This is a genomic window from Variovorax sp. OV084 (genome assembly GCF_900111625.1).
Taxonomy (GTDB): domain Bacteria; phylum Pseudomonadota; class Gammaproteobacteria; order Burkholderiales; family Burkholderiaceae_C; genus Variovorax.
Window position 1 is genome coordinate 387,408 of record NZ_FOII01000001.1, and the last position, 223,241, is coordinate 610,648.

Sequence of the window (223,241 nt, forward strand, 5' to 3'; positions counted from 1 at the left end):
TGCGGCCTCGATGAGGTCGGGGCGCACCTGGCGCAGGCCGAGGTTGGTCAGGCGCACCAGCGGCGCCAGCGCGAAGATGATCGTCACGATCACGCCCGGCACGTTGCCGATGCCGAACAGCATCACCACCGGCACGAGGTACACGAAGGCCGGCGTGGTCTGCATCGCGTCGAGCACCGGCCGCATGATTCGCTGCGCCCGGTCGCTGCTTGCCAGCAGCACGCCCAGCGGCAGGCCGATAACCATGCAGAACACCAGAGAGGTCAGCACCAGCGACAGCGTCACCATCGCCTCGGGCCAGATGCCGAGCATGGCCACGAGCAGCAGCGCTACCGTGGTGCCGATGGCCAGCGCGCGGCCGGCGAACTGCCAGGCGAAGAGGCCGATGAGGGCGATCATCGCCAGCGTGGGCAGGCCGGTGAGCAGGCCCTGCACCCAGTTCAGCGTGCTGTCGATGGGCAGGCGCACGGTCTGGAAGAAGGGGCGGAAGTGCTCGACCACCCAGCCGAGGCCCTGGTTGATCCACGATTCGACGGGCAGGGAGCCGTCCCACAGGCGGTGCAGCTGGAAGCCGCTGGTGGCGGCGTCGGCTTGTCCCGCAAGTTGGTGGGCGGCGTTCACTGGCGCGTCGAGCCAGGCGCTGGTGGCCGAGGTGTCGGGCGCGGCCGAGAGCGCCTCCCACGGATCGACGAAGGCGGGGGCCGCAGGCGTGCTCAGGTCGGAAGGAAGTGTGTTGTCGTTCATCGTTCAGGTCCTTCGTGAATTCAGTGCGGCTCGGCGGCGAGAGCAGGGGCAGCGTTGGGCAAGACGGGCTCGATCGGCGGCGTGTCGCGGTCGAGGAACTTGAGCAGCGTCGTCTTGCTGATCGCACCGCAGAAGCGGCCGTCGCTCGCCACCACCGGCAACGCGCACGGCGCCTGCGCGAGCTGGCCGATCAGGCCTGCCACGGGGGCTTCGGCGTCGATGCGCGGCAGCTCGTTGAGAAACGCGTGCTGCAGCCCCAGCGGGCCTGAATGTCCATCGAGCGCGCCGCGCAGCGTGTCCGCCGACACCACGCCGAGGAAGCGCTTGTTGGGGCTCGTCACGTAGGCGAAGTCGCGGTCCTGGTCTTCCAGCAGCTTGAGCGCCGCGCGCGCACCGCGCTCGGGGTGCTCGCACACCACGGTGAGCGATTTGCGCGCGATGTCCGCCGCCTTGAACACGGCTGCCGCGTCCACGCCGCGCACGAAGCTGCGCACGTAGTCGTTGGCGGGGCTGCGCAAGATCTCGTCGGGCGTGCCGACCTGGATCACCTGGCCGTCCTTCATGATCGCGATGCGGTCGCCGATGCGCATGGCTTCGTCGAGGTCGTGCGAGATGAAGACGATGGTGCGGCGCTGCTCCTGCTGCAGCCGCAGCAGCTCCGACTGCATTTCGGTGCGGATGATCGGGTCGAGGGCCGAGAAGGCCTCGTCCATCAGCAGGATCGACGGGTCCGAGGCCAGCGCCCGTGCCAGTCCCACGCGCTGCTGCATGCCGCCCGAGAGCTCGTCGGGATAGCTGTCGCCCCAGCCCGCCAGCCCCACCTGCGCGAGCGCGAGGTCGGCTTGCGCCAGGCGCTCCTTCTTGCCCGTGCCCGAGAGTTCGAGGCCGAAGGCGGTGTTCTCGCGCACCGTCATGTGCGGCATCAGCGCGAACGACTGGAACACCATGCTGATGTCCTTGCGGCGCAGCGCGCGCAGCTTGGTGTCGGAGTGTTCGTTGATGTCCGCGCCGTCGATCACGATGCGGCCCGCGGTCGGTTCGATCAGCCGGTTCAAGAGGCGCACCAGCGTCGACTTGCCCGAACCCGAGAGACCCATGATGACGAAGATTTCTCCGGCCTGGATTTCGAAGGTGGCGTCGAACACGCCGATCGACTGGCCGGTACGCGCCAGGATTTCCTTCTTGGAAAAACCTTGCCGGACCAGCTCCAGGGCTTGTTCGGGCTCGTCGCCGAACACCTTGAAGACATGGTCGATGAGAATTCCTTTGGCCATACGTCGGGGCTCCTTTGGTGAGGGGTTGACAGATCGCCACCCCCGCAAGGGCGACGCGACCACGCCCCCAGCCCATTGGATGGGCTGCCGACAGGCACTGAAGACGACATGGCGACGAAGCCAGTGCCCGCCGGATGCTTCATTCGCAGGGCAACGGGCCTGGTCGAGGGGCGCCGCCTGGATGAGCGTGACGTGGCAATGGGGACGGAAAAGATCCGGCCGGTTTGCCGGGCTGGGCCCGGCGGGAGAACCTTGCACCGCGACGGGATTCGGAGATCCGCGAGTAGTGAAGGGGTGACCTGCAAGTTCAAGAGAGCGGGGAACCCGAACTCATCATGACTTGTTGGTCGTCAGAAGCCTTCGATCATAACTTTTCGACATGATGCGGTCAAGGCGGGAGGCGTATCGTGATGTCAGCGGCCAGCCAATGGCCCCGTCAGATGCGAGCTATTCCTATTGGCCGATACTCGGGCTCACGCCCGCCGAGCGGCGCGACCTTTCATGATCCTGCGGAGCTTTTTCTCATGACGACTTCCCCCAAGACCCGTGCCGAGCGCGACACCTTCGGACCGATCGACGTGCCGGCCGACAAGCTGTGGGGCGCGCAAACGCAGCGCTCGCTGCAGAACTTCGACATCTCCGGCGAGCAGCAGCCGCGCGAGATCATCAAGGCGCTGGCGCAGGTCAAGCGCGCATCGGCCGTGGTCAACCACGCGCTGGGCCTGCAGGACGAAAAGAAGACCAAGGCCATCGTGGCGGCCGCCGACGAAGTCATTGCCGGCAAGCACCCGGGCGAGTTCCCGCTGGTGGTCTGGCAGACCGGCTCGGGCACGCAGACCAACATGAACGTCAACGAGGTGCTGGCCAATCGCGCCAGTGAAATCCTCGGCGGCGAGCGCGGCGAAGGCCGCCTCGTGCACCCCAACGACGATGTGAACCGCAGCCAGTCGAGCAACGACGTGTTCCCGACCGCCATGCACGTGGCCGCCGTCGAGGCCATCACGCACAAGCTGCTGCCGGCCATCGCCAAGCTGCGCGGCACGCTGGAGCAGAAGTCCAAGGACTTCGCCGACATCGTGAAGATCGGCCGCACCCACCTGCAGGACGCCACGCCGCTTACGCTGGGCCAGGAGTTCTCGGGCTACGTGGCGCAACTCGCGCACGGCGAGGCGCACGTGCGCGCCGCGCTGCCGCACCTGAGCGAACTGGCGCTGGGCGGCACCGCAGTCGGCACCGGGCTGAACGCGCCCAAGGGCTATGCAGAGCAGGTGGCCGCCGAGCTGGCGAAGCTCACGGGCCTGCCGTTCGTGACCGCGCCGAACAAGTTCGAAGCGATGGCCAGCGTCGACGCGCTGGTGCACGCCCACGGCGCGCTGAAGACGCTCGCCGCCAGCATGAACAAGATCGCCAACGACGTGCGCTGGCTCGCGAGTGGTCCGCGCAGCGGCATCGGCGAACTGAGCATTCCCGAGAACGAACCGGGCTCGTCGATCATGCCGGGCAAGGTCAACCCGACCCAGAGCGAGGCTGTCACGATGCTGGCCGCGCAGGTGTTCGGCAACGACGTGGCCATCAACATCGGTGGCGCCTCGGGCAACTTCGAGCTGAACGTGTTCCGCCCGATGGTGGCGCACAACTTCCTGCAGAGCGTGCGCCTGTTGGCCGACGGCATGGTGAGCTTCAACGACCACTGCGCGGTGGGCATCGAGCCGAATCGCGAACGCATCACGGAGCTGGTGCAGCGTTCGCTGATGCTGGTGACGGCGCTGAACACGCACATCGGCTACGACAAGTCGGCCTACATCGCCAAGAAGGCGCACAAGGAAGGCACGAGCCTGCGCGAAGCGGCGATTGCCTCGGGGCACCTCACGGCCGAACAGTTCGACCAGTGGGTGGTGCCGGAGAACATGACTGGCCGTTGATTCGGTCAGCCCATTGAAAAAGGACCCTCGTCGGGTCCTTTTTTGTTTCAGTAGCCGATCGTGTATCGCTGACGGGAGTGCGCCGGCTTTTCAAGCTCGTCGATGAACGCGATTGCGTAGTCCTCGAAGGTGATCCAGCTGCGGCCTTCGGCGCTTACCAGCAGGTCGTCCTTGCCCAGGCGGAACTTGCCGGTGCGCTCGCCTTCGACGAACTCGGCGGATGGCGACAGGAAGGTCCAGTCGAGTTCCTTCTCGTTGCGCAGCGTGTCGAGGAACACGCCGCCGGCCGAAGCTTCGGCGCGGTAGGCATCGGGGAAGTTCGGCGTGTCGATCACTTTCAGGCCGGGCGCCGCGAACAGGCTGCCGGCGCCGCCGACCACCAGCAGGCGCTTCACGCCCGAGCGCTTGACCGGCTCGATGATGGCCGCGGGCGGCACCGTGGAGAAGTGCGCGGCACTGAACACGGCGTCGTGGCCGGCCAGCGCTTTTTCGAGTGCTGCGCCATTGAGCACGTCGAGGTCGACGGCCTTCACGTTTGCGCGGCCTGCCAGCTTGTCGGTGGCCTTGCGGGCGATGGCCGTGACGGTGTGGCCGCGGCGCAGGGCTTCTTCCAGAAGGCGGCCGCCGGCGCGTCCGGTGGCGCCGATGATGGCGATGTGGCTCATGAGTGACTCCTGTGAAAGATCGAAAGATCGGATGGGATGAACCACATCTTAGGTTTCTGGTTTCGAAAGAAATACCTCGATTTGCGCGCTTGTTTATTCCTAAAATCGTTCGAATGGACCGATTGAACGCCATGCGCGTGTTTGTGAACGTGGTCGATTCGGGCAGCCTTTCGGCCGCCGCCGACAAGCTCGACATGTCCCGCCCGGTAGTCACGCGCTACGTGGCCGAACTGGAGCAATGGACCGGCGCGCGCCTGCTGCACCGCACGACGCGCCGCCTTAGCCTCACGGCCGCTGGCGAAGAGCTGCTGCCGCGTTGCCGCCAGGTGCTGGAGCTCACGGGCGACATGCAGGCCGCGGTGCGGCATCCGGCCGAGGCGCCGCGCGGGCAATTGCGCATCACCACAGGAACCTCGTTTGCGCAGGCACAACTGGCCGACGCGATTGCCGACTATGTGCGGCTTTATCCGGCCGTGATGGTTGACCTGGTGCTGTTGGATCGAACCGTCAACCTCGTGGACGAGCGCATCGACCTCGCGATTCGTACAGCGGCAGAGATCGACCCCAATCTGATCGCGTGCCGGCTCACCACGTGCCGATCGGTGGTTTGCGCTTCACCCGCCTATCTGAAGGAGCACGGGAAACCCCTGCGCGTGGAAGAACTGGCCCAGCGCAACTGCCTCACGCATTCCTACTTTGGACGCAGCCTCTGGAACTTCACGCGCAAGGACAACGGGGAGCCGGTGTCCGTGGCCGTGGATGGCAATGTCTCCGCCAACGACGCGGCGAGCCTGATGTACCTGGCAAGGGCAGGGGCCGGCATCGCGATGCTGCCGACCTATCTCACGTCGGAGCTGCTGCAGAAGGGAGAACTGGTGCGGCTCTTCGGCGATTTCGAGCCGCAAGTGGTGGGCATGTACGCCGTGTACGCCTCTCGCAAGCACATGCCGGCCACCTTGCGCACGATGCTCGACTTCCTGGCCGAGCGATTCACCGAAGTGCCTGCGTGGGACGCGCCGCACGCAGGCTAGGGGGCAAGGCTCAGTGGCCGTCGCCGGCGTGAGGCGCCGGGGCCATCAGCCGGTCGGTGTAGGCAATGGCCATTGCCGAGAACAGGAAGGCGATATGGATCACGGTCTGCGCGATCAGCACGCGGTCGGTGTAGTTGTCCGCGTTGATGAAAGTCTTCAGCAGGTGGATGGAACTGATACCGATGATGGCGGTGGCCAGCTTCACCTTGAGCACCGAGGCGTTCACGTGGCTCAGCCATTCGGGCTGGTCACGGTGGCCTTCGAGGTCCATGCGGCTCACGAAGGTCTCGTAGCCGCCCACGATCACCATGATGAGCAGATTCGAGATCATCACCACGTCGATCAGCGCCAGCACCACCAGCATGATCACCGTCTCGTTCAGTGTGCCGACCGGCGCCGTGGTCTTGTAGCCGATGCTGGTAATGAGCGCCTGCAGTGCTTCCTTGCTGCCGAACGCGGCCTCGACCAGGTGCAGCAGCTCGACCAGGAAGTGCACAACGTACACGGCCTGCGCCACGATCAGCCCCAGGTACAGCGGCAGCTGCAGCCAGCGGCTCGCGAAGATCAGCTTGGGCAGGGGACGCAGCGGTGAAGCGCGGGCTGGTACGGGCGGGTTCCGGGGGTCGAAAGGTTCGGGAGCGGACATCGGCAAGGCGGTGGTTGGGGACCGGGGATTCTAGAGGTGCCCCCGTGACGCACTCGTGATAACCCCGAGAACTAACATCTGACCTTCGCAAGCCCGTCAGTGACCCGTAAGTGGACCCGTCGACATTACGGCCGCACCCATCCAGGAGACATAGAGCATGAGCAGCGCATCGAAGAACATTGAATCCGTCCTGGTCGAGAACCGCGTGTTCCCGCCCGACGCCCGCGCCACCGAAGGCGCCCGCATTTCCGGCATGGCCGCCTATGAGGCCCTGTGCAAGGAGGCCGAGCAGGATTTCGAAGGGTTCTGGACCCGCCTTGCCAAGGACAACTTGGACTGGACCAAGCCCTTCACCAAGACGCTCGACGAGTCGAAGGCGCCGTTCTATGAGTGGTTCGGCGACGGCGAGCTCAACGCGAGCGCCAACTGCCTCGACAGGCACATCGGCACCCCGGTCGAGAACAAGACGGCCATCGTCTTCGAAGCCGACGACGGCACCGTCACCAACGTCACCTACAAGGAACTGCTCGCCCGCGTGAGCCAGTTCGCCAACGCGCTGAAGGCGCAGGGCATCCAGAAGGGCGACCGCGTCGTCATCTATATGCCGATGACAGTCGAGGGCGTGATCGCCATGCAGGCCTGCGCGCGCATCGGCGCCACCCACAGCGTGGTGTTCGGCGGCTTCTCGGCCAAGGCGCTTCAGGAGCGCATCATCGACGCGGGCGCGGTAGCGGTCATCACGGCCAATTACCAACTGCGCGGCGGCAAGGAGCTGCCGCTCAAGGCCATCGTGGATGACGGCATCGCGCTGGGTGGCTGCGAGTCGATCAAGACGGTGTTCGTGTACGAGCGCACGCCTAGCGGGTGGAACCGCGTGGAAGGTCGCGACAAGACATTCGCCGAAGCGCTGAAGGGCCAGAGCACCGAGTGCGCCCCCGTGCCAGTCAACGCCGAGCACCCGCTCTTCATCCTCTACACCTCGGGCTCCACCGGCAAGCCCAAGGGCGTGCAGCACGCCACCGGCGGCTACCTGCTGTGGGCCAGGCTCACGATGGACTGGACCTTCGACATCCGCCCCGAAGACGTGTTCTGGTGTACGGCTGACATCGGCTGGATCACCGGCCACACCTACGTCGCCTACGGCCCGCTCGCGGCCGGCGCCACGCAGGTGGTGTTCGAGGGCATCCCGACCTTCCCGCACGCGGGCCGCTTCTGGCAGATGATCGAGAAGCACAAGGTCAGCGTGTTCTACACCGCTCCCACCGCCATCCGCTCGCTCATCAAGGCAGCCGAGGGCGACGAAAAGGTGCACCCGAAGAACTGGGACCTCACGAGCCTGCGCATCCTCGGCTCGGTCGGCGAGCCGATCAATCCTGAAGCATGGATGTGGTACCACCGCAATATCGGCGGCGAGCGCTGCCCCATCGTCGATACCTTCTGGCAGACCGAGACCGGCGGCCACGTGATCACGCCGCTGCCGGGCGCCACGCCGCTGGTGCCGGGCTCGTGCACGCTGCCGCTGCCGGGCATCATGGCCGCGATCGTCGACGAGACCGGCAAGGACCTGCCCAACGGCGCGGGCGGCATGCTGGTCATCAAGCGGCCGTGGCCCTCGATGATCCGCACGATCTGGAACGACCCCGAGCGCTTCAAGAAGAGCTACTTCCCCGAGGAGATGGGCGGCACGATCTACCTCGCCGGCGACGGCGCTGTGCGCAGTGCCGACCGCGGCTACTTCCGCATCACCGGTCGCATCGACGACGTGCTGAACGTGTCGGGCCACCGCCTGGGCACGATGGAAATCGAATCGGCGCTGGTGTCCAAGACCGACCTCGTGGCCGAAGCCGCGGTGGTAGGGCGGCCCGACGACGTGACGGGCGAGGCAGTGTGCGCCTTCGTCGTGCTCAAGCGCGCGCGCCCGACAGGTGAAGAAGCCAAGCAGATCGCCAACGAGCTGCGCGCCTGGGTCGCGAAGGAAATCGGCCCGATCGCCAAGCCCAAGGACATCCGCTTCGGCGACAACCTGCCCAAGACCCGCAGCGGCAAGATCATGCGACGGCTGCTGCGCAGCATTGCCAAGGGCGAGGCGATCACGCAGGACACCTCGACGCTCGAAAATCCCGCGATCCTCGAACAGTTGTCACAGACCAACTGACCGGTGCTGTAGGACATGGCCGTCTATGCGGCCATCTGCGCCGAACGGAGCTCTTCGCTGAGGTAAAACCGTCGCAACCACCGTGCGCCTCGACGCGCACGGGTTTTCGACATGTTCGATCTTTCCGAAGGAGGCCCCCATGGGCGTGAGATCCGCTTTTCTTTTTGTCATCGTGCTGCTCATCGCGGCGCTCGCCGCGCTGAACTGGGGCACGCTGTCTGCATCCACCGATGTGTGGCTGGGCTTCATGACCGTCTCGGCGCCGCTGGGCCTGATCATGCTGGGCCTGACAGTGGTGCTGGCCGCTTTCTTCCTCGTCTACGTGCTGTACCTGCACAGCTCGGTGCTGATCGACACCAAGCGCCACACCAAGGAAATGCAGGTCCAGCGCGACCTGGCGGACAAGGCCGAAGCCTCGCGCTTCACCGAACTGCGCAATTTCCTGGAGGCGCAGGAGAACAAGCACATGGCGCAGAACGCCGATCGTCAGGCGGCGATGCTGGCGCGCCTGGAGCAGCTCGAAACCGCGATCCGCCTGCGCTCGGACCAGACCGACAACACCGTGGCCGCGCACATCGGCCAGCTCGAAGACCGCATCGAGCGCCGGCCGGTACCGGCGGACATCAACCCGCAGGCGTGATGCCCCTGGGGCCTACTTCGTCGACAGCACCCAGGCTGCGAGCTTCTTCGCGTCGGCTTCGCTGACCTGGTTGTTCGCCGGCATCGGCACCGGTCCCCACACGCCGGAGCCGCCCTTCATGATCTTGCTGGCAAGAGTGTCGACGGCGCCCTTGTCGTCCTTGTACTTGGCGGCCACGTCCTTGAACGACGGGCCGAGCACCTTGCGCTCGACCGCGTGGCAGCTCATGCAGTTCTTCGAAGTCGCCAGGGCCAGGTCTGCGAAGGCGGGCGCGGCGAGCGTTACGAGGCCGAGGCCCAGAGCTGCCGACAACAAGACTCTTTTCATGGGGGATCTATTTGGTAAGGGCTGAGTTACATTCGACTCAACGCGATTGTAGGTAGCACCGTGCACGGCGTACGGATGCGTTGCCAGTACGACCCGGAGGGATTCGCAATGTGGTTTCTGGCATTGGGCCTGCTTGGACTGGCCCTCAAGTATCTCGAAGTAGGCATGGTCGCCGGCTGGAGCTGGTGGATCGTGCTGTCTCCGTTCGCGATGGCCGTCGCGTGGTGGGCCTGGGCCGATTCGTCTGGCTATACCAAGCGCAAGGTCATCGAGCGGGAAGAGCGGCGCAAGCAGGACCGCATCGACCGCCAGAAGACCAACATGGGCATGAAGACCAGCAACGGGCAGCGCCCGCGCCGCTGAGTCAGCGCCATCGGCCGAAGTCCCGGCACCGCATGCATCAAGCAGAAGTGCCATGGACGAAGAAGCCACCACCCACGCGCTGATCGTCTTCGGGCTGTCCCTGCTGCTCGGCCCGGCCCTCGGCGGCCTCGTGGGGTGGCTCAAGAGCTTTTTCTGGGGCGTGGGTGTCGGGGCGCTGGTGATCGGCTTCGCCGGCCTCTACGGTGCGGCCACCATCGGCTGGCATCGCTACCAGTCGATTGCCGGAACCACCAGCGTGCAAGGCAGCCTGGTCGAGTTCGTCGACGAACAAAGCAAGGACAGCAACGGCCGCACCACGGTTTCGCGCGCGCCCATCGTCGAATACACCGCGTCCGACGGGCAGAAGCGCCGCGTCAAGGGGCTGGGCGGCGGCCTGTCGGGCAAGGAGTGGGGCGACGCGGTGGAGGTGCGCTACAGCGTGGCCGATCCCTCGAAGGCGCTGGTGGCCGATTTCCAGAACATGTGGGGCGGGGTGTGGGGGCTCGGCATCTTCGGTGCGTTTCCGAGCATGTTCGGCCTGTTCTTCATCGGCATGGCTCTGAAGGAGGGGCGCAGCAGATACGGCTACGGCAGCAGGCCACCACCTGTGCGCGAGCCCACGCCGGTGCAGAAACGCTGGCGCACGCGCGGCACCGTGCTCGCCAACATCGTCTTCCTGGCCGGCTTCGCGCTGGTGTTTCTCTATCCCGACCCGGAACCGATGAAGCAGTTTGGCGCGGGCTTCATGACCATCGGCGCCGGCGCCATGCTGCACTTTCTCGTGCAAAGCCTGCCGCCGGCACTGGAGTTCCAGGCTCGCAGCATCCTCGCGATCGTAGGCCTCGGGTTTCTGGCCTTCGGCTACGGCGCGTGGATGATGGCCTGAGTGGTGGATTTCAGAACTTGTCGAGCACCGCGCCCGAGCTCGCGCTCGAGGCGTTGAACGCGAACTTCGCCTGCACGCCGCGCGTGTAGCGCGGAGCCGGTGCCTTCCAGCCTTCGCGGCGCTTGGCGATCTCGGCTTCTGGCACGTTCAGTTCGAGCTTGAGTTCGTGCGCGTCGATGGTGATCGAGTCACCCTCGTTCACGAAGGCGATGGTGCCGCCGGCTGCGGCTTCAGGTGCCACGTGGCCCACCACCATGCCCCAGGTACCGCCCGAGAAGCGGCCGTCGGTGATCAGTCCCACGCTTTCGCCGAGACCTGCGCCGATCAGCGCGCCGGTCGGCGCCAGCATCTCGGGCATGCCCGGGCCGCCCTTGGGGCCGAGGTAGCGCAGCACCATCACGTCGCCGGCCTTGATCTTGCCGTCGAGGATGGCCTTGAGCGCCGACTGCTCGTCGTCGAACACGCGCGCCGGGCCGGTGATGACCGGGTTCTTCAGCCCGGTGATCTTGGCGACCGCGCCTTCGGGCGACAGGTTGCCCTTCAGGATGGCGAGGTGGCCTTCCGCGTACATGGGCTTGTCGATGGGGCGGATCACGTCCTGGTCGGCGCGCGGCACGTCCGGCACGTCCTTCAGCACTTCGGCGATGGTCTGGCCGCTGATGGTGATGCAGTCGCCATGCAGCAGGCCGGCCTTCAGCAGCACCTTCATCACTTGCGGAATGCCGCCGGCCTGGTGCAGGTCGACCGCGAGGTACTTGCCCGAGGGCTTCAGGTCGCAGATCACCGGCACCTTCTTGCGCATGCGCTCGAAGTCGTCGATGGTCCATTCGACCTCTGCCGCATGCGCAATGGCCAGGAAGTGCAGCACCGCGTTGGTCGAGCCGCCCGTGGCCATGATGACCGCCACGGCGTTCTCGATGGCCTTCTTGGTCACGATGTCGCGCGGCTTCAGGTCTTTCTTGATCGCCTCGATCAGCACCTTGGCCGATTCCTTGGCCGAGTTGGCCTTCTCGTCGTGCGGGTTCGCCATGGTCGACGAGTAGGGCAGCGAGATGCCCAGCGCCTCGAATGCGCTGGACATGGTGTTGGCCGTGTACATGCCGCCGCAAGAGCCGGTGCCCGGGATGGCGCGCTTTTCGATCTCGTGCAGGTCTTCGTCGCTCATGTTGCCGGCGGCGTTCTGGCCCACGGCCTCGAACACGCTCACGATGTTCAGGTCTTGCCCCTTGTAGCGGCCCGGCAGGATGGTGCCGCCGTACACGTAGATGGCCGGCACGTTGGCGCGCAGCATGCCCATGAGGCCGCCGGGCATGTTCTTGTCGCAGCCGCCGACCACCAGCACGCCGTCCATCCACTGGCCGCCCACGCAGGTCTCGATGCAGTCGGAAATGACTTCGCGGCTGACCAGCGAGTACTTCATGCCCTCGGTGCCCATGGCCATGCCGTCGGAGATGGTGGGCGTGCCGAACACCTGCGCGTTGCCGCCGGCTTCCTCGATGCCCGCGATGGCCGCGTCGGCCAGCTTCTGCAGGCCGGAGTTGCAGGGCGTGATGGTGCTGTGGCCGTTGGCGACGCCGACCATCGGCTTCTTGAAGTCGCCTTCTTCGTAGCCCATGGCGTAGAACATCGAGCGGTTGGGCGCGCGGCTCTTGCCTTCGACGATGTTGGCGCTGCGGCGGTTGATCTGGATTGGCTTGGTGTCCATGGTGTCTCTTCTATCGTGGGGAGATCGGGGGAGCCCAAGTATCGGACTTCTGATTGATTGCTTCCAATCCAATTTCAAGCACAGATTGATATGCTTGGCGTATGAATGAAGCCCTGATCGACCTGCGGGCCTGGCGCCAGTTCGTCGCCGTGGCCGAAGAGCTGCACTTCGGTCGCGCCGCGCTGCGGCTGCACATGACGCAGCCACCGGTCACGCAAGCCATTGCCCAGCTCGAGAAGACGCTGGGCGTGGTGCTGTTCGACCGTACCCGGCGGCGCGTGGCGCTCACGCCGGCCGGCGAGGCCTTGCTGCCAGATGTGCGCGAGCTGCTGGCTCGCGCGCAGGCGCTGCCCGCCCGGGCCCGCGCGGCGGCGGCGGGGCAGGTGGGCCGGGTGCGCATCGCCTTCGTCTCGACCGTCGGCTTCGAGCAACTGCCGGCCTGGGTACGTGAATTTCGCGTGCTGTGCCCAGAGGTGGCGCTCGAACTGGTCGAGGCCACCGGCGACGTGCAGCTCGAAGCCTTCGCACGTGGCGAGATCGATGCGGGGCTGATGCTGCATTCGCCCGGTGCGGCGCCGCCAGGGCTGGCCCGGTTGCCGGTGGAGGAAGAGGCGCTGGTGCTGGCCCTGCCGGCGCAGCACCGGCTCGCCCGCGCGCGGCCCGTGCCGCTGGCGGAGGTGCTGGCCGAGCCGTTGGTGATCTTTCCGCGCCGCATCGTGCCCTCGCTGCACGACGCGGTCTTCGACCTCTATCACGCGGCCGGCCGCGTGCCGCAGGTGGCGCAGGAGGCAATCCAGATGCAGACCATCGTCAATCTGGTGTCGGGCGGCATCGGCGTTGCCTGGGTGCCGCACAGCGTGATGCAGTTCCGGCGCGCGGGCGTCGTCTACCGGCAGGTCGACGAGTTCAAGGGCGTTGGGCGGCGCCGCGTGGCCTTGCCGGCCTGCGAGACAAGCCTCGTGTGGCCCGCACAGGCCGCGCATCCGGCGCTGGCGCGTTTCGTGGCGTTCGTGCGCGAGCGCACGGCACGGGCCCAGGCGAAATAGCGGGCAGGGCGCCTGCCTTTGCCTCTATCTGCGCGATGCCCGCGCGCCACCCGTCTTCGACACCGCTCGCGGGTCGAGCGAATCGGAGAGCAGGGTTTCGAGCCAGCCCGCGAAGGCCTGCACGCGCCGCGACAGGTTGCGCCGGTGCGGGTACACGAGCTGCACCGGCAGCGGCTCGGCACGTGCGTCGGTCAGCACCTCGATCAGTTCGCCGGCCGCGAGGTGCTCGCGCACGTCGTATGCCGGAATCTGGATCAGGCCCAGGCCGGCCAGTGCGCAGGCGATGTAGGTCTCGGCATTGTTCGCCGCCACCTGGCTGCGCATGCGCAAGCTCGCGGTTTCCCCGTCGCGCTGCCATTCCCAGGGAGCGGCGCGCCCGCTGGTCGGCGAGGCGTAGTTGACGGCCATGTGCTGCGGCAGATCGACGGGCGTGCGCGGCGTGCCGTGGCGTGCCAGGTAAGCCGGGCTCGCGCAGTTGATCAACGTGAAATGCCCGAGCGGCCGTGCCACCAGGCTGCTGCTGGCCAGCGGACCCACGCGCAGCGCACAGTCGACGCCTTCGAGCACAAGATCCACCGCGCGGTCGCTGGAGCCCAGTTCGAGCTCGATGGCCGGATGGCGCTCGAAGAAGCCCGGGAGTGCTGGCGCGATCAGCCGCCGCGCGATGCGGCTCGGCACGTCGACCTTGAGCCTGCCGCTCACCTGGCCGTGCGCGGGCAGGAACTGCTGCTCCATGTCTTCCATGTCGGCCACCAGCGCGCGGGCGCGCTCCAGCATCACTTCGCCGTCGGGCGTGAGGCCCACGCGGCGCGTGGTCCGGTGCAGCAGGCGAGAGCCGAGGCGGGTTTCGAGCTGCTGCACGGCCGTCGAGATGGTCGCGCGCGGCAGGCCCAGGCGGTCGGCTGCGCGCGTGAAGCTGCCGGCCTCGGCCACGCGCACGAAAACCTGGAGGAGGTCGATGCGGTCCATGGGTAATCTGAATTGTTCGTGATTTATTGAACAGTCTAGCCTTCGCTGGGTGATTTATCTGCATTGTGCTGATCAATAGACTGAATGCTCCCGTCACGCATCACCCTCTACAAAGGAGTCCATTCATGTCCGCACGCACTCTCAAGAACAAGGTCGTCGTCATCGCCGGCGGTGGCAAGAACCTCGGCGCCCTCATCGGGCATCAGATGGTCGACGGCGGCGCCCGCGGCGTCGCCATTCACTACAACAGCGACGCCTCGCGCGCCGATGCCGAGAAAACCGCCGCCGCGCTCAAGGCCAAGGGCTCCGACGCGCTGCTGGTACAGGGCGATCTCTCGGTGGTCGACAACAGCGTGAAGCTGTTCGACCAGGCCGTGAAGCACTTCGGGCAGGTCGACATCGCGATCAACACCGCCGGCGTGGTCATCAAGAAGCCGATCCTCGACGTCACCGAGGCCGACTACGACAAGAGCTTCGACGCCAATGCCAAGGCTGCCTTCTTCTTCATCCAGCAGGCCGGCCGCACGATGGCCGACGGCGGCAGCATCGTCACGCTGGTGAGCTCGCTGCTGGCGGCCTACACGCCGTTCTATGCGATCTATCCGGGCTCGAAGGCGGCGGTGGAGCACTACACGCGCGCCGCGTCGAAGGAGTTCGGCGAGCGCGGCATCTCGGTCAACGCGATCGGCCCTGGCCCCATGGACACGCCGTTCTTCTACGGGCAGGAGAGCAAGGAGGCCGTCGAATACCACAGCAGCGCCGCCGCGCTGAGCAAGTTCTCGAAGAAGGGCCTCACCGACATCGAAGACATTGCACCCATCGTGCGCTTCCTCGTCACCGAAGGCTGGTGGATCACCGGGCAGACGATTTTTGCCAACGGCGGCTACACCACACGCTGATCCGGCAAGATGCCGCCTGGAGGACGAACGACATGCACACGATCATGGTGATGGGCGGCGGCTTCGTGCTGCTGGTGGTGTTCCTGCTGGCCGCGCGCTTCATGGGTGACGGCTCTTCGGCGGCGCTGGCCGTGGCGGCCAAATGGTTCATTCCGGCGTGGTTCATCGGCGCGGGCATCAACATGGCCGTGGGCGTGATCAAGGCGGGGTACTCGGTGGCCGAGGAGCTGCCGATCTTCCTGTTGATCTTCGCGGTGCCCGCCGTGGTGGCGGGGCTGCTGTGGTGGAAGTTCGGGCGCTAGTTCTTCGGTAGCGGCCTGAATATCCCCGTCCCGGCCCCGACATTCGGCCGGGGCACAATCCGCGGATGCTCATGTATCCGCAGATCAACCCCATCGCCCTGCAACTCGGGCCGGTGGCCATTCACTGGTACGGCCTGACCTACCTGGCCGCGTTTGCGCTCTTCTATTTTCTCGGCACGCGCCGGCTGCGGCATGAGCCGTATCGCTCGCTGGTGGGCGCAGGCGCATGGCAGCGCAGGGACATCGAGGACATTCTTTTCCTCGGCGTGATGGGCGTCATCGTCGGCGGGCGGCTGGGCTATTGCCTGTTCTACAAGCCCGAGTTCTATCTCACGCATCCGCTCGAAATCCTCTACGTGTGGCAGGGCGGCATGAGCTTCCACGGCGGGCTGCTCGGCGTGATCGGCGCGATGGTCTGGTTCTCGCGTTCGCGCGCACGGCCGTTCTGGCAGGTGATGGATTTCGTTGCGCCCTGCGTGCCGACAGGTCTGGCTGCCGGTCGCGTGGGCAACTTCATCAACGGCGAGCTGTGGGGCCGCTTCAGCAGCCCCGACTTGCCCTGGGGCATGGTGTTTCCGCAGAGCGGATCGATGCTGCCGCGCCATCCCTCGCAGGTCTACCAGTTCCTGCTCGAAGGGCTGCTGCTTTTCGTGGTGATGTGGCTCTATGCGCGCAAGGAACGCAAGCAGGGGCAGGTGGCCGCGGTGTTCCTGATCGGCTACGGCGTGCTGCGCTTCGTGGCCGAGTACTTCCGCGAGCCTGACGATTTCCTCGGCCTGCGTGCACTCAACCTGAGCCAAGGGCAGTGGCTCAGCGTGCCGATGGTGATTGCCGGCATTGCGCTGTGGTTCTGGTTCGGTCGCTCGGGCACCAAGACAGCCACCGCGCGCGCTTGAGCCTCTTCAATCGGAAGTTCGCAGGGTAAGTACCAGCCGCGCCGGATCGGGCGCAGGCTCAGAATTACGCGTAATTACAGGAAATTACGTCGCACTTGCTGCCCCGATCCGTATGCGCCTGGTCCCCAACTCCCTGCACGATGAAGTCGCCGCCACGCTGCGCGAGCAGATCTTCGACGGCACGCTGACTCCCGGCAGCTTCCTGGACGAGGCAGCCCTGTGCGAGCGGCTCTCCATCTCGCGCACGCCGCTGCGCGAGGCGCTCAAGGTGCTTACCGCCGAAGGCCTGCTGCGGCACGAGCCGCGGCGCGGCTGCTTCGTCAACGAGGTGACCGAGCGTGACCTCGACGAGATCTTCCCCGTCATCGCGCTGCTCGAAGGCCGTTGCGCCTACGAGGCCGCCCGCAACGCCAGCGACGCCGAGCTGCACGAACTCGACGCGCTGCACGAGCGGCTGGTGCGCCACGCCAAGGCGCGCCGCATCAACGACTACTACGCCACCAATCACATCATTCACGAGGCGATCATCAAGCTCGCTGACAACAAGTGGCTGGCGCAGGTGATCGGCGACCTGCGCAAGATCCTCAAGCTTGCGCGGCTGCAGCAGCTGCATGCGCCGGGTCGGCTCGACCAGAGCCTGTCGGAGCATCTGGCCGTGTTCGCCGCGCTCAAGGCGCGCGACAGCGAAGGCGCCGACGCCGCCATGCGCACGCACATGACCCGCCAGCGCGAGGCGCTGCGCGAAGTCATGAGCCATCAGAAATCCAGGGTGATGCCGTGACCATCCCCTCAAAAATTGGAGTGCCCCGATGAGTGCGACCGAATGGTTCCAGGCGCGGCTGCGTTCTGGCGAAAAGTCCAAGGTGCCCGTGGCGCCCGAAGCCGCTGCCAAGAGCGCGCCGAAGAACGCGCCCAAGCCCAGCGCACGCTCGACCGCCGAGCGCCTGCAGGTCACTCTGCGCAAGGCCGACGAAGCCCTGTCGCCGCGCGCGTTGCGCCGCGTGCTGGCCGACCTGCAGGCCGTGATCGACCCGCGCGTGAGCGAGGTCGAGGGTGGCCGCCGCGCCCACGCCATCGCGGACGCCTACCGCGCCGCCACGGCCGAAGAGCGCCGCGACTACTGGGCGCTCATGAGCGAGCATTTCGCCGCCGATGCGCAAAAGCTCAAGACTGCCCGCGACCAGCACCAGGCGGCAGTCGGCACGCCCGACGAAGGCCAGGCCGAGCTGCGCCTGCGCCGCGCGCTGGTGTCGCCGCGCATGCGCTTGCTGCAGCGCTTTGCGGTCGAGCCCGAAGGCATGCGCTTCCTGGTCGACCTGCGCGCTGACCTGCTTCCGTGCCTGAAGGCCGACAAGCGCCTGCTCGCGCTCGACGCCGAGCTGGAGCACCTCTTCTCCACCTGGTTCGACGTGGCCTTCCTCGAACTGCGCCGCATCGACTGGGATTCGCCCGCCTCGCTGATCGAAAAACTCATTCGCTACGAAGCGGTGCACGACATCAAGAGCTGGTCTGACGTGAAGAACCGGCTCGACGACAGCGACCGCCGCTGCTACGGCTTCTTCCATCCGCGCCTGCCGAACGAGCCGCTGATCTTTGTCGAAGTGGCGCTGGTCGATCGCATCAGCGACGGCATCACGCCGCTGCTCGACGAAGCCGCCGTGCCCGTGCTGCCGGCAAGGGCCACCACCGCGATCTTCTATTCGATCAGCAACACGCAGAACGGTCTGCGCGGCGTGAGCTTCGGCGACTCGCTCATCAAGCGCGTGGTCGAGACCCTGCAGGACGAGCTGCCGCGCCTGAAGACCTTCGCCACGCTCTCGCCGATTCCGGGCTTTCGCACCTGGCTCGCGAAGAACGCCGCCGACCTGCTGCCGCGCCTCGACGAGAAGCGCGAAGCCGAGCTCGGCCGCCTCGTCGGCTCATTGCCGCCGACCGCCGAGCGCCTGCTCGCCGCGGTCGACGCGGCCGCCACCTTCGACGCGAAGTCGCCGCTGCGCCAATGGCTGATGCAGGCCGCCGCCGAGTACCTCGGCCGCGCGCTGGTCGACGGCACGCCGGCCGACCCGGTCGCTCGCTTTCACCTGGGCAACGGCGCCCGCGTGGAGCGCCTGAACTGGGCGGGCGATCCGTCGCCCAAGGGGCACAAGCAGTCTTACGGGCTCATGGTCAACTACCTCTACGACCTCAAGCGCCTGGACAAGCATCGCACCTGGCTGGCGGATGGCAAGGTGGCAGTATCGGGAGACGTCGAAAGCCTGTACTTCAAAAAAGGCTGAGGTCCTTATCGGAAAGTCCCAAGCGCCGGCGCCACAAGCGCCTGCAACAGCCGCATGGTGCGGCAAGATCCACAACGACAGACAGGAGAAGAGACACATGAACCCAAGCTTTCAACGCCGCGACGTCCTGCGCGTGGCTGCCGCCGGTGCGGCCGTTCTCTGCGGCGCAGCGCGGGCCCAGCAGGGCTGGCCGACGAAGCCCGTGACGATGATCGTGCCGTTCCCGGCCGGCGGCGGGACCGACGCGTTCGCGCGGCCGCTGTCGGGGCAGTTCTCGCGGCTGACGAACCAGTCGCTCATCATCGATAACCGCGGCGGCGCTGGCGGCACGCTGGGTGCGAGCGTGGCCTCGAAGGCTTCGGCCGACGGCTACTCGCTGTTCATGGGCGCGGTGCACCATGCCATTGCGCCGTCCGTCTATCCCAGGCTCGACTACGACATCGAGAAAGACTTCGTGCCGCTGATGCTGCTGGCCAACGTGCCGCAGGTGGTGGTGGTCAATCCGCGCCGCGTGGCGGCCAACAACATCAAGGAATTCATCGCGCTTGCCAAGGCCAACCCCGGCAAGCTGAACTACGGCTCGGCTGGCGCCGGCACCTCGCACCACCTGGCCGGCGAGTTGTTCAAGATCCAGACCGGCACCTTCATCACGCACATTCCTTACCGTGGTGCCGGGCCGGCACTGGCGGACCTGATCGCCGGCAATGTCGACCTGATGTTCGATGGCCTCGGCTCCTCGGCCCAGTACATCAAGAGCGGCCGCATCAAGGCACTGATGGTGGCCGGCACCAAGCGCAACCCCGCGTTCCCCGACGTGCCGTGCGCCGCGGAGGTGGGCTTGCCCGACTACACCGTGACCACCTGGTACGGACTGTGGGCACCACGGCGCACGCCCGCCGATGTGCAGCCGCAGATCGTCGCCGAGATGCAGAAGGTGCTGGCGGCTGACGACATCAAGAACATCTGGGCCCAGAACGGCTCGGAAATCCCGACCCTCACGGGCCCTGCCTACGGCAGCTTCGTGAGTTCCGAGATCAAGCGCTGGGCCACGGTGGTGAAGGCCTCGGGCGCAAAGATCGAATGACAGGCGGCAGCGGCATCTCGTTGCGCCAGGAAGGTGCCATCGCGTTCGTCACGTTGTCGAACGCGGGGCGCCTCAATGCCATGACGCGCGCCATGTGGCGTGAGCTGCGCGCCGTGTTTGACAGCCTGCGCAATGACGATGCTGGCCTGCGCTGCGTGGTCGTGCGCGGCGAGGGCGGGGCCTTCTGCGCGGGCGGCGATATTTCCGAGTACCCGTCGTTCCGCTTCGAAGAGCCCAGCCTGCGCGAGTTTCACGAGAACGAAGTGTGGGCCGCGCTGCAGGCCATGCTCGACTGCGCGCTGCCACTCGTCGCGCAGATCGAGGGTGCCTGCATGGGCGCGGGCATCGAGATCGCGAGCTGCTGCGACATCCGCCTGGCCGGCGCGTCCGCGAAGTTCGGCGCGCCCATCGCAAAGCTCGGTTTTCCGATGGCGCCGCGTGAAGCCGCGCTGGTGCATGGCGCCATTGGCGACGTGCTCGCGCGCGACATGCTGCTCGCCGCTGGCGTGCACGGTGCGCAGCGCCTGTACGACGCGGGCTTCCTGCTGCAGGTGCTGCCCGACAACGAAGTGGCGGCCGCCGTGCAGTTGCACGCCACGCGCATCGCCGCGCTCGCGCCGCAGGCCGCGCGCCTGCACAAGCAGACCTTTGCCGCACTGCGGGCCGGAGCCCCGTCGGCCCACGACCTGCTGGCCACCGCCTACGACTACGCCGACTCCGCCGAACACCGCGAGGGCATCGCCGCCTTTCTCGCCAAGCGCACCCCGAATTTCTGAAGATAAGAAACCGTCAGATGAAGAAGACCGCCAACGCCAACCTGTTCGCCGCCCTGCGCGCGGCTTTCCCAGCCGACCTCGACAGCATCGCCGTCGAAACCGACAACGGCCTGTTCTATTCCTGGCGCGACATCGAGCGCGCCAGCGCCATGATCGCCAACCTGCTCGATGCGCTGAAGCTGGAGAAGGGCGCGCGCATCGCGGTGCAGGTCGAGAAATCTGTCGAGGCCATGCTGCTGTACCTCGCCACGCTGCGCGCGGGCTACGTGTTCCTGCCGCTCAACACCGCATACCAGAGCGCCGAGATCGAATACTTCATCGGCAACGCCGAGCCGGCTGTGGTGGTGTGCACCAGCCGCAATGCGTCGTGGGTGGGGCCGATCGCCAACGCGGCGGGCACGCAGCACGTCTTCACGCTGGACGACGACCGCACGGGCACGCTGCTCGAAATTGCCGCGCAATGCAGTGACCAGCACACGCCGGCCCAGCGCAAGGCCGACGACATGGCCGCCATCCTCTACACCAGCGGCACCACCGGCCGCAGCAAGGGCGCGATGCTCACGCACGGCAACCTGCTGTCGAACGCCCAGGTGCTGAAGGACTACTGGGGCTGGACTGAAGGCGACGTGCTGATCCACGCGCTGCCCATCTTCCACGTACACGGCCTGTTCGTCGCGCTGCACGGCGCGCTGCTCAACGGCAGCAAGATGCTGTGGTTCTCGAAGTTCGACCCGAAGCGCGTCGTGCAGAAGCTGTCCGAAGCCACGGTGTTCATGGGCGTGCCCACCCTGTATGTGCGGCTGTTGGCCGAGCCGGGCCTCACGCGCGAGGCGGTGCGCAACATGCGCCTGTTCGTCGCGGGCTCGGCGCCGCTCTTGATTGAGACTTTCGACGAGTGGCGCGAGCGCACCGGCCACACCATTCTCGAACGCTACGGCATGAGCGAGACGGTCATGCTCACGTCGAACCCCTACACCGCCGCACAGGGCGAACGCCGCGGCGGCACTGTCGGCTTTGCGCTGCCGGGCGTGCAACTGCGCGTGCGCGACGACAGCGGCCGCGACTGCACCACCGACGAGATCGGCAACATCGAGGTCAGCGGCCCCAACGTGTTCGCGGGCTACTGGCGCATGCCCGAGAAGACGAAGGAAGAGTTCACCTCCGACGGCTTCTTCAAGACGGGTGATGTGGGCAAGATCGACGGCCTGGGCTACATCGTCATCGTCGGGCGCAGCAAGGACCTGATCATCAGCGGCGGCTACAACGTGTACCCGGCCGAGATCGAGGGCTACATCAACGAGATGGCCGGCGTGGCCGAGAGTGCCGTGGTCGGCGTGCCGCACCCCGACTTCGGCGAGGTGGGCGTGGCCATCGTCATCGCGAAGGCAGGTGCTTCGCTGGATGCCGAGGCCATCGTGGCCGACCTGAAGGCCAGGCTCGCGAACTTCAAGATTCCGAAGCGCTGCTTCGTCGTGCCGGAGCTGCCGCGCAACGCGATGGGCAAGGTGCAGAAGGCGCTGCTGCGCGCGGAGCACAAGGCGCTGTTCGCAGCCTGATCGAATCGGCTCATGCAACGGGCGCCAGCCCGTTCATCAGCCCGCTGCGCGCGTGGCAGTTGATGTACTCGTAGCTCTGCTCGTCGGCCTTGAGCACCGACACCTCGTGGTACACGCGCAGCTGCAGCTGGAAGTTCAGCGCCTGCACATAGCGCATGAAGCTGCCGAAGATCGCGACGTGCGTGGGGTGCGATTCGGCCCAGCGCTCCATGTCGGCCAGCGAACGCCAGTAGCTCAGGCCGAAGGACTTCTGCAGCGGTGCGCCTTTCGCGTCGAGGTGGTGCATGTAGCGGTTGCTGTAGCAGCCGATGCCCAAGCCTTGGTCGCGCAGGAAGTCCATGCCCTCGCGCAGCACCGGCTCCATGTCTTCCAGGTAGAGCGTGCGCTCCTGCCCGGTGGTGTCGGTCCATTCCTGGCCGGAGCGGATCATCGCGATGTTCTCGTGGCCCGCGATGCGCACGCGCTGGTCCGGAGCCGGCGTGCCGGCGATCACTGCACGCGTGCCCGAAGGCGTCATCGCATCGGTCTGCGAGAGCGGGATGCGGTCGCGCATCGAACCCCAGTAGCCGTGCTCCTGCAGTTCGCCGCTGACCTCGCCCATGACCACGCCGACGCCCTCGAAGCGGTCGGGTGTGTTGAACATGGTTTCGAAATGCTCGACGCGCGGCGACGCGATCTCGCGGAAGTAGCCGAGGCCTTCGTTGAGCCGATCGTCGGAGCGCCACCAGGCATCGATTGCGGGCGTGGCGCACCAGCGTGCGTAGGCCGCAGCGTCGCTCCAGTAGGCGATGGCGATCATGTTGTCGAAGCCCTCGGCATCGACGTAGTGCGTCAGGTCATGGTGGCCCGGGCCGTCGGGCAGGGCGAAGTCGCGGGCGATCTTCATCAGCGCGGCGCAGGCGCGGCCCTGCATTTCGGGGCCGCGCGACTGCACGCCGAAGTAGCCCATCACGACCTGCTTCACCGATGTTGGCGCACGGGCCGACCACACGGGGTAGGGCGGCGTGTAGTCGTCTTCCACGCGACGGTGCCGCGTGCGAGGGCACTTCAGATGCTCGGCAATGGCGGATTCCATGGCGTGCCTCCTTGGGTTCAGGCCGCGACTGGCTCGGGCACGCTGCTTTCAGGCTCGGGCGTGTGCTGCACTACCACGGGTTCGCGGCGTGTCTTGTTGAGTAGCAGTTGGGTGACGTCAGGCCGCGAGTAGTGGCCGCTGGGATCGGCCGCCGCCTTGGCGAGCGAGATCATGCCGAGGTCGATGTCGGCGATGATCAGACCCTCTTCGTCTTCCGCCAGCGGCGTGCCCAGTGGCGAACCGTCGGGCGCGTAGATGCGCGCAAAGCCGCCGCCAGTGCGCAGCATCTGCTGCTTGCCCGCGTCGGTGCACATCAGCTCGCTCATGGCCTTCGACACGGTGGCGCAGGGCGCGACCACGAAGCACTGGCCCTCGGCCGCATACACCTGGCTCGCGGCGTTGTTGACCTCGGGGCCCAGCGCGTAGGCCGCGCCGCGGTACAGCGAAAAGCTCGGCCATGCGCCGCAATGGATCTGCTCGTTCTGCGAATACATCGCGTACTTGCTCAGCGGCTGCAGGTGCTCCCAGCACGAGAGCGAGCCGATGTTGCCCAGCGCCGTCTCGACCACGGCGAGGTCTGAGCCGTCGCCTTCGCCGAACACAGTGCGTTCCACGTGCGTGGGCTTGAGCTTGCGCCGCGTCTGCGCCGTGTTGCCCTGGTCGTCGATGAGCGCCTGCGCAATGTAGAGGCTGCCCGCCGCCTTCTCGCTGTAGCCGAGCGAAACCCAGATCTTGAGCTTGCGCGCTGCCTCCCTGATGCGGTCGAACTCGGCCGAGCCTACGACCAGCGAGTTGTCGTGATAGCGCTGCACGAACTGCATGCCCCAGGCCGGCGAATCGAGCCAGATCCACCACGGATAGCCGGGCACCCAGGTTTCGGGAAAGGCGACGAGCTGCACGCCCTGTTTCGCGGCCTGCGCCATCAGGTCGATGGTCTTGTCGATGGTGCCGTCGAGATCGAGGAACACGGGGGCGGCCTGCACGGCGGCAACGCGCAGCTTGGGGTGGACGGTGGTCGGCATGGGGGTTCTCCAGATGCAATGAAAGTAACGAGGCGTCTTCCGCACCTACGGCGCACCGGGTTTGCGCTGTGGCATGCGGGTTGCTTGAAGCGTAAATTCGCGCCGCCGGAACGCCTTGACCCGGATTGGCGGCGTTCTTGTTCCAGCGTTGCATGCCCTTGTTGCCAAGGCTTTCCGAGGACCCCCGATGACCCAGTTGCTCAGCACCGACGCCGTCCCGCGGGACCAGCGGCTTGCCTACTGGACCGACATGATCTGCAACGTCTACGTGCAACTGGGCTGCGATCCGGTGCGCGAAGGCGATACCTGCGATTTCGAAGGCAGCATCCGCCAGCACGCGCTGCCCGGGCTCGACGTGTCGGTCGTCACCTCGGGCCCGCAGAAGGTGATGCGCACGCCGGGGCACATCTCGCACTCCAGCGACGACTACTTTCTCGTGAGCATCCAGGCGCGCGGCCGTGGCGTGGTGCGGCAGGACGGCCGCGACGCCGTGCTCGCGGCCGGCGACTTCGCGCTGTACGACAGCACGCGGCCTTATCAGCTGCTGTTCGACGAGTCCTTCGAGCAGATCGTGCTCAAGCTGCCCGGCGAACGCCTGCGCAGCGAACTGCGCGACACCGAGGCGCTGACGGCTACTACGGTGTCAGGCCGTGCGGGCGCGGGGCACCTGCTGCTGGGCATGATCCACACGCTGCGCGAAGACATCGATACGCTGCAGCCCACGTCGGCGCTTGCGGTGGCCAACGGCGTTCAGAACATCCTGGTGGCGGGGCTGCAGACGCTGCCTGCGGCGAGTGCGCCGTCGCTCAGCAACCTCACGGCGTATCACCTGGCGCGCGTGAAGCGGCTCATCGACGAGCAGCTGGCCGATCCCTCGCTGTCGGTGGGCACGCTGGCGGCGGGGTTGGGCGTGTCGGTGAGCCACATCCACCGCGTGTTCAGGAGCGAGCCGCTGACGCCGTCGCAGTACATCTGGGAGCGCAGGCTGGAGGCGTGCAGCCGCGACCTGCTGGAGCCGCGCCTCGCGGGCCGGCCGGTGGCCGAGATTGCCTATGGCCGCGGCTTCAACGACGCGGCGCATTTCAGCCGCGCGTTCCGCGAGCGCTTCGGCTGCTCGCCGCGCGAATGGCGGCAGCAGCGCATGCAGTAAGAAGGGCTACTGGACCAGCATCACCGTCGTGTTGGTTTCGGCGACCACCTTGGTGGCGACCGAGCCCATCAGCGCGCGGCCGAAGATGCCGTGGCCATGGGTGCCGAGCACGATCAGCCCGGCTTGTGCCGCCGCGGCCGACTTGAGGATTTCCTCGGCCACATGGCCGTGGCGCGAGTCGATCGTGTAGTTGCTCACGCCGCTCTCGGCGAACAGCGCCTTCACCGGGTCGAGCACCTTGGCGTTTTCCTCGGCGTAGTAGTCCGTCACCAATTCTTTGCTCAGGTGGCGCGCGACATGGCCCGAGATGCCGGTGCACACGTGCACCACCACCAGTTGGTGCCCGTCCACGAACATTGCGCGATTGGCAAGCAGGTAGTCGAGCGCCTTGCGGGTGTAGGCGCTGCCATCGACGGCGATGAGGATTTTCATGAAACCCTTATACGGCGCGGCTTCGCGCACCGCAACGGGGCGTACCTCAGGCCCGAAGGGCTTTGCCCGGCCAGATCAGCCGTGCAGGCCCTTCCAGAGCATGTAGGCCGCGAGCAGGTAAAGGATGCTCGCGAACACGCGCTTGAGCTTCTTCACCGGCAGGCTGTGCGCCGCCTTCGCGCCCAGCGGTGCGGTGAACACGCTGCACAGCGCGATCACGGCCAGCGCGGGCAGCCAGATGTAGCCGAAGGAGCCAGCCGGCAGGCCTTGCACCGACTGGCCGCTGACCGCATAGCCGAGCACGTTCGCCACCGCGATCGGGAAGCCCAGCGCCGCGCTGGTGGCCACCGCGTTGTGAATGGACACGTTGCACCACGTCATGAACGGCACGCTGATGAAGCCACCGCCCGCGCCCACCAGGCCCGAGATGAAGCCGATCGCGCCGCCCGCCGCGAGCTGGCCGCCCGTGCCCGGCATCTGCCGTGTGGGCGCGGGCTTCTTGTCGAGGAACATCTGCGTGGCCGAGAAGCCCACGAACAGCGCGAAGAAGATGGCCAGCGCAGTGCCCTTGAGCAGCGAGAACACGCCCAGGCTGCCAGCAAGGCTGCCGATGACGATGCCGGGCGCGAGCCGCCGCACGATGTCCCAGCGCACAGCGCCGCGCCGGTGGTGCGCGCGCACGCTGGACACCGAGGTGAAGATGATCGTCGCCATCGAGGTGGCGATGGCCATCTTCACCGCGAGGTCGGCCGGCACGCCGCGATGGCCCATGATGATCGTGATGAACGGCACCATCAGCATGCCGCCGCCGATGCCCAGCAGGCCCGCGAGAAAACCGGTGCCGAGGCCGAGAGCGGCGAGTTCGGCGATCAGGAGGGGGTCGAGCAGGGCAGCGATATTCACGGGAAAGTCACGCAAGAGAAGTGAGGGGTTGGAAAAAGCAACGGCCCCGAGCAGTGGATGCAGGGGGCCGTGGCAGGAAAAGGTGTCTGCAGGTGATGTGCCGGACCCGCATCCTGAACCAGGGTTCAGGTGGGCGAGGGCAGCAGGACTTCGGGTTCATCTGACGCGAGATGATCACGCCCGTCGAGCGATGTACCAAGCCCGGCTCCGGAGAGCATTGGAACAAGGAAATATTAAGCCCGACACAGTCTGCAGACGGACTGGATTTTACGCCTCGTCCGTCTTCGTGCCAGCCTTATTCAGAGTAAATGTCCATCGCCAGCCAGGGCCTGATCGAGTTTCTGGATGAGCTGCGTGGCCTTCGCGTCGGTTTCGACGCTGTCTGCAGCCGAAGTGGCAACTGGTGCCGCGGGCGCTGCGACAACAGCGGCCTGCTGCGCGGCGAGGTCGAACGCCAGGTTCAGCGAAGCCAGCACCGCGATGCGGTCACGGGCCTTGACTTTTCCGGCATCGCGGATCTTGCACATGGCTGCGTCCACGCGTTCGACGGCTTCGCGCAGCTGCGCCTCGCCGCCATCGGGGCAGCCGAGCAGATAGCTCTGGCCCATGATCTGTACTTCAATCTGCTTCATGCGGGGGAATCTTCGGAGGGTGGTTCAGCCGGCAACCGTTCGAGCAGGGCATCGAGGCGCGTACGTGCCGCAACGAGCCGCGACTTCAGGGCGTCGCGTTCGCGCGTGAGCGCATCGACCTGCTCCTGCAGCAGCGCATTGGTGCGTTGCACCTCTTCGTGACGCACAAGCAGTCGTTCAACACGCTCGGCGATCTGATCGATAGGGCTGGAGGCGGGCATGGTTGGCGATTGTAGTTTCCCAAGGAAGCGGCCCCCAGGCGGTGCCTGGGCGTGGCATGGATTCTGCTGCCTTCCAGTTGCCTTTCAAACTCCAATAGCCTGTCAATGACCACGAAGAACAACACTTTATTCAGTCGGCGCGACCTGCTTACGCTCATCGGCAAGACCGCAGGGGGCGGCGCGATGTACCAGGCGATGACCTCGCTGGGCTTTGCCGCCGAATCCAACTACAGCGGACCACCGAAGCTCGATGGTGCAAAGAAGGGTGCGTCGGTGCTGGTTCTTGGCGCAGGCCTGGCCGGCATGGCCGCCGCGCTCGAACTGCGCAACGCGGGCTACTCGGTCAAGGTCCTCGAGTTCAGCAATCGCGCGGGCGGCCGGTGCTGGACACTGCGCGGCGGCGACACCTTCACCGAGCTGGGTGGCGCCGTGCAGCAATGCGGCTTCGCCAAGGGCGAGTACTTCAATCCGGGGCCGTGGCGCATTCCCTATCACCACCATGCAGTGCTGGGCTACTGCAAGCGGCTGGGCGTGGCGCTGGAGCCCTTCGTCCAGGTCAACTACAACGCGCTGGTGCATTCGAGCAAGGCCTACGGCGGCAAGCCGCAGCGCTACCGCCACGTGCAGGCCGACTACCAGGGCTACGTCGCCGAGCTGCTCGGCAAGGCCACGACGCAGGGCAACCTCGACGCGGCGCTGACGAAGGAAGACAAGGAGAAACTGCTCGAAGGCCTGCGCCGCTGGGGCGCGCTCGACACGCAGTTCCGCTATCTCGAAGGCACCGTCAGCAGCGACCGCCGCGGCTATGAAGTCGATGCGGGCGGCGGCCTCATGCCGTTGGCCAAACCGTCGAAGCCGCTCGACATGAGCGAGCTGCTGCAATCGAATCTTTGGCGTTACATCGCCAGCGGGCAAGACTACGAATTCCAGAGCGCGATCTTCCAGCCCGTGGGCGGCATGGACATGATCGCCAAGGCCTTCCAGAAAGAAGTGGGCAGCCTGATCCGCTACGGCGCCAAGGTCACGAAGATCGAGCAGAACGACCGCGGCGTGACGGTCACCTACACCGATGCATCAAAGGGCGGCGCGGTCACGCAGGCCAAGGCCGACTGGTGCCTGTGCACCATTCCGCTGTCGGTGCTCAGCCAGATCGACATCCAGGTGGGCTCGGCAATGCAGGAGGCCATCAACGCCGTGCCTTACGGCGCTTCGGTGAAGGTGGGCCTGCAGTTCAAGCGCCGCTTCTGGGAAGAAGACGAGCACATCTACGGCGGCATCAGCTACACAGACCTGCCGATCTCGCGCATTTCGTATCCCTCGACGCGCTATGGCGCCAAGGGCAAGTCGGTGGTGCTGGGCGCCTACGTGTTCGACGGCCCGAACTCCTACGAATTCACCGCCATGGCGCCCGAGGAGCGCGTGCGCCGCGCGGTCGAGTTCGGCACGCAGCTGCATCCGCAGTACGCGAGCGAATTCGACAACGGCATTTCCGTGGGCTGGCACCGCGTGCCCGGCACGCACGGCTGCTACGGCATGTGGACCGACGAGACGCGCCAGAAGCACTACAAGAACCTGTGCCAGGTCGACGGCCGCATCGCGCTGGCTGGCGAGCACGCTTCCTACATTCCGGCCTGGCAGGAGGGCGCACTGCTCTCGTCGCTCGACGCCATCCAGCGGCTGCATGCCCGCGCCGTTGCGTGAAAGCCGAGTGAAGGACACACCCACCATGAACAACAACATCACGACCTTCAAGCGCGCGCTGCTCGGCCTTTCGCTGGGCGCGCTGGCCTCGGTGGCCGGCCAGGCTGCTTTCGCGCAGTCGCCGGAGCCCGTCTTTTCCGTCGGCCCCCGATTCCAGGAGAGCTCGGGCGAGGCGATCTACCGCGCGACCTGCCAGGGCTGCCACATGGCGCAGGGACAAGGGGCGAAGGGCGCAGGCGCCTATCCGGCGCTCGCCTCGAACCCGCGGCTCGCAAGCGCGGAGTACCCGCTCTACGTGGTGATCAATGGGCAGAAAGGCATGCCCGCCTTTGGCAAGATGCTGAGCGACGAGCAGATCGCTTCCGTGGTCGGCTACGCGCGTACCCATTTCGGCAACCAGTATCCTGACGCCATTGCGGCGGAGAGCGTCAAGAAGCTGCGGCCTTGATCGGCCTTCTTCTTTCGATACCTGGCAGATCCTTTCTTCATCCACCCCAGCAGAGAGACAACACGCATGACCATGACCTCCATCACGAAGAAGCTGGCGCTCGTCGCCGCACTGCTCGCAGCCGGCACCGGCGCCGCCCATGCGGCCGATGAAATCATTCGCCACCGCATTCCGAACTCCAGCTTCCCGATTTCGGCGGCGGTGGAAGTGCCATCCTCGTTCACCAACGTCTACCTCTCGGGCCAGGTGCCGCCGCTGCAGGACGCGACCGCGCCCAAGAACAGCGCGGCGGCCTATGGCGGCGACACCAAGGGCCAGACCGTCGGCGTGCTCAAAGCCATCGAGAAGAGCCTCACAGGCCTGGGCCTGACGATGGGCGACGTGGTGAAGATGCAGGTGTTTCTCGTCGGCGATCCGGCCAAGGACAACAAGATGGATTTCGCCGGCTTCATGGAGGGCTACACCCAGTTCTTCGGCACCACCGCCCAGCCCCGACTGCCGGTGCGTTCGGCAATGCAGGTGGCGGCGCTCGCCAACCCGGCCTACCTGGTCGAGATCGAGGTGATGGCGGTACGTCCCGCCAAGTAAAAAAGCAGTACTGCGCTACTCGCTCAGCCGCACGTAGGTGGCGAGCAGCGCGCTCTTGGCAACAATCCCGAGCAGCACAGGGTTGCCGGCGCTCTCGATCACGGGCAGCCGTTCGCCCAGGTGATCGAGAAAACGCTGCAGCGCCTCGCCCAGCCCGGTGTCGGCGGTGAGCGGCTGGATGGCCTGCGAGAGCAGGGCGCCCGCGGTCGTTTCCGCTGGCGCCGTGCCGAGCGACGAAAGCGGCACCACGCCGAGGTAACGGTTGCCCGCGTCCACCACGTACAGGTACTTCACCGGGTGCTGCAGGAAGAGCCTGCTCATCGCTTCGCGGTCTGCCTCCGGGCCGACCACCGTCTCGGCTGGCTGCACCAGGTCGCGCATGTGCAGCCCGCGCAGGCGCATCTGCGTGTCCCGCTGCTCGTTGCGGTGCAGGGTGATCTCGTACATCGAGCCGGCATTGGCCGAGCGTGCGACGAAATACGCGATGACGCTCGCCGCCATCAGCGGCAGCATGACCTGGTAGCTGAGCGTCATCTCGAAGATCATCAGGATGGCCATCAGCGGCGCCTGCGTGGCGCCCGCCAGGAATGCGCCCATGCCGACGATGGCATAGGCGAACGGCGCCGAGGTGGCCGCTGGCCACAGCGCCTGCGCGCCAAGGCCGAACAGCGCACCGACCATGCAGCCGAAGAACAGCGCCGGCGTGAACACGCCGCCCACCGCGCCCGAGCCGGCCGTGGCCATCGTGGCGACCGCCTTGGCGACCAGCACCATCGCGATCAGCGTCCACGGCCAGGGCGTGTGCAGCACCGAATTGACCACGCTGTAGCCGTTGCCCCAGACCTCGGGCATGGGCACCGACACCGCACCCATCACGAGCCCGCCCAACGCCAGCCGCCACGGCAACGCAACCGGCAAGCGCGAGAACAGCGCACGGCTGCCCTGCAACGCGCGCAGGAAGCCGGCCGCCGCAAAGCCCAGCAGCACGCCGAGCACGCAGAACAGCACGACCTCGGTGCCGTGGATTTCCGGGAACGCCGGCATCTTGTAAGGAGGCTGGTAGCCGGGCAGGGCGCGCATCGCGACGTTGGCGACCACCGAGGCAATGATGATCGGCCCCACGCTTTCCATCGCGATAGAGCCCAGCACGATCTCGGCGACGAAGAAGGCGCCGGCAATGGGTGCGTTGTAGGCGGCGGTCAGGCCGGCCGCCGCGCCGCAGGCCACCAGCAACCGCAGCCGCTCGACCGGAAAGCGGAACACCCGCCCCAGCAGAGACGACGCCAGCGCCGCCAGCTGCACCATCGAGCCCTCGCGCCCGATGGAACCACCGGTGCCGATGCTCACCAGCGACGAGGCGCTGCGCACCAGCGTCTGCGCCACCGGAATGCGCCCATTACCGAGCACGATGGCTTCCATGTAGTCGGAGGCGGCGCTGCGCAAGGCGACGCGTTTCGCCAGCACCAGCAGGCCGCCGGCCACCAGTCCACCCAGCGTGGGGCAGGCGATGCGCGCCCACCACGGCAGGTGCTTCGCCATTGCCACCAGCCCTTCGCCCGGACCGAGCACCAGATGCTCGAAGTGATAAAGCGCCGCGCGAAAAAGTTCGGTCGCCAGCGTGCCGAGCAAACCGGCCACGATGGCCCACAGCAGCATCGACTGCCAGCCCGAGACACCGAAGACACGCTGCAGCGCCGAACGAAGATTGAGAACTACCGAGGCGGGCCGCATCATGGGCTGGGATGTTAGCTGCGAGCGCCGCCCAGGCGGGAACACCGAGGAACCGGCTTTACCGGGCCTCAGGTGTTGCCCCCGGTAGGGGGAAGGAGAAGCGACACGAAGTGCGCGCAGCCTGGGGGCGAGCCAAGTCACTGGCATAAAATCCCGCCCGTTGGTGCCTGCGGCGTGGTTCACGCGCCGCGGTTCAACGGGAAGCAGGAGTGGAAGCCCCCGACCTCATCAGGACGGAACAAGGCCGAAGCCGCCTGCGCTGCCCCCGCAACGGTCAAGCAGACGGCGCCGCAAGGCGCCAACCCCTTTCCATCGAAGCCACTGGGTGCCCTGAAACAGGCGCCTGGGAAGGCGGTGAGGGGCCGTTCTGCCAGCCCGGATACCGGCCAACAAGGCGGCTGCCGCATGCGTGATCTGTGCATGGGGCGGCCATGGCGCCCAGGCGCCGGCGGGGAGGCCGGCGAGGGGTATTGACGTTCGTTCGGCTCATTCATGATTTCCCACGTTTGCTTTTCTCGCGGCCGCGCTCCTGCGCGCCGTCTCCGCCATGCCTGCCTGCCGCTGGCGCTGGCTTCCGCCTTCGGTGGCCTGGCCCATGCACAAGACGCCCCCACGCTGGGCGAAACGGTGGTCACGGCCAACCGCACGCCGCAGGCGCTGTCGGACCTGGTGGGCGACGTGTCCATCATCGACCGCAAGACCATCGAGCGCAGCGGCGCGACCGGCGTGGCCGACGTGCTGGCGCGCCTGCCCGGCATCGAGATCTCGCGCAGCGGCGGCGTGGGCAACACCACCAGCCTGTTCATCCGCGGCGCTGAAACGCGCTTCACGGCCGTGTACCTCGACGGCGTGCGCATCGACTCGCAATCGACCGGCGGCGCCGGCTGGGAAGGCATTCCGCTCTCGCAGATCGACCGCATCGAAGTGCTGCGCGGCCCGGCCGCCGCGGTGTACGGCTCCGACGCCGTGGGCGGCGTGATCCAGCTCTTCACCAAGCGCGGCGAAGAGGGCGTGTCGCCTTACGCGGGCATCGGCTTCGGCAGCAAGGGCCTGCGCAAGATCGAAGGCGGCGTGAGCGGCAAGTCGGGCCTGTTCGACTATTCGTTCGGCGTGGCGCACGAGGAAAGCAAGGGCTACAACGTGCAGCCCGCAAGCAAGCGCAACGTGGTGAAAGACGGCTACACCAGCCCCGACCGCGACGGCTACAACAGCACCTCGGGCAACGTGAAGCTGGGCTTGCAGATCACGCCGGACCAGCGCCTGGAGGCCACGCTGCTCACCAGCGACATCAAGGCCGGCTACGACGCCACCGTCTCCTACAGGACCAAGCCGCCGATCCTGTTCCGCGACGACGTGTCGAACAACACGCTGCGTACCGCCGGCCTGACCTGGTCGGCCAAGTGGAACGACATCTACAGCACCCGCGTGCAGGTGACCGATTCGCAGTCGGTCTACAAGACGCAGCCTTCGTTCTACCGGACCGAAACCAACCTGCGCGGTTACCTGTTCCAGAACGAATTCCGCTTCGGCCCGCACCTGGTGACGGCCACCTTCGAGCGCCGCGAAGACGCGCTCGAAAACGCGCCCACCACCTCGTCGAAGCTGCTGTCACGCGACCGCTCGCAGGATGCGATTTCGCTCGGCTACGGCTTCGTGCAGGGCCCGCATTCGCTGCAGCTGCATGTGCGCCACGACAGGGACAGCGAGTTCGGCGGCAAGACCACCGGCAGCGCGGCCTACGGCTATGCCATCACCCCGTCGCTGCGCTTCACGGCCTCGGCCGGCACCGCCTTCCGCGTGCCCACCCTGTACCAGCGCTTCAGCGAATACGGCGTGTCCACGCTGCGGCCCGAAAGCAGCCAGAACGTCGAGCTGGGCATGAACTACGCCAAGGACGGCACCACCGCAGGCATCGTGGTGTATCGCAACCGCGTGCGCAACCTGATCAACTTCGTCGGCACCGCCACGGGCTGTGCCTCGACGTTCGGCTGCTACACCAACGTGAACCGTGCCACCCTGCAGGGCGCCACGCTGTCGGCCAGCCAGCGCCTGGGCGACGTCACGCTGCGCGCCTCGCTCGACGTGCAGGACCCGAAGGACGCCGACACCGGCAACCTGCTCGCACGCCGCTCCAAGCGCCATGGCACCCTGGGCGCCGACTGGCGCGTCGCCGGCTGGACGCTGGGCGCCGAGGTGCAGTCCTCGAGCAAGCGCTACGACGACGCGGCCAACACCATCAAGCTCGGTGGCTACACCGTGCTGAACCTGTCGGCCAGCACGCAGATCACGCGAGACCTCAACCTCGTGGCCCGCGTCGACAATGTGGGCAACAAGGACTACCAGTTCGCGCGGCTGTACGCCAATGCCGGCCGCACCGCGTACGTCGGTCTCAAGTGGACGCCTCACTAAGCCAAGCTACCCAACCAGGCGACACCGCCGGTGCCGCGGCAGTCTCGTGCGCCGCGGTGCTGGTGGCTGCCCCGGCTTCGGGGCAGGGCAAGACCACCGTCGCCGCGGCGCTCGCGCGGCTGCATGCGCGCCAGGGGCGGCGCGTGCGCGCCTTCAAGTGCGGGCCCGACTTTCTCGACCCGCACTGGCTGGCGCTGGCCACCGGCGCGCCGGTGCATTCGCTCGACCTCTGGATGACCGGCGAGGCCGATTGCCGCTCGCGCCTGCGCGCCGCGGCGGCCGAGTGCGACCTTGTGATTATCGAAGGCGTGATGGGCCTGTTCGACGGCACGCCCAGCGCGGCCGACCTGGCTGAGCGCTTCGGCCTGCCGGTGCTGGCGGTGATCGATGCGCACGCCATGGCGGGCACCTTCGGCGCGCTGGCCTACGGGCTGCAGAACTTCCGGCCTGGGTTGCCATGGGCCGGCGTGCTGGCGAACCGCGTGGCCAGCGAGAGGCACGCGGGCATGTTGAAAGACGCGCTGCGCGAACCCTCGCAGTGGCTTGGCGCCTTGCCGCGCGACGCGGGGTTCACGCTGCCCGAGCGGCACCTGGGCCTCGTGGCCGCTACCGAACTCGGCGATGCGATGGCGCGTCTCGACGCGGCGGCCGATGTGCTGGGCGCCACGCCGCTCGGGCAGATGCAGACCAGTCAACTGCCGCAGGTGCGTTTCGAGGCACCCGCTTCCGGCGAGGCAGAAGCCGTGCCGCCGCTGCTGGCTGGCCGCGCCATCGCCATTGCGCGCGATGCGGCCTTTTCATTCATCTACCCCGCGAACCTCGACGTGCTCACGGCGCTGGGGGCGCGGCTGTCCTTTTTCTCGCCGCTCGCAGGCGATGCCTTGCCGGCATGCGACGCGGTCTGGCTGCCCGGCGGCTACCCCGAACTGCACGCCGAAGCGCTGGCCGCCTGCGCGCCGATGCGCGAATCGCTCGCCGCGCATGCCGCTGCGGGCAAGCCGGTCTGGGCCGAGTGCGGCGGCATGATGGCGCTGTTCGACGAACTGGCCACGCAAGACGACGCGCAGGTCCACCGCCTCTGGGGCCTGCTGCCGGGCCGCGTGACCATGCAGAAGCGGCTCGCCGGCCTTGGCCCGCAACAGCTCACCCTCGGCAGCCACACCCTGCGCGGACACACCTTCCACTATTCGCGCTGCGAAACGCCACTGGCGCCCGCCGCGCACACTGCCAGGCCCGGCGCGACGCAGCCCGTGGGCGCACGCGGCGGCGAGGCGCTGTACGTGCAGGGCCCGGTGCGCGCCAGTTACTTCCACGCGTGGTTTGCCTCCAGCCCGCAAGCCACGGCCCGCCTTTTCGGCGCCATGCCCATCGAGTTGGAGATCCATGCCGCAATCGAATAAGCCGAAGACCATCGAGCACGAGTTCATCCTGGGTGGCCAGAAGAGCGGCAAGTCGCGCCGCGCCGAGCAGCGTGCCATCGACTGGTTCGCGGCCGATTCCCGCACGCACCGCGCCGTGCTGATCGCCACCGCGCAGGCCTACGACGACGAGATGCTGGAGCGCATCGTGCGCCACCAGGCCGACCGTGCCGAGCGGGTGCCCGGCATGCGCACCATCGAGGAGCCGATCGAACTCGCGCGCGCCGTCGTCACGCAGAGCACGCCCGAGACGCTGGTGGTGGTCGACTGCCTCACGCTGTGGCTCACCAACCTGCTGATGCCGATTCACTCCGAAGACGCCCGCCCCGTGACGCGCACCCCGGCCACGCACATCGCCATGCTGCTGGTCGCGCTGCGCGAGGCGCGCGGGCCGGTGGTGCTGGTCGGCAACGAGATCGGCCTGGGCGTGATTCCGCTGGGCCGCGAGACGCGCGCCTTCGTCGACGCGCTCGGCCGCCTGAACCAGGACGTGGCCGCCGCCTGCGACCGCGTCACCCTGATGGCCGCAGGCCTGCCGTTGAGCCTGAAAGCGCCTGCTGCATGAAGAAGAAAAAGACGATCCGCACTCCGTTGGTCGCGCTCGGCCTGGCCCTGTTCGCGCTGGCCGCGCACGCCTTCGACGTGGTCGACGAGCGCGGCGTGTCCGTGAGCCTGCCGCAGCCGCCGCAGCGCATCGTCTCGCTGCTGCCGTCGCTTACCGAATCGATTTGTGCGCTCGGTGCCTGCAATCGGCTGGTGGGTGTCGATCGCTATTCCAACTCGCCCGAACAGGTGAAGGCGCTGCCGCAGCTCGGTGGCGGGATCGACCCGAACGTCGAGGCCATCGTCGCGCTCAAGCCCGACGCGGTGCTGCTTGCCAAGTCGTCGCGCGTCACGCAGCGGCTCGAGGCGCTGGGCCTGAAGGTGCTGGTGCTCGAACCCAAGAGCCATGCCGACGTGCAGCGCGTGCTCGACAAGCTCGACCAGGTGCTCGGCACGCACGAAGCGCCGAAGGTCTGGCGCGTGATCGATGCCAGCGTGTCGGCCGCCGCGCAGTCGGTGCCCGCGAGCGCCAGGGGCATGCGCGTGTACTTCGAAGTGAACAGCGCGCCGTACGCGGCGGGCGAGTCGTCGTTCATCGGCGAAACGCTCACACGGCTCGGCGTGAGGAACATCGTGCCGGCTTCGCTCGGCCCGTTCCCCAAGCTCAACCCCGAGTACGTGGTGCGCGCGAACCCCGACCTCATCATGGTCAGCGTGCGCAGCGCGCAAGGGCTGGAGCAGCGCCCCGGCTGGGCCGGCATCCGCGCAGTGCGCGAGGGCCGCATCTGCCGCTTCAGCGCGGAACAGTCCGACGTGCTCGTGCGCCCCGGTCCGCGCATGGACGAGGCCGCGCGCCTGATGGCGCAGTGCCTGAGTGACAAAGGCGGCAAATGGTGAACGCAGCGCGAAGGCACACGGTCCATCTGCGCCGCGTCTTGCTGCTTGGCGCAGGCCTGCTGGTGGCGGGCGCTGCGCTGATGGTGCTGGGCCTGGGCATCGGCAGCACCGGTTTCGAAAGCCTGCTCGCGGCGCGGCACGACCCGGTGGCACTGCAGATCGTGTGGGACATCCGCCTGCCGCGCACGCTCGGCGCGTGGCTGGCGGGCGCGCTGCTGGGGCTGGCGGGCGCGGTGGCGCAGGGGCTGTTCCGCAATCCACTGGCCGATCCGTACCTGCTGGGCAGCGCCTCGGGCGCCTCGCTCGGGGTGGCACTGGCGCTGCTGATGTTCGGCGGCTCCGCCGCCAGCGCGCAGTGGGTGATGCGGCTCGGGCTCACGGGTGCGGCCTTTCTCGGCGCGGTGCTGGCGGTAATGCTCACGCTGATGCTGGCGCGGGGCGTGCAGCAGACGCTGCGGCTGCTGCTTGCCGGCGTGATCGTCGGCGTGGTGCTCGGCGCGGCGAAAGACCTCATCACCATCGCTTCGGCAGACATCCTGCAAGCCATTCAGGGCTTCATTCTCGGCAGCACCGGCCTCGTCGGCTGGAGTGCCTGCGCGGTGATGGCGATGGTCGGCGCGGTCTGCCTGCTGCTGGCCTGGGCGCTGGCGCCGGTGCTCGACGGGCTCGCGCTCGGCGAGGCCACCGCGCGCAGCCTCGGCCTGCCGCTGGGCGCGATGCGCGCGGCGCTGGTCGTGGTGCTGGCACTGGCCACCGGCGCAGCCGTGGCGCAGACCGGGTTGATCGCCTTCGTCGGCCTCGCGGCGCCGCATCTCGTGCGCTCGGCCATCAAGACCACGCACGCGCGGCTGATCCTGCTGTCGGCGCTGATGGGCGGGCTGCTGCTGATGGCGGCCGACCTGCTGGCGCGCTGGCTGATCGCGCCGCAGGAACTGCCGGTTGGCGTGCTCACGGCCGTGCTGGGCGGCAGCTACCTGCTGTGGTTGATGCACCGGCGCGGCGCGCGGAGTGGCGTGGCATGAGCAGCCGACACAACAACACCCCGGCTCTCGAAGCGCGCCGCGTGAGCGCCACGCTCGGCGCAACCGAGGTGCTGCACGACATCGATCTGGCGTTGTCGTCCGCCCGCTGGACCAGCATCGTCGGTCCGAACGGCGCGGGCAAGTCGACGCTGCTCAAGGCACTCGCGGGACTGCTGGCGCACCGGGGCGAGGTGCGGCTCTTCGGCGACGCGCAGAACAAGGTACCGGCGCGCATCCGCGCCCAGCGCCTCTCGTGGCTCGGCCAGAGCGGCACGGGCGAGGGCAGCGCCGACGACCTGATGGTCTATGACGTCGCCATGCTTGGCCGCCTGCCGCACCAGCGCTGGCTGGCCGCCCCCAGCGAGGCTGACCGCGAGGCGGTGGAGCGTGCGCTGCGCAGTACGCAGGCTTGGGACTGGCGCGACCGCCCGCTGGGTCAGCTCTCTGGCGGCGAACGTCAGCGGGTGCTGCTGGCGCGCGCGCTCGCTGTCGAGGCCGAACTGCTGCTGATGGACGAGCCGCTCGCCAACCTCGATCCGCCGCACCAAGCCGACTGGATGCAGACTGCTCGTGCGCTGGTTGCCGAGGGCAAGACCGTGGTCAGTGTGCTGCACGAGCTGCCGATGGCGCTGGCGGCCGACGAACTTGTCGTGATGGATCGTGGCCGGGTGGTGCACCACGGCGGCTGCAGCGACCCTGCCACGCACGCGGCGCTGGAGCAGGTGTTCGACCATCGCATTCGGGTGCATCGGGTGGCTGAGCAATGGATTGCGTTGCCGTTATGAGATGCGCTGTGTTTTCGGTGCGTTGTTCGGGGCGCGATCGTGCAGCGCCGTCGTTGATCGGCCGGCACAACAGCAGCGTCCATGTGCGAATGGCATCGGGTGCTCCCCGCAGCGAAATAAAGGAAGAGGCCGCAGGCCGGGGGACATTCGCGGAGGGGAGTACCCGGTGTCATTCGCACGCACCCCGAACAACAGAACAGCCCCCGAAAACTGAATTGGAACTCCCATGCAAATAGAGACCCCCCCAAGCGAAAAGCCATACGAGAAACCAGAAGGCGAACGCCGAGGCCTCGTCATCGTCAACACAGGCGACGGCAAGGGCAAGAGCACCGCCGCCTTCGGCCTCGCGCTGCGCGCTCACGGCCGCGGCAAGGCCGTGAAGATCTACCAGTTCATGAAAGTGCCGACTGCGCGCTTCGGCGAACACCGGATGTTCGAGCAGATCGGCATCCCGATCGAAGGGCTCGGCGACGGCTTCAGCTGGAAGAGCCAGGACCTCGAACGCTCCGGGCAACTGGCGCGCGACGGCTGGGAGAAGGCCAAGGCCGCGATCCTGTCGGGCGAGTTCTTCCTGGTGGTGCTCGACGAGATCACTTATCCGCTGATCTACGGTTGGCTGCCTCTGGAAGGCGTGCTCGAAACGCTGCGCGCGCGGCCGAAGCATGTACACGTGGTGCTCACCGGCCGGCGCTGCCCGCCCGAGATCATCGAACTGGCCGACACCGTGACCGAGATGACGCTCGTCAAGCACGCCTTCAAGGCCGGCATTCCTGCGCAACGCGGCATCGAAGATTGAGCGTGATGGCACATGCGTTCGCGGTCGACGAGGTGAGGGCGGTCTACCGCGCCATCCACGAGCGGCGCGATATGCGCCACTTCGCGGGCGGGCAGGTCGCGCCGGAGGTGCTGCGCCGGCTGCTCGATGCGGCGCACCACGCGCCCAGCGTCGGTTTCATGCAGCCGTGGCGCTTCATCCGCATTCGCGGTGAGGCGCTGCGCCAGCAACTGCACCGTGTCGTCGAGCACGAGCGCGTGCTGACCGCCCGCGCACTCGGCGAGCGCGAGGACGAGTTCATGCGCCTGAAGGTGCAGGGCCTTCTCGATGCGGCGGAGCTGCTGGTGGTGACGCTGGCCGAGGGCCGCGAGAAGCACGTGTTCGGCCGCCGCACGTTGCCGCAGATGGACCTGGCCTCGGCCTCCTGTGCCATCCAGAACCTCTGGCTCGCGGCGCGTGCCGAAGGGCTGGGCATGGGGTGGGTGTCGCTGTTCGATCCGGCCGAGGTGTCGGTGCTGCTCGGCCTGCCTGAAGGCGCGGAGCCCATTGCCTTGCTGTGCCTGGGGCCCGTGCACAGCTTTTACGAAGAGCCGATGCTGCAGCGCGAACGCTGGGCGAAGCGCGAGCCGCTCGCGTCGCTGGTGTTCGACGAGGGCTGGGGTCGGCCTTCGGACCTTTTCGACCATCCGTCTCCCGTGGAGCCCACCTGATGCTGGCTTTCGACACCGTTCTCTTCGAGCTTGCGCGCCTGTTCCTCTGGCCGGTGACGCTGGGCGTGCTGCTGTCCTTCGTCTATGCCGTGTACTGCCTTGGCGCGTTCGGCATCGAATACTTGCAGCGTCGCCGCGACCCATCGCGCGCGCTGGTGCTGCAGGGCCATGCGCAGGCCAGCCAGGAGCAGATGGAGCTGGTTGTGCTCAAGCAGCTCGAAGGCGTGCGCCTGTGCAGTCGCGTGGCGCCGATGCTGGGGCTGATCGCCACCATGATCCCGATGGGCCCCGCGCTCGTCGCCGTGGCCTCGGGCGAATCGCAGGGCGTGGCGCAGAGCCTGGCGCCCGCATTCGCGAGCGTGATCGTGGCGCTGGCCTCGGCCTCGATCACCTTCGTGGTCTATACCGTGCGGCGCCGCTGGCTGATGCGCGAGCTGGTGTCGGTGCTCGATGCTCGGGACCGGCTTTCATGAGCCGACGCCAGTTTTCCATTCTGAGCAGCCTGGACAGCGATGACGACGATCCGGTGCTCTCGACCATCAACCTGATCGACGTGTTCATGGTCGTGATCGGCATGCTGATGATCGCGGTCATCAACAACCCGATGAACCCCTTCGCGCAGGACAAGGTGACGATCATCCGCAACGAGGGCCAGCCGAACATGGAGATCGTCACGCGTGAGGGCCGCAAGATCACGCGCTTCAAGGCCAGCGGCGCGACGGGGCAGGGTGATGGCGAGAAGGCCGGCACTGCCTGGCGGTTGAAGGACGGCACGATGGTCTATGTGCCGGCGGATGCGGTTCCGGCGCAGGGCGGGAAGTGACGCGGTTTTTCTTCTGGCTGCTGGTGGCGGTGCTGGGGTTTCTTGCGCCGGCACAGGCCCAGCCTGCGGGGGGGCGTGTCGTTGTGCTGAGCACCTCGCTGGTTTCGCCGGCGCGGGTGGTTCGATTGGAGGCTGCGGCGCGTGAAGCCGGGTTGCCGTTGCAGGTGGTTTCGGCGTCGCAGGACTCGCCCGAGACGCTGACTGCTGCGCTCGAAGGGGCGCGTCTGCTCGTCATCGATGCACCGCACATCAGCGTCGCGCAGGCTGCTGCAGCGCGCTTCGGCGACACGATCTCGCGAAGCACTGCGCCGTATGTGCTGATCGGCGAATTCGCGCTGGTGGCCAAGGGGCAAGCCTCCACTGCCGCGCCGCTGGTGACCGAGCGCGGTGTCGATGCCGTATGGGCGCAGCGCCTGCGCGAGTACTGGCGCTTCTCGGGCGCGGCCAATCTCGGCGCGGCGATGAAGGCCCTGGAGCAGCCCGGCAAGCTCGATGGCCTGCCCGACCCCGTGCCGCTGCCGCTGGCCGGCCTCTATCACCCGGGCTGGCCGCGCATCGAAACCGACATCGCCGTCGTCGAACGGCTGCCCGGCAGCAGCGGCACGGTTGCCATTGCCATCAACAGCGCCACCGTGACGGGCGACGACACCGGCTGGCTCGATGCGCTGATCGCCTCGCTCGAATGGCGCGGCCTGCGCGCCTATGCCTTCTACGGCCCGCGCCAGCAGAAAGACCTGTTCTTTCGCATGACGCACGCCGGCGAGCGGCGCGTGGCCGATGCGATCGTCAATGCCTCGCTGGTCTTCAGCCCGAACGAGCGCAAGGCCGAGCTTGAGCGCATCGGCGTGCCGGTGCTGCAGACATTGCCCTCGCTGGCCATGGACGCGACGCAATGGGCACAGAGTAAAGACGGTCTGTCGCAAACCGACATTGCTGCCTACTACAGCCCGAGCGAGCTGGCCGGCATGACCGACCCGATGCTCGTGAGCGCCCGCGACGCAGCGGCTGGCACGCTGCAGCCGCTGCCCGCGCAGATCGACTCAGTGGCCGACAAGGCAGCCGCATTGCTTCGCCTGCAACGCACGCCGGCCGCCGATCGTCGCGTGGCGATGCTGGTCTACAACTACCCACCGGGCGAAGCCAACTTCGGCGCGTCCTTCCTCAATGTGCCGCGCAGCGTGAGCAACATGCTTGCAGCAATGAAGTCCGCCGGCTACCGCACCGAACTGCCGGGCGCCGACGCGCTCATCGCGCAAGTGCAGGCGACGATGAGGGCCTACTACCCAACGGGGCAGGGCGACGAGCTGCAGCCGCTGCTCGACAAGAACCTGGCCGACGTGATACCGCTGTCGCGCTACCTCGCATGGTTCCGGTCGCTGCCGGTGGAAACGCAGCGCCGCATCGAGAGCTACTGGGGCCCGCCTGAGAAGTCGACCATGCTGCGCCCCGTCGCGGGCGAGCAGGCCTTCGTGATCCCGCGCGTGCAGTTCGGCAACGTCGTCGTGCTGCGCCAGCCGCCGCGCTTCGAGCCTGGCACGCAGGTGGCGAGCAAGGCTGAGCAGGTGTACCACCGCTCGGGCATTCCGCTGAGCCACAGCTACCTCGCCACCTACCTCTGGCTGCGCACGCAGTTCGGTGCGAGCGCGGTGGTGCACGTGGGCACGCACGGCACAGTCGAATGGTCTGCGGGCAAGGAGCGCGGCCTGTCGGTGCAGGACGATCCGCTGCTAGCGCTGGGCGATCTGCCGAATGTCTACCCGTACATCATGGACAACCTAGGCGAGGCCACGACAGCAAAGCGCCGCGGTCGCGCGACCATGGTGAGCCATTCGACGCCGATGTTCGCGCCCGCCGGTTTTCGGCCCGGCGTGCAGGCCATGCACGAGCGCATGCACGACTGGGAGACGCTGTCGCCCGGCCCGGTGAAGACGGCGATGGAAAAGCAGCTGACGGCCGAGTTCGTGGAGCAGCACTACGACCGCGACCTGAACTGGACACCCACGCGGATTCGCGCGGACTTTGCCGGCTTCATCGCGGTGCTGCATCCGTACCTCGACGAACTCGCGCAGACCGCGCAGCCGCTGGGCCTGGCGACCTTCGGGCAGGCGCCCGATGCGCAGCGCCGGCGCATGACGATCCTGCAGATCCTCGGCAAGCCTTTGGTCGAGGCGCTGGGTGAAGACATCGACGAGGTTTTTCTGATCGATGCGAAGAGCGTTGCCGGCTCGCGGCCCGCGCGCTGGGTCGAACTCGCGCTTACCGATGCGCAGGCAGCGAGTGCCATGGGCAAGACCTCGGCCGAACAGCGGAGTCTGCTGTCGCTGGCCGAACGCGCGCAGAAGCTCGATGCCGTGCTTGCCCACAACGAAGAAATCGAAGGACTGCTCACGGCGCTCGACGGCCGCTACCTGAAGTCGAGCTACGGTGGCGATCCGGTGCGCAACCCCGACAGCCTGCCGACCGGTCGCAATCTCTACGGCTTCGACCCGAGCCGTGTGCCTACGCGCGCGGCCTGGGACGCAGGCGTTGCCGCGATGGACGCCTGGATCGCCGGACACGCGAAGACCCATGCCGGCAAGGCGCCGGAAAAGATCGCCTTCACGCTGTGGGCTGGCGAGGCCTCGCGCCACCAGGGCGTGCTGGAAAGCCAGGCCTTCTACGCCATGGGCGTGAAGCCGCGCTGGGACGAGGGCGGGCGCATGACGGGCATCGAGGTGATTCCCGCGTCGGTGCTGAAGCGGTCGCGCATGGACGTGCTGATCAGCGTCACCGGCTCCTACCGCGACCAGTTTCCCAACGTGATGCGTTGGCTCGACGAGGCAGTGCAGCAGGTGGCTGCCTTGCGAGAGCCCGGCAACGCCGTCGCGCAGCACAGCGAGGCGATGGCGCGCAGGCTGCGTTCGGAGGGCGCGTCGGTGCAGGAGGCGCAGCGCTGGTCCACAGCGCGCGTTTTCTCGAACGAGCAAGGCAGCTATGGCGCCGGGCTCGAGGAGGCCGCGCTTGCGAGCGACGTATGGAAGAAGCAGCAGCGCGGCGGCGGCGATGCGCAGATGGCGCAGCTCTACATGGATCGCATGGGCCACGCCTACGGCAAAGGCCTCGACGGCGCCGCACGGCCGGGCGCCTATGCGGGCAATCTCATGCAGGTCGATGCGGCGCTGATGGCGCGCAGCTCCAACCTGTATGGCGTGCTGACCAACGACGATCCGTTCCAGTACCTCGGCGGCATCGCGCAGGCCGTGCGCCAGCTCACTGGCAAGGACCCGGCGCTGTACGTGCAGAACCTGCGCGACGGCAGTGCGGTGCGCACCGACACGGCCGCAGGCGCCATCGCACGCGAGATGCAGACGCGCTACCTGCACCCGCAATGGATCGAAGCGCAGAAGGCCGAGGGCTACAGCGGCACGCTGCAGGTGCTCAAGACTGCGCAGTTTCTCTGGGGCTGGCAAGTCACGGCGCCGCAGGCAGTGCGGCAGGACCAGTGGCAGTCGCTGCACGACGTGTATGTGCGCGACAAATACAAGCTGGGCACGCGCGAGTGGCTGGAAGGTGACAACCGGGCGGCCTTCGCGCAGACGCTGGAGCGCATGCTCGACGCGGTGCGACTGAACTACTGGAAGCCGGATGGCGCCACGCGACGCGAGCTGGCACGGGCCTATGCGGAGGCGGTGCGCGCGGCCGGGCTGCGCGAGCGGAATGCGGGCGTGCAGCGGTTCGCGCAGGCGGAGTTGTCGCAGCCTGCGCCTTCACACCAGCCACGCCCGTCGGTCGAGCCCGTGGTCGCGGCAGCGCCCGTGCCAGCTCCTACCCCGGCAGCCGAGCCAGCGCCGGACAGCCCCCAGCCCGTCAGCGGCCTCAAGCTCGAACCCACGCCCGCTGACGCCCCATCGCCCAAGGCCGAGACCATCGTCCTTCGGCTCTGGGTGGCGTTGGGGACCGCGCTGCTTGTCGCACTCGGTGCACTGATGCAGTGGCGCCGGGGCAGGGCGACTGCCTGATTCGCGAGAATGGCGGCTCCCATGCTCCTCCAGAATCTCGAATACGCCATCGCTGTAGCCGCCGCGCTGTGGATCGCACTGGCCATCGACCGCTGGCTGGGTGAGCCGCCTGCGGCGTTGCATCCCGTCGTGTGGATGGGACGCTACCTCGGGCTCGGTTCGCGCATCGCGCCGCCTGCGTACCCCGCGAAGCCGGTGGATCTGCCGATGTTCTTCATTGGCGCGTTGGTGTGGTGCGTGGGGGGCGCGTGCGTCTGGGGCGTCGCCATGGTCTTGCAGACGCTCATGGTGCTGTCGCTGCCTGCATGGGCCGTTGCACTCCTGCTGGGCCTGCTGCTGAAGCCACTCTTTGCCTGGCGCATGCTGCGCGATGAAGTACTTGCGGTCGAGGCCGCGCTGGCCGTTTCGCTCGATGCCGGCCGAAAGCAGTTGGCGCGCTTGGTGAGTCGCGACGTCTCCCGGCTCAGCGAGCGCGAAGTGCGCGAAAGCGCGATCGAATCGCTCGCGGAAAACCTCAACGACTCGCTCGTGGCCCCGGTGTTCTGGTTCGTGCTGTTCGGCCTGCCGGGTGCTGCGCTTTATCGTTTCGCGAACACCGCCGACGCGATGTGGGGCTACCGCGGCGAGCGCAACGGCCGTGATTGGACCTGGCTCGGCAAATGGGCCGCGCGCGCGGACGACGTGCTCTCGTGGGTGCCGGCGCGCATCACCGTGGGGCTGCTGGCGCTGGCGGCGTGCCGCTGGCCCACGGGGCTGTCAGAAGAGGCGCGCCGTACGCCGTCGCCCAACAGCGGCTGGCCGATGGCGGCGATGGCGCTACTCCTTGGTGTGCGGCTGGCGAAGCCGGGCGTGTATGCGCTGAATGCCGAGGGGCGTGCGCCTTCCGCGTTGGACATGCAACGCACCGCGCAACTGGGTGGCCGGGCCGCGTTGGCGGCGGGTGTGTTCGCGTCGCTGGTCATCGTGGCGACAGCCGGCTGGAGGTGGGTATGAGCACGGTGGTGCATGGCGGTCCTGATGCGGCTGGCGCCGCGCCGCACGACTTCTCGACCAATGCCAATGCCTGTGGCCCATGCCCCGAGGCTCTGGAGCGGGTCAGCGCTGCCGACGTCTCGCGGTATCCCGATCCGGCCTACACGGCGTTGCGTGAGCAACTTGCGGTCATGCACGGCGTGGAAGCCTGGCGCATCGTGCTTGCAGCCGGGGCCAGCGAGTTCATCCGGCGCATCACCACCTGGGCGGCCCTGGAAGATCGCGGCGGCCATGGCGAGGTCGCGCTGCCGCCCATGTCTTACGGCGACTATGCGGCGGCCGCGCGAGCCCATGGGTTGCAGGTGGTGCGCGCACCGCATCCGGCGCGCCAACTGCGGCTCGCCTGGTGCTGCGATCCCTCCACGCCGCTGGGTCAGGCGCAGCAGGGCATTCTCGAGACAGTGGATGCCCTGCCCGAGGGCGTGCCCTGCGTGCTCGACCGCGCCTACGAGCCCTTGCGCCTGGAGGGCCGCCTTGCGCTGAGCCAGAGCCGCCTGGATCGCCTCTGGCAGATGTGGTCTCCTAACAAGGCGCTGGGGATGACAGGCGTACGTGCGGCCTATGTGATCGCTCCGTCAAACGCGCAGGATGCGGTGCGCGCCTTGCTGCGCCTGAGCGCCTCGTGGCCGGTGGGCTCGCACGGCGTGGCAATGCTTTCGGCCTGGACGCAGCCTGACGTGCAGGCCTGGCTTCGTGAAAGCCTCGGGACCTTGCGCGACTGGAAGGCGTCGCAGATGGCCATGTGCAGTGAGATCGGTTGGCACGTCGGGCCCAGCGACGCGAACTTTCATGTCGCCCAGCCCATGGTGGACGACTTCGCCGGTCTGCTGAAGCACCTGCGCGCCGAAGGCATCAAGCTGCGCGACTGCGCCTCCTTCGGCCTGCCGGGCCACGTGCGCCTCGGCGTGCTGCCGCCCGCCAGCCAGCAGGCGTTGAAAGAGGCCTGGACAAACGCGTCCTGAACACATACACCCGCACCCACAAGAAAAATGCTCTACGCCATCACCACGCTCTTTCTCTGCCAACTGGCCGGCGAACTGCTCGTGCAGTGGCTCGGCCTGCCCATTCCCGGTCCGCTGATCGGCATGGTGCTGCTGTTCATCGGCCTGCTGGTGCGCGGCGGCGTGCCGCAGGTGCTGACCGACACATCGGGCCATCTGCTGCGCAACCTGATGCTGCTGTTCATTCCGGCCGTGACCGGCGTCATGCTGCATTTCGAGCGGGTGGGGCGCGAGTGGCTGCCGTTTCTTGCGGCAGGCATCGTCGGCGCGGCCTTCACCATGACGGTCACGGCGCTCACGTTCCGCTGGATGATCCGCTTCACCGGCAAGGACGCGCAATGACCGCGCCGGCCAAGCTTTCTGAAATCTGGGTCTTCCTCGCGCAGTCGCCGCTGCTGTGGCTGTCGCTCACGCTGCTGGCCTATCTTGGCGCGCTGTGGCTGCACACCCGCAGCGGGCGCAATCCGGTGGTCAACCCGGTGCTGATTTCGGTGATCGTCATCGTCGGCGTGCTGCTGCTCACGCGCACGCCCTACGACACGTATTTCGAAGGCGCGAAATTCGTGCATTTCCTGATCGGCCCCGCCACGGTGGCCCTTGCCGTGCCGCTGTACAGCCAGGTCGGCCGGCTGCGGCGGCTGTGGCTGCCCATCGGTGTGGCGCTGCTGGTGGGCTCGGTCGCGGCCATCGTGTCGGCCATCGGCATCGCGTGGGTGCTGGGCGGCTCGCACGAGTTGATGATGTCGCTTGCGCCCAAGTCGGCCACCATGCCCATCGCGATGGGCGTGGCCGAGAAGATCGGCGGGCTGCCTTCGCTGGCGGCGGTGGCCGCGGCCGTTGCCGGCATCTCGGGCGCGATCATGGCGACCGGGCTGCTGAACCTGCTGCGCATCAGGGAGCCCGCGGTGCGCGGCTTTGCGGTCGGCATGGCGGCGCACGGCATCGGCACGGCGCGGGCCATTCAGGTGGATGAAACGGCGGGCGCGTTCTCCGCGCTGGCCATGGGGCTGAACGGCATCGCGACAGCGCTGCTGGTGCCGCTGATCGTCAGGCTGATGGGGGCATGAAACCATCCATGTCCAAGGCCGAGACCCGTCCGATGGAACTGGTCTGGCCAGCCAAGGCCTACCTGCCAAGCTATGTGTCGGCCCTGAACCGGGGCTGGGCGCGCGACGAGACGCGGCCCGAATCGGGCTCCGAGGAACGGGCCGCCATCAAGGCCAATGCCGACCGCTTCCTTGCCAGCCTGGTGGACCGCGAAGCCAAAGGCGGGCGCATCGTCATGCCCGACGGCTCCAAGGTGCGGCGCCTGCCGGGCTACAAGTGCTGGATGTGGGACGGCGAGTTCTGCGGCAGCATCGACCTGCGCTGGCAGCCCGGCACCGACGCCTTGCCGCTCTACTGCCTGGGCCACATCGGCTACAACGTCGTGCCTTGGAAGCAGCGCAAGGGCTATGCGACGCGTGCGCTCGGCGCCATGCTGACGCTTGCTGCGGGCGAGGGGCTGAACCGCGTCGAGATCACGACCAGCCCGGACAACTTCGCGTCGCAGAAAGTGATCGCGGCCAATGGCGGCGTGCTGATCGAAACCTTCATCACCCTGCCGAGCCAGGGCAGCCTCACCAAGTTTCGCTACCGCATCGATCTCTGAAGGAAAATTGCGCATGGCTCACTACACCGCTGAAATCCTCTGGCTGCGCGGCGAGCAGGACTTTCTCGGCAACACCTACAGCAGAAGGCATTCGCTGCGCTTCGACGGCGGCGCGGAAGTGGCGGGCTCGTCGTCGCCGCACGTGGTGCCGCTGCCGATGTCCGATGCGTCGGCGGTCGATCCCGAAGAGATGTTCGTCGCCTCGCTGTCGAACTGCCACATGCTGTGGTTCCTCACCATGGCCGTGAAGCGCAAGTTCGTCGTCGACCGGTATTTCGATGCAGCCACCGGCGTGATGGAGAAGAACGCCGAGGGAAAGATGGCGATGACGGTGGTCACGCTGCGGCCGGAAGTGACCTTTTCCGGCGAGAACGTGCCGACGCGCGAGCAGATCGAGCAGATGCACCACCGGGCGCATGAAGAATGCTTCATTGCCAATTCGGTGAAGACCGAGGTGCGCTGCGAGCCGGTGTACTGACGCGCTCCCTGCCTTGGCTGCCCGCGCGGGCCGATTCAGCGGCGCTGCAGCCGCGGGTTCTTGGCAAACAGCTCCGCCGCCCAGTCAACGAACGCCCGCACCTTCGCGCTCAGGTGCCGGTTGGGCGGGTACACCACGTGAATGGGCAGCGGATCGCGACTCCAGTCCGGCAGCACCTCGACCAGTTCGCCGCTTTCCAGCAGCGGCTCGGCCATGAAGGTGATGCACTGCGAAATGCCGAAGCCGCCGAGCACCGCCGTGATGTGCGCGTTGCTCTCGTTCACCGACACGCGGTAGTGCCCGTTGAGCTCGATGTGCTCGTCGCCCTTCTTGAACTCGTGCGGGTACACGCGGCGCGTGGTGCCCGAGAAATAGCTCACCACCACGTGGCGCTTCTCGATGTCGTTCGGGTGCTGCGGCACGCCGTAGCGCTTGATGTACGCCGGTGACGCCACGGTGACGAAGTGCAGGGTGCCGATGCGCCGTGCCACCAGCGACTGGTCGCTGAGGTCGCCCGCGCGGATCACGCAGTCGACGTTGTCGCTGATCAGGTCGACGGTGCGGTCGCTCACGCCCAGGTCGACCTGGATGTCGGGGTAGCGGTCGCAGAAGGTGGCCAGCGCGGGCAGGATGATCTGCCTCGCCACCGATGTGCCTATGTCGATGCGCAGCCGCCCCGTGGGGTTGGCCTGCGCATTCGTCATGCTGGCTTCCATGTCGTCGAAGTCGTTGAGCAGGCGCGCGGCGCGCTCGTAGTAGGCCGCGCCGTCGGGCGTGACGGTGACGCGGCGCGTGGTGCGGTTGAGCAGCTTCACGCGCAGGCGCGATTCGAGCGCCTGAATCTGCTTGGTGACCGTGCCCTTGGGCAGGGCCAGCGAGTCTGCCGCCCGGGTGAAGGTGCCGGCTTCCACGACGCGGACAAAGATCCGCATGGCCTGGATTTGATCCATCGAATGCCTGTTGTTGGTGCCCGGCCCACACCGGGGGGAGCGGATTCTCACACAAGGCGCCAAACCCTTGCGAAGCGCCGCGATTGTTGTCGGTTTGGAAACAGAGTAGGGGCGGCTTGCCTGTTTAACGTCACACTGGGCGACTTATATTTCAACCATCGCCCAATTCCCTGAGGTCGCCCATGTCACCCGTTCCATCGTCCCGTTCTGCCGAAGCCGCCGCCCGCGCTGCGGCGCAAGGCGTGGAAGCCGATCTGTCGATCGAGCTGCCCGGCCGCGAACCGGTCGGTGCCCGTGTGTACGGCCAGCGCGCCAAGGGTGACGTCGCACCGCTGGTGCTCCACTTCCACGGTGGCACCTTCGTCTGCGGCGACCTCGACAACGGCCGCAATGTGGCCCGGCTGCTGGCCGGAGCGGGTGCGGTGGTGGTGTCGGTGGCTTACCCGCTGGCGCCCCAGTCGCCGTTCCCGGAGCCGATCGAGGTGGGCTATGCCGCCCTCGAATGGCTCTACAAGCAGCGCACCAAGCTCGGCGGCAAGGGTGCGCAGGTGTACCTGGCCGGCGAAGAAGCCGGTGGCAACCTGGCGGCCGCGGTGGCACTCATCGCTCGCGACCGGGCACATCCGCCGGTGGCAGGCCAGATCCTGCTGTCGCCCATGCTCGATCCGTGCGCCGGTACCGCCTCGCTGCGCAACGCTACCAGCGACGAGCCCGAGTGCCGCTGGGCCAGCGGCTGGGAGAAGTACCTGAGCTGCCCCTCGAACGCCACGCACCCCTATGCGGTGCCTAGCGGTTCGCTGCGGCTGTCGTCACTGGCGCCCGCGCTGGTGCTGGTGGGTGCGGACGACGCCATGCGCGACGAGGCGCTGACCTTCGCGGGCCGCCTGCGTGCCGCCGGCATCGAGGTCACGAGCAGCGTGCTGCCCAGCGCCTCGAACTGGCCCAAGGCGCTGTACGACACCGAGAACACGGGTTGCGTGGCCTGTGAGGCCACGGTGCAGCAGCACTTCCGCGAGTTCTTCAGCGCGACCACACCGCCGACCACCGTGCCCACGGGTGCGGCGCCCAACCACCCCAGCTAGCTCCCGGCCAGCCACGGCTGCCTGATCGACACGCTGCCAGCGCGGCAGCGTGCGAGGGCCCTCTTTTTCCTGAATTCCGCCTCCTGGTGCCAAAAGCGCCGGGGTGGCCTGTTGCATCCCCAAAGTCATCGAGAAGGACGAACCATCATGTCGAACAACGAGAAAAAGCTGTCTTCCGTAGCCCGCAAGGGCCTGTGGCCCGCCGTGACCGGCATTACCGCACTGCTGGCGGTGGCCGCCGCGGTGGTTGGCATGTACAGCTTCAAGGCCGAAGCCAACAACGCCCCGGCCGCGCCGCAAGCCACGCCGGTTTCTGTCGCCACCGTGGCGTCGAGCGAGATCAATGCCTGGGACGAGTTCTCGGGCCGGCTCGAAGCCGTCGAGCGCGTCGACGTGCGCTCCCGCGTCGCGGGCGCCGTGCAATCGGTGCATTTCCGCGAAGGCGCGCTGGTGAAGCAGGGTGAGTTGCTGGTCACCATCGACCCTGCACCGTACGCGGCCGAGGTCGAGCGCGCCGAAGCGCAGGTGGCATCCGCACAGGCCCGCCAGTCGTTCAGCCGCAGCGAGCAGGAGCGTGCCAAGCGCCTGTGGGCCGACAAGGCCATTGCCCAGCGTGAATACGACGAGCGTGTGAACGCCGGCCGCGAAGCCGACGCCAACCTGCGTGCGGCGCAAGCCTCGCTGCAGTCGGCGCGCCTGAACCTGGGCTACACCCAGGTGCGGGCTCCGGTGTCGGGCCGCATCGGCCGGATCGAGGTGACGGTGGGCAACCTGGTGGCGGCCGGTCCGGGCGCTCCGGTGCTGACCACGCTGGTCTCGGTGAGCCCGATCTACGCGAGCTTCGATGCAGACGAACAGGTCATCACCCGTGCGCTGAAAGACCTGCCGAGCGGCTCCAGCGCCCGCGGCCAGATCGAGTCGATTCCCGTGCAGATGGGCACCGCCGGCCTCGACGGCACGCCCTTCACCGGCAAGCTGCAGCTGATCGACAACCAGGTCGACGCCCGCAGTGGCACGGTGCGTGTGCGTGCCTCGTTCGACAACAAGGACGGCGCGCTCATCCCCGGCCAGTTCGCCCGCATCCGCATGGGCCAGGCTCGCAACGACACCGCACTGCTGGTGAGCGAGCGTGCCATCGGTACCGACCAGAACAAGAAGTTCGTGATGGTCGTGGGTGAAGACAGCAAGGCCACCTACCGCGAAGTGACCCTGGGCACTTCCATCAACGGCCTGCGTGTCGTGAGCAAGGGCCTGAAGGCGGGCGATCGCGTCATCGTCAACGGCCTGCAGCACATCCGCCCGGGTGCGCTGGTGGCGCCGCAGCAAGTGACCATGGACGCCAAGGCGGACCCCAAGCAACAACAACCGGAACGCGTCGCGGAAGCGGCCAAGTCCTGATTTCGGAGGAGGGCGCACCCGCGCCCACCGGAGAACCATCATGAATCTCTCAAAATTCTTCATCGACCGGCCGATCTTTGCCGGCGTGCTGTCGCTATTGATGCTGATAGCCGGCCTGATCGCGCTGCGCGGGTTGCCGATCTCGGAGTACCCGGAAGTCGCGCCTCCCTCGGTGGTGGTGCGCGCCACGTACCCCGGCGCCAACCCCAAGGTGATCGCCGAAACCGTCGCCACACCGATCGAAGAGCAGATCAACGGCGTCGAGGGCATGCTCTACATGGGCAGCCAGGCAACCACCGACGGCGTGCTGACGCTCACCGTCACGTTCCGCCTCGGCACCGATCCCGACAAGGCACAGCAGCTCGTGCAGAACCGCGTCTCGCAAGCCGAGCCGCGCCTGCCCGAGGAAGTGCGCCGGCTCGGCATCACGACCGTCAAGAGCGCGCCTGACCTGACGATGGTGGTCCACCTCGTCTCGCCGAACAACCGCTACGACATCAACTACCTGCGCAACTACGCGGTGCTGAACGTGAAGGATCCGCTGGCGCGCATCGAAGGCGTGGGCCAGGTCCAGATCTTCGGCGGCGGCGACTACTCGATGCGCGTGTGGCTCGACCCGCAGAAGGTCGCGCAGCGCGGCCTCTCGGCCAGCGACGTGGTGGCTGCCATCCGTGGCCAGAACGTGCAGGCCGCGGCCGGCGTGGTCGGCGCTTCGCCGGGCCTGTCGGGCGTGGACATGCAGCTGTCGATCAATGCGCAAGGGCGCCTGCAGAGCGAAGAAGAATTCGGCGACATCATCGTCAAGAGCGGCACCGATGGCGCCGTGACCCGCCTGCGCGACATCGGCCGCCTCGAAATGGGCGCCGCCGACTACTCGCTGCGTTCGCTGCTGAACAACGACCCGGCCGTCGGCATGGGTGTGTTCCAGGCACCGGGCTCCAACGCGCTCGACATCTCGTCGAACGTGCGCAAGACGATGGCCGAGCTCAACAAGAACATGCCCGAGGGCCTGGAATACCGCATCGCTTATGACCCGACGCAGTTCGTGCGCGCATCGATCGAATCGGTGATCCACACGCTGCTCGAAGCCATCATGCTGGTGGTGCTGGTCGTGATCCTGTTCCTGCAGACGTGGCGCGCTTCCATCATTCCGCTGCTGGCCGTGCCGGTGTCGGTGATCGGTACCTTCGCGGTGCTGCACGTCCTCGGTTTCTCGATCAACGCGCTGAGCCTGTTCGGGCTGGTGCTGGCCATCGGCATCGTGGTGGACGACGCCATCGTGGTGGTGGAGAACGTCGAGCGCAACATCGAGGCGGGGCTCACGCCGCGTGAAGCAACCTACCGTGCGATGCGCGAAGTGTCGGGCCCCATCATCGCGATCGCGCTGGTGCTGGTGGCCGTGTTCGTGCCGCTGGCCTTCATCAGCGGTCTCACGGGCCAGTTCTACCGCCAGTTCGCGGTGACGATTGCGATCTCGACGGTGATCTCGGCGATCAACTCGCTCACGCTGTCGCCCGCGCTCGCCGCCTTGCTGCTGCGCGGCCACGATGCTCCCAAGGACGCGCTGACGCGCGGCATGGACAAGGCCTTCGGCTGGCTGTTCCGCGGCTTCAACAAGCTGTTCCATCGCGGCTCCGAGGCCTACAGCGGCGGCGTGAAGCGCGTGATCTCGCGCAAGGCGCTGATGCTGGCGATCTACGTCGCGCTCGTCGCCGTGACCTTCGGCCTCTTCAAGGCGGTGCCCGGCGGCTTCGTGCCGGCGCAGGACAAGCAGTACCTGATCGGTTTTGCCCAACTGCCCGATGGCGCCACGCTCGACCGCACGGAAGAGGTGATCACCCGCATGGGCGACATCATGAAGAAGAACCCGAACGTGGAAGACGCCATCGCCTTCCCGGGCCTGTCGATCAACGGCTTCACCAACAGCTCGAACTCGGGCATCGTGTTCGCAACGCTCAAGCCCTTCGACCAACGCAAGCGCCCCGACCAGAGCGGCGGCGCGGTGGCCGGCCAGCTCAACGGTGCCTTCGCGGGCATCCAGGACGCCTTCATCGTGATGTTCCCGCCGCCGCCGGTGGCGGGCCTGGGCACCACGGGCGGCTTCAAGCTGCAGCTGGAAGACCGTGCCTCGGTGGGCTACGACCAGATGGACGCGGCAGTGAAGGCCTTCATGGCCAAGGCACAGCAGGCGCCCGAACTGGCCGGCATGTTCACGAGCTGGCAGGTCAACGTGCCGCAGCTGTACGCCGACATCGACCGCACCAAGGCGCGCCAGCTTGGCGTGCCGGTGACGGACATCTTCGACACCATGCAGATCTACCTCGGCAGCCTGTATGCGAACGACTTCAACAAGTTCGGCCGCACGTACAGCGTGCGAGTGCAGGCCGATGCGCCTTACCGCGCCCGTGCCGAAGACGTGGGCCTGCTGAAGGTGCGCTCGACCACGGGCGAGATGGTGCCGCTGGCTGCGCTGATGAAGGTGAATTCGACCTTCGGCCCTGAACGCGCCATGCGCTACAACGGCTACCTGGCCGCCGACATCAACGGCGGCCCGGCACCGGGCTATTCGTCGGGCCAGGCGCAGGACGCGATCACCAAGATTGCGGCCGAGACGCTGCCCAAGGGCGTGAGCTTCGAGTGGACCGAGCTGACGTACCAGGAAATCCTGGCCGGCAACTCCGCCTTCCTGGTGTTCCCGCTGGCCATCTTGCTGGTGTTCCTGGTGCTGGCCGCTCAGTACGAAAGCCTGACGCTGCCGATCGCGATCATCCTGATCGTGCCCATGGGCATCATGGCCGCGATGGCGGGCGTATGGATATCGGGGGGTGACAACAACGTCTTCACGCAGATCGGGCTGATCGTGCTGGTGGGGCTGAGTGCGAAGAACGCGATTCTTATCGTGGAGTTCGCACGGGAGCTCGAATTCGCCGGCCGCACACCGATACAAGCCGCCATCGAAGCCAGCCGCCTGCGCCTGCGCCCGATTCTGATGACCTCGCTGGCCTTCGTGATGGGCGTGCTGCCCCTCGTGCTGTCGACCGGCGCGGGCTCGGAGATGCGCAAGGCCATGGGCGTGGCGGTGTTCGCCGGGATGATCGGCGTGACGGCCTTCGGCCTGTTCCTGACGCCGGTGTTCTACGTGCTGCTGCGCCGCCTCGCGGGCAACCGGCCGCTCAAGCTGCATGGCGAAGTGCCGCATGGCGACGACTTCGTGTCGGCCGAGCATCCGGCTGCGCCGTCGCACGGTGGCTCGGGCGGTGGTGGGCTGCACCCTGTGCCTGCATCGCCGCGTCCCTCGCATGACGACTGATCAATAACAAAGAGAAAGCTCATCATGAAATTCTCAGTTCAACCGCTGGTGAAGCCTCTTCGTACCGCCTTGCTGCCGCTGATGGCCGCCCTGGTGCTGGCCGGCTGTGCCACCGTGCCTTCGGGCCTGCCCGAGATCACGACCACGGCGCAGTTCAAGGAGCAAGGCCCGACGCCTCCCGCCGGCTTCACGCGCGCCGTGCCTTCCGAGGCACAGGCACGCGGCGCCTGGTGGCTGGCGTTCAATGACCCGACGCTGAATGCGCTGGTCGAGAAGGCCGACGTCAGCAACAACAACATCCAGGCCGCAGCCGCGCGGCTGGCCGAGGCTCGCGCGCTGGCGCGCAGCGCCAACGCCGACCGCCTGCCGCAGATCGGCCTGAGCGCCGGCGCCAACCGCGGCGCCGGCCTGGACAAGGCCACGGCCAGCACCACGCCGGCCACGATGACCAACATCGGTGCCACGTTCTCGTACGAAGTCGACCTGTTCGGCCGCCTCTCGGGCGCCAGCAATGCGGCCAAGCTCGACGCGACCGGCCGCGAGGCGCTGCTGCAAAGCACCCGGCTCGCGGTACAGGCCGAAGTGGCGCAGACCTACCTGCAGCTGCGCGCGCTCGATGCCGAACGCGCGCTGGTGCGCGAACAGGTCGAGGCCTACCGCGACACGCTGCGCCTGTCGCAGCGACGTGAACAAGCCGGCGACATCGCCGAGCTCGACGTGGCGCGCGTGCAGACCGAGGTGTCGTCGACCGAGTCGGACGCGCTCGCACTCGACCGCCAGCGCGCCCAGGTGGAGCATGCGCTGGCAGTGCTGGTGGGCGACTCGGCTTCGAGCTTCGGCCTGCGCACCGACGAGTGGTCGACCGCCTTGCCGTCGATCCCACCGGGCGTGCCGGCCACGGTGCTCACGCGCCGGCCCGACGTGTCGGCGGCGCAGAACGCGGTGCTCGCCGCGCAGGCCCGTGTCGGCGTGGCACAGGCCGCGTGGTTCCCGGACATTTCTCTGACCGGCGCCGCCGGCTATGCCTCGCCCGAAGTCGGCGACCTCTTCAAGTGGTCGGCGCGTTCGTGGGGCGTGGGCGCGCTGCTGTCGCTGCCGATCTTCGACGGCGGCCGCCGCGAGGCCGGCGTGCAGGGCGCCAATGCCCAGCTCGACGGCGCGCTCGCGAGCTATCGCACGCAGGTGTTGGTGGCGTTCCAGGAGGTCGAAGACCAGCTGGCTGCCATACGCATCCTGCAGGAGCAATCGGTGGTGCAGGCGCAGGCCGTGACCTCGGCCCAGCGCGCTACCAGCCTGTCGGACACGCGCTATCGCAATGGCTACATCAGCCAGCTCGACCTGCTGGACGCACGCCGCAGCGAACTGCGCAACCGGCGGCAGGCGCTGCAGGTGAAGTCGGCCCAGTACCAGGCGGCCGTGGGGCTGATTCGCGCCATTGGCGGCGGATGGGAAGCTCCGGCGCCCGTTGCTGCGGCCGGCGCACAGACCAAGATAGCCACGCGCTGAAAAGTGACGACCCAGACGACCCAGACGACCCAGACGACCCAGACGACCCAGGATTGAAATTGACAGCCTGAACGCCGCAAGGCGGTCTTTGCGCCGTCGTGGGCTTAGCCGGCTTTGCCGGCGAGGTTCGCGGCGGCGCTTATTTTTTGCAGCTCCGCCGCGCCCATGGCCAGGGCGCTGGAATAGCTGGCCTGCGGCCTGGCCGCCGTCCGGTAGACCCGGTAGTCGAGGGTCTCGGAGGCTTCGTCGCCATGGCGGGCTTCGAGCAGGGTCCAGAAGAACTGGCCCGGTTCGCGTTCCTCGACGGTGAGCGCCAAATCGTTCAAGGCTGGCATGGGTCCCTGGGGTGCAGTGCGGTGTGTGATGCCGGGTGTACGCAAGAAAGGGACTGTTGGATTCACCGGATGCGTTTGCAACGCCTTGGGTGTGAAAAATGTCTCATTTCGTCGGCTTGGTTCTGTCTCGCTCGGTCTTTTTCGGGCCGGCGCGGTGCTCAACGACAATCCGCCGATGAGTTCAAAGGCGAAAAGCGGGCCGGCGCGGTGCGTCATGGTTCTGGGCACCACCAGCGGAGCCGGCAAGAGCTGGCTGGCCACGGCGCTGTGCCGCTGGTATGCGCGGCAAGGCCTGAAAGTGGCGCCCTTCAAGGCGCAGAACATGAGCAACAACGCCCGCGTGGTCGATGGCGGCGAGATCGGCAGCGCCCAGTATTTCCAGGCCCTGGCCGCAAATGCGCTGCCCGACGTGCGCATGAACCCGCTGCTGCTCAAGCCCGAGCGCGATACCCATAGCCAGGTGGTGCTGATGGGGCAGGTGAGCGAAGAACTCTCGGCCTTGCCCTGGCGTGGCCGCAGCGAGCGCGTCTGGCCGCAGATTGCGCAGGCGCTAGACGAACTGCGCGGCGACAACGACGTGGTCGTGATCGAAGGCGCTGGCTCGCCGGCCGAGATCAACCTGATGGCCAGCGACATCGTCAACATGCGCATCGCCCGGCATGCTGGCGCGCGCTGCCTGCTGGCGACCGACATCGACCGCGGCGGCGCCTTCGCCCACCTGTACGGCACCTGGGCGCTGCTGCCCGAGGCCGACCGGGCGCTGCTGCGCGGCTTCGTGCTCAACAAGTTCCGCGGCGATGCCTCGCTGCTCGCGCCCGCGCCGCAGCAACTGCAGGAACTGACTGGCGTGCCCACCGTGGCCACGCTGCCGATGTGGTGGCAGCACGGCCTGCCCGAGGAAGACGGCGTGTTCGACGACCGCAGCCGCGCCAGCGGCACCGTCACCCGCACCGTGGCGGTGGTGGCGTACCCGCGCATCAGCAACCTCGACGAATTCCAGGCGCTGAAGAACGTACCGGGCGTGCGGCTGGTCTGGGCCCGCACGCCGGCCGACGTGGCTGGCGCCGACTGGATCGTGCTGCCCGGCTCCAAGCACACCAGCGGCGACCTGGCCTGGCTGCGCGCGCAGGGGCTGGACCGCGCCGTGGCCGCCCACGCCGAACGCGGCGGCGCGGTGCTGGGCATCTGCGGCGGGCTGCAGATGCTGGGCGAGGCGCTGGTCGATCCGCACGGCATCGACGGCAACGCGCCGGGCCTCGGCCTGCTGCCGCTGGTGACCGTGTTCGCGCGCGAGAAGACGGTGCGGCATCGCGCCGCGACCTTCGGCGAGCTGACCGGCACTTGGGGCCCGCTGTCGGGCGTGCCCGTTGTCGGCTACGAAATTCATCACGGCCAGACCGCCGCACACCCGCAGATGGCGCAGGACGGCCACGCGGTGATGCCTGACGGGCTGGCCTGGCAGAACGCGCGCGGCAACGTGCTCGGCATTTACCTTCACGGCCTGTTCGAAGACCCCGGCACGCTGCATGCATTGTTCGGTGCCTCCGTGCCCACGCTGGACGCCACCTTCGACGGCCTGGCCGACTTCATCGACACCCACTTCGACGCCGGCGTGCTCGCCGGACTGATTGCATGACCGAGACCATCCCCACCATTTCCGACATCACCGACGCCCCGCTTGCCGCCCGCCTGCACAGCGCAATCGACAACAAGACCAAGCCGCTCGGTGCGTTGGGCCGGCTCGAAGCGCTGGCCTTGCGCATCGGCAGCATCCTGGGCACTGAGAACCCGGTGCTCGAAGCCCCGCAGATGCTGGTCTGCGCGGGCGACCACGGGCTGGCGGCGCGCGGCGTCTCGGCGTTTCCTGGCGACGTGACCTGGCAGATGGTCGAGAACTTCCTTGCCGGCGGCGCCGCCGTGAGCGTGCTCGCGCGCCAGCACGGGTTGGCGCTGACGGTGGTCGATTGCGGCGTGCGGCGCGACTTCCAGCCCCGCCCGGGACTGGTGTCGCGCCGGATCGCCGAGGGCACGGCCGACGCCTCCACGGGCCCGGCCATGACGGCAGCCCAGTGTGCACAGGCCATCGTCAACGGGCGCGAAGTGGTGCGTGCGCTGCCGGGCAATGCGCTGCTGCTTGGTGAGATGGGCATCGGCAACAGCTCGTCTGCCGCGCTGCTGCTGTCGCGGCTGGGCGGGCTGGGCATCGACGTCTGCATCGGCGTCGGCACGGGCCTGGACGCGGCTGGGCTGGCGCGCAAGCGCGAGGTGCTGCGGCAGGTGCTTGCGTTGCACGCGGGTGCGACGGCGCCGCTGGACGCACTGGCGGCCTTTGGCGGTTTCGAGATCGCCACGCTGGTCGGCGCGGTGCTTCAGGCGGCCGAGGAGCGGCGCGTGATCGTGGTCGACGGCTTCATTGCCAGCGCGGCGGTGCTGGTGGCACAGGCGCTGCAGCCCTGCGTGGTGCAGCGCTGCGTGGCCGCGCACTGCTCGGCCGAGCCCGGGCATCTGCTGCTGCTGGAGCGGCTGGGGCTGGACCCGCTGCTGAACCTCGAACTGCGCCTGGGCGAGGGCTCGGGCGGTGCGTTGGCCTGGCCGCTGCTCGAATCGGCCTGCCGCATCCTGCGCGAGATGGCGAGCTTCGAGTCGGCTGGCGTGTCGCGCAAGGACGCCTGAAGCGGATGAACGGCGTTCGCCACTTCCTGCTCGCGCTGCAGTTCTTCACGCGCGTGCCGGTGACGGGGCCGCTGGCCGCATGGGTCGGCTTCAGCCCTCAGATGCTGCGAGCGAGCGCGGCCCATCTGCCCGGCATCGGATGGCTGGTGGGTGGGGTGGCGGCGCTGGTGTTCACGGGTGTCGGCATGGGGCTGCCCGGCGTCGCGGGCGCGCTGGCAGCGGCTTTGCTGAGCACCGTCGCCACCGTGATGCTGACTGGCGCCTTCCATGAAGACGGACTGGCCGACGTGGCCGATGGCTTGGGCGGTTCGGCCGACCGGGACCGGGCGCTGGAAATCATGAAGGACTCACGCATCGGCGCCTTCGGTGCGATTGCACTGGTGCTGGCGCTGGGCCTGAAGTGCGCGCTGCTCGCCGTGCTGGCCGGGCGTGGCCTGCAGACCGTGGCCGTTGCCATCGTCGGCGCGCACGTGCTGTCGCGACTGATGCCGCTGTTCCTGATCCGCTGGCTGCCTTATGTGGGCGACAGCGGGGCGAGCAAGGCCAAGCCGCTGGCGGATGCGATCAGCGGCGGAGCGCTGGTGATTGCGCTGGTGTGGACGGTTCCGGCGGTGGCGCTGCTGCTGTGTGCGAACGACGCCGTGCACGTCGGGGCGGCCGTGCTTGCGGCCGTTCTGGCCGCGGGCTGGATGGCGAGGCTGTTTCTTCGGCGGCTACAAGGCTTCACCGGCGATGGCCTGGGCGCGACGCAGCAGGTCTGCGAGCTGGTGATCTACCTCGCGCTGGCGTGGCGTGCATGAGCACACGCCGAAAGCTCTGGCTCCAGCGCCATGCGCCCGTGGTGGCCGAGCCCGGCCTTTGCTACGGTGCCACGGACCTCGAAGCCCATGCGGACGCGACGCTCGAAGCCGCGCAGCGCATCGCGCCCTTGCTGCCTGCGGACATCAGGTTGATCAGCTCGCCGCTGCGGCGCTGCGCCGGGCTGGCCGATGCCATCGCTGCATTGCGGCCCGATCTCCGGGTACAGCACGACGCCCGGCTCGCCGAAATGAACTTCGGCGGCTGGGAAGGGCGGCCGTGGTCCGCCATTCCGCGCGAAGACTTCGAAGCCTGGACCGGCAACTTCGCCGACGCGCCTGCGGGCGGTCATGGCGAAAGCGTGCGTGCCTTCATGCAGCGCGTGGCGGCCGCGCACGATGAATGGCTGGCGGGCAAGGGCGACGCGCTGTGGGTCACCCACGCTGGCGTGCTGCGCGCGATGACGCTGCTGCACCGGGGTGTGCGCTGTCCTGCAGCTGCTGCCGATTGGCCTGCCGGCGAGATTGCGTTCGGCAGCTGGCTGACTTTCGACAATTCACCCGTCATCTGACAGGCTCCCCGGCCAGTCAGCTCAGTTCTTCTGCCGCCACTGTTCGCGCCAGAGCTTTTCGAGCTGAGGCGCGAGCGCCGCCGGCGGCGAGCCTACGAGGCGGTTGCTGCCGTTGCGCTGCACCAAGCCGTAGATGCGGCCGGAGCCCTGGTCGTAGAGCGCGATCGCGTTGTTGTCGAAGCAGTCGTGCGGCTTGCAGAAGGCGTGCAGCAGGTAGCGCGTGCCCTCGACCGTCACCCATTGCGGCTCGGGTGCCGGGCCTTCGCGGCGCACCAGCCAGCGGTCGTTCTCGCGCGCGCCCAGGGCGGCGCGCCAGGCCTTCTGCATCGCCGGGCCCTGCGCCAGCGCCGCCGGGCTGCCCGTGGGCGGGGGAGGCACCTTGGCCTTGGGCTCGGTGGGCGGGGGCTCGGCCCGCGCGGCGCCTTCGCAGCGCCAGTAGCGTTGCTTCATCAACTCGGGGCCCAGCTGGCCGGCGACCGGCTTGTCGGCGTCCAGCGTGATGTACTGGCCGCGCGCTGTGCGGTAGACGAGGAATGTCATCGAGCCGGCCTTGCCCGCGTCGCTCATCAGCGCCACGTCGAAACCTGCCGGTGGCGGGCTGTTGCCGAAGAAGCTGTGGGCTGTCTGCGGCTCGCGGGTGACCACGCGGCGCTTGCCGCTCTCGGCGATCAGCTTGTCCTGGAGCACCTGCAGCGTCGGCGCCGAGGCGTCGGCGCAGTTCGTCGACCAGCGGCCGCCGTAGAGCGTCATGGCGTCGGGCGGCAGGCCCGCGGCCGGCTGCTGCGACCAGGCCGCGGCCGGGAGGAGGGCTGCCAGCAGCGCGGTAGCCAGCAGCGTCCGGGTGTCGTTCTTTCGTGTCGTCATTCTTCAGGCCGTTTTCGGGGAGGGCGTCTTTGGTTTATAGGCGCAGAAGGTGGCCACCGCACATTCCCAGCACCGCGGCTTGCGCGCCACGCAGATGTAGCGGCCATGCAGGATCAGCCAGTGGTGCGCATGCAGCCGGTATTCCGGCGGAACGCGCTTCTCGAGCTTGAGCTCCACTTCGAGCGGCGTCTTGCCGGGCGCGAGCCCGGTGCGGTTGCCCACGCGAAAGATATGCGTGTCGACCGCGATCGTCGCCTCGCCGAAGGCCACGTTGAGCACCACGTTCGCAGTCTTGCGGCCGACGCCGGGCAGCGCCTCCAGCTCGGCACGGGTGCGCGGCACCTCGCCGCCGTGCAGCTCCACCAGCATGCGGCAGGCCTCGATCAGGTGCTTGGCCTTGCTGCGGTACAGGCCGATGGTCTTGATGTACTCCTCCAGCCCCTCGACGCCCAGGTCGAGGATGGCCTGCGGCGTGTTCGCCACCGGAAACAGTTTGCGCGTGGCCTTGTTCACGCCCACGTCGGTGGCCTGCGCCGACAGCAGTACGGCTGCCAGCAGCTCGAAGGGGCTGTCGTATTCGAGCTCGGTCTCGGGTGTGGGGTTGGCCGCCTGCAGGGTGGCGAAGAAGAGGGGGATGTTGTCTTTTTTCATTGGGCTTCGTGAGAGCGGCTCGCGCAATATATCGTTGAAAGGCGATAGCCTTACGCAGCTTTATTGCCCGAGCTTTGGTGACAATGTCACCCAGAAAGTGAGACTGACCATGCAATTCGCCTCCCGCCTCGACAACGTCGAGACATCCGCCATCCGCGAACTCTTCAAGCTGCTGGGCAAGCCCGGCATCATCAGCTTCGCGGGCGGCTTCCCCGACAGCGCCATGTTCGACGTCGAGGGGCTCAAGGAGGCGAGCCAGAAGGCGCTCACCGAAGAGCCCGGCGGCGCGCTGCAATACGGCGCCACCGAAGGCTACGAGCCGCTGCGCACCCAGCTCAGCGCCTTCATGAAGACCAAGGGCGTCGACGTCGACCCGAGTGGCCTGATCGTCACCACCGGCAGCCAGCAGGCGCTGGACCTGCTGGGCAAGACCATGATCTCGCCCGGCGACAAGGTGATCGTCGAGGGCCCGACCTTCCTGGCGACCATCCAGTGCTTCCGCCTTTATGGCGCGCAGCTCATCAGCGCGCCCATCGACGCCAACGGCGTGAAGACCGACGAGTTGGAGAAGCTCATCGCCGAGCACAAGCCCAAGTTCGTCTATCTGATCCCTACCTTCGGCAACCCCAGCGGCGCGATGCTGACGCTGGAGCGCCGCAAGAAGGTGCTCGAACTGGCCGTGAAGTACCAGACGCTGATCGTCGAGGACGACCCCTACGGCGACCTCTACTTCGGCGAAGCCCCGCCGCCGTCGATCCTTGCGCTGAGCAAGGAAGTGCCGGGCAGCCGCGAACTGCTGGCCCACTGCGGCAGCCTGAGCAAGGTGCTGAGCCCCGGCCTGCGCATCGGCTGGATGATTGCTCCGCCCGAGCTGCTGGCCAAGGCAACGATGTGCAAGCAGTTCAGCGACGCGCACACGAGCACCTTCTCGCAGGCCACTGCCGCCCAGTACCTCAAGAGCGGCCGCATGCCCGCCACGCTGGCGCATGTGCGCGAGGTGTACGGCCAGCGCGCGCAAGCCATGGGCGCGGCGCTGAAGCGCGAGCTGGGCGATGCGGTGAGCTTCACGCAGCCCAACGGCGGCCTGTTTTTCTGGGCGCGCCTCACGGGCGCCAACGGCAAGCTGGCGGATGCGAACGAACTGGCGAAGCGAGCGATCGAGAAGCTCGTGGCCTTCGTGCCCGGCGCGCCATTCTTTGCCGAGAAGCCCGATGTGGCGACGCTGCGTCTGAGCTTCGCGACGGCCGATGTGGCGAAGATCGAAGAGGGCGTGAAGCGTCTCGGTCAGGCGCTGTAAAGAGCGTTGCCGATCACGGCGAGCGGTGCAGCCGGGGCGCCGCAAGCAGCTCCAGGTTGTCCGCAATGGCCGCATCCACGTTCGGATAGCGGCCTTTCATTTTCGAGAGCGTCATGATGGTCTGCAGCGCCTTCAGGTCCTTGACCGAGGGCGCGACCTTGATCTGCGCGATGGCGGCGGTGGGGTTGCCACCATTGATCAATGCCATCACCTTGCTTGCCCAGTCGTTTGCGCGCGCCATGTCTTTACCTGCTTCCATTCGAAGCGCCGACTGTACACAGCGCGGCGGCCGTCGCCGCCAAGACCATCACGCGATATCCGCGAATCCCCCGAAGAAGGCGCTTGCATTGGCTTCCAGGCTCTCCAGGTGATAGCCGCCTTCCTGGACGATCAATGTCGGCAAGCCCAGCGCGCCAACAGCCTTGCCCAGGCGCCCGAAGCCCTCGGTCGTCACCGCAACCTGCGACTGCGGATCGTCCTTGTAGATGTCGAAGCCGAGGGCCAGCACCAGCGCGTCGGGCGCGAAGCGCCGCAGCGCCTCCGTGGCCTCGTCGAGCCGCTCGAAGAAGACTGCTTCCGGCGCGCCGTGCGGCATAGGGAAGTTGACGTTGAAGCCTTCGCCCTCGTCGGTCCCCCGCTCGTCTTCGTAGCCGGCCACTGCCGGGTAGAAGTTGGTCGGGTCACCGTGGATCGACACGTACATCACGTCGCTGCGGCCATAGAAGATTTCCTGCACGCCCTGGCCGTGGTGCATGTCGGTGTCGAGCACCGCCACACGCCCGAAGCGCCCGCGCAGCGCCTGGGCGGCGATGGCGGCGTTGTTGAGGTAGCAGAAGCCGCCGGCGGCATCGACGCGTGCATGGTGGCCGGGAGGGCGGCACAGCGCATAGGCCGCGCGGGCGCCGTCGGTGATGGCCGCCGCGCCGGCCACCGCGCTCTGGGCCGACCAGTACGCGGAGCGCCAGGTTTCGGCTCCGACCGGGCAACTGCCGTCCGCAAGGTAGCGCGCCGCCTTCGCCAGGATGCCGCGCAGGCGATTGGGCTCGCGCACGTAGACGTTCGACATCACCTCGTCGCCCCAGTCGGGCGGCATCTGCTTCCATTCACCATGTGCTTCTTCGAGAAAGCGCAGGTAGTCGTCGCTGTGCACGGCGGCCAATGGCGCCATGCCGGCATCGGCCGGTGTCTGGAGGTCGAAGCCGAGCGATTGCACGGCGGCGACGAGCCGCAGCGCGCGCTCGGGAATTTCCTGTGGGGTGCGCATCTGTCCACGCGACAGATAGCTGCGCGGATGGTGCAGCAGCTGCTCCGGATGAAAAAAGGTCAGCATGGGTGATTCGGCGTGGTCGCCGCGAGATTTGCCTGGCAGCCATGGTAGCGAGCAAGATCGATGCCCATCCAGGGCATCGGGCGGTGCCGGATTCGGTGGCTTTCACATTGGTTACGATCACCCATGAGAAAAACCTTTCAGCTTCAGGTCGAGGGTAAGCACCCCGACCGTCTCCTCGAAGCCATCAAGCACGAGATCCGCAAGTACATCAAGCGCGAGCGGCGGCGCGTATTGCCCGAAGGCGCGGACTTCTGGGACTTCGACTGCAAGTTCGGCACCGAGGCCGAGAACGCCGAAGTCGTTCACCTGTCGGCCATCACCGGCCTCATCGACGGCGTGGTGAAAGAGGCCGGCAAGCAGTTCTACGTCGAGATCCTGGCCAAGCCCGGCCAGCGCAAGGCGCGCCCCGCGGGCGAAGCCGCACCGCCCACCGACGCAGAAGACTGACCCTCGCTCAGACCAGCGCCTGCGCCAGCCGCAGGCCGTGGCGCTGCTCCGCATCGTGCAGCGAGCGCGCAATCGACGGGTGCAGCCGCACCCCGTTCTTCGACTGCGCTTCCCGACGCTTCAACCCGCCTTCGCCCGGCAGCCGCACAGGCTTGGCCGGGTCGATGGGCGTGTTGTCGCGGCACTTGGCCGCCACATGGTCCATCTGGTGCAGGAAGGCGTCCTTGCCGCCGAAGGCGTTCAGGTCGTGCAGCGTGATGTGCACCGTCGCGCCCCAGCCCTCGGGCGGGTCGGCACGGCCATGGCCCGCGAGGCCGGCCGTGAGGGTCTCGACCAGCAGCGCCATTCCGTAGCCCTTGTGCCCGTGGCTCAGCCCACCGACCGGCAGCAGCGTGCCTGGCGGCTGGTCGAACAGCACCTGCGGATTGTTCGACGGCTTGCCGGTGGCGTCGATCAGCCATTCCTCGGCGAAGGTCTCGCCGGCCGCGCGCTTGCGGTTGCTCATGCCGTTGGTGGTGATGGAGGCCGAAATGTCGACCATCACGCCGCCCTGCGACAGCGGAAAGCCCATGGCCAGCGGGTTCGGCGTGAACACCGCCTGCGTGCCGCCGAAGGGCGCGACGCTGGCGGCATTGGGGTCGGAGCAGGCCAGCAGCATCAGCATGTCTTCCTGCAGCGCGCGCAGCATGTAGACGGCAAGGCAGGCGATGTGGTGGCTGCGGCGGATCACGAGCGAGGCCGTGCCCAGCTCGCGCGCACGCGGCACCAGCAGGTCCATGCCCTGGTCCATGAGCCAGGGGCCGGGCAGGCGCTTGCCGTCCCACAGCACGGCGGCGGGGCGGTCCGACAGCACCTCGGGAGCGCCGTCGCGCGTCATGCCGCCCGACTCGATTTCCTTCACATAGCCGGCCAGCAGTGCGAGGCCGTGCGTGTCATGGCCCAGCAGGTCGCCTTCGACCAGCGTGCGCGCCACGCTGTCGGCCATCGACGCGGCGAGCCCGGCCTTCTGCAGCAGGGCGCTGGCGTAGTCCCTGAGCGCGTCGGCGCTGTAGAGCGGGGTGGTGTCGGTCATTTCAATACCTCCAGCACGCGGTCGAGGCCGCCTTCGTTAATCGCCACCATGGCCTGCTCGCGCACCTTCGGCTTGGCGTGATACGCAACCGAGAGGCCGGCCTCGCCCATCATCGGCAGGTCGTTGGCGCCGTCGCCCACAGCGATGGTTTCCTGCGGCGAGATGCCCATGAGCGACGCTACCTCGAGCAGCGTGCGGCGCTTTTCGGCACCGTCGCAGATGTCGCCCCAGCTCTGCGTGACCACCTGGCCGGTGAGCTTGCCGTCGGCTTCGTCGAGCAGGTTGGAGCGCGCGAAGTCGATGTCCAGCCGGTCCTTCACGCGGTTCGCGAAGAAGGTGAAGCCGCCCGACACCAGCAGCACCTTGAGCCCGGCCGCCTTGCAGGCCGCCACCAGCTCGCTCGCGCCGGGGTTGAGCTTCAGCCGCTCGTCGTACACCTGCTGCAACGCCTCGACCGGCACGCCCTGCAGCAGTGCCACGCGGCGGCGCAGGCTCTCCTTGAAGTCCTTGATCTCGCCGCGCATCGTGGCTTCGGTGATGGCGGCCACCTCGGCCTTCTTGCCGACCGCATCGGCGATCTCGTCGATGCACTCGATGTTGATCAGCGTCGAGTCCATGTCGAACGCGATCAGCTTGAAGTCGGCGAGCTTGAGCGGCGGCTTCACGCGCTGGATGACGAGGCCGGGGGAGATTTCTGTAGCGCTCATGCGGTGACGGTTTCCTTGACGATGGGTTGGCCCAGGCTGCGCAGCACGTCGCGCACCAGCTGGGCCCGGTCTTTGGGCTCTTTCAGTTCGCGCTCGATGCGCAGCTTCTCGTTGCCGGCGAGCTTGATGTGCTTGTTCTTCTGGATCAGCTGGATGATGGCCATGCCATCGACCGGCGCGTCCTTCTTGAAGGTGATGTTGATGATCCCCGGCGCGGCATCGACCTTCACCACGCCGTAGGGCCGTGCCAGCACGCGCAGGCGGTGCGTGTCGATCAGCGTCTGCGCCTGCGGCGGCAGCTTGCCGAAGCGGTCGACGATTTCTTCCAGCAGCGTGTCGATCTGGTCGGGCGTCTTCGCGGTGGCCAGCTTCTTGTAGAACGACAGCCGCAGGTGCACGTCGCCGCAATAGTCGTCGGGCAGCAGGGCGGGTGCGTGCAGGTTGATTTCTGTCGTCACCGACAGCGGCGACAGCAGGTCGGGCTCCTGGCCGGCCTTGAGTGCGCGCACGGCTTCGCTCAGCATCTCGTTGTAGAGCTGGAAGCCGATCTCCATCATGTTGCCGCTCTGGTTCTCGCCCAGCACCTCGCCGGTGCCGCGGATCTCCAGGTCGTGCATGGCCAGGTAGAAGCCGGAGCCCAGCTCTTCCATCTGCTGGATGGCGTCGAGCCGCTGCGCCGCATGCTTGGTCAGGCCTTCGGTGTCGGGCACCATGAGGTAGGCATAGGCTTGGTGGTGCGAGCGGCCGACGCGACCGCGCAGCTGGTGCAGCTGCGCCAGGCCGAACTTGTCGGCGCGGCTCATCACGATGGTGTTGGCGGTGGGCACGTCGATGCCGGTCTCGATGATGGTCGAGCACAGCAGCAGGTTGTAGCGCTGCGCCACGAAGTCGCGCATGACGCGCTCAAGCTCGCGCTCGGGCATCTGGCCGTGGGCCACGGCGATGCGGGCCTCGGGCAATATTTCTTCGAGCTTCTGACGGCGGTTCTCGATGGTCTCGACCTCGTTGTGCAGGAAGTAGACCTGCCCGCCGCGCTTGAGCTCGCGCAGCACGGCTTCGCGGATCACGCCGGTGCCCTCGTTGCGCACGAATGTCTTGATGGCCAGCCGGCGCTGCGGCGCGGTGGCGATCACGCTCAGGTCGCGCAGGCCTTCGAGCGCCATGCCCAGCGTGCGCGGGATCGGCGTGGCCGTCAGCGTGAGCACGTCGACCTCGGCGCGCATGGCCTTCATCGCCTCTTTGTGGCGCACGCCGAAGCGATGCTCCTCGTCGATGATGAGCAGACCCAGGTTCTTGAACTTGACCGACTGCGAGAGCAGCTTGTGCGTGCCGACCACGATGTCGACCTGGCCCTCGGCCAGCCCCTTGGCTGCGGCGGTGATTTCCTTGGCCGAGCGGAAGCGGCTCATCTCGGCCACCTTCACCGGCCATTTGGCGAAGCGGTCGACCAGCGTCTGGTAGTGCTGCTCGGCCAGCAGCGTGGTGGGCGCGAGAAACGCCACCTGCTTGCCACCAGTCACAGCGATGAAGGCGGCGCGCAGCGCAACTTCGGTCTTGCCGAAGCCCACGTCACCGCACACGAGGCGGTCCATCGGCTGGGGCGAGATCATGTCCTGCACCACGGCGTGGATCGCGGCCTTCTGGTCGGCCGTTTCCTGGAAGCCGAAGTCGTTGGAAAACACTTCGTAGTCGGCCGGCGAGTAACGGAAGGCGTGGCCCTCGCGCGCGGCGCGGCGGGCGTAGATGTTGAGCAGCTCGGCGGCCGAGTCGCGCACCTGTTCGGCCGCCTTGCGCTTGGCCTTTTCCCACTGGCCGGAGCCTAGCTTGTGCAGTGGGGCTTCGTCGGCGCTGACGCCGGTGTAGCGGCTGATCTGGTGGAGCTGCGACACGGGCACGTAGAGCGTGGCCTTGTCGGCATATTCCAGGTGCAGCATTTCCTGCAGCAGCGGCTTGCCTTCGGCGTCGGTGCCCTGGCCCAGGTCCATGTGGATCAGGCCGCGGTAACGGCCGATGCCGTGTGCGGTGTGGACCACCGGGTCGCCCACGTTGAGCTCCGACAGATCCTTGATGAGCGCTTCGACGTCGCTGACCTGTTCCTGCTTCTTGTTGCGCCGGCGCGTGGTGGGCGCGGTGGCGAACAGCTCGGTTTCGGTGACGAGGTCGATGCCCTGTTCGCGCCAGGCGAAACCCGAGGCCAGCGCCGCGGTGGCGATGCCGATTTTTTCGTCGGCGGAGGCTTCGAACTCGGCCAGTGAGTCGAAGGCCGGCGGGCTCACGCCGCTGGCGCGCAGGAAGTCGAGCAGGCTTTCGCGGCGGCCGTCGCTCTCGGCGATCAGCAGCACGCGATGCGGCGTGGCGCGGATGTGGGCCTTCAGGCCGACCAGCGGGTCTTCGGCGCCGCGCACCACGGCGAAGGGCGGCAGTTTGTCGAACTCGGCGTAGGGCGCGTCCGTAGGCACATCGCCGCGAATTGCGAGCTGCGCATGGGGCTTGGCGCGCTGGTAGAACTGCTCGGCGTTCAGGAACAGCGCCTCGGGCGGCAGGGCTGGGCGCTCAGGGTCGCCGCGCACCAGCCGGTAGCGTTCGTTCGTGTCCTGCCAGAAATGCTGGAAAGCCGGTTCGAGATCGCCGTGCAGTACCACGGTGGCATCCGGCCCGAGGTAGTCGAACACCGTGGCCGTCTCGTCGAAGAACAGCGGCAGGTAGTACTCGATGCCGGCGGTGGCCACGCCGTTGCCCATGTCCTTGTAGATGCGGCTCTTGGTCGGGTCGCCTTCGAGCAGTTCGCGCCAGCGGCTGCGAAAGCGCCCGCGCGCGTCGTCGTCCATCGGGAACTCGCGGCCCGGCAGCAGCCGCACTTCGGGCACGGGGTAGAGGCTGCGCTGTGTGTCGGGGTCGAAGGTGCGGATGGAGTCGATCTCGTCGTCGAACAGGTCGACGCGGAAAGGCACCGGCGAGCCCATGGGGAACAGGTCGATCAGGCCGCCGCGCACCGCGTATTCGCCTGGGCTCACCACCTGCGTCACATGGGTGTAGCCGGCCAGCGTGAGCTGGGCCTTGAGCTTCGACTCTTCCAGCTTCTGCTTGGCCTTGAACTGGAAGGTGTAGCCGGCCAGGAAGGCCGGCGGCGCCAGCCGGTAGAGCGCGGTGGTGGCGGGCACCAGCACCACGTCGGCCTCTTTCTGGCTGATGCGCCAGAGGGTGGCAAGGCGCTCGCTGATCAGGTCCTGGTGGGGCGAGAAGCTGTCGTAGGGCAACGTCTCCCAGTCGGGGAACAGGGCGCAGCGCAGGTCGGGCGCGAAGAAGGCGATCTCGTCGATCAGGCGCTGGGCGTCGTTGGCATCGGCCGTGAACATCGCCGTGGCGCGCCCCGCGGCTTTTTCGCGCATGGCCAGCTGCGCCAGCAGCAAGGCATCGGCCGACAACGGGGGGCGCGGCAGCGTGAAACGCTTGCCCGCCGTGAGGTGGGGGAGGTCCATGGAACGCTTGGTGGAAATGCACAACACCCCGCGCCGGCTGGCGAGGGGTGTGCACAGCGGGCAATTCTAGAATGGCGGCCCCTTATTCGCTTGTCGGCCACCGCCGACGCCGGGCCCTCCCTCATGTCCTCTTCCCGACTCTTCGTGCTGATCCCGTGTGCCGGCTCCGGCTATCGCGCGGGGCATGCGCAGTCCACGCAGCCCAAGCAGTACCGGCGCTTGGCCGGCCTGCCGATGGTGGCCCACACGCTGGAGGCCTTCCGCGCGCTGGCGGGGCGCTTCGCCGGGCTGGCGCTGGTGGTGTCGCCGGACGACCGCGATGTGGATGCGGTGCTGCCGCGCTTTCCCGCCGAGAACGAATACCTGCTGCGCGTGGGCGGCGTGACCCGCGCGGCCACGGTGCGCAACGGCCTCGTGGCGCTGCGGCAGAAGGGCGCTGGCGCACACGACTGGGTGCTGGTGCACGACGCGGCGCGCTGCCTCATCACTTCGAGCCAGATCGAGGCGCTGATCGCGGCCTGCGAGCACGACGCCGTCGGCGGCCTTCTGGCGCAGCGGCTGGCGGACACGCTGAAGTCGTCGACCACCGAAAGCCGCGTGGCCCAGACCCTGCCGCGCGCCGACAAGTGGCTGGCGCAGACGCCGCAGATGTTCCGCATCGGCATGCTGCTCGATGCGCTGGAACGCACAGGCGACACCGTGACCGACGAGGCCGGCGCCATCGAGGCGGTCGGCTTGTCGCCGCTGTTGGTGCCAGGCAGCGCGCAGAACTTCAAGGTGACCTTTCCCGAAGACTTCGCACTGGCCGAGGCGGTTCTGCTGGGCCGCAAGAAGGGCCTGGCATGACGAGCGCTTTCAATATCCGCGTGGGCGAGGGCTGGGACGTTCACCAGCTGGTGGCAGGGCGCAAGCTGATCCTGGGCGGCATCGAGGTGCCGCACACCACCGGCCTGCTGGGCCATTCGGATGCCGACGTGCTGCTGCACGCCATTACCGATGCGCTGCTGGGCGGCGCTGGGCTGGGCGACATCGGCCGGCATTTTCCGGACACCGACCCGCAGTTTCGCGGTGCCGATTCATCGGTGCTGCTGGCCGAGGCGGCACGCCGGGTGCGCGCGGCGGGCTGGGAGATCGGCAACGTCGACAGCACCGTGATCGCGCAGGCGCCCAAGCTCGCGCCGCACATTCCGCTCATGTGCCAGCGCATCGCCGACATGCTGGGTATTGCGATCGAGCAGGTGAACGTGAAGGCGAAGACGGCCGAGAAGCTCGGTCCGGTGGGTGAGGGCCGCGCGATGGAGGCCCGCGCGGCCGTTCTCCTTCACCGCTGACGCGGCCGGATCAGGCCGGCTTCTTGCCGCCGCCCTGCGGCTCGCCGGGCTTGGCGCTGCCGGGTGGCATCGCGCGCGGCATCCGGATGTGTGCCGCCAGGCCGCGGCCCGGCGTGCTGGTCAGCGCAAAGGTGCCGCCCATGCGCTCGATGTTCTTCGCCACGATCGACAGGCCCAGGCCTGCACCGGCGGCTGACGTGCGCGCGGCATCGCCACGGAAGAAGGGCTTGGTCAGCTGCGAGAGCAGGGCGGGCTCGACACCCGCGCCGTGGTCGCGCACCTTGATGAGCACCGCGTCGTTGTTGGCCTGCGCCTGGATCGTCACGTCGGCCACGCCCGTGGAGGGCGACTTGCCGTAGCGCCGCGCGTTCTCGACCAGGTTGGAGATCACGCGCGTGAGCTCGACCTCGTCGCCCAGCACCCGCAGGTCGGGGGGCACCTCGACCTTGATGTTCATTTCCTCGTAGTCCTGTACGGCGTAGGTACAGGCGTCGACCACATCGCGCAGCAGCACGGGGCGCGGATCGACATGGTCGGGGCGCGCGTAGTCGAGGAACTTGTCAATGATCGCGTCGAGCTGGGCGATGTCGGCGGCCATGTGGTCGCGCGCGTCTTCGTCGGCCACGCTCATCTCGGTTTCCAGCCGTAGCCGGGCCAGCGGCGTGCGCAAGTCGTGCGAGATACCGGCCAGCATGATGGCGCGGTCCTGCTCGATCTTGGCGAGCTGGTCCGCCATTCGGTTGAAGCCGATATTGACCGCGCGAATTTCGTTGGTACGGGCGCGCTCGTCGAGCCGGTGCGCCTCGTACTCGCCCTCGCGCACCTGCATGGTCGCGCGCGACAGCTGCTTGAGCGGCAGGTTGATGAGCCGGGTGATCAGCGCTGCGCCAGCCAGCGACAGCGCCATGGCGGTGCTGAGCCACACCAGCCAGGTGCGCCCGCCTACGCGGCTGAAGCGCGTCGGGTCGAGCAGCAGCCAGTAGGTGTCGCTCTCGATGGTGAAGCCGATCCACAGGCCGGCTTCGTCGTTCACGCGGCTGGCCACCGTGGTGCCTTCGCCCAACTGGTCGATCAGCTCCTCGGTCACGCGCAGGTCGAGCGCGCCGCTGGTGTAGGGCTGGAACCGGTCGTTGGGTTCGCGCGGCAGGATGCGCACGCCCTCCTGGTCGGCCAGCGTCTTGATCAGCGACACCCGGGTGATGGCGTCCGAATACACCAGCGCCGCGCGGGTGAGGTTCACGAGCGAGGCGATCTGGTGGGCGGTTTGAATGGCGCGCGGCTCGTATTCGAGCGAGCGGAAGGTCTGCAGCCAGGCGACGGTACAGCCGATCAGCAGCAGCGCCAGCAGGAAGAAAGTGCGCCAGAAAAGGCTGAAGCCCAGCTTGAGGCCGGGGCGTCGGTCACGTTGCGCGCTCGCTTCGAGCGGGCTCGGCATCGTGACCTGCGCGCCGTCCTCCTGAGCGGGGCCTGGTCTGGTGGATTGGCCGATGGCCACCTCTCAACGTGGCGTCAGGCCGTGCCGTCCGGCACGAACACGTAGCCCACGCCCCAGACGGTCTGGATGTAGCGCGGCGCTGCGGCGTCGGACTCGACCAGCTTGCGCAGGCGCGAAATCTGCACGTCCAGGCTGCGGTCGAAGGGCTCGAACTCGCGCCCGCGCGCCAGCTGGGCCAGCTTTTCGCGCGACAGCGGTTGACGCGGATGGCGCACCAGCGCCTTCAGCATCGCGAACTCGCCGGTGGTCAGCGAGAGCTCTTCGCCATCCTTTTTCAAGGTGCGCGAGCCGAGATCGAAGGCGAACGGGCCGAAAGTGACGGTCTCGTTCTCCGTGGAGGGGGCGCCCGGCGCTTCGAGCGGCGGACGGCGGCGCAGCACTGCGTGCACACGGGCCAGCAGTTCGCGCGGGTTGAAAGGCTTGCCGAGGTAGTCGTCTGCGCCGACTTCGAGACCGACGATGCGGTCCACGTCTTCGCCCTTGGCGGTGAGCATGATGATCGGCGTGCGGTCGTTGGCGGCGCGCAGGCGGCGGCAGACCGAGAGGCCGTCTTCGCCAGGCATCATCAGGTCGAGCACGATCAGGTCGACCGTGTCGCGCAACAGGATGCGGTTGAGCGCCTTGCCGTCCTCGGCCACGATCACTTCAAAACCTTCCTGGGTCAGATAGCGGCGCAGGAGGTCGCGGATGCGGGCGTCGTCGTCGACGATCACGATCTTGTCGGTGCGAGCGGGAACTTGAGTCATTTCTACAACGATGAATTTGTAACAGGGCCGATTCTGAAGGCGTTGAGTGGTCGTTGAGCCGGATTTACTTATGGTTTGACACTAAGTTACAAAACTTGCGGACGCTCGCCGTCTGGTCATCTGACGTTAGCGCGGAGGTGGCAAAGTCGCTTTTCCTGATGACTTCCACTCAATGAGACGTCCTTTTTCAGCCCTCCCGTTCATCCTCGTTTTCGCCTGCGGCCCGTCGCTGGCGGTGTCTGGCGACTTTTTCAGGGTGGGCGAGGTGCGTCGCAGCGAGGTCCGTGACGCGGTGGCGGCCCATCGGGCCGCGCAGCGCGAGGAGGTCCGCCGCGAACAGGCGATCGCCGGCCGGCGTCTTACCGCCGCCGAACTGTTCGAGCTGCGGCAGCAGGTCCGTGGCCAATGGACCCCGCCCGCGGCGGGTGCTTTGATCAATTCGGCAGAATCGCAGCCGGCCGAGCGGATCGTGCCGGTGCCTCCGGCCGCGGATCGCCAGTCGCTTACCGCGCCGCGCAGCCAGCGCCGCTGACGCGCCGGCTGGCCTGCCTGCGAACGCGGGCCTGTTTTTCACACCAACAAAGGGAGTACTTCGCCTTGAAGAAAAAAATCAAACTGCTCGCGGCCTGCGCCGCCCTGGCCGCTGCCGGCAACGCACTGGCCCAGAACGTCGTCACACCCGCGCCACAGAACGTGTTGCAGCTGACGGCTTCCGGCACGATCGAAGTCCAGCAGGACATGCTGAGCATGACGCTCGTGACCACCCGCGACGCGACCGACGCAGCCACCGTGCAGACGCAACTGAAGGCTGCGCTCGACGCCGCACTGGCCGAAGCGAAGAAGAACGCGCAGGCGGGCCAGCTGGACGTGCGCACCGGCAACTTCAGCCTGTCGCCGCGCTACACGAAGGACGGCAAGATCAACGGCTGGCAGGGCTCGACCGAACTGGTGCTCGAAGGCCGCGACTTCCCGCGCATCACCCAGACGGCCGGGCGCATCACCACGCTCAGCGTGGGCAACGTGGGCTTTGGCCTGAGCCGCGAACAGCGCGCCAAGACCGAGACCGAGGCGCAGAACATCGCCATCGAGAACTTCAAGCAGAAGGCCGGCGAGCTGGCCAAGGGCTTCGGCTTCGGTGGCTACACGCTGCGCGAGGTGTCGGTGAACGCGAGCGACAACGGCCCGATCCGTCCGCGCATGATGGCGGTGCAGGCCAAGTCGTTCTCGGCTGATTCGGCTGTGCCGGTCGAGGCCGGCAAGACCAGCGTGGTGGTGAGCGTGTCGGGCTCGGTGCAGCTCAAATAAGAGAAACCCGTACCGGCGGGCTACCCTTTACTGGGCAGTCCATCCGCCGTCCATGGCCCAGGCAACGCCCCGGACCTGGTCGGCTGCCGGCGAGCACAGGAAGACGGCGAGGCCACCCAGTTGCTCGACCGTCGTGAACTGCAGCGAAGGCTGCTTTTCGCCCAGCAGGTCGTTTTGTGCCTGCGCGGCCGTGATGCCTTCTCGCGCTGCGCGGTCGTCGATCTGCTTCTGCACCAGCTGGGTCAGCACCCAGCCCGGGCAAATTGCATTGGCGGTGACGCCGGTGGTCGCGGTTTCGAGCGCGACCGACTTGGTCAGGCCGACGATGCCGTGCTTGGCCGCCACATAGGCCGACTTCTGCGCCGACGCCACGAGGCCATGGGCCGACGCGATGTTGATGACGCGGCCCCAGTTGGCCTCGCGCATCGCGGGAATTGCCAGGCGCGTCGTATGAAAGGCGCTGGTGAGGTTGATTGCGATGATGGCGTCCCAACGTTCGGTGGGAAAGTCTTCGACCTTGGCCACGTGCTGGATGCCGGCGTTGTTCACGAGGACGTCGACGCGGCCGAACTTCGACGCGGCGAAGCTCATCATGTCTTCGATCTGGTCGGGCTTGCTCATGTCGGCGCCGTGATACTCGGCGCGCACGCCGAGCGCTTCGATCTCGGCCTTGGGGGCTTGGGCATCGCCGAAGCCGTTGAGCACGATGTTTGCTCCTTGTTGAGCGAGAGCCTTGGCGATGGCGAGGCCAATGCCGCTGGTGGACCCCGTGACAAGCGCGGTTTTGCCTTTGAGCATGAAGATCAATCTCCGGATGAATTAGGATGCGACGAGACAATTATCCGCACCAGGACGACTTCGTTTTCATGACCGAACCGACGCTTCATTACGTGGCGTGCGACGACGCCCAGGGCGGCCATCGCATGGCCTATTGGCAATGGGGCGACGCGCGCAGTGCGCATGTCGTGATCTGCGTGCACGGGCTGACCCGGCAGGGTCGCGATTTCGACCTGCTGGCGCAGGCCATCGTGGCGCGCGCCAATGGCAATGTGCGCGTGGTCTGCCCTGACGTGGTGGGCCGTGGGCGCAGCGACTGGTTGCGTGACCCGGCCTTTTATCAAGTGCCGGTGTATGCGGCCGACATGGTCGCGCTGATTGCGCAACTGCATCGCGAGCAGGCCATCGACACGCTCGACTACCTGGGCACCAGCATGGGCGGGCTGATCGGCTTCGTGCTTGCAGGCCACAAGGAACTGCCGCTGGCGCGGCCCATTCGCCGCTTCATTGCGAACGATGTCGGCCCGACGATCGAGCCGGCCGCGGTGCAGCGCATCGGTGCCTATGTAGGAAAGAACGGCAGCTACGAGAGCGTGCAGGCGGCGGCTGATGCCATGTGGGCGCTGTCGACCACCTTTGGCCCGCACACTCCGGCCCAGTGGCTGGCACTGTCGCAACACATGGTGGTGCCTGCCTCGCAGCGCACGGCCGACGGTTCGGCCAAGGTCGAAGCGGGCAGTGATGATGAAGGCTCCTGGCTGCTTCACTACGATCCGGCCATCGGCGTGGCGCTGCGCGCCATTACCCCCGAGGCTGCGGCACAGGGTGGCGCGATCATGTGGAGCCTGTACGACGCGATCGAGGCGCGCACGCTCATCACTCGCGGCGCTGTGTCGGATCTGCTCTCGCGCGAAACGGCCCTGGCCATGACGCAGCGCGGCCCGCATGCCAAGCTGGTCGAGTTCGACGGCGTGGGCCATGCGCCGACCTTTGTCGACCCCGCACAGATCGCTGCCGTCACCGACTTCCTTTTCGACTGAGTGATTGAGTGAACGAAGCGTGAAGCGCGATTCTTCGAGCCTCCAGACGGCACCCATGTCCGACGCGGCCATGGTCGACTACCCGTTGTCCGCCGCAACGGCCGACCGCACGCCGGTGATGGAGAACATGCTGGCGCGCGCGCGTGCGTTCGCCGAGCCGCTGATCGCCGATGAAAAGCTCGACACGGGCGAGAACACACTCGCACACGCCGACGCGGTGGCCACCATCGTCGCGAAGATGGGCGGCTCCGAGGCCATGCAGGCGGCGAGCTACCTGGTCTATTCGTGCCAGCACCTGAACCGCCCGCAGGAAGTGATCGCCAAGGTGTTCGGCGACAACTTCGCGGCGCTCGCGGTCGAGACGACCAAGCTGGTGCGTGTGCAGGAGCAGGCTCGCTCGGCTTCGCAGGGGCATCACGTCGAAGGCGCCGGTGCGCAGACCGAGAACGTGCGCAAGATGCTGCTGGCGTTCTCGCGCGACCTGCGCGTGGTGATGCTGCGGCTGGCCTCGCGCCTGCAGACGCTGCGGCATGCGGCTGCGAGCAAGCGGCCCGCACCCGAGGGCGTTGCGCGCGAGTCGCTGCAGGTGTTTGCGCCACTGGCCAACCGGCTGGGCATCTGGCAGGTGAAGTGGGAGATCGAAGATCTCTCGTTCCGCTTCCTCGAACCTGAAACCTACAAGCTGATCGCGCGCCTGCTCGACGAAAAGCGCATCGAGCGCGAAGGGCACGTCGAGCAATTGCGCTCGCAGCTGGAGAGCGAGCTGCAGGCCGAAGGCGTCAAGGCCGCGGTGCAGGGGCGGCCGAAGAACATCTACAGCATCGTCAAGAAGATGCGCGGCAAGTCGCTCGACTTCGAGCAGGTCTTCGACATCCTTGCTTTGCGCGTGGTGGTGCCCGACGTCAAGGACTGCTATGCGGCCCTGGCGTGGGTGCACTCGCATTTCCAGCCGATCGACGAAGAGTTCGACGACTACATCGCGCGGCCCAAGCCCAATGGCTACCAGTCGCTGCACACGGTGGTGCGCGAGCTGGTGGATGGCAAGGCGGGCAAGCCGATCGAGATCCAGATTCGCACCGAAGAGATGCACGATCACGCCGAGCATGGCGTGGCGGCGCACTGGGCCTACAAGGAAGCGGGCCACAAGGGCTACGCGGGCGTATGGGCCAGCGGCGAGTACGACGCGAAGATCGCGGTGCTGCGGCAACTGCTGGCGTGGGAGCGCGATCTTTCGGGTGGCCTGCAGGGGCAGGGGCTGTTCGATGACCGCATCTATGTGCTGACGCCCGATGCTGCCATCGTCGAGCTGCCGCAGGGTGCGACGCCAGTCGACTTTGCCTACACCGTGCACACCACGCTGGGCCATCGCTGCCGCGGGGCGCGTGTCGATGGCGCGATGGTGCCGTTGAACACGCCGCTATCGAACGGGCAGACGGTCGAGATCATCGCGGCCAAGGAGGGCGGGCCCTCGCGCGACTGGCTCAATGCCGAGCTGGGCTATCTGGCCAGTCATCGTGCACGTGCGAAGGTGCGTGCATGGTTCAACGCACAGATCACGCACGAGACCGTGGCGCGCGGACGCGAAGCGGTCGAGAAGCTGCTGCAGCGTGAAGGCAAGACGGCCGTGCGGCTCGAGGACCTGGCGTCGCAGCTGGGCTTCAAGTCGGCGGACCATCTGTTCGAAGTGGTGGGCAAGGACGAGTTCTCGCTGCGCAACATCGAGACGCTGCTGCGCCCACCGGAGCCCGCGCCGGGGCCGGACGACGGCGTGCTCATCAAGAAGGCGCGCGGCAGCGAGAAGTCGGGCAAGGGCGGCGTGCTCGTGGTGGGCGTGTCTTCGTTGATGACCCAGCTTGCCAAGTGCTGCAAGCCCGCACCGCCCGATGCCATTCGCGGCTTCGTCACGCGAGGCCATGGTGTCAGCGTGCACCGCAGCGATTGCAGCAACTTCCGCACGATGGCCGCGAAGGATGGCGAGCGCGTCATCGACGTGGAGTGGGGCGTCGCGAAGAAGGGCGCCGACGCGCCCGTGTATGCGGTGGACGTGGCTGTGGAAGCGGCCGACCGTCAGGGCCTGCTGCGCGATATCTCCGATGTGTTCGCACGCGAGAAGATGAACGTGATCGGTGTGCAGACGCAGTCGATCAAGGGCACGGCGTGGATGACGTTCACCGTTGAAATCGCGGATGCCGCGCGGCTCACGCAGGTTCTTGGCATGGTCACGGCAGTGATTGGTGTGCGATCTGCACGTCGTCGCTGAAAAGCACGTTTTCTCCTGCTACAATAGCTGCTTCTCGGACACATCCTTAGGCGCGTAGCTCAGCTGGTTAGAGCACCACCTTGACATGGTGGGGGTCGTTGGTTCGAGTCCAATCGCGCCTACCAATTTCTGCTTCAGTCCCGGCCAACCACCGGATCAGCTGACAGAGCATGCACCGGGTTCCCCGGTGCACATATCGTCCCTTGTGGTGATGCAGGCAAAGACCTTGGCCATGTTGTTGTGCTACCTTGGCTGCCCTGCAATTCCATTCCACTTTTCTTGATAAGCGATCAGATGAATACGCGATCAACGCCTGTTGATCGGGCTCATGCCGACAAGCGCCTGGCCGCACTGTTGAGGCAGGCTCCTCTTGAGTTTGCGCGTGCTGTCTACGGCATCAACGACTATGCAGGTGGGCGCACCGACACCATGGCGGCACGCGAGGTGGTGCGTGCGCAACGCCAGGGCATGCCTCTGACCGAAGAGCGCGCTGAGCAACGCGCTCGCGCATATCTGCCGACCGTGGGACAAGAGCACTGCCCGCGCTGCTGGGTGGTCTACGGGCAGAAAACCCCGCTGCGGTTTCGGGAGGCCGACGAGGAGCGACCCGAGACGGCGGCCTGCTACGCATGCGGCGCGGAGTACGCGACATCGCCGGATTGAGGAAAGTGCCGCGTCTGGTCAGGGTAAACCTTGTCGCGGCGCAGCAAAACCGCTCCCTAGAATCATCCGATGACATGGGCGTCCATGTGAAGGAGTCCGCAGTGCAGAGCAAGAAGTCCGGGGTCAAGCCGGTACAGCGTGTGATCAAGAAGTACCCCAACCGAAGGCTCTACGACACCGAGACATCCACGTACATCACGCTGACCGAGGTGAAGCAACTGGTCATCCAGAGTGCCCAGTTCGTGGTGCGCGATGCCAAGACCGGCGACGACCTCACGCGCAGCATCCTGCTGCAGATCATTCTCGAAGAAGAGGCGGGCGGTGCGCCGATGTTCACCGAACAGGTGCTGGCCAACATCATCCGTTTCTACGGGCAGGCGATGCAGGGCTACATGGGGCCGTACCTCGAGAAGAACATCCAGGCCATGACAGAGGTGCAGGCGCAGCTGGCGGAAAAGGCCGAAGGCCTGACGCCCGAGATGTGGTCGCGCTTCATGACCATGCAGTCGCCGATGCTGCAGGGGCTGATGGGCAATTACGTCGAGCAATCGAAGAACGTTTTCCTGCAAATGCAGGAGCAGATGCAGAAAAACACCGAGCAGGTACTGGGGGCCTTTGGCATTAAGCGGCCCTGAATGTCCTGCCGTCACCGATAGCTGGGACAATAGAGGCATATGAGCGAAGTTGCCTCCCCCGAACGTACGGCCACGCCGACCGCCCCCAAGGTCGGTTTCGTGAGCCTGGGCTGCCCCAAGGCCCTGACCGATTCCGAACTGATCCTGACCCAGCTGAGTGCCGAGGGTTATCAAACCGCCAAGACTTTCGAAGGTGCCGATCTGGTGATCGTCAACACCTGCGGCTTCATCGACGATGCCGTGAAGGAGAGCCTGGACACCATTGGCGAAGCGCTGGCAGAAAATGGCCGTGTGATCGTCACCGGCTGTCTGGGCGCCAAGACCGGCGACCAGGGCGGCAATCTGGTGCGCCAGATGCACCCGAGCGTGCTGGCCGTGACCGGCCCGCACGCCACGCAGGAGGTGATGGATGCGGTGCATGCGAACCTGCCGAAGCCGCACGATCCCTTCATCGACCTGGTGCCGAATACTTTCGGCATCGCCGGCCTCAAGCTGACGCCGCGCCACTACGCCTACCTGAAGATCAGCGAGGGCTGCAACCACCGCTGCACCTTCTGCATCATTCCCTCGATGCGCGGCGACCTCGTGTCGCGGCCGGTCGGCGATGTGTTGAGCGAGGCCAAGGCCTTGTTCGAAGGCGGCGTGAAAGAGCTGCTGGTGATCAGCCAGGACACCTCGGCCTACGGCGTCGACGTGAAATACCGCACCGGGTTCTGGGACGGCAAGCCGGTCAAGACCCGCATGCTCGAACTGGTGCGCACGCTGGGCGAAATCGCCGAGCCATATGGCGCCTGGGTTCGCCTGCACTATGTGTACCCGTACCCGAGCGTTGACGAGATCATTCCGTTGATGGCGAGCGGTCAGGTGCTGCCGTATCTCGACGTGCCCTTGCAGCACAGCCATCCCGATGTGCTGAAGCGCATGAAGCGCCCGGCCAGTGGCGAGAAGAATCTGGAGCGGCTGGCGCGCTGGCGCGAGGTGTGTCCGGAGCTCGTGATTCGCAGCACCTTCATCGCCGGCTTTCCCGGCGAAACGGAACAGGAATTCGAGCATCTGCTCGACTTCATTCGTGAAGCCGAGATCGACCGCGCCGGTTGCTTTGCCTACAGCCCGGTCCAAGGCGCCACCGCCAACGACATTCCGGGCATGCTGCCCGAAGCCGAGCGCGAGGCGCGCCGCGCGCGTTTCATGGAGGTGGCCGAGGCCGTGTCAATCGCCAAGCTGCAAAGACGCGTCGGCTCGACGATGCAGGTGCTGGTCGATTCGGCGCCGGGCATGGGCCGCAAGGGCGGGGTGGGGCGCACGTATGCCGATGCGCCGGAAATCGACGGCACGGTTCGCCTGCTGCCGCCCGAGAAGATCAGCAAGACGCTGAAGGTGGGTGAGTTCACCCGCGCGCGCATCGTGGGTGCCGAGGGCCACGACCTGATCGCATTGCCCGTTTGATGCGGATTCGAATGGACAAGAAAAAAGCCACCGGAGGCCGGTGGCTTGAATCGAATGACCTGGTAAGGGTCTGCTTGAATTTGGTGCCCAGAAGAGGACTCGAACCTCCACGATGTTACTCGCTAGTACCTGAAACTAGTGCGTCTACCAATTCCGCCATCTGGGCTTGTTCTGCTTTTCAGCAAAGACTACGAGTATACACAATTTGGCCCGGCAATTTCGTCGTCTCGAAGCGTGTGGAGAAGCTCCAGCGTCTGCTTGGCCTCGCTTGTGAAGGCTGCATCGAGCGTTTGATGCGAATTCAAACGGTCATGAAAAAAGCCACCGGAGGCCGGTGGCTTGAATCGAATGACCTGGTAAAGGTCTGTTTAAACTTGGTGCCCAGAAGAGGACTCGAACCTCCACGATGTTACTCGCTAGTACCTGAAACTAGTGCGTCTACCAATTCCGCCATCTGGGCCCACAGAGCTGCCGAAGCAGCAATGTTTTGAATTTCAGGAAAGAAGGAGATCATATCAAAAATAATGTCACTTCCAGCGGCTTGCTGGATGAATTCGAAGGAACTGTTCAAGGACATCGCGATGGGCACGGCTTCGTGCAGCGCGACGACGGTGAAGCAGACATCTACCTGCCGCCGAACGAAATGCGCGCGGTGTTGCACAAGGACCGCGTCAAGGCGCGCGTCGTGCGCCAGGACCGCCGCGGTCGCCCCGAAGGGCGCGTGGTGGAAATCGTCGAGCGTCCCGAGCAGCCCATCATCGGGCGCCTGTTGCACGAAGGCGGCATCTGGCTTGTTGCACCGGAAGACAAGCGCTACGGCCAGGACGTCCTGATCCCCAAGGGCGCAACCGGTCCCGCGAAGGTGGGGCAGGTGGTTGTCGTGCAACTCACCGAGCCGCCGGCTCTGTTCGGCCAGCCCGTTGGCCGCGTGAAAGAAGTGCTGGGCGAGATCGACGATCCCGGCATGGAGATCGAGATCGCCGTGCGCAAGTACGGCGTGCCGCACGAGTTTTCCGCGGAGTGCCTGGCCGAAGCCAAGGCATTGCCCGAGAAGGTCCGTCCCGCCGACAAGAAGGGACGCGTCGACCTTACCGACATTCCGCTCGTCACCATCGACGGTGAAGACGCGCGCGACTTCGACGATGCCGTGTACTGCGAACCCGCGAAGGTGGGTCGCGGCAAGGGCTGGCGCCTGCTGGTTGCCATCGCCGACGTCAGCGCCTATGTGCAGACCGGCTCGGGCATCGACATCGACGCCTACGACCGCGCCACCAGCGTGTACTTTCCGCGCCGCGTGATTCCGATGCTGCCCGAGAAGCTGTCGAACGGCCTGTGCTCGCTCAACCCCGAGGTCGAGCGCCTGTGCATGGTGTGCGACATGCTGGTCGCGGCCGACGGCGAGATCTACGCGTACCAGTTCTACCCGGCCGTGATGTTCAGCCATGCGCGCTTCACGTACACCGAGGTGGCTGCCATCCTCGGCAACACGCGCGGCCCCGAAGCTGCCAAGCGCAAGGACCGCGTCAAGGACCTGCTGAACCTAGCCGACGTCTACAAGGCACTGCTCAAGCAGCGCGGCAAGCGTGGCGCGGTCGACTTCGAAACCACCGAGACGCAGATCATCTGTGACGACGCCGGCCGCATCGAAAAGATCGTGCCGCGCACGCGCAACGAGGCGCACCGCCTGATCGAAGAGGCAATGCTCGCGGCCAACGTCTGCAGCGCCGACTTCATCGCCGAAGGCAAGCACCCGGGCCTGTACCGCGTGCACGAAGGCCCGACGCCCGAGAAGAAGGAAATCCTGCGCGGCTATCTGAAGGCCATGGGTGTCGGCCTGAGCATCACCGACGATCCCAAGCCGGGCGAGTTCCAGGCGATCGCCGATGCCACCAAGGAGCGCCCCGACGCGCAGCAGATCCACACCATGCTGCTGCGCTCGATGCAGCAGGCGATCTACACGCCGATCAACAGCGGCCACTTCGGCCTGGCCTACGAGGCCTACACGCACTTCACGAGCCCGATCCGGCGCTATCCGGACCTGCTGGTGCATCGCGTGATCAAGGCGATCCTGTCGAAGACGCGCTACCAGCTGCCGATGCTGCCCACGCCCGGCGAGGCGCATGCCAAGTTGGCCAAGCGGCTCGCGTCGCGTGTGAAAGCGCCAACCAGCAAGCCGCAGAAGGCCACTGTCGCTCCCACCAAGGAAGTGCTGGCATGGGAAGCCGCAGGCCTGCATTGCAGCGCCAACGAGCGCCGCGCCGACGAGGCCAGCCGCGACGTCGAGGCCTGGCTCAAGTGCAAGTACATGCGCGAGCATCTCGGCGAGGAATACGGCGGCGTGGTCACTGCGGCCACGACCTTCGGCATCTTCGTCACGCTTGATGCGATGTACGTCGAGGGCCTGGTGCACATCACCGAGCTCGGCGGCGAGTACTTCAAGTTCGACGAGATGCGCCAGGAGCTGCGCGGCGAGCGCACCGGCATCCGCTATGCCATCGGCACGCGGGTGCGGGTGCAGGTGAGCCGCGTCGACCTGGACGGCCGCAAGATCGACTTCCGCCTCGTGCGCGAAGGCGAAGAGCTCACGGCCCGTGCCATGAAGGACAAGGGTGCGGCATCATCTGGCGTGCCGGTCAAGGCCTCGGCCAAGCGCAGCACGCGTCACAAGGCTGAGGCCGGCAACGCCGAGTCGCGCGCAGAGCGCGGCTCCTCGGCCACGGCCGGGCCGCAGTCGGCGATGCAGGCCTTCAAGTCGGCGGTCAAGAAGGCCGCCAACAAGATGAAGGGGCGCAAGCCGCGCCGCTGAAGCAAGCCTCGCACGCCGCACGAACCATCGACAAACCGAAAAGAGAAAGAGACAGACAGCATGAGCGCTGAAGACAACAAGGGCCGCATCGCCATCGTCACGGGTGCGGGTTCCGGCATCGGCCGCGCCGCCGCGCTGGCGCTGCTGGGTGACGGCTGGAGCGTGGTTCTGGCGGGGCGCCGCCTGGAGCCGCTGGAACAGGTGGCGCAAGAATCGGGTGCCGGTGCGCGCGCCTTCGCGGTGTCGACCGACGTGTCCAACGCGGACTCGGTGCAGGCCCTGTTCGCCGCCACCGTCGAGCGCTTCAGCCGCGTCGACCTGCTGTTCAACAACGCCGGCGTGGGCAACCCGCCGGGCCCGTTCGAGGACTGGACGCCCGAGCAATGGCAAGGTGTGGTCGACATCAACCTGACCGGCATGTTCTTCTGTATCCAGCAGGCGTTCCGCACGATGAAGGCGCAGACGCCGATGGGTGGCCGCATCATCAACAACGGCTCCATCTCGGCCACCGCTCCACGGCCGAACTCGGCCGCCTACACGGCGACCAAGCACGCGGTCGAAGGGCTGACCAAGACCGCGTCGCTCGACGGCCGCAAGTACGACATCGCCGTGGGGCAAGTGGACGTGGGCAATGCCATGACCGAACTGGCCGCGCGCATGGCCAAGGGCGTGCCGCAGGCCAGCGGTGAACTCGCGATCGAGCCGCTGATCGACGTCAAGATCGTGGGCCAGTCGGTGCTCTACATGGCGAACCTGCCGCTGGAAGCCAACGTGCTGTTCCACACCATCATGGCGACGAAGATGCCCTTCGTCGGGCGCGGCTAAAAAGCTCGCGTCAGGCGGGCGCGCGGCGGGCCAGCGTGCCGGCCGTGAGCGGGGCTGCATCGGCCGGCCATGTGTCGGCGATGTGGCCGTGTTGCCAGACGGCTTCGCGCGCTGCTTCGAAAGCAGGCTGGCGCATGGCCAGCGCCGCGCCGATCATGCCGGCCAGCACATCGCCGGTGCCTGCGGTCGCGAGGCTGGCGTTGCCGGTCAAGTTGATGACTGGCAGGGTGTCGGCGGTGCCGGCAACGACGGTGCCCGAACCCTTGAGCACGACCACGACGCCGAAGCGCGCGGCGAGCTGACGGGCGGCGGTCAGCCTGTCGGCTTGGACATCGCCGACGGTGCAACCCAGCAGGCGTGCAGCCTCCAGCGGATGTGGCGTGATCACGGTGGGCGATCCGCTTTTCCCCCGGGACGTCAGCTGTGCTTGCAGCGCGCCATCGGCTGCGATGGCGTTGAGCGCGTCGGCATCGAGCACCAAAGCGGCCGCCGTCGAGAGCACGCGCGGCAGCAGTTCTCGCACCGCCTCCCCACCGCCGCAGCCGCACACCGCCGTCATGCCTGACAGGTCGAGCGTTCGGGCGTCCCGCAGCATCAGTTCGGGTTGGGCGGTGTCGACGGGGGCCGCGCTCGGGTCGAGCAATCCGACGAACACGCGTCCCGCGCCGCCATGCAGTGCCGCCGAGCCGGCCAGCAAAGCGGCGCCCGCCATGCCGGACGCTCCGCCGATCACCGCGACATCGCCGTAGCTACCCTTGTGCGAGGCATGGGTGCGCGGGTGCGCATCGGGTTCTCCCGCGATTCGGGCCACCGGTTGATCCTTGAACGCGCTGCAACCCAGATCGTCGAACCACACCGTGCCCGCCGCATCGCGGCCCTGGGCAGTGAACAGGCCGGGCTTCAATGTGAGAAAGGTGATGCAGGTGCGGGCCGACGCTTGCACGTGGTCGATGCCGCGGGGTAGGGTGCCGGTGTCCGCATTCAAGCCCGATGGCACGTCGACGCAGAGCACGGGTTGGCCGCTCGCATGCATCTTCGCCAGCCACTCGGCCATCGTGCCTTCGGGCGGCCGCGTCGATCCGATGCCGAGCAGCGCGTCGATGGCCAGTTCGTAGGCTGAAGGCGGCGTCGATGCAAAGGTGACGCCCGCATCGCGGGCACGCTGCAGCGAAGCCTTGGCGTCCGGTGGCAAGCGGCTTTCATCTCCCAGGAATGTGACTGCCGGAAAGAAGCCTCGATGACGCAATTGCGCCGCAGCCTCGAAACCATCGCCGCCGTTGTTTCCCGGCCCGCAAGCCACCCAGATCGTCCGCGCATGCGGCGCAATCGCCATCGCGAGCCGCGCTACCGCAAGGCCGGCGCGCCGCATCAGCGTGTGGGCGGGCAGGGCGGCCGCCGCGGCATGCTCGATTCGGCGCGTGGCGGCGATGTCGAACAACTCGGCAGCGGTGGCGGAGGTGATGCGTTGCATCGGCGCATTGTGCCGTCGTGCTGTCTCCCTATCATCCGGGGATGAGCTTCAAAGGCGTCGGTTGGCTGCTTGTCCTGCTTTTCGCAGCGCTTGTCTTTTTCCTCGCTGCGACGATGGCGTGGATTGCGGGGCTGGGATGGGTTCTGGGCCTGTTGTGCGCCGTATGGGGCGTCTTCCTGCTGGCAGAGCTGAAGCGGTGGGTGTCTCTGCGGGACGTGGCCTGGGCCGCCAATGTCGGCTTCGGCTGCAGCGTGATCCGGTGGTTCGACGTCCCGGGTGAAACTGCTTCCGGCCCGATGCGTCTGGCCCTGCTGGGTGCCGCTGCGCTGTGCCTGATTTTCTTTGCGCTGCTCAGCCCCGGACTGCTGGGATGGATTGCGAGCAGGCTTCGCCCACCGCCGGAGCCCGCGCTGCCTGTAGAGCAGCCTGCGAGCCCCGAGGCCCTGCGCAGGTGGGGTCCTAAAGACTGAGCCGTTCGACCCCGAGTCCTTCGAGGTCGATGCCCGGGTCCTGTCCAGCGATCAGGTCGCCCAGCACGCGCGCGCTGCCGCACGACAGCGCCCAGCCGCTCGACCCATGGCCGAGGTTGAGCCACACACCGGGAATGCCGCTGGCACCCAGCACCGGTGGACCGTCCGGCAGCATTGGCCGTGCGCCTTTCCATTGCTGCACGCCGGACTGCAGCGTGGCTGCGCCCGGGAACCAGTCGTGCAGCACCTTGTAGAGCGTTTGCACCGCGGCCGGGTTCATCGTGTCGAGCGAGCCGCCGATCTCGGCGCTGCCAGCCACCCGCACGCGCTGGCCCAGGCGGGAGATGGCGACCTTGTAGCGCTCGTCCATCACCGCGCTGCGCGGCGCGTTGAGCGGCTCGCGGATCGGCGCGCTCACCGAATGGCCGTAGACCGGGGCCATCGGGATGCGCAGGCCCAGCGGCCGCAGCAGCGCGGCCGAAGCCAGGCCGGCGCACACCACGACTGCGTCGTAGCGCACGGGGTCGGAGCCGCTCGCCAGCGACAGCGAGGTGGGCGCCGCGCGGCTCAGCGGCGCGATGTCGCAGTTGAAATGAAACTGCGCGCCGAACGACTCGGCCTCCCATTTGAGCAGCAGCGCGAACTGGCGGCAGTTGGCCACTTCGTCTTCGGGCAGGTGGATGGCGCCTGCCAGCGGGGTGTCGGGGTTGAGGGCGGGCTCGATCAGCCGGGCCTCGTCGGCGTCGATTTCCTTGAAGACGCTGCCCGCCGAGCGCAGCACCTCCAGCCCGGCTTGCACCAGTTTCTTGTCGCGCTTGGAACGCAGCAGCACCAGGTAGCCGTCGCTGCGTTCGTAGCTGAGCTCGCGCGCCTCGGTCACCTCGTGCAGTCGATTGCGACTGTAGAAGGCCAGGCGCTGCATGCGGGCGCGGTTGGCCAGGTAGGTTTCGAGCTTGCAGGCTTTCTGCCAGCGCGACAACCAGCCGAGATCGCGCGAGCCTAGCGGCCAGCGCAGCTTGATGGCGCCGTGCGAGGACAGCAGTGAGCGCAGCACCTTGCCGCGCATGCCGGGGGCGGCCCACGGCGTGACGTACCCGGGAGCGACCACGCCGGCGTTGGCGAAGCTGGCTTCTTCTGCGGCGGCGCCCCTGCGCTCGAACACGGTCACTTCATGGCCGTCGGAAACCAGTTCCCAGGCGGTGGTGACGCCGATGATGCCGGCGCCCACGATCGCGATTTTCATTGAATGTTCTGAATAAGAGAGATGGCTGACGCCCGTGAGGTGGGCCGTGTCAGCTGTTAATTTTGCAGCGCGCGCTCGGTCTGGAGTGCTACAGCAAGCACGGCGTCGTCGTGCAGCGCGGCATGCCACAGCATCAGGCCAACCGGCAGTTCGCCGTCGGCGTGGCAGGGCAGCGAGATCGCGCAGCCGTCGAGCATATTGATGATCGACGGGTTGCGCAGCAGCAATGCATTGACGCGGAAGAATTCGTCGTCACGCTCGGCGCCCGGCGCCACGCTGGCGATGGATGGTGCGGTGATCGGCACTGTCGGCGACAGCACGGCGTCGAACGGCGCGAGCGCGGTTTCGACTCGGGCGATCCAGTCGCGACGGGCATGGATCAGGTCGATGTATTCATGCGCTTTCATCGTGGCGCCGCGCAGGATGCGTTGGGCCACGCGTGGGTCGTAGCCTGCGCCGCTGCGCTCCAGCAGCAGGCGGTGCCAAGCGTGCGACTCGGCGGCCGAGAAGCCGCCGGTGGCATTGATGGTGGCCAACTCGGCGAGTTCGGGCAGTTCGATTTCCACGATGCGGGCGCCGGCTGCGCGGAGCGCCTTCAGCGAGCGCTCGAAGGCGGCGGCCACGGCGGGCTCGATGCCGTCGAAGAAGACGTTCTTCACCACGGCCAGCCTGTAGGCGGCCAGAGGGGCGTTGCCGGCGGTCACTCGCCGGGCCGCGAGGATCTCGTGCGCGGTGATGGCGTCGCGAACCGAGCGCGTCATGGCGCAAACGGTGTCCAGAGTGGTCGAGAGCGGCAGCGCGCCGTTGGCGGGCGTCAGCCGGGCCGTGTTCTTGAAGCCGACGATACCGTTCAGCGCCGCCGGGATGCGGATCGAGCCGCCGGTGTCGGAGCCCAGGCCGATGAACGCGGCCCCGCTGGCCACCGAGATCGCGGCGCCGGACGACGAGCCGCCCGGAACGCGCGGCGTAGCGGCGTCGCTCACGTTGGCTGGCGTGCCATGGTGAGGGTTGATGCCAACGCCCGAGAAAGCGAATTCCGTCATGTTGGTGCGGCCGGTCAGCACGCCGCCCGCGGCGCGCAGCCGCGCCACGGCGAAGGCGTCGGCCCTGGCGGCTGGTCCATGGGCCAGGACCACGGAGCCGGCGGGCGTTGGCTGGCCTTCGATGTCGAACAGGTCCTTGGCGGTGAAGGCGAGACCCGAAAGCCGGCTGTCGGGGTTCGACCCGGCGGCAGCCTGCCGGGCCTCGTCGAACATGGTGCGGGTGAAGACGTGCGCGCAGACCGGGGACTGGGCGATGCCGATGGCGCGCTCCATTTCGGTGCGTGCATCGGAGCCACCTGCCAGAAGGTCGAGACGGGTGGCGTGAAGGTCGTTCATGAGTGGAGGCAGAGGCCGTGCAAGCGGCTCGGGTTCAGGGAGGAAGGGGGCGACGGCCGTGCTATACTCTTTGGGTTTCGCTGGCTGAGCGACGGCTCCCGTTGCACCCAGTCAAACACATCCGCAAACCGGCCCAATCAAGGTGTTGTGACTCCATTCGAAAAGAGCACAAAACGGGCTGGATTTTAGACCCAACCTTTGGAGTAATTTCAATGTCTACCACCATGCGCGAAATGCTGGAAGCAGGTGTCCATTTCGGTCACCAAACCCGCTTCTGGAACCCCAAGATGGCCCCGTACATCTTCGGTCATCGCAACAAGATTCACATCATCAACCTGGAAAAGTCGCTCCCGATGTTCCAGGACGCGATGAAGTACGCCAAGCAGCTCACCGCCAACCGCGGCACGATCCTGATGGTCGGCACGAAGCGCCAGGCCCGTGAAATCGTGGCGGCAGAAGCCCGTCGCGCCGGCGTGCCCTTCGTCGACACCCGCTGGCTCGGCGGCATGCTGACCAACTTCAAGACCGTCAAGACCTCGATCAAGCGTCTGAAGGACATGAAGGCCCAGCAGGAAGCCGGCCTCGACTCGCTGAGCAAGAAGGAGCAGCTGACCTTCTCGCGCGAAATCGAGAAGCTCGAAAAGGACATCGGCGGCATCCAGGATATGGCCGCGCTGCCCGACGCCATCTTCGTGATCGACGTGGGCTTCCACAAGATCGCCGTGGCCGAAGCCAAGAAGCTCGGCATTCCGCTGATCGGCGTGGTTGACTCCAACCACTCGCCCGAAGGCATCGACTACGTGATCCCTGGCAACGACGACTCGTCGAAGGCTGTCACGCTGTACGCCCGCGGCATCGCCGACGCGATCATCGAAGGCCGCAACAGCGCCACCGGTGACGTGGTCAAGGCCATCGCCGAAGGCAATGGCGACGAATTCGTCGAAGTCGAAGAAGGCGCTTCGGCCTGATTGGCGCGCCTGCGAGCCTGAAGAAGGGGCTTTGGTGCCCCTTTTTTTTAACCTGATTTTTGGATTTACGGAGATACCACAAATGGCTGCAATCACCGCAAGCATGGTCGGCGAACTGCGCGCAAAGACCGACGCGCCGATGATGGAGTGCAAGAAGGCCCTGACGGAGGCCGACGGCAACATGGAAAAGGCCGAAGAGCTGCTGCGCATCAAGCTCGGCAACAAGGCTGGCAAGGCATCGGGTCGCATCACCGCTGAAGGCGTGGTCACGGCTTTTGTCGACGGCGCTGCCGGCGGCATGATCGAAATCAACTGCGAAACCGACTTCGTCACCAAGAACGACAGCTTCCTGGCCCTGGCCAACGCCGCCGCCATGCTGGTCGCGAAGAACAACCCCGCGGACATCGCTGCGCTGGGCGCACTCGCCTATGAGCAAGACGGCTTCGGCCCCACGCTCGAAGACGTGCGCAAGGGCCTGATCGGCAAGATCGGCGAGAACATGAGCTTCCGCCGCTTCAAGCACTTCGCTGGCAACGGCAAGCTGGCTTCGTACCTGCACGGCACGCGCATCGGCGTGATGGTCGAGTTCGAAGGCGACGACACGTCGGCCAAGGACGTGGCGATGCACATCGCCGCCATGAAGCCGGTCGCCATCCAGGCATCGGACGTGCCTGCCGACCTGATCGAAAAAGAGCGCGCAGTTGCCAAGGGCAAGGCCGACGAAGACCGCAAGACCGCCGAAGCCGAGGGCAAGAAGCCGCAGCCGGACGACATCGTTGCCAAGCGCATCGAAGGCGGCGTGCAGAAGTTCCTCAAGGAAGTCTCGCTGCACAACCAGCCGTTCGTGAAGAACGACAAGCAGACCGTCGAGCAGATGCTCAAGGCCGCCAGCACCACGATCAAGGGCTTCACCCTTTACGTGGTCGGCGAAGGCATTGAGAAGAAAGTTGACGACTTCGCAGCCGAGGTGGCCGCGCAAGTTGCAGCGGCCAAGGCTGCTGCTTAAGCCTTTAAGGCTCAACGGCGGTGCGCCCACGCGCGCCGCCGTTTTTTCATCGCTACGTTTTACACTCGTCCCAGTCCAACCAAAGGAAATTGCCCATGTCTGATGCCCGCCCAGCCCACAAGCGAATCTTGTTGAAGCTGTCGGGAGAGGCGTTGATGGGCGATGACGCCTTCGGCATCAACCGCGCGACCATCGTGCGAATGGTGCAGGAGGTGGCCGAGGTCGTGAACATGGGCGTGCAGGTGGCGGTCGTGATCGGTGGAGGCAACATCTTCCGCGGCGTCGCGGGGGGCTCGGTCGGCATGGACCGCGCCACGGCCGACTACATGGGCATGCTGGCCACGGTCATGAACTCGCTGGCGCTGGCCGATGCAATGGACAAACAGGGCCTCGTGGCTCGTGTGATGTCCGCCATTGCCATCGAGCAGGTGGTCGAGCCCTATGTGCGCCCCAAGGCCCTGCAGTACCTCGAAGAGGGTAAGGTCGTGGTGTTCGCAGCCGGCACGGGTAACCCGTTCTTCACCACCGACACGGCCGCTGCGCTGCGCGGTGCCGAGATCGGTGCCGAACTGGTGCTCAAGGCGACCAAGGTCGACGGCGTCTACACCGCCGATCCCAAGACCAACCCCGACGCAACGCGCTATGTCTCGCTCAGCTTCGACGAGGCGATCGCAAAGAATCTCGGCATCATGGACGCCACGGCCTTTGCGCTGTGCCGCGACCAGAAGCTGCCGATCAAGGTGTTCTCGATTCTCAAGAACGGCGCATTCAAGCGCGTCGTCATGGGCGAGGACGAGGGCACGCTGGTGCATGCCTAGGAGTATTTGAGATGACCATTGCAGATATCCGCAATGCGACCGACGCGAAGATGAATCAGTCGCTCGCCGCATTCCAGAACAACCTTACGAAGATCCGTACCGGCCGCGCCAACTCTGCGCTGCTCGACTCGATCCATGTCGAGTACTACGGCTCGCAGGTGCCGTTGAGCCAGGTGGCCAACGTGTCGGTGCTCGATTCGCGCACCATCAGCGTCCAGCCTTGGGAAAAGGGCATGGGCGCCAAGATCGAGAAGGCCATCCGCGAAAGCGACCTGGGCCTGAACCCCGCCTCCATGGGCGACCTGATCCGCGTGCCGCTGCCCGCCATGAGCGAAGAGCGCCGCAAGGAAATGACCAAGCTGGTCCGCAACGAAGGCGAAACCGCCAAGGTCGCCACGCGTAACCTGCGCCGCGATGCGAACGAGTCGGTCAAGAAGCTGGTCAAGGACAAGCTGGCGTCGGAAGACGACCAGAAGCGCGCCGAGGCCGAGATCCAGAAGGTCACCGACCGCCACATCGCGGAAATCGACCGCCTGGTCGCGGCCAAGGAAGCGGAGATCATGGCCGTTTGAGGCCTGTCATGGCCTCTTCAGCGCCACGCATTCCCCACCACGTTGCCATCGTCATGGACGGCAACGGCCGTTGGGCCACGCGGCGCTTCCTGCCCCGCGTCGCGGGGCACAAGCAGGGTGTCGAATCGCTGCGCCGCTGCGTCAGGGCCTGTGCCGACCGCGGCGTGGGCGTGCTCACGGTGTTCGCGTTTTCGTCCGAGAACTGGAACCGTCCCGTCGAGGAAGTCTCCGGCCTCATGGACCTGATGGTCGGTGCACTCGCCCGCGAGGTGCCCAAGCTCAGCGCCGATGGCGTGCGGCTGCATTTCGTCGGCGAACGGGCCGGCCTGTCGCCGAAGATGGTGAAGGGCCTGGTCGACGCCGAGCTGGCCACGGCGCACAACACGCGCATGGTGCTCAACGTCTGCTTCAACTACGGCGGCCGCTGGGACATCGCGCAGGCCGCCGCCAGGCTGGTGGCGCAGGGCGATGCGATCACCGAGGCGAGCCTCGACCGCGCCATGGCCCTGGCCCATGTGCCCGACCCCGACCTGTTCATCCGCACGGGCGGCGAGCAACGGTTGTCCAACTTCCTGCTCTGGCAGAGTGCCTACGCCGAGCTTTTCTTCAGCGACAAGCTGTGGCCCGAATTCGACGAAGCTGCGCTGGACGAGGCCATTGCCGCGTTCCAGGGCCGTGAGCGGCGCTTCGGCCAAACCTCGGCACAGGTCAAGACCGCCACGGCCTGAGGGCCTGACAACCTCCCGCATGCTCAAACAACGCATCCTCACGGCGATCGTGCTGCTCGCGATCCTGCTGCCAGCGCTGTTCTATCGAAACTACATCCCCTTCGCCTGCGTCATGCTGGTGTTGATCGGCGCTGGCGCCTGGGAGTGGGGGCGTCTGAATGGATACGGCCAACGGCTGTCGGTGTTTCTCGGCGTTGAAACGGTGGTGCTGTGCGCGCTGTCCTGGTGGCTGGGGCTGCTGGAGCAGCCGTTGGTCTTGATGTGGACCCTGGCCAGTGCGGCCTGGGTGCTGGGCGGCGCAGCGCTGCTGCGAGTGGCGGTGCCGGGCTGGCCCCGTATTCCGCGCGGGCTGCGGTTGGTCGGCGGTTTGCTGGCGCTGTGGGTGGCATGGCTCGCTGCAGTGCAGGCACGCATGATCGGCATCAACTTCCTGCTGTCGATCCTGGTGCTGGTGTGGGTGGCCGACGTGTTCGCCTATTTCGCCGGCCGCGCCTTCGGCCTGAAGTTCACCCGCAACAAGCTCGCGCCCGCGATCAGTCCCGGCAAGAGCTGGGAAGGTGTGTGGGGCGGAATGATCGGCGTGGTGGTGCTGGCCTTTGCCTGGGTCTGGGCCGACAAGGCCACCGGCGCGACCGTGGCCAGCCTCTATACCCGTCTCAACGAGCGGGGCTGGTGGCTTTTGCTGCTCGCCGCGCTGTTCCTCGCGGCCATGAGCGTCGTGGGTGACCTCGTCGAATCTCTCATCAAGCGCAGCGCCGGCGCCAAGGACAGCAGCCGGCTGCTGCCCGGCCACGGCGGCGTCCTCGACCGCGTGGATGCCCTCTTGCCGGCGCTTCCCATTGCCATGATGCTGGCTTTCCTGTGAACACACCCAGAAGACAACGCGTCACGGTGCTCGGCTCGACCGGTTCGGTCGGCGTGAGCACGCTCGACGTCATTTCGCGGCACCTCGAGCGTTTCGAGGTGTTTGCCCTTTCGGCGGCTACCAAGGTCGACGAGTTGCTGGCGCAGTGCGCTCAGTTCTCGCCCCGGTTCGCCGTGATGGCCAGTGCGCCGCATGCTGCGTTGCTGGCTGAAAAGTTGAAGCAAAACAGCCTGAAAACGGTTGTTCTGGCGAGCGATGATGCTCTCGAAACGATAGCGTCTCACGACGAAGTCGATGCTGTGATGGCCGCCATCGTCGGTGCGGCGGGCCTTGGCCCTTGCCTGGCCGCCGCGCGCGCCGGCAAGCGGCTGCTGCTGGCCAACAAGGAAGCGCTGGTCGTCGGCGGCGAACTCTTCATGCGTACCGTGCGCGAAGGCGGCGCGACGTTGCTGCCTATCGATAGTGAGCATTCGGCCATCTTCCAGTCGCTGCCTGAAGACCCGTCCACCTGGGCGCGGCGTATCGACAAGATCATCCTGACCGCATCGGGTGGCCCGTTCCGCACTCGTGCGCCGGAAACCCTGGGTACGGTGACGCCCGAACAGGCCTGCGCCCATCCGAACTGGGTCATGGGCCGCAAGATTTCGGTCGACTCGGCCACCATGATGAACAAGGCCCTCGAAGTGATCGAGGCACGTCACCTGTTCGGCGTCGCGCCTGATCAGATCGAGGTCGTCATTCATCCGCAGAGCGTGGTGCACTCGATGGTGCAGTTCACCGATGCTTCGGTCATCGCCCAGCTCGGCACGCCCGACATGCGGGTGCCGATCGCGGTGGGCCTGGCTTGGCCTGAGCGCATTGAGAGCGGTGCGGCGCGGCTCGACTTCCGCCAAATGGCCTCGTTGACTTTCGATGCGCCCGACGCAGCACTCTTTCCCGGACTGGGCCTGGCATGGCACGCGCTGCGCGCCGCGCCGGGCACGACGGCGGTGCTCAATGCCGCCAATGAGGTCGCAGTTGAAGCTTTCCTGAACCGCCGCCTGCGTTTTGATTGCATACATGCGGTCAACATGGAAACTTTGGAAAGGGTCGCCCCCTCCAAGCCGGCATCGCTGGCCGACCTGCTGGCGATCGATGCCAGCGCCCGCGCGGCGGCCAATGCCGCGGCGCTGCGTTTCGCAGCCTGACCTGACGACCCTCCGTAGAGACCAAGGACCCCGATGCTGCTCACTGTCATAGCCTTTGTGGTCGCACTCGGTGTCCTGATCGCGGTGCACGAATACGGACACTACCGCGTGGCTGTTGCCTGCGGCGTCAAGGTGGAGCGCTTCTCCGTCGGATTCGGCAAGGCGCTGCTGCGCTGGCAGCCCAAGCGCCAGCATCCGGGGCAACAGACCGAGTTCGTCATCGGTGCATTCCCGTTCGGCGGCTACGTCAAGATGCTCGACGAGCGCGAGGGGCCGGTCGCGCCTGAAGAGCGCCATCGCGCCTTCAACACCCAGCCTTTGCGTTCCCGAGCGGCCATTGTTGCGGCGGGGCCGATCGCCAATCTGCTGCTGGCTGTCGTGCTTTACACGGCCGTCAACTGGATCGGCGTGCAGGAGCCGGTCGCCAAGCTCGCGCGGCCGGTGGCCGCCTCTCTGGCCGAAGCGGCGGGCCTGCGCGGCGGCGAGCACATCACGCAAGCGGGCTTCGATGGCGACCTGTCGCCGGTCCAGTCCTTCGAGGATCTGCGCTGGCGCATGACGCGTGGCGCGCTCGATGGCCATGACCTGACGCTCGAAGTCGCAGGGGAACCCGGCCGGCCTGCGCGCCAGCTGGTGCTGCCGCTGAGCCGCATGGAGACCAAGGACGCCGATCCGCAGATGTTCCGCAAGATCGGCGTCGTCGCACCCCTGACCCGGCCTGAGATCGGCGAAGTCATGGCGGGTAGTGCGGCGGAAAGCGCCGGCCTGCGCAACGGCGATGTGGTGCGCGCCATCGGCGACACGGCCATCGTCGACGGGCAGCAGCTGCGCGAGGTGATCCGGGCGTCGGTCGATGGTGACCAGCCGCGCACCCAGGCCTGGCAGGTCGAGCGCGGCGGCCAGCCGCTCAAGATCGACGTGAAGCCCGAGGTGCGGGAGGAGGGCGGCGTCAAGGTGGGGCGCATCGGCGCCTACGTTGGTGCGCCGCCCGAAATGGTGACGGTGCGCCAGGGGCTGGTCGACGGTGTCTGGCGTGGTGTGGTGCGCACCTGGGAGGTGTCCGCGCTGACCGTGCGCATGATGGGCAAGATGGTCATCGGCGAGGCTTCGCTCAAGAACCTGAGCGGTCCGCTCACGATTGCCGACTACGCTGGCAAGTCCGCAAGCCTCGGTTTTACTCAGTATCTGGTCTTCCTGGCGCTCATCAGCGTGAGCCTCGGAGTCCTCAATCTCATGCCGCTGCCGGTCCTCGATGGGGGACACCTGATGTATTATCTTTGGGAGGGCCTGACCGGCAAGAGCGTCTCCGACGCTTGGATGGAACGGCTTCAGCGCGGGGGTGTGGCCCTGCTGCTGGTCATGATGTCGGTCGCACTCTTCAACGACGTCACACGGCTCTTTGGTTAACTTTCTGCCCGGCCCTTTCCGTGCCGGCTCAATTCTCAGATGAACAAAAACTTCAGTCGCTTTCGCCTGCGTAGCGTTGCCGCGGTGGTTGCCAGTGCGCTCGCAGCCACGGCAGCCTGGGCCGTAGAGCCTTTCACGGTGCGCGACATTCGCGTCGAAGGTCTGCAACGCGTCGAAGCCGGTACGATCTTCGCGTCGCTGCCGCTGCGCGTGGGCGATACCTACAGCGACGAGCGCGGTTCCGCCGCCATCCGTGCGCTGTTCGACCTGGGGTTGTTCAAGGATGTGCGCATCGACGTGAACGGCAACGTACTGGTGGTGATCGTCGAAGAGCGACCGACCATTGCAGACGTCGATTTCGTCGGCACCAAGGAATTCGACAAGGCCGCGCTGCAGAAGGCGCTGCGCGAAGTCGGCCTGACCGATGGCCGTCCCTACGACAAGGCACTGGCTGACCGCGCCGAGCAGGAGCTCAAGCGCCAGTACGTGAGCCGCAGTCTCTACAACGCGCAGGTCGTGACCACTGTCACGCCTATCGAGCGCAACCGCGTCAACCTGACCTTCACCGTGACCGAAGGCGAGTCGGCCCGTATCCGCGAAGTGCACGTGGTCGGCAACAAGGCCTTCAGCGAATCGACGCTGCTGAGCCTGTTCGATCAGGACAGCGGCGGTTTCATGAGCTGGTACACCAAGTCGAACCAGTATTCGCGCGCCAAGCTCAACGCCGACCTCGAAACGCTGCGCTCGTACTACATCACCCGCGGCTACCTCGAGTTCCGCATCGACTCGACCCAGGTCGCCATTTCGCCGGACCGCAAGGACCTGACGGTGACCGTGAATATCAGCGAAGGCGAGAAGTTCGTGGTGTCGAGCGTCAAGCTCGACGGCAACTACCTCGGCCGCGACGACGAGTTCAAGTCGCTCATCACCATCAAGCCGGGCGAGCCCTACAACGGCGAGCAGGTCACCGAGACCACCAAGGCCTTCAACGACTATTTCGGCACCTTCGGCTATGCGTTCGCACGCGTGCAGGCGCGCCCCGACATCGATCGCGCGAACAACCGCGTGGCGCTCACGCTGCAGGCCGAGCCCTCGCGCCGCGTGTACGTGCGTCGCGTCTCGGTGGGCGGCAACAACAAGACCCGCGACGAAGTCATCCGTCGCGAGTTCCGCCAGTACGAAGCCTCCTGGTACGACGGCGACAAGATCAAGCTGTCGCGCGACCGCGTGGACCGTCTGGGCTTCTTCACTGAAGTGAACGTCGAAACGCAGGAAGTGCCCGGCTCGCCCGACCAGGTGGACCTGACCGTCAACGTGGCTGAAAAGCCCACCGGCAGCCTGCAACTCGGCGCCGGCTACTCGAGCGCCGAAAAGGTCGCGCTGACCTTCGGTATCTCGCAGGAAAACGTGTTCGGCTCGGGTAACTTCCTGGGCGTGCAGGTCAACACCAGCAAGTACAACCGTACGCTGTCGGTGACCACGACCGACCCTTACTTCACGCCGGACGGCATCTCGCGCACGATCAGCCTCTACCACACCACGACGCGCCCGTATCAGACCTCCACCGATGGCGACTACAAACTGGTGAATCAGGGCGCTTCCATCCGCTTTGGCGTGCCGTTCAGCGAAGTCGATACCGTCTTCTTCGGCATCGGTCTCGAGCGCTATGCGTTCGATCCCAACAGTTCGACTGCATTCTCCGGTCTGTACACGCCGCCGTCTTACCTTGCCTATTTCCAGTGCCAGAAGGATGCCACGGGCCTGCTGGTGGTCAGCTGTGATCAGAAGAGCGTCTGGGGTGTTCCGCTGAGCGTCGGCTGGGGCCGTGACAGTCGCGACAGCGCGCTGATCCCGACCACGGGCCGTCTGCAGCGCGCCAACCTCGAAGTGGGCGCGGCCGGGGACATGAAGTACATCAAGACGAACTACCAATACCAGCAGTTCTTCGCGATCAGCAAGCAGTACACCTTCTCGATCAACGGCGAAGTCGGCTATGCCAAGGCGCTCGGCAACAAGGTCTACCCGATCTTCAAGAACTTCTATGCCGGTGGCCTGGGTTCCGTCCGTGGCTTCGAGCAGAACTCGCTGGGGCCGCGCGATGCCCCTCTGTTCCTCCAGAGCGAAGGTGCAGCCCTCGGTGGCACCAAGAAGGCGGTCTTCAATGCCGAACTGAGCACGCCGTTCCCGGGTGCCGGCAATGACCGCACGCTGCGCTTGTACGGCTTCTTCGACGCCGGCAACGTGTTCGGTACGCGTGCCGCTGGCGTGACCGACGAGCAATGGAAGGCCGAGAAGAAGTTGCGCGCGTCGGTCGGCCTGGGCGTCAGTTGGATTTCACCGCTGGGCCCGCTGCGTCTTGCTTATGCCTTCCCAGTCAGGTCCCAGAAGGAAGTGGGGCAGCCGTTTACAGCCGGGTATATCCCGAAGGATAGAATTCAGCGCCTCCAATTCCAGATCGGAACGTCTTTCTAAATGAAGCATTTGATTCGCGCTGCGGCAGGCGCGTTGTTGATTCCCGCTCTCGCATTCGCTGCGGTGCCCGCCCAGGCGCAGGAAACCTTTCGCATCGGTTTCGTAAACCCGGACCGCGTGCTGCGCGAGGCGCAGCCGGCCAAGACTGCCCAGGCGAAGCTCGAAGCCGAATTCCTGAAGCGCGAGAAGGACCTGACCGCACAAGGCGACGCCCTGAAGGCGGCTTCTGAGAAGTTCGAGCGCGAGGCGCCCACCCTGTCGGAAAGCCAGCGGGTCACGCGCCAGCGCGCGCTGGTCGACCAGGACCGCGACTTCCAGCGCAAGCGCCGTGAATTCCAGGAAGACCTGAACGCGCGCAAGAACGAAGAGCTCCAGCAAGTCTACGAGCGTGCCAACCGCGTGGTGAAGCAGGTGGCCGAGGCCGAGAAGTACGACGCCATCCTGCAGGAAGCGATCTACATCAATCCGAAGCACGACATCACCGACAAGGTGATCAAGGCGCTGAACGCGTCGGTCGGCTCTCCTGCGCCCGCGGCCGGCAAGTAACGCCGCGAACCGGCGTGTCACTGCAGCTCGGAGCCATCGTTGACGCCCTTGGGGGCGAGCTTCATGGCGATGCGGCGCTGTCCATCGAGCGGCTTGCGCCGCTGCAGAATGCACAGCCCGATGCGCTCAGCTTCCTGAGCCATCCCAAATACCAGCAGGAACTGGCGGCCTCGAAGGCCGCCTGCGTGATCGTCTCGCCCGCCATGCGCGAGGCGGCCGCGGCGCGTGGCGCTTTCATCGTCACGCCCGATCCATATTTCTACTTTGCCCGCCTGACGCAGCTCTGGAAGGCGCATCACGCGCGTCCGGAGGCCGACCGCATCCATCCCAGCGCGGTGATCCACGCCGAGGCGCAGGTCGACGCCACGGCGCGCATCGGTGCGCTGTGCGTGGTGGAGCGGGGCGCACGCATCGGCGCGGGCACGGTGCTGAAGTCGCGCGTGACGGTCAGTGAAGACTGCTTCATCGGCGAGCGCTGCCTGCTGCACCCTGGCGTGGTCATCGGCGCTGACGGCTTCGGCCTCGCGCCGCACGAGGGGCGCTGGGTCAAGATCGAGCAACTGGGTGCGGTGCGCATCGGCAACGACGTCGAAATCGGCGCCAACACCTGCATCGACCGCGGCGCGCTCGACGACACCGTGATCGAAGACGGCGTGAAGCTCGACAACCTGATCCAGATCGGCCACAACGTGCGCGTCGGCAAGAACACCGCCATGGCGGGTTGCGTCGGCGTGGCTGGCAGCGCCACCATTGGTGCCAATTGCACCTTTGGCGGCGGCGCCATCGTGCTGGGCCATCTGACAGTGGCCGACGGCGTGCACATATCCGCCGCGACCGTGGTCACCCGGTCAATTCACAAGGCCGGCCAGTACACCGGTATGTTTCCCATCGATGACAATGCGAGCTGGGAAAAAAATGCGGCAACGCTCAAGCAGTTGCACAGCCTGCGCGAACGACTGAAGGCGCTGGAGAAAGCTCCCTCGAAAAAATGACGACGATGCAGGAACAGAAAATCATGACGACGACGCTCGATATCCATCAAATCCTCAAGCTGCTGCCCCACCGATACCCGTTCCTGCTGGTGGACCGCGTGCTCGACATGGAAAAGGGCAAGCGCATCACCGCGCTCAAGAACGTGACGATGAACGAGCCGTTCTTCAACGGCCACTTTCCGCATCGCCCGGTGATGCCGGGCGTGCTGATGCTCGAAGCCATGGCCCAGGCCGCGGCCCTGCTGTCGTTCCATTCGCTCGACATCGTGCCGGACGACAACACCGTCTACTACTTTGCCGCCATCGACGGCGCGCGCTTCAAGCGCCCGGTGGAACCCGGCGACCAGCTGACGCTCGAAGTCGAAATCGAGCGCATGAAGGCGGGCATTTCCAAGTTCAAGGGCCGGGCCCTGGTGGGCAGCGAACTCGCCTGCGAGGCGACGCTGATGTGCGCCATGCGCCAGATCAGCTGACCCGGCCGCAGCCAGTCGTTTCACAAGGCATGACCCAGGTTCATTCGACAGCACTCGTCGACCCCAAGGCACAACTCGACGCCTCGGTGTCGGTCGGGCCCTATACCGTGATCGGCCCGCACGTGCGGGTGGGCGCGGGTACCACCATCGGCGCGCACTGCGTGATCGAAGGGCGCACGACCATCGGGCGCGACAACCGGATCTTCCAGTTCTCGTCTCTCGGCGCCATACCGCAGGACAAGAAGTACGCCGGCGAGCCGACTGAGCTCGTCATCGGCGACCGCAACGTGATCCGCGAGTTCTGCACCTTCAACCTCGGCGTGCCGGGCGCGGGGGGCGTGACGCGCGTGGGCAGCGACAACTGGATCATGGCGTACACGCACATCGCGCACGACTGCCGTGTCGACAACCACACCACGCTGTCCAACAACACCACGCTGGCGGGGCATGTGCACCTGGCCGACTGGGTCACGGTCGGCGGGCTCACGGGCATTCACCAGTTCGTTTCGATCGGTGCCCACGCCATGCTTGGCTTTGCCAGCGCTGTCACGCAAGATGTGCCGCCCTTCATGCTGGTCGACGGTAATCCGCTGGCTGTGCGCGGCTTCAATGTCGTCGGCCTGCGTCGGCGCGACTTTTCCGCCGAGAGGCTCGCGGCGGTGAAGCAGATGCACCGCCTGCTGTATCGCCAGGGCAAGACGCTCGAAGAGGCGCGCGCGGGCATCGCCGCGCTCGCGACGGAAATGCCGGAAGCGGCAGGTGACGTCGCGCTGATGGAAGCCTTCCTCGCCAACTCGACGCGCGGCATCGCGCGCTGACGTGACGGCGATGCAGAAGGACGAACAGCGACGTTTCGCGCTGGTCGCAGGTGAAGCCTCCGGCGACCTGCTGGCGGGGCTGCTGCTCGACGGCCTCCAGGCTCGTTGGCCCGATCTCCAGACCGCCGGCATCGGCGGCCCCCGCATGCTGGCCCACGGCTTCCAGAGCTGGTGGCCCCAGGAAAAGCTCGCGGTGCGCGGCTACATCGAGGTGCTGCGGCATTACGCCGAGATCGCCGGCATTCGCCGCAAGCTCAAGGCCCGACTGCTGCAGGAGCGCCCCGGACTCTTCATCGGCGTCGACGCGCCCGATTTCAACCTCGACCTCGAGGCCGGCCTGCGCAGCCACGGCATGAAGACGGTGCACTTCGTCTGCCCGTCGATCTGGGCCTGGCGGCCGGAGCGCATCGAGAAGATCCGGGCGGCGGCTGATCATGTCTTGTGCATCTTCCCGTTCGAGCCTGCATTGCTGGCGGAGCACGGCGTGGCCGCGAGCTATGTCGGCCATCCCATCGCCAATGTGATCCCGATGACGCCCGACCGCGCCGCCGCACGCGCCGCGCTAGGCCTGGTGCCTGATGCGCAGGTCGTCGCCTTGCTGCCGGGCAGCCGCCGCTCGGAAATTCGCTACCTGGCCGCACGTTTCTTCGCTGCAGCCGCACTGATGCAGAAGGTGCGCCCGGACCTCCAGTTCGTGGCCCCCATCCTGCCGGGCCTGCGCGCCGAGGTTGAGGCCCTGCTGCAGGCCAGCGGCATGGCCGGGCGCGTGAAGTTGCTCGATGGCCAGTCGCACGCCGCGCTGGCCGCCTGCGACGCCACGCTGATCGCCAGCGGCACCGCCACGCTCGAGGCGGCTCTGTTCAAGCGGCCGATGGTCATCGCCTACAACATGAATGCGCTGTCGTGGCGTTTCATGCAACGCAAGCAGTTGCAGCCGTGGGTCGGCTTGCCCAACATCCTGTGTCGCGAGTTCGTGGTGCCGGAGTTGCTGCAGGAAGCCGCCACGCCCGAGGCGCTGGCCCAGGCCACACTGGCCTGGCTCGATGCGCCCGGGAAAACGCAAGCCTTGCAACAAAGATTTTCAGAGCTGCATGTGCAATTGCAGCGCGATACGCCGACACTTTGCGCCGATGCGATCCAGAAAGTTCTTGAAGGCTGAGCAGGCCCCGCTGGTGTGGGACGCACCGGGGCTGATGGCGGGCGTCGACGAGGCGGGGCGAGGTCCCCTGGCCGGCCCGGTGGTGGCTGCGGCCGTGATCCTCGACGACCTGCGGCCGATTCGCGGCCTGGCCGATTCCAAGACTCTCACGGCCCTGCAGCGCGAACGCTTGCATGACCAGATCCTGGCGAAGGCGCTGTGCTGTTCCATCGCGCAGGCCACCGTCGAAGAGATCGACACCCACAACATCCTGCAGGCCACCATGCTCGCGATGCGTCGCGCGGTCGAGGGGCTGCGGCTGAAGCCCGTCAAGGTGCTGGTCGACGGCAATCGCCTGCCCACGCTCGACGTGCTGGCCGAAGCCATCGTCAAGGGCGATTCGCGGGTGAAGGCCATTTCCGCTGCCTCGATCCTGGCGAAAGTGCACCGCGACCGACTGTGCGAGCAGTTGCATGCCGAATTTCCGCATTACGGCTTTGCCGGCCACAAGGGCTACGGCACACCCGAACACCTGGAAGCGCTGCAGCGCCATGGCGCCTGTGTGCACCACCGCAGGTCGTTCAGCCCGGTGGCCGCGGCGCTCGCCCGCACGGGCGGCGTCTTGAATGTGGTGCTGCCGGCCGAATCTGAGCAGCCGGCGATGATGATCGGCGCCGTCGAGGCCGTGCGCCTCGATGATCTCCGCGCTGCCCCCTGAACCTTCAATGACCTCCGACACCGGCGCCAGCCACATCAGCTCGCGCGACAACCCGCTGCTCAAGGATTTGCGCAAGCTTGCGCAGGACCCGGGTGCTTACCGCAAGCTCGGCCGTCTCTGGCTCGAAGGCGATCATCTGTGTCGGGCGGCGCTGGCGCGGGGCGTCAAGCCCGCGATTGCCGTGTTTTCGGAGTCTTTCTGGCCCCAAGCGCCTGCTGAATGGGCGAGTGGTGCTATCAAAACCGTAGTGGTTGCCGACGACCTGCTGCGCGGCGTCAGCGGGTTGGAATCGCCTGCGCCCATGGGCTTCGTGCTCGACCTGCCATCCCGCCCGGAACTGATTCCCGACGCCCCCAGCGTCGTGCTCGACCGCCTGCAGGACGCCGGCAACGCCGGCTCCATCCTGCGCAGTGCCGCCGCCTTCGGCTTCACCCAGGTGATCGCGCTCAAGGGCACGGCCGCGCTGTGGGCTCCGAAGGTGCTGCGCGCCGGCATGGGTGCCCATTTCGGCCTGCGGCTGATCGAAGGCGTGGACGCCGACGTGCTCGACGGCCTGAAAGTGCCGCTGGTGGCGACCAGTTCGCACCACGGCGAGTGGCTCCACAATGCCGAACTGCCGCATCCCTGCGCCTGGCTCATGGGCCACGAGGGGCAGGGCGTTTCGCCCGCGCTGGAAGCCCGGGCGACGCACTACATCCGCATTGCGCAGCCGGGCGGCGAGGAGTCGCTCAACGTGGCCGCTGCCGCCGCAATCTGCCTGCATGCGAGCGGAGCAGCCCTGCAGGCCAGATAACACACTCAGTCCGGGCTACAATCGGGGGCTTACTCGCAAATCAGCGTCGCCCGGCCGCCTTTAACGCCAAAATCCCCTTAAGCAGCAGCTCGCAGGCAACGCGCCTGGGGCTCCGGGCGACCGTAACCATCCGGAGAACCCAGTGCTTTTGTCTCTCAAGGGAAGTTTCCCGCCCGCCATCCTGGCGCTCGCAGACGGCACGGTCTTTCAAGGCAATTCGATCGGAGCCGCCGGCTCCACGACCGGTGAAGTGGTGTTCAACACCGCCATGACCGGTTACCAGGAAATCCTCACCGACCCGAGCTACTGCCAGCAGATCGTGACGCTCACGTATCCGCACATCGGCAACTACGGCGTCAACGGGGAAGACATCGAAGCCGACAAGATCCATGCCGCGGGCCTGATCATCAAGGACCTGCCCCTCGTCGCCTCCAACTTCCGCAAGACCGCCACGCTGACCGAATACCTCGTGTCCGGCAAGACGGTGGCCATCGCGAACATCGACACCCGCAAGCTCACGCGCCACCTGCGCACCCACGGCGCGCAGAACGGTTGCATCCTGGGCCTGGCCGAAGGCGAAGCCGTCACGCAGGCGCTGATCGACAAGGCCATCGCCGCCGCCAAGGCCGCGCCGAGCATGTCGGGCCTCGACCTCGCCAAGGTGGTGTCGGTCAAGCAGACCTACGAATGGACCGAAACCGAGTGGAAGCTGGGTTCGGGCTACGGCGTGCAGATCACGCCGAAGTTCCACGTCGTTGCCTTCGACTACGGCGTCAAGAAGAACATCCTGCGCATGATCGCCCAGCGCGGCGCGCGCATCACCGTGGTGCCGGCGCAGACGCCCGCGGCCGACGTGCTCAAGCTCAAGCCAGACGGCATCTTCCTGGCCAACGGCCCCGGCGACCCGGAGCCCTGCGACTACGCCATCAGCGCCGTCAAGGAACTGATCGAGACCGGCATTCCCACCTTCGGTATCTGCCTGGGCCACCAGATCATGGCGCTGGCCTCCGGCGCGAAGACATTCAAGATGAAGTTCGGCCACCACGGCGCGAACCATCCGGTGAAGGACCTCGACAACGGCCGCGTGAGCATCACCAGCCAGAACCACGGCTTCGCAGTCGACGAGAAGTCGCTGCCGGCCAACCTGCGTCCCACGCACATCAGCCTGTTCGACAACACGCTGCAGGGCCTGGCGCGCACCGACAAGCCCGCGTTCTGCTTCCAGGGTCACCCTGAAGCCTCGCCGGGTCCGCACGACATCGGCTACCTGTTCGATCGCTTCACGGCACTCATGGAAAAGAACAAGACGGAAAAGACGGAGAAAGAGAATGCCTAAGCGCACAGACCTCAAATCGATCCTCATCATCGGCGCCGGCCCGATCATCATCGGCCAGGCCTGCGAGTTCGACTACTCCGGCGTGCAAGCCTGCAAGGCGCTGCGCGAAGAGGGCTACAAGGTCATCCTGATCAACAGCAACCCCGCGACGATCATGACCGACCCGGCCACGGCCGACGTCACCTACATCGAGCCCATCACCTGGCAGACGGTCGAGAAAATCATCGCCAAGGAGCGCCCCGACGCGATCTTGCCGACCATGGGCGGCCAGACCGCGCTGAACTGCGCGCTCGACCTGTGGCGCAACGGCGTGCTCGACAAGTACACCGGCGCGGCCACCAACAAGCCGGTCGAGCTGATCGGCGCCACGCCTGAAGCCATCGACAAGGCCGAAGACCGCCTGAAGTTCAAGGACGCGATGACCAAGATCGGACTGGGCTCGGCCCGTTCCGGCATTGCGCACTCGATGGACGAAGCCTGGGCCGTGCAGAAGTCGGTCGGCTTCCCGACTGTGATCCGCCCCAGCTTCACGCTCGGCGGCACCGGCGGCGGCATCGCCTACAACCCGGAAGAATTCGAGACCATCTGCAAGCGCGGCATCGAAGCCTCGCCCACCAACGAGCTGCTGATCGAAGAATCGCTGCTCGGCTGGAAAGAGTACGAGATGGAAGTCGTGCGTGACAAGGCCGACAACTGCATCATCGTCTGCTCGATCGAAAACCTCGACCCCATGGGCGTGCACACCGGCGACTCGATCACCGTGGCCCCCGCGCAGACGCTGAGCGACAAGGAATACCAGATCCTGCGCAACGCCTCGCTGGCCGTGCTGCGCGAGATCGGCGTCGACACCGGCGGCTCGAACGTGCAGTTCTCCATCAACCCGAAGGACGGCCGCATGGTCGTCATCGAGATGAATCCGCGCGTGTCGCGTTCGTCGGCGCTGGCCTCCAAGGCCACGGGCTTCCCGATCGCCAAGGTCGCGGCCAAGCTGGCCGTGGGCTACACGCTCGACGAGCTGCGCAACGAAATCACCGGCGGTGCCACGCCCGCGTCGTTCGAGCCGTCGATCGACTACGTGGTCACCAAGATCCCGCGTTTCGCGTTCGAGAAGTTCCCGCAGGCCGACTCGCGTCTCACGACGCAGATGAAGTCGGTGGGCGAGGTGATGGCCATGGGCCGCACCTTCCAGGAGTCGTTCCAGAAGGCCCTGCGCGGCCTCGAAGTGGGCGTGGACGGTCTCAACGAGAAGACGCAAGACCGCGAAGTGCTCGAAAAGGAGCTGGGCGAGCCCGGCCCCGAGCGCATCTGGTACGTGGGCGATGCTTTCGCCATGGGCCTGAGCGTGGACGAAGTGTTCGCGCTGACCAAGATCGACCCGTGGTTCCTGGTGCAGATCGAAGAGATCGTGAAGATCGAACTCGAGCTCGAAACCAAGTCGCTCGACGACATCGACCGCGACACGCTGCTGGCGCTGAAGAAAAAGGGCTTCTCCGACCGCCGCCTCGCCAAACAGCTCAAGACCACCGACACGGCCATCCGCGAGAAGCGCCGCGCCCTGGGCGTGCGCCCGGTCTACAAGCGCGTCGACACCTGCGCGGCCGAGTTCGCGACCGACACGGCCTACATGTACTCGACCTACGAGGACGAGTGCGAAGCCGACCCGACGGACAAGAAGAAGATCATGGTGCTCGGCGGCGGTCCCAACCGCATCGGCCAGGGCATCGAGTTCGACTACTGCTGCGTGCACGCCGCGCTCGCCATGCGCGAGGACGGCTACGAGACCATCATGGTCAACTGCAACCCCGAGACCGTGTCGACCGACTACGACACCTCGGACCGCCTGTATTTCGAGCCGCTCACGCTCGAAGACGTGCTCGAGATCGTCGACAAGGAAAAGCCGCTCGGCGTGATCGTGCAGTACGGCGGCCAGACGCCTTTGAAGCTCGCGCTCGACCTCGAAGCGAATGGCGTGCCGATCATCGGCACCTCGCCCGACATGATCGACGCGGCCGAAGACCGCGAGCGCTTCCAGAAGCTGCTGCACGAGCTGGGCCTGCGCCAGCCGCCGAACGCCACCGCGCGCACCGAACCCGAAGCTCTCGAAAAGGCTGCGGCCCTCGGTTATCCGCTGGTGGTGCGCCCGAGCTACGTGCTCGGCGGCCGCGCGATGGAAATCGTGCACGAGCAGCGCGACCTCGAGCGCTACATGCGCGAAGCCGTCAAGGTCAGCAACGATTCGCCGGTGCTGCTCGACCGCTTCCTGAACGACGCCGTCGAGTGTGACGTCGACTGCATCCGCGACGCCGAAGGCGGCACGCTGATCGGCGGCGTGATGGAGCACATCGAACAGGCCGGCGTGCACTCGGGCGACTCCGCCTGTTCGCTGCCGCCCTACAGCCTGAACGCCGACACCGTGGCCGAGCTGAAGCGCCAGAGCTCCGCGATGGCGGCCGCGCTGAACGTGGTCGGCCTGATGAACGTGCAGTTCGCGATCCAGCAAAAGGACGGCAAGGACGTCATCTACGTGCTCGAAGTGAACCCGCGTGCTTCGCGTACCGTGCCCTATGTGAGCAAGGCCACCGGCATCCAGCTCGCCAAGGTGGCGGCACGCTGCATGGCAGGCCAGTCGCTGAAGTCGCAAGGCATCACGAAGGAAGTGACGCCGCCGTACTTCAGCGTGAAGGAAGCCGTGTTCCCGTTCGTCAAGTTCCCGGGCGTGGACACCATCCTCGGCCCCGAGATGAAGTCGACCGGCGAAGTGATGGGCGTGGGCAAGACCTTCGGCGAAGCCTTTGTGAAGTCGCAACTGGGCGCCGGCACGCACCTGCCGAAGTCGGGCAAGGTCTTCATCTCGGTGAAGAACAACGACAAGGCGCGCGCGGTCGAAGTGGCGCGCGGCCTGGCGAAGCTGGGCTTCGAGCTGATTGCCACCAAGGGCACGGCCGCCGCCATCAGCGCCGCCGGCATCGAGTGCGCAACGGTGAACAAGGTGACCGAAGGTCGCCCGCACATCGTGGACATGATCAAGAACAACGAGATTGCTCTGGTCATCAACACGGTGGAAGAGCGCCGCAACGCGATTACCGACTCGCGGCAGATCCGCACCTCGGCACTGCTGGCGCGTGTGACTACCTTCACCACGATCTTCGGTGCCGAAGCCGCGGTCGAGGGCATGGGCTTCATGGACGAACTCGGCGTGATCTCGGTGCAGGAGATGCACGCGCAACTGGCCTCGGCCTGAGCGTCATCATGGAAACGCAGCTCGTCGAACTGGACCTGACGGACTGGAACGCAGCCACGCCCAACGAGGCGTGGATCGCGGAACTGGAAGCGGGCAAGGTGCTGTACTTTCCGCGCCTGGGCTTCGAGCTGCTGCCCGAAGAGCGCAGCCTGCTCACGCCCAGCCTGCTGTCGCCCGACGTGCGCAACATCAGCCTCGACGCCAGCGGCAAGCTCAAGGGCGCGGTTGGCGACGAGGCGGTGCAGCGCATGGCGGCTGCAATGGTGGGGCGCTTTCGGGCGCAGGCCACGCAGCTGATTCACGGGCTGCTGCCGCACTACACGCCCGCCTTGCGGCTCGCACCTACCAGCTACCGACCGGCGAAGGTCGAGACGCGGGTGCAGTCATGGCGCGCCGACGACAGGCGTTTGCACGTCGATTCATTCCCGTCGCGGCCGAACTACGGCGAGCGCATCCTGCGCGTCTTCACCAATGTCAACCCTGAAGGCGCGCCGCGGGTGTGGCGCGTGGGCGAGCCGTTCGAGGACGTTGCCAAGCGCTTCCTGCCGCGCGCCAAGCCCTATGTGCGCTGGCAGGCAAAGCTGCTGCGCGCCTTGCGCGTGACCAAGTCGTTCCGCAGCGAGTACGACCACCTGATGCTGCAGCTGCACGACGGCATGAAGTCGGACATGGCGTACCAGGAAAACTCGCCGCAGGAAACCGCCAGGTTCCCGCCCGGCTCGGTGTGGGTGTGCTTCTCGGACCAGACCTCGCACGCCGTGATGGCGGGCCAATACATGCTCGAGCAGACCCTTCATCTGGCCGCTTCGAAGCAATACAATCCCGAATCGAGCCCGCTCGCCATCCTGAGCCGGCTGACCGGACGCACACTCGTCTGATCAATTCCCTCAATCGACCGCCGAACGGCAGCGTTCGGCGGTTTCGCTTTATGGAGAACCAACAACATGGCAACCATCCCCATCACCAAGCGCGGCGCTGAAAAACTGCGCGCCGAACTGCATCAGCTCAAGACGGTGGACCGTCCCTGGGTCATCAATGCAATTTCCGAAGCACGCGCCCAGGGCGACCTGAGCGAAAACGCCGAATACGAAGTCGCCAAGGACCGCCAGGGCTTCATCGAAGGCCGCATCCAGGAAGTCGAAGGCAAGCTGTCGGCCGCGCAGATCATCGACCCGAGCGAGCTCGATGCCGGCGGCAAGGTGGTGTTCGGCTCGACCGTCGAGCTCGAGGAAGAGGAAAGCGGCGAAGCCGTGAAGTACCAGATCGTCGGCGAAGACGAAGCCGACCTGAAGCTCGGCCTCATCAACATTTCCAGCCCGATCGCGCGCGCGCTCATCGGCAAGGAAGAGGGCGACACCGCCGAAGTGCAGGCTCCTGGCGGCCTCAAGCGCTACGAGATCGTGGCCGTTCGCTACCTCTGATTCTTCGACCCATGAAAGACCGCGTTGCGCTGATGCTGGCCGCCTTCTGGTGGGGCAGCCTCACCACGATCGGTTTCCTGGTGGTGCCGCTGCTGTTCGCAAGGCTTGGCAACCCATCGGTGGCGGGCAACTTTGCCGGCCAGTTGTTCGAGGCGCAGAGTTGGATCGCGATCGGCTGTGGGCTGATCCTGCTGATTCACTTCAGGGCCAAGGCCGACGATCGCATGAGCGGGCCAGCGATGACCGCCATCTTTTTCATTCTGGGAGCACTGCTGCTGGCGCTGCTTCAGCAGTACGCCGTGGCGCCTCGCATCCTGGCGCGCGAGAACCTCAAGCTGTGGCACGCCGTGGGCAGCGGCATGTACCTTGTGCAGTGGGTGTGCGTCGGCGTGCTGCTCTGGCGCATGGGCGCCCGCAAGCCAGACTGAATGGCAGAGGCGGCAGCAGCCGCCTCCGTGCTTACTCTTTCCAGTACTTCGCGACCCAGCGCGCCGGCCGGATGAACCGGAAGGCCCGGTTACGGCGGCCCGCAAGTGCGTCCGGCGGATTGCACTCGCCATGGAACACCATGATGCGTGCGCCCTCGGGCACGAAAGGCTCTTCCCAGTAGTTGGTCGGCCAGGTCGGGATGCCGTGGTACTTGAAGCTCGGGCACCAGCCGTCGGGCCAGTAAGCCAGCTTGCCCTGGTTGTGGAGCACGTCCGACAGGTAGGCCTGCTCGTTGCGGTATTCGGCCTGGACCTTGTCCATGTTGGCGCGGAAATACGCCAGCACGTCGGCGTGGGCGTCCAGCTCGAAGCGGTAGACCGACGAATTGCCCGTGATTCGCTCGCGCCGCCAGGGGCGGGCGTAGTCGTGAATGATCAGGAATTCACCGGGTTGCTCGAAGAAGGCGTCCAGGCTGCCCACCACGACCACGTCGAGGTCGAGGAAGAGGGCGGGACCGCGCAGGCCGTGCAGGTCCTGCTCGAAGGTCGTGAGCTTCTTCCAGGCACCATCGCGCTGGCCAGGGGCCAGGTGCAGGTTGAGCGGCGGAATCGGCAGGCAGGTCACCTCTGGGCGAACGCCGTTGCCATCGTCGGTCAGGCACACGAACTTGAAGTCGCCGCTGAGGTTGCGGCGGACCATCGCGTAGAGCCGGTTGACGTATTCGGGGCCGTATTTCGTGCCCCACTTCATGCAGAGAATATGGCGCTGGGCGCCTTGCGCTGCCACCAAGCTCAGTCCGCCTGGTTACGCTTCTTGGCCGACAGGGGCCGCTTGGCCTTGGCGCGCTTGATGGTGCCGCCGGGCGTGAGGCGCTGGTTGCCGAGCACGCGCAGGGTCTTGATTTCAGGCCGTTGGCCGCCGCGCTTGCTGTACTTGACGATCTTCACGTCGCGCGGGCCGGGCATGCGGTCTTCATCGACCACGCGCTCCTTTTCGGGCTTCGGGCGCCACAGCACCAGCAGCTTGCCGATGTGTTGAATGGGAGCGGCATCGAGCTCGTCGGACAGTTCGCGCAGCATGGCGTCGCGGGCGAGGCGGTCGTCGGAGAAGACGCGGATCTTGATCAGGCCATGGGCCTTGAGCGCCGCGTCGGCTTCTTTTTTCACGGCAGGGGTAAGCCCGTCTCCACCGACCATGACGATCGGATCCAGGTGGTGAGCTTCGGCGCGGTGCACCTTGCGCTCGGCAGGGGTAAGTTGAATGGCGGGCATCCCCGTATTATCGACGCGTACACGAAGACCCTCATGAGCACCAAAGCCAAAAGCAAAAAAGTCAATAAAGCGTGGCTTCACGACCATATCAACGACCCCTACGTGAAGCTCGCCACCAAGGAGGGTTATCGCGCACGCGCCGCCTACAAGCTCAAGGAAATCGACGAGTCGCTCGGTCTCGTCAAGCCGGGCCAGCTGGTGGTGGACCTCGGCTCCACTCCCGGCGCCTGGAGCCAGTACCTGCGCCGGCGCATGTCGCCCGGCGGCGCTGCGGCCGGCGAGTTGAATGGCACCATCGTTTCGCTCGACATCCTGCCGATGGAGCCCATCGAGGGCGTGACCTTCCTGCAGGGGGATTTCCGCGAAGATGCGCTGCTGCAACAGTTGCTGGGTGTCCTGGCAGGCCGCAAGGCCGACCTGGTGGTGTCGGACATGGCACCCAACCTGTCGGGCATCCATTCGGCCGACGCCGCCCGGGTGGCGCACCTGATCGAGCTTGCAATCGATTTTGCGCAGCACCACTTGAAGCCCGAGGGGGCGCTGGTGGCAAAGCTGTTCCACGGGAGCGGCTACGACGAGCTGGTGAAGCTCTTCAAGGCGAATTTCCGCATCGTGAAGCCCTTCAAGCCCAAGGCGTCGCGGGATAAATCAGCCGAGACTTTCCTGGTCGGCATGAGCCTGAAGGCCCCGGATACGCCTTGATACCTTGCCGCTGAGAGTGCGTTTGTGGCGCAAACCCTTGTCAGGCTATGGCTGCATTAGGGAAATGCCCGCTTTTCGTAGCTTGAAAAGCCTAAAATGGGGCGCAATTGCGTACCCACAGCGCGTTTTTTCATTTAACTGTCACGCGCTTTAGCCTGGAGCTTCGTTTGAACAATCAGTGGTTTTCCAAAGTTGCCGTATGGCTCGTCATTGCCATGGTGTTGTTCACTGTGTTCAAGCAGTTCGACACCCGCGGTGGCGTCGGCTCGGGGACAGTCAGCTACTCCGAGTTTCTGGACCAGGTCCGCAACAACCAGGTCAAGAGTGCCGTCATTCCTGAGGGCGCTGCCGGCGGCGAGATCGTCGCAGTCACCAATGACGATCGCAAGATCCGCACGACCGCCACGGTGCTCGACCGTGGCCTCGTGGGCGACTTGATCGACCACAACGTCAAGTTCGACGTCAAGCCGCGCGAAGAGAGCTCGCTGCTCATGACGCTGCTGGTCAGCTGGGGCCCGATGCTGCTGCTGATCGGCGTCTGGATCTACTTCATGCGGCAGATGCAGGGCGGCGGCAAGGGCGGGGCGTTCAGCTTCGGCAAGAGCAAGGCCCGCATGATGGACGAGAACAACAACACGGTCACTTTTGCGGACGTCGCGGGCTGCGACGAGGCCAAGGAAGAAGTCCGTGAAGTGGTCGACTTCCTGAAAGACCCACAGCGCTTCCAGAAGCTCGGCGGCCGCATTCCCCGCGGTTTGCTGCTTGTTGGCCCTCCCGGCACCGGCAAGACGCTGCTGGCCAAGTCGATCGCCGGCGAAGCCAAGGTACCTTTCTTCTCGATTTCGGGTTCCGACTTCGTTGAAATGTTCGTCGGCGTGGGCGCGGCCCGTGTTCGCGACATGTTCGAGAACGCCAAGAAAAACGCTCCTTGCATCATCTTCATCGACGAAATCGATGCTGTGGGCCGTCAGCGCGGCGCCGGTCTCGGCGGCGGCAACGACGAACGCGAACAAACGCTCAACCAGATGCTGGTCGAGATGGATGGCTTCGAAACCAACCTCGGCGTGATCGTGGTGGCAGCCACCAACCGCCCCGACATCCTGGACGCCGCTCTGCTGCGCCCCGGTCGCTTCGACCGTCAGGTGTACGTCACGCTGCCCGACATTCGCGGCCGCGAACAGATTCTCGGCGTGCACATGCGCAAGGTCCCGCTGGGCCAGGACGTGAATCCGAGCGTGATCGCTCGTGGCACGCCCGGCATGTCCGGCGCCGATCTGGCCAATCTCTGCAACGAAGCCGCCCTGATGGCCGCCCGCCGCAATGCGCGCGTGGTCGAGATGCAGGACTTCGAGAAGGCCAAGGACAAGATCTTCATGGGCCCCGAGCGCAAGAGCATGGTCATGCCCGAGGAAGAGCGCCGCAACACGGCCTACCACGAGTCCGGCCACGCCCTCATCGGCAAGCTGCTGCCCAAGTGCGACCCTGTCCACAAGGTCACGATCATTCCGCGTGGCCGCGCCCTCGGCGTGACCATGAGCCTGCCTGCGCAAGACCGCTACAGCTACGACCGCGAATACATGCTGAACCAGATCAGCATGCTGTTCGGTGGCCGCATTGCCGAAGAAGTGTTCATGCACCAGATGACCACCGGCGCGAGCAACGACTTCGAGCGCGCGACCTCCATCGCCCGCGACATGGTCACGCGCTACGGCATGACCGACGCGCTGGGCCCGATGGTCTACGCCGAGAACGAAGGCGAAGTGTTCCTGGGCCGTTCGGTCACCAAGACCACGAACATGAGCGAGCAGACCATGGAAAAGGTCGACTCCGAAGTGCGCCGCATCATTGACGAGCAGTACGCCCTGGCGCGCCGCCTGATCGAGGAGAACAGCGACAAGATGCACGCCATGGCCAAGGCGCTGCTCGAATGGGAAACCATCGACAGCGAACAACTCGACGACATCATGGCCGGCCGCGCACCGCGCCCGCCCAAGGACTGGACGCCGCGCATCCCGCCTTCGGGCAGTGGTGGCAGCGGCGGCACGCCGGCAGTCAACCCTGACCCGGCGCCCACTGCGGCCTGAGGTGGACTTGGCATCAAGCAACAACGGGGCCTCTGGCCCCGTTTTCCATGGGGCGCCATCCGGCGGGCTGTGGCAGACCTCGCGATTTCGCATCGACCTCGCGCAGCCGCGCGTGATGGGCATCGTCAACGTCACGCCCGATTCGTTCTCGGACGGTGGTGCCCACGCTTCTACCCAGGCCGCGCTGCAGCACTGCGAGCAGTTGCTGAAAGAGGGCGCCGACATCCTCGACATCGGCGGCGAATCGACCCGCCCTGGCAGCCCCGCGGTGCCGCTCGACGCCGAACTGGCGCGTGTGCTGCCCGTGGTGCGCGAGGCGGTGAAGCTCAACGTGCCGATCTCCATCGACACCTACAAGCCGGAGGTGATGCGCGCGGTGCTCGACCTGGGCGCGGACATCGTCAACGACATCTGGGCGCTGCGCCAGCCGGGCGCGCGTGAAGCCGTTGCGGCACACCCTTCGTGCGGCGTCTGCCTGATGCATATGCACCGCGACCCGCAGACCATGCAGGCTGTGCCCATGGCGGGCGACGTGATCCCCGAGGTACTGTCTTTCCTCACGGCGCAGGTGCAACTTCTGCGCGCGCAGGGGGTCGACCATTCGCGCATCACGCTCGATCCCGGCGTGGGCTTCGGCAAGACGGTGGCGCAGAATTTCGCCTTGCTGGCACGCCAGCGCGAGCTGCTTGCCGCCGGCTATCCGCTGTTGCTGGGCTGGTCGCGCAAGTCGTCGATCGGCGCGGTCACCGGCATCGAGGCGGCGGGGGAGCGCATCGTGCCCAGCGTCGCTGCTGCCGTGCTGGCTGTGGACCGGGGCGCGGCTGTGGTGCGCGTGCATGACGTGCGCGACACGGTCGCTGCGCTCGCGGTATGGCGCGCCATGAAGGCGCAAGAGTCACAACAACAAACACAAGAGCAGACATCAACACCATGACTCGCAAATATTTCGGCACAGACGGCATCCGTGGCACTGTCGGCCAGGCGCCCATCACGCCAGACTTCGTACTGCGCCTAGCGCACGCCGTTGGCCGCGTGCTCAAGAAGACCCAGTCACGCCCTACGGTGCTGATCGGCAAGGACACGCGCATCTCGGGCTACATGCTCGAGTCGGCACTAGAGTCGGGCTTCAATTCGGCCGGTGTCGACGTGGTCCTGCTCGGCCCGCTGCCCACACCTGGCGTTGCGTACCTCACGCGCGCCCAGCGCGCGAGCCTCGGCGTGGTGATCAGTGCGAGCCACAACGCCTACCCCGACAACGGCATCAAGTTCTTCAGCGCGCAGGGCACCAAGCTCGACGACGCCTGGGAACTGGCCGTCGAAGCCGTACTGGAAGAAGCGCCGGTGTGGGTGGACTCCGCCAATCTTGGCAAGGCCCGCCGCCTCAACGACGCACCGGGCCGCTACATCGAGTTCTGCAAGAGCACCTTCGCCAACGACCTGACCCTGCGCGACATGAAGCTGGTGGTCGATGCGGCGCACGGCGCGGCCTACCAGGTGGCGCCCAACGTGTTCCACGAGTTGGGCGCGGAAGTGACCAGCATCGGTGTCTCGCCCGACGGGCTCAACATCAACAAGGGCTTCGGCGCCACGCATCCCGAGGCCCTGGTAGCCGCGGTGACGACGCAGCGGGCGGACTACGGCATTGCCCTCGACGGCGACGCCGACCGCCTTCAGCTGGTCGATGCCAGCGGGCGGCTCTTCAACGGCGACGAACTGCTCTACCTCATGGTGACAGAGCGCATCGCGCGCGGCGAGAAGCCGGTGGGCGTGGTCGGCACGCTCATGACCAACAAGGCCGTCGAAGTCGCGTTGCGCGGGCATGGCATCGAGTTCGTGCGCGCCAAGGTCGGCGACCGCTATGTGCTCGAAGAGCTCGACAAGCGCGGCTGGCTGCTGGGCGGCGAGGGCTCCGGCCACCTGCTGGCACTCGACCGCCACACCACGGGTGACGGCATCGTGAGCGCACTGCAGGTGCTGCAGGCCTGCGTGCGCAGCGGCAAGACCGTGGCGCAGCTGCTCGAAGGCGTCACGCTGTTCCCGCAGACGCTGATCAACGTGCGCCTCGCGCCCGACCAGGACTGGAAAGCCAACAAGGCGCTCGCAAGCGAAACGCAGCGCATCGAGGCCGAACTCGGCGACAGCGGCCGCGTGCTGATCCGTGCGAGCGGCACCGAGCCGCTGGTGCGAGTGATGGTCGAGGCGCGCGATGCGAAGCAGTCCGAGTCGTGTGCCAGGCGCCTCGCCGCCACGCTGGAGCCGGCGAAATGAGCATCGAAACCTTCGTGGTGGACTACCGCGACGCCGCGCAGGCTGCCGCTCTGGTGGACCTTCTCGATGCCTATGCCAGCGACCCGGCCGGCGGCGGCACACCGCTCGATGCCGATGTGCGCAAGAGCCTGCCCGCGGCACTGGCGGCACGTCCCCAGGCCTTCAGCGTGCTGGCCTACGACGGTGGGCAGCCCGTGGGCCTGGTCAACTGCATCGAGGGCTTCTCGACCTTCGCCTGCAAACCGCTGGTGAACGTGCACGACGTGGTCGTGCTGCCCAGCCACCGCGGGCAGCGCGTGGCGCAGAAGATGTTCGCGCAGGTGGAGCAGGAGGCGCGCAGGCGCGGTGCCTGCAAGCTCACGCTCGAGGTGCTGTCGGGCAACGCGCCCGCGCTGCGCGCCTACGAGCGGGAAGGGTTCATGGGCTATCAGCTCGATCCGGCGTTCGGGAGCGCCGTCTTCCTGCAGAAGAAGCTCTGAAAAGAAAAAGGGCCGAGACGAATTAATCGCCGTCGGCCCTCACCCCAGCCCTCTTCCCAAGGGGAGAGGGAGCAAGTCAAATCAGAAGCGCGTCACCGGCATTTCGGCGTCGGCCTTGTTCGGCGCGTACTTGCCCAGCTCCCACTTGGCGATCGCGTTGCGGTGCACTTCGTCCGGACCGTCTGCAAAGCGCAGCGTGCGCGCGCCGGCATAGGCTGCTGCCAGCGGAAAGTCGTCGCACATGCCGCCGCCGCCGTGGACCTGCATGGCCCAGTCGATCACCTGGCAGGCCATCGACGGTGCGACGACCTTGATCATCGCGATCTCGTTCTTGGCGACCTTGTTGCCAGCCACGTCCATCAGCCAGGCGGCCTTGAGCGTGAGCAGGCGGGCCATGTCGATCTTGCAGCGGGCTTCGGCGATGCGCTCCTGCGTCACGGTCTGCGAGGCCACGGTCTTGCCGAAGGCCACGCGCGACGAGGCGCGCTTGCACATCAGTTCGAGCGCGCGCTCGGCCAGGCCGATCAGGCGCATGCAGTGATGGATGCGTCCCGGGCCAAGGCGGCCTTGGGCGATTTCGAAGCCGCGGCCTTCGCCGAGCAGCATATTGCCGGCCGGTACGCGCACGTTCTCGAAGTACATCTCGACGTGGCCGTGCGGCGCGTCGTCGTAGCCCATCACGTTCAGCGGGCGCACGATGCGGATGCCCTTGGCATCGGCCGGCACCACGATCATGCTTTGCTGCGAGTGGCGGGGCGCGTCGGGGTCGCTCTTGCCCATGGTGATGAAGACCGCGCAGCGCGGATCGGCCGCGCCGGAAATCCACCACTTGTGGCCGTTGATCACGTACTCGTCGCCCTGGCGTTCGATGCGCGTGGAGATGTTGGTGGCGTCGCTCGATGCAACTTCGGGCTCGGTCATCGCGAAGGCCGAGCGGATCTGGCCTTCGAGCAGCGGCTTGAGCCAGCGTGCCTTGATCTCGTCCGAGCCGTAGCGCGCAATGGTCTCCATGTTGCCGGTGTCGGGCGCCGAGCAGTTGAAGGCTTCGCTTGCCCACGGCACTGCGCCCATGATTTCGGCCAGCGGGGCGTATTCCTGGTTGGTCAGGCCCGCGCCTTCATAGCCCGAGGCGGCGGCGCTGTCGACCGGCAGGAACAGGTTCCACAGGCCCTGGGCCTTGGCCTTGTCCTTCAGCTTCTCGACCGTCTTGAGGGCCGACCAGCGCTTGCCGGCCACCGTGTTGGCGGCCAGTTCGGCGTGGTACTCGGCTTCGGCCGGATAGATGTGGTCGTCCATGAACGCCTGGACGCGTTTCTGCAGGTCTTTGGTCTTGGCCGAGTATTCGAAATCCATCTTCGTCTCCTGGTGGGTGTGGGGCGGCTTATGCCTTTTGGGCAAACTGCCAGGCCATTTCGGCCATGGGGCGGGCGCCGCGGGCCGAGGCCACGGCTTGTTCGCTCGACGCGGTGCCGGCCTCGACCCGCTTGGCAATGCCTTGCAGGATCGCGGCCATGCGGAACAGGTTGTAGGCCTGGTAGAAGTTCCAGTCGGGCGCCAGCGCTTCGGGCGTGCTGATGCGGGTGCGTTCGCAATAGCGGCGGATGTATTCGCTCTCGGTGGGAATGCCCAGCGAGACGAGATCTACACCACCGATGCCGCGCCCCGTGCTGGGCGGCATGTGCCAGGACATGCAGTGGTAGCTGAAGTCGGCCAGCGGATGACCCAGCGTGGAGAGCTCCCAGTCGAGCACCGCGATGATGCGCGGCTCGGTGGCGTGGAACATCACGTTGTCGAGGCGGTAGTCGCCGTGGACGATCGACACCTTGCTTTCGTCGCGTGCGCTCGCCGGCATGTGGGCGGGCAGCCAGTCGATCAGCCGCTCCATGGCCTCGATGGGCTGCGAGAGCTCGCCGGCACCATCGGCCGAGGCCTTGTACTGCTTGCTCCAGCGGCCGATCTGGCGCTCGAAGTAGTTGCCGGGCTTGCCGTAGTCGGCCAGGCCGCGGGCGGCGAAGTCGACCGTGTGCAGCGCCGCGATCACGCGGTTCATCTCGTCGTAATAGGCCGCGCGCTCGGCGTTGCTGAAGCCGGGCAGCGACTGGTCCCACAACACGCGGCCCTGCATGAACTCCATGACGTAGAAGGCGCGGCCGATGATGGCCTCGTCTTCGCACAGGCAGTACATGCGGGGCACGGGCACGTCTGTGCCGGCCAGGCCGCTCATGACCTTGAATTCGCGCTCCACCGCATGGGCCGAGGGCAGCAGCTTGGCGACCGGGCCCGGCTTGGCGCGCATCACATAGCTCTGCGAGGGCGTGACGAGCTTGTAGGTCGGGTTCGACTGGCCGCCCTTGAACATCTCGACCGTCAGCGGGCCCTTGAAACCGTCGAGGTTCTTCTCGAGCCAGGCCGCGAGCGCATCGACATCGAAAGCGTGCTGTTGCGAGACGGCACGGGTGCCGATGAAGTTGGAGAAGTCCTGGCTCATGTCTGCTTTTTGGTTTGTCAGTGCTCTGCTTCGGAGACGCGCATCAAGGCTGCTCGGTCCAGAACCACAAGGCCGCCCGGCTCGATCCGGATGGTGCCCTCGCGCTCCATGGTCTTCAGTTCCTGGTTGACCCGCTGGCGCGACGCGCCCAGCAACTGCGCCAGTTCTTCCTGCGCCAGTTGCAGGCCGATACGCATCTGGCTGCCGTCTTCCAGGTTCGGCACGCCGTAGCTGCGCACGAGGTGAATGAGCTGCTTGGCCAGCCGTGCTCGCAGGGGCAGGGTGTTGAGGTCTTCCACCAGCCCGAACAGCGTGCGGATGCGGCGCGCCTGCAGCCGCATCAGCGCTTCGTACAGCTCCACGTGCGACGCCAGAATCTTCTGGAAGTCGGCGCGCGCCACGCACAGGATGGTGCTGTCGCCATGCGAGTAGGTGTCGTGCGTGCGCCGGTCCCCGTCGAACATCGCCACGTCGCCGAACCAGATGCCCGGCTCCACGTAGGTCAGCGTCACCTGCTTGCCCGAGACGGCCGTCGAACTCACGCGCACCGCGCCCTTGGCGCAGGCAATCCAGTGGTCGGGCGGGTCGCCGCGGGCAGCGATCAGGTCGCCGTCCTTGTAGCGTTTGACAAAGGCGCATCGGAGGATGTCGTGCCGTAGCGATGGAGAAAGAGAAGAAAACCAGCGACCACTGTTGATCGCTTCACGTTCTTCGATGGTAAGAATGGGGTCGTCCATTGGTCTGTCCTCTCGGCGACTGAAAAGCTGGGGGGTGTCACGGGAGCGACGCCGTTTGGCGTTACTCGTACTGCGGCGGCTTCTTCTCGAGGAACGCGGCGATGCCGATGCCCGCGTTCGCATGGTGCAGGTTGCGCACGAAGTGGTCGCGCTCCTGCGACAGCTGCGAAGCCAGCGTGGCGCCCCGTGCCTCGCTGAGCAGTTCCTTGATGCTGGCCAGCGAATTCGGCGCGCGCGCGTTGAGCTTGGCGGCCAGCGCCAGCGCACCCGCGAGCGCCTGGCCGTTTTCGGTGAGTTCGTTGACGAGGCCCAGCGCATGCAGGCGCGGCGCGCCGATGCGCTCGCCGTTCATCAGCCATTCGCTTGCCAGCTGGCGAGGCAGCTGCTGCCCCAGGTGCCAGCTCAGGCCGCCGTCGGGCGACAGCGCCACGTTGCTGTATGAGGCCGCGAACACGGCGTCGCGCGCCGCAACCACGAAGTCGCAGGCCAGCGCGAGCGAGAAGCCGGCGCCCGCGGCAGCACCTTCGACCGCCGCGATGATCGGCTTGGGAAAGGTGCGGATCGAATCGATCCAGTTGTGCAGGCCCTCGATGCTTTCGGCCTGCACCGAGCGGTCGAGCTGCCGGTTGGCCAGAAGCCGCTGCAGCGAGCCGCCGGCGCAGAACCATGAGCCTTCGCCCACGATGACGACGCTGCGGATCTCGGCGCTGTTCTCGGCGCCGTTGAGCGCCTCGATGCCCGCGGCGTAGATTTCGGGGCCCAGTGCATTGCGCTGGGTGGGGTTGGCGATCGTCAGCACCATGGTGCTGCCTTCGCTCGTGCTTTTTAGTTCGGCGGTCATGGCTTTTTATTCTTCTTCGTGCAGCAGGCTCAGGCCCAGCGCGCCGCGGCGGCGCAGCCACGGGCTCGGGCGATAGCGCGGGTCGCCGTAGACCGTCTGCAGGTTGAACAGCACTTCGAGCATGTTGGTCGGACCGTAGAGGTTGCCCATGGCGAGCGGCCCGCGCGGATAGCCGAGACCCAGCTGCACCGCGGTTTCGAGGTCGGCCGGCGTGCACACGCGCTGCTGGCACATGTCGGTGGCGATGTTGACGATGGTGCCGATCACGCGCTGCGTGACGAAGCCGCCGCTGTCGCGGATCACGCTCACGGCTTTGCCGTCGCGCGCGAAGAGGGCGTGCGCGGCGTCGCGGATGTCGCGGCGGGTGGCGGGGTTGGTGGCGAGCACGCGGCGCTTGGTGGCGGCGTCATCGATCAGCATGTCGATGCCGACGGTGCGCGTGGCGTCCAGGCGTTCGACCGCGGCGACCGTGGTCACGTCGAAGCCCAGCGGTGCGACCAGGATCAGCGAATGCGGCGCGGCCGTGGCGCCGCTGTCGATCTGCGCGCCCAGCGTGTTCACCAGGCGCAGCAACTCGGCGCGGCGTGCTGCGCGCGGCGACACCCAGACCGAGGGTGTGCCCTCGACCACCGGCGGCGGCGCCTCGGGCGTCTGCTGCATCACGCCATCGTTGTAGCGGTAGAAGCCCTCGTTGGTCTTGCGACCCAGCGCGCCGGCTGCCAGGCGCTGCGCGGTGATCACGCTCGGGCGGAAGCGCGGCTCCTCGAAGTACTGGTGGTAGATCGATTCCATCACCGGGTGCGACACGTCGAGCGCCGTCAGGTCCAGCAGCTCGAACGGGCCGAGGCGAAAGCCGGCCTGGTCCTTGAGGATGCGGTCGACCGTCACGAAGTCGGTCACGCCTTCGCCGACGATGCGCAGCGCCTCGGTGCCGTAGCCGCGGCCCGCGTGGTTGACGATGAAGCCGGGCGTGTCCTGCGCCTGCACGGCGCTGTGGCCCATCTGCACTGCGTAGTCGGCCAGTTGCTTGCAGACCTCGGGCGCGGTCTTGAAGCCAGCGACCACCTCGACCACCTTCATCAGCGGCACGGGGTTGAAGAAGTGGAAGCCCGCGATGCGCTCGGGCCGCTTGAGGCCGGCCGCGATGGCCGTCACCGAGAGCGAAGAAGTGTTGGTGACCAGCGTCGCGGTCTCGGCCACCACGCCTTCGAGTTCGCGGAACAGCTTGCGCTTGATTTCCAGGTCTTCGACCACGGCTTCGATCACCAGGTCGCAGCCTGCCAGTGCCTGGATGGAATCGACGGCCTTGACGCGCGCGATCTGGGTATCGCGCGTGGCGGCGTCGATCTTGTTCTTCTCGTGCAGCTTGTTCCATTGGGCGACGAGGGCTTCGCGGCCGCGTTCTGCGGCACCCGCGAAGCTGTCGAGCAGCAGCACTTCGCTGCCCGCCTGGGCGGCGATCTGCGCGATGCCGCGACCCATGGCGCCGGCGCCGATGACGCCGATTCGGGAGTAGTTCACTGTCATTTGCTGGAGATTTTCACTGGTTGGGTGGTTCCGGGCCTGCCGTGCAGGCGCCAATGTAGGTGTCGACGCAGGTGCCGAGCAGATGCTGCTGTCGAAGGCTTCGATTTTGCAGTCCCGCGCGGACGGGGCGTGACGGGTTTTACGCGGAGGCGTTTTCAGGCCGCGCGGCGGCTGCGGTCGATGGCCACGCTCAGCGAAATGGCGATCAGCACCAGGCCCAGGCCGGCCCAGCTCATCCAGGCGCCGGCGTCATTGGCGAGCAGCCAGCCGCCGAGCGCAGCGCCCACGGCCTGGCCGGTATAGATGCCGGAACTGTTGAGCGCCACCGAGCCAGGCGCGAGCGCGGGCGCCAGGCCCACCAGACGGGCCTGCTGGGCCGAATTGGTGGCGAAGCAACCCAGGCCCCAGGGAACGAGCACAACGGCCAGCCAGGCGAGCGTGGAGGCCAGTGGCCACACCAGAAGGCTCGAGGCGATCAGCACGGTCGTGATCAGCACCATGCGGCCGGCGCCCACGCGGTCGATGTACCGGCTGACCACCATGTTGCCGATCAGCCCGCAAACGCCGAACAGCGCCCACATCACGCTCAGCGTGGTGGCGTCGGCGCCGAAGCTCTGCTTGAGGATCGGCCCAAAATAGCTGAACAGCACGAACTGGCCGGCGCCCTGCAGCGCCGTGACCGACACGATGCCCATCAGCACTGGGCTGCGCAGCACACGCAACCATGCTTCGGCGGTCAGTGCGGCAGGGCGGATGCCGCTCGGCAAGGTGAGCCAGATCGATGTCGCGCTCGCGACACTGAGCGCTGCGATTGCCATGAATGCCATGCGCCAGCCCAGATGTCCACCGATCAGCGCGCCGATGGGCAGGCCCAGCACCGATGCCATCGACCAGCCGAGGAAGACGAAGGTGACGGCGCGTCCGCGATGCTCGGGCGGCACCAGCATGCCGGCGCAGGCCGCAGCCTGGGGCGTGAAGATGGCCGGCGCGATCACCGTGAGCATGCGCACCGGCAGCAGGGCACCGAAGCTCGGCATCAGCGCACAGAGAACGTGGCCGGCGGCGTACCAGAGCAGGGTGATGGCCAGCAGCTGCCGACGGTCCCAGCCCGCGACCGCGGCGGCCAGCAACGGAGCGCCGATGCACATCACCGCGGCGGCGGCAGTGATCAGTTGCCCCGCGGTGGCGACCGTGACCGAGAGCGATGCGCTGATTTCATTGAGCGTGCCGGGCACCACCATCACGCCCGTGCCGATCACGAAATTGCCAACGAGCAACGCCCAGAGCGCACCCTGTGGCGCTGGCCGCCTCACCGGCGGACCTGCAGCGCGCCGGGATTCACGATGTTCGTGGGGTTGCCGTTGATGTAGCTCACGACGTTGTCGAAGGCCTGCCCGAAATAGCTCTCGTAGCTTTCCTGCTCGACGTAGCCGATGTGCGGCGTGCAGATGCAGTTCTCGAGGCGCAGCAGCGCGTGGCCTTGCAACGGCGGTTCGCTCTCGAACACGTCGATGGCGGCCAGCCCGGGGCGGCCGCGGTTGAGTGCGGCGAGCAGGGCGTCGGCTTCGACCAGTTCGGCGCGCGAGGTGTTGACGAAAAGCGCCGTCGGCTTCATGCGCGAGAGGTCTTCCAGCGTGATGAGGCCGTTGGTTTCTTCGTTGAGCCGCAGATGCACCGACAGCACGTCTGCAGCGGCGAAGAACTCGTGGCGGTTCTGCGCGACCTGGAAGCCGTCGGAACGGGCCTTGGCGCAGCTGGCTTCACGGCCCCAGATCACGACCTGCATTCCGAAGGCCTGCCCATAGCGCGCGACCAGCTGGCCGATGCGGCCATAGCCCCAGATGCACAGCGTCTTGCCCTTGAGTACCGAGCCGAGCCCGAAGTTGGGCGGCATCGAGGCCGACTTGAGGCCTGACTGTTGCCAAGCACCGTGCTTGAGGTTGCTGATGTACTGGGGCAGCCGGCGCATGGCAGCCATGATGAGCGCCCAGGTGAGCTCCGCAGGCGCCTGCGGAGAGCCCGAGCCTTCCGCCACCGCCACGCCGCGCTCGGTGCAGGCTGCGACGTCGATATGCCCGGCGACGCGCCCGGTCTGCGAGATGAGCTTGAGCTTGGGTAGCTTCTCGATCAGCTGGCGCGAGATATGGGTGCGCTCGCGGATCAGCACGATCACGTCGGCATCCTTGAGGCGGACCGATAGTTGCCCGATGCCCTTCACCGTGTTGGTGTAGACCTTGGCCGCGTACGCGTCCAGCTTGGCGGCGCAGCGCAATTTGCGCACGGCGTCCTGGTAATCGTCGAGGATCACAATGTTCATGGCGTGCCATTGTGCCTCGCAGCATTGGAATGTCGTGCCCGTGAACGTTTGGATACCCGCCCCCACAGCCGCTCGCAGGGGTGTTCGGGCTCAATGCAGGCGTGTCGAGCGCGGGGCCGTGGCCATGGTTTCGGCGGTTTCGAGTGCTGCCAGCCGGTCGAGTTCGGCGCAGACGTCGGCCATGCGGCCAGAGATCACGACGCGGTTGCTGTGCTGCTGGCCCTTGCCGTCGACCACGCGGACCACGCGCAACGGGCGCGCCGGTGCTGTGGGCGTTGCAGTGCCGCTGGAGCGGGCAGTGCAGGCGGGGCGTACTGCCACATAGCGCAATCCGGCCGAGGTTTCAGCTGCGTCGAGGTGATCCCTGCGGTGAGGGCGGCGTGCCGGCATCAGGCGGTTGGCCAGCGATTGCAGCGGCATCCAGAAATCAGCGATGGCGAGGAGGGCGATTCCCATGTGAACTCCAAAAAAGTATGAGGTTGAACACAGGCAGGATTTCTTGAATCGGCCGCGACAGGGTGATGGCGACTCTTCGCCATACGCCCGCCACCTGTTGCTGCCGGATGGGGTGCTGCGGAAAGCAGGCCGTGAGGCCTACATCAGCATGGTGTTGCGGATGAGCCCCACTGCGAGGCCTTCGATTTCGAACGGCTCGCCGGGCTGGACGATGATGGTCGGGTAGTCGGGGTTCTCGGCGTGCAGCTCGATGACCTGCTTGTTGCGCTTCAGGCGCTTGACGGTCACTTCGTCACCCAGGCGCGCGACCACGATCTGGCCGTTGCGCGCTTCCTTGGTGGCTTGCACCGCGAGAAGGTCGCCATCCATGATGCCGGCGTCGCGCATCGACATGCCGCGCACCTTGAGCAGGTAGTCGGGCTGGCGCTGGAACAACGTGTTCTCGACGTAGTAGGTCTGGTCGACGTGCTCTTGCGCGAGGATGGGGGAGCCGGCTGCGACGCGACCGATGAGCGGCAACGCCAGTTGGGCCATGCCGGGCAGCGAGAGCGAGAACTGGCCGCCCTCGCGGTGGCGCGTTTCATTGAGAGAGCGCAGGGCGTCGCCCTTGAGGCGGATGCCGCGGGAGGTGCCGCTGACCAGCTCGATGACGCCCTTGCGGGCTAGTGCCTGCAGGTGCTCTTCGGCGGCGTTGGCCGACTTGAACCCGAGCTCATTGGCGATTTCGGCGCGCGTGGGTGGCGCACCGGTGCGTGCGATGGCGCTCTGGATGAGATCCAGGATCTGCTGCTGGCGGGCTGTAAGCTTCACGGCGAACTGCATATGTGGTTCCTTGCGGCACTGGCTAGATATCCAGTACCTGTATTTTTAACCAGTTTTTAAAAGTTGACAAGCCATGGTCAATTCCTCTTCGCCTGAAGTGCGCCGTCGTGTGGTGGTTTTGGGCACCGGCGGCACCATTGCCGGCCGGGCCGCCAGCAGCGGCGACAACATCGGCTACACCGCCGGGCAGGTGGGCGTGGCCGACCTGCTGGGCGGGATCGAGGCGCCCGAGGGCGTCGCTCTGGAGGCAGAGCAGGTGGCGCAGGTCGACAGCAAGGACATGTCGTTCGACATCTGGCAGCAGTTGGCCCGACGCTGTGCGCACTGGTTGGCGCAGGCCGACGTGGCGGGTGTGGTGATCACGCATGGCACCGACACGCTCGAAGAGACGGCGTTCTTCCTGCACTCGGTGCTGGCTCCGTCCAAGCCCGTGGTGCTCACCTGCGCGATGCGCCCGGCCACCGCACTGGCGCCCGATGGACCGCAGAACGTGCGCGACGCCATCAGCGTTGCCGCGACGGAAGGCGCACGGGGCGTGACCGTGGTGTGCGCCGGCGCAATCCACAGCGGCATCGACATCCAGAAAGTGCACACCTACCGACTCGATGCTTTTGCTTCAGGTGATGCGGGGCCGGTCGGCTACGTCGAGGAAGGAGAGGTACGCCGTGTCCGGGAGTGGCCTGAGGGATCGGCGTCGCAGGCGTCGAAGCTCTTCGAGGCGACCAGCGTGCAGTGGCCCCGCGTCGAGATCGTCATGAGCCATGCCGGCGCCAGCGGAGCTGTGATCGAAGCCCTGCTGCAGCACGGCGCTGCCGGGCCCGTGCGCGGGCTGGTGCTCGCCGCCACCGGCAACGGCACCCTGCACCATGCGTTGGAAGCGTCAGCGCTCAAGGCGCAGGACGCGGGCGTTGCGGTGGTTCGAGCTACTCGCTGCGCGAATGGACGCATCCTGCCGAAGGCCGGGGATCAGCTCCGCGATGCGGGTGCGCTGACGCCCGTGAAGGCGCGCATCGCGCTGATGCTGGAACTGCTGGGGTGAAAACAAAACCGCCCCATTGAAGGGGCGGTTTCGGAAATCAGATCAGGATCAGCTGCTCAGTGCAGCCAGCGCACGCTGCGTGATCTCGTCAACCGTGCCCACGCCCTTGATGGCACGGTACTTCGGCGCGGCGGCCGGGTCGGTCTTGGCCCAGGCGGAGTAGTAGTCGACCAGCGGGCGTGTCTGCTGGCTGTACACGTCGAGCCGCTTGCGTACGGTTTCTTCCTTGTCGTCTTCGCGCTGGATCAGGTCTTCACCGGTCACGTCGTCCTTGCCTTCCACCTTGGGCGGATTGAACTTGACGTGGTAGGTGCGGCCCGAGGCCGGGTGCGAGCGGCGGCCGCTCATGCGTTCGATGATGTCTCCGAAGGGCACGTCGATTTCGAGCACGTAGTCGAGCTTGACGCCGGCTGCCTTCATGGCGTCGGCCTGGGGGATGGTGCGCGGGAAACCGTCGAACAGGAAGCCGGCTGCGCAATCGGGCTGCGCAATGCGTTCCTTGACGAGATTGATGATCAGGTCGTCACTGACGAGGGCGCCTGCGTCCATGACGGCCTTGGCCTGTAGCCCGAGCGGCGTGCCGGCCTTGACGGCGGCGCGCAGCATGTCGCCGGTCGAAATCTGGGGGATGCTGTATTTCTGGCAAATGAAGGCCGCTTGCGTGCCTTTGCCCGCCCCGGGCGCGCCCAGCAAAATTAGTCTCATGGTGTCCTCGGACGGTTCTTAGATTTTGTGTCGCGCCGAGCGTCGGCCCGAGGGCTGGGCAAGGCGGAGTTGCGTCGAGGATAGCACGCGTGCCCTCGAAGAATTCCGGCCGCTCGCGCAGGCATGGGAGCGCCTCAGGCGGGGGGCGCGGCGGCGAAGACGGCGCGTACGCGCGCCAGGTCTTCGGGCGTGTCGATGCCCGGCCCGGGCGCGACATGGCTCACGTGTACCGCGATGCGATGGCCGTGCCACAGCGCGCGCAGCTGTTCGAGTGCCTCGGTCGCCTCGACGGGAGCCGGTGGCAGCAACGGAAACTGCCGCACGAAGCCCGCGCGATAGCCGTAGATGCCGATGTGGCGCAGTGGGGCAGGGGTGGGCAGTACCGCAGGCGCCGAGCCGTTGGCGGAGCCGTCGCGCCACCACGGGATTGGTGCGCGGCTGAAGTACATGGCGTTGCCCTGTGCATCGAGCACGGTCTTCACCACGTTGGGGTTCATGAAGTCGCCGACAGAGTCGATCTCGTGGGCGGCCGTGCTCATCGCGGCTTCCGCATGGGTGGCCAGCGTGGATGCCACGGCGTCGATCAGCGCGGGGTCGATCAGCGGCTCGTCGCCTTGAACGTTGACGACGATGTCGTCGCCGTCAAGGCCCAGCAGTTCGCAGGCTTCGGCCAGTCGATCGGTGCCGCTGGGATGGTCTTGACGAGTGAGGATGGCCTCGACACCGTGCGCCTGGCATGCCGCAATGATGGAAGGATCGTCGCCGGCGACCACCACGCGCGCCGCGCCGGATTCGCTGGCGCGCTGCGCCACGCGCACCACCATGGGCACGCCGGCGATGTCGGCCAGGGGTTTGTTGGGAAGCCGTGTCGACGCCAGGCGCGCCGGCACCAGAACGGTGAAGCTCACAACCCGAGCTCTTCGTCGGAGAGCGTGCGTGCTTCGTTTTCGAGCAGCACCGGAATGCCGTCGCGCACCGGATAGGCAAGGCGCGCGCTGCGCGAGCAGAGCTCCTGCTTCTCGGGGTTCCAGGTCAGTGGCCCCTTGGTGACGGGGCAGACGAGCAGTTCAAGCAGCTTGATATCCATCGAGCGATGATAGCTTTGCGTCGAGCGCGGCGAAGAAATCCGCGGAGGGCGCGAACTCCAGCGGCACGGCCAGCGCATCGGGCGCCTTGCGCCACAGTTTGATGGCGTCTTTTTCGGTGCAGATGAGGGTATGCGCAGTGCCAGCAGGGCGCTGCCAATCTTCGAAATCGAAGTGATCGGGCAATGCAATGGTGTCGGCGAGCGTCAGGCCGCGCGCGCGCAGCATGTCGAAGAAGGCCTCGGGCCGTGCGATCGCCGCCAGTGCGGTCATGGGCTGGCCCGCAAGGGCAGCCAATGGCACACGCTTCCCGTCACTGCCCAACGCATCGTGCGCGAGAGCCCGGGTGGCCGTATGGCCCCCAGCAAAGGCCGGCTGTGCCCCGCTGTGCAGCACCAGATCGCATCGGCGTGGCCAGGCTTCGCGCAACGGACCCGCGGGCAGCCGCCAGCCGTTGCCGATGCCCCGGTCGTCGAACACGCAGATCTCGATGTCGCGCGCGAGCGCCAGGTGCTGCAGCCCGTCGTCGCTGACGATGACCTGCGTGGCCGGATGCCGTTCGAGCAGCGCCCGCGCAGCATCGATGCGCTGGCGTGCCACGAACACCGGCGCCCTTGTGGCATGGTGAATCAGCGCAGGCTCGTCGCCGACATCCTGCGGATCGCTGTCGCCGAGCACTTCGCGGCAGTCATCGGTGCGGCGGCCGTAGCCGCGCGACACCACGCCGACCCGAAATCCCCGAGCTTGCAGATGCCGGACAACAGCCATGACGACCGGAGTCTTGCCGGCCCCGCCCGCAATCACATTGCCGACCACGATCACCGGGACGCGCACACGCTCAGTCCGCAGCCACCCCACGCGATAGAGCCAGCCACGCACAGCGAAAAGCGCAGCGTAGATGAGCGACAGCGGCCACAGCAGGCAAGCCAGAGGGCCGCGACGCAACCAGGCGTTCTGCAGCCGCGAAGCCGACGGCGAACCCGTGTTGCCGCTGCTGCTGTCGGAAGGCACTCAGTGCCCGGCTTGCGCCGTCGACTGTGCGGCGAAGGTGATCTGCATCAGGCCGGCGCGGCGCGCGGCCTCCATCACCGTCACCACCGCCTGGTGCGGGCTGGTCGCGTCGGCGCTGATGATCACCACGCTGTCCTTGCCGCCGGTGGCCGCGGCGGCGAGGGCGGCCGTCACGGTCTCAACGCTGCGGTCGGCCACCGGAGTCTTGTTGATCGAGTAGCGGCCGTCGGCCGATACCGCCACGATCACTTCCTTCGGGTAGTCGCGCTGCGCGTCGACGTCCGCCGTGGGCAGCCGCAGCTGCATCTCGGTGAATTTGCTGTAGGTGGTCGACAGCATCAGGAAGATCAGGATCACCAGCAGCACGTCGATGAACGGGATCAGGTTGATCTCCGGCTCGTCGCGCGCGCCGTGGCGGAACTGCATGCGGGCGCGGGTCATGACAAGCCTCCGCCGGGCCGCCCCAAGGAGGCGGCGGCCCCCTCGGGGGGCAGCGCAGCACACGCAGTGGCAAGCGTGGGGGTCATCATTTGCGCAGGGCGTTCAGATGGCGGGCGAAGCGCTCGCCCGAGAGTTCGAGATTCAGCAGGTACTCGTCGACCCGGCTGCGGAAGTAGCGCCAGAAGATCAGCGTCGGAATGGCGACGATCAGGCCGAAGGCGGTGTTGTAGAGCGCGATCGAGATGCCGTGCGCCAGTTGCGCCGGATTGCCCGAGCCCACTGCGCCGCTGCCCGGCGACTGCGAGCCGAAGATCTCGATCATGCCGATCACCGTGCCCAGCAGCCCCAGCAGCGGGGCTGCCGAGGCGATGGTGGCCAGGGCAGGCAGGTAGCGCTCGAGCTTGTGCGCCACGGTGCGGCCGGAAGCTTCCATGGCGGCGCGCAGGTCGTCTTCAGTGCAGCGCGGATTGGCATTCAGTGCGCGCAGGCCCGCGGCCAGCACCTGGCCGAGCATCGAGTTGCGTTCAAGTTTGGTCACGATGTCCGGGCCGGGAATGGCGCCGTGCGACACGGTGATGGTTTCGTCGAGCAGCTTCGGCGGCAGTACCCTCACGGTCTTGAGACTCGTGAAACGTTCTATAACCAGCGCGAGCGCAATGACTGAACAAGCGAGCAAGGGCCAGATTGGCCAACCCGCGGCAACTATGATGGAAAACAAGAAAATCCTCCGGCCCGTAGACTGCAAATGCGCGGCGATTATCCACTGAGCCCACCGTCAGCACGCGCCTTGTTTTTGTGTCGGCAAGGACGCACAGATTCTGTGGATAACTTTGTGATTAACCTGCTGCGCAACTCATCCGGACCCGCATGGGGCGGCCTTTCTGCTAGATCGACTGAATTTTGAGCAGCACTTTTTTCAATGAAATCAACGGCTTGCACGAGAAACCGTGCGCCTGCCCCGCACCGGGGTCTGAAGACAGGGGGCGTGCGGCCCGTTGTGGAAGAGTGGCATTTGGCCGAGCGTGCATTTTGTGAACTTGCGTGAATCGAATTCCGCGCCCGGGCCACGCGTCTGGGCAGTCGGCGCGTTGTGCCACGCGGTGGCCGACGCGCTCGATGCGCGCTTCAATCCGGTGACCGTGCGCGGCGAGATCTCGGGTTTTTCGCGCGCGTCAAGTGGACATTGTTACTTCGCGCTCAAGGACGAGTCGGGCCAGCTGCGCTGCGCGATGTTCCGCCGGGCTGCCGGGTTGCTCGACTTTTCGCCCCGCGATGGCGATCAGGTCGAGGTGCGCGGGCGTCTTGCGGTGTACGAGCCACGCGGCGATCTTCAACTGGTTGTAGAGAGTCTGCGGCGAGCCGGGCAGGGCGCCTTGTTCGAGCAGTTCATGCAACGCAAGGCACGCCTGGAAGCCGAAGGACTCTTCGATCCGGCGCGCAAGCGAGCGCTCCCGGCCATGCCGCGCGCGGTCGGCGTCGTCACGTCGCTGGGCGCGGCCGCCTTGCACGATGTGGTTACGGCGCTGCGAAGGCGCGTTCCACACATTCCGGTCGTGCTTGCGCCGGCGGCAGTGCAAGGAGCCAATGCGCCGGCCGAACTGGTGCGGGCGCTGCAATCGCTCTATGACCTCGCGCCTGCGGTCGACGTGATCCTGCTGGTGCGTGGTGGTGGCTCCATCGAAGACCTCTGGGCCTTCAACGACGAGGCTCTGGCGCGCACCATCGTGCAAAGTCCGGTGCCGTTGGTCAGTGGCGTGGGGCACGAAACCGACTTCACCATCGCCGATTTCTGCGCCGATCTGCGCGCGCCCACGCCAACGGCCGCGGCGGAATTGGTGAGTGCGCCGCGCGACATGTGGCTCGGTGCGCTCGATCTGCTCGACGAGCGTCTCGGCGATGCGCTGGGCGGGCGCCTCGACGCCCTCGGGCAGCGCGTCGACCAGGCGGCGGGGCGTCTCGGCCGACCCTCGAACCTAGTGACGCGCCAGCAACTGCGCCTGGCGCACCATGTGCAGCGCCTTCGATATGCGGTGCTGTCGAGACGGGTGCGCCTGTCGCAGGCGCCCCGGTCAATCGCCGCCGACTTTCCCTTGAAGCTGGGGCGAGCGCTGGTGCAGCGTCGCGAGCGCCTGGAACGCGTGGCCTTGCGCATGCGACTGCTCGATCCGGCACTGGTCTTGCAGCGCGGCTATGCGTGGCTGACCGATACAGACGGTCATGCGATCGTCAGCGCAACGCAACTGGCGGCGGGCGACGCCGTCAAGGCGCGGCTCGCCGATGGCGAAGTCGACCTGACCGTCACGCCGGGCGACGCGACGGGAACGCGTCCGACGCTGCCTCAATAATTACTTCCTAGAATCCCTGATTCCCACAACCAACCCACGAGAAAAAACCATGGAACATGTGCTCCCACCCCTGCCGTACGCCCTCGACGCGCTGGCACCCGAGTATTCGAAGGAAACCCTCGAGTACCACTACGGCAAGCACCACAACGCCTACGTGGTGAACCTCAACAACCTGCAAAAGGGCACCGAGTTCGAGTCGCTCTCGCTTGAAGAGATCATCAAGAAGTCCAGCGGCGGCATCTACAACAACGCTGCCCAGATCTGGAACCACACCTTCTTCTGGAACTGCATGAAGCCCCAAGGCGGCGGCGCTCCCACCGGCGCGCTGGCCAAGGCCATCGAAGCCAAGTGGGGCAGCTACGACGCCTTCAAGGAAGCCTTCGTGAAGTCGGCCGTGGGCAACTTCGGTTCGGGCTGGACGTGGCTGGTGAAGAAGGCCGACGGTTCGGTGGACATCGTGAACACCGGCGCCGCCGGCACGCCGCTGACCACTGCAGACACCGCGCTGCTGACCGTGGACGTCTGGGAACACGCCTACTACATCGACTACCGCAACCTGCGCCCGAAGTTCGTCGAGACCTTCCTGGCCAAGCTGGTGAACTGGGACTTCGTCGCCAAGAACTTCGGCTGAGCCCGGGGCTCCCCATCAAAAAAGCCGACCCAAGGGTCGGCTTTTTTGTGGGCTTCAGGCAGCAGAAGCTCAGCGCTTGGTGGCTGCGAACAGTTCGCCGCCGAGCTTTGCGCCCTTCTTGATGTTCTTCTTGGCGAACCAGCCCTGGTTCATTTCGAGCACGTAGCGCACCGGCTCCAGGGAGCAGTGCGAGTTCTCGGTCATGGGTTGCATGTCGACCAGATTCACGATGCGGCCATCGTCGGCCACGAAAGCGGCAGTCAGCGGAAGGATCGTGTTGCGCATCCAGAAGCACTGAGTGGCGGGCTGCTCGAACACGAAGATCATGCCTTCGGCCTGCGGCATTTCCTTGCGGAACATCAGGCCGATTTCGCGTTGCAGGGGTGTTTGCGCAATCTGCGCATCGATCTTGTACAGGCCGACCGACAACTGCGTGCGCGGCAGGTCAGTCTGGGGTTGCTGCTGGGCGTGCGCAGGCATCATTAAGGACGCGGACGCGAGGAGCAGGGCGGCTAGACGCTGGAACATCGGGCAACTCTTTCAGGGCGGGGTCAGGGCCCGGCCTAAATCAAAAAAACGCCAATAAAAATGCCCGCTGATGCGGGCATTGCCGGTGAGCGTGAAAGCTTACACCTTCTTGGCAGCGGCCGTGTGGGCCTTGGCCACGTGGCTGACCTTGTGCTTCTTGGCAGCAGCGTGCTTCTTGGCAGGCGCGTGCTTGGCGGCCTTGGGAGCGGCTGCGGGAGCAGCGGTGGTGGGTTCGGCTTGTTGAGCGAAAGCACCGGCAGCGAAGAGACCAGCGACCAGGGCTGCGAGCAGCTTGTTCATGAACATATCCTTTGAAATTCGTTGATTTGGATTGCCCTCCCTGCGGAAGGTAGACATTCAACGGAGGCCGATTCCTGCGGTTGACAGCAGAACGCTTGCGGCAGGCGAAAAAAAAGCGCTCCGAAGAGCGCTCTTTTCTGGGGCTGGGCCGACTTACTTGGCGCCTGCCATGTCAGGCGTACCGCCTTGGGTCGACTTGCGCTTCACGCTGCCGTCCTTGTTGCGACGACGCTGGTCGCGGGTGCTTGCGCGCTTCTCGCCAGAGGCAGCAGCCTTGTCGGCACCGATGGCGCCGCCTTCGGGCGTCTTGGCTTCGTCGCCAGCGGCAGCCTTGACTTGGCCAGCGGGCTTGGCAGCCTTCTTGGCTTCGGCACGTTGCTGCGACTTGCTGTTGGTGGCGTTACCTTGCTCAGGCGTCGTACCGGCCGGGTTTTGGGCGTAGGCGCCAGCGGCGAACAGGCCAGCGATCATGACTGCGAGAATTTTGCTCATTGATGATTCCTCTATCGAGAATTGGTTGGAAACGCCTCCCGGCGAGCAGAAGGTCAGCCACTAACGAGCCCATTGGCTCGCCGGTTGACAAACGCTTGCTGATGGGTTGCGTCTAAAATGTACAGCGATTTGTTCGCGGGCTGTACAGCGAATCCACCCCGTGTCTGAATTCGCTGACAGTCGTCAAAATTACGTCAATCCCGGAGCCATCCCCCCTCATGACCAGTTATCAGCACATCAAAGTCCCGACCGAAGGTCAGAAGATCACGGTCAACGCCGACAACTCGCTGAATGTGCCTGACCAACCGATCATTCCCTTCATCGAAGGCGACGGGACCGGCCTGGACATCACGCCAGTGATGCTGAAGGTGGTGGACGCAGCGGTGGCCAAGGCCTATGGCGGCAAGAAGAAGATCCACTGGATGGAGGTCTATGCCGGCGAAAAGTCGACCAAGGTCTATGGTCCCGACGTCTGGCTCCCCGAGGAAACCCTGCACGCTGTGCGCGACTACGTGGTCTCCATCAAGGGCCCGCTGACCACGCCCGTCGGCGGTGGCATCCGCTCGCTGAACGTTGCGCTGCGCCAGGAACTCGACCTTTATGTCTGCCTGCGCCCCATCCAGTATTTCGAAGGCGTGCCGAGCCCGGTGCGCGAGCCGCACAAGACCAACATGGTGATCTTCCGCGAGAACTCGGAAGACATCTACGCGGGCATCGAGTTCGAAGCCGAGAGCGACAAGGCCAAGAAGCTCATCAAGTTCCTGCAGGACGAGATGGGTGTCAAGAAGATCCGTTTCCCCAACACCTCGGGCATTGGCGTCAAGCCCGTGTCGAGGGAAGGCACCGAGCGCCTCGTGCGCAAGGCATTCCAGTACGCCATCGACAACGACAAGCCCAGCGTCACCTTGGTGCACAAGGGCAACATCATGAAGTTCACCGAAGGTGGCTTCCGTGACTGGGGTTACGGCCTCGCAGCCAAGGAGTTCGGCGCTGAACTGATCGACGGTGGCCCGTGGATGAAGTTCAAGAACCCGAAGACGGGCAAGGAAATCACCGTCAAGGACAGCATCGCCGATGCATTCCTCCAGCAGATCCTGCTGCGTCCCGCCGAGTACAGCGTGATTGCCACGCTCAACCTCAACGGCGACTACGTGTCCGACGCGTTGGCCGCGCAGGTCGGTGGCATCGGCATCGCCCCGGGCGCGAATCTGAGCGACACCGTCGCCATGTTCGAAGCCACCCACGGCACGGCACCCAAGTACGCCGGCAAAGACTACGTGAACCCAGGCTCCGAAATCCTCTCGGCTGAAATGATGCTGCGCCACATGGGCTGGAAGGAGGCTGCCGACCTGATCATCAGCTCGATGGAAAAATCTATTGCCAGCAAGAAGGTCACCTACGACTTCGCCCGCCTGATGGACGGCGCCACGCAGGTAAGCTGCTCGGGCTTCGGCCAGGTGATGATCGACCACATGTAATTGCCGCGTGCTTCGACGTCTTGCGACGTCGTTGCAATGCAATGGGCCCTTGAACTTCCAGAAGGAATTCAAGGGCTTTTTATTGGCTCTTCGATCGGGCCGCGGCCATCCCTTTTTGCCTAAAACTCTCCGCAGGTGCGCTTCATCAAAAAAGCTGTCGCAACCGCCGCAATGCCCTTGAATTGTCGGATACGCGCCACCAAGTTTTTTTCGCCGGCACGGTGCTTGCACGCTCTATAGAATCTTTTTCATGGCAACGAGAATTCCCAAAACTCCCAGCACTCCGCCGGCCCAGAAGCCGGCCGGGGATGACGGAGATTCGGTCGTCCTGGAGCGCCGGCCGCAGAAAACCGCGCCGCCCCAGATGTACCAGGTGGTCATGCTGAACGACGACTACACCCCTATGGAGTTCGTGATCGTCGTGCTGCAGGAATATTTCAGCAAGGACCGAGAAACCGCGACCCAGATCATGTTGAAGATCCACCTCGATGGCCGCGGCGTCTGTGGGGTCTATTCCCGCGACATGGCGGCCACCAAGGTCAATCAGGTCATGGAAGCGGCGCAGCAGGCTGGGCACCCGCTGCAATGTGTCAGTGAGCCAGTTGCGTGAACCTGTTGAATTGCGCAAGCTCCAACCCATCTGAGAACTTATTTACAGCAAGGCAAAAGGAAATCACATGATTGCCCAGGAACTGGAAGTCAGCTTGCACATGGCCTTTGTCGAGGCCCGGCAGCAGCGCCACGAGTTCATCACCGTGGAGCATCTGCTGCTCGCTTTGCTGGACAACCCGAGCGCCGCAGAAGTTCTGCGCGCCTGCTCGGCGAACGTCGACGACCTTCGGGCGTCGCTCACCAACTTCATCAAGGACAACACGCCTCAGGTGGCGGGTACCGACGATGTAGACACCCAGCCGACCCTGGGTTTCCAGCGCGTCATCCAGCGCGCCATCATGCATGTGCAGTCCACCGGCAACGGCAAGAAGGAAGTCACCGGCGCCAACGTGCTGGTCGCGATCTTCGGCGAGAAGGACTCGCACGCCGTGTACTACCTGCACCAGCAGGGCGTCACCCGCCTCGACGTGGTCAACTTCATTGCCCACGGCATCAAGAAGAGCGATCCGCCGGAAGCCGTCAAGGGCAGCGGCGAAGCGCCTTCGGGCGAAGGCGAAGACGGTGGCGGCGAGCGCAACGAGAAGGCGTCGCCGCTCGAGCAGTTCACGCAAAACCTCAACCAGATGGCCAAGGACGGCAAGATCGATCCGCTGATCGGCCGTGAGTACGAGGTCGAGCGCGTCATCCAGATCCTGTGCCGCCGGCGCAAGAACAACCCGCTGCTGGTGGGTGAAGCTGGCGTGGGCAAGACCGCCATCGCCGAGGGCCTCGCATGGCGCATCACGCAGGGCGACGTGCCGGAAATCCTGGCCGAGTCGAACGTGTTCTCGCTCGACATGGGCGCGCTGCTGGCCGGCACCAAGTACCGCGGCGACTTCGAACAGCGCCTGAAGGGCGTTCTCAAGTCGCTCAAGGACAAGCCGAACGCCATCCTGTTCATCGACGAAATCCACACCCTGATCGGTGCGGGCGCAGCCTCGGGCGGCACGCTCGACGCGTCGAACCTGCTCAAGCCGGCGCTCTCGAGCGGACAGCTCAAGTGCATCGGCGCGACCACCTTCACGGAATACCGCGGCATCTTCGAAAAGGATGCGGCCCTCTCGCGTCGCTTCCAGAAGGTCGACGTGGTCGAGCCGTCGGTGCAGGAAACCGTCGACATCCTGAAGGGCCTGAAGTCGCGCTTCGAGGAACACCATGGCGTGAAGTACGCCGTGGCGGCCCTGCAGGCCGCGGCCGAGCTCAGCGCCAAATACATCAATGACCGTCACCTGCCCGACAAGGCCATCGACGTCATCGACGAAGCGGGCGCCGCCCAGCGCATCCTGCCGCCGAGCAAGCGCAAGAAGACCATCAGCAAGACGGAAGTCGAGGAAATCGTGGCGAAGATCGCGCGCATTCCCCCGGCCAACGTCAGCAACGACGACCGCAGCAAGCTGCAGACCATCGAGCGCGACCTCAAGAGCGTGGTGTTCGGCCAGGACAAGGCGCTCGAAGTGCTCGCCTCCGCGGTCAAGATGGCACGCTCGGGCCTGGGCAAGGGCGACAAGCCGATCGGCTCGTTCCTGTTCTCCGGCCCCACGGGCGTCGGCAAGACCGAAGCGGCGAAGCAGCTGGCCTATATCATGGGCATCGAGCTGATCCGCTTCGACATGTCGGAGTACATGGAGCGTCACGCGGTGAGTCGCCTGATCGGCGCGCCTCCGGGCTACGTCGGTTTCGACCAGGGCGGCCTGCTGACCGAAGCCGTCACGAAGAAGCCGCACGCGGTGCTGCTGCTCGACGAAATCGAGAAGGCACACCCGGACATCTTCAACGTGCTGCTGCAGGTCATGGACCATGGCACGCTGACGGACAACAATGGGCGCAAGGCCGACTTCCGCAACGTCATCATCATCATGACGACGAATGCGGGTGCCGAGACCATGAACAAGGCGACCATCGGCTTCACCAACCCGCGCCAGGCGGGCGACGAAATGGGCGACATCAAGCGCCTGTTCTCGCCCGAGTTCCGCAACCGGCTGGATGCCATCGTCAACTTCAAGGCGCTCGATGAAAACATCATCCTGCGCGTGGTCGACAAGTTCCTGCTCCAGCTGGAAACGCAACTCAGCGAGAAGAAGGTGGAAGTCACCTTCAGCGACAAGCTGCGCAAGCACCTGGCGAAGAAGGGCTTCGATCCGTTGATGGGTGCACGCCCGATGCAGCGCCTGATCCAGGACACGATCCGTCGTGCGCTGGCCGACGAGCTGCTGTTCGGTCGCCTGACCGACGGCGGCCGCCTCGAAGTCGACCTCGACGACAAGGACGAAGTGCTGCTCGACATCCAGCCGCTTTCGAAGAAGGAAGGCAAGTCGAAGCCCGAAGCTGAAGAAGCTGCGACAGGTTGAAAGAACCGGGCAGTCCGCGGCCGATGAGGTCGCGGAACCGCCTCCAAAGGCCGGTAGCATCACGCTGCCGGCCTTTTTCTTTGGGCCGCCGAAATCACGAAGCCTCCTCGCCTTGATCCTCCCCGAACTCAGCCACGAATGGAAAACCGGCCTCTCCCTGGCGTGGAGCGGCTACATCGCGGTGTTGTCGATCTGGATCGTGATGCAGAAGCGCGCGCCGGTGTCCACGATGAGCTGGATCCTGTCGCTGGCGCTGCTGCCGTTCGCGGGCTTCGTCATCTACTACTTCCTCGGGCCGCAGCGCCTGCGAAAGCAGCGGCTCAAGCGCCTGCGCAGCCGCGCCGGCGCCTCCGCCCAGGCCGACGTGGCGCGGCTGCGCGATGCGGCGCAGAACGCCCCGCCGGCGCTGCAACAGATGGCCAAACTGGGCACCGCGACCTGCGGGCTACCGGTGTCGAGCGCCGTCGACGTCGAGCTGCTTTCAGGCGGCGCGCGCACTTTCGACGCGATCTTCGAGGCCGTGCGCGCCGCGCAGAACCACATCCACCTCGAGTACTACATCTTCGAGCCCGACAAGATCGGCACGGCCTTGCGCGACCTGCTGATCGAGCGCGCGAAGCAGGGCGTGACGGTGCGGCTGCTGATCGACGCACTGGGCTCCAAGCGCATCGGCCGCAATTTCATGGCGCCGATGCTCGAGGCGGGCGTGAAGGTCGCGCTGTTCCACGACACCAAGATCGGCCGCCGCCTGCGCCCGGTGACCAACTACCGCACCCACCGCAAGATCGTTGTGTGCGATGGTCGCATCGGCTTCACGGGCGGCGTGAACATCACCGACGAGGAGGACAAGCGCACCAACCCCGACGCCTACCACGACGTGCACCTGCGCATCGAAGGCAGCGCGGTGCGCTGGCTGCAGACCACCTTCCTCGAAGACTGGACCTACGCCACCGGCGAAGACCCGCGCGGCATGGACGACACCCTGAACGCCATGCTGCCGCAGCTGGAAGCCGGCGACATTCCCGTGCAGATCATCACCAGCGGCCCCGACAACGCGATGGAAGCCATCCACCGAATGCACGTCGAGGCCATTCACTCGGCCACGCACCGCGCCTGGCTCACCACACCGTACTTCGTGCCCGGCGAGCCGGCGCTGATGGCGCTCACCAGTGCCGCGCTGCGTGGCGTCGACGTGCGTCTGCTCGTGCCGCGCCGCAGCGATTCGGCCATCGTGAGCGCCGCCGCGCGCTCGTACTTCGACGAGCTCATCGCCGCCGGCGTGAAGGTCTGGGAGTACAAGGCGCGCATGCTGCACTCCAAGACCTTGGTGGTCGACGACCATTGCGCGATGATCGGCACCGCGAATTTCGACAACCGCAGCTTCCGCCTCAACTTCGAGGTGTGCGCGGTGGTTTATGGTCCGGAACTGACCCGGCCGCTGGCGGCGCAGTTCGAGACCGACCTGCAGAGTTCCGGCGCGGTGCGCGGCAACCGGCACCAGAGTTTCTGGCGCCGCCTCGGCGACGCCATTGCGCGCTTGTTTTCACCCTTGCTCTGAATGAACCACACCTTTCTCTGGCACGACTACGAAACCTTCGGCGCAGTGCCGCGTCGCGATCGTCCCTCGCAGTTCGCCGCCATCCGCACCGACGCCGAGCTCAACGAAGTCGGCGAGCCGCTGATGATTTATTGCAAGCCCGCGCCGGACTACCTGCCCAGCCCCGAGGCCTGCCTGATCACCGGCATCACGCCGCAGGTGTGCCTGGAGCGCGGCATCCCCGAGCATGAATTCGCCGCGCACATCGAGCGCGCCTTCTCGCAGCCCGGCACCATCGGCGTCGGCTACAACACCATCCGCTTCGATGACGAGGTCACGCGCTTCCTGTTCTGGCGCAACCTGATCGACCCCTATGCGCGCGAGTGGCAGAACGACTGCGGCCGCTGGGACCTGCTCGACGTGGTGCGCCTGACGTACGCGCTGCGCCCCGACGGCATCGAGTGGCCGAAGAAGGAAGACGGCAAGCCCAGCTTCAAGCTCGAAGACCTGGCGCGCGCCAACGGCCTGCTGCACGAGTCGGCGCACGATGCGCTTTCCGACGTGCGCGCCACCATCGCACTGGCACGCCTGATCCGCGACAAGCAGCCCAAGCTGTTCGACTTCGCATTCGGCCTGCACAAGAAGGACCGCGTTGCCAGCGAACTCGGCCTGCCCGCGATGCGTGAAACCGCGAAGCCCTTCCTGCACGTCTCGGGCATGTTCCCGGTCGAGCGCGGCTGCCTGGCCGTGATGTGGCCGCTGGCCAGCCATCCGACCAACAAGAACGAACTGCTTGCCTGGGACCTTGCGTATGACCCGAGCGAGCTGCGCGACATCGACGTCGATACGCTGCGGCTGCGCCTGTTCACCCGCACGGCCGACCTGCCTGAAGGCGTGGTGCGCCTGCCCGTGAAGGGCGTGCACCTGAACAAGTCGCCGATGGTGGTCGGCAACCTGCGCACGCTGGCGCCGGCCATGGCCGAGCGCTGGGGCGTCGACCTCGACACGGCCATGCGCCACGCCGCCATCGCACGCGACCTGCCCGACATGAGCGCCATCTGGTCGCAGGTGTATGCCCGGCCAAAGGAGGCAACGCCCGACGTCGACGAAGACCTCTACGGCGGCTTCGTCGGCAACGCCGACCGCCGGCGCCTCAACCAGTTGCGCGGCCTGTCGCCCGAGGAGCTGGCCAAAGACCGCACCGGCTTCGACGACGGACGGCTCGACGAGATCCTGTTCCGCTACCGCGCACGCAACTGGCCAGAACTGCTCAATGAGGACGAGGCCGAACGCTGGGAAGCCTTGCGCGTGGCGAAGCTCTTCAAGGGCGAGGGCGGGGCTCGCACCATCGAGATGCTGTTCAGCGAGGTCGATGCGCTGTCCGAGAACGCCGACGAGCGTGGCGAGGAAATCCTCGGCGCGCTCTACGAATACGCCGAGGCCATCGCGCCCGAGGCTTGATCCGCGTCGCCCATGAGCCTCTCGATCAACGCCGAACTGTCGAAGGGGCTCGAAAGCTACGGGCTGTTCCTGTCGGAAGGCTCGCTGCTGCCAACGCCATTCCGCTTCGAGACACCGGTGCGCGTGTGGCATGCCGTGCAGATGCACGGCGGGTGTTCGGTGGGCGCGTATTCGAGCATCTCGCCGGGCGCATTGCTCGTCGACGTGCGCATGGGGCGCTATTGCTCGATCGGCGACGGTGTGCAGACCCTGTCGGACCATCCCGCCGGCTGGCTCACGACGCACATGCTGGCCTATGCGCCGAATTTTCCTGAGCCCTACCGGCACCAGTCAGTAGGTCAGTTTCCGTCGCACTCTCCAGTCGTGATCGGCAATGACGTGTGGATTGGCTCCAGGGTCAGCCTCAAGAGCGGCATCACCATCGGCGACGGCGCAGTGATCGGAGCGGGCGCTGTGGTGACCCGCGACGTGGCGCCTTTCACCGTCGTTGGCGGCGTGCCGGCCAGGGCGATCCGCCAGCGTTTTCCCGATGCGCTCATCGAACGTATCCAGGCCTGCCCCTGGTGGGACTGGGACTCGCGCACGTTGGCGCTCGATTGGCAGCATCCTGAAAAAGCCCAGTCGACACTGGAGGCCGCCGTTGCAGAAGGTCGTCTGTCGCGCTGGAATCCCGGCTGGCGCCTGCTCGACCACGGTACGCCGCCCGCCGAGGGCCAGCCTGCGCCGCTGGTCTTTCTGCCGGGTTGATCACGCATGGAGGTATTTCGCATGACTACAGGTATTTCGCCCCTTGTCCGCACCGCGCTGGCAGCCGTCGCGATGGCCGCGGCGCTCGCCGGATGCAGCGCATTGCCATCGGCGCCTGGTGCGGCGAAAGCCTGCGGGAGCAGCTTCGAGACCTTCGAGCGCGACACGCTCTATTTCGGCCGGGCCATTCCCTCGGGCGGCCAGGTGTCGGATGCCGAGTGGACGGGCTTTCTCGACACCACCATGACGCCGGCTTTTCCGCAGGGCCTGACGGTGATCGATGCCGCCGGCCAGTGGCGCGGCGTGTCGGGCGACGTGGTGCGCGAGCGCTCCAAGCTGGTGGTGCTGCTGCATCCGCGCAGCGACAAGGACGACGCCGCCATCGCCAGCATCATCGGCACTTACCGCCAGCGCTTCGCGCAAGAGGCGGTGCTGCAGGAGCGGCAATCCGTCTGCGTCCGCTTCTGAGGCTGCCGCGCTCAGGAGGGTTGTCCGTCGATGGCCGGCAGCCCGCTCAGGTCTTCCGACCACGCCAGCGCGGAGCGGCACCAGATACGGCGACGCGGGGGCAGCAATGCGCGCTGCGCCAGTGCTCCCACGCGCAGCGCATAGCTTGGCGGTGTGTCGCTGTCCGCGGCGGCCCAGATTGGCGAGCCGCAGTTCGCGCAGAAGCCGTGTCGTCGCCGCGCGCCGCTGTCTGCCGTCTTCACGTAGGTCTTCGGCGTGCCGGTCAGCAGCCGGTAGCTGGAGGCCGGCACAGGCACCGACACGCGGTAGGCGGAGCCCGACAGCACCTGGCAGTCGCTGCAATTGCACAGCGAAACCTTCTCCGGATCGAGGTCGGCTTCGAAGGTGATCTGGCCGCAGTGACAGGCGCCTTGTACTTGCATGCGAATTCCTTTTTTCGGGGGAAGTGGGCATCGTAGGAAGAGCGGCCTGCGGGCGCAATGGCTGGCTATTTCCCCGGCCGCGCAGCCTCTGGCGCGGCCACGTATGCTCCCCGGATGGACGCCAATTCCACCGCGCTCGCCGACTTCGCCACCCGCCACCGCAAGCTCTTCGTGCTCACCGGCGCGGGGTGCAGCACCGAATCGGGCATTCCCGACTACCGGGACGTCGAGGGCGAATGGAAGCGCCCGTTGCCCGTCACCTACCAGGCCTTCATGGGCGAGGAGTCCACGCGACAGCGCTACTGGGCGCGCAGCCTGATCGGCTGGCCGACGATGGCCGGCGCCCGTCCGGGTGCGGCGCACCGCGCGCTGGCGCGGCTGGAGGCGGCGGGCCGCGTGGGCTTGCTGCTCACGCAGAACGTCGATGGCTTGCATGAGGCGGCCGGTAGCCGCGGCGCCATCGACCTGCACGGGCGCATCGACACCGTGCGCTGCATGGCCTGCGAGCGGCGCACGCCGCGCGCGGCGCTGCAGCTCGAACTGCGGCAGCGCAATCCGAGTTGGGCCGCACTCGAAGCCCGTGCCGCGCCAGACGGCGACGCCGATCTCCAGGGCCATGATTTCTCCGCCTTCGACGTGCCCGCGTGCACGCACTGCGGTGGCCTGCTCAAGCCCGACGTCGTGTTCTTCGGCGAAAGCGTGCCGAAGGAGCGCGTCACGGCCGCCTTCGCGGCGCTGGAAGAAGCCGACGCGGTGCTCGTGGCCGGTTCGTCGCTGATGGTGTATTCGGGCTTTCGCTTCGTGCAAGCGGCCGCCGCGGCGGGCAAACCCGTGGCGGCGGTGAACCTGGGGCGCACACGGGCCGATGCGCTGCTCTCGCTGAAGGTCGAACGGCCGGTGGGCGAGGCGCTGGAGGCGCTTGCGCAGCAACTGGCGCCCGAGCCGCAACCGGATCGCGTGGCCTAGCGTTCGCCCGGCGCCTTGCGCAGTGACCGGATGAACGCGTCCACCGACGCCGTGTAGGCACCGGGCAGGCCCAGTTCACCGTCGATCTGCGCGTGCGTGAGGTCTTCAGGCACTACCTCCGCGCGGCCACCAATTGCCGCGGCCCGAGTCGCGAACTGATTCGCCTGCGTGCACGAGCCGTCGCGCCGCTGGGTCGAGCACACCAGCAGCATCGGTGGTGCACCAGGCGCAAGAGTGTCGGTGGGCGATACGGTGCGCCAGTAGGCGGGGTCGTCGCCGAACACGCGGTCATAGAAAGGCATGTGGCGACGTCGCATCAGTGCCGCAGTGTCCAGCGCCGCGCTGTCGAGTGCCACGGTGCCGAGCCACGGGCGTGCGCCTTGCTGCCGTGCGATGCCGGGCGATGCACTGATCAGCGCAACAAGGTGCGCGCCGGCCGAATGGCCCATGAGCACGAAGCGGCCCGCATCGCCGCCCCACGAAGGCGCGCTTGCCTGCGCAGTGGCCACCGCGCGCGCCACGTCCTGAGCCTGCTGCATCACGTCGACCTGCGGCACGAAGCGGTATCCCACCGACACCAGGATGAAGCCCTGGTCGCGCACCCAGTGCTCGATCTTCACGTCGACCACCGAGGCGGCTGCCTTGTTGCCGAACATCCACGCGCCGCCGTGGACCATCACGAGCACCGGGGCGTTGCGTGCGTTCGGTGGCAGATAGACGTCCATGCGCTGGCGTGCATCGGGGCCGTAGGGCACGTCGGCAAGCCGTTGCACGCCGGTGGGGGCGACCGGCGCGCCAACTTGCTGTGCCATCGCCGGAAAGAAGAGCAGCATGCCCAGCCAGGCCGCGCAAATCCGCAGCAAATGTGTCATGACGAAGCTCCCGGAGGACCGAAGAGGGTCGAGATTTTCGCGCGCCAGCCGTCGGCCTTCCAGAGGTCGCGGCCCAGGTTCACCCACTCGTGGAAGGCGATGCGCAACGGGTTGTGGGTGCGCAGCGGCGTGGTGAGGCCGTAGCGCAGCGTCACGTCCTTGCGCTCGGCAGCGAAGGTGCCGAACATCCGGTCGAACACGATCAGCACGCCGCCGTAGTTGCGGTCGAGGTATTCCGGGTTCGACGCGTGATGCACCTTGTGGTGCGTCGGCGTGTTCAGTACCCATTCGAGCGGCCCCAGGCGCGGCATCCACGGCGCGTGCAGCCAGAACTGGTAGAGCAGGTTGGCCGCCAGCGTGGCCACCACCGCCAGCGGCGGAAAGCCCAGCCACACCAGCGGCGCGAAGAACAGGGCCGTGCCGGTGAGCTTGCCCGTCCAGCCCAGGCGCAGCGCGGCAGCCAGCGTGAGTTCGTTGGGCGAGTGGTGCACCGCGTGCGTGGCCCAGAACCAGCGCACGCGGTGCGCCGCGCGGTGATACCAGTAGTAGCAGAACTCCTGCCCTACGAAGAGCAGTGCGAAGGCCGCGGGCGTCGACAGTGAAATGGTGTCGACCCGGTGCGCGTGCGCCCAGGCCAGCACCGGCGCGGCAATCGACAGGCCCAGCGCATCGACCGCGCGCCGGCCTACCGCGTCGGCCAGCGAGGCGCCGTAGGCGCGCCAGTCGTAGGCCTGGCGCCGCACAAAACTCTGCACCAGGCCTTCGAGCGTGGCTGCGGCCAGCACGAAGACGAGCAGGCCGGTCAGCCACAGCGCGATGCCCGGCCCCATCGATTCGCGGATCAGGTCGAAGGACATGCTATTTCTGCCGGCTGCTGCGTTGCTGGGTCACGGCATAGGCCTCGATCTGCGCCATCGTCACCGAGCCTGCGTGAGCGCTGTCGATGGCGTCGAAGTTGCGGTAGACCCACGGCATCTTGCCGCGTGCTTCGTCGCGTGTGAGACGGCCATCGACGTTGGTGTCGGCGGCGCCGAAGCGCTTGTGCAGCTCGGCGCGCATCTGTTCGGCGCATCCGGCATCGGGCGCCTGGGCGCAGGCGGCAAAGGACACGGCTGCGAGCAGCAGCGGCAGGACGTGGCGGGTTGTCATGGGCACGCTCCCTTGCATCAACGGCAGGAAATGACTGCGCCGGCCGCGCTGTAGCAGGTGGCGCTGTGCGTCAGGCCGGTGGCGCTGTTGTAGCTCGTGCTGCTCTGCACGCTGTTGCCGGTGGCGGCGCTGGTGGCAGTGGTGCTGCGGCTCTGGGTTACGTTGCCCGATGCGTCGCGGCTCGCGCTGCCGCTGCTTTCTGCGCTGCCGCGCGTGCCGGCTGTAGCGAAGCCACTGCGGTGGCTGGCCGAGCCGTCGGGGTTGACCGAGGTCGTGCCGGCGCGGGCTGCATAGCCTCCGCCGGGCCCGCGTAGCGCGCGCATGTTCGTGGCGGTGGTGCCACCCGCGGCGTTGGGCCGCACGACATGCCGGCTGGCCGCGCCAGCTTGAGTGGCCGTGAAGGCCGCCGCCAGCAGCACGCCGGCCAGCGCGGCGGAAGTGGACAGGGAAAGAACGCGCTTCATGTTCAAGACTCCTTGCGGTGCCGGCTGCGCACCTCGCGAAGCCGTGAAAGCGACTGTGGCCGCGAGATGTGAGCCAGCCATGGCGCAGCGCGGTGCGTTCATGACAATCCGTGAGCGCCCGTCCGGGGCTCTGTCATCGTTTGTCATGAATTCCCGCGCGACCGGGCAAGGCAGCCGCCGTTACGATTCGCCGCATGACCGAAGCGCTGGCCCGCATCCTGATTGCCGACGACGAAGCCGACCTGCGCGCGCTGCTGCAGCGCTACCTCGGCGACCAGGGCTATGCCGTGCGCACCGTCGAGAGCGCCCAGCCGCTCGACAAGCTGCTCGCACGCGAGCGCTTCGACGTGCTGGTGCTCGACGTCATGATGCCCGGCGAAGACGGCCTGGCTGTGTGCCGCCGGCTGCGCGCACAGGGTGAGACCATTCCCATCCTGATGCTGACTGCGCGCGGCGATCCGGTCGACCGCATCGTCGGTCTCGAGATGGGCGCCGACGACTACCTGCCGAAGCCCTTCAACCCGCGTGAGTTGCTGGCGCGCATCCAGGCGCTGGTGCGGCGCCAGCGCATGCTGGGCGCGCACACCGGGCCGGCGCCGGTGCAGGAAAGCGTGCGCTTCGGCGCCTTCACGCTGCACCTCGGCGAGCGACGCCTCGAGCGCGAGGTGGAGGGCGCGAAAGAAGATATCCCCCTGACCACCGGTGAGTTTTCGCTGCTCCAGGCGCTGGCGCTCAACGCCAACCGGCCGTTGGGCCGCGAGCGCCTGATCGAACTGGCCCACGGCCGCGAGCACGAGGCCACCGACCGCAGCATCGACGTGCAGGTCATGCGCCTGCGCAAGCTCATCGAGGCCGATTCCGCGCAACCGCGCCACATCCGCACGGTCTGGGGCGTGGGTTACCTGTTCGTGCCATGAAGCTCTTTCCACGCAGCCTGTTCGGGCGCAACGCGCTGCTGCTCGTGCTGCTCATCGCGCTGGGCCAGATCGGCGGCGGGTTGCTGTTGCGCGAGATGGTCATCAAGCCACGGCTCGACCAGATTGCCGAGAGCGTGGCGCGCAACGTGGCAGCCATCCGCGCGGGCATGCTGGCGCTGCCGCCGGCCCAGCGGCCGGCATTCGTGGACGGGTTCAACCAGCAGGCGACGGCTGGCCGCGCCGACAAGGCGCGCGGCCCGCGCGTGCTGCTCACGCCGCTGGAGCGCGGCTTCGTGCGCTCGGTGTCGGCGCGCATCGCGAGCAAGGGCGTGGAGGCCGTGTGGCGCCGCGAGCCCGACGGCGGCCTGGCGCTGCGGCTCACGCTCGATGGAAGCGATCACTGGGTCGTGATGCCCGGCCTCTTGCCCGCGCGCGAATTCACGGGTGCGCTGGTGGCGGTATCTGTAGGCAGCGCGTTGCTCGCGCTGGCGGGTGCGCTTTGGTTCCAGCGCCGGCTCAACCGGCCGCTGGTGCGCGTGGTGGAGGCCGCGCACACGCTGGCGGCGGGCCGCGAGCCCATGCCGCTGCCCGAAGACGGTCCCACCGAAGTCGCGACCGTGAGCCGCAGCTTCAATCAACTGGTCGGCAGCCTGCGCCAGACCGAGCGCGAGCGCGCCCTGATGCTGGCCGGCATCTCGCACGACCTGCGCACGCCGCTCACCAAGCTGCGCCTGGGCGTGGAAATATTGCGCGACCGCATGGAGCCCGAGCTCGTGAGCAGCATGACGCGCAGCGTGGAAGAAATGGACGCCATCGTCGGCCAGTTCCTCGACTTTGCGCGCGGCGACGGTGACGAGCTGCCGGTGCCGACATCGCTCGACGACATGGCCCGGGCGCTGGGCGCGGCCAGCGCCGACCATGGCCGGCCCATGGCGCTGCAGCTGGGCGGCGCGCCCACGCTGCCGCTGCGCCAGCAGGCCATGCAGCGCGCCATCGGCAACCTGATCGAGAACGCCTGGCGCCACGGCCGGGCGCCGGTCACGCTGTCGACGCGCGTGGTAGGGCAGGAGGCGATTGTCGAAGTCGCCGACCACGGCGACGGCATCGACCCGGCCGAGGCGGATGCTCTCAAGCAGGCGTTCCGCCGTGGCAATGCGGATCGCGGCGGGACGGCAGGTGCGGGGCTCGGCCTGGCCATCGTGCAGCGCATCGCGCAGGCGCATGGCGGTCGGCTCGAACTGGAGACACCCCCGGGCGAGGGCCTGCATGCACGCCTGCGGCTGCCGTTGCCGGCGGGCTGACGGCCTCGTTCAGCCGGCGCGCTTCGGTGCCATCCAGCTCGTTGCGGCGTCGCGTCCCGTGAGGTGCAGGCTCGCAGTGGCAGCAGGCGTTTCGGCCACCAAGCGCCCCTTGCGGAACACCTTGAGTCGCGTGGCGCGCAGGCGGATCGCCTCGACCGGATCGCGCGCCTGCAGAAGCACGAAGCTCGCGTCGCAGCCCGCCTCGATGCCGTAACCCTGCAGGTGCATCACGCGCGCCGCATTCGTCGTCACCGCCTCGAAGCACTGGCGAATGCCGGCCTGGCTGGTCATCTGCGCCACGTGCAGGCCCATGTGCGCCACTTCGAGCATGTCGCCCGAGCCCATGCCGTACCACGGGTCCATCACGCAGTCGTGGCCGAAGGCAACGTTGACGCCGGCAGCCATCAGCTCGGGCACGCGCGTCATGCCGCGGCGCTTGGGGTAGGTGTCGTGGCGGCCCTGCAGCGTGATGTTGATGAGCGGGTTTGCGATGACGGCCACGCCGCTCTGCGCGATCAGCGGCAGCAGCTTGCTCACGTAGTAGTTGTCCATCGAGTGCATCGATGTGCAGTGCGAGCCCGTCACCCGGCCTTGCATGCCGAGGCGCTGCGCCTCGAAGGCCAGCGTCTCGATGTGGCGCGAGAGCGGGTCGTCGGACTCGTCGCAATGCATGTCGACCAGCTTGCCCCGCCCGGCCGCGATTTCGCACAGCAGCTTCACGCTGGCCGCGCCATCGGCCATGGTGCGCTCGAAATGCGGAATGCCGCCGACCACGTCCACGCCCTTGTCGAGCGCGCGCTCCAGGTTCTCGACGCCGCCCGGGGAGCGCAACACGCCGTCCTGCGGGAAGGCGACCAGTTGCAGATCGAGGTAGGGCGCCACCCGGCGCTTGACCTCGAGCAGCGCGTCGACCGCCAGCAGGCTCGGGTCGCTGGTGTCCACATGAGAGCGAACGGCCAGCATTCCCTTTGCCACGGCCCAGTCGCAGTAGGCCAGCGCACGTTCGATCAGCGCGTCGGCCGTGAGCAGCGGCTTCAGCTCGCCCCACAGCGCAATGCCTTCGAGCAGCGTGCCGCTTTCGTTGACGCGCGGCAGGCCATAGCTGAGCGTGGCGTCCATGTGGAAATGCGGGTCGACGAAGTGGGGCGCGAGCAGCAGGCCTTGCGCATCGAGCTTTTCGTGCGCCGGGGCGACGAGGCCTTCGGTCACTTCGGCGATACGGCCGCCCTCGACGGCAATCGACATGCCGGTGCGGCCGTCAGGGAGGGTGGCGTTGGTGATGAGGAGGTCGAGCATCGTGGGACCCTGTGATCGGTTGAACGGTATTTTCGGCCGCTTTGAGCGCCGCCGGAGAGCCGCTCAGCGCGTGTTCTGCGCCCGGTACCGGTATTGCCCCGGCGCAGGCCCGACCTCGATGGTCACGCGGCGCAGCTTCTCGTCGTGCCCCGAGTCGGCCTTGGCCGTCACAACGATGCCGCGCGGCGTGGCGCGGCAGGTGAGGTCGGACAGCGAGATTTCCGCATGGTCGTTGTCGAGCTCGGCGATCGCCACCGTGTGCTCGGCATGCAGGCTGCCGTTGGCGTCGCGCGTCATCCATTGCACGTAGAGGAAGGACTGGGCGTACTGCTCGGCGTGCACCACCCGGTAGGTGCCCTGGTGGTCCTTGCCCCAGGTGCCGCACATCTGCACCCAGGTCACGGCGTCGGCGGTGCTGAAGGCCTCGTAGCCGTAGTTCATGCCAAGTGCATGAGCACCGTTGCCGCCCAGCGCCAGCAGCGCCGCGAGCAGGGCGCCTCGCGCGGCGGTGGCGGTCCGGGTGGTCATCATCAGCGTTCCCCCTTGCGATACGGTTTCATCAGCGCCTGCGGATAGCTCGCCTTGCGCGCCACCAGCACCAGCGCCAGGATCGACAGCAGGTACGGCAGCATCAGGTACAGCTGGTAAGGCAGCACTGCATCGCCCGATTGTTGCAGCCGCAGCTGCAGCGCGTCGAAGAATGCGAACAGCAGCGCGCCGATCAGCGCCTTGCCCGGCCGCCACGAAGCGAACACCACCAGCGCCACGCAGATCCAGCCGCGGCCGTTCACCATGTTGAAGAAGAAGGCGTTGAAGGCCGACAGCGTGAGGAACGAGCCCGCCACGCCCATCAGCGCGGAGCCCGCGACGATGGCGCCGGTGCGCGTTGCCGCGACCGACACGCCCTGGCTCTCGGCCGCCTGCGGGTTCTCGCCGACCATGCGCAGCGCGAGGCCGAGCGGCGTGCGGTACAGCACCCAGCCCACCACGGGCACCAGCAGCAGCGCGAACAGCGTGAGCGCGGTCTGCGCATTCAGGATCGGCACCGGCAGCCAGTCCATCGGTGCAAACGGCGTGATGGTCGGCGGCGTGTTCACTTTCGGAAAGCTCACGCGGTAGCCGAAGTAGCTGAGCGCGGTGGCAAGCAGCGTGATGCCCAGCCCCGACACATGCTGCGACAGCGCAAGCCCGACGGTCAGAAAGGCATGCAGCAGCCCGAACACCATGCCCGTGAGCGCAGCCACGCCCACGCCCACCCACAGCGGCGCGCCCGCATACACCGCGAGCCAGCCGGTGAAGGCGCCCGCGACCATGATCCCTTCGATGCCGAGGTTGAGCACGCCCGCGCGCTCGCACAGCAGCACGCCGAGCGTGCCCAGAATCAGCGGCGTGGCGATGCGCAGCACCGCGACCCAGAAGGCGGGGTTGGCGAGGATGTCGAGGAAGTCCGTCATTTCTTCATCCGCACCCGGTATTGCGTCAGCAATGTCGCCACCAGCACCGCGATCAGCGATGCGGCAACGATCACGTCGGCGATGTACGTGGGCACGCCGACCGCGCGGCTCATGGTGTCGGCACCGACCAGCACGCCCGCAACGAACACGGCAGCCGCGATCACGCCCAGCGGATGCAGCCCCGCCAGCATCGCAATCACGATGCCCGTGTAGCCATAGCCCGGCGACATGTCGAGCGTGACGTAGCTCGTGCGGCCCGCCACCTCGATCGCGCCCGCCAGCCCGGCCAGCGCACCCGAGAGCAGCGCCACCATCACCACGGTGCGCGTCACCGGCACGCCAGCGAAGGCCGCGGCACGCGCATTCGCACCCACGGCACGGATGTCGAAGCCCAGCACCGTGTACTTGAAGACCGCCCACACCATCACCGCGAGCGATACGGCCCATAGCAGCCCGGTGTGCACGCGCGTCTGCGCGATGAGCTTGCCGAGTTCGAGATCGGACTGCAGCGACACGCTCTGTGGCCAGCCCATGGCGCTGGGGTCTTTCATCGGCCCGTCGAGCAGCGCCGACACGCCCAGCAGCACGATGAAGTTGATCAGCAGCGTGGTGACGACTTCGTCCACGCCGAGCTTGTTCTTCATCAGCGCCGGGCCCAGCAGCATCAGCGCACCCGCCACGGCGGCGGCCAGCATCATCAGCGGAAACAGTACCCACGGCGACAGCTCGAAGCCCGTGCCGCCATGCATGCCGCCCACGGCGACGGCCGCCAGCGCGCCGGCATAGAGCTGGCCCTCGGCGCCGATGTTGAAGAGCCGCGCCTTGAAAGCGACTGTGGCCGCCAGCCCGGTGAGGATCAGCGGGATCGCGCGGGTCAGCGTCTCGCTCCACGCGAACACCGAGCCGAAGCCGCCCTGCAGCAGCAGCGCGTAGGTGCGGCCGACCGGCGCACCGGCCCACAGCACCAGCAGCGCGCTGACTGCCATGGTGAAGACGACCGCGCCGATGGGGGCAAGCACCAGCGCCGTGCGCGAGGTTTCGTGGCGCCGTTCGAGCCGCATCATGGCGTGGCTCCCTTGGCGTGCGCAGCCGTCGCGCCGGCCATGGCCAGCCCGATGGCTTCGCGTGTCCAGGCCGCGGCCGGGCGTGCCTCGCCCAGATGGCCGCCGTGCATCACGGCCACGCGGTCGCCGAGCGCGAGCACTTCGTCGAGGTCGTCGGAAATCACCAGCACCGCCGCGCCAGCGTCGCGCGCGGCAATCAGCTGCTGCTGCACATAGGCCACGGCGCCGATGTCGAGGCCCCAGGTCGGCTGGTGCGCGACGATCAGGCGCGGCGCGCGGTTCGGGTACTTCTTGTTGTCGTCGCCCTTGGCCATTTCGGGCGGCTCGGGCGCCAGCAGGGCGCGGCCCAGAATCAGTTTCTGCATGTTCCCGCCGGAGAGCGAACGGGCCGGCGCCATCAGGCCGGCGCCGCGCACGTCGAATGCCTTTTCGATGCGCCGCGCATGCAGGCGGGCGGCCGCGCGCTTCACGATCCACGACCAGCGCGAGAACACCGGGCTGCGCAGGCGCTCCGACACCGCGTTCTCCCACACCGGCAGGTCGCCGACCACGCCGACGGCATGCCGGTCTTCCGGAATGCGCGCGACACCGCGCTGCACCAGCCGGGCGGGCGAGGGCGGCAAGGCGCGGCCCATCAGTTGAGCCGTGCCAGATGTGGCGCGGCGCGTGCCGCACAGCAGCTCGGCCAGCGCCACCTGCCCGTTGCCGGAAACACCGGCGATGGCGGTGATCTCGCCGGCGCGCAGCGTCAGCGACACCTCGCGCAGCCGGTCTTGCCCGCCGTTCTTGTCTGATGCGGTGCTCACGTGGTCGAGAACGCAGACGGCATCGCCCACCGACTTGGCTGGCCGCCGCTGCGGCGCATCGACCGCATGCCCGACCATCCACAGTGCCAGCTGTGCCTGCGTGGTGTCGGCCGTGCGCGCCTCTGCCACGAGCTTGCCGCCGCGCAGCACGGCGATGCGGTGCGACACGCGCAGCACCTCGCCGAGCTTGTGGCTGATGAAGATCACCGACAGCCCTTGTGCCACCATCTGCGCGAGCGTGGCGAACAGTGCCTCGCTTTCCTGTGGCGTCAGCACGGCGGTCGGCTCGTCGAGGATCAGGATGCGTGCGCCGCGATACAGCGCCTTGAGAATTTCCACGCGCTGTCGTTCGCCCACCGACAGATTGCCGATCTGCGCGTCAGGCTGCACCGGCAGCCCGAAGCGCTGGGCCACGTCGAGCAACCGGGCACGTGCGGCCGCGCGGCGCGACACCGGGCGCCACAGCGGCTCGGTGCCCATCATCACGTTGTCGAGCACGCTGAGGTTGTCGGCCAGCGTGAAGTGCTGGTGCACCATGCCCACGCCGGCAGTGAGCGCGGCCTTGGGGTTGCCTGGCGGCAGCGGTGCGCCGAAGACTTCGATGCTGCCTTCGTCGGCGACGTAGTGGCCGAACAGAATCGACATCAGCGTCGACTTGCCCGCGCCGTTCTCGCCGAGCAGCGCCAGCACTTCGCCGGCCTGCAGGTCGAGGGAAATGCCGTCGTTGGCGACGAGGCTGCCGAAGCGCTTGGTGATGCCCTGGAGGCGCAGGACGGTGGCGTCGCTTCCTCCCTCCGTGGGAGAGAGGGAAGGCGGGGTCACTTCCACGCAGCCAGGAAAGCCAGCATGACCTTGGCGGAGTTGTCCGCCGCGATGCCCATGAAGGTGCCCATCTCGTTCTCGCCGTCGCCACCGCCCGCGAGGTCGCTGAGCGAGCGGAAGGCGATGTACGGCACGCCGTTGCTGTAGGCGACCATGCCCACGGCCGCGGTTTCCATGTCGAGCACGTTGGCCTGGAAGGTCTTGTAGGTGTATTCGCGGTAGGCCTTGTTGTCCATGAAGGCCTGGCCAGAGACACCGTTGCCGCCAACTACCAGCTGGGGCTTGCGCGGCAGGCACTTGCCGGCGCTGCAGTTGGCCAGGTCGACGTTGCGGATGCTGCGTGCCACCTCGAGCATCTTCGGATCGGTCTCGAACCAGAATTTGCGCTGGATCTCCGGACGCGCGGCCGAGCGCACCTCCACCGGGCGCGGGAACATCATGCCGAAGTTGGGCAGCGTGGCGTCGGTGATGAAGGGTGGCGCTGCGTACTTGCCGGGCGCGGTTTCGCGCGCCATCAGCACTTCGAGGTACTGGCCCCATTGCGCCGGCACCGTGACGTCGCCCACATGCAGAGACGGATTCACGCCACCCGCGATGCCGCTGAACACGATGTTCGTCACGCGGAAGCGATTGAGCACGAGCTGCGTGTTCATCGTCGCGTTCGTCATGCTGATGCCCGACAGGAACAGCACCACGGGCTTGCCTTCGAGCGTGCCGGTGGTGAACTCCACGCCGTTCACGCTGTGCTTCGCCGGGGTTTGCAGGCGCGTGAGCAGCAGCTTGAGCTCGGGCTCGAAGGCCGACAGCACCGCGATGCGCGGGGTGTCGTCGAGGCGCGTGCTGCTGTTGATGCTGACGCCAGTGCCCTTGTAGACGCCGACGCAGCCCGCGAGGCCAAGGGCCAGCACGCCGGCCGCGAGAAGGGAAACCCAGCGGATCTTCATCGGCGCGCTCACTTTGCGGTGGACTTCGGTTGCGCGTCGTCCACCTTCACCGTGAACTTGCCCGAGAGGATGTCAGCCTGCTTGGCCTTCACCTTGGCGACGATGTCGGCAGGCACCTTCTTCTCGAAGGTGCCCAGCGGCGCCAGCTCGGAGCCCTTGTGCTTCATCTGCGCGTACACGCCGTAGTCTTCGGCCGCGAACTTGCCTTCCTTCACGAGCTTGATCGCGCGGTCGGCCGCGGGCTCGAAATTCCACAGGGCCGAGGCGACCACCGTGTCGGGGTACTGGCTTTGGGTGTCGATCACGTTGCCGATGGCGAGCTTGCCCTTTTCCTTGGCTGCGTCAGAGACGCCGAAGCGCTCGGCGTACATCACGTCCGCGCCCTTGTCGATCATGGCGAAGGCCGCTTCCTTGGCCTTCGGCGGGTCGAACCAGCTGTTGATGAAGCTCACGCTGAACTCGACCTTCGGATTCGTTTCCTTCGCGCCGGCCATGAACGCGTTCATCAGCCGGTTGACCTCCGGAATCGGGAAGCCGCCGACCATGCCGATGCGATTGCTCTTCGTCATGCCGCCGGCCACCATGCCGCTCAGGTAGGCCGGCTCCTGGATGTAGTTGTCGAACACGCTGAAGTTGGGCGCCTGCGGCTTGAGCGACGAGCCCATCAGGAAGGCGACCTTCGGGAAGTCTTTCGCGACCTTGCGCGCCGCTGCCTCCACGCCGAACACCTCGCCCAGGATCAGCTGGTTGCCGGCCGTGGCGTACTCGCGCATCACGCGTTCGTAGTCGGCGTTGCTGACGTTCTCGGTGGCCTTGTATTCGATCTCGCCGCGAGCCTCGGCCGCTTTCAATGCCTTGTGGATGCGGCCCACCCATTGCTGCTCGAACGGCACGGTGTACACCGCCGCCACCTTCAGCTTGGCCTGCGCGAGCGCAAGGCCGGGCGCGCCGGCCGCAAGTGCTGCGGCAATGGCGACGGAACGGATGATCAACTGGCGGCGTGCTGTCACGGTGCTTCTCCTCGAGGTATGGAAATCTTCTTGTCGCTGCCGGGGAGCAGCGCGGCGCCCTTCAATCGGACGCCGGGGCGTTACTTGGTGCCGAAGATGCGGTCGCCTGCGTCGCCCAGACCCGGCAGGATGTAGCCGTGGCTGTTCAACTCGCGGTCGATCGCAGCGGTGTAGATCGGCACATCCGGGTGGGCCTTCTGCATCGTCGCCACGCCTTCGGGGCAGGTCAGCAGGCAGACGAACTTGATCGACTTGGGGTTGAGCTCCTTCAGGCGCTCGACCGCGGCCACGGCCGAGTTGCCGGTGGCCAGCATCGGGTCGACCACGATCACGTCGCGGTTCTCCATCTCGCCGGGCATCTTGAAGTAGTACTCGACGGCCGTCAGCGTCTTCGGGTCGCGGTACAGGCCGATGTGGCCGACGCGGGCGCCGGGCACCACTGTCAGCATGCCGTCGAGGATGCCGGTGCCGGCGCGAAGAATGGAAACCAGCACCAGCTTCTTGCCGTCGATGACCTTGGCCTGCATGGTCTCGAGCGGGGTTTCGACCTCGATGTCCTGCATCGGCATGTCGCGCGTGACCTCATAGGCCATCAGCATGCTGATTTCGTTGAGGAGCCGGCGGAAGCTGTTGGTGGACGCATCCTTGCGGCGCATCAGCGTGAGCTTGTGCTGGACGAGGGGGTGGTTGACGAGGTGGACGTTGCTCATTGGATTTTTTCTATCGTTGCTGCTGAACCCGGGAGTCTAAAAGACGGTGCCGTCGCTCTCGATCAGCAGAGGCGGAGCACCGTCACGCAAGCGTTGTGCCAGCGCCCGGCCCGCGGCCCAGGTGCCGCCTTCGAGCACGCAGGCCAGCGGGAGCTCTTCCTCGGTGCGGTCGAGAACCTTGCGCACGCGCGGCGCCACTTCGTCGAGCAGCGCCACGGTGAGCGCGCGCCATTCGACGATGAATTCGTCACTGGCCTTCCAGCGGCGGGTGAGAAACGCCGGGTCCTTCGGCACGATCACCCCGCTGTCGATCAGCAGGCCGCCGTTGCGGTACTCGGGCAGGGCGGTGAGCGCGTCGAGGTGGCGCACCTTCACGCCGGCCCATTCGAAGGGTTCGAGCAGCGAATACGTGAGCCACTGCGAGAGCTTGTGAAACGGCATCCAGCCGTTGGTGAGGCCGGGGCCGCGCACCGCGCTGTGGCGCCAGCAGTCGCCCAGCGCCAGCGCCGGGTCGCCGGAGCCGATGCCGCCTGCGCTGTCGCTGCCGTCGGCCGCGATGCTGTCGACGGCATTGGCCGAGGGCCAGATGCGCGACAGTGTTTCGAGCAGCAGCGAGAGGATCTGGTGCGCGGTGATCTCCGCAGTGGGCGGCGCGGCCGGGCCGTAGGGGCCGACCAGCGCGTCGAACAGGCCGCCGGGCCGGCCGTCGTCGCCGAAGGTCTCGGGCTGCTCGCCCATGGCCTCGCCGAGCCGGCGCAGCAGTGTGGTGCGGCCCGCCAGGCCGACCAGCGGATTCACCTCGCTGACCTGGAAGGCGTCGCCGAGCCGGTCGGTGACCAGGCCGCGCAGGCCGGCCGCATCGGCCTGGTAGGGATGGTTTGGGTCGGACGAGAAAAGCCCGCTCATGAACGCGTGGTAGCTCGCCACGCCCAGCCCCTCGGAACGCGTGAAGCGCTCGCCGGTGGCCGATTCGGTGTAGTGCCAGTCGGGTCCGGCGCCGGCGTCGAGCAGCACGCTCACCAGCACCAGGTCGATGTGGGCCCGGGCGCGCTGGCGGGCGTCGCATTCGCCCAGCAATGCGTCGAGTTCTTCAAGGCGATTGACGCCGCCGGCCTCGAAATGGCGCCAGCGGCTGTGGTACGGGATGGTGTCCCACGGATAGCGCTCGCGCGTGACCTCGGCGACGGTGCGCGCCGCGTCTTCGAGCGTGTTGTCGCTTCCGATGCGGAACCACTGCGATTCGCCCCGGCGCGCGCGTGCCAGCAGGGCGCCCGCGCGCTGGCGGATGGCGGCGGTGGTGCGCAGCAGGCTGGCCGCGCCGGCCGGATGCGCGCTGTCGGCAGTGAATTCGATGGACGGATCGACCTTGCCCGCGCCCCCCGGCGGCAGGCTGCCGGAGCCGTCGACTGGCATGTTCTTGTCGTCGCTGTTGCGGTTGCTCATTCGCTCAATCCCCGGCCCTTGGCCTTCTTCAGTTCCTCGGCGTCCGGCACCGGGCCGGGCGTGAAATAGCCGGCGGCCATCTTGGCGTCCATCTCGACGCGGGCGTCGGCCGGAATCAGCGCGTCGGGAATGTTCACGCGTTCGCCGATCTCGATGCCCGAGCCGGTGATCGCGTCGAACTTCATGTTGCTCATCGACACGAGCCGATGGATCTTCTTGATGCCCAGCCAGTGGAAGACGTCGGGCATCAGCTCCTGGAAGCGCATGTCCTGCACGCCGGCCACGCATTCGGTGCGCGCGAAATACTGGTCGGCCGTGTCGCCGCCCACCTGACGCTTGCGCGCGTTGTAGACCAGGAACTTGGTGACTTCGCCGAGCGCGCGGCCTTCCTTGCGCGAATAGGCGATGAGGCCGACGCCGCCGCGCTGCGCGCCCTGGATGCACTCCTCGATGGCATGCGTCAGGTAGGGCCGGCAGGTGCAGATGTCGGAGCCGAACACGTCCGAGCCGTTGCACTCGTCGTGGATGCGCGCGGTGAGCTCGACTTCGGGGTTGGCCAGGTCGCGCGGGTTGCCGAAGATGTAGAGCGTTTGCCCGCCGATGGGCGGCAGGAACACTTCGAGGTCGGAGCGCGTGACCAGCTCGGGGTACATGCCGCCGGTTTCCTCGAAGAGCGTGCGGCGCAGGTCGGTCTCGGAGCAGCCGAAGCGGCGCGCCACCTCGGGCAGGTACCACACGGGTTCGATGGCGGCCTTGGTCACCATCGCGGCGCCGCCGGTGGTGAGGAAATGGCCGTCGGCCTTGAGGCGGCCGCTTTGCAGCGCCTCGATGACCTCGGGCAGGATCACATGCGCCTTGGTGATCGCGATGGTCGGGCGGATGTCGTAGCCCGCTGCCAGCTCGGTGGAGAACACGTCTGCCACCAGCGCGCCCCATGGGTCCAGCGACACGATGCGCCCCGGCTCGCTCCACTGCGGATAGGGCCCGATCACGTCGGTGGGCGCGGTGTTGGTCAGGTCGGCCTTGTGCTCGCGCTTGAGCGCCCCGGCCGCCACTGCCAGCGCGCGGTACACGCTGTAGGAGCCGCTGTGCGTGCCGATCACGTTGCGATGTGCCCGCTTGGTGGTGGTGCCGACTACCGGTCCGCGCTCGGTTGCAGTGGCCGCGCCCCAGTGAATGGGCAGCGCGCCGAAGCCGCCGGCGTGCGAAGTCAGCCGGATGTGGCCGGTCGACGACGAGGGATGAAGTGGGGGGAGGGGCGTGACACCGCCCGGGGTGGAAGGGATCGTTGTGCTGTCTGCAGACATTGGTAGCCCTCAAAAAATGCAATGTACCGATCACTTGTGCGGCTGGCAAGCGAGGGCGCGCCCTTGGTTGCAGCGCGCTTCGGCGGTCCGCGGATGTTGAACAACAATGCGCGTGGACGGACCGCACTCACAACATCTTTTGCTGGAGGAAATCAATGCGCACGCTTCTCTGTGTATTTCTCGCCTTGAGCCTGTCTGCCTGCGACAAGGCCACCGAAGGCTTCTCGCAAGGTTTCGATTCCGCCTTCAAGACCAACTTCAGGACGAGCTTCATCGACAGCTGCGTCAAGAGCGCCGGATCGCGCGGGAACAAATCGCAGGAGGAGCTCACCAAGCTGTGCACCTGCGCGGCCGATGGCGTCATGAAGGACGCTACTGTGTCGGATCTGCAGGACGTGGACAAGATCAGGAGCAAGAGCGGCCCGATCATTGAGCAGTGCGTGAAGGAGGCCGTCGGCCTCGTGGTGGATACGCCGGCGCGGGTGTCTTGAGGCTCCGGCCCGGGGCCGGCCGCCGCTCGCGGCACAATCCACCGGAACTTTTTTCGACAAGGCTGTAACCAGCCAGCCCGATGGAACGAAACACCGTAGGCAGCAGGACGAACCCGAGCGACGCGGAAGCGGCGCTGCGCAGCCTGTTCCTTCGCGGCCTCGACGGCGACGCGAAGGCCTACCGCGACTTCCTGCAGCGACTCAGCGCGCACCTGCGCGCCTTTCTGGGCAAGCGCCTCTTTGGCTGGCCCGATGAAGTGGAAGACCTCGTCCAGGAATGCCTGCTCGCCATGCACAACCAGCGCCACACCTACCAGAGCGACCAGCCGCTGACGGCCTGGGTGCATGCGATTGCGCGCTACAAGATGATCGATCTGCTGCGCGCCAAGTCGGTCCGCGAAGACCTGCATGACCCGCTGGACGACGACCTGGCCGTGTTCGCCGAATCAGCCGAAGAGGCCAGCGATGCGAAGCGCGACCTCGGCGGCCTGCTCGAAACCCTGCCCGAGCGCCAGCGGCTGCCGATCGTGCACGTGAAGATCGAAGGCCTGTCGGTTGCCGAGACCGCGAGCCTGACAGGAATGTCGGAGTCGGCGGTCAAGGTCGGCATTCACAGGGGGCTCAAGGCGCTGGCGGCCCGGTTCGGCAACAGCTGGGGAGGTGCGGCATGAAGACCGACGATCTGGTCGCGATGCTGGCGAGCGGCGAGGTGGCCGTGCCGCGCCGCCGTGCCAGCCGACGCATCTGGCTGGCGGTGCTGCTGGGTCTGCCGTTCTCGTTCTTGATCCTGTTCGGCGAGTACGGCATGCGGCGCGACATCGTGCAGGCCATGTTCTGGCCGATGTTCTGGGTCAAGGTGCTGTTTCCCTTGTGCATCGCAGCGGCTGGCTTCGTGGCCGTGGAGCGGCTTGCGCGGCCGGGCGTCGAGCCGCGGCGCACCTGGGTGGGCGCGGTGCTGCCCGTGCTCGCGGTGTGGGTGCTGGCGGTGATCGCCTGGTTCACCGTGCCGGCAGAGGAGCGCATGCCCTCGCTGATGGGGCAGTCATGGCGCGTCTGCGCACTGAGCATCGGGCTGATGGCGCTGCCGGTGTTCGCGGCCACGATGGTGGCGCTCAAGGGAATGGCGCCCACGCGGCCGGCGCTGGCCGGGGCTGCGGCAGGGGCGCTTGCCGGGGGCATTGGCGCGGCGGTCTACGCGCTGCACTGCATGGAGCTGACCGCGCCGTTCCTTGCGGTCTGGTATGTGAGCGGGATCGCTGTGCCGGTGCTGGTTGGTGCCGTGCTCGGGCCACGCCTGCTGCGCTGGTAGCGCGCCGGCAGAGGCCCTGGGCCGGTCAAGTCAACGCTTCTTCGAGCCGAAGATCCCGCCGAGCACGCCTCGCAGGATTTCCTTGCCAACAGACGTACCCATGGTGCGCACCGCCGACTTGGCCATGGTCTGCACCAGCCCGTCGTGCTTCGCGCCGCGCGGGCCGGTGGTGCCGAAGAGCATGTCGTTGAGCATGCCGCCCATGCCGGAACCGGACGATGCCGCCGCATCCTTGCCGCCGGGCAGCGTTGCTGCCGGTGCGTCGGGTGCGCTGTCGGCGCGGCCCTTGAGCTTTTCGTAGGCCGATTCGCGGTCTACCGTTTTCTCGTAGACACCGGCGACGAGCGAGCCGGCGATCAGTGCCTTGCGCTGGTCGGGCGTGATGGGGCCGAGCTGGCTGCCGGGCGGCAGCACGAACACGCGCTCGGTCACGCTCGGGCGGCCCTTTTCGTCGAGGAAGCTCACCAGCGCCTCGCCGACCGCGAGTTCGGTGATGGCCGTCTCGATGTCGAGGCCCGGCTTCTGGCGCATGGTGCTGGCGGCCGCCTTCACGGCCTTCTGGTCGCGCGGTGTGAAGGCGCGCAGCGCGTGCTGCACGCGGTTGCCCAGCTGGGCCAGCACCGTGTCAGGGATGTCCAGCGGGTTCTGCGTAACGAAATACACGCCCACGCCCTTGGAGCGCACCAGCCGCACCACCAGCTCGATGCGTTCCACCAACGCCTTGGGCGCCTCGTTGAACAGCAGGTGGGCCTCGTCGAAGAAAAAGGCCAGCTTGGGCTGCTCGGGGTCGCCGATTTCGGGCAGCTGCTCGAACAGCTCGGACAGCATCCACAGCAGGAAGGTGGCGTACAGGCGCGGCGAGTTCATGAGCTTGTCGGCCGCGAGGATGTTGACGACCCCCTTGCCGCCCACGGTCTGCATGAAGTCGGCGATGTTGAGCATCGGCTCGCCGAAGAACTTGTCGCCGCCCTGGGTTTCGATCTGCAACAGGCCGCGCTGGATGGCGCCCACGCTGGCGGCGCTGATGTTGCCGTACTGGGTGGTGAACTGGCTGCTGTTTTCGCCCACGTACTGCAGCATGGCGCGCAGGTCTTTCAGGTCGAGCAGCAGCAGGCCGTTGTCGTCGGCGATCTTGAACACGAGGTTCAGCACGCCGGCCTGTGTTTCGTTCACGTCGAGCATGCGGCCCAGCAGCAGCGGGCCCATGTCGGAGACGGTGGCGCGCACCGGGTGGCCCTGTTCGCCGAACACGTCCCACACCGTAACGGGGCAGGCGGAGGGCTCGGGCACCTCGATGCCCCGTTCCTTGAGGGTGGCAGCCAGCTTGCCGCCGATGGCACCCTTTTGACTGATACCGGTCAGGTCGCCCTTGACGTCGGCCATGAACACCGGCACGCCGATGGCGGAGAGCTTTTCGGCGATGGTCTGCAGGGTGACTGTCTTGCCGGTGCCGGTGGCGCCGGTGATAAGGCCATGGCGATTGGCCAGGCTGGGGAGAAGGCTGCACTCGATGGCGTCGTGCCGTGCGATCAGAAGTGGGTCGGCCATGGGGCGCTCCGGTCGTATCGAAGCGGGCAGTCTAATCAAGCGGCACTCCTATAATCCACGGCCCGCACGGTAGTTCAGGAAAAAGTTTTAGGAGGTTTTTTTGTCATCGACTGCTCAGCCCCCCATTCCCGCCACTGGCGATGCCTCCGAACAGTCGCCGATCGAAAAAGAGCTGGCCGTGCTGCTCGTGAACGCGCTGAATCTCGAAGTGGCCCCCGAGGACATCGTGCCGACCGACCCGCTCTATGGCGAAGGCCTCGGACTCGACTCGATCGACATCCTCGAAGTAGCGCTCGAAGTCTCGCGCCGCTATGGTTTCCAGCTGCGTTCTGACGACGAACGCAACCAGCAGATTTTCCAGTCGCTGCGTACGCTCGCGACCCACGTCGCCCAGCATCGCGTGGTTTCCTGATCCCATGTCGCGATGGCGAATAGCACTCCTTCTGGTGGCAGGCGTGGCGTATGCCGGCCTGTCCCACTGGATGACGCTGTTCCATGCCACGGAACCGTGGGCGGTCGTGGTGTTGCTCGGGCCGCTCTGGCTCGCTGCCATGGGCCTTGCCGCCAGCTGGTTCGGTCGCTGGGGCCTTGCCGCCGTGGCCGTTCTGGGCGTGGGCGGCTTCTCGCTCGTCTTCCTGGGTGAGGCAGGCGATCCCAACCGCTTGTACGTGCTGCAGCACGTGGCCATCAACGCCGCGCTGTGCGGCTGGTTCGGCTCCACGCTGCGCGGCCGGGGCCTGCCGCTGATCACGCAGTTCGCGCAGCGGGTGCACCCGCTCAAGGGGCACATGCTGTCCTACACCACGCAGCTCACGCGCATCTGGACCGGCTTCTTCGCGCTGACGGTGCTGGCGTCGATCCTCATCTACCTGACAAGGCCGTTCTCCGACTGGTCGCTGTTCGCCAATGTGCTGTCGCCCGTGATGGTGACGCTGCTCTTCGTGGGCGAGCACTTTGTACGCTATCGGCTGCATCCCGAATTCGAACGCACGCGCCTCGTGGATGCGGTGCGCGCGTTCTATGGCACATCGTCGGTGGACACCAGCCCCGGCGGCCAATGACACAGGCGCCGCCCGCGTGACGACAGATACCCGTTTCCTGCCACTTCTCACCGACCGAGACCCAGATTCCATCCTGGCCTGGCGCGCCGGCGTGCCCGTGAGCACGCGGCAGTTCCTGGCCGACGTGGCCCGCTTCGCGCCCGAGCTTCCGGGCGAGGGCTCCGCCGTCAATCTCTGCGTCGACCGCTATGCCTTTGCCGTGAGCCTGGGCGCGGCGCTGGTGCGCGGCCATGCCAGCCTGCTGCCGCCCGACGCGCGGCCCGACACGCTCGCTCGCCTGCTCGAGTCCGGCGGCCCACGTCTTTTTGCGCTCACCGACGATCTGAAGCAGCAAACGCCCGGCATGCAGCGCGTGCTGATCGAGAACAGCCAGAACCGCGCGAGCTCTGAGGCCCCCGTGCCGCAGATCGACGCAGCCATGCACGCCGCCAGCCTGCTGACCTCCGGTTCGACCGGCGTGCCGCAGCCCCACGCCAAGACCTGGGGCACGCTGGTGGGCGACGTCGCGGTGGCCGTGAAACGGCTGTGCCGTGTGCTCGAACGTCCCACGCTGGAAGGCCTGACGCTGGTCGCGACCGTGCCCGTGCAGCACAGCTACGGGCTCGAGTCGTCAGTGCTGCTGGCAATGCTCGGCGGCGCGGCCTTCGAAAGCGGCCGGCCATTCTTTCCGGCCGATGTGGCGAAGACGCTGGCCTCGGTGCCGCGCCCCCGCGCGCTGGTGACCACGCCGTTCCATCTCAAGACATTGCTGCTCTCGGGCATCGAGCTGCCGCCGGTCGACCTGATCCTGTCGGCCACCGCGCCGCTTTCGCCGCAGCTCGCGCAGCAGGCAGAGCAGGCGATGGGCGGCGTGCTGCTCGAAATCTACGGCAGTACCGAGTCGGGGCAGGTCGCCACGCGCCGCACCACCGACAACGAGATCTGGGAGACATTCGGCGAGATCCGCGTGCACGCCGAGCCTTCGGCGGACGGTAGCCCCGAGCGCTTCATCTTCAGCGGCGACTTCATTCCCGAGCCCACGCCCATGGCCGACGTGCTCGAACTGCTGGACGAGCGCCGCTTTCGCCTGTTCGGCCGGGCCAACGACCTGATCCACGTGGCAGGCCGGCGCAGTTCGCTCGCGCACCTGAACTTTCACCTGAACAGCATTCCCGGCGTGGACGACGGCGCCTTCTGGCTGCCCGACGAGGTGGCCGACGGTGTCGTACGGCCGGTGGCCTTTGTGGTCGCGCCCACGCTGTCGGCGGGCGACATCATCGCGGCCCTGCGGCAGCGGCTCGAACCCGTGTTCGTGCCGCGCCGCGTGGTGCAGGTCAAGGCCTTCCCGCGCGAAGGCACGGGCAAGCTCACCGTGCGGGCGCTGCGCGAATTTGCGCTGGCGCAGCTAGCGGAAGACGACACATCGGTGCAGATGGCCCACGTGGTGCCAGCTGACCACCCCGTGTTTGCCGGTCATTTCCCGGGGCAGCCGCTGCTGCCGGGCGCGCTGGTGCTGGCCGAGGTCATGGAGGCCATTCGCCGCGTGCCGGCCCTGGTGGCTCGGCTGGGCGCCCATCCCACGCTCGCCGCGGCCAAGTTCCTGGCGCCCGTGCGGCCCGGCGCCGCGCTGTCCATCGAGCTGCATCCGGAAGCCGGGCCTGGTCGCGGCGTGCGTTTCGACGTGCGTTGCGACGGCGTGGTGGCTGTCACGGGCCGCTGGACGGCCGTGCAAGAGTCCGCGTGATGAAGCACACCGATGTCGAGGCGCGCGCCGTGAAAGAGGCAACCAGGGCAGGGCAGGCGGCACCGAAAGGCGAGCGTGGCGAAAGCGGCGACTGGGCCCGTGCGCCCGAGCGCAGCAACATGCTGGCGCTGCGGTTCATCGTTTTCATGGCGCTGGTGTGCGGACGCCACGTCACGCGCCTCCTGCTGCCGCCGATTGCCCTGTACTTCCTGCTGTTCGCGCCGGCGCAGCGCCGGCACATCAAGCGCTACCTGTTCCGGGCCATCGGTCCGCAGGCGGGTTGGGTCGACGGCTTCCGCCTGCTGCACGCCTTTGCCTCGACGGTGCTCGATCGCGTGTATTTCCTGCGTGGGCGCCTGGACCTGTTCAAGGTCAGCATCGAGGGCAATGCACCGATCGATGCCGAGATCGCGCGAGGGCGGGGCGCCTTTCTGCTCGGCGCCCACATCGGCAGCTTCGAGGTGCTCGGCGCCTGCAAGCAGCAGACGCACCAGTGCAACCTGCGCCTGGCGATGCTGATGTACCCAGACAACGCGCAGCGCATCACGGCCGTCCTCAACACCATTGCCGTGCCCGAGCTGCGGCCGCACGTCATCGCGTTGGGCCGGCCGCATTCGATGCTGGCCCTGCGCGACTGGCTCGACGGCGGCGGCCTGGGCGGCATGCTGGCCGACCGCACGCTGCCGGGCAGCGAAGAGCAGCCCGCGCACCAGCGTGGCAACAACATCGTGCTGCCGTTCCTCGGGCAGCCCGCAGTTTTCAACGATGGTCCTTTCCGCCTGGCCGCCTTGCTGCGTCGCAAGGTGTTCTTCATGGCCGGGCTCTACGGCGGCGGTGCCCGCTATGACGTGCGATTCGACCCGCTGGCCGACTTCGGCGAGCCGGTTTGCAGCCCCGCGGAGCGCGAAGCGCGCATTCGTGCTGCCGTCGAAGCCTATGTGGCACGCCTCGAAGCGCTGTGCCGCGCGTATCCCTACAACTGGTTCAATTTCCATGATTTCTGGCTCGAAGATGCGGCTTGACTGGCTTTGCAGGGCATGCGTGCTCGCACTGGCCTTTTGCGCCGTGCCGGCCTGGGCGGCGTTCGACCTGCCCGAACTGATGACGCTGCTGGCCAAGCAGAAGAGCGGGGAGGCCCGCTTCACCGAACAGCGCTTCGTGCACGGCCTGGAAGGCCCGCTCGACGCCAGCGGCACGCTGAGCTTCGATGCGCCCGACAAGCTGGTGCGCCGCACGCTGTCGCCGCGCGTCGAGACCATGGCGGTCGAGGGCAACACGCTGACGTTGTCGCGCGGCGGCCGCAACCGCACGCTGGCGCTCGACAGCATGCCCGAGCTGCTCGGCCTGGTCGAAGCCATGCGAGGCACGCTGACCGGCGACGGCGCCACGCTGCAGCGCTATTTCCGCAGCACCGTGTCGGGCTCCGCTGCCAAGTGGACGCTCGACCTCGTGCCGATGGACAGCCGGCTGGCCGCGCAGGTGCGCAGCATCCGCATCAGCGGCCGCGCGAGCGACGTGCTGGGGCTCGAGATGGAGTTCGTCGGCGGTGACCGATCGGCCATGAACATCACGCCGGGCGCGACAGCACCCGCGCCAGCCAACGCGGCTCCGTCCGGCGCCACCGGACGCACCACGCCGTGACGCCACAGCAGCAGGCGGGCGGCCCGCCGGGCTGGCGGCGCAGGGCGGTCGTGCTGCTGGCGTGGCTGCTGGTGCTGGTGTGCGGAGCCGTGGTCATCGCGCGCACGCAGATCGGCGCCGACCTCTCGGCCTTTCTGCCCAAGAGCCCGGATGTGCGCCAGCGCGTGCTGATCGAGCAGCTGCAAAGCGGCGTCGCCTCGCGCACGCTGATGCTGGGCATCGAAGGCGGCAGTGCCGAGCAGCGCGCCGCGGTGTCGCGCGCGGTCGCAAAGGACATGCGCGAGAGCAAGCTCTTCGACCTGATCCAGAACGGCGACGTCGGCGACTGGAGCGAGGCGGGAAACTGGGTACTCCAACACCGCTACCAGCTGTCGCCCGGCGTCACGCCCGGGCAGTTCACTGTCGAGGGCTTGCGCGACGCGATCAACGAAACGCTGTCGATGCTGGGCACGCCTGCCGGCAACGTGATCAAGCCCCTCCTTGATCGCGACCCGACCGGGGAGACGCAGCGCATTGCCATGGAGCTGACGCCCGCCAGCGCGCCGCGCAGCGAGGACGGCGTATGGATGTCGCGCACCGCGCCGCGCGCGCTGATGGTCGCCACCACGCGCGCTGCCGGCAGCGACCTCGACGCGCAGGCCATCGCCATTGCGCGCGTGCACGCCGCCTACGCGGCCGCGACGCGCGACATGGGCGCAACCGCGCCCAAGCTGCTGCTGAGCGGTCCGCCCGTGTTCTCGGTGATGAGCCGCGACAAGATCAAGACCGAAGCGATCCACCTCGCGGTGGTGGGCGGCATCGTGATGGGCGGGCTGCTGTTGCTGGCGTTTGCATCGCCGCGCGCGCTGGTCATCGCCTTCCTGCCCGTGGCCACGGGCGTGGTGATCGGCACCGCGAGCGTGAGCCTGGTGTTCGGCTCGGTGCATGGCCTCACGCTGGGCTTCGGCAGCACGCTGATCGGAGAAACGGTCGACTACGCCATCTACTACCTCATCCAGGCGCGTGGCGCCACCGTGGCCGGCACCGGCTGGCAGCGTTGGCGCGACCTGAACTGGCCGACCGTTCGGCTCGGGCTGCTGACCTCGGTGTGCGGCTTTGCGGCGCTGGTGTTTTCGGGCTTTCCGGGGCTGGCGCAGCTGGGTGTGTTCTCCATCGCCGGCCTTGTTGCGGCGGCGCTGGCTACGCGCTATGTGCTGCCGATGCTCGCGCCCGACGGTGCCACCGGCATGGGCATGCGCAAGTACATGGCGCAAATGGCCGGCGCGCTGGTGCGCGGCCTGCCGCGCCTGCGCTGGCCTCTGGCCGCGCTGGGGGTGGCGGCACTGGCATTGGTGCTGTGGCAGGGCGGCCATCTGTGGCGCGCCGATCTTGGCGCGATGAGCCCGGTGCCCAAGGCAGCCCAGCAGCTGGACGAAATGCTGCGCAACGACATCGGCGCGAGCGACGGTGGCGTGCTGGTGGTCGCCTATGGCGACGACGAGCAGGCCGCGCTGCGCAACACCGAGGCGGCGGCGCAGCGGCTCGATGCGCTGGTGGATCAGGGCGAACTCGTCGGCTACGAAACGGTCACCCGCGTGCTGCCCAGCGTGGAAGTGCAGACCGCGCGCATCGCAGCCCTGCCGGACGCCGAAACGCTGCGCGCCAACCTGGCAGAAGCAACCAAGGGCATGCCGCTGCCGGCTTCGCGGCTCGGACCGTTCCTGGCCGACATCGAGGCTGCGCGCAAGCTGCCACTGGTGCAGCGCGCCGAACTGGCCGCCGGGCCGCTCGGCTCGGTCCTGAACACGCTGATGTACCAGCGTCCGGGCGGCGGCTGGGGCACGCTGGTCGTGCTGCATCCGGGCGCCAAGTTCGACCAGGGCCGCCTGGAAGCGGCGCTGGCCGGCCTGCCTGAAGTGCAGGTGGTCGACGTCGGCCGCGAACTTGCGAGCCTGTACCAGCGCTACCTGCACGAGGCCTTCGTGCAGGTGCTGCTCGGCGCGCTGGCGGTGGTGCTGTTGCTCGGCATCTACCTGCGTTCGTGGCGCCGGCTGCTGGCCGTGTGCCAACCCCTGGTGTTCGCGGTGGTGCTCACGCTTGGGGGCATGGCCGTGCTGCAGGCGGCGCTGGGCATCCTGCATCTGGTGGGGCTGCTGCTGATCGTGGCGGTGGGATCCAACTACGCGCTGTTCTTCGACCAGCTGCGCACCACCGGGCGGGCCGACGAGGACACGCTGGCGTCGCTGATGCTGGCCAACCTGACGACCGTGGTGTCGTTCGGGCTGATCGCGATTTCGGACATTCCGGCGCTGTCGTCCATCGGCCGCGTGGTTGCGCCTGGGGCGCTGCTGGCGCTGTTGCTTTCGGCAGCATTCGCACGCAGCGTGGGGCCTTCGCAGGCTTCGCGTGGCTGACGGGGGAAAATCCGGCCTCATGTCCATCGCTCCCGCACCTACCGAATCCTGGCCCTGGCCGCCGGCCATTCGCGCCAGCGCGGCGTGGCACGTCGCGGCCATCGGTGCGGGCGTGCTGGTGCCGGGCGCGTTGCCGTGGGCCGTCGGCGCGATCGTGCTGAACCATGCGTTGATCACCGGTGCCGGCCTGACGCCGCGCAGCAGCCTGCTGGGCCCTAATGTCACGCGGCTGCCCGAAGCGGCCGCGGCGCGGCGCGAAGTGGCGATCACCATCGACGACGGGCCGGAGCCCGAGGTAACGCCGCGTGTGCTCGAACTGCTCGACGCGCACGGCCAGCGCGCCACCTTCTTCTGCATTGCCGAGCGCGTGCTGGCGCATCCCGAACTGGCACGCGAGATCGTGGCGCGCGGCCACAGCATCCAGAACCACACGGCGCGGCACCGGCACAATTTTTCCTTTCTCGGGCCGCGCGGTTTCGCCGCCGAGATCGCGCGGGCGCAGGACATCCTGAGCGACGTCACCGGCCAGCGCCCGACCTGTTTCCGCGCGCCCGCTGGCCTGCGCAACCCGTTTCTCGAACCCGTGCTGCACCGCCTCGGCCTCTCGCTCGTGAGCTGGACACGGCGCGGCTTCGACACGCGCGAAGGCGACGCCGCCAAGGTGATGGCGCGCTTGAGCCACAACCTGCAGGCGCGCGACATCCTGTTGCTGCACGACGGCAATGCCGCGCGCACCGTTGCTGGACAACCTGTTTTGCTGGAGGTACTGCCCTTGTTGCTCGAACGCCTGCGCGCCGATGGATTGCGCTCCGTGACCCTGCCTGAAGGATTGAAGTCATGAGCGCCGCCCGGCCGCCCGAAGGCGCTCGCACCGCAGCGCGAAGCGCGGAGGTTTCCGAATGAGCGCGGTGATGTTGTCGACCGATAAGGCGTGGCGCGAGCTGCATGAAGCCGCGACCATTCCCTACAAAAAAGGCGGCAGCTTCGCCTGGCACTTCGCACGCGGCAAGCTGGGGCGCGACCCGGTGTTTCGCGGGCTGCTCGAGCGCGGGCTGTTTGGCGCGCCGCACCACCGCGTGGTCGACATCGGCTGCGGGCAGGGCCTCTTCGCGAGCCTGCTGGCATCGATGAGCGCGATGCAGAAGCAGGGCCGCTGGCCATCAGCGTGGCTTGCCACGCCGCACAGCGCCGACTACACCGGCATCGAGCTGATGCCGAAGGACGTGGCGCGCGCCGAGGCCTCCATTGGCCATCTGGAGCCCACGCCCAGGCTTGTCTGCGCCGACATGTGCTCGGCTGCCTTGCCGGACTGCGACCTCGTCGTGATCCTCGACGTGCTGCATTACGTGAACCTCGAAGCGCAGGAAGGTGTGCTCCAGCGCGTGCACGACGCGCTGCGCCGTGGCGGCAATCCGCACGCACGGCTGCTGCTGCGCGTGGGCGATGCGTCGAGCCGCCGTGGCTTCGCAATCAGCCAGTGGGTCGACCGCACCGTGACACGCATCCGCGGCCACAAGGTCTCGCCGACCTGGGGCCGTCCGCTGGCCGACTGGACCGCGCTGCTGCAGCGCCTGGGCTTCCGGGTGCAGAGCATCCCGATGAGCGAAGGCACCCCGTTTGCCAACGTACTGCTGGTCGCCGACCTGGAGGCCGCAGCTTGACCGCACCGCAGACGCTCGACCGCGCAGGCATTGCGCAGCGCATTCCGCACAGCGGCAGCATGTGCCTGCTCGAGCGGCTCGAAAGCTGGGACGCCGACGCGATCCACTGCAGCACCACGACCCATGCGCAAGCGGGCAACCCTCTGCGCACGGAAGGCGGCCTGCTCGCACCGAACGCAATCGAATACGCGGCGCAGGCCATGGCGCTGCATGGTGGCTTGCTGGCCACCGAGGGCAGCAGGCCATCGGCCGGTTTCCTGGCAAGCGCGCGCAATGTGAAGCTGGCGGTGGCACGTCTCGACGACGTGCCCGGCGCCTTGCAGGTGGGCGCCCGGCGCCTGTCGGGTGACGATCGCCAGATCCTCTATGAATTCACCGTCAAGGCCGACGACGGCCGCATGCTGGCCGAAGGCCGTGCCGTCGTGGTCCTGAACACGCCGCTCGCAGCAGAACAACAAGAAAGCACGACATCGCCATGAGCCTCGAAGGAAAACGCGCACTCATCACAGGCGCAAGCGGCGCACTCGGCGCTGCCATGGCCGAACGCCTGGCACGGGACGGCGCCACGGTGCTGCTGCATGCCAATTCGCGGCCCGAGGCGGTCGAGCAACTGGCGGCATCGATCACGGCTGCAGGCGGCAAGGCGGAATGCCATGTGTTCGACCTGCGCAGCGACGAGGCCTCGGCAGCAGCTTGCGCGCGCATCCTGGAGGGCGGGGCGGTGCAGATCCTCGTCAACAACGCGGGCGTGCACGACGACGCCGTGCTGCCGGGCATGCGCGCCGAGCAGTGGCACAAGGTGATCGACGTGTCGCTCAACGGCTTCTTCCGCGTCACGCAGCCCTTGCTGCTGCCGATGATGCGCACGCGGTGGGGCCGCATTTTGAACATCTCGTCGGTGGCCGCGATTGCGGGCAACCGGGGGCAGGTCAACTACGCCGCTGCCAAGGGCGCGCTGAACAGTGCGACCAAGGCGCTGTCGCTCGAAGTGGCGTCGCGCGGCGTGACGGTGAATGCGATCGCGCCCGGGATCATCGCCTCGCCGATGGCGGATGCAGTGTTCGACCAGGCGGTGATCAACCAGATGGTGCCGGTGAAGCGGGCGGGAACGCCGCAGGAAGTGGCGTCGCTGGCGGCGTTCCTGGCCAGCGACGAGGCGGCCTACATCACGGGGCAGGTGATCTCGATCAATGGCGGGATGATCTAGGGGCGCTGGTCGCCATGGGGCACGGCGGTGGGTGCTGTGTCCTTGGGCGGCCCCAATAAAACCTACAACGGCAGCGTGTCGAACGCGGCGTAAACGGTAGCCAGCCAAGACTTCACGCGCTGGCGCTCCAGCAGCCCCAGCGCATGCGGCCCTTCGCGGTCATTCACGGCCTTCCAGAAACTGGTGTTCTGCGCATCGATCTTGCGCATGCTCGCGTCATGCAAACGCGGCAGCGCAATCACGCGAGCGCCATTGGCCGTGGCCTTCGAAAGCGATTGCGAACCCAGCAGCATCCCGAAGTCGCTGCCACGCCCGTAGTTCTGCACCACGATGTAGTTGGGCCGGTTGCCGAAGGTGTCGATCAGCGAGCCGAGCAGGTCGGTCGAGTCCTTGCCGTCGTCCAGCACGTGCCAGAAATTGACTGTGACGCCAATCTCGGCGAACACGTCGAACAGGTCCGACTCCTTGATCCAGCGCGACAGTGGCGCCAGCGTCTGGGCCGCGAGGTCGACGATCACGCTTTGCTGCGGGTTGGTCTCGAAGCCGTTGACGACCGTGTCGAGCCCTTCGAAGCTGTCGACCACCACGGGCGAGGCAAAGCCTTCGTAGAAACGGGTGAACGAGCTGTGCGAGCGGTCGGTGTCGAAGCCGGTGAAGGGGCGGCTGTGGTCGATGAAGTACTGCGCCAGCACGCGCGCGGTGACCGACTTGCCGACACCGCCTTTTTCGCCGCCGATGAAATTGATGGAGCTCATGAGTTGATGCTGCCTCGAATGGGTTGAGGAGGGGTGGAGGGCGGATTCATTCTAGGGGGCTGCTTTTTCTTTTTGTTTGCCACCTTTTGAAATGGCTTGCAGCAAGGGATGTGCCTGCAATCGCTGCTGCAGCCGTTTCTTCCACGGGGCCGGCAGCGTCGAGGCTTCGATCATTGCGGGCCACTTGTCGCGGGCGAGCCGCGCGGTGTCGGCGATCACACGGCGCACCAGCGGCTCGTGCAGCCCGGTCGAGAAGCAGAAGGCGCGCACGCTGGCGGGCGTGAACAGGGCCGTGCGCCTGGCCGTGCCGGCGGCTGCGGGCAGCAATGGCAAGGCGTGGCCGTCGACACCTTGCAGCGCTGCGTAGGCGACGATGTCGTAGGCCGGGGCAAAGCGCGGCGCGATGCCATCGGGGTACAGCACGCCGAAGTTCTTCAGATGCGCATCGGGGTTGCCGAGGAGATCGTTCACCGCAAGGCGCCGCACGAGCTCGAGCACCGCTTCGTCGCCCAGCGACGGAAAGGCGCGCATTGCGAGCGCCATGTCGAGGTAGCTCCCGCTGTACTTGCGCATCGGGTCGATTGCCAGCACCTGCGCGAAATCTTCGAAGTGGATGCGGCGCGCGCCGTCGCGGTCGAAACGCGTCACTGCCAGAAACTCGGGTTCGTCGGGCAGCGCATAGCTGTGCTCTGCGGCAATGGCTGAGAGCGGTGCGAGTTCGGCATGGCAAACCTCGACGCCCGCCGCGCTCGCCATCTGCAGCGACAGCATTTCGAGCTGCGGCATGTGCGGCCGGCCGGCCACCGGCAGCTTGGCGATGACCCGGGTGCTCGCACCGGCCCGTGTGCGGGCAACATACCGTCCGCCCTGGCGGCGCAGGCCCAGCTTGGGCTGCACGCCGGAGACCGAAATGCCCTGCGGCATCGGCAGCTCGACCACCGACATCTCCAGCGCGTCCTGGTCCTGCGTGATGAGCCGCTGCAGCGTGCCGCGGTCCACCGACACTGGCCTGGCGCTCACGGCGCCGGGCAGGTCGCCGCCACAGGCCGCGAGCAGCTCGAAATAATCGTTCTCGCGGCAGCCGCGAAGCTGCGCGATGTGGCTGCGCAGCACGCCCTCGGGCAGCAGGTTCTGGAAAAAGCTGGGCAGCAGGCCGCTCTGGGCGTTGAACAACGGGTTCTTGACGTCGCTCCACAGCGCCGACTGAGTGGGCGGATCGCTCGCCACCATCGAGAGCGACAGCACTTCGGGCGGTGGGCTGGCGACTAGCTCGGGTTCCGCCACGAAGCGGCACAGGTCGGCGTACTGGAACAGCTTGCCGAAGCGGCGTGCGCCGAGCGAAATCTCCAGGATCTTGACGTTCATGGCGGTGAGCGGCGCTTGACGTAGCGCGGGGCGGGCGCCTGCGTCACGGCATGGCCGACGCGCGTGGTCACGGGGCGGTAGCCGGCATCGGTTGCCGTCGTTTCACCGAAGCCCTTGGGCGCAAGCTGCAACTCGAGCCCCAGCGCATCGACCAGCGCAAGCAGGGACGACAACTGAGGGTTGCCCCGCAGGCTCAACGCGTTGCGCACGGAGCGCTCGGTGAGCCCAGAGCGCAGCGCGATCTCGGCATTCGAGATGCCGGCGGCCTCGCGGCGGGCAGTCAGGGCGGTGATGAGTTCCTGCTTGTTCACGGAAACATATTACCGTAAATGCAGATTTGGGAAATATCTTTCCTATGCTGCATTCCCCGCGACCTTACTTGGGCAGCAGCGTGAAGAAGGGCATGACCACGCCCATCACCCAGTTCTGGCCGAAGTCGAGTGCCGCCCGGCGGTATTTCTCGTCGGCCTGGGCGGCCAGCAGATCGAGCCGCGCCACCACCTTCGACAGTTCGCGGTCGGCCACGAGGTTGCGGCCACGGTCGCTGATTTCGGTGGCCAGCAGCAGCGGCTGGCCGTCGGGGCCGGTCTTGGAGGAAATGAGCCAGAGCGAGATCTCGAAGTTGCGTGCGGCCCGGAAGCTGTTTTCGGCGTTGACGCCGTCGATCATGGTCTGGTCCCAGGTGTCGCCGTTGGCCTGCTTGAGCATGGTGGCCCAGCCAACCACCAGTGCCGCGACGCGGTCGCCCTGGTAGCCCTGCGGCCCGGTGTCGAAGGCCATGCGGATCGCGTCGATGCCGGTGGCGCCCTTCAACTCGGGCAGGGGCGGGCCTTTGAGCACGGCGTCCCAGGCGCGCTGGGTGGCCTCGTCCATGCTGGCTGCCGACTTGCGCCATTCGCGGGGGTTGCGCTTGTACAGGGTGCTCTGAACCCGTCGCACTGATTGCAGGTTGTCGCGCAATGACAGGTTGGCGATGCGGTTGGCGCCGGACTGCAGCCACTCCTGGTTGTTGTAGGGTTCGGCGCGCTGGGTGTCGCGTACCGACGAGCAGCCGGCAAGACCGAGCAGGGCGGCCGTGCCCGCCAGCAGCCAGGTTCGTCTTACGGCAAGGGGTGAAACCGGGGAATCGCTCATGCCCTGACGTTATCATCCACGGCTGGGGCGGCGGCCTGCATCAAGCTGCGGGCCCGTGCAATTTTCCTTACAAATCAATACCTTGGCGCTACAGCCAAGGCAGGCCGACAAGTCGTGCGTCTTAATTCCATCAAGCTTTCGGGCTTCAAGTCGTTCGCCGAACCCACCAACTTCCTGCTGCCGGGCCAACTGGTCGGCGTCGTCGGGCCCAACGGTTGCGGCAAGTCGAACATCATGGACGCGGTGCGCTGGGTGCTCGGCGAGTCGCGCGCGTCGGAGTTGCGCGGCGAATCGATGCAGGACGTGATCTTCAACGGCACAACCACCCGCAAGCAGGCCAGCCGCTCGAGCGTGGAACTGGTGTTCGACAACGCCGATCACCGCGCCGGCGGCCAGTGGAACCAGTTCGGCGAAATCGCCGTGCGCCGCGTGCTCACCCGCGACGGCACCAGCAGTTACTACATCAACAACCAGCCGGTGCGTCGCCGCGACGTGCAGGACGTGTTCCTGGGCACGGGCCTCGGCCCCCGCGCCTACGCCATCATCGGCCAGGGCACGATCAGCCGGATCATCGAATCGAAGCCCGAGGAACTGCGCCTGTTCCTCGAAGAAGCCGCGGGCGTTTCCAAGTACAAGGAGCGCCGCCGCGAAACCGAAAACCGCCTGGGCGACACGCGCGAGAACCTCACGCGGGTCGAAGACATTCTTCGCGAACTCAACGCCAACCTCGAAAAGCTCGAAAAGCAGGCCGAGGTGGCCGCGCGCTACAACACGCTGCAGGGCGACGCCACGAAGAAGCAGCACCAGCTGTGGTTCCTGAAGCGCAGCGAAAGCAACGCCGACCAGTCCAAGATCAAGGCCGATTCCGAAAAGGCCATCAACGATCTCGAATCGCGTACGGCAGACCTGCGCCACATCGAGGCCGAGCTCGAAACCGTGCGCCAGGCCCACTACGGGGCCGGTGACCAGGTCAACCAGGCGCAGGGCAAGCTCTACGAGGCCAGCGCCGAAGTCGGCCGGCTCGAAGGCGAGATTCGCTTCGTGGTCGAAGGCCGCCAGCGCGTCGAGCAGCGTCTTGTGCAACTGCGCGAGCAAATGGGCCAGTGGGGCCGTCGCCGCGAAGAAGCCGAAACCGAGATCGAAACCCTGGCCGGCGCGGGTGTAGACGCTGAAGAGCAGGCCATCATGCTGGCCGCCCAGCTCGAAGAGCACGACGCGCGCATGCCCGACCTCGAAGAGGCCGTGCAACGCGCCCAGGACGAGGCCAACACCCAGCGCACGACCGTGTCGCAGGTGCAGCAGCAGATCCAGGTGCTGGCCGCCGACCAGCGCAACATCGAAGAACAAAGCCGCCAGCTCACGCAGCGCAGCGAACGCCTGCGCGCCGACCAGAACGCGCTGGCCGCGCCCGACGAAGCCCGCCTGCTCGACATGCAGGAGCAGCACGCCATGGCGCAGGAAGCCGCCAGCGAAGCCGAAGCGCGCCTGCACGAGCTGCAGGAAGCCGTGCCGCAGCTCGACGACGACCGCCGCGCCAAGCAGCAGGCCGTCAACACCGAGGGCGCCCGCCACGCCGAGTACTCGGCCCGCCTCGAAGCGCTGCGCGCGCTGCAGGAAAAGGTCAAGACCGACGGCAAGCTGGCCCCCTGGCTCGCCAAGCATGGCCTCGACGGCTTGCAGGGCCTGTGGAGCCGCATCCACATCGAACAGGGCTGGGAAAGCGCGCTCGAAGCCGCACTGCGCGAGCGACTGGGCGCGCTCGAAGTCAGCCGCCTGGAGATGGTGCGCGCCTTCGGCAACGACGCGCCGCCCGCCAAGCTCGCCTTCTACAGTCCGCCGGCCGCCGGAGCACCCGAAGGCACGGCCGCGCTGCCGCGCCTGTCGAGCCTGCTGCGCCTGAACGATGCGGGGCAACAGGCCTTGCTGAACGACTGGCTGCACGGCTGCTACACCGCCGCGAGCTTCGAGGAAGCGCTGGCCCAGCGCGCCGCGCTGCAGCCGGGTGAGGTCATCTACGTGCAGAGCGGCCATGCCGTGTCCTCGCACAGCGTCAATTTCTACGCACCTGATTCCGAGCAGGCTGGCTTGCTGGCCCGCCAGCAGGAAATGGAAAACCTGGAGCGCCAGCTGCGCGCCCAGACGCTCATCAACGAAGAAGCGCGCACTGCGCTGGTCCGCGCCGAAGCGGCCTATGCCGACGCTGCGCAGCGCCTCGTGACTGCGCGGCGCGAAGCCGCCGAAACCCAGTCGCGCGCGCACGAATTGCAGGTCGAGACCCTGCGTATGACGCAGCTCGCCGAGCAGACCCGCGCCCGCAGCCAGCAGCTGGCGGCTGACCTCGGCGAAGTCGATGCGCAGCTCGAAGAACTGCAAGAAAAACGCATCGCTGCCGAAGGCCGCTTCGAAGAGCTCGACATGCAACTGGCAGACAGCCAGGAGCGCCATGCCGAACTCGACGAACGCGTGATCGAGGCCGGCCGCGCGCTGGCCGCGAGCCGCGAGCAGCATCGCAGCCTTGAACGCCAGGCACAGGAAGCGACCTTCTCGCAACGCACGCTCGAAGCCCGCCGTGCGGAGCTCAACCGCTCCATCGAAACCGCTGCGCAGCAGACCGTGGCGCTGACCGACGAAGACGAGCGCGCCCGCGCCGAGTTGAGCCGCCTGTCAGACGCCGCCGCGCAAGCCGGCCTGCAGGATGCGCTGGCCCTCAAGCTCGAGCGCGAAGCTGCGCTCGGTTCGGCGCGCAGCCAGTACGACGACCTCACTCTCAAGCTGCGCGCCAGCGACGAGCGCCGCCTGCAGCTCGAACGCGAACTCGACCCGCTGCGCCAGCGCATCACCGAGTTCCAGCTGAAGGAGCAGGCCGCGCGCCTGGGCGTCGAGCAATACCAGCAACTGCTGGACGACGCCGGCGCCGACCTCGAAGCCATCGAGCAGTCGATCGAAACCGACAAGGTCAAGCTCACCGGCCTGCAGAGCGAAATCGACCGCCTCAACCGCGAAGTGGTCGCGCTCGGTGCGGTGAACCTGGCCGCGCTCGACGAACTGGCCATTGCCAGCGAACGCAAGACCTTCCTCGACGCCCAGTCGGCCGACCTGAACGAAGCCATCGGCACGCTCGAAGACGCCATCCGCAAGATCGACGCCGAAACGCGCGACCTGCTCGGCGGCACCTTCAAGATCGTCAACGAGCACTTCAGCCGCATGTTCCCCGAGCTATTCGGCGGCGGCAATGCCAAGCTCATGATGACCGGCGACGAGATCCTCGACTCCGGCGTGCAGGTGATGGCCCAGCCTCCGGGCAAGAAGAACCAGACCATCCACCTGCTCTCGGGCGGCGAGAAGGCGCTCACGGCCATTGCGCTCGTGTTCGCCATCTTCCAGCTGAACCCGGCGCCGTTCTGTCTGCTCGACGAAGTGGACGCGCCGCTGGACGACGCGAACACCGAGCGCTATGCCAAACTCGTCACCGCCATGAGCCGTGAAACCCAGTTCCTCTTCATCAGCCACAACAAGATCGCCATGGAAATGGCCGAGCAACTGATCGGCGTGACGATGCAGGAGCAGGGCGTGTCGCGCATCGTCGCGGTCGACATGGAGTCGGCGGTCTCGATGGTCGAAGCCGCGTAAGCCGAGCGGCACCCATGACCAATCTCACTCTCGCCCTGGCCATCCTCGGCGGTCTCGTTCTCGCGGCCGTCGTTGCCTACAACACGCTGATGTCGCGCCGCAATGCGCCGCGCCAGCCCGATGCAGTCGACCTTGCGTTGGCCGATGCGGAGCGCGCAATGTCGGGCTCGCCCGACGGCGCGGAGCCGATGCTGCACGTCGACCCGTACCAGGTGCAGCAGGGCGCCGACCGCCACGAGCCCCTGTTTGACCCCGACCTGCCGGCGCCCAGCGGCGTGCCCGTGCCGACCGGCGAGCGCCGCGGCGGGCTCGATCCGCTGATCGACGTGATCGCGCCAATCTCGCTCGACGGGCTCGCGTCCGGTGACGCCGCCATTGCCGCCATGCCGTCGACGCGGCGCGCCGGTAGCAAGCCAGTGGCCATCGAGGGCCTGAACGAACACAACGGCCAATGGGAGCCGCCCGTGCCCGGTCAGCGCTACAGCGCCTTCCAGGTCGGTGTGCAGCTGGCCAACCGCACGGGCGCGCTCAACGAAATCGAGTACTCCGAATTCGTGGTCAAGGCGCAGGCATTTGCCGATGCGGTCAACGGCGCGCCGGAGTTCCCCGAGATGCTCGACGAAGTGGCACGCGCCCGCGAGCTCGACCAGTTCGCCAGCGCGCACGACGCGCAGCTGGGCTTTGTCCTGCGCGCATTGCATGCGGCCTGGAGCCCGGGCTATGTGCAGCAGAACGCGGCGCGGCTCGGCTTCGTGGCCGGCATCATCCCGGGGCGCATGGTGCTGCCGACCAGCGAAGTCGGCTTGCCGCCGATCCTCGGGCTGGCCTTCGACACGCAGGCCGCGCTGGCCGACGACCCGGCCCAGTCGGCCATTCGCGAACTCAGCCTGAGCCTCGATGTGCCGCAGGTCGACCGCGGCGAAGAGCCGTTCCGCCGCATGCGCGAAGCCGCCGCAACGCTGGCGCGCGAAATGGACGGCGTGGTTACCGACAGCGACGGCCAGCTGCTGCGCGACGAGACGATGGACGTGATCGGCGCCGACCTCGAGCAGCTCTACGACACGCTCGATGCGCGCGACCTCGCTGCGGGTTCTCCGCTGGCGCGACGCCTCTTCAGCTAACAACTCCGACCTTCGGGAGACACCCCATGACGACGCGCGACGAAGCGGCACGCGAAGCCGCCGCACTGAGCGAACAGCTCCACCGGCACGCCCATCTCTACTACGTGCTCGACACGCCCGAACTGCCGGACGCGGAATACGACAAGCTCTTCCAGCGCCTGCAGGCCATCGAGGCAGAGTTTCCCGATCTGCGCACGCCCGATTCGCCGACGCAGCGCGTGGGCGGCAAGGTGCTCGACGGTTTCGTCAAGGTGCGCCACAAGGTGCCGATGCTGTCGATCCGCACCGAGACCGACATCACGCCCGGCGGCGCGAGCGCCTTCGATGCGCGCGTGCGCAAGGAACTGGGCTTGCCCGAGGACGGGCCGCAGGTCAGCTATGTCTGCGAGCTGAAGTTCGATGGCCTCGCCATGAACCTGCGCTACGAGAACGGCGTGCTGGTGCAGGCTGCCACGCGCGGCGACGGCGAGGTGGGCGAAGAGGTCACGCAGAACATCCGCACCGTGCGCGAGATCCCTCTGCGGCTCAACGGCACGGCACCGCCCGTGGTCGAAGTGCGCGGCGAGGTCTACATGAAGCGCGCCGATTTCGACGCGCTCAACGAGCGCCAGCGCCAGAAGATTGCGGACGGACAAAAGAACGAGAAGGTGTTCGTCAATCCACGCAACGCCGCGGCTGGCGCGGTGCGTCAGCTCGATCCGGCGATTGCCGCGGCGCGGCCCCTGAGCTTCTTTGCCTACGGGCTGGGCGAGGTCACGCCGGCGGCCGAAGGCGGGCCAGACTGTCCGACGCAGTTCGACTGGCTGCAGCAGTTCCACGCATGGGGCTTCCCTGTGGCGACGCAGACGGCGCGAGCTACGGGCGCTATCGAACTCATAGCATTCCACGAAAACATCGGCCGCCAGCGCGATGCCTTGCCCTACGACATCGATGGCGTGGTCTACAAGGTCGACAGCATCGAGTTGCAGCGGCAACTGGGCTTTGTCTCACGCGAGCCGCGCTGGGCCGTGGCCCACAAGTACCCGGCCCAGGAGCAGCTGACCGAAGTGGTCGGCATCGAGATCCAGGTCGGGCGCACCGGCAAGCTTACGCCGGTGGCCAAGCTCGCGCCGGTATTCGTCGGCGGCGTGACCGTGACGAACGCCACGCTGCACAACGAAGACGAAGCGCGCCGCAAGGATGTGCGTGTGGGCGACACGGTGATCGTGCGTCGCGCCGGCGACGTGATTCCCGAGGTGGTCGGCGTGGTGCCCGAAAGCCTCGCAAAACCCGAGGGCGAGCGCGCTGCGCAGTTCACCATGCCGCACAAATGTCCTGTGTGCGATTCGGAGGCCGTGCGCGAAGAGGGCGAGGTCGACTACCGCTGCACTGGCGGCCTGTTCTGTGCGGCGCAGCGCAAGGAAGCCATCCTGCACTTCTCGGCGCGGCGTGCGGTCGACGTCGACGGCCTTGGCGACAAGCTGGTCGAGCAACTGGTCGATGCCAACCTGATCCGCACCTTGCCTGATCTCTACAAGCTGGGCTTCACCACGCTGGCCGGGCTGGAGCGCATGGCCGAGAAGTCGGCGAAGAACCTCGTCGATGCGCTCGAAGCCTCGAAGAAGACCACGCTGCCGCGCTTCCTGTTCGGCCTTGGCATTCGCCACGTGGGCGAGACCACCGCGAAAGACCTGGCCAAGCACTTCGGCAAGCTCGACGCGATCATGGACGCGACCGAAGAGCAATTGCTCGAAGTGAACGACGTTGGCCCGGTGGTGGCGCAAAGCCTGCGCACCTTCTTCGACCAGCCGCACAACCGCGAAGTGGTCGAGCAGCTGCGCGCCTGCGGATTGACGTGGGAAGAGGGCGAGCCGGCCGCGCGTGCCCCGAAGCCTTTGGCGGGCCTGACCTTCGTCATCACCGGTACCCTTCCTACGCTGAGCCGCGACGAAGCGAAGGATAAATTGGAGGCGGCCGGTGCCAAGGTTTCCGGCTCCGTCAGCAAGAAAACCCATTACCTCGTGGCCGGGGAAGAGGCCGGGAGCAAGCTCGACAAGGCACGTGAGAACGGAGTCGAGATCATCGACGAGGCGCGTATGCTGGAGATACTCGCCAACGGTGTCCCGGCAGAAGACGCGGGCGAGTGAGCGGGGAAACGTGACGGCAGATCCTCTTTACCGGCCGTTACGCGACTTCATCGCAGCGCAGTCAACAGGGTCTACAACCTGGCGTTGAAAGCTAATTGAAGGCCACAAGGAGAGTCCCTCATGCAAAAAATTCGAGTTCTCGGTGCCTGTGTTGCACTCGGCGGCGTTGCGCTGCTGAGCGGCTGCGTGGGCGTGCCTGCCGATCCCTACTACGGCGGGGGCTATTCGTCGGGGCCTTACTACAGCGAGCCTGCGCCCGTGGTCGTGGCGCCTGCGCCGGTCTACATCAACGGTGGCGGCTACTACGAGCGCCGTCCGTATTACGACGGTGGTCGTCCTTATTACGGCCGCCCGGCTTATCCGGCCGTGCGTCCGGGCTATCCGGCGGCGCGTCCGCCGAACTGGGGCGGTGGCCGGCCTCCGGCCGTGGTGCGACCGCCGATTGCAGGTGGCGGTCCCGGCTCCATCCCGACGCAGCCGCGCGGCAACGCGCGCCTGTGGACCTCGCCGGACTCCAAGACGCAAACTCCTCCCTGATCCTGCCAGGGGGCGAAGACGCGGGGCTGTCGCGATAATCCCGCCATGGCCATCCGCGAAATCCTCAAGATGGGCGACCCCCGGCTGCTGCGCATCGCGCAGCCGGTCGCCGCCTTCGACACCGACGAGCTGCACCTGCTGGTGCGCGACATGTTCGAAACCATGCATGCGGTCAATGGCGCCGGCCTAGCCGCGCCGCAGATCGGCGTGGACCAGCAGCTCGTGATCTTCGGCACTGATGTCGTGAACCCCCGTTATCCCGATGCGCCGCCGGTGCCGCGCACCGTGCTGCTCAATCCCGTCATCACGCCGCTGGACGACGAGGAAGAAGAGGGCTGGGAAGGGTGCCTGTCGGTGCCGGGCCTGCGCGGCGTGGTGCCGCGCTTTGCCAACATCCGCTATACCGGGTTCGACCCGTACGGCGACCCGATCGACCGGGTCGCCACCGGCTTTCATGCGCGCGTGGTGCAGCATGAAGTCGATCACTTGCTGGGCAAGCTCTACCCGATGCGGGTGCGCGATTTCTCGCGCTTCGGCTACACCGAGGTTCTGTTTCCGGGCCTCGATGCAGCCGACGACGACTGATCGAACCTGATCAGTTGTATTTGCTGCTGAGTGCGAAGCGGCCACCGCCCATGAAGGCGAGAGCCAGCGCCGCGAACAGGAACATGCCTTGCAGTTCCAACGCCCAGCCGCCTTGCTTGCCGAGTGAGGTCAGGTCCTTCATATGGACCAGCGCGAATGCCACCAGCATGTTGATGACCACGATCCACGCGGCGGGACGCGTGTAGAGGCCGATGATCAGCAGCACGGGCGCCACCACCTCGCCGATGTAGACCAGATAGGCCAGCGCGCCCGGCAGCCCGTGCTGGGCCAGCATGCCGGAGATGAAGCCGACGCCGCCTTGCAGCTTGGCGATGCCGTGCAGCAGGATCAGGACGCCAAGCGAAACGCGCAGGATGAACTTGCCGGTGTCGTCGGATTTGACCATTTGTGTGGATTCCATTGGAGTGGTTGATTGGAGGGCCGTATGGTAGTGAACCTGCGACGCTTCGAGCCAGCTTTTGCGGCGCATATGCATCCAACCCGGAGTTCTTTGGCAGAGTCTGGTGTCGGCCCGTACACTGCCTTTTGCCTACTGTTGAGGAGAACACACCAATGAACAATCGATTCCGCCCGGCCCTGCTCGCAGCCGCCTCTGTCATCGCCTTGACTGCGGCCGCACCGGCCTTCGCCGGCAAGACACTCGACGCGGTCAAGCAGCGCGGCACCGTCAAGTGCGGCGTGACCAACGGCGTGGCGGGCTTTTCCGCGCCAGACACGCAGGGCAACTGGTCGGGCCTCGACGTCGACACCTGCCGCGCCATCGCGGCCGCCGTGCTCGGCGACGGCAAGAAGGTCGACTTCGTGCCGCTCAACTCGCAGCAGCGCTTCTCGGCCCTGCAGGCCGGCGAGATCGACATCCTCGCGCGCAACACCACCTGGACGCTCACGCGCGACGCCTCGCTGGGCTTCAACTTCACCACCATCACCTACTACGACGGCCAGGGCTTCCTGGTGCCGAAGAAGCTCAAGGTGACGAGCGCCAAGCAGCTCAAGAACGCGACCATCTGCACGCAGTCGGGCACCACCAACGAGAAGAACGTTTCCGACTACTTCCGTGCCCAGAACATCCCGGTGAAGACGGTCGTCTTCGAGAGCTTCGAGGCTTCGTTCAAGGCCTTCTTCTCGGGCCGCTGCCAGGCCTTCACGACCGACGCCTCGGCGCTGGCCGGCCTGCGCAACAAGGAAGCGCCGAACCCCGACGACTACATCATCCTGCCCGAGCTGATCTCCAAGGAGCCGCTCGCGCCCCTGGTGCGTCGTGGCGACGACGAGTGGTTCGCCATTGCCAAGTGGGTGCCCAACGCGCTCATCGAGGCCGAGGAATTCGGCGTTACCCAGGCCAATGCCGACGAGCTCAAGGCCAGCAGCAAGGATCCGGCGCAGCAGCGCCTGGTCGGCACCGGTGAAGACCTCGGCAAGCTGCTGGGCCTGGACAAGGACTGGTCGTTCCGCGCGATCAAGGCCGTAGGTAACTACGGCGAGATGTTCGAGCGCAACGTCGGTCCCAAGTCGGTGCTGAAGCTGCCACGCGGCTCCAACAACCTCTGGAGCAAGGGCGGTCTGATCTACGCACCCCCGGTTCGATGAACGGCGGGGCCTCGCGCCGCGGGGTCTGGCTGGCGTGGGCCGTCCAGACACTGCTGGTGCTGGCCGTGGTGGCCGGCGCAGTCTGGGTGGTGCACCATGCGCTCGAGGTGCTTCGCGCGCGCGGGGTTCGCTCGGGCTTCGACTTTCTTACCGAGCCCGCGGGCTTTTCGATCAGCGAAGGTTGGCTCGACTTCGATGCGAGCCAGCCGTTCTGGCGCGCCTTTCTCGCGGGCCTGATCAACACGGTGCGCGCGGCCGTGCCGGCGGCGATCTTCTCGGTAGTGCTCGGCACGCTGATCGGCATCGGACGGCTCGCGCCGCACGTGCTGCTGCGCGGCATCTGCACCGCGTACGTCGAACTGCTGCGCAACGTACCGCTGCTGGTGCAACTGCTGATGCTGGCCTTTGCCATGGCCAACCTGCTGCCCGACCCGACCGAGCCGGTTCGGCTGCTGCCGGGTGTGTGGCTCAGCAAGGGCGGGCTCAGCGTGCCGTGGCCCATGGTGGGCGAGGGCGGTCTGCACTTCGAGTTTCCCGAGCGCGGTGACTTCGGCGTGAGCGGCGGCGCGGCGCTGAGCCCCGAGTACGTGACCATCGTCGCAGGCCTGAGCTTCTATTCGGCCGCCTTCGTGGCGGAAATCGTGCGGGCGGGCATCCTGTCGGTGTCGCAGGGACAGGTGCTCGCAGGGCAGGCGCTGGGGCTGTCGCCGGTGCAGCAACTGCGCATCGTCGTGCTGCCGCAGGCGTTGCGGGTGATCGTGCCTTCGCTCACCAACCAGCTGTTGAGCCTTACCAAGAATTCGTCGCTGGCGGTGGCGGTGGGCTATCCGGAACTGGTGTCGGTGGCCAACACCACCATCGGCTCGAACGGCCGCGCCTTCGAGTGCATCGCGATCATCATGGCGGTCTACCTGCTGCTGTCGCTGCTGATCTCCTTCGGCATGAATCGCTACAACGCGCGCGTCGCGCTGCGGGGCTGGCGATGAGGAACGTTGCACAAGGCCCCATCGCATGGCGCAGCGAACTCTGGGGTTCGCCGCTGCGCTCGCTTGCCACGGTGCTGCTGCTGGCGCTGCTGGCGTGGGGCGGCTTCCACGTCATTGAATGGGGCATCGTGCATGCGGTGTTCCGGGCCGACGCCGAGGCCTGCCGTGCTGTTCAACATGGCGCCTGCTGGGGCGTGGTGGCCGAGAAATGGCGGCCGATGTTGTTCGGGCGCTTTCCGTATGAGGAGCAGTGGCGGCCTGCTATCGCGGTGGTCGTGCTGTCCGCCGTCACGATGCTCAGTGCGTGGCCGCGCAGCTGGCGCTGGTGGCTGGTGCCGCTCTGGGCCGTCGCATTGCTGCTGTTCGTACTGTTGATGCGCGGCGGCGTGCTCGGCCTGGCCCAGGTGCCGACGAGCCGCTGGGGCGGCCTGCCGCTGACGATCGGGCTGGCGGTGGTGGGGCTGGCGCTGGCCTTTCCGCTGGCCTTGCTGCTGGCGCTGGGGCGCCGCTCGGGCTGGCCCGTGGTGCGCACGCTGAGCGCGAGCTACATCGAGCTGGTGCGCGGCGTGCCGCTGATCTCGGTGCTGTTCATGGCCTCGTTCCTGCTGCCGCTGCTGTGGCCGGCCAGATGGCAGCCCGACGTGCTGGTGCGGGTGCTCGCGGGCCTCGTGCTGTTCGTGGCTGCCTATCTGGCGGAAATCATCCGCGGTGGCCTGCAGGCCGTACCGCGCGGACAGACCGAAGTGGCCATGGCGCTGGGCTTCGGCCGCTGGCCGGTGCAGCGCGACATCGTGCTGCCGCAGGCGCTGCGCCTCGTCGTGCCCGCGCTCACCAACAGCGTGGTCGGCACGTTGAAAGACACCTCGCTCGTCACCGTGGTCGGCCTGTTCGAGCTGACCGGCGCGCTGGGGCTGGCGCTCGGCGGCGATCCGACGTGGCGGCCGTTCTACCTCGAGGGCTATCTCTTCATCGCGGCCGTGTACTGGGTGCTGTGCTTCGGGCTCTCGCGCTACAGCGTGTGGCTCGAAAAACGGCTCTCGGCTGCGCCCTGAGCCGGACGCCGCCGGGCTCCTGTACACTCCGGGCCTTCATGTCGAGCCACAACTCCCACTCCGCATCCAACGCAGCCCTGATGGCTCGCATGATGCCGCCTGCCTCCGCGCAGGCGATGGTTGTTGCTCGAATGATTACCACCATTACCACCGCGGTCACCTGACACGCGCAGGTGGCCGTTCCGGCAGCCACCTGGTGTATCGCTCTCTCCCCGAACGAATGAACCCAGCTCTGGCAGCTGGGTTTTGTTTTTTCGTCTGGAGATGTCCATGTACCGCGATCCCGTTGAATCCCTCGAGCCCCTGCACAGTCGCGCCGCGGCCATTCGTACCCTGCGCGTGGGGATGATTGGCATCGGCACCGTGGGCTCCGGCACCTTCCGCGTGCTGGCGCGCAACCGGGCCGACATCGCGGCGCGTGCCGGCCGTTCGATCGAGCTTGTGATCGTCGCCGCGCGCAACCTGGAGCGGGCCGCCGGCATCGTGGGAGAGGGCGTTCCGCTCACGGCCGACGCGATGCATGTGGCCACGCACCCCGATGTCGACGTGGTGGTGGAAGTGGCAGGCGGCACAGGCCCGGCGCGCGACTGGGTGCTGGCCGCCATCGCGCACGGCAAGCACGTGGTGACGGCCAACAAGGCCCTGCTGGCAGTGCACGGCACCGAGATCTTCGCGGCCGCGCGGGAGAAAGGCGTGGTCGTGGCCTACGAAGGGGCGGTGGCAGTGAGCATCCCCATCATCAAGGCGCTGCGCGAGGGCCTTGCGGCCAACCGCATCGAATGGGTGGCGGGCATCATCAACGGCACCACCAACTTCATCCTGAGCAAGATGCGCGACGAGGGTCTCGACTTCGTCGCCGCGCTCGCGCAAGCACAGGCGCTGGGCTACGCGGAAGCCGACCCGACTTTCGACATCGAAGGCATCGACGCCGCCCACAAGCTGACCCTGCTCGCCGCCAACGCTTTCGGCATGCCGCTGCGCTTTGCCGACGCGCAGGTGGAAGGCATCACCGCCCTGCAAGGGCTGGACGTGGCGTGTGCCGAACAGCTCGGCTACCGCATCAAGCTGCTGGGCGTGGCGCGGCGGCAAGCATCTGGCGTCGAACTGCGCGTGCAGCCCGCGCTAGTACCCGCAGACCACCTGATGGCGCACGTGAAGGGCTCGATGAACGCCGTCATGGTCAAGAGCGACGCGGCTGGCCTCACGATGTACTACGGCGCGGGCGCCGGCTCGGAGCAAACGGCTTCGGCCGTGATCGCCGACCTCGTGGACGTGGCGCGGCTCGATGGCGTCGACGCCTCGCAGCATGTGCCGCACCTGGGCGTTCACGCGCATGCGACGAATGCCTTGTCGGTGCTGCCGCGCGCGGCCGTCGATACCTCGCACTACCTGCGTGTGCCGGTGCACGCGGTCGGCCAGATCCAGGCGGTCGCCGCCTGTCTCGCCGCGCAGAAGGTGCCCGTGCGGCAGGTAGCACTGGCGGCCGAATGCTCCGGCACCGGGCCGCAGGTGCTGGTGCTGACCGGGCCTGTAGTGCAGGGCACGCTCGATCTCGCGGTGCATGCGCTCCAGGCGCGGAACGAAGTGGCCGGCCCGGTGGTCACGCTGCGCGTGGAAGCGTTGGAAGGCTGATCAAGCCGCCCGGATCTGCAACCCCAGCGCGACCGCATCGCGCTGCGGCGTCCGGGTGGCCAGGCTCACCACCACGACCACGGCCGCATTGATCGCCATCGCGATCAGCCCAGCTTCCCACTGCGGCACCGCGGTCGCCCAGAACTTCGCCGCGAACGGCGCCAGCAGCGCGACGAAGCCCGCGACCAGGCCGGCCAGCACGCCGATGGCGCTCGTGCGCTTCCACAGGAACCCGAGGAACACACCCGGCGCGAGCATGCCGATGGCCGAATAGGCGTCGAGCAAAATCTTCACCAGCGAGCCCTTCTGGCTGATCGACAGCCATACCGCAATCGCCGCGAACACCACCAGCGAGCCGCGCGAGAGGGCCAGCGACCCGCGCTCGCCCAGCCCCGGGCGAAACGGCCGCACCACGTTGCGCGTGAAGATCGAGCCCGCCGTCAGCAGCAGCAGCGAACCCGGCGCCAGCGCCAGCAAAAAACCCGTGCCCGCCAGCAGCCCGACCGTCCAGGCCGGGTAGCGGTCCGACACGAACTGCAGCAGCGCCGCGTTCAGGTTGCCGCCCGGCGGTTGCGTGTTCGCCAGCAGGGCCGCGAAGCCGAGCAGGATGATGAAGAAGTAGGCCAGCGAATACAGCGGCTGCCAGATCGCGTTGCGCCGGATGGCGGTGGCGCTGTGCGCCGTGTACGACATCTGGAACAGGTGCGGAAAGACCCAGTTGCCCAGCGCGATGTTGATGGCCGAGGTCATGAGCCAGATCGCCGTGGTGGGGGAGGTGGCGTCCAGCCCCGGGAACTTGCCGATGCCCGGGTGCTTGGCTTCCGCCATCGAGAACAGATCCATCAGCGAGGCTGCGCCAACCTTGCTGGCCACCGTCACGCTCAGCAACACCACGACGACGACCATGAGGATGTCTTTCACGCCGGCTGCGAAGGCGGCGGAGCGCACGCCGGCCGCGAACACGAAGGCGATCATCAGCGCGCCCGCGCCGATGGTTGCGGCTTCGCTCGAGATGCTGTTGCCCAGTGTGAGCTGCACGATCAGCCCGAGGCTCACGAGCTGGATCTGCACATACACGACCAGAGACGCGATGCCCACAACGCCGGTCAGCACGCCGAGCCAGGGCGCGTCGTAGCGCGTGGCGAAGAAGTCCGATTGCGTGAGCAGCCCGCGCAGTCGTCCCGCGCGCCAGATCTTCGGCATCAGCCAGTAGCCGACCGCGTAGCTCATCGAGACGGAACAGAACGCGAGGTACGCGGGAGCTCCCAGCGCCCAGGCGTAGCCCGAGATGCCGAGCACCGCGAAGGTGGTGTAGACCTCGCCCGCATTCATGAACCAGAACACGAGCGTGCCGAGGCTGCGGCCGCCGACGGCCCAGTCCGCAAAGCTCTTGCCGTGGCGCGTACGGCGGCCGTAGGCCATGGCGCCTGCCACGGTGGCGAGCAGGATGGCGAGGACGATTGCGAGCTTCATACCGCGCCGTCCTTACCAGCGTTGTCGGCTTTCAGGCTGTTGTCGAGGAAGTCGGCCTCTTCGGCTTCCACGCCGGCCCGGGCGTCGAGCCTGAAGACGATCGCGATCACCACGCTCGTGAGCACGATGCCCGCCATCTGCCAGAACATGGGAAAGGGCATGCCGAAAGGCCTGGCCGCGATGTCGTTCACCGCCGGCGCGAGGCAGGCCTGCCAGACGAAGGGGAAGACCAGCAACCATCGATGGCCGAGGCGGGGTGAATCGCTGCTGCGCGCGGGAGGGGTATCGACCATCTCTCTGCTCCTGTAAAGTGATACTGCACAAAAACTGGCTGGAGTGTGCAATCGGATTGTCAAAAAGCGCAAGCTGGATTTCAGCCATTGCCCGAAGAAATGCCAATGCACGAATGTGACGCGAGTGCACCATTGACGTGCAGTCACACAGCACATACCATCGCCACCAAATGAAGCCACACTGCACAGATAACGGAGCGACCGGATGATCGGCGAGCGATTGAAAGAGCTGCGGACCGTGCGCGGCCTGTCCTTGCGCGAGCTCGCGGCCCAGGCCGGTGTGTCGGCCACGCTGCTCAGCCAGATCGAGCGCTCGGTCACCGACCCGAGCCTCGAAACCATGCGCCGCCTGGCCGGCGTGTTCGGCGAATCGGTCTCGTCGTTGTTCTCCGAGCCCGCGCCGCCCTCGGTGTGGATCAGCCGTCCGGGCGAACGCTCGCTGCTCACCGCGCCCAAGGGGCAGGTCGGGTACGAGCGCCTGACAGCCGGCAATGGCCAGCTCGAAGTGCTGCGTGCCGTGCTGCAGCCGGGCCAGGTGTCGGCGGACGAACCGCGCGGCCATGCATCGACTGAGTGCGTGTATGTGGTCGCGGGCGCGCTGGTGGCGCAGATCGCGGGCGTCGACTATCCGGTGCTGGCGGGCGAGAGCATCTCGTTCGACTCGCGCCTGCCGCATCGCTACCTGAACCAGTCGCAGGCCCCGACCGAAATCATCCTGTCGGTGACGCCGCCCAACCCCTGAGCACCCGAGGCACATGATGAACCCCGACCCCAGTTTCACGCTCCACGACCTGCGCGTCGAAGTCGTCGCACCGGAAGGCGCCCGCATCTATTGCGGCGCCAAGGTGGGCGACTATTTCGAGCTGCGCGGCGAGATGCTGCATCTGCCCGAGGGGCAGGGCTTCTCGATCTATTCGCTGGGCGCCTTGTTGCCGCTGCTGGCCGCCAAGCAGCGGCCCACCGACGCGAACGACTGGATGAGCACCGACGCCGAGGTGGCCTGCCCTGATCCGAACTGCCCCTCGCGCTTTCGCATCACCCGCATGGGGCTGCGCACTTTTCGCCACGCCGACACCACGGCGGTTGTCCATCCATCGAACGAGTCTTCATGAATCCCTCGCAGCATTCGCACCATCGCATCGAGCTCGCGCCCGGCTATGAAATTTCCCGCCTGCTGAAGGGCGGATGGCAACTGGCCGGCGGCCACGGCGACGTGGATCACGCAGGTGCCATCGCCGACATGGCGGCCTACTACGACGCCGGCATCACCACCTTCGATTGCGCCGACATCTACACCGGCGTGGAAGAAATGATCGGCGAGTTCCGCGCCGACTACCTGCAGCGCCACGGCCGCGACAGCCTCTCGCAGCTGCGCGTGCACACCAAGTTCGTGCCCGACCTCGCCATCCTGCCGACCATCGACAAGCGCCAGGTCGAGCAGATCATCGATCGCTCGCTGAAGCGCCTGCGCATGGAGCGGCTCGACCTCGTGCAGTTCCACTGGTGGGACTACGGCGTGCCGCGCTATCTCGAGGTTGCGCACTGGCTCCTGGAACTGCAGCGCGCCGGCAAGATCGACCGCGTGGGCGGCACCAATTTCGACACGGCGCACGTGCGCGAACTGGCCGACGCCGGCGTGCCGCTGTTCAGCATGCAGGTGCAGTATTCGCTGCTCGACCAGCGGCCCTTGCCGCTGATGACGCCGTACTGCGAGCAATCAGGCATGAAGCTGCTGTGCTACGGCAGCGTGGCCGGCGGCTTCCTCTCGGAGCGCTGGCTCGGCGTGAGCGATCCGGGCCAGTCGTTCGAGAACCGCTCGCTGGTCAAGTACAAGCTCATCATCGACGACTTCGGCGGCTGGGACCTGTTCCAGCAACTGCTGGTGCAGCTGAAGCAGATCGCGCTGCGGCATGGCGTGTCGATTTCGACCGTGGCGATGCGCTGGGTGCTGCAGCAGCCGTCCGTCGCGGCAGTGATCGTCGGCGTGCGGCGCGGCGACCACCTGGCGGATCACCTGAAGGTGCTTGACCTGCAACTCGACGCGGCCGACCTCGCGGCGCTGGATGCAGTGCTCTCGCAGCGCAGCGCGCCGAGCGGCGACGTCTACGCCGTAGAGCGCGACCTCGAAGGCCGCCATGGCCGGATCATGAAGTACGACCTGAACGACAAACCGCATTGAGTTCGGCGTAGCCGGTGAGCGGGTCGTGCGTGCGCGCGAACTGCCAGTCGGGCAGCACGGCGACGAGGATTTCCGCCGTGGTGCGCACTGTGCATCCGGGTGCGGCATGGCCGCCGAAAACTCGGCCCTCGGCATCCGACACGCTGATGTGAAGATGCGAGCCGTCCGGCGACAGGCTGCCCGCCAGCGTGAGGATTTCCAGGTCGCCTTCGATGCGCGCCGCGTTCTCTGCGCCTGCAAACCGGATGCTCGCCCCGCTCAGGCTGCCGATGCCTGAGACCACGAACGCCGCGTCGGCACCGCCTCGCTTCAATGCTGAATCGAGCGACGCGCGCAGATCGTCGCCGGGGTTCAGTCGCAGCACCAGCGTCTGCATGCGTTCAGGCTCCCGAGAGCGCCCCATCCACCACCTGCTGCGCCTCTTCGAGGATGCGCGCGAGGTGTTCCTTGCCCTTGAAGCTCTCGCCGTAGATCTTGTAGATGTTCTCCGTGCCCGAGGGCCGCGCGGCGAACCAGCCGTTGTCGGTCACTACCTTCACGCCGCCGATGGCCGCGCCGTTGCCCGGCGCATGGCTCAGCACATTGACGATTTTGTCGCCCGCCAGCTCGGTCGAACGGATCTGTTCCGGCGAGAGACTCGACAGCCGCTTCTTCTGCTCGACGGTGGCGGCCGCATCCACGCGGTCTGACACCGGCTGGCCCAGCGCCCGCGTCAGCTCGGTGTAGCGCTCGCCCGGGTCACGCCCGGTGCGCGCAGCGATCTCGGCCGAGAGCAGGGCGGGCACCAGGCCGTCCTTGTCGGTGGTCCACACCGAGCCGTCCTTGCGCAGAAAGGTCGCGCCCGCGCTTTCCTCGCCGCCGAAGGCCAGCGAGGCATCGACCAGCCCGTCTACGAACCACTTGAAGCCCACCGGCACCTCGTACAGCCTGCGGCCGAGCCGTGCGGTGACGCGGTCGATCATCTGGCTGCTCACCACCGTCTTGCCGACAGCCGCCTGCGCCGGCCATTGCGGGCGGTGCGTGTAGAGGTAGTCGATCATCACTGCGAGGTAGCTGTTGGGTTGCATCAACCCGGTGCTGCCCGAGACGATGCCGTGGCGGTCGTGGTCGGTGTCGCAGGCGAAGGCGATGCCGAAGCGGTCCTTCAGTTCGATCAGCTTGTGCATGGCGTCGGGCGAAGACGGGTCCATGCGGATGCGGCCGTCCCAGTCGAGCGACATGAAGCGGAAGGTCGGGTCGACTTCCTGGCTCAGCACGTTCAGGCGCGTGAGCTTGTAGCGCTCGGCAATCGCGGGCCAGTAGCGCACGCCCGCGCCGCCCAGCGGGTCGACACCCAGGTCGAGGTTCACGTCGCGGATCGCGTCCATGTCGAGCACCTGCGCCAGGTCTTCGACGTAGGTGTTCAGATAGTCGTGCCGGTGCGTGGTCGATGCGCGCAGCGCCTGCGCGAGCGGCATGCGCTTCACGCCTTCGAGCTTGTTGGCCAGCATCTTGTTGGCCGCGGCCTCGACGGCCGAGGTGATGTCGGTGCCGGCCGGTCCGCCGTTCGGCGGGTTGTACTTGAAGCCGCCGCTCTCGGGCGGGTTGTGCGAGGGCGTGATGACGATGCCATCGGCCAGCCCGCTTGTGCGTCCACGGTTGTAGACCAGGATGGCGTGCGACACGGCCGGCGTCGGCGTGTATTCGTCGTCCTTCGAGATCATCAGCTCGACGCCGTTGGCTGCGAGCACTTCCACCGCGCTGCTGAAGGCCGGCGTGGACAGCGCATGCGTGTCGATGCCGAGGAAGAGCGGACCGTCGATGCCTTTCTGCTTGCGGTAGTCGCAGATGGCCTGGCTGATTGCCAGCACGTGCCATTCGTTGAATGCATCGTCGAAGGAGGAGCCGCGATGCCCCGAGGTGCCGAAGGCCACGCGTTGGCTCGGCACCGACGGGTCTGGCCGGCCGGTGTAGTAAGCCGAGATCAGGCGCGGCACGTTGACCAGCAGTTCGAGAGGGGCGGGCTTTCCCGCGAGAGGGTTGGTTGCTTGGCTCATGTCGATGGAAAGTCAAAGTTGATCAGGTCGCCGATGCGTTCGACGGTGATGTCGGCAGGGGCGTAGGCGGCAATGGCCTGCTCATCAAGTGCATAGTGCCCTTGCCGCACGAAGACCGTCGTCAGACGAGGCCCCCAGATGGCCTTCATGGCCGAAAGAATGCGCAGCTTGTCGTCCACCATCACGTAGTGCTGGGCGGGGTGGCACTGCTCGATGGTGTCGAGCATCTGTTCCTTGTGCACGTAGATCAGCACGCGGCCCTCGGTGGCCTCCCACAGGCCCGAGCGCTGCACCTTGCGCGGCTGGAACACCACGTCGCCATCAGACAGGATCACCGTGGGCCCGTGCCGGCGCAGATGCTTCAGTGCTTCCAGCGCGCCGGGGTAGAGCCGTTCGGCAAAGGGGTAGTCGATGAGAAAGCTCGACATCAGCAGCAGCCGCGAATCGCTCATGCCGCGGCGGCTCTCTTCGGCGCGGTAGCGCTGCAGGGCGCCGAGGTAGTCGACGTAGCCGAGCTCGCTGCGCAATTGCTCGAAGGCCACCCAGTAGCGGCCGGCGCTTTCGGCGCCGAAGGCCTGTTCGAGATGGGCGCGAAGATCGGCCACGACGCGGTCGTTGTCGAGCAGGGTGTTGTCGACGTCGATCAGGAAAACGGTGGCAGGAGGAGGTGTCATGGATGTGCGGCCAAAGTGCCTGAACTTGGGGGCCCGAACTGCGCGTGTCGCGGCCAGCATACGCCTTGAATGGCCCTGAATGCGACGCCAGACAGCCGTCGCGTGAATTGGTCGCCACTTTGCGGACCATCGACTTAATCCCTGCCGCGGGACTGTCCCCGGAGTCGAATAAGCTTCCGCCCAGATTGAAGAAGAAGGAGCAAGACAGATGCGCATCACGAACGGTCGACTCCGGGCCGGCTTGCCGGCTGCGGCCCTGGGCCTCTTGCTGGCTGGCTGCCAGACACCTCCGGCCGACCGGCCCCTGACATCGGAAGTGCCTGAACCCCCGAGCTTCGTCACGCCGCCGGAAACCTGCCAGGCCACGGCCGTGCGCTTCGGCCTGGGGTTGCGCATCAGCCAGCAACTGCTGGAAGAAATGCGCCAGCGCTCCGGCGCCCGCGTGGCACGCACCGTGCTGGCCACCGAAACCGCCGACCCGGCGCAAGACATGACACGGCTCAACGTGCAGGTCGAGCCCACCGGGCGCGTGGTAGGTGCCTATTGCGGCTAGCCACACTGTATGCACGAGTGTTGTTCGTACACCTCGTCTGTAACAAAATCTCACTGCAAGGTGTGGAACGGCCCGGATTGGGAGAACAATAGCCCGCGACTTTCGGAGCCCCAGTCTTTTGTCGAACCAGCAACCCACAGTCTCCTTGCCGTCGTACTACGACGGGTCGGCACGTCTTCCGCCGGATGAAGTGCTGCGCCCGTTGATGGCCGACTGGGCCCGCGCCGGCAAACGCCTGGCTGCCGTCTGCTACATCGACGTCGACCGCTTTGCCGAGCTGAACGATCACCTCGGCATGGTCGCGGGCAACGCCGCCCTTGAAGAGGTGGCCCGCCGTATCAAGGCCCAGCTGCCGCGCGAGAGCGTGATGGCCCGCGTGGGCGGCGACGAGTTCGCAGCCCTGTTCGCCGGCATCGGAACCTCGCAATGCACCCAGGTGCTCGAGCGCATCCAGGCCTCGCTCGGCGAGCCCTGGAGCTGGCGCGACCAGACGGCCAGCATCGACGCGAGCATCGGCGCCATGCTGCTCGACAGCAACGGCCCGCCACCAGAGACAGCCCTGCGCCAGGCGCAGCACGCGGCCTTCTTCGCCAAGCGCGCGGCCGACGGCAAGGTGCATTACTTCGACGCGCCCCAGGCGCGCGCCGACGAGCAGGTGGTGCGCGAGCGCCAGCGCATCCAGGAAGGCCTGCTGCAGGGCGAGTTCTTCCTGGTCTACCAGCCCAAGGTCGACATGCGGCGCGGCGTGGTGGCCGGTGTCGAGGCGCTGATCCGCTGGCAGCACCCCGAGCGCGGCCTGTTGCCGCCGGCGCAGTTCGTGCCGCTGATCGAAGACGACCAGCTGGTCGAGCAGGTGGGCGACTGGGCCATTGCCACGGCCCTGTGGCAGGCGCATCAGTGGCGCCTGGCGGGCCTGCAGATTTCGGTGAGCGTGAACGTGGCGCCGCGCCACATGATGCGCTGGGACTTCGTCGAACGGCTCGCGCGGCACCTGGCGCAGTTTCCGAAGATGGGCGTGGGCATGCTCGAGCTCGAAATCCTCGAGACCACGGCGATCAGCCAGTTTGCGAACGTCGCGTTGTTCGTCGAGGCCTGCAAGATGCTGGGCGTGGGCGTCACCATCGACGACTTCGGCACCGGGTATTCATCGCTCACCTACCTGCGGCAATTGCCGGTGTCGACCGTGAAGATCGACCAGTCCTTCGTGCGCGGCATGCTCGACAACGACCAGGACCGAGCCATCGTGCAGGGCATCGTCGCGCTGCTCCACGCGCTTGGCCTCACGGCCGTGGCCGAGGGGGTTGAAACGGTGAAGCAGGGCGAAGCGCTGCTTGCGCTGGGCTGCACGCTGGGCCAGGGCTACGGCATCGCGATGCCGATGGCGGCCAAGGACGTCGTGCAATGGGTGGCGCAGTATGAGCAGGCTCCCCTGTGGGGCGCCGATACGGCGGCGCTGCCTGCCACCTCGTCCGTTTAGTCGCGTTCAGTCAGACAGGGCTTCCCCGGCGTCGCGGACCATGCCGCGGCGGCTGTGCTTGACGGCGTACATGGCGGCATCTGCCTGCCGCAGGGCCTCCTCGGCGGAGGTGGTGCGCGGGTCGACCGCCACCACGCCGACGCTGGCGCCTGCGTAGTCGATCGTCATGCGCTTCAGCCGCAGCTCGCCGATGGTGTTTTCCGCCAGGCGGTCGGCCAGCGCCCGCGCCCCGGTGCGCGGCGATTCGCCCAGCGCGGGCCCCAGGCCGATCACCACGAACTCGTCGGAGCCGAAGCGCGCCAGCATGTCGCTTGCGCGCACCGAGTTCGCGAGCTGTTTTGCCATGGCCGCGAGGAATTCGTCGCCGATAGCGTGGCCGTGCGCGTCGTTGATCTTCTTGAAGTCGTCCAGGTCGACGAAACCGACCAGCACGCTCTGGCCGCTGCGCGCACCTTGCGCCAGCATGCGCTGCAGCGCGTCGACGAGCACGCGGCGGTTGGGCAGGCCGGTGAGGGCGTCGATGGCGGCGTGCGTGGCGAGTTCGGCATTGGCCTTCCTGAGCTTCTCGACCAGCAGTTCGCGCTCTACCTGCTGCCCGATCAGCCGCGCGAACAGCCGCAGCACTGGCTCCGCTTGTGGCGGCAAGGGCATTTGCTGTGCGCTGGCGGCGCACAGGGCGCCGAAGAGCTCGCCGCTGTCGGTTTTTACCGGGGCACTCACGCAGGTCTGGATGCCGAGCTCGTGGGCGGCATCGGCGTCGCCCCAGCAGCCGCCGGCGTCGTCGGTGTAGGTGCGGTCTTCTTCGAGGGCGTGCCGGCAGAGCGTGTTGGCCCAGGGCACGAAGGTTCCCTCGGGAATGGTCAGCAGCTCGCCGGTGTTGTGGGCGAAGAGGATGTGCTGGCGGCCCTTGTCCGGGTCGACGCTCACGAGGTAGGCCGACTCCAGCCCCGTGGCCGCCTCGAGCATTTCGAGCATCGGGCGGGCGAGGTCTTCCAGCGTCTTGGCGGAGGAGACGCAGTCGGATAGCTGTTCGATCAGGGATTCCATGGCCGACATTCTGAGGGGATAGGTTGTTTTCAGGAGGCCAGGGCTTCCATGAGTTCGGTCTCGATGGCCAGCTGGGTCTTCTGGCCCTGGAGTTCGGGGCCGCTGATCAGGAAGGTGTCTTCCACCCGCTCGCCCAGCGTCGTGACCTTGGCGAGCTGCAGATTCAGGTGATGGCGCGCCAGCACCCGGGCCACCGAATACAGCAGGCCGGCGCGGTCGCTCGCCGAGATGTTGAGCAGCCAGCGCTGCGCCTTGTCGTCGGGCAGCAGGCTGATGCGCGGCTTGATCGGAAAGCTGCGCACCCGGCGGGACACCCGGCCCATGCTGGGCGGGGGCAGGGCGCCGGCTTCGGTGAGCGTTTGCGCCAGGCCCGACTCGACCATGCTGATCAGGTCGCGGTAGTGGTCCGGCAGGAAGGTGGTCACCACCTGGAAGGTGTCGAGCGCGTAGCCGTTGCTCGTGGTGTGCACCTTGGCGTCGAGGATGCTGAAGGACGACTGGTCGAAGTAGCCGCAGATGCGCGCGAAAAGGTCGGGTTGGTCGGGCGTGTAGACGACCACCTGCAGGCCTTCGCCCACCGGCGACAGGTGCGCGCGCACGATGGGCGGTGCCTTCGGGTCGATCGGCACGTTGGGCGGCGGTACGAAGCGCGAGAGCTGCTTGGCGTGCCAGGCGATCTCGGTGGCGTCGTGGCGCATGAAGTAGCCGACGTCGAGCGTGTCCCACAGGGCCTTGTGCGCTTCGAAGCGCTGGGCGTGCAGGGCCAGCTGCACCAGCGCCTCGCGCTTGCGCGACTCGACTTCGGCGTCCGGGTCGGGCATGCGGCCGCCCAGCGCGCGCAGGGTGTAGCGGTACAGATCTTCGAGCAGCTTGCCCTTCCAGGCATTCCACACGCGCGGCGAGGTGCCGCGGATGTCGGCGATGGTCAGCAGGTAGAGCGCGGTCAGGTAGCGCTCGTTGCCCACGCGCTTGGCGAATGCGCCGATGACTTCGGGATCGCTCAGGTCCTGCTTCTGGGCGACCTGGCTCATCACCAGGTGCTCGGCCACCAGGAATTCGATGAGCTTCGCGTCTTCGCGGGCAACGGCGTGCTGCTTGCAGAAGCGCTGCACGTCGCGTGCGCCCAGCGTCGAATGGTCGCCGCCGCGGCCCTTGGCAATGTCGTGGAAGAGGGCGGCTACGTACAGGATCCAGGGCTTGTCCCAGCCGGCTGCCAGCTGCGAGCAGAACGGGTACTCGTGTGCATGCTCGGCGATGAAGAAGCGCCGCACGTTGCGCAGCACCATCAGGATGTGCTGGTCCACCGTGTACACGTGGAACAGGTCGTGCTGCATCTGCCCCACGATGCTACGGAACACCCGCAGGTAGCGCCCCAGCACCGAGGTCTGGTTCATCAGCCTGAAGGCATGCGTGATGCCGTAGGGCTGTAGCAGGATCCGCATGAAGGTCTCGTGGTTGACCGGGTCGTTGCGGAACTTGCTGTCCATGATGTGGCGCGCGTTGTAGAGCGCGCGCAGCGTGCGCGCCGACAGGCCCTTCACGCCAATGGTCTTCTGGTACAGCAGGAAGGTTTCGAGCACCGCGTGCGGCTCGCGCTCGTAGAGGTCGTCGCTCGCAATCTCGATCAGGCCGGCGCGCTCGTAAAAGCGCTCGTTGACGGGCGTGTGCTGCTCGTCGCTCGGCTGCAGGCGCTCGGAAATGTTGAGCAGCAGGATCTGGTTGAGCTGCGAGACCGCCTTGGCGGCCCAGTAGTAGCGCCGCATCAGCGCCTCGCTCGACTTGCGCTGCGATTCGCTTTCGTAGCCGAAGCTGGCTGCCACGGCGGTCTGCAGGTCGAACACCAGGCGGTCTTCGCGGCGGTTGGCAATCACGTGAAGCCGCGCGCGGATGAGCGAGAGCAGCGCTTCGTTGCGCTTGATCTGCTGCGCCTCGAAGGAGGTGGCCAGGCCGTTCTTGGCGAGGTCGTCCCAGCGGCTGCCGTAGCCGGCGGCCTTGGTCATCCAGAGGATGGTCTGCAGATCGCGCAGGCCGCCCGGTGACTCTTTGCAGTTGGGCTCCAGCGCGTAGGGCGTGTTGTCGTACTTCTGGTGGCGGTGCCGCATTTCCTGCGACTTGGCTACGAAGAAGGCCTGCGGGTCGATCGCGCGGGTGAAGCGGCGGCGAAAGGCCGTGAAGAGCTTCTTGTCGCCTGCGATCAGCCGCGCTTCGAGCAGCGAGGTCTGGACGGTGACGTCTTTCTCGGCCTCGGCCAGGCATTCGTCGACCGTGCGCACGCTGGAGCCGATTTCCAGGCCCGCGTCCCAGCAATGGCCGATGAAAGCCTCGATGCGGGCGGGGTCGATGGCGTTTTCGTGGTCTTCGGGCGGCAACAGCAGCAGCACGTCGACGTCGGAATACGGAAACAGCTCGCCGCGCCCGAAGCCGCCCACGGCGGCCAGGGAGAGCGAGTCACCGAAGCCGGCGTCGCGCCACAGCGTGCAGAGCGTTTCGTCGGCCAGTGCCGAGAGCTGGCGCAGCACCGTGTGCACGCTGCGGGTAGGGGCGCGCGCGAAGCGCAGGGTGTCGAACAGCGCGAGCTTTTTCGCGCGATAGGCTTCGCGCAGCGTCGCCACGTCGATGTTGGCTGCTTCGATCACGGCGGGGAGACGCGTTGCCGCGTCAGGTCTTGGTCGAAGTGACGAAGGAGGGCAGCGGCGGGCTGCCTGCGGAGAGCGTCAGCACTTCGTAGCCGGTCTCGGTGACGAGCACCGTGTGCTCCCACTGGGCCGACAGCGAATGGTCGCGCGTGACGATGGTCCAGCCGTCGTACTGGCCGCCCTTGAAGTCTTCCTTCACGTCGCGCTTGCCGGCGTTGATCATCGGCTCGATGGTGAAGATCATGCCGGGCTTGAGTTCTTCCATGGTGCCCGGGCGGCCGTAGTGCAGCACCTGGGGTTCTTCGTGGAAGCGCTGGCCCACGCCGTGGCCGCAGAACTCGCGCACCACCGAGAAGCCCTGGCCTTCGGCGAACTTCTGGATCGCGTGGCCCACGTCGCCCAGGTGCGCGCCGGGGCGCACCTGCAGGATGCCGTGCCACATGGCTTCGAAGGTGATACTGCACAGGCGCTTGGCTGCGATGGAGGCGTCGCCGATCACGTACATGCGGCTGTTGTCGCCGAACCAGCCGTCCTTGATGACGGTCACGTCGACGTTCATGATGTCGCCCTTCTTCAGGGGCTTGTCATTGGGAATGCCGTGGCACACCACGTGGTTCACCGAGGTGCACAGCGACTTCGGGTACGGGACGCTGCTTGCGCCCATGTATCCCACCGTGGCCGAGGTGGTGCCCTGCTTGACCATGTACTCGGCGGCGAGCCGGTCGACATCGTTGGTCGTGATGCCGGGCTTGATGAGGGGCGTGAGGTAATCCAGCACCTCGGAAGCCAGGCGGCAGGCGACCCGCATGGCTTCGATGCCCGCAGCGTCTTTGTAGTTAATGCTCATCCCCGAATTATCCCATTCGGCAAGCTAAAATTCCGGGCTAACGCGGATGGCCCCAGTCAGCGGCCATCTGCCTCGATTCCTTGATTTCCAACGCGGCCCCCGAGGCCCCATCGACCGTGACGCAGCCCGCACCTCAAGCCCTTCCCGTCGTAACCATGTTCGAGGGCGGCAGCGCGCTCAGCGACTTCCGCGCACGCCAGCTGCTGCCGAAGCTCCAGGCCATCGAACCGCGCATCGAGGGCATTTCGGCCCGTTTCGTGCACCTCGTGGTCACCGATGCGGCGCTGGATTCAGCCGGCCGCGAGCGCTTTGCGGCGCTGCTGACCTACGGCGAGCCCTTCGAGGCGCCGGCCAAGGCTGGCACCTCGGTGGTGGTCACGCCCCGCCTGGGCACGGTGTCGCCCTGGGCCTCCAAGGCCACCGACATTGCCCATAACTGCGGCCTGGCCTTGCGCCGGGTCGAGCGCGTTACCCAGTACCACCTGAAGCTCAAGGCCCCGCTGATTGGCAAGGCCCCCGTGATCGAAGGCGACACGCTGGCCGCCGTGGCCGGCCCGCTGCACGACCGCATGACCGAATCGGTGCTGGCCACCGTCGATCAGGCCGCAAGCCTGTTCAGCGAGCTGCCTGCCCAGCCGATGGCGCAGGTCGACGTGCTGGCCGGCGGCCGTACGGCGCTGGTGGCAGCCAACACCGGTTTCGGCCTGGCGCTGGCCGAGGACGAGATCGACTACCTGGTCGATGCCTTCACCCGCCTGGGCCGCAACCCCAGCGACGTCGAACTGATGATGTTCGCGCAGGCCAACAGCGAGCACTGCCGCCACAAGATCTTCAACGCCGACTTCACCATCGACGGCAAGGCGCAGCCGCAAAGCCTGTTCTCGATGATCCGCCACACCGAGAAGCAGAACCCGCAGCACACGGTGATCGCCTATGCGGACAACGCCTCGGTCATGGAAGGCGCGACCATCGAGCGCTTCATTCCCGCGACCGGCTCGCAGAGCTATCAAAAAGATAGCGCCCTGAGCCATGTGCTGATGAAGGTCGAAACGCACAACCACCCGACCGCCATTTCGCCGTTCCCGGGCGCATCGACCGGCGCAGGCGGCGAAATTCGCGACGAAGGCGCCACCGGCCGTGGTTCCAAGCCCAAGGCCGGCCTGACCGGCTTTACCGTGTCGAAGCTCTGGCCCGAAGAAGGCCACTACGGCAAGCCCGAGCACATCGCCAGCCCGCTGCAGATCATGACCGAGGGCCCGCTGGGTGGCGCCGCGTTCAACAACGAATTCGGCCGTCCCAACTTGCTGGGCTACTTCCGCGAATACGAGCAGACCGTGGCGAGCGACCTCGACACCGTGCAGCGCGGCTACCACAAGCCCATCATGATCGCGGGCGGCTTGGGGCAAATCGACGCCGCGCAGACCAAGAAGATCCGCTTCCCGGCCGGCTCGCTGCTGATCCAGCTCGGCGGCCCCGGCATGCGCATCGGCATGGGCGGCAGCGCCGCCAGCTCGATGGCAACCGGCGCCAATGCGGCCGAGCTCGACTTCGACTCGGTGCAGCGTGGCAATCCCGAAATCGAGCGCCGTGCGCAAGAGGTCATCAACCACTGCTGGCAGCAGGGCGCGGCCAACCCGATCCTGGCGATCCACGACGTGGGCGCCGGCGGCCTGAGCAACGCCTTCCCCGAACTGACCAACGACGCCGGCCGCGGCGCGCGCTTCGACCTGCGCGCCGTGCCGCTCGAAGAGTCGGGCATGGCGCCGAAGGAAATCTGGTGCAACGAAAGCCAGGAGCGCTACGTGCTGGCCATCGCGCCGGAATCGCTCGACCAGTTCAAGTCCTTCTGCGAGCGCGAGCGCTGCCCGTTCTCGGTGGTCGGCGTGGCGACCGAAGAACGCCAGCTGCTGGTGGCCGACGAGGGCGCACAGGTGCAGCCGGTCGACATGCCGATGGACGTGCTGCTCGGCAAGCCGCCGAAGATGCACCGCGACGTCAAGACAGTGGCCCGCAGCTTCAAGCCGCTCGACCTCACGGGCGTCGACCTGCAGAAGGCCGCCATCGACGTGCTCGCGAATCCGACCGTGGCTTCGAAGCGCTTCCTCATCACCATCGGCGATCGCACCGTGGGCGGCCTGAGCCACCGCGACCAGATGGTCGGCCCGTGGCAGGTGCCCGTGGCCGACTGCGCCGTGACGCTGGCCGACTACAAGGGCTTTGCCGGCGAAGCCATGAGCATGGGCGAGCGCACGCCGCTGGCCGCGCTCGACGCACCGGCCTCGGGCCGCATGGCCGTGGCCGAGGCCATCACCAACCTGCTGGCCGCGCCGATCGAACTCTCGCGCGTCAAGCTGTCGGCCAACTGGATGGCCGCCTGTGGCGAGCCCGGCGAAGACGCCGCGCTGTACGAGACCGTCAAGGCCGTTGGCCTGGAGCTGTGCCCGGCGCTCGGCGTGTCGATTCCGGTCGGCAAGGATTCGCTGTCGATGCGCACGCAATGGAAGGACGGCGCCGAGGCCAAGAAGGTCACGTCGCCCGTGAGCCTGATCATCACCGCCTTCGCCTCGCTGGCCGACGTGCGCGGCACGCTCACGCCGCAGCTCGACGCCGAAGAAGCCGACACCACGCTGGTGCTGATCGACCTGGGCCAGGGCAAGCACCGCATGGCCGGCAGCATCCTGGCGCAAACGTTGGGCCAGAGCGGTGACACCGTGCCTGACCTCGACGACCCGGCGCAGCTCGTGGCGCTGGTCAACGCCGTGAACGCGCTGCGCGCCGACGGCAAGATCCTCGCGATGCACGACCGCAGCGACGGCGGCCTGTTCGCCACAGCCTGCGAAATGGCCTTTGCGGGCCACGTTGGCGTGGCGCTGAACGTCGACATGCTGGTCACCGAAGGCGACGGCATTTCCGACAGCCGCATGGAAACCGGCGACGCCAAGAACTGGGCGCAGCAGGTCAGCGCGCGGCGCGAAGAACTCACGCTCAAGGCGCTGTTCAACGAAGAGCTGGGCATGGTGCTGCAGGTGCGCACCGCCGAGCGCAACGACGTCATGCAAGTGCTGCGCGCTCACGGCCTCAGCACGCACAGCCACTTCATCGGCAAGACGCGCCCCGCCAGCTCCACCATGGATGCGGGCAAGGGCAAGGTCGAAGTCTGGCGCGACGCCAAGTCGGTGTTCAGTGCCAGCCTGCACGACCTGCAACAGGTGTGGGACTCGGTCAGCTGGAAGATCGCCCGCGAGCGCGACAACCCAGCCTGTGCCGATGCTGAGCACGCCGCAGCCGGCGTGCCGAGCGATCCGGGTATGCACGTGTTCCTGCCGAATGCGCAGCCTGCCGCTCCGGCCATCCTGCAGTCGCGCCCCAAGGTCGCGATCCTGCGCGAGCAGGGCGTCAACTCGCACGTCGAGATGGCCTACGCCTTCACCGAGGCCGGCTTCGAAGCCTTCGACGTCCACATGACCGACCTGCAGACGGGCAGGGCGGACCTCGCCAACTTCAAGGGCGTGGTCGCCTGTGGCGGCTTCAGCTACGGCGACACACTGGGCGCTGGCATCGGCTGGGCGCGCAGCATCACCTTCAACCCGAAGCTGGCCGAGCAGTTCAAGACCTTCTTCGGCCGCACCGACACCTTCGGCCTGGGCGTGTGCAACGGCTGCCAGATGTTCGCCGAGCTGGCCGACATCATTCCCGGCGCCGAGGCCTGGCCGCGCTTCACCACCAACCAGAGCGAGCGCTTCGAGGCGCGCCTGTCGATGGTCGAAGTGCTCGAGTCGCCCAGCATCTTCTTCGCGGGCATGGCCGGCAGCCGCCTGCCGATCGCGGTGGCGCATGGCGAGGGCTATGCCAACTTCAAGCATCGTGGCGACGCCGCCAAGGCCATCGGCGCGATGCGTTTCGTGGACAACCATGGCCAGCCCACTGAGCAGTACCCGTTCAACCCGAACGGCAGCGCCAACGGCCTGACTTCGGTGACCACGCGTGACGGCCGCTTCACCGCGGTGATGCCGCACCCCGAGCGTGTGTTCCGCAACATCCAGATGAGCTGGACCTCGGGTGACAAAAGCGATCTGAGCCCGTGGATGCAGATCTGGCGCAATGCCCGCCGCTGGGTGGGCTGAAGCCGAAGCCGATGCTCGACCTCGATCACCCGCGAAGCCGGCACGTGCTGGAAGCGTCGCGTGTCGAGGATCTGATCCGCAAGCTGTTGCTCGCATGGCGTGAAGACGAGGCGGCAGCTTCGTCCGCGCGCACTGAGATCCTGCAGACGCTGCTTCCGCAGCTGGAGGCGCTCAACGCCGCGCACTTCGGCGCATCGAAGAAAATCTACCGCACGCTCGACGCGCTGGGCCGCGCGGTGCAGGGCGCGGATGCCGGGAAGGCATGGCGGGCGTTCGCAGCGCTCGACGGACCGGGCGACAACTTCGGCACCTGGGCGATCTGAATAGAGACACCCACAAAAAAGCGGCCCGTAGGCCGCTTTTCTTTTGCCTGGATCGAGTTACTCGACCTTGGCCTTGGCGCGCAGGTCTTCCTGGTACTTCTGCAGGCGCTGCTGCTGCAGTTGCTGCGTGATCTGCGGCTTCACTTCTTCCAGCTTCGGCAGTTGGGCCTGGCGGATGTCGTCGACGCGGATGATGTGATAACCGAACTGGGTCTTGACCGGAGCGGGGGTGGTCTCGCCCTTCTTGAGCTTGATCATCGCTTCCGAGAACTCGGGCACGAAGCTCGCGGGGTTGGCCCAGTCGAGGTCGCCGCCGTTGGCGCCCGAACCCGGGTCCTTGCTCTGCTTCTTGGCGATGTCTTCGAACTTGGCGCCCTTCTTCAGGTCGGCCATGATCTTCTTGGCCTGGTCCTCGGTCTCGACCAGGATGTGGCGGGCCTTGTATTCCTTGCCGCCATTGGCCGCCACGAACTTGTCGTACTCGGCCTTTACGTCGGCGTCCGAGACCGGGTTGGTCTTGCGGTAGTTCTCGAACAGTGCGCGGATCAGGATGGCCTGGCGGGCGAGTTCGAGCTGGTTCTTGTAGTCGTCGCTGGCGTCCAGGCCCTGCTTTTGCGCTTCCTGCATGAACACTTCGCGCGCCACGATTTCCTCGCGCAGCTGGCTCTGCATTTCAGGCGTCACCGGGCGGCCTGCGGCTGCCAGTTGCTGGGCCAGAACGTCCATGCGGGCCTTGGGCACCGGCTTGCCGTTCACGATGGCTGCGTTCTGCGCCAGAGCCGCCATGGACGTGGCACCGAGCAGCACTGCGGCCGCGACGGCCTGCAAGATTTGTTTTTTCATGGAATGAATATCGAGCTGGAAAGGAAATGCGCGTGTAGGAAAAGGCGCGGGAAAGAAAGCAGGGATAGGGAAGAAAAGAAGGGGAGCAACGGCCGGTGCAAACGCGGCGTGCGATCCGGTGGACGACTCAGAGCACCTCGATGGCGATGGCGTGCAGACCCTGTGCGATAAAAACCTGGAGGGCATCATACACAAGCCGATGTCGCGCCACGCGGGGCTTCCCTTCGAACAGAGGGGAGGCGATGCGCACGCGGAAATGGGTGCCGCGGCCCTCCGCGTTGGCGCCCGAATGGCCTGCGTGGGCGGCGCTCTCGTCGATCACTTCGAGCTGCGTGGGGCTAAGCGCCTCGCGCAGCGCGGCTTCGATGTCGGCGGCTGTGGGCAGCAGTGTGGTGCTCGTCGTCATGCCGTCGGCTTGTCTTCGTTCTTCAGGTGCGGCGCGATGTACAGGCCCTGCGCCACCAGGAAGACGATGGGGAACACATAGCCCCAGAGCTTGAAGTTGACCCAGGCCTCGGTCGTGAAGTACGCCGCCACGTAGCCGTTGATGATGGCCATGAACAGGCAGTAACCGATCCACGCCACATTGAGCCGGCCCCAGATGCGGTCGGGCAACTCGAGCTGCGAGCCCAGCAGCATCTTCAAAAAGTTCTTCTTCAGCGCCCAGAGCGCCACGGCCAGCGCAATGGCCATTGCGCCGTACAGCACCGTCGGCTTCCACTTGATGAAGCGGTCGTCGTGCAGAGCCAGCGTGAGCGTGCCGAACAGCAGGATCAGCACCAGCGTGGCTTTCTGCATGGCCTGCAGCTTGCGCTCGGTGGCGTAGATGATCGCCATCTGCACGACAGTGGCGGCCATCAGCACGCCGGTGGCGGTGTAGATGTCGCCGAGCTTGTAGGCGCCGAAGAACAGCAGGATCGGGAAGAAGTCGAGGAGCAGTTTCATTTTTTCTGGAAGTCGAGCGACGCCGAGTTCATGCAGTAGCGCAGGCCGGTTTCGGTGGGTCCGTCGGGGAACACGTGGCCCAGGTGGGCGCCGCAATTGGCGCAGACGTTCTCGGTGCGCACCATGCCGTGCGAGCGGTCGACGATGTTGCGGATGGCACCGGGCACGGCTTCTTCCGAGAAGCTGGGCCAGCCGCAGCCCGCGTCGAACTTGGTCGTCGACTCGAACAGCTTGGCGCCGCAGCACACGCAGTGATACGTGCCGTCGTCCCAGTGCGCTTCGTACTTGCCGGTGAAGGGGCGTTCGGTGGCGGCGTGGCGCGTTACCTCGAAGGCAGCGGGCTCGGCGCCTTTTTCAGCGAGCAGGGCTTTCCATTCGGCGTCGGTTCTCTGTACGGGAGTGGTCATGATGAGCAGCTGATTTCGATCGTGGAGGCCCAGTCGGGCGGGAAGCCGGCCAGTGCGTCGGCGTCGGGATGTTCTTCAAATGGGGACTGGAGCACAGCCAGCAAGGTTGCCACAGCCGAGTGGTCCTTTTGCTGACTTGCTTCGATGGCTTGCTGTCCCAGGTGGTTCCGCAGCACGAATCCGGGATTCGATTTGAGCATCAGATCGGCAGCTTGCGCGCGCCCAGCGGGCGTATGGCGCTCCGAAAACGCTAGCGCCCATGCATCGAAACCCTCGCGGTCCAGGAACAGGTCGCGCACCGGCTCGACGTTGCCGTCGGCCATGTAGTTCGAGAGCCGTCGCCAGAAGATCGTGTAGTCGACCTTGCCCGCGGCCAGCAGCTTGAGCACACCCTCGATGAGCGCGCGGTCGCCTTCGGCCGCCTCGGCAAGGCCCAGCTTGGCGCGCATGCGGCCTTCGAACTCGTTCGGGAACACCGTCTTGTAAGACTCAAGCGCGGCCACCGCCACTTCCTGGTCGCCGATCAGCGGCAGCAGCGCCTGCGCCAGGCAGAACAGGTTCCAGTAGGCGACGTTGGGCTGCTGGTTGAAGGCATAGCGCCCGTTGGTGTCGCTGTGGTTGCAGATGTGGCGCGGATCGAAGCCGTCGAGGAACTGGAACGGGCCGTAGTCGATGGTGAGCCCGAGGATGCTCATGTTGTCGGTGTTCATTACCCCGTGGCAGAAGCCCACGGCCTGCCATCGGGCGAGCAGGGCGGCGGTGCGCTCGCTCACGGCTTCGAGGAAGGCTGCGTACGCGTTGCCGTTGAAGCGGTCGGTGGTGCGGCACGCCGGGTAGTAGCGGTCGATGACGTAGTCGGCCAGCGCGCGCAACTCGTCTTCACGCTGGTTGGCCGCGAAGTGCTCGAAGTGGCCGAATCGGATGAAGCTGGGCGCCACGCGGGTCACGACGGCCGAGCTTTCGGGCTCCTCGCGGTACACGCGGGCGTCGGAGCCGGTCACGCAGAGTGCGCGGGTGGTCGGGATGCCGAGGCCGTGCATGGCCTCGCTGCAGAGAAACTCGCGGATGCTGGAGCGCAGCACCGCGCGGCCGTCGCCGCCACGCGAGTAAGGCGTGCGGCCCGCGCCCTTCAACTGCACTTCGAGCCCGCTTTCGGTCTCGCCGATCATGATGGCGCGCCCGTCGCCCAGCTGGCCGGCCCACACGCCGAACTGATGGCCGCTGTAGACCGTGGCAAAGGGGCGTGTGCCGGCGATGGGCAGGCTGCCTGTCAGGGCCGCCAGCGTTGCATCCGACGAATGCCAATCAGGCGGCAGGCCCAGCTCGCGGGCGACGGCTTCGCTGCGGCCCACCCAGTACGGATCGGGCAGCGGCGTCGGCCGCAATTCGGTGAGAAAGGCCGGGCCAAGGGTGGCGAAACCGGGTTTCCAGCGCAGCCCAAGGTCCGCGACCTCGGTGTCTTCAGCAAGCAAGCTCATGGGCGGATTGTCCGGCACAGCGCGTAACCCCTTGCCAAGCGGGCCATCGAGGCCCGTTGCACGAGTTCAGGCGGCTAGCGGCGCGGGGCTGTCCCAGATGCGAGCCCGGTACTGCGCCGGCGGCACGCCGAACCAGCGCTTGCAGGCGCGAAAGAAGTTGCTGGTGTCCACGAAGCCCAGCATGTCAGCCACGTCGGTCAGCGTGTGGCGGTCTTCCGCCAGGTACTGCTGCGCGAGCTCTCGGCGGGTGCGGTCTAGCAAACCCTGGAACGACACAGACTCTTCCTGCAGCCGCCGCTGCAGCGTGCGCTCGGCCAGTCCCAGGCCCGAGGCCACGTCCTGGCGGCGCGGCTCGCCGTGCTGGAGCCGGCGTGCGATTTCGGCGCACACCAGGCTGCTGGTGGTGGTCTGGCCCAGCAGATTGAGTTGATCGTCGAGCAGGTGCTCCTGCATCTCGCCGAGCACCGGGTGGAAGGTGGGCAGCGGCATCGTCATATCGGCCGTCGACAGCAGCAGCCGGTTGGCGACGGCGTTGAAGCGCACTTCGCAGCCGAAGGCCTCGCGGTGCAGCCGGTCGTTGGCCGGCGCGGGGTACACGAACTCCATGGCCAGCGGCTGCAGCTCGCGCCGCGTGAGCCACTGGCACTGCATGAACACGGTCAGCAGGGCGTATTCGACGCGCTGGCGCGGAATCGGCAGGCTGCCGCCGGTGTGCTCCATCACCATCCAGCAGCCGCGCGGCTCGGGGTGCATCGAGAAGGCGGTCGCGTCCGAGATCACCGCCATGTAGCGCGTCAGCCGTGTGAGCGCAGCGCCCAGGTCTGGGCTGCAGGCCATCGCGTGACCGACCGTGCCCAGCTTGCTGTGCGTGGCGGCCAGGTCGCGGTGAAGGCCCAGCGTGGGCTTGCCGGCGCGCGCTACCGCGAGCTGCCAAAGGACCGAGATCTCGTCGACCGGGATGCGCGTGTTCTGGCGGTGCAGTGAATCGGGGTCGAAGCCGGCATCGCGCAACAGCGAAGGCACGTCCAGCCCCTCGGCCTCGAACATCGACAGCACGCCCTCTAGCCACGCGGCCGAGCTGGTGCGCAGCTCCGGCTGCGGCATGCTGCCGGCCCGTCGCTGCGGCCCGCGTTGGCGGTGCGACAGGGAGGCTCCTGAAGTCATTCGTTTGGCTTCCTTGCGATAGCGGTGAAAACGATGCCGGTTTCTAGAATTTTTTGCGTGCTCGGCGGCCCGGAGTATGGGTGCCGCGCACCAGGCCAGGAATTCCGATTAACCCGGTGTGGAGACAAAAACATGAAGACAGAGACAACGGCACAAAACCAGGGTGCAGCAAGAAAAACGGCGGTGGGCAAGGCCATCGCCACCATGGCGGCAGCGGCGGCCCTTGCGGCCCTCTCGGCCTGCGGAGGCGGTTCATCCGGTTCGTCCGGCTTCACCTTCCTGCCGAGTGCGCCCCCACCGGCGCCAGCGCCCCCGGCTCCGCCTCCAGCCGACGGCCCGATGGTGCGCCAGACCACGGCCGGCAAGATCGAAGGCGTGGACGACGGCGCCAGCTCGGGCACCTACTACTGGAAGGGCGTCCCGTTCGCCCAGCCGCCCGTAGGCGCGCTGCGCTGGCGCGCACCGGTCGCGCCCGAAGCCTGGAGCGATATTCGCCAGACAACCAAGTTCGGCAATGCCTGCCTGCAGATCGGCCGCATCTTCAGCCCCGGCCTCAACAACACATACGACGCCACCATCGGCACCAACCTCGGCAAGCCGGTCGGCAGCGAAGACTGCCTGTTCGTCAACATCTGGCGACCGGCGACGGACGAGAAGAACCTGCCCGTGCTGCTGTTCGTGCATGGCGGCAGCAATATCTCGGGCTACACGGCCGACCCGCTGTACGACGGCGCAAAACTGGCGAAGGCCGCCAACGCGGTGGTCATCACCGCCAGCTACCGCCTCGGCATCCTGGGCTTTCTCAACATGCCGCAGCTGAAGCCGGGCGGCACCGCGGGCGACGACTCCGGCAACTTCGCGCTGCTCGACAACATGGCGGCGCTACGGTTCATCCAGAACAACGTTGCCAACTTCGGCGGCGATCCGGGCAACGTCACGCTGTCGGGCGAGTCGGCCGGCGCCACCAACCTGCTGTCGGTCATGACCTCGCCGATGGCCAAGGGCCTGTTCCACAAGGCCTTCGAGATGAGCGGCGGCATTTCGCTCGCGAGCAACCTGCCGCCCGGTACGCTGCCTTCGCTGTCGCCGGCCTCGACCTCGCTCGCGCAGGGCGCGGCCATCCTGGAGAAGCTGCTCGTAGCAGACGGCACCGCCGCCGACGCGACCGCTGCCAAGGCCTACATCGCCACCCGCACACCGGCCCAGATCGCCGAGTACCTGCGCGCGCAGGACGGCGGCAAGATGCTGGGCACCGTGGTCGCCGCGGGGCTGGGCTCGGTCGGGCCCATTCCAGATGGCACCGTGATCCCGACCGACCCCATCGGCGCCATCGCGGCCGACCAGTACGTGAAGGTGCCCATGCTCGCCGGCAACACGCGCGACGAGGGCAAGCTCTTTGCCTCGCTGCTGGGGACCATCGGCTTTCCGACCTCGGGCTGGATCGTCAACGACGCCCAGCGCTTCTCGCTGATGTTCAACTTCGACCCCGATGCCGCACCCACGCTCACCGTGAACGACATCATCGACCCGTTCTACCTTCCGGTAGACAAGCCCGGCACCGGCTACAACGCAGCCACCGCGCTCGTCACGAAGGGGCTGTTCGAGGCCAACCGCAGCAACCTGCTCGACACGATGAAGACGCGCCAGTCGAACATCTGGCACTACCGTCTCGACTGGTCGCAGGAAGCGGCGCCGTGGAATGACGTGTATGGCGCCTCGCACGCCTTCGACCTGCCGTTCGTGTTCGGCAATTTCGGTCCCTCGGTGCTGTCGAACGTCATGGGCGGCAAGGCCAACGAGAAGGGGCGGCTGGCGCTGTCGAACGCCGTCATGGCCAGCATCGGCGCCTTCATGCGCAAGGGAGATCCGAACACGCCCGAACTTGGTGCGACCTGGGCGCCGTGGCCCGCGCAATTGCTGCTCGACGCCACGCCGCTGGCGGCCAAGATCACGCCGGTGCAATGAGCCGCTTCGTTCAATCGTGCAGTGCGGGTTTGTGTCATTGTGGAAGTGGCCGAAGCTTGCGTGAATCCGTTGTCCGCAGGTTTTCATGAAGTCATTTCACATAGGAGTTCGTAGATGCTGGGTTTGATGCAAGACCAACCGCTTTTGATCTCGTCGCTGATCGAGTTCGTCGAGCGCCACAACGGCGACGGCGAGATCGTCTCGCGCCGTGTCGAAGGCGACATCCACCGCTGCACCTGGAGCGACATCGCATCGCGCGCCAGGCAGGTGGCCAACGCACTGGACGGCGAGCAGTTGCTGTTCAGCGACCGCATCGCCACCCTGGCCTGGAACGGCTATCGCCACCTGGAGCTGTATTACGGTGCGAGCGGCAGCGGCCGCGTGCTGCACACCATCAACCCGCGCCTGCACCCCGACCAGATCGCGTGGATCGCCAACCATGCCGAAGACCAGATCCTGTGCTTCGACCTCACGTTCCTGCCGCTGGTGCAGGCCGTGCATGCGCGCTGTCCCACGATCCGGAAATGGGTTGCACTGTGTGATGCGGACAAGCTCCCCGCCGACAGCGGCGTGCCCAACCTCGTGAGCTACGAAAGCTGGATGGGCGCGCAGTCCACCGACTACGAGTGGCCCAGCTTCGACGAGAACTCCGCCTCGAGCATGTGCTACACGAGCGGCACCACGGGCAACCCGAAGGCCGCGCTCTACAGCCACCGCTCGACCATGCTGCATGCCTACGCCGCGGCCTTGCCCGACGTCATGCGCCTGTCGGCACGCGACTCGGTGCTGCCGGTGGTGCCGATGTTCCACGTCAACGCCTGGGGCATTCCGTACTCGGCGGCGCTGGTGGGCTGCAAGCTCGTGTTCCCCGGCCCGGCGCTGGACGGCAAGTCGGTGTTCGAGCTGATCGAAGGCGAGGGCGTGACCTTCGCGGCGGGCGTGCCCACCGTGTGGCAGATGATGCTCGGCCACATGCAGGCGAACGGGCTGAAGTTCAGCAAGCTCAACCGCACCGTCATCGGCGGTTCGGCCTGCCCGCCGGCCATGATCAAGGCGTTCCAGGAGAACTACAACGTCGAGGTGCTGCACGCCTGGGGCATGACCGAGATGAGCCCGCTGGGCACGCTGTGCACGCTGAAGAACAAGCACCTGTCGCTGCCGGCCGATGCGCAGCTGCAGATCCGCATGAAGCAGGGCCGCGCCATCTTCGGCGTCGACATGAAGATCATCGACGGCGACGGCAAGGAACTGCCGTGGGACGGCAAGGCCTATGGCGACCTGCTGGTCAAGGGCCCGTGGATCGTCAAGGAATACTTCAAGGGCGAGGGCGGCAATCCGCTGATTCCCGACGAGCAGAACCGCGGCTGGTTCCCCACCGGCGACGTGGCCACCATCGACGCCGAGGGCTATCTGCAGATCACCGACCGCAGCAAGGACGTGATCAAGTCAGGCGGCGAGTGGATCAGCTCCATCGAGATCGAGAACATCGCCGTCGCGCACCCGGCCATCGCCATGGCCGCGTGCATCGGCGTGTTCCATCCGAAGTGGGACGAGCGGCCGATCATCGCGGTCGTGAAGAAGCCCGGCGCCGAAGTCACGCGCGAAGAGCTGTTGAAGTTCTACGAGGGCAAGACTGCCAAGTGGCAGATCCCGGACGACGTGGTGTTCGTCGAGGCCATTCCGATCGGCGCCACCGGAAAGATCCTCAAGACCAAGCTGCGCGAGCTGCTGAAGGACTACAAGCTGCCGACCCTCTGAAGACAAGGACACGAGCCAAGCCCACCCGCACTGTCGCCTACGCGATAGGAAAGCCGCCCCGGCGGCCTTCCTTCCGGGCATTCCCTGTGCGGCGAAGAAAAGGGCGCTTGTACGCTGGCATTCCGCCTTTCACACTGGAGACTCTTCATGCAATTTGCTATCAAGTCAGTAGCTGCCTGTGCAATGTTGGTGAGCGCTGCCGCTGCATTCGCTCAGAAGGGCGAGACCGTCAAGATCGCCTGGCTCGACCCGCTGTCGGGCCTCATGGCCGCGGTCGGCACCAACCAGCTCAAGACCACGCAATTCCTTGCTGAAGAGTTCAACAAGAAGAACCAGTCGGGCGTGAAGTTCGAGATCATCGCGCTCGACAACAAGCTCAGCCCGCAAGAGACCACCGCCGCGCTGCGTTCCGCGCAAGACCAGGGCGCGCGCTACATCATGCAGGGCAACGGCTCCGGCCCCGCGCTAGCCATCATCGACGCCGTCGAGAAGAACAACGCGCGCAATCCGGGCAAGGAGCTGCTCTACATGAACTACGCTGCGGTCGACCCCGACCTGACCAACAGCAAGTGCAGCTACTGGCACTTCCGGCTGGACGCCGACACCTCCATGAAGATGGAGGCGCTGACCACCTGGATGAAGGACCAGCCTGACATCAAGAAGGTCTACATCCTCGGCCAGAACTACGCCCACGGCGTGCAGGTGTCCAAGTTCGCCAAGGAAGACCTGAAGGTGAAGCGCCCCGACATCCAGATCGTGGGCGACGACCTGCATCCGCTCGCGCAGGTGCGCGACTTCTCTCCGTACATCGCAAAGATCAAGGCTTCGGGCGCCGACACCGTCATCACCGGCAACTGGGGCTCCGACCTGTCGCTGCTCATCAAGGCGGCCAACGACTCGGGGCTGAACGTCAAGTTCCTGACCTACTACGCGCCGGGTGCGGGCACGCCCACGGCCATGGGCGCCACTTCCGACGGCAAGGTCTACACCGTCGCCTACGCCCACTACAACATGGGCGGAGAAATCCAGCAGCTGCTCGCCGGCTACAAGAAGCGCATGAATGACGACCTCACGCAGTCGTCGATCTATCACGTGTTCGCACTGCTCGATGCCGCCTTCGCCAAGACCAAGTCGACCGACCCGGTCAAGGTGGCCGCGGCGCTGGAGGGCATGAAGATCAAGAGCTTCAACGGCGAGGTCGAGATGCGCAAGGCCGACCACCAGCTGCAGCAGGGCCTGTACATCTCGCGCTGGGAAAAGGCCAGCGCCAAGTACCCCTACGACGCGGAGAACACCGGCTACACGAACGTTCCCGTGAAGTACTACGAATCGTACGTGGCGAGCACGCCCACGTCGTGCCAGATGAAGCGCCCCTAGGCGTCTTTGTGAACGCGTTTCCTACCCATTGGTAGCAGCTGTCTACCAACGGGTAGCAAATTGGAGAAACGCGGTGTCGCATGCGCGATAGAAACGGGCCTTTGCAGCACCCCTCTTACGGGCATTCCCTGAGGAGTGGGGCTGCAAACGCTTGTACTCTCGTGCGGCGTTTTGAATCGGTTTGACCAGGAGATATAGATTGAAGTTCGCTCTGAAAATCGCTACCGCGGCCGTCATCGCGGCAACCGCCACCGGCGCCCTTGCCCAGAAGGGTGAAACCGTCAAGATCGCATGGCTCGACCCGTTGTCGGGCCTCATGGCCGCGGTCGGGACGAACCAGCTCAAGACCTTCCAGTTCTTTGCCGAAGAGTTCAACAAGAAGAATGCGGCAGGCGTGAAGTTCGAGATCATCGGCATCGACAACAAGCTCAGCCCGCAAGAGACCACCAGCGCACTGCGTTCTGCCCTCGACCAGGGCGCGCGCTACATCGTGCAGGGCAACGGCTCCGGCCCTGCGCTGGCCATCATCGACGCGCTCGAGAAGAACAACGCGCGCAATCCCGGCAAGGAAGCGCTGTACCTGAACTACGCCGCCGTCGACCCCGACCTGACCAACAGCAAGTGCAGCTACTGGCAGTACCGCTTCGACGCCGACACGTCGATGAAGATGGAAGCGCTGACCACCTACATGAAGGACCAGCCGGAAATCAAGAAGGTCTACCTGCTCAACCAGAACTACGCGCACGGCCAGCAGGTCTCCAAGTTCGCCAAGGAAAACCTCAAGAACAAGCGCCCCGACGTGCAGATCGTCGGCGACGACCTGCATCCGCTGGCCCAGGTGCGCGACTTCGCGCCGTACATCGCCAAGATCAAGGCCTCGGGCGCCGACACCGTCATCACCGGCAACTGGGGCTCCGACCTCGCGCTGCTTATCAAGTCGGCCAACGACTCGGGCCTGAACGTCAAGTTCTACACCTACTACGCCGTGACCAGCGGCACGCCGACCGCCATGGGCGCTGCGTCCGACGGCAAGGTGTACCAGGTCGGCTATGCCCACTACAACATGGGCGGCGACATGCAGAAGTACGCCGAAGAGTTCAAGAAGAAGTTCAACGACGACCTCTACACCACCGACGTCTACACCGTGTTCCAGGCGCTGACCGAAGCCTTCGTGAAGACCAAGTCGACCGACCCCGTCAAGGTTGCCGCCGCCATGGAAGGCATGAAGTTCAAGAGCTTCAACGGCGAGATCGAACTGCGCAAGACCGACCACCAGGCACAGCAGGGCCTGTACATCGCCAAGTGGGAGAAGGCCAGCGCCAAGTACCCGTACAGCCCGGAGAACACCGGCTACACGCTGGCCCCGGTGAAGTACTACGACGCCTACGTGGCCAGCACGCCCACCTCCTGCCAGATGAAGCGGCCCGGCGGCGCCTCCTGATCGCTGTCTGATCGCCACCTGACAGGTCGAGGCCCGACTTCAACACTCGGGCCTTTTTCTTTTTTACCTGACACGAAAGACCGATGAACGTCGAATTCTTCGTCATCTCGCTGCTCAACGGCGTGAGCTACGGCTTGCTGTTGTTCATGCTGAGCTCTGGCCTCACGCTGATCTTCAGCATGATGGGCGTGCTCAATTTCGCGCACGCCAGCTTCTACATGCTGGGCGCCTATTTCGCCTACACGCTGTCGGGCGTCGTCGGTTTCTGGCCGGCGCTCTTCATCGCGCCGCTCTTGGTGTTCGCGCTGGGCGCGGCCTTCGAGCGCTACTGCCTGCGCCGGGTCCACAAGTTCGGCCACGTGCCCGAGCTGCTGGTGACCTTCGGTCTTTCGTACCTGATCCTCGAACTCGTGCAACTGGTGTGGGGCCGCTCCACGGTGCCGTACGGCCTGCCGTCGGCGCTGCAGGGCCCGCTCTTCTCGCTCTACGGCACGCAGTTTCCCAAGTCGCGCTCGTTCATCATGCTGGTGGCG

The 223,241-nt window shown here is 66.7% G+C and carries 215 protein-coding genes, 3 tRNA genes and 1 riboswitch (2 of these 219 cut by a window edge); of the genes, 132 read left to right on the forward strand and 86 right to left on the reverse strand.

Annotation, left to right across the window (positions count from 1 at the left end; translation table 11 throughout):
* Both proW and proV read right to left on the reverse strand, forming a co-directional pair.
* Positions 1–744, reverse strand: the 5' portion of a protein-coding gene (gene proW / locus BMW87_RS01925; RefSeq protein ID WP_093073764.1) for a glycine betaine/L-proline ABC transporter permease ProW. The gene continues 402 nt to the left of window position 1, outside the view; only the first 744 of its 1,146 coding nucleotides appear in the window; its start codon is at positions 742–744; its stop codon lies off the left edge, out of view.
* A gap of 20 nt (positions 745–764) precedes the next feature.
* A complete protein-coding gene (gene proV, locus BMW87_RS01930) occupies positions 765–2,018 on the reverse strand; it encodes a glycine betaine/L-proline ABC transporter ATP-binding protein ProV (protein ID WP_093073766.1) in 1,254 nt (417 codons plus the stop codon).
* Between the two features lie 524 nt (positions 2,019–2,542).
* Between proV and fumC the strand changes: the two genes are divergently transcribed.
* Positions 2,543–3,940 (forward strand): class II fumarate hydratase, encoded by a 1,398-nt coding sequence (gene fumC / locus BMW87_RS01935; RefSeq protein WP_093056465.1) that lies wholly within the window; start codon positions 2,543–2,545, stop codon positions 3,938–3,940.
* Positions 3,941–3,987: 47 nt separating this feature from the next.
* Here the strand turns inward: fumC and BMW87_RS01940 are convergent, their stop codons facing one another.
* A complete protein-coding gene (locus BMW87_RS01940) occupies positions 3,988–4,605 on the reverse strand; it encodes an NAD(P)-dependent oxidoreductase (protein WP_093073768.1) in 618 nt (205 codons plus the stop codon).
* 113 nt (positions 4,606–4,718) lie between these two features.
* Here BMW87_RS01940 and BMW87_RS01945 point away from each other — a divergent pair, with 113 nt between their 5' ends.
* Entirely contained in the window at positions 4,719–5,636 is a 918-nt protein-coding gene (locus tag BMW87_RS01945) for a LysR family transcriptional regulator (RefSeq protein WP_093073770.1), read from the forward strand.
* Positions 5,637–5,646: 10 nt separating this feature from the next.
* Here the strand turns inward: BMW87_RS01945 and BMW87_RS01950 are convergent, their stop codons facing one another.
* Positions 5,647–6,282: a YqhA family protein gene (locus tag BMW87_RS01950; protein ID WP_093056468.1), complete on the reverse strand. Its 636-nt coding sequence runs from the start codon at positions 6,280–6,282 to the stop codon at positions 5,647–5,649.
* Between the two features lie 157 nt (positions 6,283–6,439).
* Between BMW87_RS01950 and acs the strand changes: the two genes are divergently transcribed.
* Positions 6,440–8,437: an acetate--CoA ligase gene (gene acs, locus BMW87_RS01955; protein WP_093073772.1), complete on the forward strand. Its 1,998-nt coding sequence runs from the start codon at positions 6,440–6,442 to the stop codon at positions 8,435–8,437.
* A 139-nt stretch (positions 8,438–8,576) separates the two neighbouring features.
* Complete coding sequence (locus BMW87_RS01960; protein ID WP_093073774.1) at positions 8,577–9,077, forward strand: SPFH domain-containing protein; 501 nt, start codon at positions 8,577–8,579, stop codon at positions 9,075–9,077.
* A gap of 12 nt (positions 9,078–9,089) precedes the next feature.
* Here BMW87_RS01960 and BMW87_RS01965 read toward each other — a convergent pair whose 3' ends face one another.
* Positions 9,090–9,404, reverse strand: a complete 315-nt coding sequence (locus BMW87_RS01965) for a c-type cytochrome (RefSeq protein ID WP_093056471.1) — start codon at positions 9,402–9,404, stop codon at positions 9,090–9,092.
* A 108-nt stretch (positions 9,405–9,512) separates the two neighbouring features.
* Here BMW87_RS01965 and BMW87_RS01970 point away from each other — a divergent pair, with 108 nt between their 5' ends.
* Together BMW87_RS01970 and BMW87_RS01975 are read left to right on the forward strand one after the other, a co-directional pair.
* Entirely contained in the window at positions 9,513–9,767 is a 255-nt protein-coding gene (locus BMW87_RS01970; protein WP_093056472.1) for a TIGR04438 family Trp-rich protein, read from the forward strand.
* 52 nt (positions 9,768–9,819) lie between these two features.
* Positions 9,820–10,653 (forward strand): DUF3592 domain-containing protein, encoded by an 834-nt coding sequence (locus BMW87_RS01975; RefSeq protein ID WP_093056473.1) that lies wholly within the window; start codon positions 9,820–9,822, stop codon positions 10,651–10,653.
* A gap of 10 nt (positions 10,654–10,663) precedes the next feature.
* Here BMW87_RS01975 and ilvD read toward each other — a convergent pair whose 3' ends face one another.
* Entirely contained in the window at positions 10,664–12,358 is a 1,695-nt protein-coding gene (ilvD, locus tag BMW87_RS01980) for a dihydroxy-acid dehydratase (protein ID WP_093056474.1), read from the reverse strand.
* A gap of 101 nt (positions 12,359–12,459) precedes the next feature.
* Between ilvD and BMW87_RS01985 the strand changes: the two genes are divergently transcribed.
* Positions 12,460–13,404, forward strand: coding sequence for a LysR family transcriptional regulator (locus tag BMW87_RS01985; RefSeq protein WP_093073776.1), 945 nt, complete (start codon positions 12,460–12,462; stop codon positions 13,402–13,404).
* Positions 13,405–13,428: 24 nt separating this feature from the next.
* On the opposite strand, the gene BMW87_RS01990 is transcribed toward BMW87_RS01985, so the two are convergent.
* On the reverse strand, positions 13,429–14,373 hold the full coding sequence (locus BMW87_RS01990) for a LysR family transcriptional regulator (RefSeq protein WP_093073778.1): 945 nt from the start codon (positions 14,371–14,373) through the stop codon (positions 13,429–13,431).
* Between the two features lie 125 nt (positions 14,374–14,498).
* On the opposite strand from BMW87_RS01990, the gene BMW87_RS01995 reads away from it, so the two are divergent.
* The 8 genes from BMW87_RS01995 (at position 14,499) to BMW87_RS02030 (ending at position 22,162) form a co-directional block, all read left to right on the forward strand.
* Entirely contained in the window at positions 14,499–15,272 is a 774-nt protein-coding gene (locus BMW87_RS01995) for an SDR family oxidoreductase (protein ID WP_093073780.1), read from the forward strand.
* A 32-nt stretch (positions 15,273–15,304) separates the two neighbouring features.
* The gene (locus BMW87_RS02000) at positions 15,305–15,574 is read left to right on the forward strand and encodes a hypothetical protein (RefSeq protein WP_093056478.1); all 270 of its coding nucleotides are present in this window, start codon (positions 15,305–15,307) and stop codon (positions 15,572–15,574) included.
* Positions 15,575–15,639: 65 nt separating this feature from the next.
* On the forward strand, positions 15,640–16,470 hold the full coding sequence (gene lgt, locus BMW87_RS02005; RefSeq protein WP_093056479.1) for a prolipoprotein diacylglyceryl transferase: 831 nt from the start codon (positions 15,640–15,642) through the stop codon (positions 16,468–16,470).
* 112 nt (positions 16,471–16,582) lie between these two features.
* Positions 16,583–17,251 (forward strand): GntR family transcriptional regulator, encoded by a 669-nt coding sequence (locus BMW87_RS02010; RefSeq protein ID WP_093073782.1) that lies wholly within the window; start codon positions 16,583–16,585, stop codon positions 17,249–17,251.
* A gap of 28 nt (positions 17,252–17,279) precedes the next feature.
* Positions 17,280–18,746: a malonyl-CoA decarboxylase gene (locus BMW87_RS02015; protein WP_093073784.1), complete on the forward strand. Its 1,467-nt coding sequence runs from the start codon at positions 17,280–17,282 to the stop codon at positions 18,744–18,746.
* Positions 18,747–18,843: 97 nt separating this feature from the next.
* Entirely contained in the window at positions 18,844–19,830 is a 987-nt protein-coding gene (locus BMW87_RS02020; RefSeq protein ID WP_093056482.1) for a Bug family tripartite tricarboxylate transporter substrate binding protein, read from the forward strand.
* Positions 19,827–20,606 (forward strand): enoyl-CoA hydratase/isomerase family protein, encoded by a 780-nt coding sequence (locus BMW87_RS02025; protein ID WP_093073786.1) that lies wholly within the window; start codon positions 19,827–19,829, stop codon positions 20,604–20,606. Before BMW87_RS02020 ends, BMW87_RS02025 begins: the two co-directional genes overlap by 4 nt.
* A gap of 17 nt (positions 20,607–20,623) precedes the next feature.
* On the forward strand, positions 20,624–22,162 hold the full coding sequence (locus BMW87_RS02030; RefSeq protein WP_093073788.1) for a malonate--CoA ligase: 1,539 nt from the start codon (positions 20,624–20,626) through the stop codon (positions 22,160–22,162).
* Positions 22,163–22,172: 10 nt separating this feature from the next.
* Here the strand turns inward: BMW87_RS02030 and BMW87_RS02035 are convergent, their stop codons facing one another.
* Positions 22,173–23,237, reverse strand: a complete 1,065-nt coding sequence (locus BMW87_RS02035) for a phenylacetaldoxime dehydratase family protein (RefSeq protein WP_093073790.1) — start codon at positions 23,235–23,237, stop codon at positions 22,173–22,175.
* Between the two features lie 17 nt (positions 23,238–23,254).
* A complete protein-coding gene (locus BMW87_RS02040) occupies positions 23,255–24,259 on the reverse strand; it encodes a carbon-nitrogen hydrolase family protein (RefSeq protein WP_093073792.1) in 1,005 nt (334 codons plus the stop codon).
* Between the two features lie 187 nt (positions 24,260–24,446).
* On the opposite strand from BMW87_RS02040, the gene BMW87_RS02045 reads away from it, so the two are divergent.
* Positions 24,447–25,409, forward strand: coding sequence for an AraC-like ligand-binding domain-containing protein (locus tag BMW87_RS02045; protein ID WP_093073794.1), 963 nt, complete (start codon positions 24,447–24,449; stop codon positions 25,407–25,409).
* 6 nt (positions 25,410–25,415) lie between these two features.
* Here BMW87_RS02045 and BMW87_RS02050 read toward each other — a convergent pair whose 3' ends face one another.
* The 4 genes from BMW87_RS02050 to BMW87_RS02065 form a co-directional block, all read right to left on the reverse strand.
* A complete protein-coding gene (locus BMW87_RS02050) occupies positions 25,416–25,841 on the reverse strand; it encodes a universal stress protein (protein ID WP_093056488.1) in 426 nt (141 codons plus the stop codon).
* Between the two features lie 75 nt (positions 25,842–25,916).
* Positions 25,917–26,738 carry a sulfite exporter TauE/SafE family protein gene (locus BMW87_RS02055; protein WP_093056586.1) on the reverse strand — a complete coding sequence of 274 codons (822 nt, stop codon included), beginning with the start codon at positions 26,736–26,738 and terminating at the stop codon, positions 25,917–25,919.
* A 305-nt stretch (positions 26,739–27,043) separates the two neighbouring features.
* On the reverse strand, positions 27,044–27,376 hold the full coding sequence (locus BMW87_RS02060) for a cell division protein ZapA (protein ID WP_093073796.1): 333 nt from the start codon (positions 27,374–27,376) through the stop codon (positions 27,044–27,046).
* A complete protein-coding gene (locus tag BMW87_RS02065) occupies positions 27,373–27,597 on the reverse strand; it encodes a hypothetical protein (RefSeq protein ID WP_019652365.1) in 225 nt (74 codons plus the stop codon). Before BMW87_RS02065 ends, BMW87_RS02060 begins: the two co-directional genes overlap by 4 nt.
* 105 nt (positions 27,598–27,702) lie before the next feature.
* Between BMW87_RS02065 and BMW87_RS02070 the strand changes: the two genes are divergently transcribed.
* The 3 genes from BMW87_RS02070 (at position 27,703) to BMW87_RS02080 (ending at position 30,334) form a co-directional block, all read left to right on the forward strand.
* The gene (locus BMW87_RS02070) at positions 27,703–29,298 is read left to right on the forward strand and encodes a flavin monoamine oxidase family protein (RefSeq protein ID WP_218149735.1); all 1,596 of its coding nucleotides are present in this window, start codon (positions 27,703–27,705) and stop codon (positions 29,296–29,298) included.
* 25 nt (positions 29,299–29,323) lie between these two features.
* Entirely contained in the window at positions 29,324–29,746 is a 423-nt protein-coding gene (locus tag BMW87_RS02075) for a c-type cytochrome (protein ID WP_256216624.1), read from the forward strand.
* 66 nt (positions 29,747–29,812) lie between these two features.
* Positions 29,813–30,334, forward strand: a complete 522-nt coding sequence (locus BMW87_RS02080; RefSeq protein WP_218149736.1) for a RidA family protein — start codon at positions 29,813–29,815, stop codon at positions 30,332–30,334.
* Positions 30,335–30,349: 15 nt separating this feature from the next.
* On the opposite strand, the gene BMW87_RS02085 is transcribed toward BMW87_RS02080, so the two are convergent.
* Entirely contained in the window at positions 30,350–32,068 is a 1,719-nt protein-coding gene (locus BMW87_RS02085; RefSeq protein ID WP_093073800.1) for a ClcB-like voltage-gated chloride channel protein, read from the reverse strand.
* 141 nt (positions 32,069–32,209) lie between these two features.
* A riboswitch (cobalamin riboswitch) is annotated at positions 32,210–32,471 on the forward strand.
* Between the two features lie 86 nt (positions 32,472–32,557).
* Between BMW87_RS02085 and BMW87_RS02090 the strand changes: the two genes are divergently transcribed.
* From BMW87_RS02090 to BMW87_RS02170, 17 genes are all read left to right on the forward strand, one after another.
* On the forward strand, positions 32,558–34,474 hold the full coding sequence (locus BMW87_RS02090) for a TonB-dependent receptor domain-containing protein (RefSeq protein ID WP_093073801.1): 1,917 nt from the start codon (positions 32,558–32,560) through the stop codon (positions 34,472–34,474).
* Entirely contained in the window at positions 34,459–35,874 is a 1,416-nt protein-coding gene (locus BMW87_RS02095; protein WP_093073803.1) for a cobyrinic acid a,c-diamide synthase CobB, read from the forward strand. Before BMW87_RS02090 ends, BMW87_RS02095 begins: the two co-directional genes overlap by 16 nt.
* Positions 35,858–36,457 (forward strand): bifunctional adenosylcobinamide kinase/adenosylcobinamide-phosphate guanylyltransferase, encoded by a 600-nt coding sequence (locus BMW87_RS02100; RefSeq protein WP_093073805.1) that lies wholly within the window; start codon positions 35,858–35,860, stop codon positions 36,455–36,457. The genes BMW87_RS02095 and BMW87_RS02100 overlap by 17 nt, the downstream gene beginning before the upstream one ends.
* Entirely contained in the window at positions 36,454–37,332 is an 879-nt protein-coding gene (locus BMW87_RS02105) for an ABC transporter substrate-binding protein (RefSeq protein WP_093073807.1), read from the forward strand. The genes BMW87_RS02100 and BMW87_RS02105 overlap by 4 nt, the downstream gene beginning before the upstream one ends.
* A complete protein-coding gene (locus BMW87_RS02110; protein ID WP_093073809.1) occupies positions 37,326–38,354 on the forward strand; it encodes a FecCD family ABC transporter permease in 1,029 nt (342 codons plus the stop codon). The genes BMW87_RS02105 and BMW87_RS02110 overlap by 7 nt, the downstream gene beginning before the upstream one ends.
* A complete protein-coding gene (locus BMW87_RS02115; protein WP_093073811.1) occupies positions 38,351–39,139 on the forward strand; it encodes an ABC transporter ATP-binding protein in 789 nt (262 codons plus the stop codon). Before BMW87_RS02110 ends, BMW87_RS02115 begins: the two co-directional genes overlap by 4 nt.
* 226 nt (positions 39,140–39,365) lie before the next feature.
* Positions 39,366–39,935 (forward strand): cob(I)yrinic acid a,c-diamide adenosyltransferase, encoded by a 570-nt coding sequence (cobO, locus tag BMW87_RS02120; RefSeq protein WP_093056498.1) that lies wholly within the window; start codon positions 39,366–39,368, stop codon positions 39,933–39,935.
* Between the two features lie 5 nt (positions 39,936–39,940).
* Entirely contained in the window at positions 39,941–40,624 is a 684-nt protein-coding gene (gene bluB, locus BMW87_RS02125; protein ID WP_093073813.1) for a 5,6-dimethylbenzimidazole synthase, read from the forward strand.
* A complete protein-coding gene (locus tag BMW87_RS02130) occupies positions 40,624–41,097 on the forward strand; it encodes a MotA/TolQ/ExbB proton channel family protein (RefSeq protein ID WP_093073815.1) in 474 nt (157 codons plus the stop codon). Before bluB ends, BMW87_RS02130 begins: the two co-directional genes overlap by 1 nt.
* Positions 41,094–41,447, forward strand: coding sequence for a DUF2149 domain-containing protein (locus BMW87_RS02135; protein WP_093073817.1), 354 nt, complete (start codon positions 41,094–41,096; stop codon positions 41,445–41,447). Before BMW87_RS02130 ends, BMW87_RS02135 begins: the two co-directional genes overlap by 4 nt.
* Entirely contained in the window at positions 41,444–45,445 is a 4,002-nt protein-coding gene (gene cobN, locus BMW87_RS02140; RefSeq protein ID WP_093073819.1) for a cobaltochelatase subunit CobN, read from the forward strand. The genes BMW87_RS02135 and cobN overlap by 4 nt, the downstream gene beginning before the upstream one ends.
* Positions 45,446–45,466: 21 nt before the next feature.
* A complete protein-coding gene (cbiB, locus tag BMW87_RS02145; RefSeq protein WP_093073821.1) occupies positions 45,467–46,438 on the forward strand; it encodes an adenosylcobinamide-phosphate synthase CbiB in 972 nt (323 codons plus the stop codon).
* Complete coding sequence (locus BMW87_RS02150) at positions 46,435–47,439, forward strand: aminotransferase class I/II-fold pyridoxal phosphate-dependent enzyme (protein WP_093073823.1); 1,005 nt, start codon at positions 46,435–46,437, stop codon at positions 47,437–47,439. The genes cbiB and BMW87_RS02150 overlap by 4 nt, the downstream gene beginning before the upstream one ends.
* A 27-nt stretch (positions 47,440–47,466) precedes the next feature.
* A complete protein-coding gene (locus BMW87_RS02155) occupies positions 47,467–47,820 on the forward strand; it encodes a CidA/LrgA family protein (RefSeq protein ID WP_093073825.1) in 354 nt (117 codons plus the stop codon).
* Entirely contained in the window at positions 47,817–48,545 is a 729-nt protein-coding gene (locus tag BMW87_RS02160) for an LrgB family protein (protein WP_093073827.1), read from the forward strand. The genes BMW87_RS02155 and BMW87_RS02160 overlap by 4 nt, the downstream gene beginning before the upstream one ends.
* Entirely contained in the window at positions 48,542–49,129 is a 588-nt protein-coding gene (locus BMW87_RS02165; RefSeq protein ID WP_256216625.1) for a GNAT family N-acetyltransferase, read from the forward strand. Before BMW87_RS02160 ends, BMW87_RS02165 begins: the two co-directional genes overlap by 4 nt.
* Before the next feature lie 13 nt (positions 49,130–49,142).
* The gene (locus BMW87_RS02170) at positions 49,143–49,607 is read left to right on the forward strand and encodes an OsmC family protein (protein ID WP_093056508.1); all 465 of its coding nucleotides are present in this window, start codon (positions 49,143–49,145) and stop codon (positions 49,605–49,607) included.
* 35 nt (positions 49,608–49,642) lie between these two features.
* Here the strand turns inward: BMW87_RS02170 and BMW87_RS02175 are convergent, their stop codons facing one another.
* Complete coding sequence (locus BMW87_RS02175) at positions 49,643–50,557, reverse strand: LysR family transcriptional regulator (RefSeq protein WP_093056509.1); 915 nt, start codon at positions 50,555–50,557, stop codon at positions 49,643–49,645.
* 182 nt (positions 50,558–50,739) lie between these two features.
* On the opposite strand from BMW87_RS02175, the gene BMW87_RS02180 reads away from it, so the two are divergent.
* The 4 genes from BMW87_RS02180 to BMW87_RS02195 all read left to right on the forward strand — a co-directional run bounded on the left by BMW87_RS02180 (position 50,740) and on the right by BMW87_RS02195 (position 57,853).
* Complete coding sequence (locus BMW87_RS02180; protein WP_093056510.1) at positions 50,740–51,639, forward strand: alpha/beta hydrolase; 900 nt, start codon at positions 50,740–50,742, stop codon at positions 51,637–51,639.
* 147 nt (positions 51,640–51,786) lie between these two features.
* The gene (locus tag BMW87_RS02185; protein WP_093073829.1) at positions 51,787–53,037 is read left to right on the forward strand and encodes an efflux RND transporter periplasmic adaptor subunit; all 1,251 of its coding nucleotides are present in this window, start codon (positions 51,787–51,789) and stop codon (positions 53,035–53,037) included.
* Between the two features lie 40 nt (positions 53,038–53,077).
* Positions 53,078–56,347, forward strand: a complete 3,270-nt coding sequence (locus BMW87_RS02190) for an efflux RND transporter permease subunit (protein ID WP_093073831.1) — start codon at positions 53,078–53,080, stop codon at positions 56,345–56,347.
* A gap of 24 nt (positions 56,348–56,371) precedes the next feature.
* A complete protein-coding gene (locus tag BMW87_RS02195) occupies positions 56,372–57,853 on the forward strand; it encodes an efflux transporter outer membrane subunit (RefSeq protein WP_093073833.1) in 1,482 nt (493 codons plus the stop codon).
* A gap of 104 nt (positions 57,854–57,957) precedes the next feature.
* Here BMW87_RS02195 and BMW87_RS02200 read toward each other — a convergent pair whose 3' ends face one another.
* The gene (locus BMW87_RS02200) at positions 57,958–58,188 is read right to left on the reverse strand and encodes a hypothetical protein (protein WP_093073835.1); all 231 of its coding nucleotides are present in this window, start codon (positions 58,186–58,188) and stop codon (positions 57,958–57,960) included.
* 175 nt (positions 58,189–58,363) lie between these two features.
* On the opposite strand from BMW87_RS02200, the gene BMW87_RS02205 reads away from it, so the two are divergent.
* The 4 genes from BMW87_RS02205 to BMW87_RS02220 are packed head-to-tail and all read left to right on the forward strand — an operon-like array spanning position 58,364 to position 62,230.
* Positions 58,364–59,824 carry a cobyric acid synthase gene (locus BMW87_RS02205; RefSeq protein ID WP_093075149.1) on the forward strand — a complete coding sequence of 487 codons (1,461 nt, stop codon included), beginning with the start codon at positions 58,364–58,366 and terminating at the stop codon, positions 59,822–59,824.
* The gene (gene cobT / locus BMW87_RS02210; RefSeq protein ID WP_093056515.1) at positions 59,821–60,861 is read left to right on the forward strand and encodes a nicotinate-nucleotide--dimethylbenzimidazole phosphoribosyltransferase; all 1,041 of its coding nucleotides are present in this window, start codon (positions 59,821–59,823) and stop codon (positions 60,859–60,861) included. Before BMW87_RS02205 ends, cobT begins: the two co-directional genes overlap by 4 nt.
* A gap of 5 nt (positions 60,862–60,866) precedes the next feature.
* Entirely contained in the window at positions 60,867–61,661 is a 795-nt protein-coding gene (locus tag BMW87_RS02215) for an adenosylcobinamide-GDP ribazoletransferase (RefSeq protein WP_093073837.1), read from the forward strand.
* Positions 61,658–62,230 (forward strand): histidine phosphatase family protein, encoded by a 573-nt coding sequence (locus BMW87_RS02220; protein ID WP_093073839.1) that lies wholly within the window; start codon positions 61,658–61,660, stop codon positions 62,228–62,230. Before BMW87_RS02215 ends, BMW87_RS02220 begins: the two co-directional genes overlap by 4 nt.
* A 21-nt stretch (positions 62,231–62,251) precedes the next feature.
* Here BMW87_RS02220 and BMW87_RS02225 read toward each other — a convergent pair whose 3' ends face one another.
* The gene (locus BMW87_RS02225) at positions 62,252–63,094 is read right to left on the reverse strand and encodes an Ivy family c-type lysozyme inhibitor (protein ID WP_093073841.1); all 843 of its coding nucleotides are present in this window, start codon (positions 63,092–63,094) and stop codon (positions 62,252–62,254) included.
* 3 nt (positions 63,095–63,097) lie between these two features.
* Positions 63,098–63,745: an endonuclease III gene (gene nth, locus BMW87_RS02230; protein ID WP_093056519.1), complete on the reverse strand. Its 648-nt coding sequence runs from the start codon at positions 63,743–63,745 to the stop codon at positions 63,098–63,100.
* A 109-nt stretch (positions 63,746–63,854) separates the two neighbouring features.
* Between nth and BMW87_RS02235 the strand changes: the two genes are divergently transcribed.
* Positions 63,855–65,042 carry an aminotransferase-like domain-containing protein gene (locus tag BMW87_RS02235; protein ID WP_093073843.1) on the forward strand — a complete coding sequence of 396 codons (1,188 nt, stop codon included), beginning with the start codon at positions 63,855–63,857 and terminating at the stop codon, positions 65,040–65,042.
* Positions 65,043–65,055: 13 nt separating this feature from the next.
* Here the strand turns inward: BMW87_RS02235 and BMW87_RS02240 are convergent, their stop codons facing one another.
* Together BMW87_RS02240 and BMW87_RS02245 are read right to left on the reverse strand one after the other, a co-directional pair.
* Positions 65,056–65,283 carry a hypothetical protein gene (locus BMW87_RS02240; protein ID WP_081267286.1) on the reverse strand — a complete coding sequence of 76 codons (228 nt, stop codon included), beginning with the start codon at positions 65,281–65,283 and terminating at the stop codon, positions 65,056–65,058.
* Between the two features lie 66 nt (positions 65,284–65,349).
* Positions 65,350–66,372 carry a histone deacetylase family protein gene (locus BMW87_RS02245; protein ID WP_093073845.1) on the reverse strand — a complete coding sequence of 341 codons (1,023 nt, stop codon included), beginning with the start codon at positions 66,370–66,372 and terminating at the stop codon, positions 65,350–65,352.
* Between the two features lie 123 nt (positions 66,373–66,495).
* Between BMW87_RS02245 and BMW87_RS02250 the strand changes: the two genes are divergently transcribed.
* Entirely contained in the window at positions 66,496–66,819 is a 324-nt protein-coding gene (locus BMW87_RS02250) for a DUF6172 family protein (RefSeq protein ID WP_093056523.1), read from the forward strand.
* A gap of 7 nt (positions 66,820–66,826) precedes the next feature.
* On the opposite strand, the gene BMW87_RS02255 is transcribed toward BMW87_RS02250, so the two are convergent.
* Genes BMW87_RS02255 through mfd form a run of 3 tightly spaced genes read right to left on the reverse strand, consistent with a single transcriptional unit; the run spans position 66,827 to position 72,077 of the window.
* Positions 66,827–67,891 (reverse strand): Ldh family oxidoreductase, encoded by a 1,065-nt coding sequence (locus BMW87_RS02255; protein WP_093073847.1) that lies wholly within the window; start codon positions 67,889–67,891, stop codon positions 66,827–66,829.
* Positions 67,888–68,598 (reverse strand): phosphoserine phosphatase SerB, encoded by a 711-nt coding sequence (serB, locus tag BMW87_RS02260; RefSeq protein WP_093073849.1) that lies wholly within the window; start codon positions 68,596–68,598, stop codon positions 67,888–67,890. Before serB ends, BMW87_RS02255 begins: the two co-directional genes overlap by 4 nt.
* A complete protein-coding gene (gene mfd / locus BMW87_RS02265) occupies positions 68,595–72,077 on the reverse strand; it encodes a transcription-repair coupling factor (RefSeq protein WP_093073851.1) in 3,483 nt (1,160 codons plus the stop codon). Before mfd ends, serB begins: the two co-directional genes overlap by 4 nt.
* 123 nt (positions 72,078–72,200) lie before the next feature.
* Between mfd and ispD the strand changes: the two genes are divergently transcribed.
* Both ispD and ispF read left to right on the forward strand, forming a co-directional pair.
* Entirely contained in the window at positions 72,201–72,923 is a 723-nt protein-coding gene (gene ispD / locus BMW87_RS02270; protein ID WP_093056590.1) for a 2-C-methyl-D-erythritol 4-phosphate cytidylyltransferase, read from the forward strand.
* Positions 72,920–73,408 (forward strand): 2-C-methyl-D-erythritol 2,4-cyclodiphosphate synthase, encoded by a 489-nt coding sequence (ispF, locus tag BMW87_RS02275; RefSeq protein WP_093073853.1) that lies wholly within the window; start codon positions 72,920–72,922, stop codon positions 73,406–73,408. The genes ispD and ispF overlap by 4 nt, the downstream gene beginning before the upstream one ends.
* Before the next feature lie 10 nt (positions 73,409–73,418).
* Here ispF and BMW87_RS02280 read toward each other — a convergent pair whose 3' ends face one another.
* Both BMW87_RS02280 and ompR (BMW87_RS02285) read right to left on the reverse strand, forming a co-directional pair.
* Positions 73,419–74,843, reverse strand: coding sequence for a sensor histidine kinase (locus BMW87_RS02280; RefSeq protein ID WP_093056528.1), 1,425 nt, complete (start codon positions 74,841–74,843; stop codon positions 73,419–73,421).
* Positions 74,844–74,917: 74 nt separating this feature from the next.
* Positions 74,918–75,649, reverse strand: a complete 732-nt coding sequence (ompR, locus tag BMW87_RS02285) for an osmolarity response regulator transcription factor OmpR (RefSeq protein ID WP_007837017.1) — start codon at positions 75,647–75,649, stop codon at positions 74,918–74,920.
* A 172-nt stretch (positions 75,650–75,821) separates the two neighbouring features.
* On the opposite strand from ompR (BMW87_RS02285), the gene BMW87_RS02290 reads away from it, so the two are divergent.
* Both BMW87_RS02290 and BMW87_RS02295 read left to right on the forward strand, forming a co-directional pair.
* Positions 75,822–76,181 (forward strand): hypothetical protein, encoded by a 360-nt coding sequence (locus BMW87_RS02290; RefSeq protein ID WP_093056529.1) that lies wholly within the window; start codon positions 75,822–75,824, stop codon positions 76,179–76,181.
* A 65-nt stretch (positions 76,182–76,246) separates the two neighbouring features.
* Entirely contained in the window at positions 76,247–76,954 is a 708-nt protein-coding gene (locus BMW87_RS02295) for an SIMPL domain-containing protein (RefSeq protein WP_093073855.1), read from the forward strand.
* Positions 76,955–76,981: 27 nt separating this feature from the next.
* Here BMW87_RS02295 and BMW87_RS02300 read toward each other — a convergent pair whose 3' ends face one another.
* Positions 76,982–77,752 carry a 3-hydroxybutyrate dehydrogenase gene (locus BMW87_RS02300; protein WP_093075152.1) on the reverse strand — a complete coding sequence of 257 codons (771 nt, stop codon included), beginning with the start codon at positions 77,750–77,752 and terminating at the stop codon, positions 76,982–76,984.
* A gap of 26 nt (positions 77,753–77,778) precedes the next feature.
* Between BMW87_RS02300 and BMW87_RS02305 the strand changes: the two genes are divergently transcribed.
* The 6 genes from BMW87_RS02305 (at position 77,779) to rimO (ending at position 83,775) form a co-directional block, all read left to right on the forward strand.
* Positions 77,779–78,771 (forward strand): alpha/beta fold hydrolase, encoded by a 993-nt coding sequence (locus BMW87_RS02305; RefSeq protein WP_093073857.1) that lies wholly within the window; start codon positions 77,779–77,781, stop codon positions 78,769–78,771.
* Positions 78,772–78,826: 55 nt separating this feature from the next.
* On the forward strand, positions 78,827–81,031 hold the full coding sequence (locus BMW87_RS02310; RefSeq protein WP_371127378.1) for a RelA/SpoT family protein: 2,205 nt from the start codon (positions 78,827–78,829) through the stop codon (positions 81,029–81,031).
* 48 nt (positions 81,032–81,079) lie between these two features.
* Positions 81,080–81,156 (forward strand) — tRNA-Val (locus BMW87_RS02315).
* 169 nt (positions 81,157–81,325) lie between these two features.
* A complete protein-coding gene (locus tag BMW87_RS02320) occupies positions 81,326–81,694 on the forward strand; it encodes a hypothetical protein (protein ID WP_093073859.1) in 369 nt (122 codons plus the stop codon).
* Positions 81,695–81,768: 74 nt separating this feature from the next.
* A complete protein-coding gene (gene phaR, locus BMW87_RS02325; RefSeq protein ID WP_093073861.1) occupies positions 81,769–82,329 on the forward strand; it encodes a polyhydroxyalkanoate synthesis repressor PhaR in 561 nt (186 codons plus the stop codon).
* A 39-nt stretch (positions 82,330–82,368) separates the two neighbouring features.
* Positions 82,369–83,775: a 30S ribosomal protein S12 methylthiotransferase RimO gene (rimO, locus tag BMW87_RS02330; protein WP_093073863.1), complete on the forward strand. Its 1,407-nt coding sequence runs from the start codon at positions 82,369–82,371 to the stop codon at positions 83,773–83,775.
* Between the two features lie 81 nt (positions 83,776–83,856).
* On the opposite strand, the gene BMW87_RS02335 is transcribed toward rimO, so the two are convergent.
* Positions 83,857–83,941, reverse strand: a tRNA-Leu gene (locus BMW87_RS02335).
* A 209-nt stretch (positions 83,942–84,150) separates the two neighbouring features.
* Positions 84,151–84,235: transfer RNA gene (locus tag BMW87_RS02340), tRNA-Leu, on the reverse strand.
* An 81-nt stretch (positions 84,236–84,316) separates the two neighbouring features.
* Between BMW87_RS02340 and rnr the strand changes: the two genes are divergently transcribed.
* Positions 84,317–86,581 (forward strand): ribonuclease R, encoded by a 2,265-nt coding sequence (rnr, locus tag BMW87_RS02345; protein WP_371258766.1) that lies wholly within the window; start codon positions 84,317–84,319, stop codon positions 86,579–86,581.
* Between the two features lie 60 nt (positions 86,582–86,641).
* Positions 86,642–87,406: an SDR family oxidoreductase gene (locus tag BMW87_RS02350; RefSeq protein WP_093073865.1), complete on the forward strand. Its 765-nt coding sequence runs from the start codon at positions 86,642–86,644 to the stop codon at positions 87,404–87,406.
* Between the two features lie 10 nt (positions 87,407–87,416).
* Here the strand turns inward: BMW87_RS02350 and BMW87_RS02355 are convergent, their stop codons facing one another.
* Positions 87,417–88,877, reverse strand: coding sequence for an NAD(P)H-hydrate dehydratase (locus tag BMW87_RS02355; RefSeq protein ID WP_093073867.1), 1,461 nt, complete (start codon positions 88,875–88,877; stop codon positions 87,417–87,419).
* A 41-nt stretch (positions 88,878–88,918) separates the two neighbouring features.
* On the opposite strand from BMW87_RS02355, the gene BMW87_RS02360 reads away from it, so the two are divergent.
* Complete coding sequence (locus tag BMW87_RS02360; protein ID WP_093073869.1) at positions 88,919–89,347, forward strand: hypothetical protein; 429 nt, start codon at positions 88,919–88,921, stop codon at positions 89,345–89,347.
* On the opposite strand, the gene BMW87_RS02365 is transcribed toward BMW87_RS02360, so the two are convergent.
* Together BMW87_RS02365 and BMW87_RS02370 are read right to left on the reverse strand one after the other, a co-directional pair.
* Entirely contained in the window at positions 89,337–90,590 is a 1,254-nt protein-coding gene (locus BMW87_RS02365; protein WP_093056539.1) for a D-amino acid dehydrogenase, read from the reverse strand. The two genes, BMW87_RS02360 and BMW87_RS02365, sit on opposite strands and share 11 nt — an antisense overlap.
* 56 nt (positions 90,591–90,646) lie before the next feature.
* A complete protein-coding gene (locus BMW87_RS02370) occupies positions 90,647–91,969 on the reverse strand; it encodes an amidase (RefSeq protein ID WP_093073871.1) in 1,323 nt (440 codons plus the stop codon).
* 212 nt (positions 91,970–92,181) lie between these two features.
* On the opposite strand from BMW87_RS02370, the gene rpsB reads away from it, so the two are divergent.
* The 21 genes from rpsB to BMW87_RS02475 all read left to right on the forward strand — a co-directional run bounded on the left by rpsB (position 92,182) and on the right by BMW87_RS02475 (position 113,896).
* Positions 92,182–92,937 (forward strand): 30S ribosomal protein S2, encoded by a 756-nt coding sequence (rpsB, locus tag BMW87_RS02375; RefSeq protein ID WP_093056541.1) that lies wholly within the window; start codon positions 92,182–92,184, stop codon positions 92,935–92,937.
* 82 nt (positions 92,938–93,019) lie between these two features.
* Positions 93,020–93,943 (forward strand): translation elongation factor Ts, encoded by a 924-nt coding sequence (gene tsf, locus BMW87_RS02380; protein WP_093056542.1) that lies wholly within the window; start codon positions 93,020–93,022, stop codon positions 93,941–93,943.
* Positions 93,944–94,038: 95 nt separating this feature from the next.
* Entirely contained in the window at positions 94,039–94,761 is a 723-nt protein-coding gene (gene pyrH / locus BMW87_RS02385; RefSeq protein WP_093056543.1) for a UMP kinase, read from the forward strand.
* Between the two features lie 11 nt (positions 94,762–94,772).
* Complete coding sequence (frr, locus tag BMW87_RS02390) at positions 94,773–95,333, forward strand: ribosome recycling factor (protein ID WP_093056544.1); 561 nt, start codon at positions 94,773–94,775, stop codon at positions 95,331–95,333.
* 8 nt (positions 95,334–95,341) lie between these two features.
* Positions 95,342–96,061, forward strand: a complete 720-nt coding sequence (gene uppS / locus BMW87_RS02395; protein WP_093073873.1) for a polyprenyl diphosphate synthase — start codon at positions 95,342–95,344, stop codon at positions 96,059–96,061.
* Positions 96,062–96,080: 19 nt separating this feature from the next.
* Complete coding sequence (locus tag BMW87_RS02400; protein ID WP_093056546.1) at positions 96,081–96,926, forward strand: phosphatidate cytidylyltransferase; 846 nt, start codon at positions 96,081–96,083, stop codon at positions 96,924–96,926.
* Positions 96,923–98,113 (forward strand): 1-deoxy-D-xylulose-5-phosphate reductoisomerase, encoded by a 1,191-nt coding sequence (ispC, locus tag BMW87_RS02405; protein WP_093073875.1) that lies wholly within the window; start codon positions 96,923–96,925, stop codon positions 98,111–98,113. The genes BMW87_RS02400 and ispC overlap by 4 nt, the downstream gene beginning before the upstream one ends.
* A 33-nt stretch (positions 98,114–98,146) precedes the next feature.
* Entirely contained in the window at positions 98,147–99,520 is a 1,374-nt protein-coding gene (gene rseP / locus BMW87_RS02410) for an RIP metalloprotease RseP (protein WP_093073877.1), read from the forward strand.
* A 39-nt stretch (positions 99,521–99,559) separates the two neighbouring features.
* The gene (gene bamA, locus BMW87_RS02415; RefSeq protein ID WP_093073879.1) at positions 99,560–101,992 is read left to right on the forward strand and encodes an outer membrane protein assembly factor BamA; all 2,433 of its coding nucleotides are present in this window, start codon (positions 99,560–99,562) and stop codon (positions 101,990–101,992) included.
* Positions 101,993–102,538 carry an OmpH/Skp family outer membrane protein gene (locus BMW87_RS02420; protein WP_093056550.1) on the forward strand — a complete coding sequence of 182 codons (546 nt, stop codon included), beginning with the start codon at positions 101,993–101,995 and terminating at the stop codon, positions 102,536–102,538.
* A gap of 14 nt (positions 102,539–102,552) precedes the next feature.
* Positions 102,553–103,530: a UDP-3-O-(3-hydroxymyristoyl)glucosamine N-acyltransferase gene (lpxD, locus tag BMW87_RS02425; protein WP_093073881.1), complete on the forward strand. Its 978-nt coding sequence runs from the start codon at positions 102,553–102,555 to the stop codon at positions 103,528–103,530.
* Positions 103,531–103,553: 23 nt separating this feature from the next.
* The gene (gene fabZ, locus BMW87_RS02430) at positions 103,554–104,003 is read left to right on the forward strand and encodes a 3-hydroxyacyl-ACP dehydratase FabZ (RefSeq protein WP_013541729.1); all 450 of its coding nucleotides are present in this window, start codon (positions 103,554–103,556) and stop codon (positions 104,001–104,003) included.
* 29 nt (positions 104,004–104,032) lie between these two features.
* Positions 104,033–104,821, forward strand: a complete 789-nt coding sequence (gene lpxA, locus BMW87_RS02435; RefSeq protein WP_093073883.1) for an acyl-ACP--UDP-N-acetylglucosamine O-acyltransferase — start codon at positions 104,033–104,035, stop codon at positions 104,819–104,821.
* A 10-nt stretch (positions 104,822–104,831) separates the two neighbouring features.
* Entirely contained in the window at positions 104,832–105,980 is a 1,149-nt protein-coding gene (lpxB, locus tag BMW87_RS02440) for a lipid-A-disaccharide synthase (protein WP_093075161.1), read from the forward strand.
* The gene (gene rnhB, locus BMW87_RS02445) at positions 105,952–106,677 is read left to right on the forward strand and encodes a ribonuclease HII (protein WP_093075158.1); all 726 of its coding nucleotides are present in this window, start codon (positions 105,952–105,954) and stop codon (positions 106,675–106,677) included. The genes lpxB and rnhB overlap by 29 nt, the downstream gene beginning before the upstream one ends.
* A gap of 7 nt (positions 106,678–106,684) precedes the next feature.
* On the forward strand, positions 106,685–107,470 hold the full coding sequence (locus tag BMW87_RS02450) for a TrmH family RNA methyltransferase (protein ID WP_093073885.1): 786 nt from the start codon (positions 106,685–106,687) through the stop codon (positions 107,468–107,470).
* 142 nt (positions 107,471–107,612) lie between these two features.
* Entirely contained in the window at positions 107,613–108,806 is a 1,194-nt protein-coding gene (gene carA, locus BMW87_RS02455; RefSeq protein ID WP_093056554.1) for a glutamine-hydrolyzing carbamoyl-phosphate synthase small subunit, read from the forward strand.
* On the forward strand, positions 108,799–112,047 hold the full coding sequence (carB, locus tag BMW87_RS02460) for a carbamoyl-phosphate synthase large subunit (protein WP_093073887.1): 3,249 nt from the start codon (positions 108,799–108,801) through the stop codon (positions 112,045–112,047). The genes carA and carB overlap by 8 nt, the downstream gene beginning before the upstream one ends.
* 8 nt (positions 112,048–112,055) lie before the next feature.
* A complete protein-coding gene (locus tag BMW87_RS02465) occupies positions 112,056–112,925 on the forward strand; it encodes a Kdo hydroxylase KdoO (RefSeq protein ID WP_093073889.1) in 870 nt (289 codons plus the stop codon).
* A gap of 66 nt (positions 112,926–112,991) precedes the next feature.
* Complete coding sequence (gene greA, locus BMW87_RS02470; protein WP_056581276.1) at positions 112,992–113,468, forward strand: transcription elongation factor GreA; 477 nt, start codon at positions 112,992–112,994, stop codon at positions 113,466–113,468.
* A gap of 11 nt (positions 113,469–113,479) precedes the next feature.
* Positions 113,480–113,896, forward strand: a complete 417-nt coding sequence (locus BMW87_RS02475; RefSeq protein ID WP_093056557.1) for a DUF4149 domain-containing protein — start codon at positions 113,480–113,482, stop codon at positions 113,894–113,896.
* Between the two features lie 31 nt (positions 113,897–113,927).
* On the opposite strand, the gene BMW87_RS02480 is transcribed toward BMW87_RS02475, so the two are convergent.
* Together BMW87_RS02480 and BMW87_RS02485 are read right to left on the reverse strand one after the other, a co-directional pair.
* Positions 113,928–114,647 carry a glycosyltransferase gene (locus BMW87_RS02480; protein ID WP_256216626.1) on the reverse strand — a complete coding sequence of 240 codons (720 nt, stop codon included), beginning with the start codon at positions 114,645–114,647 and terminating at the stop codon, positions 113,928–113,930.
* Positions 114,648–114,688: 41 nt separating this feature from the next.
* Complete coding sequence (locus tag BMW87_RS02485; protein ID WP_093056559.1) at positions 114,689–115,168, reverse strand: YhbY family RNA-binding protein; 480 nt, start codon at positions 115,166–115,168, stop codon at positions 114,689–114,691.
* Positions 115,169–115,201: 33 nt separating this feature from the next.
* Here BMW87_RS02485 and BMW87_RS02490 point away from each other — a divergent pair, with 33 nt between their 5' ends.
* The 5 genes from BMW87_RS02490 to BMW87_RS02510 all read left to right on the forward strand — a co-directional run bounded on the left by BMW87_RS02490 (position 115,202) and on the right by BMW87_RS02510 (position 120,701).
* The gene (locus BMW87_RS02490) at positions 115,202–115,870 is read left to right on the forward strand and encodes an RlmE family RNA methyltransferase (RefSeq protein ID WP_093073893.1); all 669 of its coding nucleotides are present in this window, start codon (positions 115,202–115,204) and stop codon (positions 115,868–115,870) included.
* A gap of 167 nt (positions 115,871–116,037) precedes the next feature.
* On the forward strand, positions 116,038–117,954 hold the full coding sequence (gene ftsH, locus BMW87_RS02495) for an ATP-dependent zinc metalloprotease FtsH (protein WP_093056561.1): 1,917 nt from the start codon (positions 116,038–116,040) through the stop codon (positions 117,952–117,954).
* A 115-nt stretch (positions 117,955–118,069) separates the two neighbouring features.
* A complete protein-coding gene (gene folP, locus BMW87_RS02500; protein ID WP_177192734.1) occupies positions 118,070–118,888 on the forward strand; it encodes a dihydropteroate synthase in 819 nt (272 codons plus the stop codon).
* Positions 118,885–120,222 (forward strand): phosphoglucosamine mutase, encoded by a 1,338-nt coding sequence (gene glmM, locus BMW87_RS02505; RefSeq protein ID WP_093073895.1) that lies wholly within the window; start codon positions 118,885–118,887, stop codon positions 120,220–120,222. Before folP ends, glmM begins: the two co-directional genes overlap by 4 nt.
* Complete coding sequence (locus BMW87_RS02510) at positions 120,219–120,701, forward strand: GNAT family N-acetyltransferase (RefSeq protein WP_093073897.1); 483 nt, start codon at positions 120,219–120,221, stop codon at positions 120,699–120,701. Before glmM ends, BMW87_RS02510 begins: the two co-directional genes overlap by 4 nt.
* Before the next feature lie 81 nt (positions 120,702–120,782).
* On the opposite strand, the gene BMW87_RS02515 is transcribed toward BMW87_RS02510, so the two are convergent.
* The 9 genes from BMW87_RS02515 to lexA form a co-directional block, all read right to left on the reverse strand.
* On the reverse strand, positions 120,783–122,054 hold the full coding sequence (locus tag BMW87_RS02515; RefSeq protein ID WP_093056564.1) for an acyl-CoA dehydrogenase family protein: 1,272 nt from the start codon (positions 122,052–122,054) through the stop codon (positions 120,783–120,785).
* 28 nt (positions 122,055–122,082) lie between these two features.
* Positions 122,083–123,189 (reverse strand): phosphotransferase, encoded by a 1,107-nt coding sequence (locus tag BMW87_RS02520; protein ID WP_093056565.1) that lies wholly within the window; start codon positions 123,187–123,189, stop codon positions 122,083–122,085.
* A 17-nt stretch (positions 123,190–123,206) separates the two neighbouring features.
* Positions 123,207–123,926 (reverse strand): Crp/Fnr family transcriptional regulator, encoded by a 720-nt coding sequence (locus tag BMW87_RS02525; protein WP_093056566.1) that lies wholly within the window; start codon positions 123,924–123,926, stop codon positions 123,207–123,209.
* A gap of 61 nt (positions 123,927–123,987) precedes the next feature.
* Positions 123,988–124,767 (reverse strand): oxepin-CoA hydrolase, alternative type, encoded by a 780-nt coding sequence (locus BMW87_RS02530; RefSeq protein ID WP_093056567.1) that lies wholly within the window; start codon positions 124,765–124,767, stop codon positions 123,988–123,990.
* 6 nt (positions 124,768–124,773) lie between these two features.
* Positions 124,774–126,294, reverse strand: coding sequence for a 3-hydroxyacyl-CoA dehydrogenase (locus BMW87_RS02535; protein ID WP_093073899.1), 1,521 nt, complete (start codon positions 126,292–126,294; stop codon positions 124,774–124,776).
* 155 nt (positions 126,295–126,449) lie between these two features.
* A complete protein-coding gene (locus BMW87_RS02540; RefSeq protein ID WP_093073901.1) occupies positions 126,450–127,607 on the reverse strand; it encodes an MFS transporter in 1,158 nt (385 codons plus the stop codon).
* Complete coding sequence (locus BMW87_RS02545; RefSeq protein ID WP_093056570.1) at positions 127,604–128,611, reverse strand: D-2-hydroxyacid dehydrogenase family protein; 1,008 nt, start codon at positions 128,609–128,611, stop codon at positions 127,604–127,606. Before BMW87_RS02545 ends, BMW87_RS02540 begins: the two co-directional genes overlap by 4 nt.
* Positions 128,612–128,701: 90 nt before the next feature.
* Complete coding sequence (locus BMW87_RS02550; RefSeq protein WP_093073903.1) at positions 128,702–129,067, reverse strand: hypothetical protein; 366 nt, start codon at positions 129,065–129,067, stop codon at positions 128,702–128,704.
* Positions 129,068–129,205: 138 nt separating this feature from the next.
* Positions 129,206–129,889: a transcriptional repressor LexA gene (gene lexA / locus BMW87_RS02555; protein ID WP_013541704.1), complete on the reverse strand. Its 684-nt coding sequence runs from the start codon at positions 129,887–129,889 to the stop codon at positions 129,206–129,208.
* A 73-nt stretch (positions 129,890–129,962) separates the two neighbouring features.
* Between lexA and BMW87_RS02560 the strand changes: the two genes are divergently transcribed.
* A complete protein-coding gene (locus BMW87_RS02560; RefSeq protein ID WP_093073905.1) occupies positions 129,963–130,928 on the forward strand; it encodes an asparaginase in 966 nt (321 codons plus the stop codon).
* Between the two features lie 48 nt (positions 130,929–130,976).
* Here BMW87_RS02560 and adk read toward each other — a convergent pair whose 3' ends face one another.
* The 6 genes from adk to BMW87_RS02590 all read right to left on the reverse strand — a co-directional run bounded on the left by adk (position 130,977) and on the right by BMW87_RS02590 (position 134,888).
* On the reverse strand, positions 130,977–131,633 hold the full coding sequence (gene adk / locus BMW87_RS02565; protein WP_093056573.1) for an adenylate kinase: 657 nt from the start codon (positions 131,631–131,633) through the stop codon (positions 130,977–130,979).
* A gap of 134 nt (positions 131,634–131,767) precedes the next feature.
* Entirely contained in the window at positions 131,768–132,541 is a 774-nt protein-coding gene (gene kdsB, locus BMW87_RS02570) for a 3-deoxy-manno-octulosonate cytidylyltransferase (RefSeq protein ID WP_093073907.1), read from the reverse strand.
* On the reverse strand, positions 132,538–132,720 hold the full coding sequence (locus tag BMW87_RS02575) for a Trm112 family protein (protein ID WP_093056575.1): 183 nt from the start codon (positions 132,718–132,720) through the stop codon (positions 132,538–132,540). The genes kdsB and BMW87_RS02575 overlap by 4 nt, the downstream gene beginning before the upstream one ends.
* Entirely contained in the window at positions 132,701–133,729 is a 1,029-nt protein-coding gene (lpxK, locus tag BMW87_RS02580; RefSeq protein WP_093073909.1) for a tetraacyldisaccharide 4'-kinase, read from the reverse strand. The genes BMW87_RS02575 and lpxK overlap by 20 nt, the downstream gene beginning before the upstream one ends.
* Positions 133,730–134,155, reverse strand: a complete 426-nt coding sequence (locus BMW87_RS02585) for an ExbD/TolR family protein (protein ID WP_056519147.1) — start codon at positions 134,153–134,155, stop codon at positions 133,730–133,732.
* A gap of 100 nt (positions 134,156–134,255) precedes the next feature.
* Positions 134,256–134,888 carry a MotA/TolQ/ExbB proton channel family protein gene (locus BMW87_RS02590; RefSeq protein ID WP_042674017.1) on the reverse strand — a complete coding sequence of 211 codons (633 nt, stop codon included), beginning with the start codon at positions 134,886–134,888 and terminating at the stop codon, positions 134,256–134,258.
* Positions 134,889–135,201: 313 nt separating this feature from the next.
* On the opposite strand from BMW87_RS02590, the gene xseA reads away from it, so the two are divergent.
* Complete coding sequence (gene xseA, locus BMW87_RS02595; RefSeq protein ID WP_093075167.1) at positions 135,202–136,515, forward strand: exodeoxyribonuclease VII large subunit; 1,314 nt, start codon at positions 135,202–135,204, stop codon at positions 136,513–136,515.
* A gap of 49 nt (positions 136,516–136,564) precedes the next feature.
* Positions 136,565–137,146, forward strand: coding sequence for a superoxide dismutase (locus BMW87_RS02600; protein WP_093073911.1), 582 nt, complete (start codon positions 136,565–136,567; stop codon positions 137,144–137,146).
* A 69-nt stretch (positions 137,147–137,215) separates the two neighbouring features.
* Here BMW87_RS02600 and BMW87_RS02605 read toward each other — a convergent pair whose 3' ends face one another.
* The 3 genes from BMW87_RS02605 to BMW87_RS02615 all read right to left on the reverse strand — a co-directional run bounded on the left by BMW87_RS02605 (position 137,216) and on the right by BMW87_RS02615 (position 138,466).
* Positions 137,216–137,674, reverse strand: a complete 459-nt coding sequence (locus tag BMW87_RS02605; protein WP_093073913.1) for a DUF192 domain-containing protein — start codon at positions 137,672–137,674, stop codon at positions 137,216–137,218.
* A gap of 99 nt (positions 137,675–137,773) precedes the next feature.
* Positions 137,774–137,974 carry a hypothetical protein gene (locus BMW87_RS02610; RefSeq protein ID WP_093075170.1) on the reverse strand — a complete coding sequence of 67 codons (201 nt, stop codon included), beginning with the start codon at positions 137,972–137,974 and terminating at the stop codon, positions 137,774–137,776.
* A gap of 153 nt (positions 137,975–138,127) precedes the next feature.
* Positions 138,128–138,466, reverse strand: coding sequence for a cell envelope biogenesis protein TolA (locus tag BMW87_RS02615; protein WP_093056973.1), 339 nt, complete (start codon positions 138,464–138,466; stop codon positions 138,128–138,130).
* Positions 138,467–138,684: 218 nt separating this feature from the next.
* On the opposite strand from BMW87_RS02615, the gene icd reads away from it, so the two are divergent.
* The 7 genes from icd (at position 138,685) to BMW87_RS02650 (ending at position 147,156) form a co-directional block, all read left to right on the forward strand.
* Positions 138,685–139,944: an NADP-dependent isocitrate dehydrogenase gene (icd, locus tag BMW87_RS02620; protein WP_093073915.1), complete on the forward strand. Its 1,260-nt coding sequence runs from the start codon at positions 138,685–138,687 to the stop codon at positions 139,942–139,944.
* A 250-nt stretch (positions 139,945–140,194) separates the two neighbouring features.
* Positions 140,195–140,554: an ATP-dependent Clp protease adapter ClpS gene (gene clpS / locus BMW87_RS02625; RefSeq protein ID WP_042674481.1), complete on the forward strand. Its 360-nt coding sequence runs from the start codon at positions 140,195–140,197 to the stop codon at positions 140,552–140,554.
* Between the two features lie 67 nt (positions 140,555–140,621).
* The gene (gene clpA / locus BMW87_RS02630) at positions 140,622–142,943 is read left to right on the forward strand and encodes an ATP-dependent Clp protease ATP-binding subunit ClpA (protein ID WP_093056971.1); all 2,322 of its coding nucleotides are present in this window, start codon (positions 140,622–140,624) and stop codon (positions 142,941–142,943) included.
* Positions 142,944–143,055: 112 nt separating this feature from the next.
* On the forward strand, positions 143,056–144,501 hold the full coding sequence (cls, locus tag BMW87_RS02635; RefSeq protein WP_093073917.1) for a cardiolipin synthase: 1,446 nt from the start codon (positions 143,056–143,058) through the stop codon (positions 144,499–144,501).
* Complete coding sequence (gene sbcB / locus BMW87_RS02640; RefSeq protein WP_093056969.1) at positions 144,502–145,941, forward strand: exodeoxyribonuclease I; 1,440 nt, start codon at positions 144,502–144,504, stop codon at positions 145,939–145,941.
* Positions 145,942–145,953: 12 nt separating this feature from the next.
* Positions 145,954–146,688, forward strand: coding sequence for a CatB-related O-acetyltransferase (locus BMW87_RS02645; RefSeq protein WP_093073919.1), 735 nt, complete (start codon positions 145,954–145,956; stop codon positions 146,686–146,688).
* A 21-nt stretch (positions 146,689–146,709) separates the two neighbouring features.
* Positions 146,710–147,156: a DUF3574 domain-containing protein gene (locus BMW87_RS02650; RefSeq protein WP_093073921.1), complete on the forward strand. Its 447-nt coding sequence runs from the start codon at positions 146,710–146,712 to the stop codon at positions 147,154–147,156.
* 11 nt (positions 147,157–147,167) lie between these two features.
* On the opposite strand, the gene BMW87_RS02655 is transcribed toward BMW87_RS02650, so the two are convergent.
* Entirely contained in the window at positions 147,168–147,578 is a 411-nt protein-coding gene (locus BMW87_RS02655; protein ID WP_093073923.1) for a GFA family protein, read from the reverse strand.
* Between the two features lie 114 nt (positions 147,579–147,692).
* Between BMW87_RS02655 and BMW87_RS02660 the strand changes: the two genes are divergently transcribed.
* A complete protein-coding gene (locus BMW87_RS02660; protein WP_093073925.1) occupies positions 147,693–148,544 on the forward strand; it encodes an NAD-dependent protein deacetylase in 852 nt (283 codons plus the stop codon).
* Here the strand turns inward: BMW87_RS02660 and BMW87_RS02665 are convergent.
* From BMW87_RS02665 to BMW87_RS02680, 4 genes are read right to left on the reverse strand one after another with little or no spacing between them, the layout of a single operon-like run.
* Positions 148,541–149,416, reverse strand: coding sequence for an alpha/beta hydrolase (locus BMW87_RS02665; protein ID WP_093073927.1), 876 nt, complete (start codon positions 149,414–149,416; stop codon positions 148,541–148,543). The two genes, BMW87_RS02660 and BMW87_RS02665, sit on opposite strands and share 4 nt — an antisense overlap.
* Positions 149,413–150,273, reverse strand: coding sequence for a sterol desaturase family protein (locus BMW87_RS02670; protein ID WP_093056964.1), 861 nt, complete (start codon positions 150,271–150,273; stop codon positions 149,413–149,415). The genes BMW87_RS02665 and BMW87_RS02670 overlap by 4 nt, the downstream gene beginning before the upstream one ends.
* Position 150,274: 1 nt before the next feature.
* Positions 150,275–150,565, reverse strand: a complete 291-nt coding sequence (locus BMW87_RS02675; RefSeq protein ID WP_093073929.1) for an EF-hand domain-containing protein — start codon at positions 150,563–150,565, stop codon at positions 150,275–150,277.
* 17 nt (positions 150,566–150,582) lie between these two features.
* Positions 150,583–151,029, reverse strand: coding sequence for a hypothetical protein (locus tag BMW87_RS02680; protein ID WP_093073931.1), 447 nt, complete (start codon positions 151,027–151,029; stop codon positions 150,583–150,585).
* A 194-nt stretch (positions 151,030–151,223) separates the two neighbouring features.
* Between BMW87_RS02680 and ompR (BMW87_RS02685) the strand changes: the two genes are divergently transcribed.
* Positions 151,224–151,946 carry an osmolarity response regulator transcription factor OmpR gene (gene ompR, locus BMW87_RS02685; protein WP_093073933.1) on the forward strand — a complete coding sequence of 241 codons (723 nt, stop codon included), beginning with the start codon at positions 151,224–151,226 and terminating at the stop codon, positions 151,944–151,946.
* A complete protein-coding gene (locus BMW87_RS02690) occupies positions 151,943–153,247 on the forward strand; it encodes an ATP-binding protein (protein WP_093073935.1) in 1,305 nt (434 codons plus the stop codon). Before ompR (BMW87_RS02685) ends, BMW87_RS02690 begins: the two co-directional genes overlap by 4 nt.
* Before the next feature lie 9 nt (positions 153,248–153,256).
* Here BMW87_RS02690 and BMW87_RS02695 read toward each other — a convergent pair whose 3' ends face one another.
* The 10 genes from BMW87_RS02695 to BMW87_RS02740 form a co-directional block, all read right to left on the reverse strand.
* Positions 153,257–154,543, reverse strand: coding sequence for an amidohydrolase family protein (locus tag BMW87_RS02695; RefSeq protein WP_093073937.1), 1,287 nt, complete (start codon positions 154,541–154,543; stop codon positions 153,257–153,259).
* Between the two features lie 63 nt (positions 154,544–154,606).
* Positions 154,607–155,074: a hypothetical protein gene (locus BMW87_RS02700; protein ID WP_371258767.1), complete on the reverse strand. Its 468-nt coding sequence runs from the start codon at positions 155,072–155,074 to the stop codon at positions 154,607–154,609.
* A complete protein-coding gene (locus BMW87_RS02705) occupies positions 155,074–155,997 on the reverse strand; it encodes an ABC transporter permease (protein ID WP_093073941.1) in 924 nt (307 codons plus the stop codon). Before BMW87_RS02705 ends, BMW87_RS02700 begins: the two co-directional genes overlap by 1 nt.
* Complete coding sequence (locus BMW87_RS02710; RefSeq protein ID WP_177142302.1) at positions 155,994–157,058, reverse strand: ABC transporter permease; 1,065 nt, start codon at positions 157,056–157,058, stop codon at positions 155,994–155,996. The genes BMW87_RS02705 and BMW87_RS02710 overlap by 4 nt, the downstream gene beginning before the upstream one ends.
* Entirely contained in the window at positions 157,058–158,689 is a 1,632-nt protein-coding gene (locus tag BMW87_RS02715; protein WP_093073945.1) for an ABC transporter ATP-binding protein, read from the reverse strand. Before BMW87_RS02715 ends, BMW87_RS02710 begins: the two co-directional genes overlap by 1 nt.
* A complete protein-coding gene (locus BMW87_RS02720) occupies positions 158,686–159,633 on the reverse strand; it encodes a 5'-methylthioadenosine/S-adenosylhomocysteine nucleosidase (protein ID WP_093073947.1) in 948 nt (315 codons plus the stop codon). Before BMW87_RS02720 ends, BMW87_RS02715 begins: the two co-directional genes overlap by 4 nt.
* Positions 159,634–159,641: 8 nt before the next feature.
* Positions 159,642–160,643, reverse strand: coding sequence for a BMP family protein (locus BMW87_RS02725; RefSeq protein ID WP_093056956.1), 1,002 nt, complete (start codon positions 160,641–160,643; stop codon positions 159,642–159,644).
* An 80-nt stretch (positions 160,644–160,723) separates the two neighbouring features.
* Entirely contained in the window at positions 160,724–161,353 is a 630-nt protein-coding gene (gene upp, locus BMW87_RS02730; RefSeq protein ID WP_007837874.1) for a uracil phosphoribosyltransferase, read from the reverse strand.
* A gap of 36 nt (positions 161,354–161,389) precedes the next feature.
* On the reverse strand, positions 161,390–162,796 hold the full coding sequence (locus BMW87_RS02735; RefSeq protein ID WP_093073949.1) for a URC4/urg3 family protein: 1,407 nt from the start codon (positions 162,794–162,796) through the stop codon (positions 161,390–161,392).
* Complete coding sequence (locus tag BMW87_RS02740) at positions 162,793–164,103, reverse strand: GTP cyclohydrolase II (protein WP_093056954.1); 1,311 nt, start codon at positions 164,101–164,103, stop codon at positions 162,793–162,795. Before BMW87_RS02740 ends, BMW87_RS02735 begins: the two co-directional genes overlap by 4 nt.
* 155 nt (positions 164,104–164,258) lie before the next feature.
* Between BMW87_RS02740 and BMW87_RS02745 the strand changes: the two genes are divergently transcribed.
* The 3 genes from BMW87_RS02745 (at position 164,259) to BMW87_RS02755 (ending at position 165,903) form a co-directional block, all read left to right on the forward strand.
* The gene (locus BMW87_RS02745) at positions 164,259–164,594 is read left to right on the forward strand and encodes a hypothetical protein (RefSeq protein WP_143042606.1); all 336 of its coding nucleotides are present in this window, start codon (positions 164,259–164,261) and stop codon (positions 164,592–164,594) included.
* A gap of 80 nt (positions 164,595–164,674) precedes the next feature.
* Positions 164,675–165,265, forward strand: coding sequence for a sigma-70 family RNA polymerase sigma factor (locus tag BMW87_RS02750; protein ID WP_093056952.1), 591 nt, complete (start codon positions 164,675–164,677; stop codon positions 165,263–165,265).
* On the forward strand, positions 165,262–165,903 hold the full coding sequence (locus BMW87_RS02755; RefSeq protein WP_093073951.1) for an NrsF family protein: 642 nt from the start codon (positions 165,262–165,264) through the stop codon (positions 165,901–165,903). The genes BMW87_RS02750 and BMW87_RS02755 overlap by 4 nt, the downstream gene beginning before the upstream one ends.
* Positions 165,904–165,933: 30 nt before the next feature.
* On the opposite strand, the gene BMW87_RS02760 is transcribed toward BMW87_RS02755, so the two are convergent.
* Entirely contained in the window at positions 165,934–167,451 is a 1,518-nt protein-coding gene (locus BMW87_RS02760; protein ID WP_093073953.1) for a helicase HerA-like domain-containing protein, read from the reverse strand.
* A 100-nt stretch (positions 167,452–167,551) separates the two neighbouring features.
* Here BMW87_RS02760 and BMW87_RS02765 point away from each other — a divergent pair, with 100 nt between their 5' ends.
* From BMW87_RS02765 to fabG, 10 genes are all read left to right on the forward strand, one after another.
* Positions 167,552–167,863, forward strand: coding sequence for a phosphopantetheine-binding protein (locus tag BMW87_RS02765; RefSeq protein WP_093073955.1), 312 nt, complete (start codon positions 167,552–167,554; stop codon positions 167,861–167,863).
* Positions 167,864–167,897: 34 nt separating this feature from the next.
* The gene (locus BMW87_RS02770) at positions 167,898–168,512 is read left to right on the forward strand and encodes a COG4648 family protein (protein WP_256216627.1); all 615 of its coding nucleotides are present in this window, start codon (positions 167,898–167,900) and stop codon (positions 168,510–168,512) included.
* 16 nt (positions 168,513–168,528) lie between these two features.
* Positions 168,529–170,235 carry an AMP-binding protein gene (locus BMW87_RS02775; protein ID WP_093073959.1) on the forward strand — a complete coding sequence of 569 codons (1,707 nt, stop codon included), beginning with the start codon at positions 168,529–168,531 and terminating at the stop codon, positions 170,233–170,235.
* Positions 170,235–171,257 carry an acyl-CoA synthetase gene (locus tag BMW87_RS02780; protein WP_093073961.1) on the forward strand — a complete coding sequence of 341 codons (1,023 nt, stop codon included), beginning with the start codon at positions 170,235–170,237 and terminating at the stop codon, positions 171,255–171,257. The genes BMW87_RS02775 and BMW87_RS02780 overlap by 1 nt, the downstream gene beginning before the upstream one ends.
* On the forward strand, positions 171,247–171,876 hold the full coding sequence (locus tag BMW87_RS02785; protein WP_176928838.1) for a LolA-related protein: 630 nt from the start codon (positions 171,247–171,249) through the stop codon (positions 171,874–171,876). Before BMW87_RS02780 ends, BMW87_RS02785 begins: the two co-directional genes overlap by 11 nt.
* Positions 171,873–174,269 (forward strand): MMPL family transporter, encoded by a 2,397-nt coding sequence (locus tag BMW87_RS02790; protein WP_093073963.1) that lies wholly within the window; start codon positions 171,873–171,875, stop codon positions 174,267–174,269. The genes BMW87_RS02785 and BMW87_RS02790 overlap by 4 nt, the downstream gene beginning before the upstream one ends.
* Before the next feature lie 19 nt (positions 174,270–174,288).
* Positions 174,289–175,110 (forward strand): polysaccharide deacetylase family protein, encoded by an 822-nt coding sequence (locus BMW87_RS02795; protein ID WP_093073965.1) that lies wholly within the window; start codon positions 174,289–174,291, stop codon positions 175,108–175,110.
* 70 nt (positions 175,111–175,180) lie between these two features.
* Complete coding sequence (locus BMW87_RS02800; RefSeq protein WP_371258768.1) at positions 175,181–175,930, forward strand: class I SAM-dependent methyltransferase; 750 nt, start codon at positions 175,181–175,183, stop codon at positions 175,928–175,930.
* Positions 175,927–176,409, forward strand: coding sequence for a hotdog family protein (locus tag BMW87_RS02805; RefSeq protein ID WP_093073969.1), 483 nt, complete (start codon positions 175,927–175,929; stop codon positions 176,407–176,409). The genes BMW87_RS02800 and BMW87_RS02805 overlap by 4 nt, the downstream gene beginning before the upstream one ends.
* Positions 176,406–177,137, forward strand: coding sequence for a 3-oxoacyl-ACP reductase FabG (fabG, locus tag BMW87_RS02810; RefSeq protein ID WP_093056940.1), 732 nt, complete (start codon positions 176,406–176,408; stop codon positions 177,135–177,137). The genes BMW87_RS02805 and fabG overlap by 4 nt, the downstream gene beginning before the upstream one ends.
* Before the next feature lie 62 nt (positions 177,138–177,199).
* Here the strand turns inward: fabG and BMW87_RS02815 are convergent, their stop codons facing one another.
* From BMW87_RS02815 to BMW87_RS02830, 4 genes are all read right to left on the reverse strand, one after another.
* A complete protein-coding gene (locus BMW87_RS02815) occupies positions 177,200–177,892 on the reverse strand; it encodes a P-loop NTPase family protein (protein ID WP_093056939.1) in 693 nt (230 codons plus the stop codon).
* Between the two features lie 51 nt (positions 177,893–177,943).
* Positions 177,944–179,257, reverse strand: a complete 1,314-nt coding sequence (locus BMW87_RS02820) for a type II toxin-antitoxin system HipA family toxin (RefSeq protein WP_093073971.1) — start codon at positions 179,255–179,257, stop codon at positions 177,944–177,946.
* On the reverse strand, positions 179,254–179,568 hold the full coding sequence (locus tag BMW87_RS02825) for a helix-turn-helix domain-containing protein (RefSeq protein ID WP_093073973.1): 315 nt from the start codon (positions 179,566–179,568) through the stop codon (positions 179,254–179,256). The genes BMW87_RS02820 and BMW87_RS02825 overlap by 4 nt, the downstream gene beginning before the upstream one ends.
* Positions 179,569–179,632: 64 nt before the next feature.
* A complete protein-coding gene (locus BMW87_RS02830; protein WP_093073975.1) occupies positions 179,633–180,391 on the reverse strand; it encodes a hypothetical protein in 759 nt (252 codons plus the stop codon).
* A 114-nt stretch (positions 180,392–180,505) separates the two neighbouring features.
* Here BMW87_RS02830 and smc point away from each other — a divergent pair, with 114 nt between their 5' ends.
* The 5 genes from smc to def all read left to right on the forward strand — a co-directional run bounded on the left by smc (position 180,506) and on the right by def (position 188,390).
* Positions 180,506–184,021: a chromosome segregation protein SMC gene (gene smc, locus BMW87_RS02835; protein WP_093056935.1), complete on the forward strand. Its 3,516-nt coding sequence runs from the start codon at positions 180,506–180,508 to the stop codon at positions 184,019–184,021.
* Between the two features lie 14 nt (positions 184,022–184,035).
* The gene (locus BMW87_RS02840) at positions 184,036–185,142 is read left to right on the forward strand and encodes a cell division protein ZipA C-terminal FtsZ-binding domain-containing protein (RefSeq protein WP_093056934.1); all 1,107 of its coding nucleotides are present in this window, start codon (positions 184,036–184,038) and stop codon (positions 185,140–185,142) included.
* A gap of 26 nt (positions 185,143–185,168) precedes the next feature.
* Positions 185,169–187,268 (forward strand): NAD-dependent DNA ligase LigA, encoded by a 2,100-nt coding sequence (gene ligA, locus BMW87_RS02845; RefSeq protein WP_093073977.1) that lies wholly within the window; start codon positions 185,169–185,171, stop codon positions 187,266–187,268.
* A 120-nt stretch (positions 187,269–187,388) separates the two neighbouring features.
* Positions 187,389–187,805, forward strand: coding sequence for a hypothetical protein (locus BMW87_RS02850; RefSeq protein WP_093073979.1), 417 nt, complete (start codon positions 187,389–187,391; stop codon positions 187,803–187,805).
* Between the two features lie 45 nt (positions 187,806–187,850).
* Positions 187,851–188,390 carry a peptide deformylase gene (gene def / locus BMW87_RS02855; RefSeq protein WP_056590568.1) on the forward strand — a complete coding sequence of 180 codons (540 nt, stop codon included), beginning with the start codon at positions 187,851–187,853 and terminating at the stop codon, positions 188,388–188,390.
* Positions 188,391–188,400: 10 nt separating this feature from the next.
* On the opposite strand, the gene BMW87_RS02860 is transcribed toward def, so the two are convergent.
* Positions 188,401–188,796 carry a DoxX family protein gene (locus BMW87_RS02860; protein ID WP_093073981.1) on the reverse strand — a complete coding sequence of 132 codons (396 nt, stop codon included), beginning with the start codon at positions 188,794–188,796 and terminating at the stop codon, positions 188,401–188,403.
* A gap of 167 nt (positions 188,797–188,963) precedes the next feature.
* Between BMW87_RS02860 and BMW87_RS02865 the strand changes: the two genes are divergently transcribed.
* From BMW87_RS02865 to BMW87_RS02880, 4 genes are all read left to right on the forward strand, one after another.
* Positions 188,964–189,998 carry an amino acid ABC transporter substrate-binding protein gene (locus tag BMW87_RS02865; protein ID WP_093073983.1) on the forward strand — a complete coding sequence of 345 codons (1,035 nt, stop codon included), beginning with the start codon at positions 188,964–188,966 and terminating at the stop codon, positions 189,996–189,998.
* Complete coding sequence (locus tag BMW87_RS02870) at positions 189,995–190,984, forward strand: amino acid ABC transporter permease (protein ID WP_093073985.1); 990 nt, start codon at positions 189,995–189,997, stop codon at positions 190,982–190,984. The genes BMW87_RS02865 and BMW87_RS02870 overlap by 4 nt, the downstream gene beginning before the upstream one ends.
* Positions 190,981–192,036 (forward strand): amino acid ABC transporter permease, encoded by a 1,056-nt coding sequence (locus BMW87_RS02875; RefSeq protein ID WP_093073987.1) that lies wholly within the window; start codon positions 190,981–190,983, stop codon positions 192,034–192,036. Before BMW87_RS02870 ends, BMW87_RS02875 begins: the two co-directional genes overlap by 4 nt.
* A 270-nt stretch (positions 192,037–192,306) precedes the next feature.
* Positions 192,307–193,668: a homoserine dehydrogenase gene (locus tag BMW87_RS02880; protein ID WP_093073989.1), complete on the forward strand. Its 1,362-nt coding sequence runs from the start codon at positions 192,307–192,309 to the stop codon at positions 193,666–193,668.
* Here BMW87_RS02880 and BMW87_RS02885 read toward each other — a convergent pair whose 3' ends face one another.
* Both BMW87_RS02885 and BMW87_RS02890 read right to left on the reverse strand, forming a co-directional pair.
* On the reverse strand, positions 193,669–195,141 hold the full coding sequence (locus tag BMW87_RS02885; RefSeq protein ID WP_093073991.1) for a sodium:solute symporter family protein: 1,473 nt from the start codon (positions 195,139–195,141) through the stop codon (positions 193,669–193,671).
* Positions 195,138–195,434 (reverse strand): DUF3311 domain-containing protein, encoded by a 297-nt coding sequence (locus BMW87_RS02890; protein ID WP_093073993.1) that lies wholly within the window; start codon positions 195,432–195,434, stop codon positions 195,138–195,140. Before BMW87_RS02890 ends, BMW87_RS02885 begins: the two co-directional genes overlap by 4 nt.
* A gap of 205 nt (positions 195,435–195,639) precedes the next feature.
* On the opposite strand from BMW87_RS02890, the gene BMW87_RS02895 reads away from it, so the two are divergent.
* Genes BMW87_RS02895 through BMW87_RS02905 form a run of 3 tightly spaced genes read left to right on the forward strand, consistent with a single transcriptional unit; the run spans position 195,640 to position 197,613 of the window.
* Positions 195,640–196,176, forward strand: coding sequence for a cupin domain-containing protein (locus BMW87_RS02895; RefSeq protein ID WP_093056923.1), 537 nt, complete (start codon positions 195,640–195,642; stop codon positions 196,174–196,176).
* Between the two features lie 16 nt (positions 196,177–196,192).
* Positions 196,193–196,546 carry a TIGR04076 family protein gene (locus tag BMW87_RS02900; protein ID WP_256216629.1) on the forward strand — a complete coding sequence of 118 codons (354 nt, stop codon included), beginning with the start codon at positions 196,193–196,195 and terminating at the stop codon, positions 196,544–196,546.
* Positions 196,543–197,613, forward strand: a complete 1,071-nt coding sequence (locus BMW87_RS02905) for an aldo/keto reductase (RefSeq protein ID WP_093073995.1) — start codon at positions 196,543–196,545, stop codon at positions 197,611–197,613. The genes BMW87_RS02900 and BMW87_RS02905 overlap by 4 nt, the downstream gene beginning before the upstream one ends.
* Here BMW87_RS02905 and BMW87_RS02910 read toward each other — a convergent pair.
* From BMW87_RS02910 to BMW87_RS02920, 3 genes are read right to left on the reverse strand one after another with little or no spacing between them, the layout of a single operon-like run.
* Positions 197,579–197,989: a PPC domain-containing DNA-binding protein gene (locus BMW87_RS02910; RefSeq protein WP_093073997.1), complete on the reverse strand. Its 411-nt coding sequence runs from the start codon at positions 197,987–197,989 to the stop codon at positions 197,579–197,581. The two genes, BMW87_RS02905 and BMW87_RS02910, sit on opposite strands and share 35 nt — an antisense overlap.
* Before the next feature lie 4 nt (positions 197,990–197,993).
* A complete protein-coding gene (gene pgm, locus BMW87_RS02915; RefSeq protein WP_093073999.1) occupies positions 197,994–199,649 on the reverse strand; it encodes a phosphoglucomutase (alpha-D-glucose-1,6-bisphosphate-dependent) in 1,656 nt (551 codons plus the stop codon).
* Positions 199,646–200,323: an HAD family hydrolase gene (locus tag BMW87_RS02920; RefSeq protein WP_093074001.1), complete on the reverse strand. Its 678-nt coding sequence runs from the start codon at positions 200,321–200,323 to the stop codon at positions 199,646–199,648. Before BMW87_RS02920 ends, pgm begins: the two co-directional genes overlap by 4 nt.
* Before the next feature lie 208 nt (positions 200,324–200,531).
* Between BMW87_RS02920 and BMW87_RS02925 the strand changes: the two genes are divergently transcribed.
* Both BMW87_RS02925 and BMW87_RS02930 read left to right on the forward strand, forming a co-directional pair.
* The gene (locus BMW87_RS02925; RefSeq protein WP_093074003.1) at positions 200,532–200,876 is read left to right on the forward strand and encodes a hypothetical protein; all 345 of its coding nucleotides are present in this window, start codon (positions 200,532–200,534) and stop codon (positions 200,874–200,876) included.
* Between the two features lie 118 nt (positions 200,877–200,994).
* Positions 200,995–202,353, forward strand: a complete 1,359-nt coding sequence (locus BMW87_RS02930; protein ID WP_093074005.1) for a putative bifunctional diguanylate cyclase/phosphodiesterase — start codon at positions 200,995–200,997, stop codon at positions 202,351–202,353.
* Between the two features lie 6 nt (positions 202,354–202,359).
* Here the strand turns inward: BMW87_RS02930 and BMW87_RS02935 are convergent, their stop codons facing one another.
* Genes BMW87_RS02935 through map form a run of 3 tightly spaced genes read right to left on the reverse strand, consistent with a single transcriptional unit; the run spans position 202,360 to position 206,883 of the window.
* Entirely contained in the window at positions 202,360–203,400 is a 1,041-nt protein-coding gene (locus tag BMW87_RS02935) for a sensor domain-containing diguanylate cyclase (RefSeq protein WP_093075173.1), read from the reverse strand.
* Between the two features lie 29 nt (positions 203,401–203,429).
* A complete protein-coding gene (locus BMW87_RS02940; RefSeq protein WP_093074007.1) occupies positions 203,430–206,036 on the reverse strand; it encodes a [protein-PII] uridylyltransferase in 2,607 nt (868 codons plus the stop codon).
* Between the two features lie 22 nt (positions 206,037–206,058).
* On the reverse strand, positions 206,059–206,883 hold the full coding sequence (gene map, locus BMW87_RS02945; protein WP_093056906.1) for a type I methionyl aminopeptidase: 825 nt from the start codon (positions 206,881–206,883) through the stop codon (positions 206,059–206,061).
* Positions 206,884–207,038: 155 nt separating this feature from the next.
* Here map and purL point away from each other — a divergent pair, with 155 nt between their 5' ends.
* Both purL and BMW87_RS02955 read left to right on the forward strand, forming a co-directional pair.
* Positions 207,039–211,007 (forward strand): phosphoribosylformylglycinamidine synthase, encoded by a 3,969-nt coding sequence (gene purL / locus BMW87_RS02950; protein ID WP_093074009.1) that lies wholly within the window; start codon positions 207,039–207,041, stop codon positions 211,005–211,007.
* Between the two features lie 11 nt (positions 211,008–211,018).
* A complete protein-coding gene (locus tag BMW87_RS02955) occupies positions 211,019–211,330 on the forward strand; it encodes a hypothetical protein (RefSeq protein ID WP_143062552.1) in 312 nt (103 codons plus the stop codon).
* Between the two features lie 57 nt (positions 211,331–211,387).
* On the opposite strand, the gene BMW87_RS02960 is transcribed toward BMW87_RS02955, so the two are convergent.
* The 6 genes from BMW87_RS02960 to BMW87_RS02985 all read right to left on the reverse strand — a co-directional run bounded on the left by BMW87_RS02960 (position 211,388) and on the right by BMW87_RS02985 (position 216,149).
* On the reverse strand, positions 211,388–212,173 hold the full coding sequence (locus BMW87_RS02960) for a peptidylprolyl isomerase (protein WP_093074013.1): 786 nt from the start codon (positions 212,171–212,173) through the stop codon (positions 211,388–211,390).
* A gap of 127 nt (positions 212,174–212,300) precedes the next feature.
* Positions 212,301–212,579, reverse strand: a complete 279-nt coding sequence (locus tag BMW87_RS02965) for a BolA family protein (protein WP_093056903.1) — start codon at positions 212,577–212,579, stop codon at positions 212,301–212,303.
* Positions 212,576–213,118 (reverse strand): septation protein A, encoded by a 543-nt coding sequence (locus BMW87_RS02970; RefSeq protein WP_093056902.1) that lies wholly within the window; start codon positions 213,116–213,118, stop codon positions 212,576–212,578. Before BMW87_RS02970 ends, BMW87_RS02965 begins: the two co-directional genes overlap by 4 nt.
* Positions 213,115–213,525, reverse strand: a complete 411-nt coding sequence (msrB, locus tag BMW87_RS02975; protein WP_093074015.1) for a peptide-methionine (R)-S-oxide reductase MsrB — start codon at positions 213,523–213,525, stop codon at positions 213,115–213,117. Before msrB ends, BMW87_RS02970 begins: the two co-directional genes overlap by 4 nt.
* Complete coding sequence (locus BMW87_RS02980; protein ID WP_093074017.1) at positions 213,522–215,003, reverse strand: protein adenylyltransferase SelO; 1,482 nt, start codon at positions 215,001–215,003, stop codon at positions 213,522–213,524. Before BMW87_RS02980 ends, msrB begins: the two co-directional genes overlap by 4 nt.
* A gap of 66 nt (positions 215,004–215,069) precedes the next feature.
* A complete protein-coding gene (locus tag BMW87_RS02985) occupies positions 215,070–216,149 on the reverse strand; it encodes an AraC family transcriptional regulator (RefSeq protein ID WP_093075176.1) in 1,080 nt (359 codons plus the stop codon).
* A gap of 222 nt (positions 216,150–216,371) precedes the next feature.
* Here BMW87_RS02985 and BMW87_RS02990 point away from each other — a divergent pair, with 222 nt between their 5' ends.
* The 5 genes from BMW87_RS02990 to BMW87_RS03010 all read left to right on the forward strand — a co-directional run.
* Complete coding sequence (locus BMW87_RS02990) at positions 216,372–218,132, forward strand: carboxylesterase/lipase family protein (protein WP_093075179.1); 1,761 nt, start codon at positions 216,372–216,374, stop codon at positions 218,130–218,132.
* Positions 218,133–218,246: 114 nt separating this feature from the next.
* On the forward strand, positions 218,247–219,890 hold the full coding sequence (locus BMW87_RS02995) for a 3-(methylthio)propionyl-CoA ligase (RefSeq protein WP_093074019.1): 1,644 nt from the start codon (positions 218,247–218,249) through the stop codon (positions 219,888–219,890).
* 147 nt (positions 219,891–220,037) lie between these two features.
* The gene (locus BMW87_RS03000; protein ID WP_093056898.1) at positions 220,038–221,267 is read left to right on the forward strand and encodes a branched-chain amino acid ABC transporter substrate-binding protein; all 1,230 of its coding nucleotides are present in this window, start codon (positions 220,038–220,040) and stop codon (positions 221,265–221,267) included.
* A 199-nt stretch (positions 221,268–221,466) separates the two neighbouring features.
* Entirely contained in the window at positions 221,467–222,708 is a 1,242-nt protein-coding gene (locus tag BMW87_RS03005; RefSeq protein WP_093056897.1) for a branched-chain amino acid ABC transporter substrate-binding protein, read from the forward strand.
* Between the two features lie 83 nt (positions 222,709–222,791).
* On the forward strand, positions 222,792–223,241 hold the beginning of the coding sequence (locus tag BMW87_RS03010) for a branched-chain amino acid ABC transporter permease (protein WP_093056896.1). The gene runs 504 nt beyond the window's last position; 450 of the gene's 954 nt are visible here — the first part of the coding sequence; the start codon lies at positions 222,792–222,794; the stop codon falls past the right edge of the window.

What these genes read in the sequence shown, in the direction of transcription:
- proV (WP_093073766.1), bottom strand. Translation starts at nt 2,018, where the DNA reads ATGGCCAAAGGAATTCTCATCGACCATGTCTTCAAGGTGTTCGGCGAC.
- fumC (WP_093056465.1), top strand. Translation starts at nt 2,543, where the DNA reads ATGACGACTTCCCCCAAGACCCGTGCCGAGCGCGACACCTTCGGACCG.
- BMW87_RS01940 (WP_093073768.1), bottom strand. Translation starts at nt 4,605, where the DNA reads ATGAGCCACATCGCCATCATCGGCGCCACCGGACGCGCCGGCGGCCGC.
- BMW87_RS01945 (WP_093073770.1), top strand. Translation starts at nt 4,719, where the DNA reads ATGGACCGATTGAACGCCATGCGCGTGTTTGTGAACGTGGTCGATTCG.
- BMW87_RS01950 (WP_093056468.1), bottom strand. Translation starts at nt 6,282, where the DNA reads ATGTCCGCTCCCGAACCTTTCGACCCCCGGAACCCGCCCGTACCAGCC.
- acs (WP_093073772.1), top strand. Translation starts at nt 6,440, where the DNA reads ATGAGCAGCGCATCGAAGAACATTGAATCCGTCCTGGTCGAGAACCGC.
- BMW87_RS01960 (WP_093073774.1), top strand. Translation starts at nt 8,577, where the DNA reads ATGGGCGTGAGATCCGCTTTTCTTTTTGTCATCGTGCTGCTCATCGCG.
- BMW87_RS01965 (WP_093056471.1), bottom strand. Translation starts at nt 9,404, where the DNA reads ATGAAAAGAGTCTTGTTGTCGGCAGCTCTGGGCCTCGGCCTCGTAACG.
- BMW87_RS01970 (WP_093056472.1), top strand. Translation starts at nt 9,513, where the DNA reads ATGTGGTTTCTGGCATTGGGCCTGCTTGGACTGGCCCTCAAGTATCTC.
- BMW87_RS01975 (WP_093056473.1), top strand. Translation starts at nt 9,820, where the DNA reads ATGGACGAAGAAGCCACCACCCACGCGCTGATCGTCTTCGGGCTGTCC.
- ilvD (WP_093056474.1), bottom strand. Translation starts at nt 12,358, where the DNA reads ATGGACACCAAGCCAATCCAGATCAACCGCCGCAGCGCCAACATCGTC.
- BMW87_RS01985 (WP_093073776.1), top strand. Translation starts at nt 12,460, where the DNA reads ATGAATGAAGCCCTGATCGACCTGCGGGCCTGGCGCCAGTTCGTCGCC.
- BMW87_RS01990 (WP_093073778.1), bottom strand. Translation starts at nt 14,373, where the DNA reads ATGGACCGCATCGACCTCCTCCAGGTTTTCGTGCGCGTGGCCGAGGCC.
- BMW87_RS01995 (WP_093073780.1), top strand. Translation starts at nt 14,499, where the DNA reads ATGTCCGCACGCACTCTCAAGAACAAGGTCGTCGTCATCGCCGGCGGT.
- BMW87_RS02000 (WP_093056478.1), top strand. Translation starts at nt 15,305, where the DNA reads ATGCACACGATCATGGTGATGGGCGGCGGCTTCGTGCTGCTGGTGGTG.
- lgt (WP_093056479.1), top strand. Translation starts at nt 15,640, where the DNA reads ATGCTCATGTATCCGCAGATCAACCCCATCGCCCTGCAACTCGGGCCG.
- BMW87_RS02010 (WP_093073782.1), top strand. Translation starts at nt 16,583, where the DNA reads ATGCGCCTGGTCCCCAACTCCCTGCACGATGAAGTCGCCGCCACGCTG.
- BMW87_RS02015 (WP_093073784.1), top strand. Translation starts at nt 17,280, where the DNA reads ATGAGTGCGACCGAATGGTTCCAGGCGCGGCTGCGTTCTGGCGAAAAG.
- BMW87_RS02020 (WP_093056482.1), top strand. Translation starts at nt 18,844, where the DNA reads ATGAACCCAAGCTTTCAACGCCGCGACGTCCTGCGCGTGGCTGCCGCC.
- BMW87_RS02025 (WP_093073786.1), top strand. Translation starts at nt 19,827, where the DNA reads ATGACAGGCGGCAGCGGCATCTCGTTGCGCCAGGAAGGTGCCATCGCG.
- BMW87_RS02030 (WP_093073788.1), top strand. Translation starts at nt 20,624, where the DNA reads ATGAAGAAGACCGCCAACGCCAACCTGTTCGCCGCCCTGCGCGCGGCT.
- BMW87_RS02035 (WP_093073790.1), bottom strand. Translation starts at nt 23,237, where the DNA reads ATGGAATCCGCCATTGCCGAGCATCTGAAGTGCCCTCGCACGCGGCAC.
- BMW87_RS02040 (WP_093073792.1), bottom strand. Translation starts at nt 24,259, where the DNA reads ATGCCGACCACCGTCCACCCCAAGCTGCGCGTTGCCGCCGTGCAGGCC.
- BMW87_RS02045 (WP_093073794.1), top strand. Translation starts at nt 24,447, where the DNA reads ATGACCCAGTTGCTCAGCACCGACGCCGTCCCGCGGGACCAGCGGCTT.
- BMW87_RS02050 (WP_093056488.1), bottom strand. Translation starts at nt 25,841, where the DNA reads ATGAAAATCCTCATCGCCGTCGATGGCAGCGCCTACACCCGCAAGGCG.
- BMW87_RS02060 (WP_093073796.1), bottom strand. Translation starts at nt 27,376, where the DNA reads ATGAAGCAGATTGAAGTACAGATCATGGGCCAGAGCTATCTGCTCGGC.
- BMW87_RS02065 (WP_019652365.1), bottom strand. Translation starts at nt 27,597, where the DNA reads ATGCCCGCCTCCAGCCCTATCGATCAGATCGCCGAGCGTGTTGAACGA.
- BMW87_RS02070 (WP_218149735.1), top strand. Translation starts at nt 27,703, where the DNA reads ATGACCACGAAGAACAACACTTTATTCAGTCGGCGCGACCTGCTTACG.
- BMW87_RS02075 (WP_256216624.1), top strand. Translation starts at nt 29,324, where the DNA reads ATGAACAACAACATCACGACCTTCAAGCGCGCGCTGCTCGGCCTTTCG.
- BMW87_RS02080 (WP_218149736.1), top strand. Translation starts at nt 29,813, where the DNA reads ATGACCATGACCTCCATCACGAAGAAGCTGGCGCTCGTCGCCGCACTG.
- BMW87_RS02085 (WP_093073800.1), bottom strand. Translation starts at nt 32,068, where the DNA reads ATGATGCGGCCCGCCTCGGTAGTTCTCAATCTTCGTTCGGCGCTGCAG.
- BMW87_RS02090 (WP_093073801.1), top strand. Translation starts at nt 32,558, where the DNA reads ATGATTTCCCACGTTTGCTTTTCTCGCGGCCGCGCTCCTGCGCGCCGT.
- BMW87_RS02100 (WP_093073805.1), top strand. Translation starts at nt 35,858, where the DNA reads ATGCCGCAATCGAATAAGCCGAAGACCATCGAGCACGAGTTCATCCTG.
- BMW87_RS02105 (WP_093073807.1), top strand. Translation starts at nt 36,454, where the DNA reads ATGAAGAAGAAAAAGACGATCCGCACTCCGTTGGTCGCGCTCGGCCTG.
- BMW87_RS02110 (WP_093073809.1), top strand. Translation starts at nt 37,326, where the DNA reads ATGGTGAACGCAGCGCGAAGGCACACGGTCCATCTGCGCCGCGTCTTG.
- BMW87_RS02115 (WP_093073811.1), top strand. Translation starts at nt 38,351, where the DNA reads ATGAGCAGCCGACACAACAACACCCCGGCTCTCGAAGCGCGCCGCGTG.
- cobO (WP_093056498.1), top strand. Translation starts at nt 39,366, where the DNA reads ATGCAAATAGAGACCCCCCCAAGCGAAAAGCCATACGAGAAACCAGAA.
- bluB (WP_093073813.1), top strand. Translation starts at nt 39,941, where the DNA reads ATGGCACATGCGTTCGCGGTCGACGAGGTGAGGGCGGTCTACCGCGCC.
- BMW87_RS02130 (WP_093073815.1), top strand. Translation starts at nt 40,624, where the DNA reads ATGCTGGCTTTCGACACCGTTCTCTTCGAGCTTGCGCGCCTGTTCCTC.
- BMW87_RS02135 (WP_093073817.1), top strand. Translation starts at nt 41,094, where the DNA reads ATGAGCCGACGCCAGTTTTCCATTCTGAGCAGCCTGGACAGCGATGAC.
- cbiB (WP_093073821.1), top strand. Translation starts at nt 45,467, where the DNA reads ATGCTCCTCCAGAATCTCGAATACGCCATCGCTGTAGCCGCCGCGCTG.
- BMW87_RS02150 (WP_093073823.1), top strand. Translation starts at nt 46,435, where the DNA reads ATGAGCACGGTGGTGCATGGCGGTCCTGATGCGGCTGGCGCCGCGCCG.
- BMW87_RS02155 (WP_093073825.1), top strand. Translation starts at nt 47,467, where the DNA reads ATGCTCTACGCCATCACCACGCTCTTTCTCTGCCAACTGGCCGGCGAA.
- BMW87_RS02160 (WP_093073827.1), top strand. Translation starts at nt 47,817, where the DNA reads ATGACCGCGCCGGCCAAGCTTTCTGAAATCTGGGTCTTCCTCGCGCAG.
- BMW87_RS02165 (WP_256216625.1), top strand. Translation starts at nt 48,542, where the DNA reads ATGAAACCATCCATGTCCAAGGCCGAGACCCGTCCGATGGAACTGGTC.
- BMW87_RS02170 (WP_093056508.1), top strand. Translation starts at nt 49,143, where the DNA reads ATGGCTCACTACACCGCTGAAATCCTCTGGCTGCGCGGCGAGCAGGAC.
- BMW87_RS02175 (WP_093056509.1), bottom strand. Translation starts at nt 50,557, where the DNA reads ATGGATCAAATCCAGGCCATGCGGATCTTTGTCCGCGTCGTGGAAGCC.
- BMW87_RS02180 (WP_093056510.1), top strand. Translation starts at nt 50,740, where the DNA reads ATGTCACCCGTTCCATCGTCCCGTTCTGCCGAAGCCGCCGCCCGCGCT.
- BMW87_RS02185 (WP_093073829.1), top strand. Translation starts at nt 51,787, where the DNA reads ATGTCGAACAACGAGAAAAAGCTGTCTTCCGTAGCCCGCAAGGGCCTG.
- BMW87_RS02190 (WP_093073831.1), top strand. Translation starts at nt 53,078, where the DNA reads ATGAATCTCTCAAAATTCTTCATCGACCGGCCGATCTTTGCCGGCGTG.
- BMW87_RS02195 (WP_093073833.1), top strand. Translation starts at nt 56,372, where the DNA reads ATGAAATTCTCAGTTCAACCGCTGGTGAAGCCTCTTCGTACCGCCTTG.
- BMW87_RS02200 (WP_093073835.1), bottom strand. Translation starts at nt 58,188, where the DNA reads ATGCCAGCCTTGAACGATTTGGCGCTCACCGTCGAGGAACGCGAACCG.
- BMW87_RS02205 (WP_093075149.1), top strand. Translation starts at nt 58,364, where the DNA reads ATGAGTTCAAAGGCGAAAAGCGGGCCGGCGCGGTGCGTCATGGTTCTG.
- cobT (WP_093056515.1), top strand. Translation starts at nt 59,821, where the DNA reads ATGACCGAGACCATCCCCACCATTTCCGACATCACCGACGCCCCGCTT.
- BMW87_RS02215 (WP_093073837.1), top strand. Translation starts at nt 60,867, where the DNA reads ATGAACGGCGTTCGCCACTTCCTGCTCGCGCTGCAGTTCTTCACGCGC.
- BMW87_RS02220 (WP_093073839.1), top strand. Translation starts at nt 61,658, where the DNA reads ATGAGCACACGCCGAAAGCTCTGGCTCCAGCGCCATGCGCCCGTGGTG.
- BMW87_RS02225 (WP_093073841.1), bottom strand. Translation starts at nt 63,094, where the DNA reads ATGACGACACGAAAGAACGACACCCGGACGCTGCTGGCTACCGCGCTG.
- nth (WP_093056519.1), bottom strand. Translation starts at nt 63,745, where the DNA reads ATGAAAAAAGACAACATCCCCCTCTTCTTCGCCACCCTGCAGGCGGCC.
- BMW87_RS02235 (WP_093073843.1), top strand. Translation starts at nt 63,855, where the DNA reads ATGCAATTCGCCTCCCGCCTCGACAACGTCGAGACATCCGCCATCCGC.
- BMW87_RS02240 (WP_081267286.1), bottom strand. Translation starts at nt 65,283, where the DNA reads ATGGCGCGCGCAAACGACTGGGCAAGCAAGGTGATGGCATTGATCAAT.
- BMW87_RS02245 (WP_093073845.1), bottom strand. Translation starts at nt 66,372, where the DNA reads ATGCTGACCTTTTTTCATCCGGAGCAGCTGCTGCACCATCCGCGCAGC.
- BMW87_RS02250 (WP_093056523.1), top strand. Translation starts at nt 66,496, where the DNA reads ATGAGAAAAACCTTTCAGCTTCAGGTCGAGGGTAAGCACCCCGACCGT.
- BMW87_RS02255 (WP_093073847.1), bottom strand. Translation starts at nt 67,891, where the DNA reads ATGACCGACACCACCCCGCTCTACAGCGCCGACGCGCTCAGGGACTAC.
- serB (WP_093073849.1), bottom strand. Translation starts at nt 68,598, where the DNA reads ATGAGCGCTACAGAAATCTCCCCCGGCCTCGTCATCCAGCGCGTGAAG.
- mfd (WP_093073851.1), bottom strand. Translation starts at nt 72,077, where the DNA reads ATGGACCTCCCCCACCTCACGGCGGGCAAGCGTTTCACGCTGCCGCGC.
- ispD (WP_093056590.1), top strand. Translation starts at nt 72,201, where the DNA reads ATGTCCTCTTCCCGACTCTTCGTGCTGATCCCGTGTGCCGGCTCCGGC.
- ispF (WP_093073853.1), top strand. Translation starts at nt 72,920, where the DNA reads ATGACGAGCGCTTTCAATATCCGCGTGGGCGAGGGCTGGGACGTTCAC.
- BMW87_RS02280 (WP_093056528.1), bottom strand. Translation starts at nt 74,843, where the DNA reads ATGCCGAGCCCGCTCGAAGCGAGCGCGCAACGTGACCGACGCCCCGGC.
- ompR (WP_007837017.1), bottom strand. Translation starts at nt 75,649, where the DNA reads ATGACTCAAGTTCCCGCTCGCACCGACAAGATCGTGATCGTCGACGAC.
- BMW87_RS02290 (WP_093056529.1), top strand. Translation starts at nt 75,822, where the DNA reads ATGAGACGTCCTTTTTCAGCCCTCCCGTTCATCCTCGTTTTCGCCTGC.
- BMW87_RS02300 (WP_093075152.1), bottom strand. Translation starts at nt 77,752, where the DNA reads ATGCTCAAAGGCAAAACCGCGCTTGTCACGGGGTCCACCAGCGGCATT.
- BMW87_RS02305 (WP_093073857.1), top strand. Translation starts at nt 77,779, where the DNA reads ATGCGACGAGACAATTATCCGCACCAGGACGACTTCGTTTTCATGACC.
- BMW87_RS02310 (WP_371127378.1), top strand. Translation starts at nt 78,827, where the DNA reads ATGTCCGACGCGGCCATGGTCGACTACCCGTTGTCCGCCGCAACGGCC.
- BMW87_RS02320 (WP_093073859.1), top strand. Translation starts at nt 81,326, where the DNA reads ATGAATACGCGATCAACGCCTGTTGATCGGGCTCATGCCGACAAGCGC.
- phaR (WP_093073861.1), top strand. Translation starts at nt 81,769, where the DNA reads ATGGGCGTCCATGTGAAGGAGTCCGCAGTGCAGAGCAAGAAGTCCGGG.
- rimO (WP_093073863.1), top strand. Translation starts at nt 82,369, where the DNA reads ATGAGCGAAGTTGCCTCCCCCGAACGTACGGCCACGCCGACCGCCCCC.
- BMW87_RS02350 (WP_093073865.1), top strand. Translation starts at nt 86,642, where the DNA reads ATGAGCGCTGAAGACAACAAGGGCCGCATCGCCATCGTCACGGGTGCG.
- BMW87_RS02355 (WP_093073867.1), bottom strand. Translation starts at nt 88,877, where the DNA reads ATGCAACGCATCACCTCCGCCACCGCTGCCGAGTTGTTCGACATCGCC.
- BMW87_RS02360 (WP_093073869.1), top strand. Translation starts at nt 88,919, where the DNA reads ATGAGCTTCAAAGGCGTCGGTTGGCTGCTTGTCCTGCTTTTCGCAGCG.
- BMW87_RS02365 (WP_093056539.1), bottom strand. Translation starts at nt 90,590, where the DNA reads ATGAAAATCGCGATCGTGGGCGCCGGCATCATCGGCGTCACCACCGCC.
- BMW87_RS02370 (WP_093073871.1), bottom strand. Translation starts at nt 91,969, where the DNA reads ATGAACGACCTTCACGCCACCCGTCTCGACCTTCTGGCAGGTGGCTCC.
- rpsB (WP_093056541.1), top strand. Translation starts at nt 92,182, where the DNA reads ATGTCTACCACCATGCGCGAAATGCTGGAAGCAGGTGTCCATTTCGGT.
- tsf (WP_093056542.1), top strand. Translation starts at nt 93,020, where the DNA reads ATGGCTGCAATCACCGCAAGCATGGTCGGCGAACTGCGCGCAAAGACC.
- pyrH (WP_093056543.1), top strand. Translation starts at nt 94,039, where the DNA reads ATGTCTGATGCCCGCCCAGCCCACAAGCGAATCTTGTTGAAGCTGTCG.
- frr (WP_093056544.1), top strand. Translation starts at nt 94,773, where the DNA reads ATGACCATTGCAGATATCCGCAATGCGACCGACGCGAAGATGAATCAG.
- uppS (WP_093073873.1), top strand. Translation starts at nt 95,342, where the DNA reads ATGGCCTCTTCAGCGCCACGCATTCCCCACCACGTTGCCATCGTCATG.
- BMW87_RS02400 (WP_093056546.1), top strand. Translation starts at nt 96,081, where the DNA reads ATGCTCAAACAACGCATCCTCACGGCGATCGTGCTGCTCGCGATCCTG.
- rseP (WP_093073877.1), top strand. Translation starts at nt 98,147, where the DNA reads ATGCTGCTCACTGTCATAGCCTTTGTGGTCGCACTCGGTGTCCTGATC.
- bamA (WP_093073879.1), top strand. Translation starts at nt 99,560, where the DNA reads ATGAACAAAAACTTCAGTCGCTTTCGCCTGCGTAGCGTTGCCGCGGTG.
- BMW87_RS02420 (WP_093056550.1), top strand. Translation starts at nt 101,993, where the DNA reads ATGAAGCATTTGATTCGCGCTGCGGCAGGCGCGTTGTTGATTCCCGCT.
- fabZ (WP_013541729.1), top strand. Translation starts at nt 103,554, where the DNA reads ATGACGACGACGCTCGATATCCATCAAATCCTCAAGCTGCTGCCCCAC.
- lpxA (WP_093073883.1), top strand. Translation starts at nt 104,033, where the DNA reads ATGACCCAGGTTCATTCGACAGCACTCGTCGACCCCAAGGCACAACTC.
- lpxB (WP_093075161.1), top strand. Translation starts at nt 104,832, where the DNA reads ATGCAGAAGGACGAACAGCGACGTTTCGCGCTGGTCGCAGGTGAAGCC.
- rnhB (WP_093075158.1), top strand. Translation starts at nt 105,952, where the DNA reads ATGCGATCCAGAAAGTTCTTGAAGGCTGAGCAGGCCCCGCTGGTGTGG.
- BMW87_RS02450 (WP_093073885.1), top strand. Translation starts at nt 106,685, where the DNA reads ATGACCTCCGACACCGGCGCCAGCCACATCAGCTCGCGCGACAACCCG.
- carB (WP_093073887.1), top strand. Translation starts at nt 108,799, where the DNA reads ATGCCTAAGCGCACAGACCTCAAATCGATCCTCATCATCGGCGCCGGC.
- BMW87_RS02465 (WP_093073889.1), top strand. Translation starts at nt 112,056, where the DNA reads ATGGAAACGCAGCTCGTCGAACTGGACCTGACGGACTGGAACGCAGCC.
- greA (WP_056581276.1), top strand. Translation starts at nt 112,992, where the DNA reads ATGGCAACCATCCCCATCACCAAGCGCGGCGCTGAAAAACTGCGCGCC.
- BMW87_RS02475 (WP_093056557.1), top strand. Translation starts at nt 113,480, where the DNA reads ATGAAAGACCGCGTTGCGCTGATGCTGGCCGCCTTCTGGTGGGGCAGC.
- BMW87_RS02480 (WP_256216626.1), bottom strand. Translation starts at nt 114,647, where the DNA reads ATGAAGTGGGGCACGAAATACGGCCCCGAATACGTCAACCGGCTCTAC.
- BMW87_RS02485 (WP_093056559.1), bottom strand. Translation starts at nt 115,168, where the DNA reads ATGCCCGCCATTCAACTTACCCCTGCCGAGCGCAAGGTGCACCGCGCC.
- BMW87_RS02490 (WP_093073893.1), top strand. Translation starts at nt 115,202, where the DNA reads ATGAGCACCAAAGCCAAAAGCAAAAAAGTCAATAAAGCGTGGCTTCAC.
- folP (WP_177192734.1), top strand. Translation starts at nt 118,070, where the DNA reads ATGGGCATCGTCAACGTCACGCCCGATTCGTTCTCGGACGGTGGTGCC.
- glmM (WP_093073895.1), top strand. Translation starts at nt 118,885, where the DNA reads ATGACTCGCAAATATTTCGGCACAGACGGCATCCGTGGCACTGTCGGC.
- BMW87_RS02510 (WP_093073897.1), top strand. Translation starts at nt 120,219, where the DNA reads ATGAGCATCGAAACCTTCGTGGTGGACTACCGCGACGCCGCGCAGGCT.
- BMW87_RS02515 (WP_093056564.1), bottom strand. Translation starts at nt 122,054, where the DNA reads ATGGATTTCGAATACTCGGCCAAGACCAAAGACCTGCAGAAACGCGTC.
- BMW87_RS02520 (WP_093056565.1), bottom strand. Translation starts at nt 123,189, where the DNA reads ATGAGCCAGGACTTCTCCAACTTCATCGGCACCCGTGCCGTCTCGCAA.
- BMW87_RS02525 (WP_093056566.1), bottom strand. Translation starts at nt 123,926, where the DNA reads ATGGACGACCCCATTCTTACCATCGAAGAACGTGAAGCGATCAACAGT.
- BMW87_RS02530 (WP_093056567.1), bottom strand. Translation starts at nt 124,767, where the DNA reads ATGACCGCCGAACTAAAAAGCACGAGCGAAGGCAGCACCATGGTGCTG.
- BMW87_RS02535 (WP_093073899.1), bottom strand. Translation starts at nt 126,294, where the DNA reads ATGACAGTGAACTACTCCCGAATCGGCGTCATCGGCGCCGGCGCCATG.
- BMW87_RS02545 (WP_093056570.1), bottom strand. Translation starts at nt 128,611, where the DNA reads ATGAACATTGTGATCCTCGACGATTACCAGGACGCCGTGCGCAAATTG.
- BMW87_RS02550 (WP_093073903.1), bottom strand. Translation starts at nt 129,067, where the DNA reads ATGGGAATCGCCCTCCTCGCCATCGCTGATTTCTGGATGCCGCTGCAA.
- lexA (WP_013541704.1), bottom strand. Translation starts at nt 129,889, where the DNA reads ATGCAGTTCGCCGTGAAGCTTACAGCCCGCCAGCAGCAGATCCTGGAT.
- BMW87_RS02560 (WP_093073905.1), top strand. Translation starts at nt 129,963, where the DNA reads ATGGTCAATTCCTCTTCGCCTGAAGTGCGCCGTCGTGTGGTGGTTTTG.
- adk (WP_093056573.1), bottom strand. Translation starts at nt 131,633, where the DNA reads ATGAGACTAATTTTGCTGGGCGCGCCCGGGGCGGGCAAAGGCACGCAA.
- BMW87_RS02575 (WP_093056575.1), bottom strand. Translation starts at nt 132,720, where the DNA reads ATGGATATCAAGCTGCTTGAACTGCTCGTCTGCCCCGTCACCAAGGGG.
- BMW87_RS02585 (WP_056519147.1), bottom strand. Translation starts at nt 134,155, where the DNA reads ATGCAGTTCCGCCACGGCGCGCGCGACGAGCCGGAGATCAACCTGATC.
- BMW87_RS02600 (WP_093073911.1), top strand. Translation starts at nt 136,565, where the DNA reads ATGGAACATGTGCTCCCACCCCTGCCGTACGCCCTCGACGCGCTGGCA.
- BMW87_RS02605 (WP_093073913.1), bottom strand. Translation starts at nt 137,674, where the DNA reads ATGTTCCAGCGTCTAGCCGCCCTGCTCCTCGCGTCCGCGTCCTTAATG.
- BMW87_RS02610 (WP_093075170.1), bottom strand. Translation starts at nt 137,974, where the DNA reads ATGAACAAGCTGCTCGCAGCCCTGGTCGCTGGTCTCTTCGCTGCCGGT.
- BMW87_RS02615 (WP_093056973.1), bottom strand. Translation starts at nt 138,466, where the DNA reads ATGAGCAAAATTCTCGCAGTCATGATCGCTGGCCTGTTCGCCGCTGGC.
- icd (WP_093073915.1), top strand. Translation starts at nt 138,685, where the DNA reads ATGACCAGTTATCAGCACATCAAAGTCCCGACCGAAGGTCAGAAGATC.
- clpS (WP_042674481.1), top strand. Translation starts at nt 140,195, where the DNA reads ATGGCAACGAGAATTCCCAAAACTCCCAGCACTCCGCCGGCCCAGAAG.
- clpA (WP_093056971.1), top strand. Translation starts at nt 140,622, where the DNA reads ATGATTGCCCAGGAACTGGAAGTCAGCTTGCACATGGCCTTTGTCGAG.
- sbcB (WP_093056969.1), top strand. Translation starts at nt 144,502, where the DNA reads ATGAACCACACCTTTCTCTGGCACGACTACGAAACCTTCGGCGCAGTG.
- BMW87_RS02645 (WP_093073919.1), top strand. Translation starts at nt 145,954, where the DNA reads ATGAGCCTCTCGATCAACGCCGAACTGTCGAAGGGGCTCGAAAGCTAC.
- BMW87_RS02650 (WP_093073921.1), top strand. Translation starts at nt 146,710, where the DNA reads ATGACTACAGGTATTTCGCCCCTTGTCCGCACCGCGCTGGCAGCCGTC.
- BMW87_RS02655 (WP_093073923.1), bottom strand. Translation starts at nt 147,578, where the DNA reads ATGCAAGTACAAGGCGCCTGTCACTGCGGCCAGATCACCTTCGAAGCC.
- BMW87_RS02660 (WP_093073925.1), top strand. Translation starts at nt 147,693, where the DNA reads ATGGACGCCAATTCCACCGCGCTCGCCGACTTCGCCACCCGCCACCGC.
- BMW87_RS02665 (WP_093073927.1), bottom strand. Translation starts at nt 149,416, where the DNA reads ATGACACATTTGCTGCGGATTTGCGCGGCCTGGCTGGGCATGCTGCTC.
- BMW87_RS02670 (WP_093056964.1), bottom strand. Translation starts at nt 150,273, where the DNA reads ATGTCCTTCGACCTGATCCGCGAATCGATGGGGCCGGGCATCGCGCTG.
- BMW87_RS02675 (WP_093073929.1), bottom strand. Translation starts at nt 150,565, where the DNA reads ATGACAACCCGCCACGTCCTGCCGCTGCTGCTCGCAGCCGTGTCCTTT.
- BMW87_RS02680 (WP_093073931.1), bottom strand. Translation starts at nt 151,029, where the DNA reads ATGAAGCGCGTTCTTTCCCTGTCCACTTCCGCCGCGCTGGCCGGCGTG.
- ompR (WP_093073933.1), top strand. Translation starts at nt 151,224, where the DNA reads ATGACCGAAGCGCTGGCCCGCATCCTGATTGCCGACGACGAAGCCGAC.
- BMW87_RS02690 (WP_093073935.1), top strand. Translation starts at nt 151,943, where the DNA reads ATGAAGCTCTTTCCACGCAGCCTGTTCGGGCGCAACGCGCTGCTGCTC.
- BMW87_RS02695 (WP_093073937.1), bottom strand. Translation starts at nt 154,543, where the DNA reads ATGCTCGACCTCCTCATCACCAACGCCACCCTCCCTGACGGCCGCACC.
- BMW87_RS02700 (WP_371258767.1), bottom strand. Translation starts at nt 155,074, where the DNA reads ATGATGACCACCCGGACCGCCACCGCCGCGCGAGGCGCCCTGCTCGCG.
- BMW87_RS02705 (WP_093073941.1), bottom strand. Translation starts at nt 155,997, where the DNA reads ATGACGGACTTCCTCGACATCCTCGCCAACCCCGCCTTCTGGGTCGCG.
- BMW87_RS02710 (WP_177142302.1), bottom strand. Translation starts at nt 157,058, where the DNA reads ATGCGGCTCGAACGGCGCCACGAAACCTCGCGCACGGCGCTGGTGCTT.
- BMW87_RS02720 (WP_093073947.1), bottom strand. Translation starts at nt 159,633, where the DNA reads ATGAAGATCCGCTGGGTTTCCCTTCTCGCGGCCGGCGTGCTGGCCCTT.
- upp (WP_007837874.1), bottom strand. Translation starts at nt 161,353, where the DNA reads ATGAGCAACGTCCACCTCGTCAACCACCCCCTCGTCCAGCACAAGCTC.
- BMW87_RS02735 (WP_093073949.1), bottom strand. Translation starts at nt 162,796, where the DNA reads ATGAGCAACCGCAACAGCGACGACAAGAACATGCCAGTCGACGGCTCC.
- BMW87_RS02740 (WP_093056954.1), bottom strand. Translation starts at nt 164,103, where the DNA reads ATGTCTGCAGACAGCACAACGATCCCTTCCACCCCGGGCGGTGTCACG.
- BMW87_RS02745 (WP_143042606.1), top strand. Translation starts at nt 164,259, where the DNA reads ATGCGCACGCTTCTCTGTGTATTTCTCGCCTTGAGCCTGTCTGCCTGC.
- BMW87_RS02750 (WP_093056952.1), top strand. Translation starts at nt 164,675, where the DNA reads ATGGAACGAAACACCGTAGGCAGCAGGACGAACCCGAGCGACGCGGAA.
- BMW87_RS02755 (WP_093073951.1), top strand. Translation starts at nt 165,262, where the DNA reads ATGAAGACCGACGATCTGGTCGCGATGCTGGCGAGCGGCGAGGTGGCC.
- BMW87_RS02760 (WP_093073953.1), bottom strand. Translation starts at nt 167,451, where the DNA reads ATGGCCGACCCACTTCTGATCGCACGGCACGACGCCATCGAGTGCAGC.
- BMW87_RS02780 (WP_093073961.1), top strand. Translation starts at nt 170,235, where the DNA reads ATGAAGCACACCGATGTCGAGGCGCGCGCCGTGAAAGAGGCAACCAGG.
- BMW87_RS02785 (WP_176928838.1), top strand. Translation starts at nt 171,247, where the DNA reads ATGCGGCTTGACTGGCTTTGCAGGGCATGCGTGCTCGCACTGGCCTTT.
- BMW87_RS02795 (WP_093073965.1), top strand. Translation starts at nt 174,289, where the DNA reads ATGTCCATCGCTCCCGCACCTACCGAATCCTGGCCCTGGCCGCCGGCC.
- BMW87_RS02800 (WP_371258768.1), top strand. Translation starts at nt 175,181, where the DNA reads ATGTTGTCGACCGATAAGGCGTGGCGCGAGCTGCATGAAGCCGCGACC.
- fabG (WP_093056940.1), top strand. Translation starts at nt 176,406, where the DNA reads ATGAGCCTCGAAGGAAAACGCGCACTCATCACAGGCGCAAGCGGCGCA.
- BMW87_RS02815 (WP_093056939.1), bottom strand. Translation starts at nt 177,892, where the DNA reads ATGAGCTCCATCAATTTCATCGGCGGCGAAAAAGGCGGTGTCGGCAAG.
- BMW87_RS02820 (WP_093073971.1), bottom strand. Translation starts at nt 179,257, where the DNA reads ATGAACGTCAAGATCCTGGAGATTTCGCTCGGCGCACGCCGCTTCGGC.
- BMW87_RS02830 (WP_093073975.1), bottom strand. Translation starts at nt 180,391, where the DNA reads ATGAGCGATTCCCCGGTTTCACCCCTTGCCGTAAGACGAACCTGGCTG.
- BMW87_RS02840 (WP_093056934.1), top strand. Translation starts at nt 184,036, where the DNA reads ATGACCAATCTCACTCTCGCCCTGGCCATCCTCGGCGGTCTCGTTCTC.
- ligA (WP_093073977.1), top strand. Translation starts at nt 185,169, where the DNA reads ATGACGACGCGCGACGAAGCGGCACGCGAAGCCGCCGCACTGAGCGAA.
- BMW87_RS02850 (WP_093073979.1), top strand. Translation starts at nt 187,389, where the DNA reads ATGCAAAAAATTCGAGTTCTCGGTGCCTGTGTTGCACTCGGCGGCGTT.
- def (WP_056590568.1), top strand. Translation starts at nt 187,851, where the DNA reads ATGGCCATCCGCGAAATCCTCAAGATGGGCGACCCCCGGCTGCTGCGC.
- BMW87_RS02860 (WP_093073981.1), bottom strand. Translation starts at nt 188,796, where the DNA reads ATGGTCAAATCCGACGACACCGGCAAGTTCATCCTGCGCGTTTCGCTT.
- BMW87_RS02865 (WP_093073983.1), top strand. Translation starts at nt 188,964, where the DNA reads ATGAACAATCGATTCCGCCCGGCCCTGCTCGCAGCCGCCTCTGTCATC.
- BMW87_RS02870 (WP_093073985.1), top strand. Translation starts at nt 189,995, where the DNA reads ATGAACGGCGGGGCCTCGCGCCGCGGGGTCTGGCTGGCGTGGGCCGTC.
- BMW87_RS02875 (WP_093073987.1), top strand. Translation starts at nt 190,981, where the DNA reads ATGAGGAACGTTGCACAAGGCCCCATCGCATGGCGCAGCGAACTCTGG.
- BMW87_RS02880 (WP_093073989.1), top strand. Translation starts at nt 192,307, where the DNA reads ATGTACCGCGATCCCGTTGAATCCCTCGAGCCCCTGCACAGTCGCGCC.
- BMW87_RS02885 (WP_093073991.1), bottom strand. Translation starts at nt 195,141, where the DNA reads ATGAAGCTCGCAATCGTCCTCGCCATCCTGCTCGCCACCGTGGCAGGC.
- BMW87_RS02890 (WP_093073993.1), bottom strand. Translation starts at nt 195,434, where the DNA reads ATGGTCGATACCCCTCCCGCGCGCAGCAGCGATTCACCCCGCCTCGGC.
- BMW87_RS02895 (WP_093056923.1), top strand. Translation starts at nt 195,640, where the DNA reads ATGATCGGCGAGCGATTGAAAGAGCTGCGGACCGTGCGCGGCCTGTCC.
- BMW87_RS02900 (WP_256216629.1), top strand. Translation starts at nt 196,193, where the DNA reads ATGAACCCCGACCCCAGTTTCACGCTCCACGACCTGCGCGTCGAAGTC.
- BMW87_RS02905 (WP_093073995.1), top strand. Translation starts at nt 196,543, where the DNA reads ATGAATCCCTCGCAGCATTCGCACCATCGCATCGAGCTCGCGCCCGGC.
- BMW87_RS02910 (WP_093073997.1), bottom strand. Translation starts at nt 197,989, where the DNA reads ATGCAGACGCTGGTGCTGCGACTGAACCCCGGCGACGATCTGCGCGCG.
- pgm (WP_093073999.1), bottom strand. Translation starts at nt 199,649, where the DNA reads ATGAGCCAAGCAACCAACCCTCTCGCGGGAAAGCCCGCCCCTCTCGAA.
- BMW87_RS02920 (WP_093074001.1), bottom strand. Translation starts at nt 200,323, where the DNA reads ATGACACCTCCTCCTGCCACCGTTTTCCTGATCGACGTCGACAACACC.
- BMW87_RS02925 (WP_093074003.1), top strand. Translation starts at nt 200,532, where the DNA reads ATGCGCATCACGAACGGTCGACTCCGGGCCGGCTTGCCGGCTGCGGCC.
- BMW87_RS02935 (WP_093075173.1), bottom strand. Translation starts at nt 203,400, where the DNA reads ATGGAATCCCTGATCGAACAGCTATCCGACTGCGTCTCCTCCGCCAAG.
- map (WP_093056906.1), bottom strand. Translation starts at nt 206,883, where the DNA reads ATGAGCATTAACTACAAAGACGCTGCGGGCATCGAAGCCATGCGGGTC.
- purL (WP_093074009.1), top strand. Translation starts at nt 207,039, where the DNA reads ATGTTCGAGGGCGGCAGCGCGCTCAGCGACTTCCGCGCACGCCAGCTG.
- BMW87_RS02955 (WP_143062552.1), top strand. Translation starts at nt 211,019, where the DNA reads ATGCTCGACCTCGATCACCCGCGAAGCCGGCACGTGCTGGAAGCGTCG.
- BMW87_RS02960 (WP_093074013.1), bottom strand. Translation starts at nt 212,173, where the DNA reads ATGAAAAAACAAATCTTGCAGGCCGTCGCGGCCGCAGTGCTGCTCGGT.
- BMW87_RS02965 (WP_093056903.1), bottom strand. Translation starts at nt 212,579, where the DNA reads ATGACGACGAGCACCACACTGCTGCCCACAGCCGCCGACATCGAAGCC.
- BMW87_RS02970 (WP_093056902.1), bottom strand. Translation starts at nt 213,118, where the DNA reads ATGAAACTGCTCCTCGACTTCTTCCCGATCCTGCTGTTCTTCGGCGCC.
- msrB (WP_093074015.1), bottom strand. Translation starts at nt 213,525, where the DNA reads ATGACCACTCCCGTACAGAGAACCGACGCCGAATGGAAAGCCCTGCTC.
- BMW87_RS02980 (WP_093074017.1), bottom strand. Translation starts at nt 215,003, where the DNA reads ATGAGCTTGCTTGCTGAAGACACCGAGGTCGCGGACCTTGGGCTGCGC.
- BMW87_RS02990 (WP_093075179.1), top strand. Translation starts at nt 216,372, where the DNA reads ATGGCGGCAGCGGCGGCCCTTGCGGCCCTCTCGGCCTGCGGAGGCGGT.
- BMW87_RS02995 (WP_093074019.1), top strand. Translation starts at nt 218,247, where the DNA reads ATGCTGGGTTTGATGCAAGACCAACCGCTTTTGATCTCGTCGCTGATC.
- BMW87_RS03000 (WP_093056898.1), top strand. Translation starts at nt 220,038, where the DNA reads ATGCAATTTGCTATCAAGTCAGTAGCTGCCTGTGCAATGTTGGTGAGC.